Raw genomic sequence first — 207,713 nt, 5'->3', positions numbered from 1 at the left:
GTTGCATCCCAGTCCGACGGATCGTCCCGGAGGACCCGGTCCGGGGTATTCCCCGCATCCGTGTCGGGCCGGAGCGCCCGCGGGTGGCTAGGCTGCCCGGGGTGACGGGCAGGTCGAACGGGGACGGTCACGCCGAGGACGGCGTGGCCGCGACGTCGGCGCGTCACCGGGACGCCCACGACACGGTGGTGACAGGAGGAGTCGGGATCGAGCACGTGGAGACCGCAGACGGCGCGAGGTGGACCTCGACGACGGACGCCCCCGGCGACCTCGGCGCGGACCCGGGCATGGCCGACGAGGCCGCGCGCGTCCGGGACAGCCTGACCGTCGACGTCGGCGACGGCGACCTCCCGCAGGTGCTGCACACCGCCCCGGCCGCGGTGGCCCTGATCGACCTCGACGCCGGCACCGTCACCTACGCCAACGGGTCCGCCCAGGACCTCACCGGCGGCCGGGCCCAGCTCCCCCTCGACATCGACGCGTGGAGCGAGGCCGCGGGTCTCACCGACCTGTCCGGCCGCCCGATGCGCGACACCGCCTCCCCGCTCTCCCGCGTGGCCCAGGGCATCCCCGTCTCCGGCGAGCCGGTCGCGGTCGCCGACGCGGCCCGCCGGGGCTCCGAGGCCACCGTCGAGGAGCGGGAGGAGGCCGAGGGGCGCCTGCTCTGGGTCACCGGCTTCCCGCTGTCCGAGGCCGAGGACGACGAGCGCCGCCGCCTCGCCCTCGTCGTCTTCCTGCAGCTCTCCGGGGCCGGCGCGCAGCGCCACCTCGAGATGATGCGCGACCGGGCGGTCGTCGCCACCGAGCTCTCCTTCACGATCTCCGACCCGGGCCGCGAGCAGAACCCGCTGGTGTGGGTCAACCCCGCGTTCACCCGCCTCACCGGGTACGACCTGGACGAGGTCCTCGGGCGCAACTGCCGCTTCCTGCAGGGCCCCAACACCGACCCGACGTCGATCTCGCGGATCCGGGCCGCGCTCGCCGACGAGCGCCCGATCACCGAGGTGCTGCTCAACTACCGCCGCGACGGCACCGCGTTCTGGAACCAGGTGTCGATCTCCCCGGTGTTCGACGGCGGCGGCCGCGTCGTCAACTTCGTCGGGGTGCAGGCCGACGTCACCGAGCGGGTCATGGTGGAGAACGAGCGCCGGGCGGCGCTCGCGGCCGCCGAGGAGACCCGCGAGCAGCTGCGGCTGCTGACCGACTCCACCGCGGCCATGACCGCCTCGCTCGACTCCGGCGGCGCGGCGCGGGCCCTCGCCCGCATCGTCGTGCCCGCGCTCGCGGACTACTGCTGCGTCGACCTCCTCGAGGAGGTGGGCGTGCCCTCGTCGTCGCACCGGGTGGCGGTCAACCACCGCGACGACACCAAGACGGACACCGTGTCGGCCCTCGGGCGCTGGATCACCCCGACCGACGACGGCGACGACCCGGTCGACCGCGTGCTCGCCGGCGGGTCGCCCTCGCTGCTGCCCGAGCTCCCGGTGCGTCCCGAGGGCCTGCGGGAGGACCGGGAGCTGCTCGCGCAGTACGAGCAGCTGCGGCCCCGGTCGGCGATCGTCGTGCCGCTGCGGGCGCGCGGGCAGGTGCTCGGGGCGCTCACCCTGGGCACCGAGCTGCCCTACGGGCGGCGCTACTCCCAGCGCGACCTCTACCTCGCGAGCGACCTCGCCGCGCGGGCCGGGCTCGCCGTCGACAACGCCCGCCTCTACGCCCGCGAGCACGGCGCCGCCGAGACGCTCCAGCGCAGCCTGCTGCCCGCCGTCCCGGACGTCCCGGGCCTCGTCGTGGCGTCGCGGTACCTGGCGGCGACCGACGGCGCCCAGGTCGGCGGCGACTGGTACGACCTGCTGCCGCTGCCCGACGGGGCGGTCGGGATCGCGGTCGGCGACGTCGTCGGCCACGACCTGCGCGCGGCGGCCGCGATGGGCGAGCTGCGCGGTGTGCTGCGCTCCTACGCGTGGGAGGGCCTCGGCCCGGACGCCGTCATCGACCGGTGCAACGACCTCGTGCAAGGCATGCACATGGCGGCGGCCATGGCCACGGCCGTGTTCGGGCGGCTCGAGCGGCCGGAGGACGGCGAGGGCTGGATCCTCGGCTACTGCAACGCGGGCCACCCGCCGCCCCTGCTGCGCCGCGTGGACGGCACCGTCGAGCTGCTCACCGGGAACCTGTCGCCGCTGATCGGCGCCACCCGGGCCGCCGCGCGCGACTGCACCGAGGTGCACCTGAGCCCCGGGGACCTGCTGGTGCTGCACACCGATGGGCTGATCGAGGCCCCCGGCGCCGACCCGGACGAGCGCACCGACCTGCTGGCGAGCACGCTCGCGAAGGCTCCCGACGTCGACGACGTGGGCGCGATCTGCGACCGCGTGCTCGAGGTGCTCGGCGCCGACGGGCTGCGCGACGACGCGGTGCTGCTGGCGGTCCGGATCGACTAGGCGACGACGAGGCCCCGCACACGACGACGGCCGGTGCCCCTCCGCGCGGGAGGGGCGCCGGCCGTCGTCGTGCGGGACTACTGCTGCGGCGGGGGCGGCGGCTGCTCGCCCTGCGGCGGCGGGGGCGGTGCCTGCCCGCCCTGCGGGCCGTGCAGGTAGTCCTTCGCCTTCTGGGACGCCTGGTCGAACTGCTGGTCGTGACCGGCGAACTTGCCCTTGAGGGCGTCGCTCCCCTTGTCGACGAAGCCGTCGGCCTTGTCGGGGTTCTTCCCCGCCCATTCCTTGGCCTTGTTCACCATGTCGCCGAGGCCTGCCACGACGAACCTCCTGGTGCTCTCGGGTACACGTACTCCGGACACTCCGAGAGTGACCCGCACGACGCCGTTCCATGCCGCCCGGGGGTCCACGGACCGGTGAGGTTCGCCCGGTCGCCGGACATGGTCACGCAGGGTGCGTCCCGGGTGTCCGGATCGCCGCATTCAGTGCAAAAATTCTTTTACCCGCGCGGGAACCCGAGCCCGAGGTCGCGCGTTGGGACCAATGAGAGCGGTCGACCGGCCGCTCGGTGCACGTGGAGGAGGACTGGTGCGCACCAGCAGCAACCCGGCGTTCCGCAACCTGCCGACGTCACCCGGTGGGTACGCGCGGTTCGGTGACGCGCCGGCGGGCCTGGGCGGCGCCTTCGGCGGGGGCCCCGCGGGGCAGCCCCCGACGGCGGGTGCCTCGGACCGGCCGCTGACCGTCGACGACGTCGTCCAGAAGACCGCGCTCAACGCCGTCATCACCATCGGTGTGGGCATCGCGGCCGCGATCCTGCTCAGCCCCGTCCTGGGCATCCTGGGCTTCGTCGTCGGCCTCGTCGTCTCGCTGATCATCATCTTCAAGCAGAGCGCCAACCCGGCGCTCGTCCTCACCTACTCGGTGTCGCAGGGCCTCGCCCTGGGCACGATCACCGGGTTCTTCGAGGCGTCGAGCAACCGCTACGCGGGGATCGGCTTCCAGGCCATCGTCGGCGTGGTCGGTGTCTTCATCGGCATGCTCGTCGTCTACAAGACCGGCGCGATCCGGGTGACCCCCCGCCTGACCAAGATGGTCATCGGCGCCGCCATCGGCGTCGTCGTGCTCATGCTGGTCAACCTGGTGGTGTCGTTCTTCACCACCGGCGGCATCGGCCTCCGCGACGGCGGCCCGCTGGCGATCATCTTCTCGCTGGTCTGCATCGCGGTCGGCGCGTTCATGCTGCTGCTGGACTTCGACCAGGCCGACCAGGCCGTCAAGGCGGGTGTCCCGGCGAAGTTCGCCTGGTACCTCGCGTTCGGCTTCATGACGACGCTGGTCTGGCTCTACATCGAGATCCTGCGTCTGCTGAGCTACTTCCGCGGCGAGTAGCCGCACCCGACACGACGGCCCGCCCCGGGACTCCCGGGGCGGGCCGTCGTCGTGTGCGGGGGAGGACCCGGCGTCAGGACAGGCGCTCGAGCACCATCGCCATGCCCTGGCCGCCGCCGACGCACATCGTCTCGAGGCCGAACGTCGCGTCCTTCGCGCGCAGGCCGTTGAGCAGCGTGGTGGCGATGCGGGCGCCGGTCATGCCGAACGGGTGGCCGACCGCGATCGACCCGCCGTGCACGTTGAGCTTCGACTCGATCGTCTCGTCGGTGAGCCCGAGGCCGCGCGCGGACGGCAGGACCTGCGCGGCGAACGCCTCGTTGATCTCGACGAGGTCGACGTCGTCGATCGAGAGCCCGGCCCGGCGCAGCGCCTGCTGCGAGGCCCCGATCGGGCCCAGCCCCATGATCTCCGGGGACAGGCCGGTGACGCCGGTGGAGACGATCCGCGCGAGCGGGGTGATGCCGAGGTCCGCGGCGCGGGTGGAGGACATCACGACGACCGCGGCGGCGCCGTCGTTGAGCGGGCAGGCGTTGCCGGCGGTGATGCGCCCGTCGGGCCGGAAGACCGGCTTGAGGTCGGCGACCGCCTCGTAGGTGGTGCCGGCGCGCGGGGAGTCGTCCGCGGCGACCACCGACCCGTCCGGCAGCGTCACCGGCGTGATCTCGCGGGCCCAGAAGCCGTCGGCGGCCGAGCGCTCGGCGAGGTTCTGGGAGCGCACCGCGAAGCGGTCCATCTCCTCGCGCGACACGTTCTCGAGCAGGGCGACGTTCTCGGCCGTCTGCCCCATCGCGATGTAGGCGTCGGGCAGCAGCCCGTCGGCGCGCGGGTCGTGCCACTCCGGGGCGCCGGCCGCCGCGGTCTCGGCGGTCCGGGCCTGCGCCTCGTCGAACAGCGGGTTCTGCGTGCCGGGCAGGCCGTCCGACGAGCCCTTCTCGAACCGGGACACCGCCTCGACGCCCGCGGCGACGAACACGTCGCCCTCCCCGGCGCGGATGGCGTGGGCGGCCATGCGGATGGTCTGCAGCGAGGACGAGCAGTAGCGGGTGATCGTGGTCCCGGGGACGGTGTCCAGCCCGAGCTGCACCGCCACGATGCGGCCCATGTTGTAGCCCTGCTCGCCGCCGGGCAGGCCGCAGCCGAGCATCAGGTCCTCGACCTCGGCGGGCGGGAGCGAGGGCACCTGGTCGAGGGCGGCGCGCACCATCTGCGCGGCCAGGTCGTCGGGGCGCATGCCGGCGAGGGTCCCCTTGCGGGCCCGCCCGATGGGGGAGCGGGCGGCGGACACGATCACGGCGTCGGGAGTGGCCATGACCGGCACTGTAGGCGCGGCGTCGGACCACCGACGGCGGTGATTCGCCGCACAGCCACGACGTGATCGGCGGTCTTCGGCAGGATGGGGTCATGCAGTACGCCGAGCACGTCGCCGACCTCGTCGGACACACCCCGCTGGTGAAGCTCAACAAGGTCGTGCCGACCGGGCCCGACGCGCCGCTCGTCCTCGCGAAGGTCGAGTACTTCAACCCCGGCGGCAGCGTGAAGGACCGCATCGCCGAGAAGATGATCGACGCGGCCGAGGCGTCGGGGGAGCTGAAGCCCGGCGGCACCATCGTCGAGCCGACCTCCGGCAACACCGGCATCGGGCTCGCGATCGTCGCCCAGCAGCGCGGCTACCACTGCATCTTCGTGTGCCCGGACAAGGTCTCGCCGGCCAAGCGCGACGCCCTGCGCGCCTACGGCGCCGAGGTCGTGGTGTGCCCGGCGGCGGTCGAGCCCGAGCACCCCGACTCGTACTACTCGGTCTCCGACCGGCTCGCCCGCGAGACCGAGGGCGGCTGGAAGCCCAACCAGTACGCGAACCCGGCCAACCCGGCGTCGCACGTGGAGTCGACGGGCCCCGAGATCTGGGAGCAGACCGAGGGTCGGATCACGCACTTCGTCGCGGGCGTCGGCACCGGCGGGACGATCTCGGGCACCGGGAAGTACCTCAAGGAGATCTCCGACGGCCGGGTGCAGATCATCGGCGCCGACCCGCTCGGCTCGGTCTACTCCGGCGGTGACGGGCGCCCCTACCTGGTCGAGGGCGTGGGCGAGGACTTCTGGCCGACGACCTACGACCGCGGGATCGCCGACCGCATCATCGCCGTCTCCGACGCGGACTCCTTCCACATGACCCGGCGCCTCGGACGCGAGGAGGCGCTGCTCGTCGGCGGCTCCTGCGGCATGGCCACGGTCGCCGCTGCGCGACTCGCCGAGGAGCTCGGCCCCGACGACGTCGTCGTCGTGCTCCTCCCCGACGGCGGCCGCGGGTACCTCTCGACGGTCTTCAACGACCAGTGGATGCAGTCCTACGGCTTCCTGCGCGCCGACACCACGGAGTACACCGTGGGCGACGTGCTGCGCGGCAAGGACGGCTCGATCCCCGACCTCGTGCACGGGCACCCGAACGAGACGGTGTCCGACATCGTCTCGATCATGCGGGAGTTCAGCGTCTCCCAGATGCCGATCGTGCAGGCCGAGCCGCCGGTGATGATGGCCGAGGTCCGCGGGGCGGTCACCGAGCGGGACCTGCTCGACAAGCTGTTCACCGGCAAGGCCGCGCTCACCGACAAGGTCGCCGACCACCTCGCCCCGAACCTGCCGACCGTCGGGATCACCGAACCGCTCTCGGGCGCCATGGACAAGCTCCAGGGCGGCGACGGCCTGCTGGTCATCTCCGACGGGCGCCCGGCGGGCATCGTCAGCCGCGCGGACGTGCTCGCGTTCCTGGCCGGGCGGTAGCCGCTCCCGGGCGTCAGCGGTGGCACACGGCTGACGCCCGGTGTCGGCGGTGGCACACGGCCGACACCGACCCGGCCCGACCCGCCGTCGGGAATCCGGGCAGACTGGACCGGGTGAGTCAGGACCACGGTTTCGCCACCCGCGCCATCCACGCCGGCCAGGAGCCGGACCCGACCACCGGTTCGGTCGTCGTCCCCGTCCACGCGACGTCGACGTTCGCCCAGGACGGGGTCGGCGGGCTGCGCTCGGGCTACGAGTACGCCCGCACCGGCAACCCCACCCGCGCCGCGCTGGAGACCCAGCTCGCCGCGCTCGAGGGCGGGCGGTTCTGTCGGGCGTTCGCGTCGGGCATGGCGGCCGAGGACACGCTGTTCCGCGCCACGCTGCGCCCCGGCGACCACGTCGTCATCCCGATCGACGCCTACGGCGGCACGTTCCGGCTGGTCTCGACGGTGCTCGCCGACTGGGGCGTGCGGTTCAGCGCGGTCGACCTCTCCGACGTCGACGCCGTGCGCGCCGCGATCCTGCCGGAGACGCGCCTGCTGTGGTGCGAGACGCCGACCAACCCGCTGCTCTCGATCGCGGACATCCCGGCGCTGGCGGGCGTCGCGGACGAGGCCGGGATCCGGCTCGTCGTCGACAACACCTTCGCCTCGCCCTACCTGCAGCAGCCGCTGGCCCTGGGCGCCCACGTGGTGCTGCACTCGACGACGAAGTACCTCGGCGGGCACTCCGACGTCGTCGGCGGCGCCGTCATCACCTCGGACGAGGCCCTGGCCGCCGACCTCGCGCGGCTCCAGAACGGCATGGGCGCGGTGCCCGGCCCGTTCGACTGCTTCCTCACCACCCGCGGCATCAAGACGCTCGCGGTGCGGATGGACCGCCACTGCGACAACGCCGAGCGGGTGGTCGAGGCCCTCGCCGCCCACGACGCGGTGTCGACGGTGCTCTACCCGGGCCTCGCCACCCACCCGAACCACGAGGTGGCGGCGAAGCAGATGCACCGCTTCGGCGGGATGGTGTCGATCCGCCTCGCGGGCGGGGAGCAGGCCGCGCGGGCGCTGTGCGCGGCGACGACGGTCTTCACGCTCGCCGAGTCGCTCGGCGGCGTGGAGTCGCTCATCGAGCACCCGGGCGCCATGACGCACGCGTCGACGGCGGGCTCGCCGCTCGAGGTCCCGTCGGACCTCGTGCGCCTGTCGGTGGGCATCGAGGAGGCCGACGACCTCGTCGATGACCTGCTGACCGCGCTGGGCCGGCTCTAGCGAGGTTCGCGACGCCGGGGCGGGTCAGCCCCGGCGCGCGGCCGCCTGGTCCTCGGCCGAGCCGTGCGGTGCCGTGTGCCCGGGCGTCACGAGCGAGGGCACGGTGCACCCGCCGACCAGCACCGGGCCGTGCTGGGTGGACACCAGCGTGCCGGGGTCGTCGCACCCCGCCGCCTGCACCGTGAACACGGCCGCCCCGGCCAGCGCGGCGGCGGCGACGAGCGGCGCGACCAGCCCGATCCGGGCGGCACGTCGACGCGTCTCCATCGGGTCCTCCCCCTGCAATCTCACGCTCTCACCACAGGCTACCGACGACGTCCGGTGCGCACGCCCGTTCGGTTCGGGCGGTCCGGTCGGCGTCGGCACCCGCGCGGCGACCGGCCCGTGGGACGTCCCCGACACCGCTCGGTTGCCCGCCCGCCGCGGCCCGGAACCGGTCGGCGACATCACCGCCGCGCCGGGAACTTCCCGCGCCCGGTCCCCGCGCGAGGGGAACCCTCGGGCCACGAGAGCGCTCGGATCCTCCCCTCACACCGGGGTGCGGCCGGGGTGGGGCACCATGCGGGGCGTGCCGACCCTCGTCACCCGCGCCGACGTCGAGGCCGCCCGGGCCGACCAGCACGGGGTGGTGCGTCGGACGCCCGTCGAGCCCTCGCGGGTGCTGTCGGTGCCGGCGGGTGGGCCGGTCCTGCTCAAGTGCGAGAACCTGCAGCGCACCGGCAGCTTCAAGCTCCGGGGCGCCTACCGCCGGATCCAGCGGCTCACCGACGCCGAGCGGGCCCGCGGCGTGGTGGCGGCCAGCGCCGGCAACCACGCGCAGGGCGTGGCGCTGGCGGCCGGGCTGCTGGGCGCCGAGGCCACCGTGTTCATGCCCGCCGGGGCGCCGCTGCCGAAGCTCGCGGCCACCCGCGGCTACGGGGCGCGGGTGGAGCTGGTGGACACCTTCGACGCCACGCTCGTCGAGGCCCAGGCGTTCGCCGACCGCACCGGGGCCGTGCTCATCCACCCCTTCGACCACCCCGACGTCGTCGCCGGGCAGGGGACGGCCGGGCTGGAGATCGCCGAGCAGGTCCCCGACGCGCGGACGGTGGTGGTCTGCACCGGCGGGGGCGGCCTCGTCGCCGGGATCGCGGCCGCGCTGCACGGCACCGGCGTCCGCGTGGTGGGGGCCCAGGCGGAGGGGCTCGCCGCGTGGCCCGCCTCGCTGGCGGCCGGGGAGCCGACGACCGTCACCGGTGCCACGATCGCGGACGGGATCGCCGTGCCCCGGCCGGGCGAGCTGACCTTCGCACAGGTCGCCGCGCAGGTCGACGAGATCGTCACGGTCACCGAGGAGGCGCTGAGCCGGGCCGTGCTGCAGTGCCTGGAGCGCAGCAAGCTGCTGGTGGAGCCCGCGGGCGCGGCGGCCGTGGCGGCGATCGCCGAGTACCCGGGCCGCTGGGAACCGCCCGTGGTCGCGCTCGTCTCCGGCGGCAACGTCGACCCGCTGATGCTCGCCGAGATCGTGCGGCGGGGCATGGTCGCGGCCGGCCGCTACGCCGGCCTGCGCGTGCGCATCCCGGACCGGGCGGGCTACCTCGCCGACCTGCTCGCGCTCGTGGGACGGCTGGGCGGCAACGTCGTGGACGTCGAGCACCGCCGGCTCGGGGCGTCGGCGGGGCTCGGGCCGCTCGACCTCGGGACCGTCGAGGTGGCGCTGACGCTCGAGGCCCGCGGGCCCGAGCACCAGGACACGATCCTCACCGCGCTCCGCGACGCGGGCTACCGCGTCGCGGAGGGCGCCGTGTGAGGGTCCGGGGCGTGCCCGGTCAGGGGGAGTAGGGCTCCGCCGAGACCAGGGTGACCTCCATCGACCCGCCGTCGGGGAGGTCGTAGCTGACGGTGTCGCCGGCCTTCGCGCCGATGAGCGCGGAGCCGAGCGGGGAGTTCGGCGAGTAGACCTCGATGGAGCCGGCCGAGCCCTCCTCGCGGGAGCCGAGCAGGAAGGTCTCCGTGTCGTCGTCGCCCTCGAAGCGCACGGTGAGCACGGTGCCCGGGACGGCGGTCCCCGACTCGGTGGGCGTCTCGCCGACCTTCGCGGTGTGCAGCAGTTCCTGGAGGTGGCGGATGCGCGCCTCCATGACGCCCTGCTCCTCGCGGGCGGCGTGGTAGCCGCCGTTCTCCTTGAGGTCGCCCTCCTCGCGGGCGGCGTTGATCTTCTGCGCGATCGCGGGACGCTGCCCCACGAGGTCGTCGAGCTCGGCCTTGAGGCGGTCGTGGGCGTCCTGGGTCAGCCAGGTCACCTGGGTCTGCGTCTCGGTCACGGCGATCAACTCCTCGGGGTCCGGTCCCGCGGGCGCGGGGCGGCGGCCTGCACGCGCCCGCGAGAGGTCGCGGGGCGTCCACAGACGGAAAAACACGACCCGCGGCATGCGGGCCGTGTCGGTGGACACTAACACGGTCGGGGCCCTGCGGAGCCGGTACGAACTCCGGCCCCGAGAGGTTCCCGGATCTCCGAGGAAAGTCACAGGGCCTCGCCTACCTGCGACGATCCGCCGGACGGGGGTCGGGTACCCGGTGGGCGCGGCAGGCTGTCGGGGGGTCGGAGGATGATGGTGGGCGTGGGAGATCAGCTGAGACTGATGTCGGTGCACGCGCACCCCGACGACGAGTCGAGCAAGGGCGCGGCGACGTGTGCGCGCTACGTCGCCGAGGGCGTGGAGGTCATGGTCGTCACGTGCACCGGGGGTGAGGCCGGCAGCATCCTGAACCCGGCCATGGACCGCCCCGAGGTGCTCGCCGACATGGTCGGCGTGCGGCGCGCCGAGATGGCGCGGGCGGCGGAGATCCTCGGTGTGCAGCACCGGTGGCTCGGCTTCGTCGACTCGGGGCTGCCCGAGGGCGATCCCAAGCCGCCGCTGCCCGAGGGCTGCTTCGCGCTCGAGCCGCTGGAGGTGCCCACCGAGGCCCTCGTCCGTGTGATGCGCGAGTTCCGCCCGCACGTGGTCGTGACCTACGACGAGAACGGCGGCTACCCCCACCCCGACCACATCCGCTGCCACGAGGTGTCGATGGCGGCGTGGGAGGCCTGCGGGGACCCCGACCGCTTCCCGGAGGCCGGGGAGCCGTGGCAGCCGCTGAAGCTCTACTACTCGCACGGGTTCTCCCGCGCGCGCATCGTCGCCTTCCACGAGGCGATGCTCGCGGCGGGGGAGGAGTCGCCCTACGCGGAGTGGCTGGAGAACTGGGACACCTCGTCGCGCCCCGACCCCGGGTCCCGGGTGACCACGCGGGTGCGCTGCGCCGAGTACTTCCCGGTGCGCGACGCCGCGCTGCTCGCCCACGCCACGCAGATCGACCCCGACGGGCGCTGGTTCCAGACGCCGATGGAGCTCCAGCAGCGCGTGTGGCCGACGGAGGACTACGAACTGGCGCGTTCGCTCGTCGGTGAACCCGCGGAGACCGAGTCGCCCGAGGACGGCGACCTGTTCTCCGGCGTGCGCGAGCGGGTGCTGACGTCGTGATGCCCGCGAGCCTGGTCGTCCTGCTGGCGCAGGCCCAGCCGCCGGCGCCGGGAGCCGACCGCGGCGAGGAGTTCGGCAAGACCTCGCCGATCGCCCTCGTCGTGATCCTCCTGCTGGGCATCGCGACGTTCCTGCTGATCCGCTCGATGACCAAGCGGCTGCGGAACGTGCCGGAGTCGTTCGACCCGCCGGGGGAGACGGAGGGCTCGCCGGAGGCGCCCGACGGGGGCCCGGGGCCGGAGCCGTCGTCGGGACCGGTGGACTCGCCGTCACGGGGTGGCCGGGCGGGCCCGGAGGGCTGACGCCGACGGCGGAGGGCCCGGTGACGCCGTGCGACCATCGCGGCCATGGCCAACCGGCTCGCCGACTCGACCAGCCCCTATCTGCGCCAGCACGCCGACAACCCGATCGACTGGCGCCCCTGGGAGCCCGCCGCCTTCGCGGAGGCCCGGGAGCGCGGGGTGCCCGTGCTGCTGTCGGTCGGCTACTCGGCCTGCCACTGGTGCCACGTGATGGCGCACGAGTCGTTCTCCGACCCGCAGGTGGCGGCGTTCGTGAACGAGCGCTTCGTGGCGATCAAGGTCGACCGGGAGGAGCGCCCGGACGTCGACGCGGTGTACATGGAGGCCACCCAGGCCATGACCGGCCAGGGCGGCTGGCCGATGACGTGCTTCCTCACCCCGACCGGCGAGCCGTTCCACTGCGGCACGTACTACCCGGCGCAGCCACGCGGCGGGATGCCCTCGTTCACACAGCTCCTGGCGGCGGTGGCGAAGGCGTGGGAGACCGACAACGACACCGTGCGCAGCGCCGCCTCGGGCATCGCGATGCGGCTGGCCGGTGTCGCGCGGTCGCTGCCCGCCGCCCCGGTCGACGCGGAGGTGCTCGCCGGCGCGGTGGCCGCGCTGGAGGGGGAGTTCGACGCGACCGCCGGGGGCTTCGGCGGCGCCCCGAAGTTCCCGCCGTCGTCGGTGTGCGAGTTCCTCCTGCGCCACCACGAGCGGACCCGGAGCGCCGCCGCCTGGCGGATGGTCACCGCCACCCACGAGCGCATGGCGCGCGGCGGCCTGCTCGACCAGCTGGCGGGCGGGTTCGCGCGCTACTCGGTCGACGCCCGCTGGGTGGTGCCGCACTTCGAGAAGATGCTCTACGACAACGCGCTCCTGCTGCGCAGTTACGCGCACGAGGCCCGGCTGGCGGGCGGCCTCGCCCGCCACGTCGCCGAGCAGACCGCCGCGTTCCTGCTCCGCGACCTGCGCACGCCCGAGGGCGGGTTCGCCGCGGCCCTCGACGCCGACGCCGCGGGCTCCGAGGGCTCGACCTACGTGTGGTCCCCGGCCGAGCTGGCCGACGTCCTCGGGCCGGAGGAGGGCGCCTGGGCGGCGGAGCTGCTCGTCGTCACCCCCGAGGGCACGTTCGAGGACGGTCGCTCGACGTTGCAGATGCCGGTCGACCCCGTCGACCCGGCGCGCTGGCAGGCGGCCCGCAAGGCGCTCCTGGCGGCGCGCGCGACGCGGCCGCAGCCCGCGCGGGACGACAAGGTGGTGGCCGCCTGGAACGGGCTGGCCATCACCGCGTTGGTCGAGGCCGCGGCCGCGCTGGGCCGCCCCGACCTCCTCGCCGCCGCGCGCCGGGCCGGCGGGATGCTGCTGCGGGTGCACCTCGTCGACGGGCGGCTGCGCCGGACCTCGCGCGACGGCGTCGTCGGGGACGCGCCGGGCGTGCTGGAGGACCACGCGGCCGTCGCCGAGGGGCTGCTCGCCCTGCACCAGGCGACCGGGGAGGCCCGCTGGCTGGACGAGGCGTGCCGGCTGCTCGACCTCGCCCTGACCCACTTCGCGGACGCCGACCCCGGGCTGTTCTGGGACACCGCCGACGACGCGGAGGCCCTCGTCAGCCGACCCCGGGAGATCACCGACGGGGCCACCCCGTGCGGGTCGTCGGTGCTGACCGCGGCCCTGCTCACGGCGTCCGTGCTCGTCGGCCCGGACCACTCGGCCCGCTACCGCGAGGCGGCCGACGCCGCGCTGACGACGGCCGGCACCCTGCTCGCCCGCCACGCCCGGTTCGCGGGCGGCTGGGCGGCCGCGGCCGAGGCGGCGCTGACGGGCCCGCTGCAGGTCGCCGTCGTCGGCCCGGACGCGGCCGACCGGGACGCGCTGCTCGGGGCGGCGCGCCGGCACGCCCCGGGCGGCACGGTGGTCGTGGGCGGCGAGCCCGACGCCCCGGGCGTCCCGCTGCTCGCCGACCGCCCGCTCGTCGACGGGGCACCCGCGGCCTACGTCTGCCGCGGCTTCGTGTGCGACCGGCCGGTGACCACGCCCGACGAGCTCGCGGGCGCGCTGCACCTGGGCTGACGCGCCCCCCTCGGGTGGCAGGAAAGCGTCGTTGCTGCCACGGCGTGACAGCAACGACGCTTTCCTGCCGTCCGAGGGGCGGGGCCACGAGGGGCGGGGCGGGGCGGCGGCCCGACGTCGATGGCGGGTTGCTCCCACTGGGTGCATCCAGCGCGCCATCGTCGGTCGGGGAGGGGAGACGCCGCCGTCCGCCCACCGCGAACCAGCTCGACCCGCGCACGTGCGTAATGCTGTAATCAATGCATCGCACGATGAAGGAGCCGATGATGATGGTGGGACGAGGACACCGGGGACGCCCCGGCGGCGGGGGACGCGTGAGCCGTGGCGGGCGCCCGGCGGGGGACCTGCCCGCGACCGACGACCTCGAGGCCTGGCTGGCCGGGCGGCTGCCGGACGGCTGGTTCGTGGCCGCCCCCGAGGTGACGGTCGACCGCGAGGAGATCCTGATCGTCGGACAGCTGCCGGTGCCCGAGGTGGAGGGCGACGCCGCCGCGCGGGCCGCGAGCGCCGTGGGTCGGATCAGCCGGTTCCGGGAGGAGACCCGCGAGGACCGGATGGAGATCGCCCGGCAGGCCGAGCACCGCTACGGGCGCAAGGTCGCGTGGGGCGCGCGCATCGCGGACGGCGACGGCGGGGTCGAGGAGCTGTTCACCACGCTGTCGGTGCCCGTGATGACGCGGCTGCGCCAGCCCGAGCGCCGGGTGCTGGACACGCTGGTCGACGCCGGGGTCGCCCGGTCGCGCTCCGAGGCGCTGGCGTGGGCGGTCGCGCTGGTCGGGGAGCACACCGAGCCGTGGCTCGCCGAGCTGCGCGAGGCGATGAGCACGGTCGACGAGCTCCGCACCCGGGGGCCGCGCCTGGACCCGCCGTCGGGAACGCCGGACCGGGCCGACGAGCCGGGCGACGAGGCGGCCGACGAGCCGGGCGATCAGGCGTAGAGGATCAGCCAGATCGCGATGTGGTGGCAGATCGCGGCGACGACCGTCGCCGCGTGGAAGAACTCGTGGTACCCGAAGGTGGCGGGCCAGCCGCGCGGGCGCCGCAGGGCGAAGCCCACCGCCCCGAGGGTGTAGATCGCGCCACCCACCACGAGCAGCACGAACGCCGCCACGCCGCCGCGCGTGAGCAGGTCGGGCAGCACGAAGACGGCGACCCAGCCGAGCGCGAGGTAGATCGGGACCCCGACCCAGCGTGTGGTGTGCGGGCGCAGGACCTTGAGCGCCGCGCCCGCCACCGCGCCGGTCCACACCACCGCGAGGACCACCAGCCCGGTGGTCTCGGGCAGGGCCAGCACCGCGAACGGGGTGTAGGTCCCGGCGATGAAGATGAAGATCATCGCGTGGTCGAGGCGTTTCATCGTGGTGCGCGCGCGGGGCGAGACCCAGGAGCGCCGGTGGTACAGGGCGCTGATGCCGAAGACGCCCAGGACGGTGCCGGAGTAGACGGCCACGGCCGCGGCGGCCTCGCCGGAGACGGTGGAGCCGGCCAGGGCGATCAGGGTGGCACCGGCGGCGATCCCGACGGCGAAGGACCACAGGTGCAGCCAGCCGCGCAGGCGCGGCTTGACGGGCGTCGCCGGGGCACTGTCGACGATGGTCACGCCTCCAGAGGGTAGGACAGCTCGCGGCGGATCCCGAGAACTCTGCGCGTCGGGCGGGTGACGAGGGGGTCGGAGGGACGGGATGGCGGCGTAGCCTGGCCGCCCGTGAGCGTCCGGGACAACGTCCGAGAGGTGGCGTACTCGCTCTACGAGCGACGACTGCGCCGCAAGGTCGCAGCGAGCCACCCACCCCGCCACATCGGGGTGATCCTCGACGGCAACCGCCGATGGGCGAAGGAGGTCGGCCTCACCGATCCCAGCGACGGCCACCGCGTCGGCGCCCGGAAGATCGTCGACATGCTCGACTGGGCCGACGAGGCCGGCGTCGAGGTCGTCACGCTGTTCCTGCTCTCCACCGACAACGTGAGCCGGCCGGCCGCCGAGCTCGAGGCGCTGCTCGAGATCATCGCCACCGCCGTCGAGGGGCTCGCGGCGCCGGACCGCGACTGGCGGCTGCGCATCGTCGGGGCGCCCGACCTGGTGCCGGCCGCGACGGCCGCCCGGCTGGCCGCGGCGGCGGAGTCCACGCAGGGGCGGACCGGGCTCCAGGTCAACGCGGCCGTCGGGTACGGCGGGCGGCAGGAGATCGCGGACGCGGTCCGCAAGCTGCTGCTGCGGCACGCGGAGGCGGGCACCTCGATCGAGGAGCTCGCGGAGGTCCTCGACGTCGACCACATCGCGGAGAACCTCTACACCTCGGGGCAGCCCGACCCGGATCTGGTGATCCGGACCTCGGGGGAGCAGCGCCTCTCGGGATTCCTCATGTGGCAGTCGGTGTACTCGGAGTTCTATTTCACCGAGGCGTTCTGGCCGCAGTTCCGCCGTATCGATTTCCTGCGGGCACTGCGGGACTATTCGGAGCGGAACCGCCGCTACGGCGGCTGAACGCAGCAGGACGCACCGGCGCACCCGTGCCATCCCCCGATGGGCACGGATACGCCGGTGCGTCGTCGCACGGCTTTCCCGACGGCGGGTGCGGGTCCGCTCCCACAGTGTCCGCACCCGCCGTCGGGAATTCAGATCAGGACGCGTTGTTGTAGCCGCTCAGCAGGCCGAGCTGGTTGATCGGCAGCTGGGCGTTGAGGCCGTTGACGCCGATCAGCTGGTCGCCGAAGTTGACGGAGTCGCCGTTGCGGGCGGAGGCGTTGCCGTTGCCGCCGTCGCGGTCCCCACCGCGGCCGCCGTTGTCGCCACCGGTGCGGGCGTTGCCGTTGCGGCCGCCGTCGTCGTCGCTGCTGTTGTCGTAGCCGCTCAGGATGCCGAGCTGGTTGATCGGGGCCTGCACGTTGACGCAGTTCAGGCCGACGAGCTGGTCACCGAAGTTGGCGCAGTCGCCGTTGCGGGCCGAGGCGTTGCCGTTGCCGCCACCGTGCGAGTGGTCGCGGCCGTGGTCGCGGTCCTTGTCGTGGTCGTGGTGGTGGTGGTGACCGTGGTCGTCGGTGCGCGTCGAGGGCATGTCCCCCGCGAAAGCGGTCCCGGAGAGCGCCGCCACGCCCGCCGCGGCACCCAGGACGACCATTCCCGCCTTCTTCAGCAGCATTCGGAGAAGTTCCCCTCGTGAGAGTGCGGTTCCCGATCCGGGATCGGGTGACCCGCTTTCGTGTGTTCCAGCCCCACGGACGGTGCGGCTGATGACATGAAACCTAACGGGCGAACTCGGCCGTGGGTATCGCCGGATCCCCGATCGAGTGGCACCTACTTCGTAGCGCGACTTGAGTGCTTTCACCGGGTGAGACCCCGCCCCGGAACGGTCGCGGCGAGCGCCCGGAGAGCGCATTCAGCTCCCGCTGCGTGAGCCACCTCGACACCCGTCCGTCGTATTCAGCGACGCGGTGTCCGCTCCGAGGCCCGATCGGGCCACGGCGGGTAACGTCACCGGACGGTGGACGAGATCGCGGACGAGATCGCGGACGAGGGCCTCGACGGGCTCGCGCGGGCCTACGTGCGGCTCGGGCTGCGCCTCGGTCGCGCGGTGCCCGGACTCGTCGACGCGCACCTCGCCGACGAGCCTCCGGGGCTCCCGGACGAGGCGACCGACCCGGAGACGCTGCGCCGGGAGGCGGCCGCACTCCGCCGCCGGGTCGCCGGGCACCGCGGGCGCCGGGCGGAGTACCTCGACGCGCAGCTCGCGGCGTGCGAGGTCGTCGCGTTCCGGGCCGCGGGCGGCGAGGCGCCCTTCGTCGAGGAGGTGCGGGGCTGCCTCGGCGTCGGGATCGCCCCGGGCGACGAGGACCGCTACCGCGCCGCGCACGACGCCCTCGCCGCCCTCCTCGGCGTGCCGCTCGCGCGACTGCCCGCCGCGATGGCCGCCTTCCGCGACGCCGACCGGGTGCCGCCCGCGGTGCTGCGGGAGGCGACCGCCGCCGTGCTGGCGGGGCTGCGGGAGGCCACCGCGGCCACCGTGGGGCTCCCGCCGGGGGAGTGGGTCGGCCTCGAGGTCGTCCAGGGCGCCCCGTGGGCCGGCTTCACGCGGCGGACCGGGCCGCGACGGTCGGTCGTGCAGGTCGCCGTCGAGGCCGGGCACCGGTGGAGCCACCTGCCGCTGCTCGCGGCGCACGAGGCCTACCCCGGCCACCACACCGAGGCGGCCCGCACCGAGGGCACGGCCCGACCGGAGCGGACCCTGCTGCTGGCCCGCACCCCGCAGAGCCTCGTCGCGGAGGGTGCCGCCGAGGTGGGGCTCGACGCCGTCGTCGGGCCGGGGTGGGGGCGGTGGGCCGCCGAGCGCCTCGTCGGGATCGCGGGGGCACCGGGGCCCGACCGGGCGGCGCTGGGCGAGGCCGTCGAGACGGCGAGCGAGCCGCTCGCGAGCGTGCGCCAGGACGCCGCGCTGCTGCTGCACGGCTCGTCGGCGGTCGACCGCGCGGACCGGGCCCGGACGCACCTGCGGCGCTGGCTGCTCGTCGACGACGACCGCGCCGGCCGGATGCTGGAGTTCCTCGCCCACCCGCGCTGGCGGATCCACACCACCACCTACGTCGAGGGTGCCCGGCTGGTCCGCCCCTGGCTGGCGGCCCGCCCGCCCGGGACGACCGCCGGGGAGCGCTTCGCGCGCCTGCTCGACGAGTCCTGGACCCCGGGGATGCTGCGCCGCGAGATCGAGGCCGCGGCCGACGCCGAGCGGTACCCCCGACACGTCGACGACACGCCGATGTCGCCGAGCGTGTGATGTGCGACCCGAAATTGTCACGCTCGGCGCGCGACAACGACCGGTCACCGGCTGTACCGTCCGCCTCGACGGCGCCGTAGCGGATGCGGACCGTCCGGGGAGGCCGGAGAACGTGACGGGTCTGATCGGGACGCGGTGCCGCGGCACCGCCGGGGCGCCCGCCCCGGCGGGCGTGCACCACGGCCCGGACGACCCGGCGGGAGGGCCGGCACCCGGTCCTCGCGCGCGGCGCCGGAGAGGGAGGTCCCCCGGCGGGGGCCCGCCCCCGCGGCTCCGGATCACGACGTAGGTCACCTCGTCCCAGCGAGGAAACCGTGGTCGTGGGTGCCGCGACCGCCCGAGGGAGTAGCCGTGAGCGCAGAGCACGTCGCACAGCCCCCGTCGGTCACCCCGATCACCTACGTCCTGGACACCTCGGTCCTGCTCAGCGACCCGTGGGCCCCCACCCGCTTCGCCGAGCACGAGGTGGTCGTGCCGCTCGTCGTCATCACCGAGCTGGAGGGCAAGCGCCACCACCCGGAGCTCGGCTGGTTCGCCCGGGAGGCGCTGCGCCTCCTCGACGACCTCCGCATCACCCACGGCCGGTTGGACCAGCCGATCGAGATCACGCCCGAGGGCGGATCCCTGCGCATCGAGCTGAACCACACCGACCCGTCGGTCCTGCCGGCGGGCTTCCGGACCGGGGAGAACGACGCGCGCATCCTGGCGTGCGCCGCGAACCTCGCGGCCGAGGGCTCGCGGGTCACCCTGGTCACCAAGGACATGCCGCTGCGCGTCAAGGCGGCGGCGGTCGGGCTCCCGGCCGACGAGTACCACGCCCAGGACGTCGTGACGTCGGGCTGGACCGGCATGGCCGAGGTCGCCGCGGAGCCGCAGGAGATCTCCGACCTGTTCGCCGACGGGCTCACCGACGTCGAGGCGGCCCGCGAGTTGCCCTGCCACACGGGGCTGCGGCTGCTCGCCGGTGGCTCCTCCGCCCTCGGGCGCGTCACGCCCGACAAGCAGGTCCGCCTCGTCCGCGGTGACCGCGACGTCTTCGGGCTGCACGGCCGCTCCGCCGAGCAGCGGATCGCGATCGACCTGCTGACCGACCCGGACGTCGGCATCGTCTCCCTCGGCGGCCGCGCCGGCACCGGCAAGTCCGCCGTCGCGCTCTGCGCCGGCCTCGAGGCGGTGCTCGAGCGCCAGCAGCACCGCAAGATCGTCGTGTTCCGGCCGGTCTACGCGGTCGGCGGGCAGGATCTCGGCTACCTGCCCGGCGGCGAGAACGAGAAGATGGCGCCCTGGGCGCAGGCCGTCTTCGACACCCTCGGCGCGCTGGTCTCGACCAACGTCGTCGAGGAGGTCATCGAGCGGGGCATGCTCGAGGTGCTCCCGCTGACCCACATCCGCGGGCGCTCACTGCACGACGCGTTCGTCATCGTCGACGAGGCCCAGTCCCTCGAGCGCAACGTGCTGCTCACCGTGCTCTCCCGGCTCGGGACCAACTCGCGGGTCGTGCTCACCCACGACGTCGCCCAGCGCGACAACCTGCGCGTCGGCCGCCACGACGGGATCGCCGCGGTGATCGAGAAGCTCAAGGGCCACCCGTTGTTCGCCCACGTCACGCTGACCCGCTCCGAGCGCTCGCCCATCGCGGCGCTCGTCACGGAGATGCTGGAGGGCGAGGCGCACGGCGGCTGACCCGCCCCGCGTCGTGAGGGGAACCTTCGAGCGCTCTTGTGGCACGAGGGTTCCCCTCACGCAGGGGCACGGCGGGTCGGCGCTCACCACCCCGTCGGGAGCGGGCGACCCTCCGCGAAGCCGGACGCGGACTGGATGCCCAGCACCGCGCGGGCGTGGAGCTCCTCGAGCGTGGACGCCCCGGTGTAGGTGCACGCCGAGCGGACGCCCGCGCAGACCGAGTCGAGCAGGTCCTCGACGCCGGGCCGGGCCGGGTCGAGCCGCATCCGCGACGACGAGATGCCCTCCTCGAACAGCCCCTTGCGGGCGCGGTCGAACGCCGAGTCGGTGCGGGTCCGGGCGGAGACGGCGCGCTTCGACGCCATGCCGAACGACTCCTTGTACGGCGCGCCGTGCTCGTCGCGCTGCAGGTCGCCGGGCGACTCGTAGGTCCCGGCGAACCAGGACCCCACCATCACCGCCGAGGCGCCCGCGGCGAGGGCCAGCGCCACGTCGCGGGGGTGCCGCACCCCGCCGTCGGCCCAGATGTGCTTCCCGCGGGCCCGGGCGGCCGCGGCGCACTCGGCCACGGCGGAGAACTGGGGGCGGCCGACGCCGGTGGCCATCCGCGTCGTGCACATCGCGCCGGGTCCGACCCCGACCTTCACGATGTCCGCGCCCGCCTCGATCAGGTCGATCGTGCCCGCCGCCGTGACGACGTTCCCGGCGACGACGACCGCGTCCGGCGCGGCCCCCCGCACCGTGCGCAGCGCGGCGATCGTCTTCTCCTGGTGGCCGTGCGCGGTGTCGACCACGAGGACGTCGACGCCCGCGGCGACGAGCTCCTTCGTCCGCGTCGCCACGTCGCCGTTCACGCCGAGCGCCGCGGCGACGCGCAGGCGGCCGTCGGCGTCGAGGGCGGGCACGTAGACCTCGGCGCGCAGCGCGCCGGTGCGCGTGAGGACGCCGGCGAGGCGGCCGTCGTCGTCGACACCGATCGCGAGGTCGCCCGCGCCAGGCGCCGACAGGGCGTCGAACACGGCGCGCGGCTCGGTGCCCACCGGCACCGTCACGGCCGGCACGAGCACGTCCGCGAGCCGGGTGAAACGGTCGACCCCGGTGCAGTCGGCCTCCCGGACGACGCCGAGCGGACGCCCGCCCGCGTCGGCCACCACCACGGCACCGTGCGCCCGCTTGCTGACGAGGTTCAGCGCATCCGCGACCGCCTCACCCGGGTCCAGGACGACGGGGGTGTCCCACACCGGGTGGCGCGACTTCACCCCGGCGACGGTGTCGGCGACGGCGGCCGGGTCGACGTCCTGCGGGATCACGGCCATGCCGCCGCGGCGCGCCAGCGTCTCGGCCATGCGACGGCCGGACACCGCCGTCATGTTCGCCGCGACCACCGGGATCGTCGCGCCCGAGGGGTCGGCGACCGCGAGGTCGACGTCGAACCGGGACGCGACGTCGGAGCGCTCGGGGACGAGGAAGACGTCGTCGTAGGTCAGGTCGTGAGCCGGAACGTGGCCGTCGAGGAACCGCACGTGCGCACAGGCTACCGGGTCGGGCGCGCCCTCACCGCCGAGCGGCGTCGACCCGGGCGGTGGCCTCCTCGACGAGGGTGTCCAGGTCGACCCCGAGGAGCTGCTCCCCGTGGTGCTCCTCGACGAGCGCCTCGATCTCGGCGGCCACCTCGGGCTCGACGAGACGCACGTCGCGCGGCATGTCGTCGGCGTCGCCCGCGAGCGCCACCGCGACGAGGGAGGCGGGCCCGTAGGTCGTCAGTCGGATGACCATGCGCTCCAGTGTGCGCCTCTCAGCCGACCAGCGCCTCCGCCCGGTGGACGAACTCCGCGACCGGCGGCAGCGCGAGCATCGCCCGCTGGGCGGCCCGCACCGCGCCCCGCACCGACCCGTCGTCGAGCACGGCCGCCAGTCCCTCGGCCACCGACGCCCCGTCCACGTGCCGGCCGAGCCCGAGCGCCGCGATCCGCCCCGCGCTCGCGAACTGGTCGCCGAACTGCGGGAACGCGACCATCGGCACGCCGTGGCGGACCGCCTCGCGCACGGTGTTGTAGCCGCCGTGGGTGATCATCGCGTCGGCGACCTGCAGCAGCAGCGGCTGCGGCACCCACCGCTCGAGGTGCACGTGCGGTGCCGGCTCGACGTCGCACTCCAGCCCGCCGGTCGCGACGACGACCTCGGCGTCCACCGCGTTCGCCCCGCGCACCAGCGCGCGGAGCCCGGCGGCGGGGTCGGCGGGCGGACCGCCCGGGGCGCTGCGCCCGGACGCCTGCATCATCGGCAGCGCCGTCCCGAGCGACCCGAGCACCAGCGGCCGGCCCGCCGGCAGCGCCGCGACCCACTCCGGCAGCCGACCGCCGCGCTCGACCTCGTCGTCCTGCCGGTACGCGAACGCGTCCGGCAGCCACGGCGGCGCGAAGGAGAACGTCGGCGGCATGCAGTCCAGGCGGCCGAACGGGGCCGGCGCGCCGGCGTCGGGGACGGCGGGCAGCCCCAGCTCGGTGCGGGACGCGGTGAGCAGCGGCCCGACGTGCAGCGGGTCGAGGACGTGCGCCGCCCCGGACGGCGCGGGCAGGTGCGGCACCCCCAGCTCCTCGGCGTACAGCATCCCGGCGAACTCGCCCCCGTCGCGCAGCACGAGGTCGACGCGACCGAGCCCGCGCAGCGCCCGCACCTCGTCGACCAGGTGCTCGCCGGCGAACACGCGCGCCACGACGGCGGCCGGGTCGGGGTCCTCGCCCAGGGCCTCGATGCGCGGGACGAAGCGGGCGGCCGCCTCGGACATGGGGACCAGCACCGGTGCGACCGTCACCGGTTCCCGGTCGAACGTGGCGGCGAGGTCCGGCGGGCAGGCGACGACCACCTCGTGTCCGGCCTCCGCGACCACCCGGGCGAACGGCAGGACGGCCCGGGCGTGGGAGGGCGAGCCGGTGACGGTCGTGAGCATGCGCACGGGACCGGGGTGCCCCGCCGTCGCGACGATCAGCGGCGCAGGGCCCGAAGTGTGTCGAGGGTGTCGGTCTCGCCCACCGGCTTGTCGTCGCGGTAGCGCACCACCCGCGCGAAGCGCAGCGCCACGCCGCCCGGGTAGCGCGTGGAGGTCTGCACCCCGTCGAGCTCGATCTCGACGACGATCTCCGGCCGCAGATACACCGTGTACGCGTCCCGGGACGTCTCGTACCGCGGGAACGTCTCGGTCTGCCAGCGCAGCGTCTCGTCGGTCATGCCCTTGAAGGTCTTGCCGACCATGACGAAGCCGTCGTCCGTCCGGGCCCCGAGGTGGATGTTCGACAGCCAGCCCCGCCGTCGTCCCGAGCCCCACTCGCAGGCGAGGACCACCAGGTCGAAGGTGTGCGAGGGCTTGATCTTCTGCCAGGCCTTCCCGCGCCGGCCCGCGGTGTACGTCGAGTCGAGGGCCTTGACCATCGACCCCTCCTGGCCCGCGGCCAGGGCCTCGCGGATCGCCTCCGCCGCGCGCTCCGCGCTCGGCCGCACCACCGACGGGATCACCCGGTCGCCCACCACCTCCGCCAGTTCCCGACGACGGGTCTCCAGCGGTTCGTCGACCAGGTCGCGGCCGTCGCGGTGCAGGCAGTCGAAGAACCACGGCTGCATCGCCCCGGAGCCCAGCCCCTTCATCGACTCCTGGAACGCGCGCGGCCGCCCGTCCTCGGCGACGGCGAGCGTCTCCCCGTCGAGCACGACCTCGGAGACGGGCAGCGCGCGGGTCAGCGCCACGATCTCCGGCACCGCGTCGGTGATCTCGTGCAGCGTCCGCGACCACACCCGCACCTCGTCGCCGCGCCGGTGGACCTGGATGCGCGCACCGTCGAGCTTGTGCTCGACGACGATCTCGGTGCCCAGGTCGGCGAGCGTGTCCTCCAGCGAGTCGCCGGGGGAGGCGAGCATCGGGCGGACCGGGCGCATCACCTCGAGCCCGACGGCCTCCAGCGCCGCCACCGGGTCGTCGGACGCCAGCGCCGCGCGGGCGGTCTCCGGGAGCTGTCCGGAGAGCATGAACGCGCGGCGCACCACCTCGGCCGGGACCTCCGCCGCCGCGGCGACCGCCTCGACCATCAGCCCCTCGAGCGCGCCCTGGCGCAGCTCGCCGCCGAGCAGCCGCACCAGGAACCGGCCCTCGTCGGCGGTGGCGGCGCCGAGCAGCGCCGAGAGCTCCTCCGCCCGCCGGGCGCCGACCCCGCTGCCCGACCCGGCGAGCGCCGCGAGCCGGTCCAGCGCCGCCTCGACGTCACCGACCGCCAGCGACGGCTCCGCGGCGGGCGGGACGTCGACGCCGGACAGCGTGCGCCAGCCGATCCCGGTCCGGCCCTGCAGCATGAACCCGGCGAGCCACGCCGTGACCGGCGCGACCTCGTCGGGCGACGCGTCGGCCAGGACCGCGGCCAGCGCCGCGGTCTTGGCCTTGCGCGACCGGGTCGCCCCGACCTCGCCGGAGGTCGCGACGACCCGGGAGAAGAGCATCGTCAGGAGTCCACCCGCGTCATCGCGAGCACGTCCAGCGCGGTGTCGAGCTGCTCCTGGGTGAGCTTGCCGTCGCGGACGTAGCCGTCGGCCTCGATGACCTCGCGGATCGTCTTGCGCTCCTTCATCGCCTTCTTCGCGATCTTCGCCGCCTCCTCGTAGCCGATGAGGCGGTTGAGCGGCGTGACGATCGCCGAGGAGGACTCGGCGTAGCGGCGGCAGGCCTCCTCGTCGGCCTCGGTGCCCTCGAGGACGCGGTCGGCGAGCAGGCGCGCGGCGTTGGCCAGCAGGCGGGCCGACTCCAGGATGTTGCGCGCCATCACCGGCATCATGACGTTGAGCTCGAGGTTGCCCTGCGTGCCGGAGAAGGCGACGGTCGCGTCGTTGCCGATGACCTGGGCGCAGACCATCATCGTGGCCTCGCAGATCACCGGGTTGACCTTGCCCGGCATGATCGAGCTGCCCGGCTGCAGGTCGGGGATGCGGATCTCGGCGAGCCCGGTCGAGGGGCCCGAGGACATCCAGCGGACGTCGTTGGCGATCTTGTAGAGGCTGACCGCGACGGTGCGCAGCGCGCCGGAGACCTCGACGAGGCCGTCGCGGGCGCCCTGGGCCTCGATGTGGTCGCGGGCCTCGGTGAGCTCGGGGATGCCGGTCGACTGCCGCAGCTGCTCGACGACCTTGCCGCCGAAGCCCTCCGGGGTGTTGATCCCGGTGCCGACCGCGGTGCCGCCGATGGGCAGCTCGCCGAGGCGGGGGAGCGTGGCGCGCAGCCGCTCCGCGCCGTGCGTGCACTGGGTCGCCCAGCCGCCGGCCTCCTGGCCGAGCGTGATCGGCACGGCGTCCATGAGGTGCGTGCGGCCGGACTTGACCACGTGCCGCCAGTCCTGCGCCCTGCGGTTCAGCACCGACGCGAGGTGGTCCAGGCCCGGGATGGTGTCGCGGACGACGGCCTCGGTGGCGGCCAGGTGGATCGTCGTCGGGAAGACGTCGTTCGAGCTCTGCGAGGCGTTGACGTGGTCGTTCGGGTGGACCTTCTCCCCCGACGCGCGCGAGGCCAGCGTCGCGATGACCTCGTTGGCGTTCATGTTCGAGCTGGTGCCCGAGCCGGTCTGGAACACGTCGATCGGGAACTCGCCGTCGTGCGCGCCGGAGGCCACCTCGTCGGCGGCGGCCGCGACGGCGTCGGCGATCCCGGCGTCGAGCACGCCCAGGTCCTTGTTCACCCGGGCGCAGGCGCCCTTGACGAGCCCGAGCGCGCGGATCTGGGCCGGCTCGATCGGGCGGCCGGAGATCGGGAAGTTCTCCACCGCGCGCTGGGTCTGCGCCGCGTAGAGCGCCTGGGCGGGGACCTGGACCTCGCCCATCGTGTCGTGCTCGGTGCGGAACTCCTGGGCGCCGTTGCTGCTCATGGTCGTCATTGTGCCGAGGCGCGCGAGCCGCGCTCACTGCCAGGGCGACTCCTGCAGGTCGTCGTCGTCCCCGCCGAGGTCGAAGCTCGAGTACTCCCGCAGCTTCGACAGCCGGTGGTAGCCGTCGATGAGGCGCACCGTGCCGGACTTCGAGCGCATCACCAGCGACTGCGTGGTGGCCCCGCCCGCCCGGTAGTGCACGCCGCGCAGCAGGTCGCCGTCGGTGACCCCGGTGGCGCAGAAGAAGATGTTCTCGCCCTTGACCAGGTCGGTCGTGTGCAGCACCTGGTCGAGGTCGTGCCCCGCGGCGATCGCCTTCTCCCGCTCGGCGTCGTCCTTCGGCCACAGCCGGCCCTGGAAGGAACCGCCGAGGCAGGTGATCGCGGAGGCGGCGATGATGCCCTCGGGCGTGCCGCCGATGCCCAGCAGGATGTCGACGCCGCTCTCGTGGCGGGCGGCCGCGATGGCCCCCGCGACGTCGCCGTCGGAGATGAACCGGATGCGGGCGCCGGCGTCGCGGATCTCCTGCACGAGCTGGTCGTGGCGCGGCCGGTCGAGCACGCAGACCGTGACGTCGGGGATGCCGCCGCCCTTGCGCTTCGCGATGGCGCGCAGGTTGTCCTTCACCGAGCGCGTGATGTCCACGACGTCGGCGTACTCCGGCCCGACCGCGAGCTTCTCCATGTAGAACACGGCCGACGGGTCGAACATCGCGCCCCGTTCGGCGACGGCCAGCACGGCGAGCGCGTTCGGCATGCCCTTGGCCATGAGGGTGGTGCCGTCGACCGGATCCACGGCGACGTCGCACTCCGGGCCGTCCCCGTTGCCGACCTCCTCGCCGTTGAACAGCATCGGCGCCTCGTCCTTCTCGCCCTCGCCGATGACGACGACGCCGCGCATCGAGACGGAGCTGACGAGCTTGCGCATCGCGTCGACGGCGGCGCCGTCGCCGCCCTCCTTGTCGCCGCGCCCGACGAAGCGGCCCGCGGCCATGGCGGCGGCCTCCGTGACCCGGACGAGTTCGAGGGCCAGGTTGCGGTCCGGGGCCTCGGGACGACGGCGGGCGGGAGAGGTCACCGGGTGCGCTCCTTCTTCCAGCTGGACGGGGGTCGCCATCCTCCCAGACCAGGGCCTCGTCCGGCGCCGCGTCGAGGGCCACTGGAACGATGGAGCCCATGAGTTCGCCCAAGGCCGACCGCACCGGCGGCATCGGACCGTTCGCCGTCGGCACGATCGTGCTCGCGGTCATCGTCCTGGCCCTCACCGGACTCACCCGCGCGTGCTCGGTGTCCTCGCCGAGCACGGTCGACCGCGGGTCGGTGCAGCGCATCGACGTCGCCGACGCGACCCGGTCGGCCGCCGCCACGCTGCCCTTCCCGGTGCGCGGGCCGCAGCTGCCGGCGGACTGGATCCCGCAGTCCACCGACATCCGCGACGTACCGGGAGACGCGGCGCAGAGCTCGACCCCGGGGGAGGGCGGCCGGGCGTTCCGGCTCGGCTGGCTGACCCCGGACGACTCGTTCGTCCGCCTCGTCCAGTCCGACGGCACCGTCGAGGGCCTCGTCACCTCGGAGCAGGGCACGCCGCAGGCCGGGGCCCCGGTGAGCGCGGACGGGCTGACGTGGGCGACCTACCGCGGGCTGCGCAACGAGGCGATCTGGGTCGCCGACGTCGGCGGCGGGGTGCGCTGGCTCGTCACGGGCGACGCGACCCCGGCCCGCTTCGTCCAGCTGATCACCGCGGCGCGCCGGTCGCCGTAGCCGCGTCAGCGGTGGCACACGGCTGACGTCCGACGTCAGTCCGGCGCCACACCCGCGCGGGTCAGCGCGGCGGCGGGCCCCACGCCTCGTCGCGGGTGACGTACTCGCGCTCCTCCTGCGCCCAGCCAGCGGTCGGGTCGGTCACCGGGGCCGAGGCGGGGAGGCCTTCCCGACGACGGGTCGGGTCGGCCGCGGCGGGCCGGTGCGGCTCCGGCTCCTGCTCCCGGTGGGCCGCGGGGGCCGCGGGGGCCGCGGGGGCCGCGGGGGCCGCGGTCTCCGGCGACGCGGCCCGCCGTCGGGACGGCTCGGCGGCGGCGCGGTCGGCGTACGCGGCGGCCGCCACGCCCTCCCGGGCGAGCGAGTGCACGCTCTCGCGCATCGCGCGGGTGGAGGCGGCGCGCAGTTCGGCCGAGAGGACCGGCAGCGGCGCGAAGCGGCCGAAGGTGTCGCGGAGGAAGTGCGCGAGGAGCGTGGCCGTCGAGCGGGAGCGCCACATCGTCCAGCCGACGTAGAGGTCCTGGCCGTAGGGCTGGACGAGCAGCATCGCCCGCTCGCTGCGCTGGCGGAACAGCAGCACCGGCACCCCGGCGACGGTGCTCGGCGCGACCTCCGCGGGCGTGCGCCGGGCGCGGGCGGCACGGGTGACCCAGTCGTAGGCGCCGCGGGCCGCGCCGGCGCGGTGCTCCAGCAGCCGCGAGTACTCGGCGATCGGCTCCTTGGCCGGGGCGAAGAACGCGGCGAGCCCGGCGAGGTAGAGCACCACGATCACGGCGATCAGCACGTTCATCACGAGCCGGCCGGTGATCGAGGGCCCGGAGGTCGACGCGAGGTAGTCGAGCAGCAGCCAGATCCCGAGCAGCACGGTCGGCGCGACCAGGAAGGCCAGCGCCCGCATCAGGTGCGGCGAGAGCATCCGCCAGGAGACGACGTCCTCGACGAGCACGTCGGGATCGCGGTGCAGGCGGGTCTCGTCGTGGTAGCCGTCGTGCGCGTCCGCGATCGCGCGCTCCCAGGCCTCCTCCGGCGGGCTGCTCATGGCCCTATCCTGACCGACCCGGAGGCTCCTGCGACTCCGCCTCGCGGAGCACGGCGTCGACCTTCGCGCGTGCTCCGGCCAGGTGACGCTCGCACACCCGGGCGAGTTCCTCGCCCCGTTCCCAGAGCGCGAGCGAGTCCTCGAGCGACAGCCCGCCGGCCTCCAGCTTCGCGACGACCTGCGCGAGCTCGTCGCGGGCCTGCTCGTAGCCGGGCTCGTCGTCGGCCATGCTCGGTACTCCCGTCGTGTGCCGTTCCTGTCGTCCAGTGTCAGCGGTGGCCCACGGCGCTCACTCGGCGGCCTCGACCCGCGCGGTGACGGCCCCGTCGGCGAGGCGGACCCGCAGCAGGTCGCCGGGCCGGGCGTCGGCGGCGGCGCGCAGCACCGGGGAGCCGACCTCGCCGCCGCGCTGCACGATCGCGTAGCCGCGGGTGAGGGTCGCCGCGGGTCCGAGCGCCGTCAGCGAGGCCCGCCGGTGGCGGATGTCGGCCTCCCGTTCGCGCAGGCCGCGGTCGACGGTGCGGCGGGCGCGGTCGGTGAGCGCGGCGACCTCCCCGGCGCGGGCGTCGACGGTGCGCAGCGGGTCGGCGAGCACCGGCCGGGCCCGGAGCCGGGCGATCAGGGCGTCCTCGCGTTCGACCCACGCGTGCAGCGCGCGGCGGGCGCGGGTGCGCAGGGCGGCGAGGTGGGCGGTCTCCTCGGCGAGGTCCGGGACGATCCGCTTGGCGGCGTCGGTGGGGGTCGCGGCGCGGACGTCGGCGACGTGGTCGACCAGCGGGGTGTCCGGCTCGTGCCCGATCGCCGTGACCACCGGGGTGCGGCAGCGCGCGATCCCGCGGCAGAGGGCCTCGTCGGAGAAGGGCAGCAGGTCCTCGACGCTGCCGCCGCCGCGGGCGATGACGATCACCTGGACGGCCGGGTCGCGGTCGAGCGCGTCCAGGGCGTCGAGGATCTGCGGGACCGCCTGCACGCCCTGCGTGGCGGTGTTCTCGACCCGGAAGTGCACGGCCGGCCACCGCGTCGTCGCGACCGTGACCACGTCGTGCTCGGCCGCGCTCGCCCGCCCGGTGATCAGCCCGACGCAGGTGGGCAGGCGCGGGAGCCGGCGCTTGCGGGCGGCGTCGAACAGGCCCTCGGCGGCGAGGAGCGCCCGCAGCCGCTCGATGCGGGCGAGGAGCTCACCGACCCCGACCGCGCGGACCTCGTCGACGCGCAGGGACAGCGTCCCGCGGCCGAAGAAGAACGAGAACTTGCCGTGGACGACCACCCGCTGGCCCTCGGCCAGCGCCTTCTCGCGCACGAGCGGGGTGGGCGCGGTCAGGGAGAGCGAGACGTCCGCGGCCGGGTCGCGCAACGTCAGGAACGCGGTGCCGGTGCGCGCGGAGAGCTGCGTGAGCTGGCCCTCGACCCACACCGGCCCGAGCCGGTCGATCCACTTCGAGACCTTGAGCGCGACCGTGCGGACCGGCCACGGCGACTCGGCGCTGGTGGTCGGCTCGGCGCCGCCCCCCGCCGCTGCGCCCGCCCCGGTCACTGCTCCGCGGTGACGGTGGCGATCCGGTTGGTCAGCATCGTGACGAACGGCGGCCGGTCGGCGTGCGCGGACTCCCACGCGAGCAGCTCGGTGAGCTGCTCGACGGACAGGGTCCGCAGGCGCGCCCGCAGCTGCGCGACGGTCATCGTCTCGTAGCCGGGCAGGGCGTCCGGGGTGACGCTCGCGGTGTCCTGCGGCGTCCCGACGGCGGGTGCCTGCGGGCCGCGCGGGCGGGCGTGGCCGTTGGTCGCGGCCTGCTCCAGCGACGGGCGCCGGGACGGGGCGACCGCAGGGCCGGTGTCGACGTCGTCGTCGAAGCGGGCCCAGGACGGCGCGTCCTCGACCGGCCGGCCGCCCTCGAGGGCGGTGTCGCCCTTGATGGCGAGCTCGGTGACGACCTGCTGTGCGCGCATGGACAGCTGCAGCACGGTGCTCACGGCGGTGATCGGCAGGCCGACGATCGTCCGCGGGAGGGCCTGGACCTCCTCGACCGCGGTGACGACCAGTCCGGCGGCGACACGCACCGGGAACGGGAGGGAACTCATGTCCCCACCCTGCCAGGACCCGCCGGTGGTGTGCGAATCGCCACGGGGCGCTGGTCATAGCTCACGTTCACCCGCTCACCCGTGATCGGCGCCGCCGAATCCGTACCCTCGGGGACATGTCCGTCACCACGGGGCCCGAGACCACGACGCACAAGGTGCTGCTGGCCAAGCCGCGCGGCTACTGCGCCGGTGTCGACCGTGCCGTCGTCGCGGTGGAGAAGGCCCTCGAGACCTACGGCCCGCCCGTGTACGTGCGGAAGGAGATCGTCCACAACCGCCACGTCGTGAACACCCTCGCCGCCCGCGGTGCGGTGTTCGTCGAGGACACCACGCAGGTGCCCGAGGGCGCGACCGTGGTGTTCTCCGCGCACGGCGTCTCCCCGGCGGTGCACGCCGAGGCCGCGCAGCGCGAGCTCAAGACGATCGACGCCACGTGCCCGCTGGTGACGAAGGTGCACCAGGAGGCCAAGCGCTTCGCCCGCGAGGACTACGACATCCTCCTGATCGGCCACGAGGGCCACGAGGAGGTCGAGGGCACCTCCGGCGAGGCCCCCGAGCACATCCAGGTCGTCGACGGCCCGGCCGCGGTCGACTCGGTCGAGGTGCGCGACCCGGAGAAGGTCATCTGGCTCTCGCAGACCACGTTGTCGGTCGACGAGACGATGCAGACCGTGTCCGCACTGCGCGAGCGGTTCCCGGCGCTGGCCGACCCGCCCTCGGACGACATCTGCTACGCCACGCAGAACCGCCAGGTCGCGGTGAAGGCGATGGCGCCGCAGTGCGAGCTCGTCATCGTCGTCGGGTCGAAGAACTCGTCGAACTCGGTCCGCCTGGTCGAGGTCGCGCTGCAGGCCGGGGCGAAGGACTCGCACCTGGTCGACCACGCCGGAGAGATCGACGAGACGTGGCTCGAGGGCGTGCGCACCGTGGGCGTCACCAGCGGCGCGTCGGTGCCGGAGATCCTCGTCGGCGAGGTGCTGCACTGGCTGGCCGACCGGGGCTACGCCGAGGTCGAGGAGATCACGACCGCCAACGAGAAGCTCACCTTCTCGCTCCCGCGCGAGCTCAAGCGCGACATGCGCCCCGACGCCGTGCGCTGACCCCGCCCGCGAGTGGTCGCTGACGCAGGTCCGGGGGCCCGGATTCCTGCGTGATGTGCCACTCGCGGTGAGGGCGGCGCGGGCGGCCAGTCCCGTTTGCGCGAGTGGTCACTGACGCAGGTTCGGGGGGCCCGGATTCCTGCGTGACGTGCCACTCGGCGGCGAGGGCTGCGAGAGCGAAGGCGCGTCAGCGCGGCGGCCGCTCCGGCGGACGTTCCCGCACGGGGTGCACCCCCGGCGGACGCGGGCCTGCGCGGCGTTCCTCCCGCAGGCGTTCCTCGCGCATGCGGTCCTCCCGGCTGCGCGCGTCCCGTGGTGCCGGCTGGTCGCGCGGCGGCTGGTCGCGCGGCGCCGGCTCCCGCGGGGGCGTCTTGTCCCGGGCCGGAGCCTCGTCGCGGCCGGCGCCCTTGAGCGGCGACCGACGCGGCATGGGACCGGGCGGCACCTCCGCGGCGCCGCGCGCGAGCTGTTCGCGCTCGTCCGGACGCTCGTCGCGGGCCTTCGGACGCTTCTTCGAACCGCTCTTCGAGCCGGCCTTCGCGTCGCGGTCGCGGCGGGCCCGCTCGCGCTCCGCGAGGTCCTGCTCCCGACGCTCCCGGGCGGCCCGGTCGCGCTCGGCCATCTCGCGGTCCCGCTCGGCCCGCGCCCGCTCCTGGGCCCGGCGGCGGTCCCGCTCGGCCTGCTCGCGGCGGTCCGCGGCGTCGGCGCGTTCGGCGGCCTCGCGGCGGTCCCGCTCCTCGCGGGCACGCTCCCGCTCCCGCTCGCGGTCACGACCCCGGTCCCGCTCACGGTCGCGGTCCCGGTCGTCCCGCGGTCGGGCGTCGCGGGTCGGCGCCGCCGCGGGCCCGGAACGCACCGGCTCGCGGCGCGCCTCGGCGTCCGGCAGGTGCCACCGTTGGACCCGCATCCGCACCAGGCCGATCAGCACGCACATCACGGTGGTCACGGCCATCGCGGGGAAGCCGTTGATGAGGGGCGCGCCGACGGCGAGGGCGGTGGAGACCAGTCCGCCGGAGGCGGGCAGCGTGCCCGTCGCGGCGATCGCCACCGGCACCGACACCGCCAGCAGCAGCGGCGGCTGCACCATCGGCACGAAGATGTCGCGCCGTTGCGCGAGCACCGCGGCGAGCACACAGCCGCCCGGGTACGCCGCGAGGAAGACGACGCCGAGGGTGCCCTCGCGCAGGACGTCCACGGCGACCCCGCCGGCGGTCAGGGCCAGCGCGAGCAGGAGCACGGCCCACCAGCGCAGACCCCGCAGCCCCGGGAACGCGGACGCCTCCCCGACCTCGGCGAGCGCCGCCGACGTCGTCGCGTCGTCCCGCGTCGTGGTCACACGATCACGGTAGCGGGCGCGCGGACGACACCCGGCGCCCCTCGGCGCGAGGGATAGCACGTGTCCGGAGGATCCGCCGCCCACCGACGGACCGGGCGTGTCCTCAACCGGTCAATCGACGCACCTCACCCTCGGCCGCCCCGCCGTCCCGCACGCCGTCCACCGTGTCGTCCGCGGCGAACTCCGGGGCACCGGGCACCCGCGCGCGCCGGTCGACCTGGTCCACCTCGTCGAGCGTGCCGCGGGTGACCGACAGCTCCGAGAAGCGCCGCGCCGTGACCAGCACCCGCGACTCCAGCGACCCGACCGTCTCGTTGTAGGCGCGCACCCCCGCGTCGAGCGACCGGCCGAGCTTCCCGAGGTGCCCGCCGAGCGTGCCGAGCCGGGCGTGCAGCTCCCGCCCGAGGGCGTGGATCTCCGCGGCATCGCGCGCGAGCGACTCCTGGCGCCACGCGTAGCCCACGGTGCGCAGCAGGGCGATCAGCGTGGTCGGCGTCGCGACCACCACGTCGGCCGCGAACGCGTGCTCGAGCAGCGAGGGGTCGGCCTCCAGCGCGGCGGACAGGAACACCTCGCCCGGCACGAACATCACCACGAACTCCGGCGTCGGGTCGAAGCTGCGCCAGTACGCCTTGGCGGACAGGCCGTCGACGTGCGTCCGCAGCTGGCGGGCGTGCGCGGCCGCCCGCTCCCGCCGCGACGCGTCGTCGGGCGCCTCCAGCGACTCGAGGTACGCCGCGCACGGCACCTTGGCGTCCACCACCACCTGCTTGCCGCCCGCGAGCCGCACCACCATGTCCGGGCGCTGCGCGGCCCCGTCCGACCCCGCCGTGGACTGCCGCGTGAAGTCGCAGTGCTCCACCATCCCCGCGAGGTGCACGACACGCTCGAGCTGCATCTCGCCCCATCGCCCGCGCACGTGCGGGGTGCGCAGCGCCGTCGCCAGGGCCCGCGTCTCGCCGGCCACCCCGCGCGCCGACGCCGCGACCGCCCCGACCTGCTCGCGCAGCCCGGCGAACGCCGCCTCCCGGTCGGACTCGGCGCTGCGCATCTGGCCCTCGAGCCGCTGCAGGGTGGCGGCGACGGGGTCGAGCAGCGAGGCGACGGCGTGCTCCCGCTCGCGCATCCGGGAGTCGGCCAGCCGCGTGAACTGCTCGGAGTTCGCCGCGAGGGCGTCGGCCGACAGCGCGGCGAACGACTCCCGCGCCACCGCCCCCGCCCGGCGCTCGGCCTCGAGCTCGGCCCGCGCGGCGGACGCCGCCGCCCCGGACCGGCGGGTGGCCTCGGCGACCGCCGCCTCCTGTCGCGCGGCGGCCAGCCGTGTCGCCACGAGCGCCCCGCCCAGGGCGCCGAGCAGCAGCCCCAGGAGCAGCCCCACGAGGACGCCGGTGATCGTCATGCCACGTACGGAAGCACAGGGGTCCGACAGTCTCCCCCCGTCGCAGCGCTCGCCCGGGTCACGGCCAGTTGGCCTCCATCTCCAGCAGCTTCGCCTTGACGTCGAGACCCCACCGGAAGCCGCCCAGCGAGCCGTCCCCGCGACGGACCCGGTGGTCGGGCACGAAGAGCCCGACCGCGTTGGTCTGGCACGCCTGCCCGGCGCCGCGCGGGGCCAGGGGGCGGCCGGCCAGCGTCGCGAGCTCGGTGTACGACACCGGCGACCCCGCCGGGATCTCCCGCATCCGCGCCCACAGCTCCTGCATGAAGACCCCGCCGTGCTGGCGGACCGGGACCGCAGCGGCCGGTGCCGGGTCGCCCGCCAACCACGCCCGCACGGCCGCGGTCACCGGCCCCAGGTCGGCGCACTCGACGACCTCGTCCGGCGCGAGCGACGCGTGGATCAACGGCAGCAGCCGCAGCCCGGGGTCGGTGGTCCAGCCGGCCGCGAGCACGACGCCGTCGGCGTCGACCACCGCGGTGAACGGGCCGAAGGGGGTGTCGAGGGTGGAACGTGAGCCGATCACGGGAGTCTCCGCATCCGTCGTCGGGAAGGGCCTTCACCCGCTCCGACGCACGCCCGACCCGTCCGGATCCATGCAATCCCTAGACTGGACCCCCGTGAGCTTGACCCTCGGCATCGTCGGCCTCCCCAACGTGGGCAAGTCGACGATGTTCAACGCCCTGACCCGCAACGACGTGCTCGCCGCGAACTACCCGTTCGCCACGATCGAGCCGAACGTCGGTGTCGTCCCGCTGCGCGACCCGCGGCTCGACCGGCTGGCGGCGATGTTCTCCTCGGAGAAGGTCGTGCCCGCCACGGTGAGCTTCGTCGACATCGCGGGCATCGTCGCGGGCGCGTCGGAGGGCGCGGGGCTGGGCAACAAGTTCCTCGCCAACATCCGCGAGGCCGACGCGATCTGCCAGGTCGTGCGCGTGTTCACCGACGACGACGTGGTGCACGTCGACGGCCGGGTCGACGCCGCCGCCGACATCGAGACGATCGCGACGGAGCTCGTGCTCGCCGACCTCCAGACCGTCGAGAAGGCGGTGCCGCGGCTCGAGAAGGAGTCGCGGATGCAGAAGGACCGCCGGGCGGTGCTCGAGGAGGTCCAGAAGGCCGCGGCGATCCTCAACGAGGGCCGCACGCTCTTCTCGGCCGGGATGAACTCGCCGGCGCTGCGCGAGCTGAACCTGCTCACGGTCAAGCCGTTCCTCTACGTCTTCAACGCCGACGAGGGCGTGCTCACCGACGACGCGCGGCGCAAGGAGCTCGCCGAGCTCGTCGCGCCGGCCGAGGCCGTGTTCCTCGACGCGAAGGTCGAGCAGGAACTGCTGGAGATCGACGACGAGTCCGCCGCCGAGCTGCTCGAGTCGATCGGCCAGACCGAGCCCGGTCTCGACGCCCTCGCCCGTGCCGGCTTCCGCACCCTCGGGCTGCAGACCTACCTGACGGCGGGCCCGAAGGAGTCCCGGGCCTGGACGATCCCGATCGGCGCCACCGCCCCCGAGGCCGCCGGGGTCATCCACACCGACTTCCAGCGCGGCTTCATCAAGGCCGAGATCGTCTCCTACGACGATCTCGTCACCGCCGGCTCCATGAACGCGGCCAAGACCGCCGGCAAGGTGCGCATGGAGGGCAAGGACTACGTCATGCAGGACGGCGACGTCGTCGAGTTCCGCTTCAACGTCTGAGCCTTCTGGACGACGGGTCGGTGCGGGTCACGCGTCCGCGCGCAGCACCGCCGTCTCGTCGGCGGTGAACACCACGTCGCCCGCGAGCACGCGCTCCACCGTGATCTCCGGCGACGCCGGCACGTCCCAGCGCAGCGTGGAGTCCACGATCTGCAGCAGCACGCCCAGCCCGGACCGCGGCCGCACGTACGCCTCCCGCCACACCGGACGACGCAGGTCGACGTCCACCACCTCGTAGCCGTGCTCCGCCAGCCGGGCGAGCGCCACCTCCACGTCGGCGAACACCAACGTCAGGTGGTGCACCCCCGGGCCGCGCCGCTCGAGGAAGCGGGCGACCCCGGCGTCGGGGCGCGTGGGGGAGATGAGCTCGACCTTCGAGCCGTCGGGCAGCGCGAACTGCAGCACCCGGATGCCCTGCTCGTCCGAGTCCCCGCCGAACAGGAAGCGCCCGCCGAGCACGTCGCGGTAGAGCGCCACCCCCTCGCGCGGGTCGGCGACGGCGATCGCCACGTGGTCGAGCCGCAGGAGCCCGACGTCGTCCGGGATCACACCGACACCGTCCCCAGTCGCTCCACGGTCTGCGCCGCGCCCTCCAGGTCCCCGGCCACCGCACCCGGGGTGAGCGCGATCGGCAGGTCCACCCCCGCCGCGCGCATCGCCGCGACCCGCGCGGCCACGTCGTCGGGGGAGCCGAGCGCGCACATCGCGTCCACGGCCGCATCGTCCACGGCCCGCAGCGCCGCCGCCCGGTCGCCCCGCTCCCACGCCGCCGACGCCTCGTCCAGTCCGGCGAGGCTCGTCCGGAACGACGGCCGGTGCGTGGGCACCATCGCGTACTGCAGCACGAACCGCCGCATCCGCTCCCGGGCCTCGTCCGGACGGTCCCCGGCGTAGGCCCAGAACGACGCCGCGATCCCGACGGCGGCCGGGTCCCGGCCCGCCTCGCGCGCGCCCTCCCGGACGAGCGCGATCTTGGCGGCGTACTCGTCGGGCGGGGTCCACGTCAGGAACGCGACGTCGCCGATCGCGCCGGCCAGCCGCAGCATCCGCGGGTTCATCGCGGCGACCAGGACGGGGACCTCGACCCGCCCGAAGCCGCTGCGGAACCCGTGCGAGCGCACGTGCGCCCCGTCGACCCCCGTCCGCTCCCCGGACCACACCGCCCGCAGCGCCGCGACGTACTCCCGCAGCCGCGCGAGCGGGGCGTCGAAGTCCAGCCCGTGCCACTGCCCGACGATGATCGGGCTCGACGCCCCCACCCCGGCGAACACCCGCCCCGGCGCCAGCGACGCGAGCGTCGCGAAGCCCTGCGCCGTGGTCACGGCCGTCCGCGGGTAGATCCCGACGATGCCGCTGCCCAGCCGGATGCGCGAGGTCGCCGCGGCGATCATCCCGAGCATCGAGAACACCTCGGGGCCCGCGGTCTCGCCCACCAGGACGTCGGTGAACCCGGCCGACTCGGCCAGCCGCGCGAGGTCGAGGTACTGCCCGGCGGACAGGCCCTCGTCGACGGGCAGCGTCACGCCCAGACCGCTCACGACACCATCCGCCCCACCGCCGCCGTGTCGTACCAGGTCGACAGGGCCGTGATGACCGAGCCGTCGGGCGCCAGGTCGAACACGTCCACGGCGTCGAACCCGACCGGGGCGCCGGTCGGGGTCCGTCCGACGAAGCGGATCTCGACGGTCACCACGGGGTGCCCGTCGTGGGTCCCGACGACGGCCCGGGTCGGCTCGTCGTCGTGCTCCGGCAGCCCGGCGAGCACCTTCGGGAAGTGCGCGACGATCTCCTGGCGGCCGTGGCGCTCGATCCCGCCGACGGCGCGCAGCACGGCGTCCGAGGCGAACACCGGCCCCAGCGCGTCGTAGTCCTCGGCGTTGATCGCCGTGAAGTACCGCGTCACGACGTCGGGCAGGTCGATGCCGTCCCCCGTCGCTCCGCTCGCCCCGATCATCCGAGCCGCTTCCGCAGCTCGGACATGGCGGAGAACGACCACCGCGCCAACGAGGGGTCGCCGAACGCGGTGATGTTCCACATCACGAGGTGGCGCAGCCCCTGCTCCACGTACTCCTCGACCTGCTCGGCCACCTCGGCCGGCGTCCCGCAGAACGCGTAGTGCCGCACGACGTCGGGTGGGATCGCGTCGATGATCCGCAGCGACTCGGCGCGGTCGATGGCGGTCGGGATGAAGTCGTGGAACCCGCTGCCGTCGGGGTAGGGCCCCTCGACGCCGAGGTCGCGGAACACCTGGGCCGGCAGCAGCACGCACAGCGCCCGCACCAGCGGGGCCTCGGTGAGCCGCTGCACCGTCTCGGCGTCGGGCCCCATGAGGACGTAGCCCAGCATGCCCGGCGTGATCCCGTCCGGGTCGCGGTCGGCCTGCTCGGCGGACTGCCGGATCGTCCCGAGCGCCGCGCCGTACTCGGCCGGCCCGAGCTTCGTCGGGAGCCACCCGTCGGCCTTCCGGCCGGTCAGCCGCAGCATCCGCGGACCGTGCGCGGCGGTCCAGATCTCCGGCGGGCGCTCCCCGAACGGCATCAGGCCGAGGACGGCCCGGTCGAGGTGGTGGAACCGGCCGTCGAAGTCGACGGGGCCGTCGGCGGTCATGAGCAGGCGCATCACGTCGATGCCCTCGTCGAGCCGGGCCACCGGGGTGTCGAACGGCATGCCGTAGGGCGTCGCGTTGAGCTGCTCGCCGCTGCCGAGCCCGATGATCGCGCGGCCGCCGGTGACGTGGTCGAGCGTCAGTGCGGTCTGGGCCGCCATCGCCGGGTTGCGGCGGATGAGGTCGGTGACGCAGACGCCGACGCGGATGCGCTCGGTCGCGGCGCCGACCACGCCCATCATGACGGCGGGGTCGAAGTAGACGTGCGGGTTCGGCTGCACGTCGGCGAGCGGGGTGAGGTCGGGCGTCCACATCGAGTCGGGGTGCCAGCCCATGAGGTGGTCGGGCCACCAGACGGCGTCGAACCCCTCGTCCTCGCTGCGCTTCGCGAACTTCACCGCCGCGGAGGCGGGCGGCATGATCTGGCCCGGCACCCCCAGCTCGATCCCCATGGCTAGTACCGCCACCCGTCGCCGAAGGTCGCGAGGCGCCGCCCGAGGTACTCCTCGACGACGGTGAGCGCGGCCCGGGCGGCGCGGTCGGTGCCGACCCCGCGACTGCGGAACGTCTCGCCGGCGAACCACAGACCCTCGGGCCGCGGGGGCTTCCAGTGCGGCCGGTAGCGCCCGACCAGCCCGGGCTTCTGGATGACGCCGAAGCTGGGCTCGAAGACGAGGTGGCGGCGGCGCCAGACCGTCTTCGCGAAGCCGGGCCACATGGTCACGACGTCCGCCTCGAAGCGCTCCATCTCGCGGCGCAGCCAGGCCCGGTCCCGGCCCTTCTCCCCGGGGAACACGCCACCCATCACGTGCAGGTGGGTGCCCTCGGGCGAGCACGTCGGGTCCATCGCGGTCTGGTTGAACATGAAGCCGCCGAGCTCGGTGTTCGGGGTCTTCAACCAGGTCGAGAGTTCCCGTGGGTCGTACTGGTGCACGGGCTCCTCGGTCGCCAGGTAGAGCCCGAGCCAGGCGATGCGGAACTTGTCCTGGGCGAGGAACTTGATCTGCTCGGCGTACCAGTCGGGCAGGTCGCCCTCGTCGACGACGTCGAGCACGTGCCAGACCGGCAGGGTGCAGATGACGTGGTCGGCCTCGAGGATCTCCTCCTCGAAGAACTCGTTGGGCAGGACCCGGGGCTGCCGGGCGATCGCCACGCCCTTCGTCACGCCGTCCTCGATGACGACGCGTTCCACGGGCGTGGAGAGCCGGAGGTCGCCGCCGGCCGCCGTGAACGCGTCGGCGAGGTCGGCCCACATGCCGTCCCAGCCCTGGCCCGGCCAGCACGAGTAGGCCGCGGTGTTGCGTTCGGTGAAGTGCATCTTGCGGGGGAAGAGGTTGTCGCTGGCGGAGTGGTCCCACCAGTTGTCGGTCATGCACTCGAGCACGGTGATGAACTCGAAGAGGTCGATGACGCCCTGGTCGTCGGTGTGCTGGTGCAGCCACTGGCGCAGCGGCCGGTCGTCCCACTGGTCGAGCTCGTCCCACTCGGTCGCGAGCAGGGCCTTGATGACCTTCTTCAGCTCGCCCTTGCTCCCCGCGTAGCGGTCGCGGATCGAGCCCCAGCGGTTCCGCTCGTGGTCCCAGACCGGCATCTCGGCGGAGACCTCGCCGTGCTGCAGCGTCTTCCCCACGTGCTCGAAGACCTTGGTCAGCCCCGACCCCGGGTCCTCGACGAGGTGGCCGCCGACGTTGACCGTGAAGCCCTCGTCGGGCACGGCCATCCCGCGGCCGCCCAGGTACGGCGAACGCTCCAGCAGGCACACCCGCTTGCCCTCGACCGCCAGCAGGCTGGCGGCGGTCAGGCCCGCGGCGCCGGCCCCGACGACCACGACGTCGTACTTCGTCACCGCGCCTCCTCGTCTACCAAACGACCGTTCGAGAAAGCTTCGCAAGCCGCGTCCGGCCGGTCAAGCGACGCCCCTGCGGCGGCCGTCGGGACGCTTGACGGCCCTCGGTGTGATGCTAGTCTCGCCCAGTACCAAACGATCGGTAGACAACGCGACGTCGGTGCTGTCGTCGCAGGTCGGGGGCGACATGACGGCCACGCTCGATCCGCCGGACATCCTCTCCGCGGAGTTCGCCCGGGACCCGTACCCGGCCTACCGCGTGCTCCGGGACGAGTTCCCGCTGCACTTCCACGAGGCGATGAACACCTACGTCATCAGCCGGTACGACGACGTGCGGCGGGCGTTCCGCGACCCGGCCTTCACCAGCGAGAACTACGCGTGGCAGCTCGAGCCCGTGCACGGCCGCACGATCCTGCAGATGGAGGGCCGCGAGCACGCCACGCACCGCGCCCTGGTCGCCCCGGCCTTCCGCGGCCGGGAGCTGACCGAGCGGTTCGGGCCCACGATCCGCCGCAACTCCCGGGAGCTCGTCGAGGCCTTCGCGACGACGGGTCACGTCGATCTCGTCGACGCCTACGCCACCCGTTTCCCGATCAACGTCATCGTCGACATGCTCGGGCTGCCGCGCACCGACCACGACCGGTTCCACGCCTGGTACACGTCGATCATGGGGTTCCTCGGGAACCTCGCCGGCGACGAGGCGGTGGCGGCCGAGGGGCTGCGCACGAAGGCCGAGTTCGAGGCCTACATGATCCCCCGGATCCGCGAGCGCCGGGCCGCGCCGGGCGACGACCTGCTCTCGGTGCTCTGCGCCGCCGAGATCGACGGCTCCTCGATGACCGACGAGGAGATCAAGGCGTTCTGCAGCCTCCTGCTCACCGCCGGCGGCGAGACCACCGACAAGGCCATCGCCAGCGTGATGCGCAACCTCGTCGCCCACCCCGACCAGATGGCGGCCGTGCGCGCGGACCGGTCGCTGATCGACGCGGCGTTCGCGGAGACGCTGCGCTTCAGCCCTCCGGTCCACATGATCATGCGGCAGCCCTCCGAGGACGTGGAGCTCTCCGGCGGCACGATCCCGGCGGGCTCCACCGTCACCTGCCTGATCGGGGCGGCGAACCGCGACGAGCGGCACGTCGACCGGCCCGACGCGTTCGACGTGACCCGGCCCGGGCTCGGCGACGCCGCCTTCACCGCCGCGGCCGACCACCTCGCCTTCTGCCTCGGGCGCCACTTCTGCGTCGGCGCCCTGCTCTCCCGCTTCGAGCTCGACGTCGGGATCAACGACCTGCTCGACGCCATGGACGACATCCGGTTCGCCGAGGGGACGCCCCCGCCGGAGACCGGGGTGTTCACCCGCGCCCCCGCCCGCCTGCTGCTCGACTTCACCCCCACCGGAGGCACCTCGTGACCGCCCGCGACGAGTTCGAGAACCTGCTCGGCCGTGCCTCGTGGGGCTACGACGAGGCCGATCCCGACCTGATCGCCCGCTGTTTCACCGACGACGCCCGGATGAGCCTGCGGATCGGTCGGGAGGGCGACCTCGTCGGACCGTTCGAGGGCCGGGACGCGATCCGCGCCCTGCACGCGGACTCGATGGCGGCCCAGACCGACCAGCGCCGCCACAACCTGTCCAACCTCTGGGTCGACAAGGAGACCGAGGACGCGGCCACCGTGGTCACGAACCTGACGCTGCTCTCGATCGAGGCCGGCGCGATCCGGGTGCTGTCCAGCGGCTGGTACCGCGACGAGCTGGTCCGCCGCGACGGTGCGTGGTTGATCGCCGACCGGTACGTCTACCTCGACCTGCCCTACTGAGGTCGGTCCGAGATGGTCAACATCGGTCGCATACCGGAGAAGTGGGCGGCGCTGACGCCGCACGCCGACGCCGTCGTCGACACCACGATCGGCTCCCGGACCACCTGGCGGGACCTCGACGAGCGGGTCCGCCGGCTCGCCAACGGCCTGCGCGGGCGGCGCCCCGACGGGCTGGCGCTGCAGCGGGGCGACCGCGTCGCGGTGCTCGCGAAGAACTCCACCGAGTTCCAGGAGATCTACTACGCGGCCGGCCGCGCGGGCCTCGTCGTGCAGCCCTTGAACTGGCGCCTCGGCGTGGGCGAGCTGGCGCGGATCGTCGCGGACGGCGCGCCACGGGCGATCGTCGTGGCGGGGGAGTGGGCGGAGACCGGCCGCGAGCTCGGCGCGCTCGTCGACGTCGAGCACTGGCTCGGGTACGGCCCCGGCTCCGATGGCAGTTACGAGGACCTGCTGGCGGCGTCCCCGACCGACGAGCCGGCCGACTCGGCCGCCGTCGGCGACGACGACCCGTTCTTCATCCTCTACACCGGCGGGACGACCGGGGCCTCGAAGGGCGCGCTGCACACCCACCGCAGCGCCTCGTTCGGCATGCTGAACCAGACCGTCGCCGAGCGCATCGTCCCCACCGACGTCTACATGCTGACCGGGCAGATGTACCACATCCCGGTCGTGCTCTCGATGAACTACATGCGCCACGGCTGCCCGCTGGTGCTCATGAACTTCGAGGCCCGCCGCTCGCTCGAGATCATCGAGGCGGAACGGGTCTCGGCGTTCCTCGGCATCACCACGATGCTCAACTGGATGATGGCCGTCCCCGGGTTCGACGGCTACGACATCGCGAGCCTGCGCAACATCCAGTACGGCGGCGGCCCGATGCCCTCCGCGGTGGTGAAGAACGCGCTGCAGGCCTTCCCCTGCACCCTCATCCAGGGTTATGGGCAGACCGAGGGCACGACGATGTGCTTCCTCGCCCAGGAGGACCACCACGCCGCGGTCAACGGCGTGCACCCCGAACGGCTGCAGTCCTGCGGGCGCGAGGGGTTCGTGACGTCGGTGCGCGTCGTCGACCCCGACGGCGTCCCCGTGCCCACCGACGGGGCCACGGTCGGGCAGATCGTCGTGCGGTCCGAGGCCAACATGGCGGGCTACTGGAACCGTCCCGACCTCACCGCGGACACCCTGCGCGACGGCTGGATGTGGACCGGCGACCTGGCCACCTGGGACGCCGAGCGCTACGTCTTCATCGTCGACCGCGCCAAGGACATGATCATCTCGGGCGGCGAGAACATCTACTCGGTGCAGGTCGAGGAGGCCGTCGCCCACCACCCCGCGGTGCTGGAGTGCGCGGTCATCGGCGTGCCCGACGACGAGTGGGGTGAGAGCGTCAAGGCGTTCGTCGTCCTCAAGCCCGACACGACGGCGAGCGAGGCCGACATCGTCGACACCGCCCGCGCGCACCTCGCCTCCTACCAGAAGCCCCGGTCGGTGGAGTTCGTGGCGGAACTCCCGAAGGCGCCGACGGGCAAGATCCTCAAGCGCGACCTGCGCGCCCCGTACTGGGGCGACCGGGCGCGCACGGTGTAGCAGGGAGCGGACCCGTGAGCGGACGCATGCAGGGCAAGGTCGTACTGATCACCGGGGCGGCGCGCGGGCAGGGCCGCAGCCACGCGGTGCGCCTCGCCGAGGAGGGCGCGGACATCATCGCCGTCGACTCCTGCGCGGGGATCGACACCGTCACCGGCAAGTACCCGCCGGCCACGCCGGAGGACCTGGACGAGACCGTCGCCGAGGTGGAGAAGACCGGGCGGCGCGTCGTCGCCCGGCAGGCCGACGTGCGGGACCAGGGGGCGCTCGACGCCGCCGTCGCCGACGGGATCGCGGAGCTCGGCGGGCTCGACACCGTCGTCGCCAACGCCGGCATCGCGAGCTACGGCCGGGCGTGGGAACTCGACGAGACGACGTGGCAGGACATGCTCGACGTCAACCTCACCGGGGTCTGGCACACCGCGAAGGCGGCGATCCCGCACCTGATCGCGGCCGACCGTGGCGGCTGCCTCGTGTTCATCTCCTCCATCGGCGGCTTCAAAGGCATCCAGCAGGTGGGGCACTACGTCTCGGCCAAGCACGGCATCGTCGGGCTGATGCGCACGCTCGCCAACGAGCTCGCGCCCCACCGCATCCGGGTCAACACGGTGCACCCGACGAACGTCGACACGCACATGATCCAGAACCCCGGCACGTGGGGGATGTTCGCGCCCGGCGACCCCGAGCCCACGCAGGACAAGGCCATCGCCGGGTTCACCTCGCTGAACGCGCTCGAGGTGCCCTGGATCGACCCCGTCGACGTCTCGAACGCCGTGCTCTTCCTCGCCTCCGACGAGGCCCGCTACGTCACCGGCGCGACGCTGCCGGTGGACGCCGGCGCCGCCGTCAAGTAGCCCCGCCGCCGCCCGCGCGGTCGTCGCGCACCCGCACACCTGACAACCGATTGGTGGACCCGATGAAGACCCGTGGAGCGCTGCTCTGGGAGCCCGGCACCCGCTCGGGGTGGAGCGTCGAGGAGATCGAGATCGACGCGCCGAAGGAGCACGAGGCGTTGATCAGGCTCGCCGCCTCGGGCATCTGCCACTCCGACGACCACCTCGACACCGGCGACATCCCGCTGCCCTGGTCCCCGGTCCTGGGCGGCCACGAGGGCGCCGGCGTCGTCGAGGAGGTCGGCCCCGGGGTCACCTACGTGCAGCCCGGCGACCACGTCGTGCTGTCGTTCCTGCCCTCCTGCGGACGCTGCCGCATGTGCGTGCAGGGGAAGTCGAACATGTGCGAGCTCGGCGGCGGGGTCCTCGCCGGGCTCGCCCCCGACGGCACCCACCGCGTCCACGCCCGCGGGCAGGGCGTCGGATGCATGTCCTACCTCGGCACGTTCTCCCCCTACGTCTGCGCCCCGCTCGACGCCGTCATCAAGATTCCCGACGAGGTCCCCCTCGACAAGGCCGCGCTGATCGGCTGCGGCGTCCCCACCGGCTGGGGCTCCTCGGTCTACGCCGCCGAGATCGAGCTCGGCGACACCGTCGTGGTGGTCGGCACCGGCGGGGTCGGGATGAACGCCGTGCAGGGCGCGAAGCACAAGGGCGCCCGCCACGTCGTCGCGGTCGACCCCTCGGAGTTCAAGCGCGAGACCGCCACCGAGTTCGGGGCCACCCACACCGCGAAGGACTACGACGAGGCCGCCGCGCTCGTCTCGGAGCTCACGAACGGGCAGGGCGCCGACCGCGTGATCATCACCGTCGGCGTGGTCACCGGCGACCTGATGAACCCCGCCCAGGAGATGACCCGCCGCGGCGGGACCATGGTCCTCACCGGCGCCGCCCCCGTGCTGCAGCGCGACGTGCCGTTCGACCTGTTCACCTTCGCCATGTCCGGCAAGCGCCTGCAGGGCTCGCTCTACGGCAGCACCGTCGCGCGCCGCGACGTGCCGCTGCTCGCCGACCTCTACCTGCGCGGCGAACTGAAGCTCGACGAGCTCATCACCCGCACCTACTCCCTCGACGACATCAACCAGGCGTTCCGCGACATGCACGACGGCAAGAACGTCCGCGGCGTCATCGTCTACGACTGAGGAGCGCACCCGTGCCGGACGCGAACGACCGTGCCGAGATCATCCAGGCCACGTACCTCTACGCCCGCGGACTGGACCGCCAGGACCCGAAGGAGGCGATCTCCGCCTACACCGACGACGCGGTGTGGGACGCGAGCGCCGTCGGGCTCGAGCGCTACGAGGGCCGCGAGCAGGTGCTCGCCTTCTTCGAGCGGGACGCGGCGTCGATGAGCGAGCAGTTCCACGTCATGACCAACCACGTCGTCGAGTTCGACGACGACGACCACGCCCACGGCACCAACTACGTGCTCGCCGAGGGGCGCACGACGAGCGGGGCGTCGATCAGGGCGGCGGCGCTCAACGTCGACACCTACCGGCGGACCACGGACGGCTGGAGGATCGCCAGCCGCGTGATCTCGCCGCTGACCACCCCGCAGATGGAGGGGTTCGAGGCATGACGGCGGACTCCCGCGACGTCGTCCGTCGCTACCTCGATGCCGTCGGCGCGCTGGACCTCCCGGCGTTGGCGACGACGTTCGCCGACGACGTGGTCATGGACCTGCCCTACGCGCCACCCGGGTTCCCGCGGCGGGTCGAGGGGAAGGCCGACGTCACCGACCCGTCCGCCGTGATCGCGCACGACGCGAGCGACGCCCGCATCCTCGCCACCGACCGCGTCTACCGGAACCACGACGTCTCCCGGTTCCGGGTCGAGGACGGCGCGATCACCTGGTTCGCCGAGTACTTCGACCCGCTCGTGCTGGTCGAGGCCCTCGGCGGGCGCGTCGTGGCCCCGGGGGAGGAGGTCCCGGCGTGAGCGGGCGGGTGCTGCGCACGCTCCCGCAGCTGCTCGACGCCGCCGTCGCGACGTCCCCGGACGCCGAGGTCGTGTTCCCCGACGGGCGCACCACCTGGACGGCGCTGCGCGAGCGGTCCCGCCGGGTCGCGGCGGGACTGGCGGCGGCGGGCGTGACGCGTGGCGACCGGGTGCTGCTGGTGCTGCCCAGCGGGCTCGACGCCGTCGCGCTCATCCTGGCGGCGGCGTCGCTCGGTGCCCTCCCGACCCCGCTCAACCCGCGCGGGACCGCCGACGAGACCGCCTGGCTGCGCGCGGACGCCGACCCCGCGGTCGTCGTCGCGACCCCGGACCTCGCCGCGCCGGCCGGCCCGGGGTCGGTGACGCCGGCCGAGCTCGAGGCCGACCCCCTCGACGAACTCCCGGTGCTCTCCCCGGACGACCCGTTCATCCTGCTCTACACGTCGGGCACGACGTCGCGGCCGCGCGGCTGCGTGCACACCCACGGCGCGTACACCGCGCTGGGGGAGAACCTCGTCGACCGGCTCCGGCTCACCCCCGACGACCGGTTCTGGACGCCGCTGCCGCTGCACCACTGCGGTGGCATCGACCTGCTCGTCGGGTCGCTCGCCGCCGCGTGCACGCTCGTCCACGTCGGGACGTTCACCCCGGACACGGCGGTGCGCCAGCTCGTCGGGGAGCGCGCGACGGTCGCGTTCCCGGCCTTCGACACGATCTGGCTGCCGGTCCTCGACCACCCCGACCTGCGCCCGGACACCGTCCCCGCCCTGCGCACCGTCATCAACGTGGGGCCCGCCGAGCGGATGGCGGGGATGCAGGAGCGCCTCCCGTCGGCGGTCCAGATCTCGTGCCTGGGCGGGACGGAGTCGGCCGGGTTCTGCTGCGTCGGCTCCGTCGACGACCCGCCGGAGGCCCGGGCCGGGACGAGCGGCGTGCCGCTGCCCGGCATGGAGGCGCGGGTGGCCGATCCGGGGACGGGACGGGAGTGCGGCCCGGACGAGGTCGGGGAGTTCCTGCACCGCGGCGTGTCGCGGATGGCGTACTACCACCGCGACCCGGACACGACGGCCGAGCGCATCGACGCGGACGGCTGGTTCCACACCGGGGACCTCGTCCGCCGCGACGCGCAGGGCCGACTGACCTTCGTCAGCCGGCTCAAGGACATGCTCAAGGTCGGCGGGGAGAACGTCGCCGCCGCCGAGGTCGAGGGGCGGCTCGCGACCCATCCCGCCGTCGGCGTCGTCGCGGTGGTCGGGGCACCCGACGCCCGCCTCGGCGAGGTCGCCGCGGCCTTCGTCGAACCGACCCCCGCCGCCCGCGGGCTCGACCCCGTCGCCCTGGCCGCCGAGCTGCAGGCGTACTGCGCGGAGACGCTGGCGACGTTCAAGGTGCCCCGCTGGGTCGAGTTCGTCGAGAGCTGGCCGATGTCCGGCACGAAGATCCAGAAGGGGGCCCTGCGGGAGCGCGTGGCGGCGCTGCTCGCGGCCCGCGGCATCACCGAGGCGCCCCGGCTCTCGCGCCGGACCCTGGTCGGCTGACAGGAGCAGCGACTACCGACCGTATGGTTGTCGGGTCGAGGTGAGCTGCAGGGAGTGACGATGGCACAGGATCGCCGGCCCGCGGGCCGCAGCGTCCGCCGCACCGGCGGCGAGCGCAAGCCGCGCGAGGAGCGCTGGGCGCAGCTGCTCGACGTCGCCACGCAGGTCTTCTACGAGAAGGGCTACGACGGCGCCTCGCTGCAGGACATCGCCGACCGGCTCGGCATGCTCAAGGGCAGCCTCTACTACTACATCCAGTCCAAGGAGGACCTGCTCTTCGAGGTGATCAGCGACGTGCACCGGGCGGGCTACGCGGTGGTGCGCACCGCCGCCGAGCCGCCCGGCGACCCGCTCGACCGCCTCGAGCGCACGATCCGCGCCCACGTCGTGCACGAGTGCCGCCACCTCGTGCCGACCGCGGTCTTCCTCCACGAGCTGGCCTCGCTGCCCGCCGACCGCCGCGAGTCGGTGCTGGGCAGCGGCCACGTCTACCAGGGCGTCTTCCGCGACCTCGTCGCCGAGGCCCAGCAGCAGGGCCTCGTGCGCCCCGAGGTCGACCCCCGGATCGCCGGCCTGTCGATCCTGGGCTCCACGAACTGGGTCTACCGCTGGTTCTCCGCCGACGGCCCCTCGACGCCCGAGGAGATCGGCGAGCAGCTGGCCGCCCTGGCGATCCACGGGGTCGCCACCCCCGAGGCCGTCCTGCGCCGGGCCCGGGTCGGCCGGGCGGCCTCCTAGCCCACCATCGCGACGAGCACCGTCCCGGCGGTGACCCCGTCGCCGGCCGCGACGTGCACGGTGGCGACCTCGCCCGCGCTCGTCGCACGGACCGGCAGCTCCATCTTCATCGCCTCGAGCACGACCAGGACCTCCCCGGCCTCCACGTGCGCACCATGGCGCGCGGGCACGGCGACGACGGTCGCGTCCATCGGGGCGCGCAGGCCGGCGTCGGCGGCTCCCGGCCCGGACGCGACCGACCGGCCCGCGCGCGCCCGCGCCGCCCGCGACGTCCCGGCCCGCGCCCGCCCCGGCACGCGCAGGCGCAGCGGCCCGGCGTCCGTGGCGAGCTCCACCGTCCGGTCCTGCGCGGGTTCCCCGTTCCCGTTCCCGACGACGGGTGCGGGCGCCGGCGGCGCCGGGGTGATCGCGGCGAGCCAGTCCCGCTCCAGGCTCCCGGTGTCGTGGGCGACGGCGGCGAACTCCGGCCGGTCGAGGACCTGCCGCAGCAGCGGACCCGTCGTCGGGACCCCCGTGACGGCGAGTTCGTCGAGCGCGGCCGCGAGCCGCACCCGCGCCGTGTCGCGGTCCGGGGCCCAGGCGTGCACCTTGCCGAGCAGCGAGTCGTAGGCCGGTGGCACGTCGTCGCCGGCGGCGTAGCCGACGTCGCAGCGCACCCACGGCCCCGACGGCAGGGTCAGGGCCGTGATGCGACCGGGGGCGGGGCGGAAGTCGGCGCCCGGGTCCTCGGCGGTGATGCGGGCCTGGACGGCGTGCCCGTGCACGGGGACGTCCCCCTCCCGCCCCAGCACCGTCGCCAGCGGCTCCCCGGCGGCGAGCCGCAGCTGCGCGACGACGAGGTCGACCCCCGTGACCAGCTCCGTGACCCCGTGCTCGACCTGCAGGCGCGTGTTCATCTCGAGGAACACGGTGCGGCCCGCCGCGGGGTCGAGCAGGAACTCGACGGTGCCGGCGCCGCGGTACCCGACGGAGCGCACGAGCCGGCGGGCGTCGTCGTGCATCGCGCTGCGCAGGGCGTCCGGCAGGTCCGGCGCGGGCGCCTCCTCGAGCAGCTTCTGGTGGCGGCGCTGGACCGTGCAGTCGCGGTCGCCGAGCACCGCCACCGCGCCGTGGTCGTCGGCGAGGACCTGGACCTCGACGTGGCGGGCACGCTCGACGAGCCGCTCCAGGAACACCTCGGGGCGCCCCGAGCTCGCCGCGGCCTCCCGGCCCGCGGCCGCCAGTGCGTCGACGAGGTCGGCCGGCGCGCGGACCACCCGCATCCCGCGACCCCCACCGCCGTGCGCGGCCTTGACCAGCAGCGGGAACCCGATCTCCGCGGCCCGGTCGGCGAGGTCCGGGGTGGTCGCGTCGATGGGCGCGGGCGTCCCGTCGAGCACCGTGACCCCCGCCGCACGGGCGGCCGCCCGCGCGGCGACCTTGTCGCCGAGCGCCGCGACCACCGTCGGTGGTGGCCCGACCCAGCCGAGGCCCGCGTCCAGCACCGCGGCCGCGAAGTCGGCGTCCTCGGAGAGCAGGCCGTACCCCGGGTGCACGAGGGCCACGCCCTGCTCGCGGGCGACCTCGACGATCCGGGCGCCGTCGAGGTAGGACGCGCGGGCGGGGGCCGGCCCGATCCGCACCGCGACGTCGGCCATCCGCACGTGCGCGGCTGCCGCGTCGGCATCGGAGTACACGGCGACGCCGGGCACCCCGAGCGCCCGGCAGGCGCGCAGGACGCGCACCGCGATCTCCCCACGGTTGGCCACGAGCACCGCTCCGAGCACGGCGTCCTCCCCGTCCGACGACCCGTCTACCAAACGATCGGATGGTAGATTAGCCTGACGCCGACGGTCACGGGAGACGACGGGAGCGAGGCGACGGTGGCACTCGAGCAGGCCGGGCCGCGAGCGAACGGACGCCCCGCGGCGACCGACGACCAGGAGGCCGACCCGCGGGCCGAGCTCGCCCGCCGTCGGGCCGCCGCCGAGGCCATGGGCGGGCCGGACGCGCTCGCGCGGCACCGGGCCTCCGGTCGCCTCCCGGTCCGCGAGCGGGTCGCGCTGCTCGTCGACGAGGGCAGCTGGTTCGAGATCGGCGCGCTCGCGCAGCCCGAGATCCGGCGGGAGAAGCCGGTGCCGGGCGACGCGGTCGTCACCGGCTTCGGGCTGCTCGACGGCCGCCGGGTGGGCGTGATCGGCATCGACGCCACCGCGGTCGCGGGCACCACCGCCCCGATCAGCATGCGCAAGCAGGGCCGGTTGATCGAGCACGCGCAGCGCGGCGGCTTCCCGCTCGTGCTGCTCTGCGACGCCGACGGCGGCCGGATGCCCGACGTCATGGGGTGGCGCTTCTCGGGCCTGCCGCTGGACTTCACGAGCTTCCTCGGCGCCACCGACTCCTCGCCGGCCGTGCCCCGGGCCGCGGCCGTGCTCGGCCCCTCCTACGGCGACTCGGCGCTGCACGCCTCGACCGCCCACTTCGTCGTGATGACCCAGGGCGCCTCGGTCGCGCTGTCCGGGCCGTCGGTGGTGGAGCCCGCCATCGGGGAGCGGGTCAGCGACGACGAGCTCGGCGGGCCCGCCGCCGCGACCGCGGCCGGCAACGCGCACCTCGTCGTCGAGGGCGAGCAGGACGCCCTCGACGCGATCGCGGCGTTCCTGTCCTACCTGCCCTCCAACGCGGCCCTGCCCGCCCCGGTCGGCGAGCCCCGCGATCCCGCGCGGGACCCGGCCGCGATCGCCGACCTGGTGCCGACCGGGGCCCGGTCGGGCTACGACATGCGCGAGGTCCTCGCCGCGGTCGCCGACGCCGACAGCGTGCTGCCCTGGGCCGACGGCTGGGGCTCGAGCCTGCTGTGCGCGCTCGCGCGGATCGAGGGCCGCCCGGTGGGCCTCGTCGCGAACCAGCCGCTGGTCCGGGCCGGGGCCCTCGACCCGGCCGCGCTCGCCAAGGAGCACGACTTCGTCGACCTCTGCGACACCTTCGGCCTGCCGCTGGTGTTCCTGCACGACGTGCCCGGACTCATGATCGGGCGCCAGGCCGAGCAGGGCGGCATCCTCGCCGCCTACGAGCGGACCGTCGCGCGGATCGCCCGGGCGCAGGTTCCGCGCGTGGGCGTGGTGCTGCGCAAGGCCTACGGCGGCGGGCACTTCGCGATGGGCGGGCGCCCGACCCGTCCCGACTTCCTCTTCGCGTGGCCCGGCGCCGAGCTGGGCTTCATGGCCCCGGAGACCGGGGTGCGCACCGTGCACCGGCGGGCGCTGGACCGCCTGCACGCCGAGGAGGGCCCGGCGGCCCGGGACGCGCGGGCCGCGGAGCTCACCGCCGAGTGGCGCGCCGAGTCCGAGCCGTGGGAGGCCGCCGCGCACCTCTCGCTGGACGACGTCATCGACCCCGCCGCCACCCGCTCCACCGTCGCCGCGGCGATCGACGTGGCGTGGGGGGAACGGCCGCAGCGGGTGGGGCACCGGGGAGGACGACCGTGAGCGACCTGACCGAGATCACGCTGGCCGACCACGGCGCCGTCACGGTCGTGACGATCGACCGGCCCGACAAGCTGAACGCGCTCGGCGTCGACTTCTGGCCGCAGCTGCGCGAGGCGCTCGCCCGGCTCGAGGCCGACGGCACGACCCGGGCCGTGGTCCTCACCGGCGCGGGCGACAAGGCGTTCTCCGCCGGCGGGGACATCGCCGGGTTCGGCGAGCTCGACGGGATCGCCGCACGCCGGGCCTTCCAGACCGAGTGCCTGCGGACCTTCGCCGCCGTCGAGGAGTCCCGACTGCCGGTCATCGCCGCCGTCAACGGCTACGCGTTCGGCGGCGGCTGTGAGCTCGCCCTGGCCTGCGACCTCGTGCTCGCCTCCGACCGGGCCACGTTCGCGATGCCGGAGAGCGCCATCGGTCTGGTCCCGGGGTTCGGGGTGCTGCGCGCGCCCGCCGTCATCGGGCGGCACTGGACGAAGTGGATGGTGCTGGCCGGGGAACGGCTCGACGCCGAGCAGGCCGAACGGATCGGCCTGGTGCAGCGGCGGGTGCCGCACGAGGACCTCCTCGACGCCGCCCTCGCGGTGGGCGAGCGGATCGCGCGTGCCGCCCCGCTCGCCGTCGAGACCGGCAAACGGATGATCAACCGCGGGATCGACTCCGGGGAGACCAGCTGGTCGCTCGACGCGATCACGCTGCTGCAGTCCTCCGAGGACACCGCCGAGGGCATTGCCGCCTTCACCCAGAAGCGCTCCCCGCGCTTCGAGGGCCGGTGAGCCCCGTGGAGGCCCCGGCGCCGTTCGTCGCCCTGATGCGCCGCTACGTCGTGGACTACACCAACCGAGGCGACCTCACGGTCTGCGACGAGATCATGGAGCCCGACTACGTGCTGCGGATGGGCCCGCACGTCCTCGCGGGCCGCGACGAGGCCTACAAGCCCGCCACCCGCAAGCAGCTCGAGCAGTTCCCCGGGCTCGTGCTCACGGTGCACGACGTGATCACCGACGGGCACCGCCTCGCCCTGCACTTCAGCGAGCACGGCGCCTCGCGGCGCCACGACGACCGCCGCGCGGTGTGGGGCGGCATCGGGCTCTACTCCTGGAACGGCACGCGCCTCACCGCCAACCGCGTCGAGCAAGACTACCGGGCCCGCCGTCGCCAGCTCGCCGACGGCGTCCCCGACGTGGTCCCGCCGCCCGCCCTCGCGCCCTGGGACACCGTCGCGGTGCCGGGCGACCCGGCGACCGAGGAGGTCGTCCGCGCCTGGGCCGCCGCCGGTCTGCCGCCGACCGGCGACGTCGTCGTCGACGACGGGCGGGGGACGGACGACGTCCTCGTCGAGCCCGAGGACGTCACCGTCGACGACGTGGTCGTCGCCGGCCCGCGCGCCGCCGTGCACGTCACCGTCCGCGGGGCCCACCGCGACGGCGGACCCGCGACCCTGCACGCCGCCGCGCTCGTCACGGTGCGCGGGGGACGGGTGGCCGCCGGCCGCGTGATCCGGGACCGGCTCGGGCTGGAACGCGCCCTCGCGTCGGCGGGTGCGCGATGACGCGTGTCGGGCTGTACCTCGACCTGCGGATCCCGGCGGGGCGCGACGCCGCGTCGACCTACCGCCGCACCCTGGACCGGGTCGTCGCCGCCGAGGAGCGCGGGCTGGGTGCGGTGTGGGTGACCGAGCACCACGGGTTCGCCGACGGCTACCTCCCCGCCCCCCTGACGATGGCCGCGGCACTGGCGGCCCGGACCCGCCGTGTCCGGATCGGGACCGGCGTCGTCATCGCGCCGCTCGTGCCCGCCGAGACGCTGGCCGAGCAGGCCGCCGTGGTCGACCTGGTCTCCGGCGGCCGCCTCGAGCTCGGCCTCGGCGCGGGCTGGCGGGCCGAGGAGTTCGCGCGGGTCGGCGCCGACCACCGCACGCGCTACGACGTCCTCGAGGACCGGCTCGCCCGGCTGCCGCAGCTCTGGGCCGACGGCACCGTCACCCCGGCCCCCGTCCAGGACCCGCTGCCCACCTGGGTCGGCGCCCGCGGGCCCCGCGGTGCCCGCCTCGCGGGGCGCGCCGGTGCCGGGCTGCTCTGGCTCGACCCGGACCTGCTCGGCCCCTACGCCGAGGGCCTCGCGGCCGGTGGCCACGCCGCGGGGACCGGGCGCGTCGGCGGGCTGGTCAACGTCTTCCTCGCCGACGACCCCGACGAGGCCAAGGCCCGGCTGCGCGAGGCCGCCGGCCGCAACCGGGCGTCCTACCGGGGCAACGACGAGGCCGCGAGGAGCTCCGGGGACACGACCTTCCCGCGGTTGAGGGTCCGCACCGGGGCCGACGCGGTCGCCGCGGTGCGCGAGCAGCTCGCGCCGCTCGCGGCGGTGCCGGTCACCGACGTGTTCTGCTTCGCCGACCTCGGCGGCCTGCCCGACGACCTCGTCGACCGGCACCTCGAGCTCGTCACCGACGTCCTGACGCCGGGTCTCGCCGACCCCGCGGCGGTGGTCGCGTGAGCGCCGCCGGCCGGGTGCCCGACCTGCCCGACGACCTCCTCGCGCCCGACGCCGTCGCCGACCCGGCCGGGGCCGCGGCGCTGCTCCGCGAGCACGACCCGGTGCACTGGAGCGCCGCGCACCGCGCGTGGCTGCTCACCCGCCACGACGACGTCGTCGCCGCGTTCCGTGACCCGGCGTTGTCCTCGGACCGCGTACGGCCGGTGCTCGCGCGTCGGCAGGCCGCGGGCCCGTCGGCCGAGCACCGGGTGCTGTCGCTGATCAGCGACTGGATGGTGGTCAGCGACCCGCCGGCGCACACCCGGCTGCGGCGCCTCGCGGGCGGGGCGTTCAAGCAGCAGCAGATCGCCGCGATGGGGGAGCGCATCCAGGCCCTCGTGGACGAGCTCGTCGACGGGTTCCTGACGACGGGTCCCGACGGCGACCTGGTCGCCGACGTCGCCTACCCGCTGCCCGCGACCGTGATCGCCGAGATGCTCGGGGCGCCCCGCGCCGACCGCGACCGGTTCCGCGAGTGGTCCGACGAGCTGGCGCTGGTCGCCTTCGGCACGGGCGGGGACGCCCGCGCCGACCGGCACGCCCGGGCGCTGCGCGGTCTCGAGGAGATGGCCGCGTACTTCCGCGACCTCGTCGCCGAGCGCCGCCGCGACCCGGCCGACGACATGCTCTCGGCGATGATCGCCGGCGAGTCGACCGGACCCGACGTCGAGGAGGGCCTGACCGACGACGAGCTGGTCGGGATGTGCGCGCTGCTCCTGTTCGCCGGGCACGAGACCACCACGAACGCGATCGCGAACGCCGTCCGGCTGCTCACCGCCGACCCCGCCGTGCGCGACCGGGTCGCCGCCGACCCCGACCTCGTGGCGCCCGCCGTCGAGGAGGCGCTGCGTCTGCAGGGTCCGATCAAGGTCCTCGTGCGCTGGGTCGTGGCCGACCACGAGCGGCGGGGCCGGCAGATCCGCGCGGGGGAGCGGGTGATGCTGGTGCTGCCGGGCGCCAACCGCGACCCGGAGCGGTTCGACCGGCCCGACGCCCTCGACCTGCACCGCGAGCGCAACCAGCACCTGGCATTCGGCCGCGGCATCCACGCCTGCATCGGGGCGCAGCTCGCCCGGCTGGAGACCCGCCACGCCGTGGGGACGCTGCTCCGGCGTCTGCCCGGCCTGCGCGTCACCGCCGAGCCCGACTGGGTCCCGACGATCGCCTCCCGGGCGGCCGCCACCCTGCCGGTCACCTCCGACGCGGCGGGACGGCCGTGACCCCGCGCGGCCCGGTCACGACGCTCGCCGAACTCGTCGACGCCTCCGCCGCGCGGGCCCCGGACGCCGAGGCGCTCGTCTTCGCCGACGGCGAGCGGCTCACCACGGGTGGGCTCGCGGCCCGGTCGGCGGAGCTCGCGACCGGCCTGCTCGCGGCCGGCGTCGGGCCGGGGGACCGGGTGGCCCTGCTGCTGCCCGCCTCGGCGGACCTGGTCGCGCTGCTTCTCGCCGTGACCCGGGTCGGGGCGATCGCCGTGCCGGTCAACGCCCGCTACCGCGCCGGCGAGGTCCACCACGTCCTCGCGCACTCCGGTGCAGCGCTCGTCGTCACCGCGCCGGGGGCCGTCGGCACGCCCGACCTGCCGCGGCTCGCCGACGAGGCCCGCGCGGTCGGCCCCACCCCGGAACTGCGCGCCCACGTGGACCTGGCCACGCTGCGGGGCCGGACCGACCCGGCCGCGCTCGACGCCGCGACCGCCGGCACCCGGGTCCGCGACCCCGCCGTCCTCGTCTACACCTCGGGCACCACGGCGGCGCCGAAGGGCGCGCTGATCTCGCACGAGGCGCTGGTCCGGCTCGCGGCGGGGATCGCCGAGCGGATGGCCCTCACCCCGGCCGACCGCATCTGGACGGCGATCCCGCTCTTCCACGGCGGTGGCATCACCTTCACCGTCGCCGCGCTGACGGCGGGCGCGGCCTTCGTCCACCCCGGGTACTTCGACCCGACCACCACCCCGGCCCTGCTGGAGACCGAGCGGATCACGGTGGCGCTCGCCGCCTTCGAGACCATCTGGATGCCGGTCCTCGACCGGCCGGACACCGCCGGGCGCGACCTGTCGGCGATCCGGCTGGTCATGGCCGTCGGCGTCCCCGAGCGGCTCCGGGTCATGGCCGAGCGGCTCCCGCGGGCGGTGCACGTCTCGTGCGTCGCGATGACGGAGTCCTCGGCGTTCCTCGCGCTCGGCCGCCTCGACGACCCGCTCGAGGCCCGCCTGACGACCGGGGGCCACCCGATGCCGGGGATGTCGTGCCGGGTCGTCGACCCGGAGACCGGCGCCGACCTGCCCCCGGACGTGCCGGGGGAGCTGCTCTTCCGCGGGCCCACCGCCTTCGACGGCTACTTCCGCGACCCGGCGGCGACCGCCGCCACGATCGACGACCGGGGCTGGGTGCACACCGGCGACCTCGTCACCCTCGACGCGGACGGACGGCTCACCTTCCGCTCGCGACTCAAGGACATGCTCAAGGTCGGCGGCGAGAACGTCTCCGCCGCGGAGATCGAGAACCACCTGCTGACGCACCCGGCCGTCGGCGTGGTCGCCGTCGTCGCGGCGCCCGACGCCCGCTACGTCGAGGTCCCGGCCGCGTTCGTCCAGCTCGCCCCGGGCGCGCAGGTCACGGCCGACGAACTGGTCGCGCACTGCGTCGGGGCGGTCGCGAGCTTCCGCGTCCCGCGGTACGTGCGCTTCGTCGAGAGCTGGCCGATGTCCGGCACGAAGATCCGCAAGGTGGAACTGCGCGAGCGCATCGCCGCCGAGCTCGCCGCGGCCGGGATCACGGAGGCGCCGCGGCCTCCCGCGCCCGCGGGCCGCCCGTGAGCGGCGACCTCGTCGGGTGGCGGGTCCCCGGCGGGACCAGCCGGGTCGAGCCCTACGAGAACCTGCTGCTGCACGACGCCGTGCGCGCGCCCCGCGCGGCCGCCCCGCACCCGATCTGGGCCTTCCTCGCCCCGCAGCGGGGCATGGGTCTGTCCCTCGCCGCGCTGTTCGAGGCGTTCGGGACGCCGCTCGACGCCGGCCCGGTCCTCGGCTCCTTCGGCGCCCGGTCGCACGCCCCGCTCCGGCTCGGCGTCGACCACACGGTCACCGGTGGGGTCACGTCGGTGGTCCGGCGGGCGAGCCGGGTGCTGGGGCCGTTCGACGAGGTCACGCTCGTGCTGGAACTTCGCGGTGCGGGCCCCGTGGTCACCGCGACGTACGCGTTCCTCCTCCCGCGCCCGGGCGACCGTCCCGCCGGACCCGCCCCGACCCGTCGTCGGGAAGGCATCGGGGGCGCGGCGGGCGAGCCGGTCACCGTCCGGGCCGAGGAGATGAAGCTGCTCGCGCTGCTGCTGCGCGACCCCAACCCGATCCATCTCGACGCCGACGCGGCGGCGGCCCTCGGGTTCGGGCGCGCCTGCGTGAACCAGGGCCCCGCCAACCTCGCGTACGCGCTCACCCACCTCGTGCGGTCGCGGCCCGCCGAGCGCCTCGTGGCGTTCGAGGCGCGGTTCCACGCCACGGTGCTCGCCGGGGACGTGGTGCGCCCGGTGCTCGCTCCGGACGGGGGCTTCGCCCTGCTCGGTGCCGACGACCGGCCCGCGGTGAGCGGGCACGCCGAACTCGCGGCCGCGTCCGGCGGCCCGGACCCGGAGGGAGCGACATGGGACGTGTCGAGGGCAAGGTCGCCCTGATCAGCGGAGCGGCGCGGGGACAGGGGCGGTCGCACGCGTTGCGGCTCGCGGCCGAGGGGGCGGACGTGGTCCTGCTCGACGCGTGCGCCCCGATCCCGTCCGCGCCGATCGACATGCCGTCCTCGGACGAGCTCGAGCGCACCGCCGAGGAGGTCCGCGGCCTCGGCCGGCGAGCGCTGGCCCACGTGGTCGACGTCCGGGACACCGGCGGGCTCGCGAAGGTCGTCGACGACGCGGTCGCCGCGTTCGGCGGCATCGACGTGGTGTGCGCGAACGCCGGCATCTTCGCGACGGCGCCCGCGCTGGAGACCGACGACGCCCTGTGGGAGGAGACGCTGGCGATCAACCTGACCGGCGTGTTCCGCACCGTCCGGGCGGCGCTGCGGCCGATGGTCGAGGGCGGCCGGGGCGGGTCGGTGATCGTGACCAGCTCGACGGCGGGCCTGAAGGGCGTGCCCAACACCGTCGCCTACTCGGCGTCGAAGCACGGCGTGGTGGGCGTGGTCCGGGTGCTCGCGAACGAGATGGCCCCGCACCGGATCCGGGTGAACTCCGTGCACCCGACCGGCGTGAACACCGCGATGATCCGCAACGAGGCGACCTACCGCCTGATGGTGCCCGGCGCGGAGCACCCCACGTCGGAGCAGGCCGAGCCGGTCTTCGCGTCGATCAACGCCCTGCCGGTGCCGTGGGTGGAGGCGTCCGACGTCAGCGAGGCCGTGCTCTGGCTGGCCTCCGAGGAGTCCCGGTTCGTCACCGGGGTCGCGCTGCCGGTGGACGCGGGCGCCACCCAGAAGTAGCCGCTCGCCGTTGTGATCAGGACCACGCGCCCGCTAGCCTACCGATCGTTTGGTACTCGATCCCGACGACGGGTGGTGCGGCCGGTGGCCCTCGACGACGCGACCTCGGACCTGGTGGCGCAGCTCGCCGCGAGCGGCATGCCGCCGATCCAGGAGATGACCCCCGAGCAGGCCCGCGGGCTGGGCCCGGCGCTCGCCGAGATGTACGGGCCCGGCCCGGCGGTGGCCCGCGTCGACGAGCCCGCCGATGCCCCGGTGCCGCTGCGGGTGCTGACGCCGGAGGGCACGCCGCGCGGCGTCGTCGTCTACCACCACGGCGGTGGGTGGGTGATCGGCGCGCTCGACGAGTTCGACCACCTGTGCCGGCTCCTGGCGAACCGCACGGGCTGCGTCGTGGTGCTCGTCGACTACCGGCTCGCGCCGGAGCACCGCTACCCGACCGCGGTCGAGGACGCCTGGGCCGCACTGCAGTGGGTGGACGCGCACCTCGTCGAGCTCGCCGGGTCGCGGGTGCCGCTGGTGGTCGCCGGCGACTCCGCGGGCGGCAACCTGTCGGCGGTCGTCGCGCGACGCGCCCGCGACGCGGGGGGCCCGGCGCTGGCGGCGCAGGTGCTCGTCTACCCCGTCACCGACGCGGACGTCGACCGGCCGTCGTACGTCGACCCGGCGAACCAGCTGCTGGTCAACCGGGACAGCATGGTCTGGTTCTGGGACCACTACACCCCGGACGCCGCCGTGCGGGCCGATCCCGACGCCTCGCCGCTGCAGGCGTCCGACCTCGCGGGGCTCCCGCCCGCGGTGGTCCTGCACGCCCCGCACGACCCGCTGCTCGACGAGGGCGTGGCGTACGCCGACCGGCTCGCCGCGGCCGGGGTCGAGGTGACGCGGCTGCTCGTCCCGGGCCAGATGCACGGCTTCTTCACCATGGTCGGCGTGCTGCCGGGAGCAGCGGTCGGCATGGACTTCGTGGTGGGCGAGATCGACCGCCACCTCAGCCCCGTGACCGCCTGACCCCTCGAGAGGTGGCCCCCGTGTCCGTCCCGACCCCCCGCCCCGCGTCCGTGACCACCGTCGACGCCCTCGTCGTCGGCGCCGGACTCGCCGGGCTGTACATGCTCCACCGCCTGCGCGGCCAGGGGCTCGACACCGTCGTCGTCGAGGCCGGGGACGGCGTCGGCGGCACCTGGTACTGGAACCGCTACCCGGGCGCGCGCTGCGACGTCGAGAGCCTGGAGTACTCCTACTCGTTCTCCGCCGAGCTCGAGCAGGAGTGGGACTGGACCGAGAAGTACCCGACGCAGCCGGAGATCCTGCGCTACGTCGAGCACGTCGCGGACCGCTTCGGCCTGCGCGACGGGGTCCGGCTCTCCACCACGGTCACCGCGGCGCGCTACGACGACGCCCGCGGGCGCTGGCACGTCACCACCGACGCGGGCGACGCCTACGACGCCGAGCAGCTGATCATGGCGACCGGGTGCCTGTCGGTGGCGAAGACCCCGGAGGTGCCCGGGACCGACACGTTCGCCGGCCGCACCTTCCACACCGGGCACTGGCCGCACGAGCCGGTGGACTTCACGGGGCGCCGCGTGGCCGTCATCGGCACCGGGTCCTCCGGCATCCAGACGATCCCGCTGATCGCCGAGCAGGCGGCCGAGCTGACGGTCTTCCAGCGCACGCCGAACTTCAGCATGCCCGCGTCGAACCGGCCGCTGGACCCGGCGGAGCAGGCCGCGCGCAAGCAGGACTACCCGGCGCACCGGGAGGCCGCCCGGACCTCGGGGTTCGGGGTGCCGGTGGAGGCGGCGACGCAGTCCGCGCTCGAGGTGTCCGACGACGAGCGCGACGCCCGCTACGAGGCGGCGTGGGGCGTCAACCTCGTCGGGCTGCTCAGTTCCTACACCGACACGATCGTCGACCGCGCGGCCAACGACACCGCCGCCGAGTTCGTCCGCCGCAAGATCCGGGCGACCGTGCAGGACCCGGAGGTCGCCGAGGCGCTCTCGCCGCGCGACCACCCCTTCGGCACCAAGCGGCCCTGCCTGGACACGAACTACTACGCGACCTACAACCGCGACCACGTGCACCTGGTCGACCTGCGCGCGACGCCGCTCGCGGAGATCACGCCCCGGGGCGTGCGGACCTCCGAGCGCGAGTACGAGGTCGACGACCTGGTCTTCGCGACCGGCTTCGACGCCATGACCGGGGCGCTGCTGCGCATCGACGTCGTCGGCCGGGACGGGGCCACGTTGCGGGACCGGTGGGCCGACGGCCCGACGACGAACCTCGGCCTGCAGGTGGCCGGCTTCCCGAACCTCTGGATGATCACCGGGCCGGGCAGCCCGTCGGTGCTGTCGAACATGATGGTGTCGATCGAGCAGCACGTGGACTTCGTGGCCGACTGCCTCGCCTTCGCCCACGGGCGGGGCGAGACGGTCGTCGAGTCGACGCCCGAGGCCGAGACGGAGTGGACCGAGCACGTCCGCGTGGCCGGCGAGGCGACCCTCTACCCGCAGGCGAACTCCTGGTACATGGGGTCGAACGTGCCGGGCAAACCGCGCCGGTTCATGGCCTACATCGGCGGGGTCGGGGCCTACCGGCAGCACTGCGACGACCTCGCCGCCCGCGGGTACCCGGGCTTCGTCTTCTCGTCGCCGCGGGTACCGGAGCCGGCCTGAGCCCCGGCGGGCCCGACCGCCTGTGATCGGGGACACTCCCGGCATGGACAAGTACCGGGTCCTCCTGATGACCGACCTGACCCGCCTCGACGAGGACGGGCTGGCCGACCTCTACGAGCGGCTCGTCGAGGTCGGCGGCGTCCCGACCGTGCCGGCGGGGGTCCTCGAGGTCACCGGCACCACGGAGGCGTCGGACGCCCGGGCGGCCGTCGCGGAGGTGGGCCGCGTCCTCGAGCGCGCCCTGACGGCGATGAACCGCCCGTGCCGCGTCATCGGGGTGCAGGCGGGGGAGGTCATCGCCCCGTCGCGGGTGAGCTGACCCGCGACGGGGGACGGGGCACCGGTCAGCGCCAGCCCAGCTCCGGGGCGAGGTGGGTGAGCACGCTCTCGATCACGTGGGCGTTGTAGTCCACGCCGAGCTGGTTGGGAACCGTGAGCAGCAGCGTGTCGGCCGCGGCGATCGCCTCGTCCTCGGCGAGCTCGGCGATCAGCTTGTCCGGCTCGCCGGCGTAGGTCTTCCCGAAGCGGGCGTTGCCGCCGTCGAGGTGGCCGACCTGGTCGGTCGAGTGCCGCTCGCGCCAGAACAGCTGCTTGTCGGTCTCGGAGACGATCGGGAAGACGCTGCGGCTGACCGAGACGCGCGGGGTGCCCTCGTGGCCGGCGGCGTCCCAGGCGTCGCGGAAGCGCTGGATCTGCTCGGCCTGCAGGCGGTGGAACGGCACGCCGGTGTCCTCGGTGAGCAGGGTCGAGCTCATGAGGTTCATGCCCTGCTCGCCGGCCCACTCGGCGGTCGCGCGGCTGCCCGCGCCCCACCAGATGCGCTCGCGCAGGCCCTCCGAGTACGGCTCGATGCGCAGCAGCCCGGGCGGGTTGGCGAACATCGGCCGCGGGTTCGGCTGCGCGAAGCCCTCGCCCTTCAGGGCCTCGAGGAAGTACCGCGTGTGCTCGCGGGCCATGTCCGCGTCGGTCTGGCCCTCGGCCGGCTGGTAGCCGAAGTAGCGGTACCCGTCGACGACCTGCTCGGGGGAGCCCCGGCTGATGCCGAGCTGGAGCCTGCCGCCGGAGATGAGGTCGGCCGCGCCCGCGTCCTCCGCCATGTACAGCGGGTTCTCGTAGCGCATGTCGATGATCCCGGTGCCCAGCTCGATCGTCGTGGTGCGCGCTCCGGCCGCGGCGAGCAGCGGGAACGGCGAGGCGAGCTGCTGGGCGAAGTGGTGCACCCGGAAGTAGGCGCCGTCGGCGCCGAGCTCCTCGGCGGCGACCGCGAGCTCGATCGACTGCAGCAGGGAGTCCTTGGCCGACCGCACCATCGAGTGCGACGACGGCGACCAGTGCCCGAACGAGAGGAACCCGATCTTCTTCACGCTTGAAGGAACAAGTCTCGGTGCGGTCTCATTCCCTCGATCCGAGATCCGCTCCAGCGGAGCGATGTGCTCGCTCAGCGAGCACATCGCTCCGCAGACCAGGATCTTCGCGTCGGGCCGATGATTCCCGACGGCGGGTGGAGTCGTCTCCGGCATGACACGCGTGGCGATGCTCGACGACGTGGCGGCCGAACGGCTCGCGCTGGCGGACGAACTCGAGGGCCTGACCGAGGAGCAGTGGGCGACGCCCTCGTTGTGCGCGGGCTGGACCGTGCGCGACGTGGCGGCGCACCTGACCTTGTCGACCCGGACGACCGTGCCCCGCTTCGCGTGGGCGGCGCTGCGCGCCCGGGGTGACGTCGACCGGGCGTTCGCGGACGAGGCCCGGGAGCGTGCCCGACGGTTGTCCCCGGTCGAGCTGGTGGGGCAGCTCCGGGCGATGGCGCACGTCGATCGGCGACTCCGGCTGTCCGGGCCGCTCGACCCGCTCAACGACCTCCTGGTGCACCGACAGGACATCGCCGTCCCGCTCGGACACGGCGTCGACGTGCTGGTGTCGCGGGTGGCGCCGTGTCTGGCGCACACCTGGTCCGCACCGTTCGTCGGGGCGGCGAAGCGCTTCGCCGGCCTGCGGGTCGTGGCGACCGACTGCGACTGGACCGAGGGGGAGGGGCCGGAGGTGCGTGGCCCGGCGTCGGGGCTGCTCCTGGCGCTCAACGGCCGCCGCGCCGGGCTGGACCGTCTCGAGGGGCCTGGCCTGGAGGTGGCGCGGAGCCGACACTGATCATCGTGTTCACGGACATCCACCACGTGCAGCTCGCGATGCCGGCGGGCCGGGAGGACGAGGCCCGGGCGTTCTTCGTGGGGGCGCTGGGGATGACCGAGATCGAGAAACCACCCGTGCTCGCCGCTCGGGGCGGGGCGTGGTTCCGCGGCGGGGGCGTGGAGCTGCACCTCGGCGTCGAGGAGCCGTTCGCCCCGGCCCGCAAGGCGCACCCGGGCCTCGTCGTGGACGACATCGCCGAAGTGGCCCGCCGCGTCGGGCAGGACGTCACGTGGGACGACGACTTCCCGGGGTTCCGCCGCTTCTACGCCCACGACCCGTTCGGCAACCGGCTCGAGTTCCTGCAGCCCCGGTGAACGCCGACCTGCGAGCGCTGCCGAAGGCCCACCTGCACGTCCACCTCATGGGCTCGATCCGCCCGTCGACGTACGCCGAGCTGGGCGGGGAGGTCGCGTTCCCGGCGCGGTACGGCTCGTGGGACGAGTTCGTCGCCGCCTACCGGGCGACGAAGGACGTGCTGCGCTCCCCGGCGGACCTGCACCGGCTCGTCGTCGAGCTGGTGGCGGACTCGGCCGCGGACGGTGCGGCCTGGACCGAGGTGAGCATCTCGCCGTCCGGCCGGCACCGACGGCTGACCGGCTCCGACGAGGCCACGATGGAGATCGTCTGCGACGCAGTGGCGTCGGCGTCGGTGTCGGGGTCTGCGGGCATCGTGGTGGGGATCGACCGGGAACGGGACGCCGCGGACCCGGACCGCATGGCGCTGCTGGCGGCGGCGTGGGCCGACCGGGGCGTCGTCGGGCTCGGCGTCGCCGGGGACGAGACCGCCCCGATCGCGCCCTTCGCCCGGGCGGCGGCGATCGCTCGCGACGCGGGCCTCCTCGTCGTGCCGCACTCCGGCGAACTCTGCGGCCCGGAGTCGATCCAGGAGGACCTCCGGGTGCTGCGGCCGGACCGGCTCATGCACGGCGTGCGGGCGGTGGAGGACCCGGAGCTGGTCCGTGAGCTCGCCAACCGCGGGATCACGCTCGACGTCGGGATCCGCTCCAACGTCGCGCTCGGAGTGGCCGCCGACCTGGCGTCGCACCCCCTGCCCGCACTGGTCCGCGCCGGCGTGCCGTGCTCGATCAACGCCGACGACACGTTGCTGTTCGGCACCGGGCTGGCGCGCGAGTACGAACTCGCACGGCAGCTCGGTCTCACCGACGCGGAACTCGCCGACGTCGCCCGGGCGTCGCTGCTCGGCTCGGCGGCGCCGCCGTCCGTGCGGGACGCGGCGCTCGCCGGGATCGAGGCGTGGCTGGCGGGCTGAACCGCTCATGGTCCGGCTCGGCTGGTGTAGGTGTGTCCGGTCGGGGTGGTGGTCCGGACGGTGTGCGGATGCGGCCCGAACCCGTCGTGGAGCAGTTCGGTGACCCACCCGGGCAGTTCTTTGAGGTGGTTGCCGCGCACGCAGTTCCCGCGCCCGTTGCCGAGGCTGGTCGGGCCACCGGCTCTCTTGCCCGTGATGTGGTCGGTATGCCGGAATCGGCGCCCCGCAGAACGGGTCGCGGCACATGCCGTGATCCCGCAGGGCGATCAGGGTGGCGAGGAATCCGTCGAAGTAGCGGCGGCGGGGGTCGCCGCCGACCAGGCCACCGTGGGCGGGGTGGGCGAACAGCCGCCGCCACCACCGGTGCCCGCCGGTGTGGCGCAGCAGGTCGGTGACGATCCCCGCCGGCAAGGGTCCGTGCCCGACGAGTTCGCCGGGGCTGGCGCTGTCGGGGTCGGTGATCGCGTCGAGCGGGAGGACGATGCCGACCTCGACGTTGACGTCCTCGGCCAACACTTGTCCGGTGAGTCGTTCGACGAGGGTGTCGGCGATGATCTGGTCGCGGGTGCGGTCGTCGGTGTCCCCGGTCGCGATGAGGCTGTCGGCGTATTTCCGGAGGGCGGCGAGGCAGGCCACACCCTGCTCCACCGGCAGCAGCCCCGACAGCACGCTCATGGTGTCCGGGGCGGGGCGCAGCGTCACCCGCCGGTCCTGGCGGGCCTTGCGGGCGCGGTCGGTGAAGCCTTGCGGGTCGGCCTGGTAGGCGAGTTTCTTCACCGCCGCCTCCGCCTGTTTACGGCCCATGCCCTCGAGGCCGAGTTCGGCGATCTCCTTGTCCACCAACGCCCGCAGCTCCGGGTCCAGGTGCGAGGTCACGGACACGACGTGTTCGGCGAGCTGCTCCGAGATGCGCCCGACCACCAGCAGCGCCCGCGTGCACGGCAGATCCGTGGCGAGTGCACGCGCGACGCGGAGGCGACGGTCGCCGACGTGGGGGGAGACGTGCGCGGCCAGCGCGATCTGGTCGGCGATCCCCCGGCCGAGCTTCTCCGGATCCAACCGACCCTCGGCGACGAGTTCGATCTGGGCTTCGACCTGAGCGCGACCGAACGCGACGATCGCGGTGTGCTGCGCCGCCGCCAGCGCCGCCCGGGCTCGTTCCAGGACGGCGATGCGGTCGATGCACGCCGCGCCCCCATCGGACAGCGGGTCGGTGGGTAGCTCGGCGAGTTCGGCGAGGCGGGCGAGCAACGCGGTCAGCTCCACACTGACCGGGTCCACCACCTCGTTCGAACTCATGTTCGCAAGCTAGCAGCCACCCCCGACAATCACGGCCGGTTCGAGCCCACGACCTGCGACGATGCGGCAAAGCTGTCACTGGACGCCAGCAACGACGCTTTCCTGCCGAGAGCAGAGGGCGACGACCACGTGCTGGTCGGCATCCGGTGACTCAACGCCGCTCGTAGCCTCGCCGCGCAGACGTAGCCGCCGACGCCGATCACCACGCACCGCCGAGCGCCGTCAGCCATGTCGTGGCGGGGAGCGGGCTGCCGAGCAGCAGCCCACGGAGCGCAGGCCGCGGGTGACGACGGCGGTGGTCATGCGGACTCCTCCTCGACGAGCGCGTCGGCGTGGCGCAGGACGATGTCCCCGAGCGAGGTCCGGGCCCGCACGGCGGCGGTCTCGGCCGCGTCGCCGGGGGCGTCGACGGTGTCGAGCCGGTTGTCGATGTGGCCGAAGCGGGTGGACACGTCCAGGTGGGCCGCGCTGCCCCGGCACAGCGCGAGTTCCACCCGGCCGTTGCTGGTCTCGACGTCGACCTCGCCCCGGGCGATGCCGTCCACCACGACGTCGCCGTTCGCCGTGCGGGCCTGCACGTCGGAGTGCGGGTCGGTGACGGTGATGTCGCCGTTCGCGGAGCGGGCGGTGACCGCCGCCCCGGCCGAGCCGACCACGGTCGCCCCGTTGCTGTTGGTCACCGCGACCCGTCCGCGGACCTTGCCCACGTGGATCCGACCGGTGCCGGTGAGCGTGGCGTCGCCGTCCACGCGGGCGACGACCATGGTGCCGGTGGTCGCGAGTTCCGCGTCGCCGACCACGTCGAGCGCCAGCGCGCCGACCGACGTCTTCACCCGGCAGGCGCCGAGGGCGCCGCTGGTCCGCACGTCGAGGACCTGTCCCTCGGCGCCCAGCGCCGACCCGGTGGGCAGGTCGACGGTGACGTCGATGCTGCCGCCACCGCCGGTCGGTCGGAAGCGGCGCAGGAGGCGGGCGCCGGTGATCGTCAGCGTGGTCCCGACGAGGTCGACCCGCGTGCGCTCGGCGGCCGCGAGGTCGTCGTCGTCCCCGAGGTCGCCGGGGGTGATCACGACGACCGTGTCGGTCCGGTCCGAGGCGCGGACGGTCAGGTCGGCCGAGACGGCCGTGAGGTTCACCTCGACGGGGTCGGGGGTGTCGTAGCGGGTCATGGGTCCCTCCTGGTCCCGGGTCATCGGACCCAACCGGTGAAGCTCTGCCGGGCGCGCCGCCCGCGGGGCGAGGCGGCGTCCCCGGTCCCGGTGGCGAGGGCGGCCGAGGCGGCCCGCACCAGCCAGGCGTTGGTCGAGAGGTGCTCGCGGCCGGCGGCGTCCTCGACCCGGGCCTTCAGCGCGTCGGGCAGGCGGAGATTGATGCGCGTGGTGGGGCCGGCGTCGAGCTCCAGCGTGGTCTCGACCTCCGGCTCAGCGGTGGCTCCGGACGGTGCCGGGTCTGGCTCAGTGGCCGGCGGAACGACGACGAAGCCCGGCTCCCGGCCCCGCAGGCGCACCTCGACCGAGCCGGGTGCGAGGTCCCGGGTGATCTCGTCGGCGGCCTCCGCGAGCGCCTCGAGCAGGACGAGTCGCACGGACGAGGAGAGCGAGGCCGACAGTCGTGCGGCCACGACGCGGGTCTCCTCGCCACCGGACTCGGCGGCGAGGGCGAGCTCGTCGGCCAGACGGTCGACGAAGGGAGACAGGTCCATGTGAGCCACAATGGCACCACTGTGGCTCAGTCGCAATCGTCTTGCGCTGCCACGTAATCTCGCCGGTGTGTTGATCCAGTCGATGAGGCTCCGCACCCGCCGCTGACGGCGGCGCCCTCTCCCACGACCCGCTCCGCCGTCCCGGCCAGCCGCCGGGCGGTCGATCCGTGCTGCCCGGCTCCGCCTCCGACGTCCCGGAGCCCCTGGTGCACACCACCCACACCCACGTCCGCGCCGAGCACGTCGAGGTCACCCTCGGCGGGCGTCGCGTCCTCTCCGACGTGTCGCTGACCGTCTCCGCCCGCTCCCGCGTCGCCGTCGTCGGCGAGAACGGCCGCGGCAAGACCACCCTGCTGCACGTGCTCGCCGGCCTGCTCGCGCCGGACGCGGGCACGGTCCACCGGACGGGCGCGATCGGCCTCGCGCAGCAGGATCTCGCGCCCCACGGCACCGTCCGCACCCTCACCGACGCCGCCGTCGGTCCCGCTCGGGCCGCGCTCGCCGAGCTCGACGCCGCCACGGAACCCTTCGACGACCACCGCTACGCCGCCGCGCTCGACCGCGCCGTCGCGCTGGACGCGTGGGACGCCGAACGCCGGGTCGACCTCGCCCTCGAGGCGCTGCACGCCTGCACCGACCGCGACCGCGAGCTGGCCACGCTCTCCGTCGGCCAGCGCTACCGCGTCCGGCTGGCCTGCCTGCTCGGTGCGCGGCACGACCTGCTGCTGCTCGACGAGCCCACCAACCACCTCGACACCGACGGGCTCGCCTTCCTCACCGCCCGCCTGCGCGAGCACGACGGCGGGTTCGCCCTGGTCAGCCACGACCGCGCGCTGCTGCGCGACGTCGCGGAGGAGGTCCTCGACCTCGATCCCACCCGTGACGGCCGGCCCCGTACGTACGTCGGCGGCTACGACGGCTGGCGCGCGGGCCGTCGTCGGGAACGCGAGCGCTGGGAGCACGACCACGCCGAGCAGCAGGCCGAACACCGCCGCCTCACCGAGGCCGTCGACCGGGCCCGCGACCGACTCAGCACCGGCTGGCGCCCGGACAAGGGCACGGGGAAGCACCAGCGGCAGTCGCACGCCCCCGGCGTCGTCCAGGCCCTCCGGCGCGACCAGGAGGCGCTCGCCGCGCACCGCCTCGACGTCCCGGAGCCACCGGCCCGGCTCCGCTGGCCCGACCTGCCGTCGGGGACGGGGACCCTCGTGGAGCTGGACCGGGCGGGCGTCGCGGGACGGCTCGACCCGCGGTCGATCCGGATCGGCCCGGCGGACCGCCTGCTCGTCACCGGCCCGAACGGCGCGGGGAAGTCGACCCTGCTGGCGCTCCTCGCCGGGGAGCTGTTCCCGACGGCAGGTGCGGTCCGTCCCCGGGCGCGGGTCGGGTTCCTGGCGCAGGAGGCGCCGCCGTGGCCCCCGGAGCTCACGCCCTGGCAGCTGCACGAGCGCGAGGCCGGCGCGGACGCCGTGGCCCTGGCGGCCACCGGGCTGCTGGACGCCGAGGCGCGGCGCACGCCGGTCGGGCGGCTCTCGCAGGGGCAGCGACGGCGGCTCCAGCTCGCGCTCGTGCTCGCCCGGCGGCCGGACCTCCTGATCGTCGACGAGCCGACCAACCACCTGTCCGCCGCGCTCGTCGACGAGCTGACCGCGGGCCTGCTCGCGACCCCGGCCGCCGTCGTCGTCGCGACCCACGACCGGCAGCTGCTCGCCGACCTGGCGGGCTGGGAGGTGCTCCGCCTGTGAGTACTTCTGACGGCTATCACCGTCAGAAGTACTCACGGGCGCGCAGCGCACCCCTAGTTCAGCTTCCGCACGCCCTCGGCGAGCCCGCCGCCGTCGTAGGCGCGCTCGGCCAGCTCCGCGAGCGCGGTCAGCGCCGTGTTCTGCGACCACGGGCCGAAGGAGATCCGGGCGAGCCCGATGCGCTGCGCCGCCTCCTGCGAGATCGACCCGGGGATGCCGATCATGTTGACCTTGCGCTCGCCCAGGGCGCCCACCAGCTCGGTCCACTGGTCCTCGGTGAGCTTGCCGGGCACGAAGAAGTTCGAGGCGCCCGCGTCGAGGTAGGCGCGCCCGCGCTCGATGGCCTCCTTCAAGGGGTCCTGGGCGTCGCCCTTGAGGAACGCGTCGGTCCGCGCGTTCAGCACGAAGTCGACGCCCTCCTTCTGGGCCGCTGCCACCGCCGCCTCGACGGCCTTCACCGCGTCGGGCAGCGGCTTCATCTGGTCCTCGAGGTTCGCCCCGACGATCCCGACGCCGATGGCGCGCGCGATCGTGCCGCCCGGGTCGCCGTAGCCGCCCTCGAGGTCGGCGGAGACCGGCAGCGAGGTCTGGCGGGCGATCAGGCCGACCTCGGCGATCATCTCGTCGCGGGGGATGTTCTCCCCGTCCTCGTAGCCGCGCGACGCCGCGATGCCGTGGCTGGCGGTCGCGAGGGCCTTCGTACCCGGGATCTCGGAGACGACCTTCGCGGTGATCGCGTCCCAGACGTTCACGACGCGCAGCAGCTCCGGCGCGGCGTGCAGCGCCTGGAGGTCCTTGGCCTTGTCAGCGGTGCTCATGTCGGCAGACAACCGAGATTGTGCACAACCGATTTCCGGCTGTGCGCTCAGTCACCCAGACGGAGGGCCGTGACCGCCAGCCGCGCGACCTCCCCGATCGCCGCGTCCACCCCGGGGAGCACCCGCTCCGGACGCGCGGCCAGCGTGAACACCGCGACCGCCACCGGCGCCTCGCCGGGGAACTCGACCACGCCGACCTCGTTGCGCAGAGCGCCCAGCGTCCCGGTCTTCCCGGAGCACCGGACCTCGTCGAACGGGAACCCGGAGGCCAGCCGTGCGCGGGAGACCTGCAGTCCCAGCAGCCGTCGGGCGAACGCGCACGACGACGGCGACGCGGCCTCGTCGCGCCACAGCAGCGAGAGCAGCGTCGTCATGTCGCGGGGGGTCGTGGCACTGCCGAGGACCGGGTCGTACGCCGAGGGCGGCGGCGGGTCGTCCGGGTCCGCCAGCCGGGCCGTGGCCGCGGCGGCGTCGGTGACCCCGAGCTCGGCGGCGAGGGCGGCGAACGTCGCGTCCGCGCGCTCGACCCGCGTGCGGCGGATTCCGAGGTCGGCGAGCGCGGCGTGGACCCGCGGCAGCCCGAGCACGTCGAGCAGGACGTCCGCGGCGGCGTTGTCGGACACCGTGGTCATCGACGTGGCGAGGTCGCGCAGCGACATCGTCACGGGGTCGGCGAGCACCGACAGCCCGGTGGGTCCGTCCGTGCGCGACGACGGGTCGACCGTCACCGACGCCCGCGGGTCGAGGTCCCCGGCGTCGAACGCGCGCACGAGCGCCACCAGCACCGGGAGCTTGAAGACCGATGCCATCGTCACCGGTTCGTCGGCGCGGACCCCCAGCTCCGGCCCGTCCGCCCCGACCACGCGCGCGTGCACCGCGCCGCGCACGCCGGCGTCGGCCAGGACGGCGCGGATCCCGACGGTCGCCTCCGCCACGAGGCTCACCGCCGGTCCTCCGCCCGCAGCACGGCGTCGACCGCCTCGCGGACGGCCTCTTCGGGCGGGGCGCCCGGGTGCCAGACGACGCGGACCCGGATCGGGATCGGGTCCGCCGGATCGAGCGCCGCGACGCCGGGGGCGGCCGGTGCCACGGGGGAGCCGACGCTGAACGCCCGGTCGGCGGCCACCGCGGCGAGCACGGTGCGGTCGTCCTCCGCGGCGATCACCCGCGGGCGGGCGCCGCGCCGGGCGACGGCGTCCACGAGCTGGTCGTGGGCCGCGGGATGGTGGGCGCGTGGCGGCAGGGCGAGGGGGAGGTCGCGCAGCGCCGCCCAGCGCAGGACACCGTCCGGTGCCCGGCCGGCCGGGACCAGGAGGCGGGTCGCGAGCCGCAGGACCGGCCCGGCCGCCAGGTCGGAGAGCACGCCGGGATGCCGGACGACGGCGAGGTCGCAGCGCCCCGCGCCGAGCCGGTCGGCCAGGTCGACCGTGCTCGCCACGACCGTCTCGACCCCTCGCCCCGACGCCGCACGCACGGCCGCGGCGAGGGCGGCGACGACCTCCGGGCGCAGGGCCTCGACCACCCCGAGCCGGAGCGCGACGCCCGCCTCGACCTGCTCGAGCGCGGTGCGCCGCAAGGCACCGGCCGCGGCGACGAGGGCCTCGGCGGGCTCCAGCAGCGCCTGGCCGACCGGGGTGAGCGTGACCTCGCGGGCGTTGCGCTCGAACAGCCGCGCCCCGAGGTGTGACTCGAGGCGCCGCAGGCCCTGCGACAGCGGCGGTTGCGTCATCCCGAGCCGGTCGGCGGCGCGCCCGAAGTGGCGCTCCTCGGCGATCGTCACGAAGAACGTCACGTGCCGGAGCAGGTCCACGAGCAGCGACGATAGTCGTGGGAGCATGAACGGACCGGGCATACGGACTTCGACAGACCCGGTTCGTCCTGCTTCGCTCCCGATCATGACCACTTCCCGACGACGGGTCCTCGCCCTCGGCGCCGCGGGCGTCGCCGTCCTCGCCGGCGGCTGCGCCGCCCCGGCACCGGGCCCGACCGCCCCGACGACCACCCCCGCCGTCGGGAACCCGTTCGGACCGGTCGAGGCCGCGATGGGCGGCCGGCTCGGGGTGTTCGCCGTCGACCTCGCGACCGGCCGGACGGCGGGTCACCGGGCCGACGAGCGCTTCCTGCTCTGCTCCACGTCGAAGATGCCGACCGCCGCGGCGATCCTGGCGGCGCGGGTGCCGCTCGACGAGGTGGTGCGGTACTCGCCGGCCGACCTGGTGCGGAACTCGCCGACCACCTCCCGGTCGACGTCGCTGACGGTCGGGGAGCTGTGCGCCGCGGCGATCACCGTCTCCGACAACACCGCCGAGAACCTCCTGCTCCGCCGCCTCGGCGGGCCGAAGGCCGTCCAGGGGTACCTGCGCTCGACCGGCGACGCGGTGACGAGCCTCGACCGCTACGAGCCGGAGCTCAACGCCCGCCAGGGCACGCTCGACACCTCCACCCCGCGGCAGATGGTGGCGACGCTGCAGGCCTGCACGCTCGGCGCCGGGCTCGACGAGGCCGGGCGGGCGCAGCTCCTCGACTGGCTCGTCGCCACCACCACGGGCGGACAGCGCATCCGGGCCGGGCTCCCGGCCGGGTGGCGGACCGGGGACAAGACCGGCAGCGGCGACGGCGGGGAGGTGAACGACGTGGCGATCACGTGGCCGTCCGAGCCGCCCGGCCGGCCGCCGGTCCTCCTCGCCGTCTACACCGAGCCCGCCGACCCGCGGTCCGACCGGGCCGTGCCGGCCGTCCCGGCGGCGACCACGGCGGCCGTCCGGGCCCTCGGGCTCTGACCCCGGCGTGTCGCCGGTGCGGCGCGGACGGGTGGTCGGTCCCGTGCGGCGACCGGTCGACCGGGGCGAAGATCGACGAAGGGTGAGGACGAGCGGTCGATCCGGGCGCCCGGTCGGGTGAGATCCCACCGGGTCGTGTGCCTACGCTGTCCGCCGTGCGTTCCGAACGATGGTCGGCCCCCACCCGGGAACTGACTCTGCCCGAGCGCATCGCCTGGGTGCTCGGCGACGAGGACGGCCGCCCCGTCTCGAGCCTCACCGAGCCGGCCGGGCTGCTCGTCGCGGCCGCGATGGTCGAGCTGCTGCTCGACGCCTCCCTGCTCGACGCGGGCACGACCTACCGGCGCGGGCCCGTCGAGCCGACCGACCCGCTGCTCTGCTGGGTCGCGGACGGCCTGCTGCGCCCCGGCGGGCACAAGAGCGACCTGGGCCACGCGGTCACCGGGCCGCGCGGCGCCCAGATGATCCGCCGCACGATGGACCGTCTCGTCGAACGCGGCCTCGCCCACCGGGAGCCGCGCCGCGTGTTCGGCTACCTCGCGATGCCGGTGTTCGGGTCGGCGCTGCGCGTGCACGAGACGGGCGCCCTGCACCACGACCGCGCGGTGGTGCGGCAGGTCCTCGACGGCGTCGACCCCGACGAGGACACCGCCATGGTCGTCGTCCTGCTCCACCACGGCCGCCGCGTCCGGGCCCTGCACCCGATCGACCCGGCGGCCGCCGCCGGGCGCGCCCGCGCGATCGCCGGTGGACGGTTCGTCCGGCCGGGGATCGACCAGGACATCGTCCGGCTGGTGAGCCCGACGGTGCAGACCGTGCTCGCCGCCCTCACGGCCACCGAGGTGCTCAGCTCCGGCGGCTGAGCGGACGGGCCCTACCACGCCCTCCGGACCCGGAACGTCGAGGGGTCCCGATCGGCGCCTCGGCGGTCTAGTCTCGTGACGTTCCGCGCGCCGCGTTCCTCCAGGGGGCAGCCATGCCGACCACGCAGCCGTCGTCCGCCACGCCCGAGGGGCTCCCCGTGCTGGAGGCCGGCGCCCACCGTGACGCCCGCTCCGGGAGCTGCGTCATGGAGTACGTCTCCGTGCTGGCCGGCGAACGCTTCACCGACCGTCCGCACTGCACGCACCCGGCCGTCGCCGCCCTCGCCTGGCAGGTCAACGACGCCGTCTCCCACGAGGTGCGCCAGCAGCTGGGGCTGCGCGCGGTCGACCTCGTCGGGGCCGGCCGCGACGCCGACGGGCCGGTGCGCCCGCTCGTCCTCGCCGCCGTGGCCCGGGCCGGGCTCGCCCTCGACCCCGGGAACCGCTTCTTCGCCCGTCTGGTCCGCCGCGTCGACGCCGCGCAGGAGCGGGCCGCCGCCCGCCGCGCGGCCGGACGGGACGCCGGGGACGGGGCCGGGGGCCGCATCGCGACCCTGCTGCACGTCGGGCCGGTCAACCACGCCTGCGCCCACCTGCTCGTCGCCGCCCGCGCCGCCGGGCTCGACGGTCCGGCGCGCGACGCGATGATGCTGGCGCTGCTCGACGACTGCCTGACCTCGGTGCGGGGCGTGCGCGCCGCGGCGCCGACGCCCGCCGTCACCGGCTGAGCTCAGCCGAGCTGCACGCACACCCCGGCGACGACCTTCAGGCACACCTCCAGCGCGGGCCCGGGGGCGCGGGTGGCCGCGGGTGCGGCCGGGGCCGCCGGTGCCGCGCTCCGTACCGCCGGGGCCGGGCTCGCGGGGGCCGGTGGCGTTCCCGACGACGGGTCGGCGGGCTCGGGGGCGCGGGCGGCGGGAGCGCCCTCGGGCGCCCGGGTCGGTGCCGGCGTCGCCGGTGCGGACGCGGCGGGGACGGCCGACGGTCCGGGCGTCGGCGGCGGCACCGTGCCGACCACGGCCAGTGGGGCCAGCGGCACGGTCGGCGCGCCGACGCCGTCCGGCGCGGCCGGGGCCGGCGTCGAGACGGTCGACGCGTCCGCGTCCTCCGCGACCCGGGTGAGCACCGTGGCCAGCTGGGCCACGACCATCATCGCGAGGGCGCCCGCCGCCACGGCGAGCAGGATCCGGCGCACGCCCCCGTGATCGGGCGGCCCGCGTCGGTCATTACCGCGGCGGACCGCGGTGGCCCCGGGTTCACCCGACCGTCCGAGCGGTGGTCGCGGCGCGTGTCCAGGTTGCGCCGAGGACGAGCAGGCACGCACCGGCCGCGACCGCGAACGACCATGGCGCGCCCGCCGCGCCCAGCACGACCGAGAGGGCGGTGGCGCCCACCCCGGTGCCCGCGTCGTACGCCGTGTTCCACACGCTGCTGGCCGTCCCGGAGCGCCCGGGGCCCGCCCGGTCGAACAGCGTCACCAGTGTGTCGTTCTGCACGGCCCCGAACCCCAGCCCGACGATCCCCGCCCCCAGCACGACGACGGGGGTGCTGCCGACGAGCAGGCCCGCCGCCGCCACGGCCGCCCCGATCGCGGTGAGCAGGAGCGCGGGGCGGGTGATGCGCCCGGCGAGGCGCAGCCGGTCACCGAGCTCGCCGGCCGCGCCCCGGCCCACGAGCTGGAACAGGGTGAGGGCGAACAGGGAGAACTCGGCCGCCCCGGTCGTGCCCGCGCCGATCAGCGGGAGCACGGTGATCACCCCGCCGGCGCTGGCCGCGCACACCAGCATGACCAGCCAGGGACCGACGACCTGGCGCCACGGCACCGTCCGCGCGGGGCGCGCGGGTCGTCCGTCCCGGTCGTGCGCGTCGGACGATCCGGTCGTGCCCCCACGGACCGGCTCCGACCCGGCGTCGGGAACGGGGGAGACCCGCCGGGGGAGCAGCAGCATCGCGGGCAGGGCGAGCAGCGGCAGCGCCGCGCCCGCGAGCAGCACGGGCGTGGGCCCGAGGCGGGACCACGCCCACACGCCGCCGGTGAGCAGCGCGAGCTGGGGGAGGCCGACGGCGATGCCGTAGATCCCGGTGGCGCGCCCGCGCACGCGGGGTTCGACGAGGTCGGAGACGAGGGCCGCGCCGGTGACGGTGAGGATGCCGAACCCGATCCCGCGGGCGATCGCGACCGGGACGAGCAGCCCCGGCGACGGGCTCAGCGGCAGCACCGCCGCGGGCAGCCCGAGGGCGAGGGCGCCCAGCGCGAGCGACGCCCGGTGCCCGACCGCGCGCAGCAGGGCGGGCACCCCGAGCTGGGAGAGCACGGTCGCGGCCATGAACACGCCCGTGACCGACCCGGCGAGGCCCGGCCCGGCGCCGCCGGCCGCCGCCCACAGCGGCAGGACCGGCAGCAGCAGCGCGAAGCCGCCGAACGCCGCGAAGGTCGCGACGAGGACGGCGAGGAACGGGGCGGAGCGCAGCGACTTACGCGTGCTGGTCGATCGCGGCGGAGATCCGCCGGGCGAGGTCGGGGTCCTTCGCCGTGAGGCCGCCCTCGGAGTGCGTCGAGAGCCGGAAGGTCAGCGTCGAGTACCGGATGTCGATGTCCGGGTGGTGGTCGGCGGACTCGGCCTCCTGCGCGACCGCGTCGACCACGGCGATCGCCGCGGGGAAGCTCGGCAGCTGCGCGGTGCGCACGAGGGAGTCGCCGTCGCGCTCCCACCCGGGGAGGTCGGCGAGGGCGCGGGAGACGGCGTCGTCGGAGAGCAGGTCGGCCATGCGGGTCATGATGCACGCGATCACCGATGACGGGGGGACGGTCGTGCGGATCGTGGTGGGGGCGGCGGTGGTGGACGGCGGGCGGCTGCTCGTGGCACAGCGGGCGGAGCCGCCGGACATGCGCGGCCGCTGGGAGCTGCCCGGCGGGTCGGTCGAGGAGGGCGAGTCCGAGGTCGACGCGGTGGTGCGCGAGCTGCACGAGGAACTGGCGTACGCGGTCGTCGTCGAGGGCCGGCTCGGGCCCGACGTCCCCGTGACGGGCCGGACGGGGGAGTCGCTCGTCCTCCGCTTCTACCGGTGCCGCCCGGCGAACGGTGCCGAACCCGTCGCGCTGGAGCACCTGGCGCTGCGCTGGGTGGGTGCCGACGAGCTCGACGGCGTGGCCTGGCTGCCCGCCGACGAGGTGCTGCTGCCGGCCCTGCGGGCGGCGCTGGAGGGGTGAGCGTCAGGCCGCGCGGGCGCGCTTGACGGCCTTCGCGAGGTCCTTGCCGGTGAGGCCGGACTCGGCGGCCCGGGCGGCACGCATGAGGACGACCGGGCAGCCCTTGCACCGCGGCGTCGAGCGGCAGCACTTCTTCTTCGCCCGCTTCGCGCCGGTGAGCGCGCAGGCCTGCGCGGGGTCGACCACCGTCCGCACCGGCGCGGGCCGGGTGGGCACGACCGGGGCCGGGGCGGCGGCCCGGTCGCGCGGGCGCAGCCGCGCGAGCGTGTCCACCCACGTCGACGGAGCACGCTTGGCCATGAGGTGAGGCTAACCTGAGCGACCGCGGCCACGAAAGGGCCGCACGCGGGTCCGACGGGCCCGCGTGTCAACATGGCTCACCCCTGCTCGCCGAGTCGGAGAGGCACCAGCGCACCGCCCCGTCATGAGAGCCCTCCTGGTCGCCGTGCTCGCCGGTCTGCTGGTGCTGGCCGGGTGTTCGTCGTCGCCCCCGCCGGTCGTGGGGCAGGCGCCGACCACCGCCTCGCGCCCCCAGCCGCAGCTCGAGCCGGACCCGACGCAGCTGCGCATCGGGGTGGACGACCTGGGGATCGGGTTCAACCCGCACCGCATCGCGGACCTGACGCCGACGAGCCGCACCACGGCCTCCCTGGTCCTGCCGAGCGCGTTCCGGGCCGGCCCGGACGGCGTGCGGCGCCCGGACACCACGGTCGTCACCTCGGCGCGGGTGTCCGCCACCCGGCCGTACACCGTGTCCTACGAGATCGCCCCGGCCGCCGCGTGGAGCGACAACGCCCCGATCGCCGCCGAGGACTTCGTCTACCTCTGGCAGCAGATGCGCTCGCAGCCCGGCGTGGTCGACGCGGCGGGGTACCGGGCGATCTCCGACGTGCGCTCCCGGGCCGGGGGCAAGGCCGTCGACGTCGTCTTCGACCGGCCCTACCCGGCGTGGCCCACGCTCTTCGACCACCTGCTGCCCGCGCACCTGCTCAAGGACGCCCCCGGCTCGTGGGGCGGCGCGCTGCAGGACAGCATCCCGGTCTCGGGCGGGCCCTACGCGGTCCGGCTCGTCGACCGCATCCGCGGTCAGGTGACCCTGATCCGCAACAGCGTCTACTGGGGCACCCCCGGCGTCCCGGACCAGATCGTGCTGCAGGCCGCCGACCACGCCTCCCTGATCGACCGCGTGCGCACCGGCGACGTGCAGGCGACCCAGTTCCGCTCCGACGGCAGCGACCTCGAGGCCCTCGCCGCGCTCTCGGGGGCACCACCGGGCCCCGCCGGGCCCCTGGCGGTGCGCACCGTGCCCGAGGCGCAGCTCGTGCAGCTCGCCCTGCGCTCGGACGACGGGCCGCTCGCCGACCCGCGGCTGCGGCGCGCGGTCGTCTCGCTGCTCGACCGGGACGCGCTCATCACGGCGGGCGCCGGCGGCGGGCCGGGCGCGGCGCTGCGGGCGGACGCCTTCGCGACGGCGCCGAGCCAGCCCGGCTACCGCCCCACGATCACGGCGGACTCGCCCGCCCGCGCACCCGACCGGGCGGCCGCCACGCGCCTGCTCGCCCAGGCCGGGTACCTGCTCGGGCCCGACGGCCGGTGGACCCGCGACGGCACGCCGCTGCGGCTGCGGCTCGCGGCGCCGTCACAGGTCGCGCCCTACGGCCGGCTGATCGCGACGCTCGCCGAGCAGCTGAATGCGGCGGGGATCGGGACGACGGTCGTGGCCGACGCGGGCGCGAACCCCTTCCCCCCGGGCCGGGGGCCGATCCCGTCGGACACCCCGTCGGTGGTCGCCACGCCCTCCACGCCCGGGCCCCTGACCTCCTCGGCCGTCCCGGGCACGACGACGACCTCCCCACCGCCCCCGTCGACCGCCGTCTCCACCACCACGACGCCGCCGACGGAGACGACCACGTCGGTGCCGCCGATCCCGAAGTCTCCCTCGGACATGGCGGTCGCCGACCTCACCGTGCTCGCGCTGCCCGTCGGCGCCGACCCGATCGCGGGCCTCGACTCGATCGTCGGCTGCCCCGGTCGGCAGGCGCCCACCACCTCGGGCGTCTCGCCCGCCGTGCCGCGCACCGCGACGACGACGAGCCCGCCGACGACCTCCCCGGTCTCACCGCCGACGACCACGACGGCCGCCCCGACGTCGACCCCGCAGGCGCCGACCACGACGACCGCCGCCCCGCTCGCGGCGCAGGGCACGCCGGAGGCCTCCGAGGCGCTGTCGGTCACCGGGTTCTGCGACCCGACGCTGCAGTCGATCCTGGACGGCGCCTCGTCCGGCTCGATCGACCCCGACACCGCGCTCGCCCTGGTGGAGCCCATGCTCTGGCGGGCCACGCCGGTGGTCCCGCTCTTCCAGGCGGCGACGACGCTCGTGGCCCCGGAGGCGCGGTCGGACGTGGTCGTGCCGCCGTTCGGCGTCAGCCCGTTCGCGGCGGCGGACCGCTGGGCGCCCCCGGCCCGGCAGGGCCAGGCGAACGGCGACGCCAACAACTGACCTGCCGTCACCCGGGCGAGGGGGACGGAACGGACAGTGGGCGACGAGTTCGTGACGCTGCGGCAACACTCCGGGGTAGCGCAAGAGGTCCAGACCACTTAGGTTGCGTCCGGCGGCGATCCCGCCTGTCAAACGTATTCAGGAGGTGTGGTGACCAGGTTCACCAGGCGCGGTCGGTCGCGCTGGATTGCTGTCGGAGCACTGGTCGCGGCCGGTGCGCTCGTCCTCTCCGCCTGCGGCGGGGGCGGCGGCGGGGGTGGCGACCAGGCGCAGACCGTCTCGATCGAGTGGGGCGAGCCGGAGAACCCGCTCATCCCCGGCTCGACCAACGAGCAGAACGGTGGCGACGCGATCGACGCGCTCTTCACCGGGCTCGTCAAGTACGACGCGAAGACCGGGCAGCCGTCGAACGCGATGGCGGACTCGATCACGACGACGGACAACCGCACGTTCACCATCAGGATCAAGCCGAACTGGACGTTCCACGACGGCACGCCGGTCACGGCGCAGAGCTACGTCGACGCCTGGAACTGGACCGCGTTCGGCCCGAACGCCGCCCAGAACCAGTCGTTCATGGAGAAGATCCAGGGCTACGACCAGGTCAGCGCCGAGAACGCCACGGTCAACCAGCTCTCCGGGCTGCGCGTGGTGGACCCGACGACGTTCACGGTCACGCTCTCCCAGCCCTTCACCATCTTCCCGGTGACGCTGGGCTACACGGCGTACTTCCCGATGCCGCAGAAGTTCTTCGCCGACCGTGCCGGCTACGAGGCCGCGCCGGTGGGCAACGGCCCGTTCCGCTTCGTCTCGCGGACGCCGAACCAGGAGCTCGACCTCGCGCGGTACGACCAGTACGCCGGGGACGACAAGGCGCAGGTGCAGAACCTGCAGTTCCGGGTCTACTCCGACCTGAACACCGCCTACTCCGACGTGGTCTCCGGCAGCCTGGACCACATCCGGCAGATCCCGTCGTCCTCCCTGGCCGGGAACCGCTGGCGGACCGACCTCGGCGCGGGCGCGCAGACGGTGCCGGGTCTGGTGACGCAGTCGCTCACCTTCCCGACGTACGACCCGCGCTTCGCCAACCCGCTGCTGCGCAAGGCGTTCTCGATGGCGATCGACCGCCAGGCGATCATCAACCAGCTGTTCAACGGCATCTACACGCCGGCCGACGGCTACGCGACGCCGACCGTGCAGGGCTACGTGCCGAACCAGTGCGGGCAGACCTGCACCTTCGACCCGAACGCCGCGAAGCAGCTGCTGGCCCAGGCCGGCGGCATCCAGGGGCCGGTCACGCTCGTCGCCAACTCCGACGGCGGCAACGACGAGTGGATGCAGGCGATCACCAACCAGCTGCGCCAGAACCTCGGGATCGACGTGAACTACGCGCCGGTGCCGACGTTCCAGGAGGCCCGCCGCCTGGCGAACGCCAAGCAGTACACCGGCCCGTTCCGCGCGGCCTGGCAGGGCGACTACCCGTCCATCGAGACGTTCCTGAGCCAGCTCTACCGCACGGGGGCGTCGGCGAACGACGCCGGCTACTCGAACCCGGCCTTCGACGCGGCGATGAACGCCGCGGACGCCGCGCCGACGATCGAGGCGGCCAACCAGGCGTACGCGAACGCCGAGCGGATCGTCCTGAACGACATGCCGGCCATCCCGCTGTGGAGCCGGCCGGTCATCTGGGGCGACGGGCAGCGGGTGCAGACGGGTCTGCAGACGCCGCTGAACCGCATCGACGCCCCGGCGTTCGTCCTCAAGCCCCAGGGCTGACGGGCACCGACGACCACCACCACCGGACGCGGCCGGTCCCCCGAGGACGGGGGGGCCGGCCGCGACCGGGTCGCGTCCCGTGTCTGGGAGGACCGATGGGCCGCTACACCCTGCGGCGCCTGCTGCAGCTCGTCCCCGTGTTCCTGGGGACCACCCTGATCATCTACTACCTCGTCTGGGGTCTCTCGGACGATCCGTTCGCCGGCAAGTGCGGACAGCGGGAGTGCCCGGCGCCCTACGTCGCCACCATGACCGCGCGCCTCAACCTGGACGACCCGGTGATCGTCCAGTGGCTGAAGTACCTGGGCGGACTGCTCACCGGTGACTTCGGCCGCACCTTCAGCGGCAACGAGGTCTCCGACCTCATCGCCAACGCCGCCCCGGTCTCCTTCCGGCTCGCGCTCGTCGCCGTCGTCGTCGAGATCGTCATCGGCATCACCGCGGGCCTCGTGTCCGGCCTGCGCGGCCGCGGCTACGTCGACTCGCTGATCCTCGTCTCGACGCTCTTCCTGATCTCCCTGCCGGTCTTCGTCACCGGCCTCGTGGTCAAGCAGGTCCTCGGCGTCGAACTCGGCTGGATCCGGACCTCGGTGCCGCCGGACCCGACGATCCTCGACCTGTTCGTGCCCGGCCTCGTGCTCGGCAGCCTGTCGATGGCCTTCGTCGCCCGCCTGACGCGCACGAGCCTCATGGAGAACTCCCGCGCGGACTTCGTGCGGACCGCGGTGGCCAAGGGCCTCTCCCGACGTCGGGTCGTCCTGGCCCACATGCTGCGGACCTCGCTCATCCCCGTCGTCACGTTCATCGGCACCGACCTCGGCGCGCTCATGGGTGGCGCCGTCGTCACCGAGGGCGTGTTCAACATCCGGGGACTCGGCGGGCTCGTCTTCACGGGCATCCAGCGTCAGGAGCAGACTCAGGTCGTGGGCGTCGTCGCCCTCCTGGTGATCATCTACCTCGTCGTCAACCTGATCGTGGACCTGCTCTACGCGGTCCTCGACCCGAGGATCCGCTATGACTGACACGTTGCGTCAGGAACCCTCGCTCGCCGGCCACGACGAGGGCGCGGTCGTCAGCCCGGAGGCCGAGTCCGGGCTGTGGTCGGACGCCTGGAAGCAGTTGCGACGCCGGCCGCTGTTCATCATCTCCGGCGTCGTGATCATCGTCCTACTGGTCATGGCGCTGTTCCCGTCGCTGTTCACGAGCGTCGACCCGACCTTCCAGGTGCTCGACCGCTCGGGCGAGGCGCCGAACGCCTCGTCGTGGTTCGGCCGGGACCTCTTCGGCCGCGACGTGTACGCCCGGGCGATCTACGGGGCGGGCCCCTCGCTCGCGGTGGGCCTGCTCGCGAGCCTCGGCACGGTCGTCGTCGGGTCGCTCGCCGGCCTCACGATGGGCTACTTCCGGGGCCTGACCGACTCGGTCCTCTCGCGCATCGGCGAGATCTTCGCGGGCATCCCGTTCGTGCTCGGTGGCATCGTCATCCTGACGAGCCTGAACAAGCCGGGCGAGATCGTCGGGTCGACCCGCCTGATCGTGCAGGTGGTCCTGACGATCGTGCTGCTCTCGTGGCCGCTCGCGATGCGCATCATGCGGGCCGCGGCGCTGGCCTCGTCGCAGCAGGACTACGTCAAGGCCGCCCGGGCGCTCGGCGCCGGGCCGCTGCGGATCATGTTCCGGCACATGCTGCCGAACTGCCTCGCCCCCGTGCTGGTGTACGGGACGATCCAGCTCGGCGTGTTCATCGGCGCCGAGGCGACGCTGTCCTACCTCGGCATCGGCCTGAAGGACCCGGTCGTCTCGTGGGGCGTGATGATCTCCGAGGTGCAGGCGCGCATCATCCAGATGCCGCACGCGCTGTTCTTCCCCGCCGCGTTCCTGGTGGTCACCGTCCTCGCCTTCGTGATGATGGGGGACGCCCTGCGCGACGCACTCGACCCGAGAGGACGGTGACCCGGTGACCGACGCAGCACCTCTGCTGGAGGTCGAGGACCTGCGGGTCGAGTTCGGCAAGGGCGCCGACACGGCGTCCGTGCTCAACGGCGTGAGCTACCGCGTCGAGGCGGGCGAGACCCTCGCGGTCCTCGGCGAGTCCGGGTCGGGCAAGAGCGTCACGGCCCAGACGATCATGGGCATCCTCGACACGCCCCCCGGGCGGATCACCGGCGGGGCGGTCCGGTTCAAGGGCGAGGAGCTCCTCGGGGCGGACCGGGAGCGCCGCCGGCTCCTGCGCGGCGAGTCGATGGCGATGATCTTTCAGGACGCGCTGTCGGCCCTGAACCCCGTCTACACCGTCGGGGCGCAGATCGCCGAGCAGTTCCGGTTCCGCCGGGGCATGTCGAAGAAGGACGCCATGGTGCGGGCGGCCGAGCTGCTCGACCAGGTGAAGATCCCGAACGCGAAGCAGCGCGTGAAGGAGTACCCGCACCAGTTCTCCGGCGGCATGCGCCAGCGCGCCATGATCGCGATGTCGCTCGCGCTCGACCCGGAGCTGCTCATCGCCGACGAGCCGACCACCGCGCTCGACGTGACGGTGCAGGCCCAGATCATGGAGCTGCTCGACGAGCTCCGGCGCGAGCGCGACATGGGGATGATCCTGATCACCCACGATCTCGGCGTCGTCGCCGAGGTCGCCGACCGGATCGCCGTCATGTACGCGGGCCGGATCGTGGAGGAGGCGGACGCGGCGACGCTGTACGCCCACCCCGCGCATCCCTACACCCGCGGGCTGATGGCGTCGGTGCCGCGCCTGGACTCGTCGCGCGGGCAGCTCGACCCGATCCCGGGCCTGCCGCCCTCGCTGACGAACATCCCGCCGGGCTGCCCGTTCCACCCGCGGTGCGCGCACGCGGACTTCCGTGGTCGAGCTCCGCAGAGCTCCGTCTCCGGAGACCGCTGCCGTACCGAACTCCCCCTGCTGCGGGTGCTCGAGGACCCGGCCGCCGGGCCCGAGGGCCACCGCGCCGCGTGCCACTTCGCCGAGCAGTTCGTGGCCGCCTCGCCCGAGGAGGTGCTCACGCCGTGAGCGATCCCATCCTGTCCGTCCGCGACCTGGTGAAGCACTTCCCGATCACCCAGGGCGTGCTGTTCAAGAAGACGATCGGCCAGGTCCACGCCGTCGACGGCGTCTCGTTCGACCTCCACCCCGGCGAGACCCTCGGGGTGGTCGGCGAGTCCGGCTGCGGCAAGTCGACGCTGGCGCAGGTCCTCATGCGCCTCGAGCCCCCGACGTCGGGCACGGTCACCTTCGACGGCGAGGACCTGTTCGCGAAGTCGGGCGCGGCGCTCAAGGCGTGGCGGCGGGACATGCAGATCGTGCTGCAGGACCCGTACACCTCGCTCAACCCGCGCAAGACCGTCGGCGACATCGTCGGCGAGCCGTTCGAGATCCACCCCGAGGTGGCCCCGAAGGGCGACCGCAGGCGGAAGGTGCAGGAGCTGCTGGAGGTGGTCGGCCTCAACCCCGAGCACATCCGCCGCTACCCCCACCAGTTCTCCGGCGGCCAGCGCCAGCGCATCGGCATCGCCCGGGCGCTCGCGCTGCGGCCGCGGGTGATCGTGTGCGACGAGCCGGTGTCGGCGCTCGACGTGTCCATCCAGGCCCAGGTGATGAACCTGCTGGGCGAGCTGCAGACCGAGTTCGGGCTCTCCTACGTCTTCATCGCCCACGACCTGGGCGTCGTCCGGCACCTGTCGGACCGCGTCGCCGTGATGTACCTCGGCAAGATCGTCGAGATCGGCGACAGCGAGTCGATCTACGAGCGGGCCACCCACCCGTACACGCAGGCGCTGCTGTCCTCGGTGCCCGTGCCGGACCCGTCGTTGCGCGGCAAGCGGGAGGTCATCCGGCTGACCGGGGACGTGCCCAGCCCGGCCGACCCGCCGTCGGGATGTCGCTTCCGTACCCGCTGCCCGAAGGCGGAGGCCATCTGCGCCGAGCAGGAGCCGCCGCTCGTGGCGGGGGAGTCGAGCGACCACCCGTCGGCGTGCCACTTCGCCGAGGTGCGGCAGGTCCTGCCGGTGGCGTGAGGTCGCGGGGGAGTGGGGCCGCGTGGCCTCACTCCCCGGTGAGCTGCTTGGCCATCTGCTGGGCGGTGACCTCGTAGCCGGCCGAGGTGTAGAGCGCGATGGCGGCGCGGTTGCCGCCGAAGACGTTGAGCCCGAGCCGCTGCGCGCCGTCGCCGTGCGCGACCCGTTCGACCGCGGCCATGACCGCCCGGCCGTATCCCTGACCGCGCAGGTCCTCGTCGATCCGGATCTCGTAGAGCCAGAGCATGTCGTCGGCGTCCTCGGAGGGCCCGAGCCAGACCTGGCCGACCGTGCGTTCCCTGGTCCACGCCGTGAGCAGCCGGTGGCCCGGGGTGTCCGCACCGTCGGGGAGGAGACGCGCGAGGTCGTCCCGGGCCTTCCGCTCCGCCGCCTCCGCCGAACGGGACCGGCGCAGGGACTCGACGTACTCGCGTTCCTGGCGTTCCCGGAAGTGCTCGAACTCGTCCGGCGTCATGGTCAGGAGCGCGATGTCCACCCGGCGAGCATGACGGCGCCCGCAACGGGATTCGGGGTGTCCGACCCACCTGGCACGATGATCGGTGTGGACCCGATCGACGAGTGGAGCAAGGCCCAGGAGCGTGTGATCGCGCTCCTGGAGGGCGCGAGCGCGGAGCAGGTGGAGAGCCGCGTCCCGTCCTGCCCGGACTGGACGGTGCGCGACCTGTTCAGCCACATGGTCGGGCTCGGCACCGACGTGGTCGCGGGCGACGAGCCCGACGACCACAACGAGACGTGGACCGCGAAGCAGGTCGAGGCCCGGCGCGACCACTCCGTGGCGCAGCTGGTCGAGGAGTGGCGGGCGACCGCCGAGCCGCTGCGCGCGTGGATGCGGGAGCACGGCCCACGCCCGCTCGGCGACGTGATCATCCACGAGCAGGACCTGCGGGGCGCCCTCGGCGTGCCCGGCGGCAAGGACTCGGGCGGCGTGGCGCTGATCCGCGACCGCTTCGCCCCGCGCGTCGGCGGCCGCCTGCCGGAGGGGACCACCCTGGGCCTCGTCGGGAAGCAGTGGTCCTGGGCGTCGGACGACGGTGACCCGGAGCAGGCCGACGTCGTCCTGCACGCCGACGAGTTCGAGCTGCACCGCGCCTCGCTCGCCCGGCGCTCCGCGAACCAGATCCGGTCGTGGACCACGAAGGGCGACGTCGAGCCGGTCCTCGACGCGTTCGCCACCCTCGGGGACCTGCCGGCGGAGGACCGGACCGAGTGAGCCGCATGGTGCTCGTCCACGCCCATCCCGACGACGAGACGATCACGTGCGGCGGACTCATGGCCCGGGCGGTCGACGCCGGGTGGGACGTCACGCTCGTCACCTGCACGCTCGGCGAGCTCGGTGAGGTGATCCCGCCGGAGCTGACGTACCTGGAGGGCTCCGCCGACCTCGCGCCCTACCGCGCCAAGGAGCTGGCGGCCGCCTGCGCCGCGCTCGGGGTCACCGACCACCGGTTCCTCGGCGACGAGGGACGCTGGCACGACTCCGGGATGGTCTCCACCGGCGAGGGCATCCGCGCCGCCGCCCCCGCCCACCTGGCCGAGGGCGCGTTCGCCACGCGCGCCGACGTCGACCTCCAGGTCCACCAGCTCGTCGAGATCCTCGCCGAGGCCACGCCCGACGTCGTCATCAGCTACGACGCCTCCGGCGGCTACGGCCATCCCGACCACGTCCGCGCCCACGAGATCGCCGGCGGCGCCGTCGAGCGGATCGACCCGCTCGGGGAGCGCGTCGGGTTGTACGCGGCGGTCTCGCCGTACGGCGACGTCGAGCGTGGGCTGGAGGCCCTGCGTCGCCGCTCCTGGCTCGGACTTCCCGTGCCGGACGTGACCGGGCTGCCCACGGTCCCCGACGACACCGTGACCGTGCGGATCGAGCTCGGGTCCGCGCGGGTGCGCAAGCTCGCCGCGCTGCGCGCGCACGCCACGCAGATCACCGTGCACGACGACGGATCCGAGCCGCCCGCCTACGCCCTCTCCAACGAGCTGGCGCAGCCGGTGGTCGGGGTCGAGGGCTTCGTGCTGCTGCGGGGTCCCGACGGCGGGTTGGCGGCGCTCTCGGCGTGAGGGTGACGGTCCTGGCGGTCGTCCTCCTCGACGTCGCCCTGCTCGCGCTGACCGAGGTGGCGTGGCTGACGCTCGAGGTCGGGTCGGTCCCGCTGCCGCTGTCGATCCTCGTGGCGGCGGTGACGACGCCGCTGGCGGTGCGGGTGGTCGACCGGTGCTTCCCGGGGTCGCGGCTCGTGTTCGCGCCGCTGGTGACGTGGTTCGTCGTCGTCGTGGTGTTCGGCTTCTGGAGCCCGACCGGTGTCGGCACCTTCCCGGCCGACTGGCGGTCCCTCGTGCTGATCGCGGCCGGGCTGTTCCCGGGCGTGTGGATGGCGAGCCGGCCCGTCCGCCCGTCCGCGCCGGTGGAGGTCTGAGCCCGGGGTAGCGCGCCTGCTGCCGGCCGGTCGGGTGCTGGGGAAATCTGCGCGGGGCGCACACACTCTGCGGGGCGGCAGGCCGGGTGCGGGGAAATCTGCGCGGGGCGCACACACTCTGCGGGGCGGCAGGTCGGGTGCGGGGGAAATCTGCGCGGGGCGCACACACCCGCTCCCGGGGGACCGGCGGGAGACGATCGACGGCGGGCCTGCGGGTGTGTGCGTGGCGCGCAGGTTTCTGGAGGGTCGGCTGCAGGCGAGGCCGGAGTGTGTGCGGGACGCGCAGGTTTCCGGAGGGTCGGCTGCAGGCGGGGCCGGAGTGTGTGCGCGACGCACACGCCCGACCGCGTCCTCAGCGCCCCCGGTGCTCGGCCCCGGACAGCCCGATCAGCGTCCACACCGCGGAGACGCCCAGCATCGGCACCGCGAACGCCGCGATGTTCGGCGCCAGGTCGATGTCGATCCGGCACGCCGCCAGGAGGGCCACCGCGACGACCATGCCGAGCACCCCGTCGCCCACCCGCACCGCACGCGGTGGGGGAGGCGGTCGGTGGGCCGCGGCGGCCGCGGCGGCCGCGCGGGGACCGGGAGCCGCACCGTCGACGACGACCGGGCCCGACCCGGCGTCGGGAACGGGCTCCCCGCGCCGCCGGGGCAGGCCGCGCCCGACGAGCTCCTCGACGGCGTCGCCCAGCCCGGCGCGGGCGACCCGCACCGTGCGGGTGGCGTGCCGCAGTACGCGGCGGCCGTCGGCCGAGTGCTCGGCGTACTCGACCTCCCACTCGTCGAGCCCCCGCACCGGACGGAAGAGCAGGCGCCGCTCCCGGCGCCCGGCGGGCGGGAACCACCAGGACACCGCACCGGCGCGGCTCGCGCCGTAGTGCGCGCCGAGGGCGGTCAGCTGCGGGCCGACGGCCGCCCGCACCACGTTCGCCCGCACGTCCACCCGCCCACTGTGACCCACGCCATGCGGTGTGGCCACCCCCGCATTCGGGCATGAGGCGGGCATGGCCGCCGTCTCCGACGAGTACATGATCAGCGTGCTGCGCCCGTTCGTCGCCGCGACCGGCCCGGTGCTCGCCGGGCTGCGCGACGCCGACCCCTTCCGGCTGGGCAAGCTCGCCCAGCGGCGCTCGCTGGAGCTGGAGGGTCCGGCGCAGGAGGAACCGCCGGCCACGAGCCGGGTGCGGAAGATCGGTCGGGGTGTCCGTCGCCTGCGTGGGCGGGTGCTCGACCGCCTCGCGACCTCCCGCCTGCCCGGCACCCCGCGCTGGGCGGTGATGTCGCCCGAGGAGCGCGACCAGTGGTGGGTCGGGCGCGTGGGGCGCTTCACCTCGGCGATCGCGGCGTTCCCGGGCATCGGCGGCGCCCTGGCGCGCCGGCTGCCCGTCTCGGACATCCTCGGGCTGTCCGCGCAGGGTCTGGTGGTCTGCGCGATCGCGGGCGAGCACGGTGTGACCGGGCGCGACGAGCAGGTCCGGCTCCTCGCGGCCGTGCTGTTCGAGCGCGACCTGACCCCGGACGGCAACGCCCACGGCGACCAGGTCGAGCGCGACGCCGCGGACCTGACCGGCGACCTCCACCGCGACCACTCCGGCGACAGCCGCCTGCGGTCGCTCGCGCGGGCGGTGTGGCGGATGGGGCGCTCGCTGTTCGCCCTCCACGACGAGCTGGGGCGCCGACCGCAGGGCCGGCGGTTCTGGCGGGCCCTCGCGAACCTGCCGGTCGTGGGTGCCTTCGGGGCCTACAAGGCCGAGCGCTCGGGCCTCAAGCGGGCCGCGAAGCGGACCGCCGCGTGGGTGGCCCGGGAGCGCGGGTAGCCGCGGCGGCCGGTCCGGAACGGGTGTGGCGCCTGACACGTCGTGGGACGGGCGACCCGCCCGGGCACGACGCGCCGCCGAACGGAATACTGCGGGGGCGTTTCATCGCCGTGTGCGGGCCGACCACCACCGGCCCGGTGGTGAGGACACTTGAGCTGAGTAGGGAGCAGGAGCCGACGTGACGTACGTGATCGCCGAACCGTGTGTGGACGTGCTCGACAAGGCGTGCATCGAGGAGTGCCCGGTCGACTGCATCTACGAGGGCGGTCGGATGATGTACATCCACCCCGACGAGTGCGTCGACTGCGGTGCCTGTGAGCCGGTCTGCCCGGTCGAGGCCATCTACTACGAGGACGACGTGCCGGACCAGTGGTCCGTGTACACCCAGGCCAACGTCGACTTCTTCGACGAGCTGGGCTCGCCGGGCGGCGCCTCCAAGGTGGGCAAGGTCGACAAGGACGCGGGCCCGGTGCCGAGCCTGCCGCCGCAGGGCGAGTGAGTCTGCCCGCTCTTCCGGACTTCCCCTGGGACAGTCTCGCCGCGGAGACGGCGACGGCGCGGTCGCACCCCGACGGCGTCGTCGACCTCTCCGTGGGCACCCCGGTCGACCCGGTGCCCGCCGTCGTCGCGACCGCCCTGCAGGAGGCCTGGAACTCACCGGGCTACCCGCAGACCCACGGCACGCCCGCGCTGCGGCACGCCGTGGTCGAGGCGCTCGCGCGCCGCTTCGGGGTGACCGGGCTGGAACCCGACGCGGTGCTGCCGACGATCGGCTCCAAGGAGCTGGTCGCCTGGCTGCCGACGCTGCTCGGGCTGCGCGGGGCGACCGTCGCGATCCCGTCGCTGGCGTACCCGACCTACGAGGTCGGGGCGCTGCTGGCGGGCGCAGAGGCGGTGCGCGTTCCCGACGACGGGTCGCTGCCGCGCGACACGCGGCTGGTCTGGCTCAACTCGCCGTCCAACCCCACGGGGCGGGTGCTGTCGGCCGAGGCGCTCGCCGCGCGGGTGGCCGAGGCGCGGGGGATCGGCGCGGTCGTGGCGTCCGACGAGTGCTATCTCGGCCTGCCCGGTCCCGGGTCGGATCCGGTGTCGGTGCTGGACCCGCGGGTGCACGGTGGCTCGCTCGAGGGGCTGCTGGCGGTCCACTCGCTGTCGAAGACCTCGCAGCTCGCGGGCTACCGGGCGGCGTTCGTCGCGGGTGACCCGGCGCTGGTGTCGTCGCTCCTCGCGGTGCGCAAGCACGCCGGGATGATCGTGCCGCGGCCGGTGCAGGAGGCGATGACGGCGGCGCTGTCCGACGACCTGCACGTCGCGGAGACCCGTCAGCGCTACGACGCCCGCCGCGCCGTGCTCCGGCCCGCGCTCGAGGCGGCCGGGTTCACGATCGACCACTCCGAGGCCGGCCTGTACCTGTGGGCCACCCGCGGCGAGGCGTGCCGGGCGACGGTGGCGTGGTTCGCCGAGCGCGGCGTCCTCGTCGCGCCGGGGGAGTTCTACGGGCCCGACGGCGGCCGGCACGTCCGGATCGCGCTCACGGCCTCCGACGAGCGCATCGAGGCGGGCGCGGCCCGGCTGGGCGACTGATGCTGATCTTCGGGACGCGGCGGACCGCGAAGCAGCTCGCCGTGCTGATGCTGACCTGTCCGCAGGGGCACCCGGCCGCGCACACCGTGACCCGGCTCGTCACGCGGTTCACGCTGTTCTTCGTGCCGACCTTCCGGGTGCGGACCCGGCACGTCGTGCAGTGCACGATGTGCGGGCTCTCCGGGCAGGTGTCGAAGGAGAAGGCGGCGGAGCTCGTCAGGCAGGCCGCGAGCACGTGACGAGCCGATAGCCGACGTCGAGCACCGTGGCGCAGCCCTCGAGCGCGTGGGCCAGGTGGGCGGCGATCCGCGGGTCGGTGGTCCGGCGCGTGGCGTATCCGCGGCCGAGCGTGCGGTACGGGTCGGTCACGCGAGCCGGCCGGTGGCCGGGTCGAGCCACCGCAGCACGCCCACCACGAACCCGTCGAGTTCGGCGTGGTCGGCGAGACGAGCGAGGACGATCGCGTCGTCGACCTCGACGTAGTCGTGCACGAGGACGTTCCGGAAGCCGACGGCGCGGCCCAGGCGGTCGGCGAGGGCCGGGTCGAGGACACCGTGTCGCCCGAGAACCCGGACGGCGTCGGCGTTGGTGCCGGGCGCTCCCCACGACTCGGAGGCCGCCAGGTGTTGCGCGATGTCCATGCACCCTCCGATCGCCGTCACGAAGGCGTACTTGATTCCGCGCAGCCAGGCTTCGTCCGCTCGCCGGGACTCGTCGGCGCCGGCTTCGCGGTCCAGGAACGCCAGGTCCGCCGGGATCGACCGCAACAGCGCCAGCACACGCGCCTCATCGACCACCGAGGACACTCCTCCGGAAGTCCTCCTCGGCCCGGTGCATCCGCGGCAGCTCGTCCACGAAGATCTTCCGGGTCGTCGCCGTCCACCGGACCCGTGCCACCGGCTCGTCGTCGAACAGCAGCACCCCGTACATCGCGACCCGACCGGCGAGGAGCAGGGGCGCGCCGTCGAGGACGAGCAGGTCGACGTCGGCCGGGAGGTCGACCTCGAACGCGGCGGGCGCGTACTCACCCCACCAGGCGGCGACGTCGACGTCCGAGTCGGGACGGTGCGTGCCCGCCGCGCGGCTCCCGTGCAGGAACCCGAACCGCGCGCCGGCCGCCCGCAGCGCCGCGACGATCTCGGCGCGACGGTCGTCCGGGAGGGCGTCGGTCACGGGAACGAGTGTGGCACCTGGTCCGGTCCGCGGCCCGCACCTCGCCCCCCGGGACGGACCCGTGCGGGGCGCACGAGCGCGGTGGAGGCCCATGAGGGTCCGCTCATCATCGCTTCGGACGGCGCAGATGGACCCGTCGTCGGAATCAGTTCTTGTGCAGGGCCTCGTTGAGCTCGACCTTCGCGCCCTCGGTGCGCGGCAGCGCCTCGACGGCGCCGGAGGTGGAGTTGCGGCGCAGCAGCAGGCCGGACCGCCCGGAGAGCTCGACGGCCTTCACGACGGACCCGTCGTCCAGCGTGACGCGCGTCCCCGCGGTGACGTAGAGGCCGGCCTCGACCACGCAGTCGTCGCCCAGCGAGATCCCGATGCCGGCGTTCGCGCCCAGCAGGCAGCGCTCGCCGATCGAGATGACCTCCTTGCCGCCGCCCGAGAGCGTGCCCATGATCGAGGCGCCGCCGCCGACGTCGGAACCGTCGCCCACGACGACCCCGCCCGAGATGCGGCCCTCGACCATCGACGCGCCGAGGGTGCCGGCGTTGAAGTTGACGAAGCCCTCGTGCATCACCGTGGTGCCCTCGGCGAGGTGCGCGCCGAGCCGGACGCGGTCGGCGTCACCGATCCGCACGCCCGTGGGGACGACGTAGTCGACCATCCGCGGGAACTTGTCCACCGCGTACACGGTGACGGGGCCGCGCCCGCGCAGCCGCGCGCGGACCCGCTCGAACTCCGGGACGGGGCACGGGCCGTGGTTGGTCCACACGACGTTGGCGAGCAGCCCGAACAAGCCGGTCAGGTCGACGCCGTGCGGCGGCACGAGGCGGTGCGAGATGAGGTGCAGGCGCAGGTAGACGTCGTAGGCCGAGGCGGGCGGGCCGGTCAGGTCGGCGACGGTGCGCACCGCCACGACCTCGACGCCGCGGTCGGCGTCGGTGCCCAGCGCGTCCACCAGGGACGGCTCGAGCTCGCCCGCGGGGACGACGACGGTGCCGGGCTCGGCGGCCATGTCGTCGGCGTCGGAGGACAGCTCCGGCAGCGGGTACCAGGTGTCCAGGACGGTGCCGTCGAGCGCGACGGTCGCGAGGCCGAGTCCGACGGCCCTGGCCGGGGTGGTGCTAGCGGTGCTCATCGCCGACCAGCCTATCGGGGGCCTCTAACCTGGGCCGTCGTGCGCATCGATCTGTCCGCCGACCCCGTCGACCTCACCGCGGCCCTCGTGGACGTGCCCTCGGTCTCGGGGGACGAGAAGGCCCTCGCGGACGCGGTGGAGGTCGCGCTGCGCGGCTGCGAGCACCTCGAGGTGGTCCGCAGCGGCGAGGCGGTGCTGGCCCGTACCCGGCTGGGCCGCGACCGACGGGTGCTGCTCGCCGGGCACCTCGACACCGTGCCGATCGCCGACAACGTGCCGTCGCGGCGCGAGGGCGACCTGCTCTACGGCTGCGGGACCTCCGACATGAAGGCCGGGGTCGCCGTCATGGCCCACCTCGCCGCCACGGTGGCCGAGCCCGTGCACGACGTCACCCTCGTGCTCTACGACTGCGAGGAGATCGAGGCGACCCGCAACGGGCTGGGCCGCATCGAGCGGACGCTGCGCGACTGGCTCGACGCCGACCTCGCGATCCTGGGGGAGCCGACCTCGGGAGCCGTGGAGGGCGGCTGCCAGGGGACGATGCGGGCCGTGCTGACCCTGTCCGGGCGGCGGGCGCACAGCGCACGCTCGTGGCTCGGGGACAACGCCATCCACGCGGCGGCGCCCGTGCTCGACCGGCTCGCGGCGTACGAGGCCCGGTCGGTCGACATCGACGGCTGCGTCTACCGCGAGGGCCTGCAGGCCGTGCGGATCGGCGGCGGCGTGGCGGGCAACGTCGTGCCGGACGTCTGCGAGGTGACGGTGAACTTCCGCTTCGCGCCGGACCGGTCGGTCGAGCAGGCCGAGCAGCACGTGCGCGAGGTGTTCGACGGCGTCCCGCTGGAGATCACCGACCGCTCGCCGGGAGCGCTGCCGGGGCTGTCCGCGCCGGCCGCGGCGGAGTTCGTCGCCGCCTCGGGCGAGACGCCGGTGGCCAAGTACGGCTGGACCGACGTGTCCCGGTTCTCCGCGCTCGGCATCCCGGCGGTCAACTTCGGCCCCGGCGACCCGAACCTCGCGCACACCCGCGACGAGCACGTGGACGTCCGCCGCATCACGGCGGGCACGGAGACGCTCCGCAGGTACCTGACGGCCCGTGAGTACTTCTGACGGGTATGACCGTCAGAAGTACTCACGAGGCGAAGCCACCTCTAGCTGGCCGCCAGCGCCGCGTCGCGGCCGGCCGTCAGCTGCGTGGCGACCCCGGCGACCCGCTCGCCGGCGAACCGCGCGGCCTGCCGGGTCTCGTCGGCGATCGGGATGGAGCCCTGGCCGTCGACGTGGGAGACGCCGTACGGGTTGCCGGTCGCGAACATGATCGCGTCGGTGTAGCCGGGCGAGACGATGATGCCGCCGAAGTGGTGGATCGTGTTGTAGAGCGCCAGCAGCGTCGACTCCTGGCCGCCGTGCGCCGTCGAGCTCGAGGTGAAGCCCGAGTACACCTTGTCGGCCAGCAGGCCCTGCGCCCACTGCGGGCCCAGCGTGTCGATGAACTGCTTGAGCTGCGCGGAGACGTTGCCGTACCGGGTCGGCGTCCCGAAGATCACGGCGTCGGCCCAGAGGACGTCGTCGGCGGTGGCCTCCGGGGTGTCCGCGGTCTCCTCGCGGTGGGCCTTCCACTTCTCGTTCGAGTCGATGGCGGCCTGGGGCGCCAGCTCGTGCACCGTGCGCAGGCGCACCTCGGCGCCGGCCTTCTCGGCACCGGCGGCGTACTCCTGGGCCAGCTGGTGGATCGTGCCGGTCTGGCTGTAGTAGATGACCGCGACCTTGGTGCTCACTGCTGATCGTCCTTCCCGACGACGGGGATGGTTGCTTCTTCAACTGCATACCCGCAGGGACGGGTCGCACACGCCGAATTCGGGTGACCGCCGTCCGTCCGCCGCGAACCGTGCGCCGGGGCGTCCCTACGCTGGGCGTCGTGACGGAAGCCCGATTCGACGACCTGACGACGCCGCGGCCGACGACCATCGACAAGCGGCGCGCGGAGCACAAGGACCCGGCGCGGCTGTCCTCCACCACCGACCAGCGGCTGCTCGACTCCCGCGGCCCGGGCGACTGGGTGCACTCCGACGCGTGGCGCGTGCAGCGCATCCAGGCCGAGTTCGTCGAGGGCTTCTCGGTGCTCGCCGAGATCCCGCGCGCGGTCACCGTGTTCGGCTCCGCGCGCACCGCCCCGGACCACCCCGACTACGCCACCGGCATGGAGCTGGGCTCCGCCCTCGCCCGCGCCGGATACGCGGTCATCACCGGCGGCGGGCCGGGGATCATGGAGGCCGCCAACCGCGGCTGCTCCGAGGCCGGCGGCCTGTCCGTCGGCCTGGGCATCGAGCTGCCGTTCGAGCAGGGCCTCAACCCGTGGGTCGACCTCGGTGTCGGCTTCCGCTACTTCTTCGCCCGCAAGACGATGTTCGTGAAGTACGCGCAGGCGTTCGTGTGCCTGCCCGGCGGCTTCGGCACCCTCGACGAGCTGTTCGAGGCGCTGGTGCTGGTCCAGACCGGGAAGGTCACCCGCTTCCCCGTCGTGCTGCTCGGCTCGGCGTACTGGGGCGGGCTCGTCGACTGGGTGCGCACCACCGCCCTCGACCACGGCGTCATCAGCCCGAAGGACGTCGACCTGATCCACGTCGTCGACGACGTGGCGGAGGTCGTCGCGATCGTCGAGCGGGGCTTCCAGGACCTGGTGGAGCAGTGAGCTCGACGAAGGCCGTCTGCGTCTTCTGCGCCTCCGGCCCGGTCGGGGAGGAGTACCTCGCCCTGGCCCGCGACCTCGGCACGGCGATCGCGGGACGCGGCTGGACGCTGGTCTCCGGCGGCGGGCGCGTCGGGATGATGGGCGAGGTCACGCGCGCCGCGCGCGCCGCGGGCGGGCACACCCTCGGGGTGATCCCGGAGGGCCTCGTGCACCGCGAGGTCGCCGACGAGGACTCGACCGAGCTCGTCGTCGTGCCGGGGATGCGGGAGCGCAAGGCCGAGATGGACGCGCGGTCGGACGCGTGGATCGCGCTGCCCGGCGGGCTCGGCACGCTCGAGGAGCTGTTCGAGGCGTGGACCTCGCGCTACCTGCAGATGCACGACAAGCCCGTGGTCGTGTGCGACCCCGGCGGCTTCTACGACGGGCTCCTGGCCTGGCTCGACGGTCTCCGGGGCACCGGGTTCGTCGGGGAGGTCGCGCTCGCGACCCTCGTCCGGACGACGACCGTGGACGCGGCCCTGGACGCCTGCGCATGACCGACTGGTTCGCCCGACGGACCTGGGCGGAGCCGGCGTGGACGGTCGGCGGGCTCGCGGACGCGAAGGCGGGGCGCACCGTCTCGGTGGTGCTCCCGGCGCTCGACGAGGAGGCGACGGTCGGCGGCGTCGTGGCGGCGGTCCGGCCCCTGCTCGGGTCGCTGGTCGACGAGCTCGTCGTCGTGGACTCCGGTTCGACCGACGACACCGCACGGGTCGCCCGCGCCGCCGGCGCACGCGTGGTGAGCCGGGAGGAGGCGCTGCCCGGTGTCGAGGTCCGTCCCGGCAAGGGCGAGGTGCTGTGGCGGGGGCTCGCCGCGACGACCGGCGACCTGGTCGTCTACCTCGACGCCGACCTCGTCGACCTCGACCCCGCGTTCGTCCCCTCGCTGCTCGGTCCGCTGCTCACCGCGCCCGGCGTCGAGCTCGTCAAGGGCTTCTACCACCGGCCGCTGCGCCTCGGGGAGCACGACGCGGTCCGCGACGGCGGGGGCCGGGTCACCGAGCTGGTGGCGCGTCCCGCGCTCGCGGCACTGCGCCCGGAGCTCGCCGGCATCGTCCAACCGCTCGGCGGTGAGTACGCCGCGACGCGGTCGCTGCTCGAGTCGCTGCCCTTCGCGGGCGGCTACGGGGTGGAGATCGGGCTGCTGCTCGACACGCTGGAGCGCCGCGGGCTCGACGCCATCGCCCAGGTCGACCTCGGCGTGCGCAAGCACCGGCACCGCTCGCTGCGCGAGCTCGGCGTCACGTCCGCCGAGGTGCTCGGGGCGGTCCTGCGGCGCAGCGGCGTCCCCGACGCCGGGCCGGGTCGGCTCCGGCAGTTCGTCCCGGTCGGGGGGCACTGGCTGCCCGAGGACCACGCCGTCGCCGCGCACGATCGTCCGCCCCTGCGTGCGCTGCGCGCGTGTGAGCACTTTCCGTCGCGATAGCCACGGAACGTGCTCACACGGCCGGAGGCCACAATGAGGCCATGGGCAGTGCTCTGGTGTACGTCCTCGTCGTCGGGGCGGTCGCGGCGGTCGTCTACCTCGCCACGTCGCTGCTGGCCGGGCGGGGGGAGGAACTGGCCCCCATGCCCCCCGGCGCCACGCCCACCCGGCTGCCGGCGCGGGACCTGCTCGGGTCCGACGTGCGGGGGCTGCGGTTCCAGCAGGCGTTCCGCGGATACCGGATGAGCGAGGTGGACTGGGCGCTCGACCGGCTGGCCGCCGAGGTCGACACGCTGCGGTCGCGGCTGGCGGTGTACGAGGGACCCCCTCGCGCCCGCGACGCCGCCGACGCGGGGGACGACCCGGAGCCGGACACGGTCGTCGACCCCAGTCCCACCGACCCGACGGTCGGAGTCGGTGGAGCCGCGAAGGGACCCGCACATGGCAACGCGTGACATCACGGTCGGCGTCGACATCGACGCGCCGGCCGACGTCGTCTGGAAGGCTGTCACCGACTGGGAGGGCCAGAGCGAGTGGATGCTCGGCACCGGGGTCCGGGTGACGAAGGGCGACGGCGTCGGGGTGGGCTCCGAGCTCGCGGCCACCACCGGCGTCGGCCCGCTCGGGGTCACCGACACGATGCGCATCGTCGGCTGGGATCCGCCGCACCGGGCGACCGTGGTGCACACCGGCTCGGTGGTGCGCGGGTCCGGCACCTTCACCGTCATCGAGATCGGCCCGGGACGTTCCCGGTTCGAGTGGGGTGAGCGGCTCGACCTGCCGCTCGGGGTGCTCGGCGCCCTCGGGTGGCCGCTGGTCTCGCCGGTGTTCGCGCTGGGGCTGAAGTACTCGCTGCGCAAGCTCGCGTCCCGCTGCGAGGCCGAGCGGTGACCACGCCGCCCGACGACGCCGTGCTCGGGGAGGACGGCGTCGCCCGGTGCCCGTGGGGTGCGCAGGACCCGCTGCTGCGCGAGTACCACGACACCGAGTGGGGCCACGTCCTGCACGGCCGCGACGCGCTCTACGAGCGGCTCTGCCTCGAGGCGTTCCAGTCGGGCCTGTCGTGGCTCGTCATCCTGCGCAAGCGCCCCGCGTTCCGGGAGGCGTTCGCGCGGTTCGACGTGGACGCGGTGGCGGCCTTCGACGAGGCCGACGTCGAGCGGCTGCTGGCCGACGCCGGGATCGTCCGGAACCGGCAGAAGATCGAGGCGGCGATCTCCAACGCGGCGGCCGTGCTGCGGATCGAGGCCGAGGGGCCGGGCCTGGACGCCCTGCTGTGGTCGTTCGCGCCCGACCCCTCGCCGGCGCCGCCCCGCACGCTCGGCGAGGTCGCCGCGACCACGCCGGCGTCCACCGCGATGGCCTCCGAGCTCCGCCGGCGGGGCCTCCGGTTCGTCGGTCCGACCACCGCGCACGCGTTGATGCAGGCCACCGGCATGGTCGACGACCACCTCGTCGGGTGCTTCCGCGCGACGCGCTGAGCGACACACCGATGCCGATGATCGCTCCGGTGTCGTGCCCCGCGACGGAATGGGGAAGAATCGTCGCGCGGTGTGCAGTGTGCCCGGACCGGGTTCACTGCCACGACGACCATGCGGAGGGAGCACGACTATGGCGGCCATGAAGCCCCGGACCGGAGACGGTCCCCTCGAGGTCACCAAGGAGGGGCGCGGCATCGTGATGCGCGTGCCGCTCGAGGGTGGGGGCCGGCTCGTCGTCGAGATGACCGCCGACGAGGCGGGCGATCTGCGGGAGGCCCTCTCCTCGATCTCGTCCTGACCCGGTGAGTGCCCCGCTGACGGCGCCCTTCGCCGCCCCGACGCTGCCCACCCCGCTCGCGGAGATCCGTCTCGTCGATCCCGGGGCGGGACCGTCCGGGGCGGCGCTGGTGCGTCTGTGCCGGACCGGCGACGACGCCGGCGCCCCGGCGGACGCCCCGAGCGGCTGGGTGCCGTCCGCCGGTGCCGTCGCCGCGCTCGTGCCAGACGAGGGCGCAGGCCGGTGGCTCGTCGGTGCCGGCGCGGGCGGCGCGAAGGACTGGCGCGGTGCGGGTGCCGCCGCGGTGCGGGTGGCGAGCGGTCGCTCCGAGCCCGGCGTGCTCTTCGGCGCCGGGGACGAGGGGCCGGCGCGGCTGCACGTCGTTCCCGACGACGGGGTGTCCCCCGACTGGTCGGCGCTGGCCACCGGCCTGCTGCTGGGCTCCCACCGGTTCTCGGTGCGCTCGGCGCAGCCCGCCGCGGCTCCGGTCGTGACGGTGGAGATCCCGTCCGACGAGCGACCCGCCGTGGAGCGGGCCCTGGTGCTCGCCGGCGCCACGGCCATCGCCCGCGACCTCGCCGACAGCCCGTCGGGGGCGAAGTCCCCCGCGTGGTTCGCCGAGCAGGCGCTCGCCGCCCTCGCCGCGGCCGACGGCGTCGGTGCCGTGGTGCGCGACGAGCAGTGGCTCGCCGAGCAGGGGTTCGGCGGCGTCCTCGCCGTCGGCGGCGGCTCGTCCCGCCCGCCGCGGTTCCTCGAGCTCACGTGGGCCCCGGCGTCCGCGACCCGGCACGTCGTGCTGGTCGGCAAGGGCATCACCTTCGACACCGGCGGCATCTCGATCAAGCCGAACGCGGGCATGGCCGACATGCGCACCGACTGCTCGGGCGGCGCGGCCGTCGTCGGGGCGCTCGCCGCGGTCGCCGCGCTCGACCTGCCGGTGCGGGTCACCGGCCTGGTGCCGCTCGCGGAGAACCACGTGTCCGGCTCCGCCTACCGGCCCGGGGACGTGGTGCGGCACTACGACGGACGCACCACCGAGGTCACCAACACCGACGCCGAGGGCCGCATGGTGCTGGCCGACGCGCTCGGCTACGCGGTCGCGACGCTCGCCCCGGACGTCGTCGTGGACGTCGCGACCCTGACCGGCGCGATGAAGGTCGCGCTCGGTGTGCGCACCGGCGGCCTCTTCGCGACGACCGACGACCTCGCGGCGGCGCTCGCCGAGGCGGGCGCCGCGACCGGCGAGGCGTGGTGGCGGGTGCCCCTCGCGGCCGGCCACGACCCCGACGTCGACTCGCAGCTCGCCGACGTGCGCCAGGCGCCACCCGGCCCCGGCGGCATCGTCGCCGCGCTGTTCCTCCGTCGCTTCGTGGGCGACGTGCCGTGGGCGCACCTCGACATCGCCGGCCCCGCCCGCTGCGACGCGCCGCACGAGGAGGTCGCCAAGGGCGCGACCGGCTTCGCGGCGCGCACGCTCGTCGAGTTCTGCGCCCGCCGGGCCACCTGACGCTCGGAGCGGGGTGTGCTCAGCCCAGCAGCGAGGCGCAGAGCAGGCCGTCGGACACGGGCAGTAGCAGCGGGGCGAGGCGCTCGTCGGTCCGCACCATCCGCACCGTCTCGCGCAGCGCCGCCGAGATCGCGTCGCGGCGGGCGGGATCGGTGACGCGGCCCGTCCAGCAGACGTTGTCGAGGACGACGACGCCGCCCGGGCGCAGCAGCCGGACCGCCTCGGCGAGGTAGCGCGGGTACTCGACGGTGGCCGCGTCGACGAGCACGAGGTCGTACGCGGAGTCGGAGAGCCGGGGCAGCACCTCGAGCGCCCGCCCGGTGATCATGCGGACCCGGCCCGAGCCGAAGCCGGCCTCCGCGCACGTGATGCGGGTCAGCCGCTGGTGCGTGGCCTCGGTGTCGATGCTGGTCAGCAGCCCCTCCCGCGGCATCCCCCGGAGCAGGCTGACGGTGCCGATCCCGGCGCCCGTGCCGATCTCGACGACCGCGCGGGCCCGACCGGCGGACGCGAGGAAGGTCAGGGCGGCCGCGGCGCCGGCCCCGATCGGGACGATGCCGTGCTCGGCCGCCCGCTCCCGGGCCGTCGTGAGGACGTCGTCCTCGGCGGTGAAGTGCTCGGCGCGCGCCCGCAGCCGTTCCCGCTCGCCGGCGCCCTCGTCGAGGTCGACGTCCTCCACCGGGAGGGGACCGACCGGCTCGACCGGCTCCGACCCGACGTCGGGAAGATCGGCCGGGACGAGCCGGGGGAGGGTCTGCGGCGTGGTGGTCGGCTCCTCATCGCCCGGGCGGGGCCGCCCCGCGAACGAGGTGCTGGGCAGGCGCAGCGGCCCGGTCGGGACGCGCGGGTAGACCGGGATCCGGGCGGTTCCGCGCCCCGGACGGTGGGGGCTGCGCCGACCGGCGTCATCGTGCGGCCGCGGCGGCGTCCGGACGGGTGGTGGGGCGACCGGCGGGGTCGTCGGCGGAGCGGCGGGGGGCGGCGGGGTGGCGGGATCGGGACCGACGACCCGGAGCGCGCGCACGCGTCGTGTCCCCTCGCGACCCCCGTCCTCGCTCACGGGGACCAGGCTAGATCGGGAGGCCGCGTCGATCACCGCGCCGCGCCGCGCGCGTCCGGATGGTGGCACCCGACGGCGTGACGACCGTCGCGTCCCCGGCGCGCGTTCCTCAGCGCCCTCTCAGACGACCCTCACCCCCGTGTCATGACCGGACGGGAGGGTGGGCCCATGACCGAGACGCTCGCCGCGCGCCCCGACCACCGCGAGGGGCACGTCCCGGGCTTCGCCACGGACGAGCAGGCCTGGACGCCGCCGTCGTGGGACGACGTCGTGCGCGAGCACGCCGACCGCGTGTACCGCCTCGCCTACCGGCTGACCGGCGACGCGCACGACGCCGAGGACCTCACCCAGGAGACGTTCATCCGGGTGTTCCGCTCCCTGGCCGCGTACAAGCCGGGCACCTTCGAGGGCTGGCTGCACCGGATCACGACCAACCTGTTCCTGGACATGGTGCGCCGCCGCGGGCGGCTGCGGATGGAGGGCCTGCCGGAGGACACCGACCGCCTCCCCGGCGGCGGCCCGGATCCCGAGCAGGTGTTCTCCGAGGCGCACCTCGACCCCGATCTGCAGGGCGCCCTCGACGAGCTCGCGCCGGAGTTCCGCGCGGCCGTGGTGCTCTGCGACGTGGAAGGTCTCTCGTACGAGGAGATCGCCGCGACCCTGGATGTCAAACTGGGGACCGTGCGCAGCCGAATCCACCGGGGCCGGCAGGCCCTGCGCAGTGCCCTGGAGCGTCGACGGGCGGACGCGGAGCGGGCGGGAGCAGGGGCGTGATCGGCCGCGCCCCGGGGACGCCCTGGTCGCGTTGGTCGGACTCGGGCCACCTGACCCTCGACGCGATGGTCGCCTTCGTCGACGGTGAGCTCGGCGAGGCCGCCGCCGGCCGGGCCGCGGCCCACGTCGACCACTGCCTCACGTGCGCGGGCGAGGTCGCCGCGCAGCGGCAGGCGCGGCGCCGCCTGCGCGCCGCCGACTGTCCCGGAGCGCCGTCGGCGCTCCTGACCTCGCTGCGCAACATCCCCGACAGCGCGGAGCTGCCCGAGGCGCCCGCCGGGCTCGGCGTGGACGCCGAGGGCCGCTTCGTGGTGCCGGCGGAGGACCCGCCCGCGCGCCGCGGCCGCCGCGGTGGCGGCGGTCCCCGTTCCCGACGACGGGTCCTCCCGGCCGTCGTCGCGTCCGGTCTCGTGGCCGGGGCGGCCGCCGTGGTCGGGCCCGTGCTCGCCGCGGGCGCGGTGCCGGCCGCTCCTCTGCCCGGCCGCGCCCCGAGCGCCGGTGCGTCGCTCACCGCGGCACCGCCCGCCGTGGGGGAGCGCGGCAACCCCGTCGCGGGCGCGGTCGTGCAGGACGCCGTCGCCCGCGCCGCCACGCCGACCTCCACCACGCCGGCCGCACCCACCGACGTCACGCACGGCCCGGACGCCACCCGGGCGCGCCCGTCGTCCTGACCGCTCCTTCACGGTCCACCCCGGACGATCGGGTGGTGTCGCCCCGGGAGTCGTCCGCGCTCTACCGTGACAGGACGATGACCACCCACCGCGCGCGCCCGATCACGCCCGGCATGCCGAGGACGGCCTCGCCGGTGTCGTCCCGGAGGGCGCACCCATGAGCAGCCCCTGGTCGCGGAACGCGACGACGGAGTGCCCCGACGCGTCCCCGGAACCGGACGCCGGGTCGACCGAATCCACCGGGTCGACCGGATCCGCCGGGTCGACCGGTGAGTCCGAGGCAGGGCCGGCCGGGCCGACCAACGGGCACCGCAACGGCCACCCGCACACGAACGGCCACACGAACGGGCACGCCGACCTCGCGGCCGACTTCGGCCGGCCCGCCGGGGCGGCCGGGTCCTTCGCCGACCGTCCGGCCACCGCGGAGCCGTCCGCGCCCACGGGTCCGCGCGAGCCCTCGGTGGCGCTCGCGGGCGCGTTCGGCCGGCCCTCCGACGCCGCCGAACCGCTCCAGCGTCCGCGGGAGACCCCGCCGGCCGCGGGGGACACGCGCGACGACTTCTGGTCCGGCGACGCCGCGACCCGCGACCCGTGGCGCGACCCCGAGGCCGCGGTCGAGCTGGGCGCCCCCGCCGTGCGCGAGAGCGGGCCGGAGCCCGACCGCCGGGCCACGGGACCCCGCCTGTCCGCCCGCGAGCTGCTGTTCGGCCGCCGGGTCGCGCCGAGCGCCCTCGTCCTGCTGACCGTGCTGGCCCTGGCGGTCGGCGCGATCGGCGGGGTCGTCGGCCACCTGACCGCCGAGGCCACCGACACGATCGTCGACCCGGGCGCCACCCTCGCCCAGGTCGACGCCGGCAAGGAACGCCCGGCGGGATCGGTCGCCGACGTGGCGGGCCGCGTGGTGCCCGCCGTCGTCTCGATCGAGGTGCGCTCCGGCACCACCGGCGGCACGGGTTCGGGCGTCGTGGTCGACCCGCGCGGCGACATCGTCACCAACAACCACGTCGTGTCCCTCGCCGCGACCGACCCCCGCGCGACGCTCGAGGCCGTGTTCGCCTCGGGGACGCGGGCGCCGGCCCGGATCGTCGGGCGCGACCCGCAGACCGACATCGCGGTGATCAAGGTCGACGTGGCCGACCCGGTGGTGGCGCAGCTGGGCCGGTCCGCGGACCTCCGCGTGGGCGACGGCGTGATCGCCATCGGCTCACCCCTCGGGCTCGCCGGCACCGTGACCACGGGCATCGTCAGCTCGCTGCGCCGGCCCGTCCGCCTCGACGCCGAGACGGCCAACGTCAACCCGGTGATCGACGCGATCCAGACCGACGCGGCCATCAACCCCGGCAACTCCGGCGGCGCCCTCGTGGACTCGACCGGCGCCGTCGTCGGGATCAACACCGCCATCCGCACGCTGGGCGGCAGCGACTCCTCCGGGCAGGGCGGGTCGATCGGCCTCGGGTTCGCGATCCCGATCGACGACGTCAAGGTCATCGCGGAGTCGCTCATCCGCACCGGCTCCTTCGTGCACACCGACCTCGGGGTGAACGCGAAGTCGGTCACCGACGGGACCTCGGACGGCGCGCAGGTGCTCAACGTCGTGCAGGGCGGCCCGGCGTCGCGCGCGGGCGTGCTCGAGGGCGACGTGGTCACCCGCGTGGACGAGCGCCCGATAGCCTCGTCGGACGAGCTGGTCGTCGCGATCCGGGAACACCGCCCCGGGGACACGGTGACCCTCGGGGTCGTCCGCGGGGGTCGGCCCCTGTCGCTGCAGGCGCAGCTGTAGGACCGGGAGGGTCGGGTGTTCGAGAGCGTCGGGTGGGGCGAGATCCTCGTCCTCGCGCTGATCGGGCTGTTCGTGCTCGGGCCGGAGCGGCTGCCCGGCGCCATCCGCTGGGTGGCCGACACCATGCGCACCGTCCGCGAGTACGCCGCGGGCGCCCGCGACCAGCTGCGCAACGAGATCGGGCCGGAGTTCGACGAGTTCCGCAAGCCGCTCGAGGACCTGCGGGAGATCCGGAACCTGGACCCGCGCGCGGCCGTGCGGCGCTCGCTGCTCGACCCGGTGCAGGACGGCACCTGGACCGGCGCCGCGACGCCGGCCGACGCGGCCCCGGTCCCCGTGAACGGCACGAACGGGGCGGCGCACGGCCTCCCCGCCGCGGGTGCGGGCGGCGTCGTCAAGGGACAGTCGGACCGGGCGAAGCCGCTCGCCCCGGGCGAGGCGGCCCCGTTCGACCCCGACGCGACGTAGGTCAGCAGCCCTGGCTGAGCGGGTTGGCCCGCATCCGGCCGCCCGGGTCGACCCGGCGCAGGATGGCGCCGGCGATCTCGTCGAGGTCGGCGATGTGGTCCGGGCCGACGGCGTCGATCACGAGCCGCCGGACCTCCGCGGCGTGCCCCGGTGCCGTCGCCACCACCTTGTCCCACCCGGCGTCGGTCAGCCGCGCCATCGTCACCCGGCCGTTGTCCGCGCAGGGCCCGCGGGCGACCCAGCCCTGCTTCTCCAGCCGCGACACCACGTGCGAGAGCCGGGAGAGCGACGAGCTGACCATCGACGCCAGCTCGCTCATCGGCATCGTGCGCCCCGGGGTCTCGGAGAGCATCGCGAGGACCAGGTAGGAGAACTGGGTGAGGCCGGCGTCGCGCTGCAGTTGCGCGTCCAGGGCGGCGGGCAGCAGCGTGAACACGGCAGCGGTGCGGCGCCACGCGCGCTGTTCGTCGGCGGTCAACCAGTCGGCCATGTCACCACGCTACACTTGATGCTTCAACTGTGCACGTGTAGCGTCGGCGCCGAGCCACCCCGCACCAGGAGTCCGTCATGAGTTCCCCGTTCGACACGGCCGTTCCCGGCGCCGCCTTCGACGCCTTCATCGGCCCGGCCCGCGACACCGCCTCGGGTCGTCGGCCCTGGACCCCCGCCGACGGTCCCATGCCGGCGATCTACCTCTCCCACGGCGCGCCGCCGCTCTACGACGACGGCGGCTGGATGCGGGACCTCTTCGGCTGGGCGCACCGCATGCCGCAGCCGCGCGCGATCGTCATCGTCTCCGCGCACTGGGAGTCCGCGCCGCTGACCCTCTCCGCGCCGGAGGAGGGCACGCCGCTGGTCTACGACTTCGGCGGCTTCGCGCCGCGCTACTACACGATGACCTACGCGACGCCGGACGCGACGACCCTCGCCGACCGGGTCGCGGGCCTGCTCGGCGACGGGACCGAGCAGGTCCACCGCTCCGCCCGCGGGCTCGACCACGGCGCCTGGGTGCCGCTGTCGGTGATGTACCCGAACGCCGACGTCCCGGTGCTGCAGGTCTCCATGCCCGACGAGGACCCCGAGCGGCTCATGCGCATCGGCGCCCGCCTGCGCGAGCTGCGCCAGGAGGGCGTGCTGGTGGTCGGCTCCGGCTTCATGACCCACGGCCTGCCCTTCCTCACCCGCGACATGCTCCGGGGCGACGCCGTCCCGGGCTGGACCGACGACTTCGACGCCTGGGTCTCCGACGCCCTCGCCCGTGGCGACGTCGACGAACTCCGCCGCTTCCGCGACGCGCCGGGCATGCCCTACGCGCACCCGACGGCCGAGCACTACGTCCCGCTGTTCGTCACCCTCGGCGCCGCCACCGACCCGGAGGCGCCGGTGCGCACGGAGATCGACGGCATGATGTGGGGCCTCTCCCGGCGCTCGTTCTCCCTCGCCTGAGCCGTCCCGACGGCGGGTCGGGGCCGGCTCGGCCGCAGGGCCGTCTCCCGGCCCGTCGCCCGGCCCGCCCCGAGGACGACGGGGGGCGGGTTCCGGGCGCCCGCCGGGCTGCCCGGTGTGCACCTCGGGTGGGTCGCGCGGGGCTCGTGGGACGTGCTCGGCCGTCCGGGGGAGACCCGGCGTCGCCCGCTCGGCCGCTCCCGCTGAGCCGGTGTGCACCTCTGGATCGTGACGACCGGTACATCCGTGGCCAAACCGTGATTCCGGTGTAACACTCGGACCGTCTGTGACTATATGGGACATGTCGGCATCGATCGGGCGATGCCGATGGGGTGACGAGTCGGTCGGGAGACACCATGCGTCAGGCTGGGGGAGGGCATCGCACCGCGACCACGGTGCTCGATGCTCCGACCGGTGGCATGCGGCGCTCTCGTCCGGCCCATTCGCCGCGGGTGACGGTCGCCCAGCTCCTCGCGGCCCAGCTCGAGGACGAGCAGGCGCCCACCACGCAGCTGCGCGCCACCGAGCTCGCGGACCGGATCCCCGGCGCCCGGGCGGGGTCCGGGCCGCTGCCCGTCGTGACCGCGGGGTCGGCCGTCCGCAGCGCCCCGGCCGTCGACGAGACGCCGACCGTGGCCCCTCGAGGCGCCCGCCCGACCCCGGGCCCGCGCCGCTCCAAGCACGCCGCCCGGCCAACGCCCACGCCGCGTCCCACCCCGACGTCGGCGCCCCGCGCGACGGCCGCGCACGCCGCCGCCCCGCCCGCTCCGGCGCCGGCCACGCACGCCGCCCCGCCCGCTCCGGCGCCGGCCACGCACGCCGCCCCGCCCGCTCCGGCCTCGGCCGCGTCGACGGCTCTCGCACCGGCCGCCCCCGGCCCCTCGACGCCCGCGCCCGCCCGTTCCGCGCCGGCCCCGCGCGCCACCCCGGCGACGACCGCGCCCGCCCGTCCTGCGCCGGCCCGGCGGGCCACCCCGGCGCCGGCCACGGCGACGACCGCGGCCCCCGCCCGGCCGACGCCCGCGCCCCGCCCGACCACCGCGCCCGCGGCCGCCGCCACGCCCGCCCCGGCCGCTGCAGCCGCTCCGGCGGAGCGCCCGACCGGCCGCCGGACCCGTCGTCGGGAAGCCTCGACCGCGGTCACGAGCCTCGTGGTGCTCGTCCCCGCGCACGACGAGGAGGACGGGATCGCCGACACGGTCGAGGGCCTGCTGGCGCAGGAGACGCCGGAGTGGCTGGAGATCGCCGGCATCGTCGTGGTGGCGGACAACTGCACCGACCGCACCGTCGAGATCGCCCGCCGGTACCCCGTGACGGTCATCGAGACCGAGGGCAACACCGAGAAGAAGGCCGGCGCGCTCAACGAGGGCTGGCGGCGGGCCGCGGGCGACGCCGACCTCGTGCTCACGATGGACGCCGACACCGTGCTGCGGCCCGGCTGCGCCGCGGCGATGGCCGAGGAGCTCCGCTCCCGGCCCACCCTCGGCGGCGTGTGCGCCCGCTACTGGGCCGCCCCCGGCCGCGGGCTCGCCTGGCGCCTGCAGCGGCTCGAGTACGCCCGCTACGACGACCTGCGCGAGCTGCGGAGCTGGCGGGTGAGCGTCGCGAGCGGTGCGGCCGCGATGTACCGGCGCGAGGCGCTGGACGAGGTGGCGCGGGGACGGCCGGGCTCCGGTGCTCCCTGGGACGGCACGTCGCTCATCGAGGACTACGCGCTCACCCTCGACCTGAAGACCGCCGGCTGGACCGTCGGCGCCGCCCGCGGCGCCCACGTGCTCACCCACCCGCCGACGAGCTTCCGCGAGCTGTGGGTGCAGCGCCTGCGCTGGGGCCGCGGCGGCATGGACGAGTGCCTCAAGCGCGGCTGGGGTCCGGCCACGCGGCGGGACATCCTGTCGTACGGGCTCTTCGTGCTGAGCGTGTTCTTCCGGGTGCTCTTCGTGACGATGATCGTCCTGATGATCACCCACGCCATCCCGTTCCGGTACGCGCTGATCGGGCTGGTCCCGCTCGGCGTGATGTGGCTGGAGCGGGTCACCTCGATGTGGCGTCTCCCCGGACGCACCGCGACCGACGTCGCGATCGTGGCCGTGCTGGTCGTCGAGGACCTGTACGGCTTCTTCCTCGAGTTCTGCGCGGTCGTGGCCGCGTGGCGCTGTCTGCTGGCCCGACGACAGGGCTGGTAGGCCCCCTCCCCTCGCTCCCCACCGAGAGGCACACGATGTACGGCGAGTCCCTGTACCTGACGAGCGGCGTCACCGGCGGCGCCACCGGGATGGCCCTGGCGGCGACCCAGGGCGTCAGCGCGATCGCGGTGATCCTCACCGGGGTCACGGTGGCGTTCACGCTCATGCTGCTCGTCCGCATCGCGCGCCGCGGCGCCCGGAACTTCCGCTGAGGGAGCGGACCGGGCGGGTGCAGGGCGGCAGGAGACGGCGGGACACGTCGTCGCAGGAGACGACGCTGCTGGGCGTCGCGGCGCTGGCGGCCGAGGCCCGGACGGGGCCCCGTCGTCGTGGGAAGAGCGCCTTCGACGTGCGCCGGCGGCGGACGCTGGTGACGGTCACGATCCTCGTCGTGCTGCTCGGCGGCAGCGTGGCCGGGTTCGCGACGTGGCTCGCGGGTGCCGACGAGGCGACGGCGGCGCCGCCGAGCGTGCAGGAGGTCAGCGTGGTCGGGCCGCGCTACGAGCCGACGGCCGCCGACCGGGCCCGGACACCGACGCGCGTCACGCCGGCGACCCCGCTCGTCGGACTCACGTTCGACGACGGGCCCACCCCGGAGCGCACGCCGTTCGTGCTGGACGTCCTGCGCGCGAAGGGCGCGAAGGCCACCTTCTTCTTCCAGGGCGACCAGGTCGAGAAGCACCCGGACATCGCCCGCCGGGCGCTCGCGGAGGGCCACGCCGTCGGGCTGCACTCCTACGAGCACCTGTACTTCCCGGAGCTCGACCCGCAGCGCGCCCGGGAGCAGATCGTGCGGTCCGAGGAGATCCTCACCCGGGAGCTGGGCGTGCGGCCGACGATGTGGCGCTACCCGTTCGGCGAGTCCTCGCCGGCCGCGGACGCCGTGCTGGCCGAGCGGCGGCTCGTCGGGAACGTCGGTTGGGACTGGCGCTCCAACCTGCCCGGCGACTTCGAGTGCGCGGGCGCGGACGGGCTCGTCCGGCTGATCATGACCGAGGCGAAGGACCAGGCGGTGATCCTGCTGCACGACGGCGGGGACGCGATCAACTGTCCCGACCCGCAGTGGCAGTACCTGCCGCGGGCCATCGACGCGCTGCGGGCCGAGGGCATGGAGCCCGGCGTCGTGGTGCCGACCGGTCGGGCCCGGCCGCTCGTGGCCGTGGTGGCGCCGTGACGCGCGTGCTGCTGCTGGTGGCGGTCCTGGCCCTCGCCGCGGGGTGCGCGTCGACCCCGGCGCGCGAGGACACCGCGGTCCCGTCCCCGAGTCCCGCCGCGGCGGCCGTCCCGGCGGACGTGGCCCGCGGGCTGGACGCGCTGATCGCGACCGCGGAGTCCGGCCCCTCGGGCGGGAGCGCCTGGCCGAGCGTGATCCAGGCGCCGCACCGCCAGGTCGACCGCGACGTGGGTGTCGCGGGCGTCGCCGCGGGGCTGCTCGCGGTGGCCGACGGCGCCCCGGAGGGGTCGGTGCGGGACCGCTCGCTCGACACCGTGCGCGACGCCGCCGACTTCCTGGTCGCCGCCCAGCGGGGCGCCGGCCGGTTCCCCGACTACGTCGACCCCGACGGCGTGGCCGGGTACGCGTACTCGTCGTACGACGACGGCGCGGCCGGCATCGCCGACCTGCTGTGGACGGCGGGGGAGCGGCTCGACGAGCCGCGCTACCGCGACGCGGCCCGGGCCGCCACGGCCTGGCTGGTCGAGCGCGCCGAGGACGTGCCGGGCGCGCCCGCGTGCCCGGCGGTGTGCCGGTGGGCCTGGAGCGACGACGGCTCGCCGTCCTACCGCAACGGCATGGGCGAGGGGCAGGCCGGGATCGTCTACGCCCTGAGCGTGCTGGCCGACCGCACCGGCGATCGGCGGCTCGCCGCGTACGCCGCGGGCGGCGGCGCCTACCTGCTCTCCCAGCAGGGTCCCGACGGCGGGATGCCCGAGCGCGCCGACCAGCCCGCCCGCAACACCGGCTTCCTCTCCGGGGCGGCGGGCGCGGCCTTCACGTTCCTGCGGCTCCACCAGGCCACCGGCGAGGCCCGGTGGCGCGACGGTGCGGAGCGGGCGCTGGACTTCCTCGACCGCACGGCGGTCCCGGCGGGCGGCGGGACCACCTGGCCGATCTGGGTCGACCCGGCCGGGGTCCCGGGCAACCCGCGGCGGGCCACAGGCATGGAGGAGGGCGCGGCCGGCATCGGGTGGGTGTCGCTGCAGGCCGCGCAGATCCTCGACGACGAGCGGCACCGCGAGCGCGCGGAGGCGGCCGGGCGGTGGCTGCTGGCGGTCGCCCAGGACCGCGACGGCGGGACCTCCTGGCCGGAGTACGAGGGCAGCCCGATCAGCCACCTGTCGACCAACTCCGGGGCGGCGGGCACCGGCTGGTACCTCGACACCCTCGCCCGCGTCACCGGCGAGTCGACCTACCGGGACGCGGCGCTCGGCGCGCAGCGCTGGCTGAGCGCCTCGATGCGCCCCGACGGGACGTGGCCGTCCAACGTCACCGACGGCCGGCCGCGTCTGCTGGGTGAGCCGTCGTGGCACTGGGGTTCGGCGGGCATCCTGGCGTTCCTCGCCCGGATGTCCGGGGGCCCCGTCGACAGCCCGGGCATGCAGCCGCCGCTGGTGCCGCTGGGGTGATCCGGGCGTCAGCCGTGGGCCACTGCTGTCAGTGGACGTCAGCCGTGGGCCACGGCTGACGTCCGGCCGGGCTCAGCGCCCGGCGGGCGAGATGTTCAGCGACATCCCGGCGAGCCCGCGGGCGCGCACGGTGAGGCGGTCGGCGACCTTGCGCAGCGCCTCGCCGGCCGCGGACTGCGGCGCGGAGAGCACGAGCGGCACACCGGCGTCGCCGCCCTCGCGCAGGCGCGTGTCGATCGGGATCTGGCCCAGCAGCGGGACCTCGGAGCCGATCGACTTCGTCAGCGAGTCGGCCACGACCTGACCGCCGCCGGAGCCGAACAGGTCCATGCGCGACCCGTCGGGCATGTCCATCCAGCTCATGTTCTCGACGACGCCCACGAGGCGCTGCCGGGTCTGCAGCGAGATGGCCCCGGCGCGCTCGGCGACCTCGGCCGCCGCCTGCTGCGGGGTGGTGACGACGAGCAGCTCGGCGTTCGGGATCAGCTGCGCGACCGAGATCGCGATGTCGCCGGTGCCGGGCGGGAGGTCGAGCAGGAGGACGTCGAGGTCGCCCCAGAACACGTCGGCGAGGAACTGCTGCAGCGCGCGGTGCAGCATCGGGCCACGCCACACGACCGGGGTGTTGCCCGGGGTGAACATGCCGATCGAGATGACTTTCACGCCGTGCGACTGCGGCGGCAGGATCATCTCGTCGACCTTGGTCGGCAGGTCCTCCGTGCCGAGCATGCGCGGCACCGAGTGGCCGTAGATGTCCGCGTCGACGACGCCGACCTTCAGGCCCTTGTCGGCCATGGCCGCGGCGAGGTTCACCGTCACCGAGGACTTGCCGACGCCGCCCTTGCCCGAGGCGACCGCGTACACGCGGGTCATCGAGCCGGGCTGGGCGAACGGGATGACCGGCTCGTCGGCGTCGCCCTTGACGGTCTTGCGCAGTTCCCGGCGCTGCTCGTCGTTCATGACGTCGAGCTCGACCGACACGGCGGTGACGCCGGAGACCGCCGACACGGCGTTCGTGACCCGGCTGGTGATGGTGTCCTTCATCGGGCACCCGGCGACCGTCAGGTAGACCGCGACCTCGACCTTGCCGTGGTCGAGGACACGGATGTCCTTGACCATGCCGAGCTCGGTGATCGGACGGTGGATCTCGGGGTCCTCGACACCGCCCAGAGCGGTGCGGATCGCCTCGACGGACGGTGCAGCCATACCTCGATGCTACGTGTCGGTACCGACCGTCCCGTTGCTCGGACCCGTGTGCTCCAGCACCCGGCCCAGCGCCCGCTCGACGGCCTTGTCGACCGCCCGCTCCAGGGCGCGCTCCAACGTCTTGTCCAGGGACTTGTCGACCGCCCGGGTCAGGGCCTTCTGCGTCTCGCGGTCCACCCCCGAGCGCTCCGCGCCCCGCTCGGCGAGCTCGCTGCGCAGGAAGTCACGGGTCACCATCTCGCCCACCGCGAGCCGCACCGCCGCCAGCTCCCGGGACAGGTACTCGGTGTCGGCGATGGTCCGCTGCGCACGGGCGCGGTCCTCGTCGAGCGACACCCGGTCGCGGTCGTCCTGCCGGTTCTGCGCCAGCAGGATCAGCGGCGCCGCGTACGCGGCCTGGGTGGAGAACGCCAGGTTGAGCAGGATGAACGGGTACGGGTCCCACTGACCGAGGATGCCGATCAGGTTCAGCGCGATCCAGACGATGACGAACACCGTCTGCCACAGCAGGTAGGTGCCGGTCCCGAGGAAGCGCGCCAGACGTTCGGCGAGCCGGCCGAACGCCTCGGTGTCGAGGTTGACCCGCAGCCGGCGCTGCGGCCCGGCGGGGGTGTCCAGCCGGCGGCGGGTGGAGCGCTCAGGCACGGGGGGCTCCCTTGGCGGTGCCGGGCGGCAGGGCGGAGTCCGGGATCCGCAGCCCGCCCGTCGTCGTGGGGTCGGGGTCCTGCGAGCGCCAGTCCTCGGGCAGCAGGTGGTCGAGCACGTCGTCGACGGTGACCGCGCCGAGCAGGTGGTCGTTCTCGTCGATCACCGGGCCGCAGACCAGGTTGTACGTCGCGAAGTAGCGGGTGACCTCGGTCAGCGAGGCGTCCGGGTCGAGCCGGGTCAGCTCGGCGTCGAGGACCCCCGCGACGAGCGCGAACGGTGCCTCGCGCAGCAGGCGCTGGGCGTGCACGCAGCCGAGGTAGCGGCCGGTGGGCGTGGCCGAGGGCGGCCGGCAGACGAACACCATCGAGGCGAGGGCCGGGGTGATGTCGGGGTTGCGCACCCGGGCCAGCGCCTCGGCGACGGTCGCGTCCGGGGCCAGCACGATCGGCTCCGGGGTCATCATGCCGCCCGCGGTGTCGGCGGAGTAGGTCAGCAGCCGGCGCACCGACTGCGAGTCCTCGGGCTCCATCAGGCCCAGGAGCTGCTCGGACTCCGGGTCGGGCAGGTCGGCGAGCAGGTCCGCGGCGTCGTCGGGGTCCATCGCCTCGAGCACGTCGGCGGCGCGCTCGGAGGCGAGGTGGCGCAGCACGTCGCGCTGCTCGTCGCCCGGGAGCTCCTCGATGACGTCGGCGAGGCGCTCGTCGTCCAGCCCGTCGGCCACGTCGTAGCGACGGCGGGTGGGGAGGTCGAGCAGGGCCCGCGCGACGTCGGCGGGGCGCATGTCCTCGAACGTCGCGAGCAGCTGCTCGGTCCCCTGGCCCTCCTCGGCCAGCGACAGGCCGCTGATCGCGGCCCACGGCAGCACCTGCACCGGGCCGCGTCGCCCCAGGACCCCCAGCCGCTCGGTGACCGCCAGCCGCGTGATCAGCCAGTCCCGGCTGCGGGTGTGCTCCATGAGGACGTCGACCACGGTCGCGTCGGCCTGCCGGTCGACGATCCGCACGCTCGCGTCGAGCATCTCGCCCACGACGAGGACCTCGTTCGGCCGCTGCGCGAACGGGCGCAGGTTCACCTGGCCGGTGGAGAGCGTCACCGCGCCGGCGTCGATGGCGGTGATGCGCAGCATCGGGACGAAGATCCGTCGTCGGGACCCGACCCCGACGACGAGTCCGAGCACCCGGGGTGGTCGCGGACCGACCGAGACGGCCGACACCGCGTCGCGCACGCGACCGATGTGCTCGCCGTCGGGGCCGAGAACGGGCAGACCGACCATCCGGGCGACGAACACCCTGGTCATCGCGGTGTTGGCGGCACGGGTCACGCGCTGAGGTTAGCGGCGTTGCGTGGGCGGCTCGCGGCGGAGAGGGTGCTCACCTGAATCGGGACAGCGGAGTCGCCGCGTGTCAGCATCCCGGTCAACCGTGCGCCTCCGCGACGACAGGCGGGGGCCTTCGAGGAGGTCAGTGCGAGTGAGTGTCGAGAACCGCCCGCGTCGGTCGTGTCTCGCGGTCCCGGGGTCGAGCCAGAAGTTCATCGACAAGGCGCGGACCCTGCCGGCGGACCAGATCTTCCTCGACCTGGAGGACGCCTGCGCCCCGCTGGCGAAGCCGGGGGCGCGCAAGACGATCGTCTCGGCGCTGAACGAGGGCGGCTGGGAGGGCAAGACCCGGGTCGTCCGCGTGAACGACTGGACCACCGAGTGGACCTACCGCGACGTGACCGAGGTCGTCGAGGGCGCCGGCGCGAACCTCGACGCGATCATGCTGCCGAAGGTGCAGACCGCGGCGCAGGTGCACGCCCTGGACTTCCTGCTCACGCAGATCGAGAAGACCATGGGCTACGAGGTCGGCCGCATCGGCATCGAGGCGCAGATCGAGAACGCGCTGGGCCTGACCAACGTCAACGAGATCGCCGCCGCCTCGCCGCGCATGGAGACCATCGTCTTCGGCCCGGCCGACTTCATGGCGTCGATCAACATGAAGTCCCTCGTGGTCGGCGAGCAGCCCCCGGGCTACACCGAGGGTGACGCCTACCACTACATCTACATGCAGATCCTCATGGCGGCCCGCGCCTACGACCTGCAGGCCATCGACGGCCCCTACCTGCAGATCCGCGACGTCGACGCGTTCCGCCGCGTCGCGCAGCGCTCCGCGGCCCTGGGCTACGACGGCAAGTGGGTGCTGCACCCCGGCCAGATCGACGCGGCCAACGAGGTCTTCTCGCCCAACCAGGACGACTACGACCACGCCGAGAACATCCTCGACGCCTACGAGTACTTCACCTCCGAGGCCGGGGGCAAGAAGGGCTCGGCCATGATCGGCGACGAGATGATCGACGAGGCCTCGCGCAAGATGGCGCTGGTCATCGCGGGCAAGGGCCGGGCGGCCGGGATGACCCGTGGGGAGCGCTGGACCCCGCCGGAGAGCTGAGCGCATACTCGCCGGTAACTAACCTTCGTCAGGAGCTCATCGTCATGGCACGTCTCGCCCAGACCGCCGGCCTCACCGAGGTCCAGGAGGAGATCCTCTCCACCGTCCGCGACTACGTGGACAAGGAGATCATCCCGAAGGCCCAGGAACTCGAGCACGCCGACGAGTACCCGCAGGAGATCGTCGACGGGATGAAGGAGATGGGCCTGTTCGGGCTCATGATCCCGGAGGAGTACGGCGGCCTGGGTGAGTCGCTGGCGACCTACGCGCTGACGGTCGAGCAGATCGCCCGCGGGTGGATGAGCGTCTCGGGTGTCATCAACACCCACTTCATCGTCGCCTACATGCTCATCCACCACGGCACGGAGGAGCAGAAGCAGCGCTACCTGCCGAAGATGGCGACCGGGGAGATCACCGGTTCCTTCTCGATGTCGGAGCCCGAGCTCGGGTCCGACGTGGCGGCGATCAAGACCCGCGCGACCCGCGACGGCGACGACTACGTCGTCAACGGCGCCAAGATGTGGCTGACCAACGGCGGGTCGTCGACCCTCACCGCGGTGCTCGTCAAGACCGACGAGGGTGCGGAGAAGCCGTACCAGAACCTGACGACGCTGCTGGTCGAGAAGCCGCGCGGCTTCGGCAAGGTGGCCGAGGGGCTGTCGATCCCCGGCAAGATCGACAAGATGGGCTACAAGGGCGTCGACACCACCGAGATGGTGTTCGACGGCTTCCGCATCCCGCAGACCCAGGTGCTCGGCGAGCTGCCGGGCAAGGGCTTCGCGCAGATGATGGACGGCGTCGAGGTCGGCCGGGTCAACGTCGCCGCCCGCGCCTGCGGCATCGCGATCCGCGCCTTCGAGCTCGGCATCGAGTACGCCCAGCAGCGCTCCACCTTCGGCAAGCCGATCGCGCAGCACCAGGCGATCGCGTTCAAGCTCGCCGAGATGGCCACCAAGGTCGAGGCCGCCCACCTCATGATGGTCAACGCCGCCCGCCTGAAGGACCGCGGTGAGCGCAACGACGTCGAGGCCGGCATGGCCAAGATGCTCGCCTCCGAGTACTGCAAGGAGGTCACCGAGGAGTCGTTCCGCATCCACGGCGGCTACGGCTACTCGAAGGAGTACGAGATCGAGCGGCTCATGCGTGAGGCGCCGTTCCTGCTCATCGGCGAGGGCACCTCGGAGATCCAGAAGACGATCATCAGCCGCGGTCTGCTGAAGGACTACAAGCTGCGCTGATCTCGGCACCTCCGGTGCAAGCAATGCGTCACTGCTTGCGCTGGACGCCAGGAACGCCACACCGTCGCGAGGGAGTCACCCGGGTCCGGGTGGCTCCCTCGCGGCGTTCCCGACGTCGGGTCGGTGCGGGTTGGTCCGTCTGGCGGTGTGCGTCAGCGGGCACACACTCCGCGTGGGCACTTTCCACCGGTTCCGTCCGTTGGAAGGATGCGCGGACCCCGAGAAACGGGGCCGATCAGTCAGCGGAGGTCAGTCGTGAGCGCGCCGTTCCTCGGCAACCGTCCCGGGGCCGCCCCCGGGCTGCCGAACCTGCCCGAGCCGCCGTCGGGCTGGCCGATCGGGTCGTACGCGAAGTACGAGGAGGCGCAGCGGGCCGTCGACCATCTCGCCGACAACGACTTCCCGGTCGCCGACGTCACCATCGTCGGGGTCGACCTCATGCTCGTCGAGCGCGTCATCGGCCGCCTGACCTGGGGACGCGTGCTCGCCACCGGCGCCGCCTCCGGTGCGTGGCTCGGTCTGTTCGTCGGCGTCATCCTGTCGCTGTTCAGTGCGAACGGGTCGTTCGGCGCGATCCTGCTCGGCCTCGGCATGGGCATCGTGTTCGGCGTCGTCTCCGGGGCGATCACCTACGGCGCCTCCCGCGGACGGCGGGACTTCACCTCGGCGAGCCAGCTCGTCGCCGGCCGCTACGACGTCCTCTGCCAGCCCCGCAACGCCGAGAAGGCCCGCGACATGCTCGCGAAGCTCGCGATCGGGTCCGAGCAGACGTAGCCCGGGGAGGCTCGGCGGACTCAGGCGGTCGCCGTCGCCGTCGCCGTCCAGGTCTCGAACCGCCGCCAGAACAGCCGCTGCGAGAAGGCCCAGGAGCGCAGCAGCCGCGGGTGGACGTGGGCGTCGATGCGCAGGTCCACCTCGGTGCCGCCCGGGGCGTCGGCCACGGCGATCTGCAGCCGGGTCGGGCGCAGCAGCCGGAACGAGACCGCGTAGGCCCCGTAGAGGTACTGCAGGTCGCGGTACTCGCCCTCGCGGATCTCACCGAGCACACCGGGCAGGTGCAGCCCCGGTCCGTGGTGCGTGGTCACCACCCCGGGGGCGAACCCACCGCCCAGGAACTCGACCCGCCACGGCGGGACCTGGGTGTCGGTGAACGTGGCCGGGTCGTTCAGCCACGCCCACACCCGCTCGCGCGACGCCGGCGTGACGAAGCGCTGCACGTGCTGGTGGGACCGCCACCCCGGCGGCATCGGCTGGTCGGGGCCGGCGAGGTCGCTCACGACCCGTGATGCTGCCAGGCCGGGCCCCGACCCGCCGTCGGGAACGCGGGGCCTACGTGCCCGCCGCCCCGGTCGCGCGGACCACCGAGAGCGGCTTCGCGACGTCCTCGAGCGACTGCCCCTCCGCCTTCACGCCGAGCGCGAGCGTCACCAGCCCGCCGACGATCATGATGGCCGCGCCGACGAGGTAGCCGAGGAACAGCTTCGACGGGTCGGGCGCGTTCTTGTCGATCAGCGAGCCGTAGAACAGCGGCGCGATCGAGCCGAACGCCTGCGCGATCGCGAAGAACACGGCGATGGCCTTCGCGCGCACCTCCATCGGGAACACCTCGCTGACCGTCAGGTACGCGGCCGAGGCACCCGCCGAGGCGAAGAAGAAGATCACGCACCAGGCGATCGTCTGGGTCGTGGCGGTCAGCATCCCGGCGCGGAACAGGAACGCCGAGATCACCAGCAGTCCGCCGGACAGGACGTAGGTGCCGGAGATCATCGGCTTGCGCCCGAGCGAGTCGAACAACGGTCCGAGCAGCAGCGGCCCGAGGAAGTTCCCGATCGCGAACGGGATGTAGTAGAGCGCCGTGTCCTGCACTCCGAAGAACGTCCCGAGCACCGTCGCGTACGTGAAGAAGATCGCGTTGTAGAGGAACGACTGCGTGATCATCAGCGTCGCGCCGAGCGTGGAGCGGCCGGGGTAGGTCCGGAACAGCACCCGGAGCAGGGCGAGGTGGCCGGTCCGATCGGTCGGAGTGATCTCGATGGCCCTGCGCTCGTCGACCGGCGGCAGCTCCCTGCCCGTCGCGGCGACCTCCTGCTCGATGTAGGCGATCGAGCGCTCCGCCTCCTCCCCGCGACCGTGCATGATCTGCCAGCGCGGGCTCTCGGGCAGGTGCCGGCGCAGGAACAGGATCGCGATGCCCAGGACCGGGCCGAGCAGGAACGCGACGCGCCAGTCGACGGCGGGGGAGAGCGCCCCGGACAGCAGCGGGACCTGCACGACGGCCGCGATCGCGGCGCCCGCCCAGTAGGTGCCGTTGACCGCGATGTCCACGCGTCCGCGGTAGGACGCCGGGATGAGCTCGTCGATCGCCGAGTTGATCGCCGCGTACTCACCGCCGATCCCGGCGCCCGCGACGAACCTCGTCAGGTAGATGAACGCGATCGCCGCGCCGCCGGACCCGACGGTGAACGCGGTGAGCGCCGAGCCCCCGAAGTAGATCGCCAGCGTGATCATGAACAGCCGGCGACGGCCGAGCCGGTCGGAGATGTGGCCGAACACCAGCGCGCCGACCACCTGCCCGATCAGGTACGCCGTCGCGAGGCCGCCGACCGCGGTCGCCGAGAGGCCGAGCCGCGAGGAGTCGGTGAGCTTGTCGCCGACGTTGCTCGCGATCGTGATCTCGAGGCCGTCGAGGATCCACGCCGTCCCCAGCGCCACCACCATGCGGGTGTGGAAGGGGGACCAGGGCAACCGGTCGATCCGGGCGGGGATCAGCGAGCGCACGCTGCCCGGTGGGTGGACGGCCGTCACGAGAACCTCCCGCGTCACGGGCCGGGCAGTTGGTGAGCCCAGCTACACGTCGGCCCGTGTGCCCCCGTTCCCCGGCGTCCAACCGCCTTCCCGACGTCGGGTCGCGCCGGCGGGGCCGAACGGCCCGACCCGCCGTCGGGAATGGGCGGGAATGGGCGGGAATGCCCGGATCGGCTACAGCCAGCGGTTCCGGCGGAAGGTGCGGAACAGCCACCCGCAGATCGACAGGATCACGATGATCGTCATCGGATAGCCGAAGCTCCAGTGCAGTTCGGGCATGTAGTCGAAGTTCATGCCGTAGATGCCCGCGAACATCGTGGGCACCGCGAGGAGCGCGGCGTAGGCGGTGATCTTGCGCATGTCGTTGTTCTGGCGCAGCGTGATCTTGGCGAGCACCGCGTCGACGAGGGTGGTCAGCAGTTCGTCGAACTGCGCGACCCGTTCCGCCACGGTCGCGAGGTGGTCGTCGACGTCGCGGAAGTAGCTGCGCACCTCGGTCGGCACCAGCGGGGAGTAGCCCTCGGTGAGCCGGCGCAGCGGGTTGACCAGCGGCGCGACCGCCCGGCGGAGTTCGAGCACCTCGCGCTTCATCAGGTAGATCTGGTCGGCCGAGAAGTCGGAGTACGGCGCGAACACCTCGGCCTCGATGGTGTCGATGTCGCCCTCCACCGCGGCGGACACGTCGAGGTAGGCGTCCACGATGTGGTCGGCCACCGCGTGCAGCACGACGGCGGGCCCGAGGGCCAGGTGCTCGGGGTCCTCCTCGAGCATCCGGCGCACGCGCCGCAGCCCGGAGTGCTGCCCGTGCCGCACGGTCACGACGAAGTCCCGCCCGACGAAGCACATCAGCTCGCCGGACTCGACGATCTCGTTCGCCGTCGTCGGCGATGCGTGCGCGACGTAGCGCATCGTCTTGAACACCGAGAACAGCATGTCGTCGTAGCGCTCGATCTTCGGGCGCTGGTGGGCGTGCACCGCGTCCTCGACGGCGAGCGGGTGCAGGCCGAAGACCTCGGCGATGTCCTCGATCTGCTCGGCGTCGGGCTCGTGCAGCCCGATCCAGACGAAGCCCTCGCCACGGCTGCGGACCTCGGCGATCGCGTCGCGGGGGTTCCAGCGGCCCTCGACCCGGCGGCCGTCGACGTAGATCGCGCAGTCGACGACGAACGCGGACATCGGGACGTGCGGGACGCCGACGCCGTGGTCGAGCGCGCGGGGACGGCGCACGCGGGCGGCCGTGCGCAGCGAGGGGAGGGCGGGCATGGGTGACCTCGGTTCTCGGGTCGTCGGGGGTGGACGGCTCTCCGCGTCGCCCCGGCCGGAACGCCCGCTCAGGGGCGTGGTGCCGGCCACGAGGGGACGCGGCCGGTACTTCCGCCGGGGCTGTCGGCTGCCTGCTCGGGGGAGTCCACGTCCACCTCCTGTCTCGATCCATGTCGCACGGCTCACGCGTTCCCGCTGGTCCGCGCGGTGCACCGATGGTCCATCCTACGACTCGGCCCGCGGCCACCGCCGCCGGAGTGACATGTCACGGGGCCGCCGTCGAATGAATTCAGGGAGTGGACACGTGCAGTTCGGTCGGTACTTCGAGGAGTTCGAGGTCGGGGCGACGTACAAGCACTGGCCCGGGAAGACGGTCACCGAGTACGACGACCACCTCTTCTGCCTCATCACCATGAACCACCACCCGCTGCACCTGGACAACCACTACGCGTCCGGGACCCAGCAGGGCCGCAACGTCGTGGTCGGCAACTACGTGTACTCGCTGCTGCTCGGGATGTCGGTCGCCGACGTCTCCGGCAAGGCGATCGCGAACCTCGAGGTCGAGTCGCTGCGCCACGTGAAGCCGGTCTTCCACGGCGACACGATCTACGGCGAGTCGACGGTGCTGGACAAGAAGGAGTCGTCGTCGAAGAACGACCGCGGCGTCGTCCAGGTCGAGACGATCGGCTACAACCAGGACGGCGTCGTCGTCTGCATCTACCGGCGCAAGGTCATGGTGCCGAAGCGGCCGGTGGCCGACACCCCGGAGCAGCAGTTCGCGCTGGAGCAGCCGAACCGGCCGGTACCGCAGGACCGCTGACCCCCGTGGCGGCGGTGCCTCCCACGGCGCCCGGCGGGATAGGCTCCCGGTGGGCGCTGGAAGGGGAGGTCCGCCGTGCTGGCACCGCGGGACATCGACGAGTACGTCCTGCCGACCGAGCGGCGGGTGATCCGCTTCCGGCGGCACTGGTTCGTCGTCGTGAACGAGGTCGTCCAGGCCGCCGTGCTGGTGATCGTGCTGATGATCGCCGCCGCGGTGCTGCCCGAGGGCCCGGTGCTGTCGAACATGCTCTGGTACGGCGCGCTGCTGGTGCTGATCAAGGCGTCCTACAAGATCAGCGAGTGGTGGGTCGAGAAGGTCGTCATGACCGACAAGCGCGTGATGCTCGCCGAGGGCGTGTTCACGCAGCGGATCGGCATGATGCCGCTCGGGAAGGTCACCGACCTCACCTTCGAGCGCACCTTCATGGGCCGCATCCTCGGCTACGGCACGTTGGTCATCGAGTCGGCCGGTCAGATCCAGGCGCTGAGCCGGATCAGCTACATGCCCGACCCCGACGAGTTCTACGAGGCCATCTCCGAGCTCGTCTTCGGCGAGAAGCGCCAGACGCCGTCGCGTCCCTGACCGGCCCGACGTGATCGACCTCCACCTGCACTCGAACGCCTCCGACGGGTCCGACGACCCGGCCGACGTCGTGCGCCGTGCGGCCGCCGCCGGCGTGACGACGCTCGCCCTCACCGACCACGACACGACGGCGGGCTGGGACGCGGCCGCCGCCGCCGTCCCGCGCGGCGTGCGGCTGGTCCGTGGCGCGGAGTTCTCCACCGACGCCCCCGACGGCCGCGGCGGTCGCGTCCCGGCCCACCTGCTCGGCTACCTGTTCGACCCCGCCCACCCGGCGGTGCTGGCCGACCAGGAACGGCTGCGCGGGGAGCGGCTGCGCCGCATCCGGGTGATGACCGGGCGCCTGCGCGCCGCCGGGTACGACGTCGACCCGGAGGGCATCGCCGCCCGCACCGGCGCCCCGGTCGGGCGCCCGCACGTGGGGCAGGCGCTGCTCGACCTCGGCGTGGTCTCCTCGGTCGGCGAGGCGTTCCGCACCTTCCTCGCCAAGGACGGCCCGTACTACGAGCCGAAGGCCGACACCCCCATCGACGAGGCCGTCGCGACGATCCGCGCGGCCGGCGGCGTGCCGGTCTGGGCGCACCCGTGGGCGCGGACCCGCGGCGACGTGATCGAGGAGTCGGTCATCCGCGACCTGGCGGCCCGCGGCCTCGTCGGGATCGAGGTCGACCACCCGGACCACACGCCCGACGACCGCGAGCGCCTCCAGGCCCTGGCGGGCGAGCTCGGCCTCGTCGTCACCGGATCGAGCGACTACCACGGGACCCGCAAGGACATCCCGATCGCGGCGGAGACCACCGCCCCGGACCAGCTCGACGCCCTGCTCGCCGGGGCCACCGGCGCCGAGGTGATCATCGGCGCCGCCTAGAGTGGGCCCGATGAGCGGGCAGCTGAGTCTGGCGGACATGCCCCTCCCGCTGGTCCGGGTGACCCCGGCGCGGCTGGCGACCTGGGACGACTGCCGGCGGCGCTACCGGATGACCTACCTCGACCGGCCGACGCCGCCGCGCGGTGGCGCGTGGGCGCACGCGACGCTCGGTGCCGTCGTCCACAACGTGTTCCGCACCGTGTACGAGACGCCGGCCGCCCGGCGGACCCCGGCCACGGCGGCCCGCCTCGTCGACACCCTCTGGTCCTCCGAGGGCTTCCGCGACGACCGCCAGGCCGACGAGTACCGCGGCCGGGCCCGGGAGTGGGTGGCGCGCTACGTCGCCGACACCGAGGTCGGCGAGCCGCTCGGCGTCGAGCGCTGGGTCGCGGCCCCGACCGGCGGGATCGTCGCCGAGGGCCGGGTCGACCGGATCGACGCCGGCCCGGACGGCGACGCCGTGATCGTCGACTACAAGACCGGCCGCCACGTGCCGACCGCCGCCGATGCCCTCGGCTCCCGGGCCCTCGCGCTCTACGCCCTGGCGGCCGTGCGGACGCTGCGCCGGGCCTGCCGGCGGGTGGAGCTGCACCACCCGCCGTCGGGCACGGTCGCCGCGGCCGAGCACGACGAGACCTCCCTGGCCGGGCACCGGCAGGCCGCCGAGGCCACCGCGCGGGCCCTGGCCGACGGCACCGACGCGCTCGCCGCCGGCGGCGACCCGGAGGCGCTGTTCCCGCCCACGCCGGGTCCGGGGTGCGCGCGCTGCGACTTCCGGCGCAGCTGCCCCGAGGGACGGGCCGCCTCGGCGTCGGTGCCCTCCTGGTCGTTCCTGGCCCCGTGAGCCTTCCTGTGACCTGCCCCGTGACCTGCCCCGAGACCGCTCCCGCCGCGCCCGAGAGGACCGCATGAGCGCCCGACAGCCGGACGACTGGTCGAGCCCCCTCCCCGACGACCGGTCGAGCTCCACCCCGTCCGGTCTCCCGCTGGACGACCCGACGCCGCCCCACGGCTGGGCGGCGATGGACCGGGCGTTCACGCCGGCGCCGGGGACGCCGGTCGAGCGGCCGTTCGACGGGCCCACGCAGCCGCACGCGGCGCCGCAGGGCCCGGTTCCCCGGCACCTGCAGTCGGTGCCGGCCGCGGCCACGTCGGCGCCGCGCACGGGGGCGTTCGGGCGGCCGATCGGGCGGCACCGGCCGACGGCACTCATGCGGCTCGTGGAGGTCGCGCGGGTGCTCACCGGCGGCCTGATGGTACTGGCGCTGGTGGTGGTCGTCGCGCCGTTCGTGCTGCGGGCGGTGGGCCCGGGGCTCGGGGTCGTGGTCGGGCACGTCACCGGCGCCGTGGTCGCGCTCGCGGCCACCGGGATCGCGGCCGGGCGCCGGACCCCGGTGTGGCCGGCGACGGTCGCCGCGCTGGCCGTGCCGGTGACGGTGCTGGTGGTGCTCTACCTCAACTGGTGGGCGTGAGCTCGGAGAGCACCCCGAGCCCGGCCGCGACCTCGACGAACGACGTCGAGAGCGGGGCGAGACCGACGCGGATGCCGTCCGGCGCCCGGTAGTCGGGGATCACCCCGCGCTCCCAGAGGGCGGCCACCAGCGCCCGGGCGTCCGGGTGCCGGATCGTCACGTGCCCGCCGCGCCGCTCGGGGTCGCGGGGCGAGGCGAGCTCCCATCCGAGGGCGTCGGCGTACGCGGCGGCGAACTCCGTCAGGGCCACCGACTTCGCGCGCACCGCGTCGATGCCGACCTCGGCGTAGAGGTCCAGCCCCACCTGCAGCGGCACGGAGGCGAGCACCGGCGGGGTGCCGGAGAGGAACTGGCGGATGCCCTCCGCCGGCTCGTAGCCCGCCGCCATCGCGAAGGGGTCGCGGCGCCCGAACCAGCCCTGGACGGGCTGGCGCAGCACCCCGTGGTGGCGCGCCGCGACGTAGGCGAACGCGGGCGCCCCCGGGCCGCCGCCGAGGTACTTGTAGGTGCACCCGACGGCGAGGTCCGCGCCCCAGCCGTCGAGGTCGATCGGCACCGAGCCCACCGAGTGGCAGAGGTCCCACAGGACCGGCGCGCCCGCCGCGTGCGCCACCTCCGTGATCGCCGCCGCGTCGGCCAGGTACCCGGACCGGTAGGTGACGTGGGAGAGCACCACGAGGGCCGTGCGGGGCCCCACCGCCGCGGCGGCCTGCTCGACGGACACCCCGCCGGCGTGGTCGGTGGGGATCCAGCGCAGGGTGCGGCCGGTCTCCGCGGCGATGCCCTCGAGCAGGTAGCGGTCGGTGGGGAAGTCGTCGTCGGAGAGCACGATCTCGTCGCGTCCGGCGGGCGCCGCGTCCACCGCCGCGCGGGCGAGCTTGTAGAGCAGCACGCTCGTGGAGTCCCCGACGAGCGTCTGCCCCGGCGCGGCCCCGAGGAGCACGGTCCCGAGCCGGTCGCCGAGCTCGGTCGGGAGCGCGACCCACTGCTCGTCCCAGGCCCGGATGAGCCGCCCGCCCCAGTCCTCGCGGGTGAAGCGGGCGAGCGCGTCGGCGGTGACGGCGAGGGGGCGCCCGAGGGAGTTGCCGTCGAGGTAGGCGACCTCCGGGCCGAGCAGGAAGCGGTCCCGGCAGGCGGCCAGGGGGTCGGCGGCGTCGAGGTCCGCCGCGCGCCGGTGGAGGTCGTTCACGCCGCCCGTCCCAGCAGGGCCTTCTCCTTCGCGAGGGCCTCGCGCGCCACCGGGCCGCGCTGCCAGGTCTCCGGCAGGGCGAGCACGGTCGAGCGCAGGGCGCGGATCACGAGCCCGGCCGCGAGGTCCGTCGTCGGGAGCCCCGGCAGGCCGTGCATGCGCCGCGCCCACCGCGGCTGCAGCGCGAAGCCGAGGGTGGCCAGCGCGGCCCAGCCCGGGCGGGCCGGGGTGGTCAGCGCGACCTTCGTCGGGAGCGGCGGCGCGAGCAGGCGCACCGCGGCGCTGCGGCTCGTGGCCGAGGCGCGCAGCTCCGGGCGGACCGCCTCGAAGTAGGCGGCGACCTCGGCCTGCGAGGCAGGCACGTCGGTGGCCCCGAGCAGCTCCGCGGCGCGGACCTGCTCGGCGAGGAACCGGTCGGCCTCCTCGTCGGTGAGCCCGCCGCCGGCGCGCTGCACCGCGTCGAGGAAGCCGTGCACCTCGGTGACGTGGACCCAGCGCAGCAGGTCGGGCTCCGAGGCGGCGTAGGTCCGCCCGGTGACGGGGTCGACCCCGCGGACGTGCTCGTGGGCCCGGCGGACGTGCCCGGCGATGCGGTCGACCTTCTCGCGGGGGCCGTAGGTGACGGTCATGACGTACTCGGCGGTGCGCGCGAGACGAGGCCAGAAGTCGCTGCGGAAGTCGGAGTGCTGGTCGACGCCCGCGAGCGCGCGGGGGTGCAGCGCCTGGGTGAACAGCGCGGCGATCCCGCCCGGGCCGGCGGCCGGGTCGGCCATCACCTTCCAGGTCATGCTGCCCGGGCCGAAGTAGCCGAGGGCGGGATCCCTGGGGATCGGCACGAGATCCGTCATGGCTCCAGGGTGTCCTCGCGCAGCCAGGTCCGCCACGTGGGGACGAGGACGTCGAGCAGCCCGACGGGGTTCTCGACGTTCGGCGAGTGCGCCGCCCCCGGCACGGCGGCGAACTCGGCCTCGAGCCGGTCGGCCATCGTGCGCTGGGTGGTGACGGGCCAGGCGTCGTCGTGCACGCCGCACACCACGAGCGTCGACAACCGCCGCCCGCGCAGGGCGGCGACCAGTTCCGGCACCCGGTCGGGCTCGCTGCGCAGCGCGTCGCCCATCCCCAGCAGCGCGACCGGGGACGACCGCTGCAACCGCTCCTTGAGGAAGCCCGCGACGGCCGGTCCGGCGGCCTCCCAGTCGCCCGCCTCCTCGCGCAGCGCGACGACCGCGTCGAGCCCGCGGCGGCGCAGCACCGGCTCCAGGACGTCGAGCCGGGTCCGCCGCGGCCCCATCGGCAGCTCCCCGGGCCCGGTGTCCATCAGCGTCAGGCCGCGCACGGGCGCCCCGGACAGCACGGCGGCCCGCGCGACGAGCCCGCCGTAGGAGTGGCCGAGCAGGAGCACGGTGCGTCCCGCGTCCGCCTCGGCCCGCACGATCCGCGCCACGACCGCCCCGAGCGAGGAGGACCGGTGGTCCAGTTCGCCGGGCAGCGCCGGGGACTCGAACTGCCCCGGCAGGTCCAGCGCGAGCACCCCGATGCCGGCGTCCGCGATCGGGTCGATCAGCGGCGCGAAGTCCTCCTTGGAGCCCGAGTAGCCCGGGACGAGCACCGCGACCGCGTCCCACGGCTCGTCCGCCGTGCGCGTCCGGGCCTCGGCCCGCAGCGCCACGACCGGCCCCGGCAGCTCCACCCGCCGCCCGCGGTGCGGCGTGATCTGCCCGGCCGCCCGCGGCGCCTCCTCGACCCGCACGGGGAGGGGCTCGTGGCTCATCTTCGAAGTGTGCCCCATCCGGGCGGGGTGGCGGTGGTCCCGACGCCGGGTGGACCGTGGCGCCGCGCTGACGTCAGGTGTCAGCGGTGGGCCACCGCTGACGGGGCGGGCGGCCCGCTCACGACGGCGGGCGCAGCCCCACGACCGTCCCGCCGCGCTGCTCGACGACCGTCGCGCCGACCACGTCCACCCCGACCGGCCCGGCCGGGTCCGCGCGGCGGTCGACCGGGACCACCGGCCGCACCGCGCCGGTCGCGGCGTCGACGGGGGCGAGGCCGGCGGGCACGGGGACGAGCACGGTGGTCGGGGCCCCCAGGACGCCGGTGGGCACGGCCGCGCCCGGACCGAGCGTGCCGGGCAGGGTCCAGCGGGGGAGCAGGGTCGCGGGGTCGAGGCCGATCGTGGCGGTCCCGGTCCACCACAGCAGCACCGGACCGGCGAGGCGCACACCGAGCCCCTGGCCGGGCGGGTCGGTGGCGGTCGAGTCCGGGATCGTGCCGGCGGCGGGTCCGAGCGGGACGGTCGCGACCGGCGTGCCCGCCGCGTCGTACACCCGCAGCGTGCCGTCCGGGGCCTGCAGCGCGGTCCGGGACTCCCCGGTGGCGACGAGGCGGCCCCCGGTCACGCCGGAGAGCACGCTGAAGCGGTCCTCGGGCTTGTCGTACTCCGCCGGGGCCGACGTGAGCACCGAGAGCCGGTCGGACGGCTCGCCGGGACAGCGCTCGAGCACCGCGACGTCGTCGGCACCCACCGTGATCGAGACGTGCGGGCACTGGGCCCGCGGCTGCGGCGTGCTCTGCACCGGGGTGGGCAGGGCGCCGTACTCGAGGGTCGCGACGAGGTCGTCGCGCCACACCTCGAGGTAGTCCCGGCCGGTGGCCGTGACGTGGGAGCCGTCGGCGAGCAGCCGCGTCCCGGGGCGCACGTCGGCGTTGCGGCTCGGGCCGCGGGCGCCGGTGTTCGGGTCGAACGAGGCGACGTCGCTGCAGAACGTGCCGACCGGCGACTCGGTCCGGAAGAGCGCGAGCACCACGCCCGAGCCCTCGCCCAGGGCGCACAGCGGGTCGGGCCGGCGGTACTCCCAGGCGACCGCGCCGGTGGCGGCGTCGAGCCCGGTGACAACGCCGGTGCCGTCGGGTCCGGTGCGCCCGGTGGCCACGGCGGCGCCGACGCTGACCGGCCCGCCGAGCAGGCCGGGGCCGGGTGGCGCACCGACCGGGTCGGCGGCCCGCCACGCCTCGGTCAGCGCGGTCGGCACGGCCGCCGTGTCCGGGGACGGGATCGTGCGGATCCGGTCGAGCGTCGTGGAGGCCTCGTCGCCCGAGCGGACGACGAGCATCACCCCGACGATCGCGGCGACCACGATCAGCGCGACCGCCACCAGGTCACCCCGGCGGCGGCGCTCGGCGCGCGGCCACCACGCGTCCCGCCGGGACGACGGGGCCTCGCGCTGCTCCGGCGGTGCGCTGCTCACGCCGCTATGGAATCAGTCGGCGTCGGCCCCGACCGCGACGGCCTCGGCCTCGCCCGACGCGCCGGTGCGGGCGCGCCCACGACCCCGGCGACGGCGCCGCGGACGCGAGCGCCCGGCCCCGTCCTCGTCGGACTCGCCGTCCCCGGTGTCGGGACCGGCGGCCGAGGACTCCTCGGGCGCCGACCCGGCGTCGGGACCGCCCTCCTCGCCGGGGCCGGACACGACCTCGCCGCCACGGCGGCGGGTGCGGCTGCGGGCCCGGCGCGGGCGCGGGGTCTCCTCGGCGGCGGGGCTCTCCGGCTCGCCGGTGGCCTCGCTCTCCTCCTCCGCGGGCCGGCGACGGCGGGCCACCCGGCCCGACGCGTCACCGGGGATGGAGAGGTCGCGGTAGAGGTGCGGGGAGTTGGAGTAGGTCTCCGGCGGCTCGGGCGCGTCCAGCCCGAGGTCGTCGGAGATCATCTTCCACTTCGGCAGGTCGTCCCAGTCGACGAGCGTGATCGCGATGCCCGTCTTGCCCGCGCGCCCGGTGCGGCCGATGCGGTGGACGTAGGTCTTCGCATCGTCGGGGCACTGGTAGTTCACGACGTGCGTGACGCCGGTGACGTCGATGCCGCGGGCCGCGACGTCGGTGCAGACCAGGACGTCGATGCGGCCGTTGCGGAACGCCTTCAGCGCGTGCTCGCGGGCACCCTGCCCGAGGTCGCCGTGCACGGCGCCGACCTTGAAGCCGCGCTCGGCGAGCTCCTCGGAGACCTTGCTCGCGGTGCGCTTGGTGCGGGTGAACACCATCGTCGGGCCGCGCTCGTCGGCCTGCAGCGTGCGGGCGAGCATCTCGACCTTGTCCATCGCGTGCGCGCGGTAGACGAACTGCGCGGTGCGCTCGCCGATGGCGCTGGCGTCGACCTGCTCGGCGCGGATGTGCGTCGGCTGCGTGAGGAACGTGCGGGCCAGCGTGATGATCGGGCCCGGCATCGTCGCCGAGAACAGCATCGTCTGGCGCTGCGCGGGGAGCATGCCGAGGATGCGCTCGACGTCGGGCAGGAAGCCCAGGTCGAGCATCTCGTCGGCCTCGTCGAGCACCAGGCCGCCGACCTTGGCGAGCACCAGGTGGCCCTGCTGGGCGAGGTCGAGCAGGCGGCCCGGGGTCCCGACGACGAGCTCGACGCCGGACTGCAGCGCGGCGATCTGCTGCTCGTAGGGGCGGCCGCCGTAGATCGACACCACGCGGGTGCCGAGGCCCTTCGACGCGCCCTCGAGGTCCTTCGCGACCTGCAGGCACAGCTCGCGGGTGGGCACGACGACGAGCGCGCGCGGTGTGCCGTCCTCGGTGGGGGTGCCGAGGCGCTGCAGCAGCGGCACGCCGAAGCCGAGCGTCTTGCCGGTGCCGGTGCGCGCCTGGCCGATGACGTCCTCGCCGGCGAGGGCCAGCGGCAGCGTCAGCTCCTGGATGGCGAAGGTCCGCTCGATGCCGTTCGCGGCGAGCGACTCGACGATCTCGGGCATGACGCCGAGCTCGGCGAAGGTCGGGGACGCCTCCGACGAGGTGGTCGTCGCCAGGGCGGAGGTCTCGGTGCCGTCGTCGGCGATGTCGTTCTCGGTGGGGTTCAGGGGTCTGCCTTCCTCGCGGCCGGTGCACGCGAGAAGTGCCGGTTGGCTCGACCGCTCCGCCCGGGCATCGGTGCCGTCGGGGGCGGGGGCGGGAGAACCGAGGGAGACCCGCGCGCGTTTCTGCGTCCCGCTCCAGCGGCCGACGGGGCGTCGGCCCGCTCGGGGGCGGGAGGCCCGGCGGCCGGCGACGGGGCGTGGGGGAGCGGCCCCGGCGGGGCCACATCGGTCAGGTAGGGGGTGTCACCGGCCCGGACCGTCTCCCATGATACCCGCCACGTGGCCTTCCGCTCACCACCACCGCGCCGCGCCGTGGTCACGGGCGGTCCACGGTCGGGTGGTCGTAGGCTCCACCGCCGTGAGCGACGGCGGCATCGGGGACGAATCGCGGGCCCTGCTGGGCCTCGTGGCCTACGGGGAGCTCGCCGCGTTCAGCCGGCTCGCGGCCGACGCGCAGCGGGCGCCGGACCTGACGGCGCGCGTCGAGCTGGCCACCCTGGCCGCGGTGGAGATGGACCACTTCCGACGGGTCCGCGACCACCTGGCGGCGGGCGGGGTCGACGTCCTCGACGCGATGGCCCCGTTCACCGCGCGCGTCGACCGGCTGCTCGCCACCGTCTCCGGGCGCGACTGGGCCGAGGCACTCGTCGCGACGGCCCTCGGGCGCGGGCTCGTCACCGACCTGCAGACCGAGGCCCTCGAGGGGCTCACCGGGCCCGACGCCGACCTGGTGCGCGAGGTCGTCGCCGACGCCGGGCACGACGCCTTCGTGGCCGAGCGGGTCCGGGCGGCCTGCGCGGACCCGCAGGTCCGCGGTCGCCTCTCGATGTGGGCGCGGCGGCTGCTCGGCGAGGCGCTCGCGGCGGTCACGGCGGCCCTCGCGGAGAGCCCCGGGTTGGCCGCCGTGGTCGCGGACGGGTCGACCGGCACCCGCTCGCCGGCGCTCAAGCGGCTGAAGTCGGCCCACAACAAGCGGGTCGCGGCGCTCGGGCTCTGAGCGCGTTCGCCCTCAGCGAGCCCGGCCGTCGGGGTGCCCCGATCTGGTCTAGCCTCGCGGTCGCAGGTCAACGAACGAGGACCGGAGGGTCGCGTGGAGGTCAAGATCGGCGTCGCGGACAGCCCGCGCGAACTCGTCGTCTCGAGCGGGCAGACGCCCGACGAGGTGGCGGAGCTCGTCGACGGTGCCCTGTCCGGCAGCAGCGGCACGCTGTCGCTCACCGACGACAAGGGCCGCCGCTACCTCATCCCGGCCACGCGCATCGCCTACGTGGAGATCGCGCCGTCCGAGGTGCGTCGCGTGGGCTTCGGCGTCGGCAGCTGAGCCCGGAGGACGGGGTCCCCGGCCGGGTGGGCGTCAGCCCTCCTGCCGGGGGAACCCGCCTCCGATGCCGCGCCAGGCGAGCGTGGACATCAGGGCGATCGCGTCCTCGCGCGGCGGCTGCAGCCCCGCGTCGAGCCAGTAGCGCGCCGCCGTCGTGGAGAGCCCGACGAGTCCCACCGCCAGCAGCCGGGCCCGCTCGGGCTCCAGGCCGGCGTCCGCGGTGACCACCTCGGTCACCGCGTCGATGCAGTCGCTCGTGGCCCGGTCGACGATCTCGGCGATCTCGGGCGTGGCGCGGGTGTCGGTCTCGAAGACCAGGCGCATCGCGCCGTCGCGGGACGACACCACGTCGAAGTAGGCCTGCACCGCGGCGTGCACGCGGGCCTTGTTGTCCGTGGTCGAGCGCATCGCCGCCCGGACCGTGCGCACCATCTCGTTCGCGGCCGACTCCACCAGGGCCCGGTAGAGGTCCAGCTTGCCGGGGAAGTGCTGGTAGAGCACCGGCTTGCTCACCCCGGCCCGCTCGGCGATCTCGTCCATCGCCGCGGCGTGGTAGCCCTGGGCGCCGAACACCGACCGGGCCGCGGCCAGCAGCTGCGCGCGCCGCTGCGAGCGCGACATCCGCGGCCGTCCCGCCGCGGACCCCGGGCCCCCCGCCGCGCCGGCCGCCGTCTGCGCCGCCGCTCCGGTCTCGCTCATCGACTCCCCGCTCCCCGCATCCACGTGCCACTGCCCGGGGCGAGGTGCCACCCCACCCGGTCGGGGCGACCCTACCGACCGTGACGCCGTGCCGCGCCCGTCACGCGCGGTTCGCCGGTCGTCGCCCTCCGGAGCATCTCCGGACACACCCGGGTCGGATTCGCTTCACCTGTCGTCCACCTGCACCATGGTCATCGTGACGATCACGGTTCCGGGGAGTGGCCCGCAGGTGAACGGGGCACCGGTCCCGTTCGCCCCGACCAGCGCCCTCGGGCCGATCGGCGACCCCACGCCGCACTGGCCGGGGCACCGCGTCGTCGTCGGCGGCGTGGAACTGCACGTGCGCGAGACGCCCGCGACCGGCGAGCCCACCGGCACCGTCGTCTACGTCCACGGTCTCGGGGGCTCCGCCACCAACTGGACCGACCTGGCCGGGGCGCTGTCGTCGCGCTGGCACGGGTACGCGGTCGACCTCCCGGGCTTCGGCCACTCCAGCCCGCGCGCCGACCGGGACTACTCGCTGCGGGCCCACGCGGCCGCCGTCGGCGCCTTCGTCGACTCGCTCGACCGGCCCGTGCACCTGGTGGGCAACTCGCTGGGCGGCGCGGTCGCGCTCACCGTCGCGGCCGAGCGCCCCGGGACCATCCTGACGACGACGCTGGTCAGCCCCGCGATGCCCGACCTGCGGCCGGCGCCGGCCCGCCTGGGCGACGGGAAGATGGCGCTCGCCGCGATCCCGCTGGTCGGGGCGCGCACCCGCCGCGAACTGGCCGCCGAGGACCCGGGCACACGGCTGCGCCGCACCATGCGGCTCTGCTACGCCGACCCCGACGCGGTCAGCCCCGCCGCCTTCGCGCAGGCGGTCGCCGAGGCCGCCGAGCGCGCCGAGTACCCGTGGCTCGCCGAGGCCCTGCAGCGATCCTTCGGCGGGCTGGTGTCGACCTGGTTCGCGCCGCGCTCCCGGTCGCTGTGGTCGATCGCCGCTCGCGTCACGACGCCGACCCTCGTGGTCTGGGGCGAGGTCGACCGGCTGATCTCGGTGCGCAAGGCCCGCCGGACCGTGGCGTCCATCCCCCGGGCCCGCCTGCTCCGGCTGCCCGGCACCGGCCACGTGGCGCAGATGGAGTGCCCGGCCGTCGTGGCCCGGGCCGTGCTGGGCATGGTCGACGCCGTCGCCGACGGGACGTGGGACTCCGTCCCGGTTCGTCCGGAAGTGTGTGGGACCGTGCGGGGGTGACCCGACCGACCGGTTCCTCCCGCCGGGCGCGCCCGCCCGAGCGGGACGCCGACACCCGGTCGGATCCGGACGCCTCCTCCCCGTCGGACGGGCGGACGGAGCGCCGCCGGTCCGCCCGGCGTCGCGGGCAGCCGCTCGCGGCGTCGTGGAGCCCGCGACCCCGCACCGGCACCCCGGCGCCGCCCGCCCGCTCCCGCCGCGGCGCGGCGCTGGGCGCCCTCGCCGTCGTGCTCCTGGCCCTCACCGGGTTCGTCGTGGTGCGGGCCCTGGCACCGAGCGCGGAGACGACCGACGTGCGCTCGCCCGCGGCGGCCGCCGAGCAGGGACCCGTCGTCGGGGAGGCACCGTCCGGCGGCGAGTTCGCCGGCGTCGACATCCCGACCGCGGAGCTGCCCGCGGGCGGCGACTTCCCGATCTCCGGGGCCGGCACCTGGCGCGTGATCCCCGGGTCGACGCCCCAGGTCGGCGTCGGGCGGGTCTACACCTACACCGTCGAGGTGGAGGACGGCGCCGTGCTCGCCGAGGGCGACGCCGCCTTCGCCACCGCCGTCGACGCGACCCTCGACGACCCCCGCAGCTGGACCGGCAGCGGCCAGATCGCGCTGCGCCGCGTCGACGCCGCGGCGGGCGTGGTGCCGGACTTCCGCATCAGCCTGACCTCGCAGCTGACCACCCGCGCCCAGTGCGGCTACCAGATCCGGTACGAGGCCTCGTGCTGGAAGTCCGACATCGGGCGGGTGCTGATCAACGGCTCCCGCTGGGTGCGCGGCGCGGCCGCGTTCGAGGGGCAGCTGGGGCTCTACCGGCAGTACGCGATCAACCACGAGGTCGGGCACGTCTTCCGCAACCAGCACGTGCCGTGCCCCGAGAACGGGGCGCTGGCGCCGGTGATGATGCAGCAGAGCTTCGGGGTGTCGAACGACTACCTCGCGCAGCTCACCGACGACAACCCGCAGGGCATCCAGATCCCGCGCGACGGCAAGGTCTGCCGACCCAACCCGTGGCCGAACCCCGTCCGCTGAGACGGCCGCCGCACGTCGGGAACACCGCGCCGACGCATGGGGTTGAATCGGGTCGAGCAGTCGTCCTAGAGGAGCTGAACGCGCGATGGCAACCCTGCCGCCCCTGGTCGAGCCGGCCGCCGAGCTGACGAAGGAGGAGGTCGCCCGCTACTCGCGGCACCTGATCATTCCCGACGTCGGCGTCGACGGCCAGAAGCGCCTGAAGAACGCGAAGGTCCTGGTGGTCGGTGCGGGCGGGCTCGGCAGCCCGGCTCTGCTCTACCTGGCCGCCGCCGGTGTCGGCACCCTCGGCATCGTCGACTTCGACGTCGTCGACGAGTCGAACCTGCAGCGTCAGGTCATCCACGGCCAGTCCGACATCGGCAAGCCGAAGGCGCAGTCGGCCAAGGAGTCGGTCGCCGAGATCAACCCCTTCGTGCAGGTCAACCTGCACCAGCAGCCGCTGGACGCGTCGAACGCGCTGGACGTCTTCCGCGACTACGACCTCATCCTCGACGGCACCGACAACTTCGCCACCCGCTACCTGGTGAACGACGCCGCGGTGCTGCTCGGCAAGCCCTACGTCTGGGGCTCGATCTTCCGCTTCGAGGGCCAGGTCTCGGTGTTCTGGGAGGACGCCCCGAACGGGCAGGGCCTCAACTACCGGCACCTCTACCCCGAGCCCCCGCCGCCGGGCATGGTCCCGTCGTGCGCCGAGGGCGGCGTGCTGGGCGTCCTGTGCGCGTCGATCGGCTCGATCATGGTCACCGAGGCGATCAAGCTGATCTGCGGCATCGGCGACACGCTGCTGGGCCGGCTCAAGGTCTACGACGCCCTCGACATGGAGTACCGCGAGGTGAAGATCCGGCGCGACCCGAACGCCACGCCGGTCACCGAGCTCATCGACTACGAGGCCTTCTGCGGCGTCGTGTCGGACGAGGCGCAGTCGGCGGCGGCCGGGCACACCATCACGGCGGTGGAGCTCAAGGAGAAGATCGACGCGGGCGACAAGTTCGAGCTGATCGACGTCCGCGAGCCGCACGAGTTCGAGATCGTGAAGATCCCGGGCGCGAAGCTCATCCCGAAGGACAAGATCCTTTCGGGCGAGGCGTTCTCGGAGATCCCGCAGGACCGGCAGACGATCCTGTACTGCAAGTCCGGCGTCCGGTCCGCCGAGGCGCTGTCCGCGCTGCACAACGCCGGGTTCTCCAACGCCGTGCACGTGGGTGGCGGGGTGACCGGCTGGGCGCAGCAGGTCGACACGTCGCTGCCGACGTACTGAGGTCCGTCCGCCCGTAGTTGAACGAAGGGCCCCCTCGGTCGATCTACTCGACCGAGGGGGCCCTTCGCTCGTGCGGGGACCGGCGTCAGGCGGACGCGCCCACCGGGGTGCGGTCCTTCGACTCCGTCTCGTCGTCCTCGCCGCCGTGCGTCTCCTGCTCGATCGCGTCGCGGACGAGCGACGGGTCGTTCAGGGCGGCGTGGAAGCGCTCGTCGTCGCGCTCGCCGCACCAGCCGGCCACGACCATCACGGCGACGGTGTTGCCGATGACATTGGTCAGGGCGCGGCCCTCGCTCATGATGCGGTCGATGCCGGCGATGATCGCGATGCCGATGGCGATCGACTCCACGGTGTAGAACTCGCCGCCGAAGGCCTGCAGCGACGCGGCCAGCGTGATGAGGCCGGCGCCGGAAACGCCCGCCGCACCCTTCGAGGTGAGCAGCATCAGCGCGACGAGGCCCAGCTGCACGCCCCACGGCAGGTCCTGGCCACCGGCCTGGGCGATGAACAGGGCGGCCATCGTCAGGTAGATGCAGGTGCCGTCGAGGTTGAACGAGTACCCGGTCGGCAGGACCATGCTGACCGTCGAGCGGGACGCGCCGGCCGCCTCGAGCTTGGCGAGCAGGCGGGGGAGCACGGTCTCCGACGACGAGGTGCCGACGATGATGAGGATCTCGTCCTTGATCATCCGGATCAGCTTGAAGACGTTGAACCCGGAGATCAGGCAGACCACGAACAGGACGCCGAAGACGAAGATCGCGCAGGTGGCCCAGAAGGTGACCATGAGCGAGAGCAGGTTGGTCAGGCTCTCGCCGCCGAGGGCACCGACGGTGTAGGCGATGCCGCCGAAGGCCGCGAGCGGCGCCAGGAACATGATCATCCGGATGATGCCGAAGATGACCTTGGCGACGAGGTCGATCCCGCCGACGACGCGCTTGCGCAGCGCCGGGGCGAGCATCGACGTGGCCGCGGCGACGAGGATGGCGAGCACGAGGACGCGGAGGATCTCGTTCTCCACGAACGGCCCGAGGAAGCTCTCCGGGAGCAGCGTGCCCTGGATGAAGTCGAGCGCGCCGCCGCCCTGGGCGCCCGCGGCGATGTCCTCCTGCGCCTCGGCGAGGGTGGCGGGGTCCGGCGGGATCTGGGGGAACCCGGCGCCCGGCTGGACGATGTTGACCACGACGAGCCCGAGGCCCAGCGCGATCAGGGTCATGAGCAGGAAGTAGGCGAGCGCCCGGCCCGCGATGCCCCCGGCGGCCGCGAGGTTGCCGATCGAGGCGATCCCGACGATCACCGTGCAGAAGATGACCGGGGCGGTCACCATCTTGATCAGCTGGATGAAGATGTCGGGCAGGACCTTGAGGTCGGAGGCGAAGTCCGGCGCCAGGAAGCCGACGACGATGCCCGCGACGATGCCGACGATCACCCAGAACCAGAGCTGCTTGTAGACACCGCCCCGCCTGGTGCCCGACGGCGGGGGATCGGTCGGCGGGGCCGTGGTGGGCGTCGACATCGGTGTCTCCTTCGTGCGGACGTGGTACAGCTCTCATGCAATGCCGTGAGGTTAGGAACACCCGACCCGCTGGACCCAGGTCGCGCCATCCGAACTTGAGGAATCTTTGAGCTGCCGATGAAGGTCTTGCTCGTCGAGGACACCGAACCGGTCCGCGACGCCCTGGCGAAGGTGCTGCGCGCGCAGGGCTGGCGCGTGGGCACGGCGTCGAATGGCGTCGCCGCCGTCGCCGCGGTCGGCGACGAGGTCGATCCGCCCGACCTGGTCCTGCTCGACCTCGGGCTGCCCGACCTCGACGGCATCGAGGTGTGCCGCCGCATCCGGGGGCGGTCGTCGGTCCCGATCATCGCGGTGACGGCGCGCGGCCACGACAGCGCGCGCGTGATGGGCCTGCGCAGCGGCGCCGACGACTACGTGGTCAAGCCGTTCTCGATCGACGAGCTGCTCGCCCGCATCGACGCCGTGATGCGCCGGGTCTCCGGGCACGCCCTGGTCTCCACCATCACCGTCGGCCCGCTCGAGATCGACCTCGCGGCTCGGTCGGCGCACGTCGACGGCGCCGAGATCGCGCTGCGCCGCAAGGAGTTCGACCTGCTCGCCGCGCTCGCCCGGCGCGAGGGCAAGGTCGCCACCCGCGAGGAACTGCTCGACGACGTGTGGGGCCTGGCTCCCGACGACCACGGCGCCGACGCCGGCGGGCGCACCCTCGAGGTGCACGTCGCCGCGCTGCGCTCACGCCTCGGCGTGCCCGGCCTCGTGGTCACCGTGCGGGGCGTGGGCTACCGGCTCGCGAGCCCCTGACGGCGACACCGCGGGCAGCTCCACGACGAAGCCGGTCCCGGCCCCGTCGACGCCGGGACCCGTCGTCACCGTCCCGCCGCGCCGCTCGACCACCCGCGCCACGAGGGCCAGGCCCAGTCCACGCGGCCCGCCCTCCTTCGTCGACCACCCGGCCCGGAACGCCGCCTCCGGATCGGCGAGCCCGGGCCCGTCGTCGGCCACCCGGATCGTCAGCCCGCCGGCACCGTCGGCGAGGTCCAGCGCGACGACGCCCCGGCCCGCCGTCGCGAGCACCGCGTCCAGGGCGTTGTCGACGAGGTTTCCGACGATCGTCACGAGGTCGTCGGTGCCGTCCGCGACCGACGTCCGCCCCGTCACCCGCAGGTCGACGCCCCGGTCCCGGGCGTCCGTGGCCTTGTCCAGCACCAGGGCCGCCAGGGCGGGGTCGGCGATCCGTTCGCGGAGGTCGGCACCGAGGTCGGTGATGTCGCGCGTCCAGCGGACGGCGAGCTCGCGGGCGTCGTCGTGGGCCCCGAGCTCGATGAGGGTCGACACCGCCTGCAGGTGGTTCGCGTGCTCGTGGGCCTGGAAGCGCAGCGCGCCCGCGACGGAGCGGGCGTCGTCGAGCGCGCGCATCACCTGCTGGACCTCGGTGCGGTCCCGCAGCGTGATCACCCAGGAGTCGTCGGTCCGGGTCCGGTTGACCAGCAGCAGCCGCTCGCCCACGAGCAGCGACTCGTCCGACACGGGCGTCGGGTCGGCCAGCCGTGCCGCCAGCGCCGGGTCCACCCCGAGCTCCGCGAGGGTCTTCCCGACGATGCCTCCCCCGCCCTCCCCGGCCACCTCCAGCAGGCGCGTCGCCTCGTCGTTCACCACGACGACGCGGTCGTCCGCGTCGAGCACCAGCAGCCCCTCGCGGATGGCGTGCAGCACGGCCTCGTGGTGGCGGTGCAGCGCGGTGATCTCCGCCGGCTCGAGGCCGAGCGTGTCGCGCCGCACCCGCCGGGCGGCCAGCAGCGCGAGCCCGAACCCGATGCCGATCGCCGCGACCGCCCCCAGCGCCAGGTACCCGAGCTCGCGCAGCACCCGCGAGAACACGTCCACCCGCAGCAGGCCCACCGCCACCATCCCGACGACGGGCGCGGTCGCCGACCCGGGCTGCGCGCGGACCGGCACGATGGCCCGCACCGAGGGCCCCAGCGTCCCCGGGAACGTCTCGACCAGCGTCTCGCCGCGCGCGGCCGGGGCGAAGGTGCCCTGGTAGGTCTGCCCGATGAGCGACCGGTCGGGGTGGGTGAGACGGGTGCCGTCCGGCGTCATGATCGTGACGAACGAGGCGTCCGCGTCGGCCCGGACGGCCTCCGCGGCGGGTTCGAGCGCGGCGACGTCGCGGGCCGCGACCGCCGGCGGCACCCCGGGCGCGACCGCGAGCGCGGTGGCGAGCCCGAGCATCCGGGCCGCCTCGTCGTCCTCCACGAGCGACCGCGTGCTCACCGCGCTGACCCCGGCCGCGATGAGCACCGTCAGGAGCACCGTCACGATCTCGACGACGAGCAGACGGCGGACCAGACGGGACCGGCGGCGGGGGGCGGGCACGGGAGAACCGTGACGGTGCGCACGACCACCCCGCAAGTCCGGCGGAGGCGCTGCACACCGTGACGACGTCCGGGACGAACCGGACGCATCGCCCGGAGGTGATGACCCACCGTGAACTGGCACTGTCAGGCTTCCGTGGCGTGACCGGACCGAGATGTCACACTGCGGACACGGTCACGGTGCGTGGCCCATCGAGCGAGGGCGGGTGAACGCGCGTGGCACGGAGGTCGGCTCCCGGGCGCACCGGGCCGTCGTTCGGGACGTGGCTCGTCGTCGTGGTGCTCGGCCTGCTCGTGGCGACGGTGCTCGGGGTCACCGGCCTCGTCAACGCCACGATCGGCAACGACGCGAACCACGACCAGGGCGACAGCGCCACCGTCCCGCCGTCGGTGTCGCGCGGGGGCACCTTCGTCGACGGACGGGTCGATCCGGCCCGCTCGACCGGGCTCCCGCCGCGCACCATCGCGCTGACCTTCGACGACGGGCCGGACCCGACCTGGACCCCGCAGATCCTCGCGGTGCTCGCGAAGCACCGGGTGCCGGGCACGTTCTTCGTCGTCGGCTCGCTCGGCGTGCGCCACCCCGACCTGCTGCGCCAGATCCGCGCCGCCGGCAGCGAGATCGGCATCCACACGTTCACCCACGCCGACCTCTCCCAGGTCCCGCGCTGGCGCCTGGAACGCGAGCTCGGCGAGACCCAGCTCGCGATCGCCGGGGCGACCGGCGAGACCACCTACCTCGTCCGGCCGCCGTACTCGTCCACGCCCGACGCGATCGACGACCGTGCCTACGCCGCCGTCCTCGAGTCGGGGCGCGACGGCTACGTCAACGTCTTCACCGACGTCGACGGCGAGGACTGGCAGCGCCCCGGCGTCGACGCGATCATCCGGAACGCGACGCCGCGCGACGGCGTGGGCGCGACGGTCCTGCTCCACGACGCCGGCGGCGACCGCTCGCAGACCGTGGCCGCGCTCGACCGGCTGATCCCCGAGCTGCAGGCCCGGGGCTACCGCTTCGACACCGTGACCGGCGCGGTGGGCGCCCCCGGCGCGCACGCCCCCGCCTCGGACCGTGACCGGCTCGTCGGCGGCGGTCTCGTCGAGGCCGTCGACCTCGCGACCGGCACCGTCCGGGTGCTGCAGGGCCTGCTCATCGGCGTCGGGCTCATCGTCGTGGTGCGGCTGCTGCTGACGCTCGTCGTCGCGCGCCGCCACGCCCGTCGTCGGCGGGACCCCGCGTTCTCCTGGGGTCCGCCGCCCACCACGGCGCCCCCGGTGTCGGTGATCGTCCCGGCCTACAACGAGACCGAGAACATCGAGGCCACGCTGCGCTCGATCCTCGCGAACGACCACCCGCTGGAGATCCTCGTCGTCGACGACGGGTCCACCGACGGCACCGCGGAGCTCGTCGAGTCGCTCGCGCTGCCCGCGGTGCGGGTGATCCGCCAGCCGAACAGCGGCAAGCCGATCGCGCTGAACACCGGCGTCGCGCGGGCGCGCCACGACCTCGTCGTGATGATGGACGGCGACACCGTGTTCCAGCCGGACACGATCGCCCGTCTCGTCGCGCCCTTCGCGGACCCCGGGATCGGGGCGGTGGCGGGCAACGTCAAGGTCGCGAACCGCGCCGCGTTGATCCCGCGCCTGCAGCACATCGAGTACGTCGTCGGCTTCGGCGTCGACCGGCGCGTGCAGGACACGCTGCGCGCCATCACGACGATCCCGGGCGCGGCCGGGGCGTTCCGGCGCGAGGCCGTGCTCGAGGTCGGCGGGCTCTCGCTCGACACCCTCGCCGAGGACACCGACCTGACGATCGCGCTCGGCCGCGCCGGCTGGCGCGTGGTCTACGAGGAGCGGGCGGTCGCGTGGACCGAGGCGCCGACGACGTTGTCGCAGCTCTGGCGCCAGCGCTACCGGTGGACGTACGGGACGATGCAGGCGGTCTGGAAGCACCGGCGGTCCCTGCGCGAGCGCGGCGCGTCCGGGCGCACCGGGTGGCTCGGGCTCGGCCACATCGGCCTGTTCCAGGTGCTCTTCCCGCTGGCCGCGCCGCTGGTCGACGTCTTCTTCGTCTACGGCCTGCTCTTCGGCGACGCCGCGCTCACGCTCGTGCTGTGGGGCTCGATGCTCGCGGTGCAGACCGCGGCGGCCGCCTACGCGTTCCGGCTCGACGGCGAACCGATGGGGCCGCTGTGGGTCGCCCCGGTGCAGCAGGTCCTCTACCGGCCGTTGATGTACGCGGTGCTGCTGCGCTCGCTGCTCTCCGCCGTGACCGGGGGACGGGTGCGCTGGCAGCGGATCCAGCGGCTCGGTGCGCTCAAGGCGCTCATGCCGGGGCAGGCGGCGCCGGTGCCGGTCGCGGTCCCGGCGGCGGCCCCGGTCCCCGGTGCGGGCCATGCGTCACTGCGTGCACCCGGAGCCAGGGACGCCACGCCGTCGAAGCCGGCCGCACCCGCCGTCGGGAAGAGTGACGAGAAGCCCCTCGAGCGGACGCGGTGGCTCGACGTGCTCCGGGCGATCGCGCTCGTGCGCGTGATCGGCTACCACGTCGTCGGCTGGGGCTGGCTGTCGTTCGTCTTCCCGTCGATGGGCGTGATGTTCGCGCTCGGTGGATCGCTGATGCTCGCGTCGCTGGCGCGGACCGAGGCGGTCGACGTGATCGGTCGGCGGCTCAAGCGCCTGCTCCCGCCGTTCTGGCTGTTCGGCCTGATCGTCGTGCCGATCATGGTGTGGCACGGGTTCGGGCCGGACGAGACCCCGAGCGCGTCGGAGTGGCTGTTCTGGTTCGTCCCGGTGCTCGACCCGCCGGGCAGCGAGTGGGCCGGCGACGCGACCGTCGTGCTCTGGTACATCCGCACCTACCTGTGGCTGGTGCTGCTGACCCCCGCGCTGCTGTGGGCCTGGCGCCGGCGGCCGGGCGTGGCGATCGCCGTGCCGCTGGCGCTCGTCGCGCTGGACGCGGTGCTGGGCGGGGCGGTCCGCGACTTCGGGGCGGTCGGGACCGCGCTGATCGACGCGTCGATCTTCGCCGGCTGCTGGATGCTCGGCTTCGCCCACCGCGACGGGTCGCTGCGGCGCATGCCGTGGGGCTGGGCGCTGCTCGCCGCGGGGACCGCGATCGGCGCCGGGGTCGCGTGGGCGCTGGCCAACCCGGCCGGCGACAACGGCATCGACCTCAACGACATCCCGCTCGGCCAGGCGCTCGTCTCGCTCGGCGCGGTGCTGCTCGTCCTGCGCTACACCCCGCGTCTGGCGTGGCTGGAGCGGATCCCGCTGCTCGGCCGCGTGATCACGGTGATCAACGCCCGCGCCGTGACGATCTACCTCTGGCACAACGTGGCGATCGCCCTCGCCCCGATGATCGACGACCGCTTCGACTGGACCGGGACCGGCTCGCTCGTGGGGACCGCGGTGGTGCTCACGGTGGTGTTCGCCCTCGGCCTCGGCTGGATCGAGGACCTCGCCGCCGGCCGTCGCCCCGCGCTGATCCCCGGGCCCGCCCAGCGGCCGTTGCGCCCGCGCGGTCCGCGCCGCGAGGCGCCGCGTCCGCCGGAGATCCCGGCGGGCGGGATGGTCGTGCCGGCCGAGACGCAGGAGAGCCCGCTCGCCGCGCTCAACGCGCGTCGACCGGCGTCGGACTTCCGCCGCGACCCGCGCTTCCGGGCGCCGCTCCCGGTCCCCGACTCGCGTCGCGCGGGCCCGTCGTCGCTGCCCGGCCCCGCAGTGCGTCCGCCCTTCCCGACGCCGGGTGCCCGGACTCCCGGCGTGCCGACGCCGCCGCCCGGCGTCGCGGACGTGCGGCGATCTGCGCCACCGGTGACGCACTCCGCCGCACTCGCCGAGCCGGAGCGGACGGCCACGACGCGCCGCGCGCCCGAGCCGGACGCGGTGACCGGGGTGGTCGGGCGGGCGCCGACGGGTCGGCGCCGGCTCATGTCGTTCGGCGAGGACGCCCCGGCCCCGCAGACGTCTCAGTCGCCGCCGTCCGGCCGGCGCCGCCGCGCCGACGACACTTCGCCACCGCCCTCGACGCGGCCGGGGAGCCACCGGTCGGAGTCCGGCGACGGGCGCACGAACCTGGACGCGCCGAGCCGTCACCGCCGCTGAGGCGCGTGGGGCAGCGTCCGGCGCCTCGCGGCGGTCCGGGGGCGACGCCGACCGTGTGGGTCGGACCGAGTCGCCGCGACCCGGCTGCGCCGCCGTGGTCCGGCCCTTCGGGAGCCCGCTCGAGGTGAGTGGGACATGAGGCAGCGTCGGGCGGGAGTCCCGTCAGGCCGCGAACGTGTACCGGCTGCCGACCGCGCCCGGCACGAAGGAGTCGCCCAGCTCCTGGGCGAGCCGCATCTGCGCCCGCCAGCCGGTGCAGTGGGCCGGCACGACGACCTCGGGCGCCAGGTCGACGAGCGCGGCCACGGTCGGCTCCATGATCCGTTCGAAGCCCGGACCGGTGAGGTGCAGGCCGCCGAGCAGGGCGTGGAGCCGGTCGTGCCCGGTGAGGCGCAGCGCGTGGCGGACGATGTTCACCGCGCCGGCGTGCCCGCAGCCGGTGAGCACCACGAGGCCGAGCCCACGCACGTCGACGACCAGGGCCTGGTCGTCGACGATCCACGGGTCGGGGGTCCAGGCGTCGTCCACCAGGGCCTCGTGGAAGGGCATGCCCTGCTCGAAGTCGGTGGTGCGGTCGACCTCGCCGGTGACGAGCACGCTCCCACCGAGCAGGAACGACGGGTCCCGGCGCTCGATCAGCTCGATCCCGTCCCCGACCAGCGCGGCCCGGTCGAGCTGCGGCATCGCGAAGGGCTCGGCGCCGGGCGGCGCCAGCCGTCGCCGCGTGAACGCCACCGGGTGCAGCACCAACGGGCTCGCGGCGCGCCCGAGCCAGCGCTCCAGCCCGGGGAATCCGCCGGTGTGGTCGGCGTGGCCGTGCGAGAGCACCACCGCGCCGATGTCGGTGGGGTCGACGTCCAGCCGCCGTCCGTTCGTGGCCATCCCCTCGGGGGAGACGCCCGTGTCGAAGAGCAGTGTGTGGTCGTGCCCGTCCCGCGTCACCGTGACCAGGGCCGAGAACCCGTGCTCGGCGATCAGCCCCGGCCGCGCGAGTCCGTCGACGTACTGACCGGCCTCGAGCCCGGGGCCGGTGCCGAGCCGCCCTCGCGACACCCCGGGCGCCTCGGCGAGCAGGGCGTCGAAGGAGTTGTCGACCAGGACCGTGATCGTCAGGGCGTCGACCGGTTCGAGCACCACCGGGTCGACGGCCTCGGCGACGACGGGTCGCGGGGCTGCGAAGGCGACGGCGGCGGGGTCGGGCGCCTCGGTGCACACGGGTGCTCTCCTCCTCAGGGCCGGGTGGTGACGGTCAGTTCCGGACCACCGGTGACGCTCACCGTCCACCGCTGACCCGGTTCGATCCACGGCGGGTCGACGAGCGTCCCGGTCGTCACGATCTCGCCGTCGGCGACGGGGGCGGCGCCCGGCAGGTCGGCCAGCGCCGCGAGGGCCTGCCGCGGGCCGCCGAGGGCGTTCGCGCCCCGACCCGTCGTCGTGAAGGAGGGGCCGGACAGGGTGACCTCGACGTCCTCCAGCCCGTCGACGGGCAGCCGCGGACCGAGGACCAGCATCGCGTGCAGGCCGAAGTCGGCGACCGCCTCGGCGGGGGAGAACCGCCATCCGAGGTGGTGGCTCGCCACGATCTCGATGCCGATCGCGGCCCAGGCGATCTCCGGGTACCTCGCCACCCCGACGACGATCTCGGGCTCCAGCCGCGGCTCCGGGAGCGTGCCGAGGGCGAGGCTCGTCGTGCGGGTGAGCGTGGTGTCGTAGACCGGCGCCCAGATCGGTCGGTCCAGCCCGTGCGCGTCCCACAGGGCACGGTTGGTGAAGCCGATCTTGCGTCCGACCCGGCGGTTGCCCCGCTCGGCCAGCCGGCGCTCGAGCTGCGCTGCGACGGCGTACGCCGCGTCGAGGTCCAGGTCGGGGTCGCGGGGGACCCGTGCGCCCGTCTCCCGCGCCTCGAGCAGCCGGTCGGCCCGTCGGTCCTCCATGGCGGTCATCGATACACCCTCGACCCGTGGCGGTCGGCGTGGCGGTCACGCGAGTGCGTCGGACCGGACGATCGGGGCGCACCGGCGCCTCGTCGGTCGAGGTCTCGCCCGTCCCGGGGTCGTCGGTCCGGGTCCCGTCGAAGCCGAGCTCCTCGTCGTCCGGCTCGTCGTCACGGTCGTCGAGGTGGGGCCGCAACACCTCGTCGCAGTGCTCGCGCAGCTCCTGCGCGACGTGCATCGGGTCGGTGGCCGCGGCGATGCAGGTCAGGAACTCCTCGGCCTCCGCGAGGGCGGCGTCGCCGTACCCGTCGGCGGCCAGTGCAGCCAGCTGGTCGAGCACGGCGCGCACGCCGGGCCCGCCGATCGCGCCCGCCGTGACGGCGCGCGCGAGCAGCGGCAACCCCGAGTCGGCCAGGGTCGCGGCGAACTCGGTGCGGGGGTCGGAGGCCAGGTCCTGCGGCATGATTCGAACACTAGTACGAGGGTCCGACAGTCACGGGTGCTCGAAGGCCCCATCGCGACGGGGCTCTCCGGGACGAGCGCCGTGAGGACCGTGTCGACGTAGGAGCGGGCGTCGGTGGGGGCCACTTCCGGAGTGGGCGGTCCCGGTCCTCGGCGCCCGACAGGTGCCGGCGCTGCTGTGCGGCATCCGGCCCGCGCGAGGCCCGCGCCGGACCGCTCCGGACGAGCTCGCCCGGGCGGTGGACACCGGGGCCTTCGACTGCGCGGTGTCCCTGCGGTGCGAGCGGGATCGCGTCGTCGTCACCACTGTCGGCACCCCGCACGATCTCCGGGGCCGCTTCTTCCTGGCCACCGCGGGCCGCGTGCACCCCTACGTCGTGCGGGCGGTGCTCGACCGGGCCGCGGCGGTGCTGGGACCGGGTCAGTAGTACCAGGGGAACGGCGCCCAGTCGGGCGTGCGCTTCTCCAGGAACGACTCCTTGCCCTCCACGGCCTCGTCGGTCATGTAGGCCAGGCGCGTGGTCTCCCCGGCGAAGAGCTGCTGGCCGACGAGCCCGTCGTCGATCAGGTTGAACGAGTACTTGAGCATCCGCTGCGCCTGCGGGGACTTGCCGAGGATCTCGCGCGCCCACTGCAGCGCGGTGGTCTCCAGCTCCGCGTGCGGCACGACCTCGTTCACCGCGCCCATGTGGTGCATCTGCGCGGCGGTGTAGGTCCGGCCGAGGAAGAAGATCTCCCGGGCGAACTTCTGCCCGACCTGCCGGGCGAGGTAGGCCGAGCCGTACCCGCCGTCGAAGGAGCCGACGTCGGCGTCGGTCTGCTTGAAGCGGGCGTGCTCGGCCGAGGCCAGCGTCAGGTCCGACACCGCGTGCAGCGAGTGCCCGCCGCCGGCGGCCCACCCGTTGACCACCGCGATCACGATCTTCGGCATGAACCGGATGAGGCGCTGGCACTCGAGGATGTGCAGGCGGCCCGCCCGGCCGCGTTCGTCGGCGGACACCTCGGTCTCCGACGACGCGTACTGGTAACCGGTCCGGCCACGGATGCGCTGGTCGCCGCCGGAGCAGAACGCGTGCCCGCCGTCGCGCGGCGAGGGGCCGTTGCCGGTGAGCAGGACGACGCCGACGTCGGCGGAGGTCCGCGCGTGCTCCAGCGCCGTGGCGAGCTCGTCGACCGTGTGCGGCCGGAACGCGTTGCGGACCTCCGGCCGGTCGAACGCGATGCGCACGCAGCCGAGGTCGACGGCGCGGTGATAGGTGATGTCGGTGAAGTCGAAGCCCTCGACCGGACGCCAGGCCGAGCTGTCGAACAGCGGTTCGTCCACGGAGCGACCCTAGGCGGCCGGACCCGACCCCGCGGATGTGACGGGCACCGTCCCCCGGGAACCGGGGCGCCGTCCGCGACGACCTGACTCCCGATGAGCGTCGACCAGAGCCCGACCCCCACCACCGTCCGGCCGCCCTCGCCGGGCCTGCGGACCTCCCCGCTGCGGGCCCTGCTGCTGCGGGTGCACTTCTGGTCGGGCCTGATCGTCGGGCCGTTCCTGCTGGTCGCGGCCCTGTCCGGGTTCCTCTACACGCTCACCCCGTCGATCGAGCCGCTGCTCTACCGCAGCGTGCTGACCGTCCCGGCGGCCCCGTCGTCGCTGCCGCTCGCGGTGCAGGTCGCGGCCGGGCAGGCCGCGGTGCCGGGCGCGGAGCTGAGCTCGGTGCGGCCCGCGCCGACCCCCACCGACACCACCCGGGTCATCTTCTCGGCGCCCGACCTCGGCGACTCCAGCCACTACCGGACCGCCTTCGTCGACCCGCACACCGGCGCGGTGACGGGCGTCCTGCACACCTACGGCGGCTCGCAGGCGCTGCCGCTGCGCGAGTGGGTCGACCAGCTCCACGACAACCTGCACCTCGGCGACCCGGGTCGGCTCTACGCCGAGCTCGCGGCGAGCTGGCTCTGGGTCCTCGCCCTCGGCGGGCTCGTGCTGTGGGTGGGCATGTGGCGTCGGCGCCGTGCCTCCGCGCGCGCCCTGCTGCTGCCGCGGAACGCCACCGGACGGCGGGCGCGCCTGCTGTCCTGGCACGGCACCGTCGGGCTCTGGGCCGTGATCGGGCTCCTCTTCCTCGCCGCCACCGGGCTCACCTGGTCGACCTACGCCGGCGCCAACGTCACCGCGCTCCGCGGCCTGATGGCCTGGGACACGCCCTCCCCGGCGTCGTCGGTCCCGGGTGCCGTCCCGACGACGGGTGCGGGCTCGGCCGAGCACGCCGGTCACGCGGGCATGGCGGGGATGGCGGGTATGGAGACGGGGCCGGCGCCGACCGTGCCGGCCGCACCGCCCACGGCGACGCCGCAGGCCGTCGAGGCCGCCTACGCCGCGGCCCTGCGCGCCGGGCTGAGCGGGCCGATGGAGGTCGTCCCCGCCTCCGAGCCGGGCGCGACGACGGGCGTGGCCGAGATCAGCCGCGTCGTGTCCGGCTCCGACCCCGTCGTCGGACCGCTCGAGGGCCTGCGGAACTCGACGCACCTCGACGCGGTCGCGATCGACCCGTCGTCGGGGACCGTGATCGACACCGTGCGCTTCGCGGACTGGCCGCTCGCGGCGAAGCTGGCCCGCTGGGGCGTGGACGCGCACATGGGGATGCTGTTCGGGGTGGCGAACCAGATCGTGCTCGCGGCCCTCGCGCTCGGGCTGGCCTGCGGGATCGTGTGGGGCTCCGTGCTCTGGTGGCGCCGCGGGCCGGGTCGCCGGGGCGGCACCGTGCCGCCGCGCGGGGCGTTCCTCGCGCTGTCACGGCCGTGGCAGGTCGGGGTGGTGGCCGGGACGGTGCTCGTGGCGGCGGCGCTGCCGCTGCTCGGCGCGAGCCTGCTGATCGCCCTGGCCGCGGACGCGGCGGCCGCCGGGGGTCAGGACCGGCGGGCGGCCGCGAGCCCGGCGGCCGGGGCGTCATAGCCGTGGACCCACGACAGGTCGGCGCCGCCCGGCGAGCTCGACCCGCCGGAGAAGGCCCGGCCGTTGCGGCGGGAGCCGTCCTGGACGCGCGCGGTGCGGGGCGCCCGTTCGCGTTCGTAGGCGGCGAGCCGGGCGCCGAGGTCGGCACGGTCGGAGCGGTCGGGCGCGTCGGCGAGCAGCGCCGCGAGCACCGCGGCGTCCTCGATCGCCTGGTTCGCGCCCTGCCCCATGTGCGGCAGCATCGGGTGGGCGGCGTCGCCGAGCAGCACCACGCCGGCGCGGCTCCACGGGGCGAACGGCTCCCGGTCGGCGAGGTCCCAGCGGTAGACCTCGTCGGCGCGGGCGAGGAGCGCGGTGACGTCGGGGTCCCACCCGGCGAACGCGGCGCGCACGTCGTCGGGGTCGACCCGGGACGACCAGTCGCCCGCGTCGCCGGGCGGGCGCGGCACGAACGCGGCGACGTTCAGCGTGCCCGTGCGGTCGACCGGATAGCTGAGCAGGTGGCGGTCGGCGCCGAGCCAGGCGTTCTGCCCGTGGCGGACCGCGTCGGGCAGCCCGTGCCCGTCGACGAACCCGCGCAGCGCCGAGGTCCCGGACGGCTGCAGGTCCGGGCGGGCGGTGACGGCGGCGGCCGCCCGTGAGTGCAGCCCGTCGGCGGCGACGACCACGTCGGCGGTCGCGGTGGTGCCGTCGGTGAACCGGACGAGCGGGGGCCCGTCGCCGACGTCCACCCCCGCGCACTCGCGGCCGTGGTGGAGCGCGCCGGCCGGGAGGGCGTCGAGGACGATCCGCAGCAGGTCGGCCCGGCGCAGGCCGAGCAGCGCCCCGACGTCGTAGTGCGCGCGCTCGCTCCCCGCGGCGTCGAGCAGCCGCATCGACGTGATCGGGGCCCCGGTGCGGTCGAGCGCGGGGCCGAGGCCGAGGCCCTCGAGGACCAGGCGGCCGTTGCGGGCGAGTCCGAGCCCCGACCCGACCCGTGGCACGTCCGGCCGGCGCTCGAACACCGTCACGTCGACCCCGCGGCGGGCCAGTGCGAGGGCCACGGTGGAGCCGCCGATCCCGGCGCCCACGACGGCGACGCGCGGACCGGTCATACCTCCGAGGATGCCGGTCGCGGACCACCGTGGGAACCGACCCCGGCCCGCGGCGGGACACGGTCCGCGCACTCGTCGTCGCCGGGCTCCCAGGCCAGCCCGGGCAGGCCCCGCAGCCCGGAGACGAACGGCTCCGTCCCGGTCCGGTCGACACTGTCGGCCAGCGACTCGTGCCCGACCCGCAGCTCCTCCCAGGTACGCACGACCTGGTCGACGAGCGTGGTGACCTGCCCGGCGGCGACCCGGCCGAGCACCGTGCCCAGCCGGTCGCGCCCGAGGTCCCCGCCGAGGTGCACCCGGTAGCCCGGGACGCGGCGCCCGCGCAGCGACACGAGGTTCCCGGCCAGCCCGAGGTCCGCCGCCTGGTGGCGGGCGCACGAGGCGGGGCACCCGGAGACGCTGACGGCCACGCCCGAGTTCCGGCGCAGGGCCGGCAGGTGCCAGAGGGCCCGGGCGAGGTCGCGGGTCGGTGTGATGGCGAGCGCGCAGGACGCGGTGCCCACGCAGGCCCGGACGTCGCGGGCGGGGCGGTCGGTGTGGACGGCCAGCCCGACGGCCGCCACCCGCGCGGCGAGCGCCTCGACGTCGGCGACGGGCACGTCGTGTACCACGACGTTCTGCTCGCGGGTCAGCCGGAGCGGGCCGGGCGCGAGGTCGGCGAGCACGTCGAGCGCGTCCGCGCCGAGGGTGCCGAACGGGACGGTGACCGTGACGGTGGCGAGGCCCGGCGTGCGCTGCGGGCGCACGTCGTCGCCCCACCCGTGGCGCGGGGCCGGTCCGTCGGGGACGCCCGGGGCGCGCACGTCGACCGGTGGTGGGGCCGGCCAGGGGCGGTCGCGCAGCTCGGCCTCCGCCTCGGCGACCAGGGCCCGGAAGCGGTCGACACCGAGCCGGGCCACCAGGAACTTGAGGCGGGCGCGGTTCGGGGTCTCGAACGCGCCGTGCGCGAGGAACACGGCGAGCACGGCGTGCACCGCCGGGAGCAGGTCGGCGCGGGCCACGAACCCGGTGAGCCGGGTCGCGAGCGTCGGGCGCGACCGGCCGAGCCCGCCGCCGACCCACAGCTCGTAGCCGGGACGGCCTGCCCCGTCGAGGACCGACACGAGCCCGACGTCGGAGACCTTGGCCTGGGCGCGACATCCGGGGCAGCCGCCGAGCCCCACCGTGAACCGTTGCGGCAGGCGCGTGTTCAGCTCCGGACCGAGCCGCAGCAGCGAATCGGTCAGCAGCTCTGCGTCGGCGGTGCCGTCGAACGGCTCCTCCGCGGAGACGGCCGCGTCCGGGCAGCTCGTCACCCCGCGCACGGTGTGGCCGCAGGTCGCCGTCGTGTCCAGGCCCGCCGCGTGCAAGGCGTCGAGGGTGTCGACGACCCGTGCCGCCGGCACGCCGTGCAGCTCGAGCTGCTGGCGGGTGGTCAGGTGCACGGGGCCGAGGTCGCGCTCGCGCAGGAGGGCGGCGAGCGCGCGGGCGGCGGCGATCGGCAGGCGTCCCCGGGTCCGGGCGCGCAGCAGGAACCGCCCGTCGTCGCGCTCCGAGCAGGCCCCGAGCGTCTTGAGGCTGTACCGCTCGAGGGCGCCGAGCCGGCCCGCGGTCACGGCGTCGGGGTCGAGGGGCAGCCCGGCGCGCTTGCTCGCGACGACGTCGCCCGGCGCGTCCCGCCCGCCCGGGCGGCCCGGCGCGGACGGGGCCGTGAGTGCCTCCTCCGGGCGCAGCGGCGCGGCCGTCCGCGGGGGCGGCGCGGTGCGGGCTCGAGCGGGGGCACCGGTCGGGTGGAGCGCGTAACCGGTGCCGTGCAGGGTGCGGATCAGGTCGCGGCCGGGCCCCAGGGCGCGGCGCAGGGCCCGGACGTGGACGTCGACGGTCCGGGCGCTGCCGGTGTGGCCCGGACCCCAGACGAGGTGCAGCAGGGCGGCCCGGGTCAGCGGGCGCCCGGGCCGCGCGGCGAGGGCGGCGAGCAGTTGCAGCTCCCGGCGGGCGAGCGGGAGCGGGCGGCCCGCGAACCAGGCCTGGAAGGCGACCGTGTCGACGACCAGCTCGTCCACCACGAGCGCGCCGGGCGGGGGCAGGTCCGCACGCCGGCCGCGGCGGGCGCGCGGGGCGGGCGGCACCGGTCGGGCGGCCAGACGCAGGCGCGCCGCGACCTCGGCCGGGGACGCGTCGGGCAGCAGCAGGGCGTCGACCGGCGCCGCGTCCTCCACCGGGAAGGCCGCGTCCGGCCCGACGACGACCGCCACGGGGAGGCCCGGGCGCACGGCGTCGACCGCGGCGGCGAGTCCGGCGGCCGCGAACGGGCGGGTGCGGGCGTCGAGGACGACGAGGTCGACGTCGACCGCCGAGGTCACCGCGTCGGCCGCGGTGAGCGCGCCGAGGGTCACCCGGTGGTCGGGGAGCAGTGCGAGGCCGGGCAGCAGCTCGTCCACCGTGGCCGCCCCGGTCAGCACGAGCAGGTGCACGCCGACCATGGCACCACCCCGCCGTTACGTCGGTGTTGCCCCCGCGGACGGGTGGAAGAGATCACGCACCGCGGCGCGGTCGGGCTTGCCGATCCCGCGCAGCGGCAGCTCCTCGAGCACCCGCACGTCGCGCGGCGCGGCGCGGCCGAGCCGGTCGGCGACGGCCCCGCGCACGAGGTCGGGCTCCAGGCCGGCCCCGGTGACGACGGCGACCACCCGCGCGCCCCACTCGGCGTCCGGGACCCCGACCACGCAGGCCTCGCGCACCCCGGGGACCGCGAGGAGCGCCTGCTCGACGACCGCCGGCGGCACCTTCTCCCCGCCGGTGACGATGACGTCGTCGGCGCGGCCGAGCACCGTCAGCCGGCCGTCGGGGTCCACCCGTCCGAGGTCGGACGTCCGGAAGCGCCGTCCGGGGAGGAACGCGGGGTCGTCCAGCCCCTGGTAGCCGTCGGCCACCGTCGCGCCGCCGAGCACGATCCGTCCGGCGCCGGACGGGTCCGGGTCCTCGATCTCGACGCCGACCCGGTCCAGCGGCACGCCGTCGTACACGCAGCCGCCGCAGGTCTCGCTCATGCCGTAGGTCGTGACCACCCGCACGCCCGCCGTCCGGGCCCGTTCCAGCAGCGCGGCCTCGGCGGCCGCCCCGCCGAGCAGCACGGCGCCGAACCGGCGGAGCGCGTCCAGGCCCGCGCCGCCCCCGTGGTCGGCGTCGTCGAGCAGCCGCCGCAGCTGGGTGGGCACCAGGGAGAGCCGCGAGACCGCCGGGTCGGCGGCCCGCACCGCCGCGGCGAACGCGTCCGGCCGGAAGCCCTCGCGCAGGTCCATCACCGCGGCCGGCACGCCCGCGCGGGCCGAGCGCAGCAGCACCTGCACCCCCGCGACGTGGTGGGCGGGCAGCGCGAGCAGCCAGCGGCCCTCGCCGCCGAGCCGGGCGGCCGTCGACACCGCGGAGGCAGCGAGCGCGGTGCCGCTGAGCAGGACGGCCTTGGGCACGCCGGTCGACCCGGAGGTCGTCACGACGGCGGCGACCCCGGGCGCGACCGGAGCGGTCAGCCGGCGGGGCGGGAGCGGGTCGTCGGGACCGGTCGGGAGGATCGCCGGGCCGTGCCCGGACACCGCGGCCACCAGGCGCTCGCCGAGGGCGCGGGCCGCCGCGGCGGACCCGTCGGTGGCGACGACCTCGACGGGGCGGGTGCGGTCCATGCCGACCACGGTAGGCCGTCGGGCCGCCCATGATCATGATCGGGACTACCGTGGGGCGGGTGGACGATCTCGTCACCACCGTCGGCGGCGTCGCGCTCCGCGCGTACCCGGTGGCCCTGCCGATGCGCGTGCGGTTCCGGGGCATCACGGTCCGCGAGACGCTGCTGCTGGCCGGTCCCGACGGCGGGTGGGGCGAGTTCTGTCCCTTCGTCGAGTACGACGACGTCGAGGCCGGGCCCTGGTTGCGGTGCGCCCTGGAGTCCGCCCTCGGACCGGCCTGGCCGGCCCCGCTCCGCGACCGCGTCGCGGTGAACGCGACCGTGCCCGCCGTCGGACCGGAGCAGGCGCACCGGATCGCCGCGGACTCGGGGGCGGGGACGGCGAAGGTCAAGGTCGCCGAGGCCGGGCAGGACCCGGCCGAGGACCTCGCGCGCGTCGAGGCGGTGCGCGCCGCCCTCGGACCCGCGGGGCGGGTGCGGGTCGACGCGAACGGCGGGTGGTCGGTGGACGCGGCCGTCGCCGCGATCCGCGCGCTGGACCGGGCCGCGGGCGGGCTGGAGTACGTCGAGCAGCCGTGCCGGACCGTCGAGGAGCTGGCGGCCGTCCGGCGGCGGGTCGACGTGCCCGTCGCGGCCGACGAGTCGATCCGGCGCGCGTCCGACCCGATGCGGGTGGTCGAGGCGGAGGCGGCGGACGTCGCCGTGGTCAAGGTCGCGCCGCTGGGCGGGGTCGCGGCGGCGCTGCGGATCGCGGAGGCGATCGGGCTGCCGTGCGTGGTGTCGTCGGCGGTGGAGAGCTCGGTCGGGCTCGCCGCGGGGCTCGCGCTGGCGGGCGCGCTGCCCGACCTGCCGTACGCCTGCGGGCTGGGGACGACGAGCCTGCTCGCGCAGGACACGGTCGCGGCGTCCCTGGTGCCCGGGGCCGGATCCCTGCCGGTCCTGCGCGAGGCGCCCCGACCCGACGTCGGGAACGGGGGGATGTCCCCGGACCGGGCCACGTGGTGGCTCGACCGGGTGAGCCGGGTGCTACGCCTGGTCGACGACCGCTGAGCGCCGAACCCCGGGCCGACCGGCGGGGACGGACACGCCGGGGCCTGTGCCCCTGACTCGACCCGTGTCGGGTATAGCGTGCGGAGCGTGACGGGCAGGGCCTTCTCGGCGACGGGGGAACGATGACCGCGGTGGCTCAGGGCTCGTCGCAGGGGGCGTCGGCGGCCGGGGAGCCCGAGGGGCCCCCGCTGCACGTCCGGACCGCCTTCGGTGTGCGGGACTCCGTGCCCCGCCCGCGGCCGCACCTGCCCGGGCCGGCGTGGAGCTGCGACGGCGTGCTGCTGCGCCCCGTCTCGGACACCGTGCTCGCCGCGTGGTCGGCCGCGACCCTGGAGGAGCTCGCTGCCGGCGGGGTCGACGGCATCCGCCTCGCCCGGCCCGTCCGGGCCTCCGACGGCCGCCGCGTGGTCTCGGGCTGGTCGGCCTGCCACGACGTCGCGGGGGAGGTCCGGCCGCGCCACGACGACGTCGTCGCCGTGTCGCTGCGCCTGCACCGCGCCACCGCCCGGCTGTCCCGCCCGCGCCTGGTCGACGACCGCGACGACATCCTCGCCCGCGCCGACCGCGCCGCGTTCGGCGAGCGCACCGTCCCGCTCGACCCCGAGACCGGCGGCGACCTGTTCGCCGAGCTCGTGCGCCGCCGGGTGTCGACGACGCTGCCGTTGCAGCTCGTGCACGGCGACCTCTTCGGCACCGTGCTCTTCGAGGGGCCCGGGGCCGGCGAGGACCAGACCCCGCCCGCCGTCCTGGACCTCGTGCCGTTCTGGCGGCCGGTGGAGTGGGCGGCGGCCGTGGTCGTCGTCGACGCGCTCGCCTGGGGCGGGGCCGACGCGGGGATCGTGACGCGCTGGTCGCACCTGGACCAGTGGCCGCAGATGCTGCTGCACGGCCTGCTCTTCCGGCTCGCCGTGCACGCCCAGCACCCGGCGTGCACCAAGGAGTCGCTGCGGGGGCTCGAGCACGCCGCGCGCGTGATCACCGAACTGCTCTGAGCCCACGCGTGACGGGCGGCTCTCCTTCCGTCGTTCCCCGGACACACGTCGTCATTCCCGCGTAACGACCGATTCCTAGCGTCGCCGCCGAGACGGGGCGCCCCGGTGGGCGCCCCCCGGCGAGGCGGAGGGCGGACGAGATGACGGCTGGGGCGAGCGCAGCGACGGGGGATGCTCCGTCCGCGAGGTCCGAGGGGTCGATCAGGGGCCGGTGGATCGACGACTGGCGGCCCGAGGACGAGGCGTTCTGGCAGGGCGGCGGCCGGCGGGTCGCGAACCGCAACCTGTGGTTCTCGGTGTTCTCCGAGCACATCGGGTTCTCGATCTGGACCCTGTGGTCGGTCGTGGTGCTGTTCATGCCGAACGAGGCCTTCGGGCTCGACGTCGCCGGCAAGTTCTTCCTGGTCGCGATGCCGACCCTGGTCGGCTCGTTCCTGCGGCTGCCCTACACGATGGCCGTGGCCGTGTTCGGCGGCCGGAACTGGTCGATCATCGCGGCGGCCCTGCTGCTGGTCCCGACGATCCTCGCCGCGTTCGTCGTCCAGCCCGGCGTCAGCTACACGACGCTCATGGTGCTCGCCGCGATCGCGGGCGTCGGCGGCGGCAACTTCGCCTCGTCGATGACGAACATCAACGCCTTCTTCCCCGACCGGCACAAGGGCTGGGCGCTCGGCCTCAACGCGGGCGGCGGCAACCTCGGTGTCGCGGTGATCCAGCTGCTCGGCCTGCTCGTCCTCGCCACGGCGGGCGGCGGCGTCACCGGCATCCGCGTCCTGCTCGGGATCTACATCCCGCTGATCGTCCTCGCGACCCTGTGCTCGGCGCTGTTCATGGACAACCTGAGCTCGGTCCGCAACGACACCGGCGCGCTCAGGGAGGCGACGACCCAGGCCCAGACCTGGGTGATCTCCTTCCTCTACATCGGCACCTTCGGCTCGTTCATCGGCTACAGCTTCGCGTTCGGGCTCGTGCTGCAGAACCAGTTCGGCCGCACCCCGCTCCAGGCGGCCGCCCTCACCTTCATCGGCCCGCTGCTCGGCTCCCTGATCCGCCCCGTCGGCGGCCGGCTCTCCGACCGCGTCGGCGGCGTGCGGGTGACCTTCTGGAACTTCGTCGCGATGGCCGTCGCCACCCTGGTGTGCATCGTCGCCTCGGGGCAGCAGTCGCTCGCGCTGTTCGTCGTCGGCTTCACGCTGCTGTTCATCACCTCGGGCATCGGCAACGGCTCGGTCTACAAGATGATCCCGGCGATCTTCCGGACGAAGGCCCTCGCGTCCGCGTCCTCGTCCTCGTCGTCCGACACGGACGCGGCGCTGCTGTGGGCCCGGCGGGTCTCGGGCGCGGTGATCGGCATCGCGGGCGCGATCGGCGCCTTCGGCGGGCTGCTGATCAACCTGGCCTTCCGCCAGTCGTTCCTCACCGTGCAGAGCGGCGTGCCCGCGTTCTGGGCGTTCCTCGCCTTCTACGCCGTCTGCTTCGCCGTCACCTACCTCGTCTACATGCGCCGTCCGCGGGCCGCGACCGACCCGGGCACCGGCGCCGCGGTCTCGTACGCGTCCGTGTGAGCACACGTCGACCGAAGGGAGACACATCGTGAAGACGGTCGTCGTCGTCGGCCACGGGATGGTCGGCCACCGGTTCGTCGAGAGCCTGCGGCGGCTCGACCCCGACGGCACCTGGCGCGTCGTCGTGCTGGCCGAGGAGAACCGGCCGGCCTACGACCGGGTGGCCCTGTCGTCCTACGTGGGCGACGCGTCCGCCGAGGACCTCACGCTCGACGGGCACGACCCGCGCGTCGAGCTGCACCTCGACGAGCCGGTCACCGCGGTCGACCCGGTGGCCCGCACGGTGCGCACCGGGAAGGGCCGCGACGTCGCCTACGACGAGCTGGTCCTCGCCACCGGCAGCGTCCCGTTCGTCCCGCCGGTACCCGGCCGGGACCTCGAGCACGTCTTCGTCTACCGCACGCTCGACGACCTCGACGGGTTGCGCGCCGCGGCGCAGCGGGCGGTCTCGACGGCGGGCGCGGGTCGCCGGGCCGGCGTGGTCGTCGGCGGCGGGCTGCTCGGGCTGGAGGCCGCGAACGCGCTGCGCCGGCTGGGCCTGTCGCCGCACGTCGTGGAGATGGCGCCCCGGCTCATGCCGGTCCAGGTCGACGAGGGCGGCGGGGCGCTGCTGCAGCGGCTCGTGTCCGACCTCGGGCTGCGCGTGCACACCGGCGTGTCCACGAGCTCGATCGCCCGCGACCACCGCGGCGGGCTCACCGTCACGCTCTCCGACGGGACCGAGCTCGACGCCTCGGTCGTCGTGTTCTCCGCCGGCATCCGACCCGCGGACGCCCTGGCCCGCGCGGCCGGTCTCGAGGTCGGCGAGCGCGGCGGGGTGCTGGTCGACGACCGCTGCCGCACCTCCGCGGAGCACGTCTGGGCGATCGGCGAGGTGGCGGCGGTGAGGGGCCGCACCTACGGCCTCGTCGCGCCCGGCTACGCCATGGCCGAGGTGGTCGCCGAGCGCCTCACCGGCGGGGACGGCCGCTTCACCGAGGCCGACCTGTCGACGAAGCTCAAGCTGCTCGGGGTCGACGTCGCGAGCTTCGGCGACGCCCACGCCGCGACGCCGGGCGCCCTCGAGGTGACGCTGGACGACCCGGTGGCCGGGACCTACGCGAAGCTCGTCGTCTCCGACGACGCGCGGACCCTGCTCGGCGGCGTCCTCGTCGGCGACGCCTCGGACTACGACACGCTCCGCGGGTTCCTGGGCGCGGAGCTGCCGGGCGACCCCATGTCGCTGATCGCGCCCGCCGGCGGGGAGGCCGTGGGGTTCGAGGCCCTGCCCGACGCGGCCCAGATCTGCTCCTGCAACGCGGTGACCAAGGGCGCGCTCGTCGAGGCGATCTCGTCCGGCGAGGCCACCACCGTGCCGCAGCTCAAGGCGTGCACCCGGGCGGGCACCACGTGCGGCTCGTGCGTCCCGACGCTCGCGAAGGTGCTCGCGAGCTGCGGCGTCGAGGTGTCGACGGCCCTCTGCGAGCACTTCACCCGGTCGCGCGCGGAGCTCTACGAGATCATCCGCGTGACCGGATCGACCACGTTCAGCGAGATCGTCGCGCAGTACGGGACCGGGCGCGGCTGCGACGTCTGCAAGCCCGCCGTCGCCTCGATGCTCGCCACGCTCGCCGGCGGGCACGTGCTCGACGGCGAGTCCGCGACGCTGCAGGACACCAACGACCACTTCCTCGCGAACATGCAGCGCAACGGCACCTACTCGGTGGTCCCGCGGTTGCCCGGCGGGGAGGTCACGCCGGACGGGCTCATCGCGATCGGGGAGGTGGCGCGGGACTTCGGGCTCTACACGAAGATCACCGGCGGGCAGCGGATCGACCTGTTCGGCGCGCGCGTCGACGACCTGCCGGCGATCTGGCGGCGGCTGGTCGACGCCGGGTTCGAGTCCGGCCACGCCTACGGCAAGTCGCTGCGGACGGTGAAGTCGTGCGTGGGCACCGACTGGTGCCGCTACGGCGTGCAGGACTCGGTGGGGCTCGCCGTCGCGCTCGAGCTGCGCTACCGGGGGCTGCGCTCGCCGCACAAGCTGAAGTCCGGGGTGTCGGGCTGCGCCCGCGAGTGCGCCGAGGCCCGCTCGAAGGACTTCGGCGTCATCGCCACCGAGACCGGGTGGAACCTCTACCTGGGCGGCAACGGCGGGTTCACCCCGCGGCACGCGGAGCTGATCGCCTCCGACCTGGACACGACGACGCTGGTGCGCACGATCGACCGGTTCCTCATGTTCTACGTCCGCACCGCCGACCGGCTGCAGCGCACGGCGCCGTGGATCGAGTCGCTCGAGGGCGGCATCGACCACCTCCGCGCGGTGATCATGGACGACTCGCTGGGGATCTGCGCCGCGCTCGACGAGCAGATGGCGGCGCACGTCGCGGGCTACGCCGACGAGTGGGCCGCCGTGCTCGACGACCCGGAGAAGCTCGCGCGGTTCACCTCGTTCGTCAACGCGCCGGGCGTGCCCGACCCGACGATCGAGTTCGTCGACCACCTCGGCCGCCGGGTCCCCGCCGGGATGAAGGACGGCCAGCCCACCGACCTCGCCGCCCTCGGCCTGGGCGGGGTGCCGATCACCGACGGCGCCCGGATCCCGATGGGAGCCCCCGCATGACCGCACTCGACGAACGCACCGGCACCGACCCGTCGTCGGGAACGGGGTGGACGCCCGTCTGCCCGCTGGAGCGGCTCCAGCCGGAGCGCGGGGTGTGCGCCCTGGTGGCGGGGGAGCCGGTGGCGGTCTTCCGGACCCACGACGACCGGCTGTTCGCCCTGCACAACGTCGACCCGTTCTCGCACGCCTCGGTGCTCTCGCGCGGCATCGTCGGGGACCTCGGCGGGACACCGGTGGTGGCCTCGCCGCTGTACAAGCAGCACTTCGCGCTGGAGACCGGCCGGGCGCTGGAGGACTCCGGTGTCGGGGTGGCGACCTATCCTGTGCGGGTGGTGAACGGGACGGTGGAGGTCGGCAGCCCATGACGGAGGGCCCCCTGGCCGGGCTGCGGGTGGGCGTGACGGCGGACCGTCGCGCCGACGACCAGATCGAACTGCTCCACCGCAAGGGCGCGACGACCGTGCACGGCCCGACGATGCGGATCGTCCCGCTGGCCGACGACTCGGACCTGGCCGCCACCACGCGGACGCTGCTGGACGCGCCGCCCGACGTCGTCGTCGCCACCACCGGACAGGGGTTCCGCGGCTGGCTCGAGGTGGCCGACGAGTGGGGCCTCGGGGAGCGGCTGCGGGCGGTCCTCACCGACGCCGAGCTGCTCGCGCGGGGCCCGAAGGCGCGCGGCGCGATCCGCGGTGCCGGGTTCCGCGAGGCGTGGTCGGCCGACGAGACCGAGTCGTCGCCGGAGGTGCTGGAGCACCTGCTCGCCGTGGGGGTGTCCGGGCGGCGGGTCGCGGTGCAGCTGCACGGTGACCCGATGACGTCGTTCCTCGGCGCCCTGCGCGAGGCGGGCGCCGACGTCGTCGAGGTGCACGTCTACCGGTGGGAGCCGCCGCCGGACCTGCCCGCGGTCGACGCGCTCATCGAGGCCGTGATCGCCGGGGACGTCGACGCGGTCACCTTCACCTCGGCCCCGGCCGTCGAGGGGCTGGTGCACCGGGCGGAGGCGGTGGGCCGTCGGGACGACCTGCTCGGCGCGTTGCGGGGCGGGGTGCTCGCGTGCGCGGTCGGCCCGGTGACGGCGGCCCCGCTCGACCGGCTCGACGTCCCGTCGATCGCGCCGGAGCGCTTCCGGCTCGGCGCGATGGTGAAGCGGCTGGAGGAGCACGTGGCCTCGCGATGACGCTGGTGGTGCTCGCGCACGGCACGAACGACCCGGCGGGCCGGGCCACCTGGGGTGCGCTGCTCACGCGGGTGCGGTCGCTCGTCCCCGACGCAGGCGTGCGGCTGGCCTGGGCGGGCGTCGCGCGTCCGCAGCTGGCGGACCTGCTGCCGAAGCTGGACGAGGGACCCGTCGTCGTGGTGCCGGCGTTCCTGGCCTCGGGGTTCCACGTGCGCCGCGACGTGCCCGAGCAGCTGGCCGCGCTGGGCCGCACCGACGTGCGGGTGACCGACCCGCTCGGGCCCGACCCGGTGCTCGTCGACGCGGCCCTGGACCGGCTGCGCGACGCCGGGTGGGGCGGTGAGCAGGTGGTGCTCGCCGCGGCCGGGTCGACGGACCCGGTGGCGCAGGCCGACCTGCGGACGGCGGCCGCGCTCGTGGGGGAGCGGCTCGGCGGCGAGGTCCCGGTCGGCTACGTGGCGGGCGGCGACCCCCGGCTCGCCGAGGTCGTGGGCGCGCAGGACGGGCCGGTCGCGCTGCTGACGTGGCTGCTCGCGCCGGGGGTGTTCCACCGGTGGGCGTGCGGGGTGGCCGCCGCCGTGGTCGCCGACCCGCTGGGCGACCACCCGGCGGTGGCGTCGCTGCTCGTGGAGCGGTACCGGGCGGCGGTGGCCCTCGCCGGCTGAGCCCGCGCGTGCGGACCCGGCGTATCGCGGGCGGCCCGGCTGGGCACTCCCGCGTTCGCGCGCAGGCGAGGGAGGGCACCGGGTGGACGACCGGCTGATCGCGGGGCGCTACCGGCTCGGGGACGAGGTCGGCAGCGGGGCGATGGGCGTGGTGTGGCGCGCCGAGGACGAGACCCTGCGTCGCACCGTGGCGCTCAAGCAGGTGCGCCTGCCGTCGGCGGTCGACGACCGGAGCCGCGAGCAGGCCTACGGCCGGATCATGCGGGAGGGCCGGCTCTTCGCCCGCCTGCACCACCCGCACGCGATCGCGGTGTTCGACGTCGTCGACCACGACGCGCAGCCCTGGCTCGTGATGGAGTACCTGCCCTCGCGCAGCCTCGCCGAGGCACTCGCCGCCGACGGCCCGCTGAGCCCCACGGCGGCCGCGGCGGTGGGCCATCAGGTCGCCGCCGCGCTGACCGCCGCCCACGCCGCCGGGATCGTGCACCGCGACGTCAAGCCGGGGAACGTCCTGCTCGGGGACGACGGTGTGGTCAAGGTGACCGACTTCGGGATCTCCCGGGCGATCGACGAGGCCACCCTGACCTCGGACGGGATGATGGCCGGCACCCCGGCCTACCTCGCCCCCGAGGTCGCCCGCGGCGGCCGGGCCGACTTCCGGTCCGACGTGTACTCGCTCGGCTCCACCCTCTACGCCGCCGTCGAGGGCGACCCGCCGTTCGGGCTCGCCGACAACGCCCTCGCGCTGCTGCACCGCGTGGCGTCGGGGGAGCACCCGCCCCCGCGGCGCGCGGGCGCCCTCGCGCCGTTGCTGGAGCGGTTGCTGGCGGCCGACCCCGTGCACCGGCCCGAGATGCACCAGGTGCGGGACGAGCTCGAGCGCCTCGCCGCCGTCGAGGTCGCGACCGACGCCTGGCCCGAGGAACGGCCCGCGACGAGCCCGACCGTGCCGGTCCCGCCGCGACGCGGCGCGGCCGGGGGCGCCCCGGGCGGCGCCGACCGCGTCGCGGTCGTGCCGGCGTCCGGCTCGCCGGCCGCAGCGGGCACCACGCACCCGCTGCCGCCCCGCAACGCGCCCGCAGCGCCGGTGGAGCCGGACCCGGGGCCGGACCCGGAGCCCGCTCCGCGGCGCCGCCGGCGTCCGCTGCTGATCGGCCTCGCGCTGCTCCTGCTGCTGGTCGCCGGCGTCGCCCTGGTGCTCTCGACGTCCGGGGGCGGGGGCACGAGCGCCACCACCGGGCCGTCGACGGGGAGCGCCGCGTCCGACCCGTCCTCCGACGGCTCGTCCTCCGACGGTTCGGCCTCCGACGGTTCGGCCTCCGACGGCTCGGCCTCCGACGCCGACCCGACGGCCTCGCCGTCGGGGACCCCGGAGCAGGTCGCGCAGCAGCAGGCGGTGATCGACTACTACGCGCTGATCCCGACCGACCTGGCGCAGGGATGGCAGCGGTTGACGCCGTCGTACCAGCGGAACACCGCCGGCGGGTTCGCCGGCTACGCCGGTTTCTGGGGCGACATCGGTCGCGTGACCGTCCGGGGGCTGTCCGCCGCCCCGGGCGACTCCGTGGACGCCACGGTCACCTACACCGCCCGGGACGGTCGGACGAGCACGGAACGGACGCTGTTCCGGATGGTGCAGCAGGACGGCGGCTGGAAGATCGACGGCAGCCAGGTGCTGTCGAGCCGCTGACGGGGGCCGACCCGTCGTCAGGAACGCCGGTAGCGCTCGGCGTAGCGAGCCGCGGCGGCCTCGTCCTTCTCGCGGTCACGCTCCGCGCGGGTGGCGACCCCCGTGCCGACCGGGTAACCGGCCTTGACCAGGCGGTGCTCGGCGGTCTCGTGCACGTACGCGACCGCGAAGATCATGCCCATGATGCCGCCGCCGAGCGCGCACATCAGGCGCAGCCAGAGCGGGCCGGGGACGAAGACGACGATGGCGACCGCGAACGGCGCGATCTGCACGAGGATCCGGGCGATGTGGCGCAGCCACCAGGTGCGGCAGGTGGTGTCGTGCAGGACCCACGGCGCGAAGCGTTCGGGCAGCCCGCCGCCGTAGGCGTACCAGAGCCACCACAGGGGACCGGGTCGCTTGACACTTTGCACGCCAACAGTATGCACGCCACGTGTAAGGTCGGGAGTGTGACGGCCGCCCCGGAGGAGATCGATCCCCTCGCCCTGGAGAACCAGGTCTGTTTCGCGCTCGCGGTGGCGGCGCGCTCGGTGATCGCCCTGTACCGCCCGCTGCTCGAGCCGATGGGGCTCACGCACCCGCAGTACCTCGTGATGCTCGCGCTGTGGGGCGAGGAGCCGTTGTCGGTCACGGCGCTGTCGGAGAGGCTCGCGCTCGACCCCGGCACGCTCTCGCCGCTGCTCAAGCGGCTCGAGGCCCAGGGCTACCTGGAACGACGACGGGTCCCGGGCAACGAGCGCACCCTCGCCGTCACGCTCACCGCCGCGGGCCGGGCGCTGCGCACGGAGGCCGAGCGCATCCCGCCGGCGATCGTGGCGCGGCTCGGCATGCCGGTCGAGGAGCTGCTGCGGCTGCACGGCGACCTGGGCGCGGTGATCGCGGCGGCACGCGAGCCGTGATCACGGGCGGGCCGCCAGCATCGCCAGGACCACCGGGCTGGGTGCCACCGCCCGCGGCCGGGCGGCCACCACCGGCAGGGGGTCGGCGGGCAGCGGGACCCGCGCCACCCCGTCGTCGGGAACGGCCTGGGCGAGCACCGACCAGCCGAGACCCTGGGCGACGAGGGCTCGCACCATCTCCGTCGACCGCGTCCGGTGCTCGATCCGCGGGCTGACGCCGAGCTCCCGGCAGACCGCGAGCGCGTGGTCGGACGAGGGCGGCAGGTCGAGCAGCACCATCGGCTCGTCGGCGACCGCGGCGAGGTCGGTGGCGGGATGGTCCCGGGCGACGAGCAGGTAGGGGACGGTGGCGGCGACCCGCTCGGTGTCGAGGTCGGGGGACAGACCGTGGTCGTAGAGCACGGCGAGGTCGAGCTCGCCGTCGAGCAGGCGGCGCTGCAGGCGGTCCTGGTCGTCCTCGACGAACGCCACCCGGGTGCGGGGGTGCGCCTCGCGCAGCGCCGCGATCCACGGGGCGAGGACCGTCGGCGCGAGCGTCGGGTAGCAGCCGACGGACACGACGCCCGCGACCTCGCCGAGGCTCGTCGCGAGCTCGCCGGCGTCGCGCAGCAGGCGCCGCCCGCGGGTGACCGCCGCGCGCCCGGCCGGGGTCAGCTGCACGCCGTGCGCCCGGCGGCGGAGCGTGAGCTGGACGCCGAGGGCCCGGTCGAGCTCGTCGAGCGCGACGGAGATCGCCGACGGCGAGACGTGCAGCGTCGCCGCGGCCGCCGCGAGCGTGCCGTGGTCGGCGACCGCGACCAGGTAGGCGACCTGGCGCAACGTAAAGTTCGAGGAACTCACGAAGCACCGTAGCATCGTGAAATTTACAGATGCGGCTCGGACGTGGACGCTGAGCGGTATGACCACCACCACATCCGAGGCGCGGGACGTCGACGTCGCCGCGTCGGACGACGTGCCGGAGCGGGGCCGCCTCGTCGTGGAGATCGACGGCACGACGACGCTCGGGATCTTCCGGTTCGGCGGCCGGTTGTACGCCTGGGAGAACGTGTGCGCCCACCAGGGCGGGCCGGCGTGCCAGGGCCGGATCATCAGCCGCGTCCGCGAGCGCCTCGACGCCGAGCAGCGCAGCCTCGGGATGCGGTTCGACGAGAACACGATGCACGTCGTCTGCCCCTGGCACGGCTACGAGTACGACGTGACGACCGGTCGCCACCCCGGGGTGCCCGGCGCCTCGCTGCGGCGCTTCGACGTGGCCGAGGCGGAGGGCCGGATCCGTGTCACGGTCTGAGCACATCGACGCGCTGGTCGCCGAGCTCGAGGCCGAGATCGCGGCGGGGCTCGACGACGGGGCGATCGCGAAGCTCCCGCCGGGGACGGCGCGCCGGCTCGTCGGGGTCGCCGGACGCTGCTGGGCCGTCGCCGCCGAGGAGGGGCACGACCCGCCGTCGGGAACGGATCTCAGCCCGACCGACGCGGTGGTGCTCGCGACCGCCGCCCTGCGCAGCAACGACCTCAACCCGTTCGACCTCGCCCTGTGGTTCTCGAGGAGCTCGTCATGACCGATGTGAGGCGCCTGCCCACGCAGGAGATCACCACCGCCACCGACACCCGCGAGATCCTCGCGAACGCCCGGCGCGACACCGAGCGCTACGGGCTCGACGACTACTTCATCGTCGACGTCGACTCCCACCACGTCGAGCTCGACTCGTGGCCGGAGATCCTGCAGTACCTCGACAGCCCGGTGATGCGCGACAGCGCGAACCAGATGATGGCGAACTGGCCGAACGCGGCCCGGCTGGCGCTGCACAACCACTCGCCCGGCCTGACGATGCAGGACGTCTCGGGGCGCATCCCGCACCAGGCGTCGCTGGCCGAGGAGACCCCCGGGACGACGTCGGGCGCGGACCGCGACGTGACGCTGGTGCGCCGCGCGATGGACGCGATGTCGATCGACGTCCAGGTCGTGTTCCCGCAGCCCATGCTGGAGACGGGCCTGCACCCGCAGCCGGAGGTCGCGACGGCGCTGCTGCAGGCCTACAACCGGTGGTTCACCGCCGAGGTGCTGCCGCGCGAGCCGCGCATCCGGACGATGCTGGGCCTGCCGTTCGAGAACCCCGACGCCTGCCTCGCGACGATCGAGGAGTTCGGGGACACCCCGGGGGTCATCGGATTCCTGGTGACCTCGCAGCGCCACGCCGGGGTGCACCGCAACGCGTACATGCCGGTCTACAAGGAGCTCGAGCGGCGCGGGCTGCCGATCGGCTTCCACGCCGGGCCGAACCAGGCCGACACGATGACGTCGACGATGAACCGGTTCCTCTCGGCGCACGCGATGAGCTTCGTGACCTGCAACATGACGCACATGACCAACTGGGTGGTCAACGGCATCCCGGAGCGGTTCCCGGGGCTGCGGACGATCTGGATCGAGAGCGGTCTCGCGTGGCTGCCGTTCATGATGCAGCGGCTCGACCACGAGTACTCGATGCGCCAGTCAGACGCCCCGCTGCTCACGCGCCCGCCGTCGCACTACATCCGCGAGATGTACTACACCTCGCAGCCGATGGAGTGGACCGACGACAAGCTGCTCGCCGCGACGCTCGAGGCCATCGACGCGGAGAACACGCTGATGTACTCCAGCGACTGGCCGCACTGGGACTTCGACGTGCCCGGCCGCATCGCGGCGCTGCCGTTCGTCTCGGAGCACGGGAAGCGGAACATCCTCGGCGAGACGGCGCGGAAGGTGTTCTCGCTGGGGGGTTAGCGCCTTGCCGAACGGCACAGGAGGCAGGTCCGGGCCTGTCTCCTGCGCCCACTCGCGACGGAGGGCGGTGGAGCGTCGCCCGGACGCACTCGCAGCGGGCCGCCCCGTCGACGGGTAGCCCCCGTCCATGAGCGGATTCGTGCGCCCGGCCGGGACCGGCGACACCTACGACTTCGACGGCGCCGTCTTCACGATGAAGGCGACGGGCGAGCACACCGAGGGCCGGGTGTCGGTCATGGAACAGGCGGCGCCGGTCGGCCTCGTCGTCGCGCCGCACACCCACGAGGGCGAGGACGAGATGTTCCACGTCCTCGCGGGCCGCGTCGGGGGGCGCTGCGGGGACGACGAGTTCACCGCTGACACCGGCGACTTCATCTTCCTGCCGCGCGACATCGAGCACTCGCTCTGGGTGCTGGGCGACGAGCCGGTGCGGATGCTGACGATCTGTGGGCCGCCGAAGTTCGACGCCCTCGTCCGCGAGCAGGGACGCCGACGCGGGTAGCCCCGCCCATGGCGAAGGGCAAGCAGGACTACGAGAAGGACTACACCCATCCCGAGCTGCGGGAGCGCCTCAAGGAGGAGATCAAGGCCTCGGACAAGGGTGGTGCGCCCGGGAAGTGGTCCGCCCGCAAGAGCCAGCTGCTCACGCAGGAGTACGAGAAGCAGGGCGGCGACTACGAGCACGAGGACCAGCCGACCGAGCAGCAGCGCAGCCTGAAGCAGTGGACCGACGAGGAGTGGCAGACCGCCGACGGCTCCACCGAGGCCCGCGGCGACGACGGGACCGACCGCTACCTGCCGAAGAAGGCGTGGGAGGAACTCTCCGAGGACGAGAAGGAGAAGACCCGCGCGAAGAAGAAGGACGCGTCGAAGAAGGGGCAGGGCACCGTCGACAACACGTCCGCGGCCAAGCAGGCCCGCAAGGACGCGAAGCTCGAGGAGATGAACGCCGACGACGCGGTCAAGCGGGCGACGTCGATGGAGCCCGACGAGGCGGAGAAAGCCCTCGAGCACGAGAAGGACACGAAGGACCGCAAGACCGTGAAGCAGAAGCTGGAGAAGGTCGCGGCGAAGGACTAGGGACTAGGGGCGCCGGGGGTCCTCCGGCCACGCGTGCTTCGGGTAGCGGCCGCGCAGGTCCGCGCGCACCAGGCGGTACCCCTCGTCCCAGAACGACGCCAGGTCGGCGGTCACGGCCGCCGGTCGCCCGGCGGGTGAGAGCAGGTGCACGACGACGGGTCGCCCGGCCAGTTCCGGCGTCCGCTCCCAGCCGAACGCGTGCTGCAGCTTCAGCGACACGGTCGGCTTCTCGGGATCGGCGTAGTCCACCCGTACCCGCCGTCCGCCCGGCGTCGTGACGTGGGTCGGCGCCAGCTCGTCGAACCGCGCCGCCTCGGGCCACGGCAGCAACGCCGTGAGCGGCGGCGTCACCCGGGCCAGGTCGGCGCGGCGGCGGACGCGGGACAGGTCGAGCCACTCGTCGGCCCGCGCGAGCAGGGCCGCGTCGTCCACGGCGGGCCACGGCGCTCCTCGCGCGGCGTGCAGGAACGCGAGCCGTTGCCGGAGCGCCGTCGCGGCGTCGGTCCAGCGCAGCAGGCCGAGGCCCTCCTGCTCCAGCCCCTTCCGGACGGCGGGTGCGACGGCGTCCGCGGTCAGGTGCGGCAGGGGGCGCCGGGCGAGCACGATGGCGCCGAGACGTTCGCGGCGCTCGGCGACGACGTCGCCGTCCTCCCAGTCGACGACCTCGTCGTCGGTGTGCAGGTGCGCTGCAGCGGTACGGGCGAGGTCCTCGTCGATCGGGACGGCCAGCCGGACCCGCGCCACCCGGTCGCCGGGCCCGCGCGCCGCGTCGGCGACCGCGATCCAGTCCTGCCCGCGCAGGCGGGACTCGCGCCCGAGTTCCACCCCGGTGCCACCCGTCGTCAGGAACTCGCGGGCGTCGGCGGAGCGGGCGCGGGCGAGACGGTCGGGGTAGGCGAGGGCGACGACGGTGGCGGCGCCGACGGCGAGGGTGACGTCAGGCAGGGTCCGGGCGCCTCCGGGCTGCCTCGTGTGCACCTCGCGGAGCGCCCGGTCGAGGCGGCGGACCTCGGCCCGCCGGCCCGGGTCGTCGCCGGAGCGCGCGGCGCGGAGGCGGTCCTCGAGGTCGTCGCTCCCGCCCGGGCCGGCGGTGGCGAGGAGCGCGACGACCTCGGTGGCGAGCCTGCTGCCCACAGCGGCGGCCCCGTCGAGCAGCGCCCGGCCGAGCCGCGGGTGCACCCCGACCCCCGCGACCGCTCGGCCCCTCGAGCTGATCGATCCGTCGTCGTGCACGAGGCCGAGGCTGCGCAGGGTGGCGCGGGCGGCGTCGAACGCGGCGGGCGGGGGAGGGTCGAGCAGGGCGAGGCCGCCGGCGTCGGGTGTGCCCCAGCGGGCGAGCGCGAGGGCGAAGGCGGTGAGGTCGGCGTGGGCGACCTCGGGGTCGTCGTCGCGGTCGCGGTGGGCGTGCTCGGCCTCCGACCAGCACCGATAGGCGACGCCGGGTGCCTCGCGGCCCGCGCGGCCGGCGCGCTGGACCGCCGACGACTGCGACGCGAGCACGGTGACCAGCGTGTCGAGGCCGCGGGCGTGGTCGGTCCAGGGCTGCCGGGAGAGGCCGGCGTCGACGACCACCCGGACGCCCGGAACGGTCAGGCTGGTCTCGGCGATGGAGGTGCTCAGCACGACGCGGCGTGCCGGCGCGGTCAGCCGTGGCCCACCGCTGACGTCCACCGTCAGCTCGCCGCCACGCTCGCGCGCCGTGGCCGGGCCGGCGAGCACCGCGTCCTGCGCCGCGCCGCCGAGCCCGCCGTGCAGGGGGAGGACCTCGGCGTCCGTCCCGGGGAGTCGCCGTGCGACCTCGTCGATCTCCCGGCGCCCGGGGAGGAAGACGAGGACGTCGCCGTCGTGCTCCGCGAGCGCCCGCCGGGTGGTGGCGGCGACGTGGTCGAGCAGCGCCGGCTCCACGCGCAGACCCTGTGGCGGCGGGAGGGGGCGCGATGGTGGGGACCAGACGATCGCGACGTCGTGCAGCGGGTCGGGCGCGGTGACGACGGGGCCGTCGAGGGCGTCGGCGAGCCGGTCGGCGGCGGCGGTCGCCGAGGTCGCCAGGAGCCGGAGATCGGGGCGCAGGACCCGGGCGTCGACGGTGAAGGCGAGCGCGAGGTCGGTGTCGAGGTGCCGCTCGTGGCACTCGTCGAGGACGACCGCGTCGACCCCGGCGAGCTCCGGGTCGTGCTGCAGGCGGGCGACGAGCAGACCCGTCGTCACGACCTCGACGCGCGAGCCCGGCTTCCGCTCGCCGCGGATCGCGTAGCCGACGCGGTCACCGACCTCCTCTCCGAGCAGAGACGCCATCCGCGCCGCTGCGGCCCGCACCGCGACGCGACGGGGTTCGGCGACGAGGACCCGGCCCTCGACCTGCGCGGCGAGCGCGAGCGGCACGAGCGTCGTCTTGCCGGTGCCGGGCGGGGCGACGAGGACGGCGGTGCCGTGCTCGTCCAGTGCGGCGCGCAACGACGGCAGCGCCGCCCGCACCGGCAGGTCGAGCCGCACCTCGTCGATCACGACCGCCGGTCTACCAGTCCGCGCGTCCCCGGGGCCGGTCGACGATGGCGCGCTGCCCGCATCCAGGGGAGCAGCCCGCCACCGACACCGCCCGGCCACGGCCGACACCGGACGTCAGCGGTGGCACACGGCTGACGCTCGACGTCAGCGGTGGCACACGGCTGACAGCGCGCACCAGCGCCGTGCCAGCCCCGTACCAGCGGGCCCGCCCACGCTCGGAGCCATGCACACCACCCCCGCCCTCGAGGTCGACGACCTCGCCCGCGCGTTCGGGGACGTCCGGGCCGTCGACGGCATCTCGTTCACCGCCGGGCGCGGTCAGGTCCTCGGCCTGCTCGGCCCCAACGGATCGGGCAAGACGACGACCGTCCGCATGCTCGCCACGCTGCTCCCGCCCACCGGCGGCCGGGCGACCGTGCTCGGGCACGACGTCGTCGCCGACCCCGCCGCCGTCCGCCGCCGCATCGGGCTCACCGGCCAGTACGCCGCGGTCGACGAGACCCTGACCGGCCGCGACAACCTGTACCTCATCGGCCGGCTGCTCGACCTCTCCCGCCGCGAGGCCAGGCAGCGCGCCACCGAGTTGATCGAGCAGTTCGGGCTCGTCGAGGCCGCCGGCCGTCGGACGAGGACCTACTCCGGCGGCATGCGGCGCCGCCTCGACCTCGCCGCGAGCCTCGTCGGGCGCCCGGAGGTCCTGTTCCTCGACGAGCCGACCACCGGCCTCGACCCGCACCACCGCAACGAGGTCTGGGAGGCCGTCCGGACCCTCGCCGACGACGGCGTCACCGTCCTGCTCACCACCCAGTACCTCGAGGAGGCCGACCAGCTCGCCCACGACCTCGTCGTCCTCGACCGCGGCCTCGTCATCGCCTCGGGCACCGCGGCCGAGCTGAAGTCGCGGGCCGGCGGGCGGCGGCTGCACGTCCGGCCGGAGCGGCCGGGCGAGGCGGCGGTCGTCGCGTCGATCGTCGCCTCGGACGTCGGCCGGGAGCCGACGATCGCGCCGTCCGGCGAGGTGGTCGTGGGCACCTCGGACGCCGCGGCCCTGCGCCGCGTCGAGGAGCGCCTGGCCGTCGCCGGCATCGCCGTCGCCGAGATCGGCCTGCGCCTGCCCAGCCTCGACGACGTCTTCCTCACCCTCACCGGCCACGCCACCACAGGAGCCGCCGCATGACCACCACCCTCGAGCCGACCGCACCCGCCGTCCCGGACGCCCCGTCCCGACGACGGGTGCCCTCGACCCTGCGCCACGGCCTCTCGCTGGCGCGGCGCGGGATCGTGAAGACGATCCACTCGCCGGAGGCGCTCATCGACGTGACGCTGCAGCCGGTCATCTTCCTGCTGCTGTTCGTCTACGTCTTCGGTGGCGCGATCGCCGGCAACAGCGCCGACTACCTGCACTTCGCGCTGCCCGGCGTGCTGCTCCAGACCGTGGTGTTCGCGTCGGCGGGCACCGGCGTCGGGCTCGCCGAGGACCTCAGGACCGGCATCTTCGACCGCTTCCGCAGCCTGCCGATCTCGCGGGCGGCCCCGCTGCTCGGCGCGATCGCCGCCGACCTCGTCCGCTACCTGACGGCGGGCGTGATCATGCTGGCCTTCGGGTTCGCCCTCGGGTACCGGACCACCGCCTCGCCGCTCGCCGTGCTGGCCGCCTTCGGGCTCGTCCTCGCGTTCGCGTTCGCCCTGTGCTGGGTGTTCACGGCGCTGGCGATGGTGGTGCGGGAGCCGCGGTCGGTGCAGGGCCTGTCCGCGACGATCATGCTGCCGCTGACGTTCGCCAGCTCGGTGTTCGTCCCGACGGCCACCATGCCCGGCTGGCTCCAGGGCTTCGTCGCGATCAACCCCGTCTCGCGCAGCGCCGACGCCGTCCGCGCCCTGCTCGACGGCGCCCCGGCCGGGGGAGCGGCGGCCATCTCCCTGCTCACCTCGGCCGTCGTCGTCGTGATCTTCGCGCCGCTGGCGGTCGCGCTGTACCGGCGCCGGACCTGACCTCGCCGCCGTGAGGGGAGGATCCGGGCGCTCTCGTGGCGCGAGGGTTCCCCTCAGGCGGGGAGGCCGAGGGCCCGCACCGCGTCGCGGGTCGCGACGACGTCCGGGTCGCCCAGGTGCAGGGCACCGCGGCGGGCGAGGGCCTCGGCGAGCAGCTCCGCGGCGCGGGCCGCGTCGCCCTCGACCAGGGCCAGCCGGGCGGCGGTCTCGGTGACCTGACCGATCACCGGTCCGTCCGCGGTCCGTGCGGCGGCGGCCCGGGCGGCCTCGACCTCGGTGCGGGCCTCCGCGAGCCGGTCGAGGTCCAGCAGGGCGGCGGCGCGCAGGTCGTGGGCGAGCGCCTCCCGCTGGGCCCGCCCGGGACCGAGGCCCTCGAACGACGGCGGGTGGGCCGCGAGCAGGTCGAGGGCGCGTTCCGGCGCCCCGAGCCGGCGCTCGACGTCGGCCTCGCTCCAGGCGAGCCAGGCCGTCGTCCCGGGGTCCCGGGAGCGGTCCGCGGTCGTGGCGGCCCGCCGGAGCTGCTCCCGCGCCTCGGCGGCGTCCCCGTCGCGGGCCGCGAGGGCGGCGAGACGCATGCGGTACTGGGGGACGTCGTCGACGTTGCCCAGTTCCTCGGCCAGGGCGATTGCCGCCGCGAAGGTGCGGCGGGCCTCCGCCCGGTTCCCGGCGAGGTCCTCCAGCTCACCGAGCGAGAACGTCATCATCCCCAGCCCGAAGCGGTCGCCGACGGCGGCGAACCCGTCATGGGCGGCGCGGAAGCAGCGTCGCTGCACCTCGAGGTCGCCCGCGTTCTCGGCGTGCACCCCCGCGAGCTGCGCCGCGGCGGCCCGCAGCCACGGGTCGTCGGCCCCCTCGGCGAGGGCGAGCAGCCCCGTCCGGTCGTCATCGACGAAGGCGCGCGCCGTCGGCTCGTGCAGCGCGACCACGGGGTGCCACGGCCGCGGCAGCCCGGGCAGCAGCGCGAGGACGGCGTCGGTGTGCTCGCGGACGTCGACGTCCGCGTGCAGGGCCGCCGTGACGGCCGCGTGCAGCGTGCGGGTGAGGGCGACGGCGGCCCCGGCGTCCGGCACCGGGAGGGCGAACACCCGGTCCGACCAGTGGATCAGTCCGGGCGTGTCGCCGCGCACGACCCAGCTCCAGGTCAGCGCCGCGAGCAGGCGGTGCGCGCGGTCGGCGTCCCCGGCGTCGACGGCCCGCTCCAGGGCCCGCACCGCCTCGCCCTCGACCTCCCGCACGACGGCGAGCGCGTCGAGCTGGGCGGCGCGGCGCAGGTCGGGCTCCACGGGTTCGAGGACGCCGAGCACCCACGTGGCGTGCGCCGCGAGCACCGCGTCCCGGTCGAGGGCGACGTCGAGCCGGGCCAGGGCGTACTCGCGGATCGTCTCGAGCATGCGGTAGCGGGTCGGCGCCCCGGGCGTCGCGACCACGAGCGACTTGTCCACCAGCGCGTCGAGCAGGTCGAGCGCGTCGTCGCCGCCGACGGCCGCGACCGCGCGCGCGTCGACGGCCCCGGCGAACACCCCGAACCGGGCGGCGGCCCGCCGCTCGTCGTCGGTCAGCAGGTCCCAGCTCCAGTCGACGACGGCCCGCAACGTCTGGTGCCGGGGCAGGGCGGTCCGTGCGCCCGTCGTCAGGAGCCGGAAGCGGTCGGCCAGGCGCGCGGCGATCTCGGCCGGTGCCAGGCTCCGGACGCGGGCCGCGGCCAGCTCGATCGGCAGCGGCTGCCCGTCGAGCCGTCGGCAGATCCCCCGAACGACCTCGGCGTGCTCGGCCACGGCGAAGTCCGGCCGGACGGCGACGGCCCGCTCCGCGAACAGGCGCGTCGCGTGCTCGTCGTCCAGCGCGCCGAGCGGGTGGAGCACCTCGCCGGGCACCCCCAGCGGCTCCCGGCTCGTGGCGAGGACGACGAGCCCGGGGACCGTCGTCAGCAGGTCGTGCACCAGGGTCGCCGCCGCGTCGACCAGGTGCTCGCAGTTGTCGAGCACCAGCACCGTGGGGCTGCCGGCCAGGGCGGTCCGCAGGCGGTGCAGGACGGCGTCGGGCGCGCTCCGGTCCCCGAGCGCGAGCTCCGGCCCGCCGACGGCGTGCAGCACGGTCGGCGCGACCTGGTCCGCGGCGGTCAGCGCGGCCAGTTCGGCGACCGCGACCCGCCGCGGGTCGTCGCGGACCGCCTCGGTCGCCAGCCGGGTCTTGCCCGCCCCGCCGGGACCGGTGATCGTCACCAGTCGCGCCGTGCCGGCCAGGGCGCGCAGCCGGGCGAGGTCGTCGTCGCGCCCGACGAACGAGGTCAGGGCCTGCGGCCGGGTCCTCCCGACGACGACGGGCTCGTCCTGCAGCAGCTCGGTGCGGGCGCGTCGGAGGTCCGGCCCGGGGTCGACGCCGAGCTCGTCGGCGAGCGTGGCGCGGGTGCGGTCGAGCACGGCGAGGGCGTCGGCGCGGCGCCCGCCGGCGTGCAGCTCGCGGGCCAGGGCGATGGCCGTGGTCTCCCGCAGCGGGTCGGCATCGAGGACGGCGAGGAGGGTGGCGCGCCCGACGTCGGTCCGGCCGGCGGCGAGCCCGCGGGCGGCGAGCTCCTCCGCGGCCCCGGCCCGGGCGTCGGCGAGGCGGGCGGCGGCGGGCCCGGCGAACGGGAGGTCCCGGACTCCGCCGAGCACCGGCTCCTGCCACAGCGCGAGGGCCTCGGTGAGCAGGGCGACCGCGCGGCCGTCCTCGGGTTCGCCGGTCGCGGTGCGCCGGAGGGCGCCGAAGCGCAGCGCGTCCACCTCGTCGGGGTCGACGGCGAGCAGGTAGCCGCCCGCGGCGCTCCGGACCCGGTCGGCCCCGAGCGCGCGCCGCAGCCGGGAGGCGAGGGACTGCAGGGCGTTCGCGGTCGACGGCGGGTCCTCGCCCCACAGCGCGTCGACCAGGGTGGCGGCGTCGACCGGGTGCCCGGCCTCGAGCGCGAGCCGGGCCAGCAGACCCCGCACCCGGGGCCCGGCGGGCAGGAGCTCGCGCCCGTCGTCGTCGACCACCGAGACGGGGCCGAGCAGCCGGATGGACACCGCGTCATTGTGCCGCCGCGCGACGATGCGCCGTTCCCGTCACCGGGTGCACGCAGTGACGCACTGCGTGCACCCGGCCGACGTCAGCTGCCCAGCGCCAGCACGTTGCAGACGTCGCCGCGGCCGCCGGTGCCGGTGAGCCCGCGCTGGGAGCGGATGCGCTCGGCGAGGTAGCGGGCGTCGTCGCCGACGCCGGAGAACCGCCCCGAGCCCCACGTCCACTGCCACGGCAGGCCCAGGAAGTACAGGCCCGGTGCGCTCGTCACGCCGCGCTGGTGCCCGGGGGCGCCGCGGCCGGAGAAGACCGGCACGTCGATCCACGAGAAGTTCTGTCGGAACCCGATGCACCAGACGACGGACGTGATGCCGGAGGACGCGAGGTCGAGCTCGGTGGTCTCGGCGGACGGACGCCAGACCGGGGTGTACCGCTCCTCGGTGGGCGCGTCGATCTGCTGCGTGGCGATGTACTTGTCGATCGTGTCCTTGATCGACTCGGAGACCTCGTCGGCGTGGTCGAGGCGTTCGGTGAGGTCGGGGTCGAAGTGCAGCATGCCGTCGCGGTGGTCGGTCATGAGCCCGTAGAGCCGCATGCCGTCGCGGGCGTGGGCGCGCAGGTCGATGTCGCGCCCGCCGTCGCGCCCGGTGACGTAGTGGTTGGCCTGCGCCCGGACGGCCTCGCGGCGCGGGTGCTCGGTGACGGGCATGCGGTAGTAGCCCATCTCGTCGAGCCAGTCGGTGACGTCGCGGCCGCGGTAGAACCGGGCGACCCGCGGGGCGTCCCCGACGACGAGGTGCACCCGCCGGCCCTCGAGGTGCAGGTCCTCGGCGATCTGCGCGCCGGACTGCCCCGACCCGACGACGAGCACCTCGCCCGGCGGCAGCTGCGCGCCGCTCCTGTAGTCCTGCGACTGGACCTGCACGACGTGCGCGGGCAGCGGCTGCGACATCGGCGGCGTGATCGGGGTGTGGTAGCCGCCGGTCGCGACGACGACCTGGTCGGCCGTGCACTCGCCCGCGGTCGTCGCGAGGTGGTAGGTGCCGTGGTCGTCGCGGAACAGGCGGGTGACGCCGACGCCCTCGAGCAGCGGCGGGTCGACGAAGTCCCGGTACGCCTCGAGGTAGTCGACGATCTGGCTCCGCACCATGAACCCGTGCGGGTCGTCCCCGCGGTAGGGGAAGTCCGGCAGGGCGCACTGCCAGTTCGGCGTGACGAGACAGAACGTGTCCCACCGGTAGGTCTTCCACGAGTGCGCCACGGAGTCGCGCTCGAGGACGAGGTGGTCGACGCCGGCCCGGTCCAGGCAGCGGCTCATCGACAGGCCGGCCTGGCCGCCGCCGATGACGACCACGGGACGGTGGACTCCGGTGAGGTCGCCCGGGACGTCGGGGCGGCCGCGTGCAGGGAGCGGCGTGACGGTCATGGCCGGGTGTTCCTTCCCGAGGCGTGGGCACGAATGACGGCAGCGTTCGCCCGAAGTGTTTCCGAATGGTTGCGCGCGGAGGGCCGCTGCATTTCGGCGTGTTTCGCAACACGGGGGTCATGAACGGCCCGACCGGACACGGGGTCGTAGTCACTCGGAAACGAATCCGACACGCACGGTTGGTGAGCTTCTGCGGCAACGGCACCCCGGGTCCCACCCGGTCGCGGCGCCGGCCCCGAATCCCCGCCACCGTCAGGAGACCGTCATGACCACGGCCGAACTGTCCGACGTCGAGCAGAAGAGCCTCGACGAGATCCCGCACCCCTCGCTGCCCGAGGGGTCCAGCATCTACGGCGGCACCAAGGTCTTCCCCGACCTGCAGGCCGAGAGCGGCGAGACCTACTTCACGCTGGTCCACGGCATCGCCCACGAGTCGTCGGTCAGCTTCGTCGCCGTGCTGCAGGCCACGCGAGCGCTGCGCAAGGGCTTCGAGTCGGCCATGTACTTCTACGGCCCCGGCTCGCTGAACTGCCTCGCCACCCGCGGGTTCCCGACGACGGGGACCTCGGCCTTCCCGGGCGAGCACAACATCAACGACCAGCTGAAGACGTTCATGGCCGAGGGCGGCAAGGTGTTCTGCTGCCGATTCGGGCTCTCGCTGCACGGCGCCCGCGAGGAGGACCTGATCGAGGGCGTCATCCCGACGCACCCGCTCGACGTCCAGGACGCGCTCATCTACTACGCACGCAAGGGCGCGATCATCAATTCCACCTACCAGCTCTAGGTGCCTCCGGCCCGTGAGTACTGGTGACGGTCATCGCCGTCACGAGTACTCACGGGCGGCCCCGCCGCACATCGAAGGAGGTCCCCGCGTGTCCGCTCCCGCTGAGTCCCGGTCCGGGCTCGACGTCCGTGCCGAGGTGGCCGTCCGCGGTGTCGCGGTCGACCTCGGTTCCACCATCCCCCTGCGTCGCCCCGGCGGTGCCGGCCCCTCCGACGACGGGCACCTGCTCGTCGACGGGTTGCGGACCACCCTGCCGATCGACCCGTCGAGCCCCTTCCGGCTCCGGGACGGCCGGCTCGTGCGCACCGGCCCCGACGGCGGGGTGACCGACCTCGGCGTCGAGGTCGACACGGTCGCCCGGCCCGCCTTCTACGACCTCACCACCGCCGACGGCGTCCGCTACGAGCAGATCGCGCGGCTGCACGGCGACGACGTGCTCGCGACGACGGTCGTGCAGACCTGCGTGCGCTACGGCTCGGACGACGACGCTGCCGACCGCTGCCGCTTCTGCGCCATCGAGCAGTCGCTGCGCAGCGGCGCGACGACGGCGGTGAAGACCCCCGCCCAGCTCGCGGAGGTCGCCGAGGCCGCGGTCCGGCTCGACGGCGTCCGCCAGATGGTCATGACGACGGGCACCAGCAACGGCCGCGACCGGGGCGCCCGCCACCTCGCCCGCTGCACCGCGGCGGTCCGGGCCGCCGTGCCGGGCCTGCCGATCCAGGCGCAGTGCGAGCCGCCCGCGCCCGACGACCTGGCGGCGCTGCAGGCGCTGCGCGACGCGGGGGCCGACGCGATCGGCATCCACGTCGAGTCCCTCGACGACGCCGTCCGCCGGCGCTGGATGCCGGGCAAGGCGACGGTGCCCCTGGAGCAGTACTGGACGGCGTGGCACGAGAGCGTCCGGCTCTTCGGCCGCAACGCCGTCTCCACCTACCTCATCGTCGGCCTCGGGGAGGACCCCGACGAGCTGGTCGCCGGCGCGGAGCGCCTGATCGACGCCGGGGTGTACCCCTTCGTCGTCCCCTACCGCCCGATCCCCGGCACCCTCGCGTTCGCCGACGGCGACCCCGCGCCCGACCCGGGTCTGCTCGCCGACGTCACCGCCCGCGTCGCGGCGGCCCTGCGCGCGGCCGGCATGCGCGGCGCCGACCAGGCGGCGGGCTGCGCGGCCTGCGGGGCCTGCTCGGCCCTGTCCGCGGCGGGGGGCTGATCGCGATGGCACCGCCGTTCGACGACGTGGCCTTCCTGCCACTGGCTGACAGCAACGACGCTTTCCTGCCACGGGGGAGGGCCCTGACCGCCGCCGAGGAGATCCTCGGCGGGCTCGTGCACCCCCGCCGTGACGTCACGGTCTCCGAGGCGCCGGCCGCGGACGCGACCCACCCCGACGTCGTGGCGCACCGCGCCCTGCGCCGCGCGGTGTTCGTCGACGAGCAGCGGGTGTTCGCCCACGACGACCTCGACGACGTCGACACCGATCCCCGCGCGCTGGTGCTCGTGGCCCGCGACCCCGACGGCACCGTGCTCGGCGGCGTCCGGCTCGGTCCCGCCCGGCCCGGCGAGCCCGACCTCGGCTGGTGGACCGGCAGCCGTCTCGCGGTCGCACCGTCCGGCCGGCGGCGCGCCGGGATCCGGATCGGCGCCACCCTGGTCCGGGCCGCCGTCGCCCGCGCGGAGACCGCGGGCGTGCTGCGCTTCGAGGCGGAGGTGCAGGCGCCGAACACGGCCCTGTTCACCCGCCTCGGCTGGGACACGGTCGCGCCGTCCCGCACCGTCGGCGGCGTCGCGCACGTGCGGATGCGCCACCCGATGGACCGCATCCGGCGTCTCGTCGCGGCCACGAAGGCCCCGCTGGCCGACCTCGTCGCGGGCCTCGCCCCGCCGGGCTTCGTCGGCGACGACGGCGCCCCCGTCCCCGGCACCGACGTGGTCGCCGCCTGCGACGCGATCCTGCCCGCGATGGTCGAGCGCGACCCGGAGTGGGCGGGCTGGTGCTCGGTGCTGGTGAACCTCAACGACCTCGCCGCCATGGGCGCGCGGCCCGTGGGCCTGCTCGACGCCGTGGGCGGCGCGGACGCGGCCGCGGTCGGGCGGGTGCTGCGCGGCCTGCGCGCGGCGGCCGACGCCTACGGCGTGCCGGTCCTCGGCGGACACACCACGGTCGACGTCCCGGCCTCCCTCGCCGTCACGGCGCTCGGCACCACGACGCCGTCAGGTCCGGCTCCGCTGCGCCACGCGTCCCGCCGACCCGTCCCCGCGGGGGGCGGACGGGTCGGGCACGCGGTGCGCCTGACCGCCGATCTCGACGGCGGGTGGCGTCCCGGGTACACCGGCCGCCAGTTCGACACCACCTCGCGGCGCCGCCCCGAGGAGCTGCGCGCGATGGTCGGCGCGATCGGCCCGGACGCCCCGTACCGCCCGGCCGCGGCCAAGGACGTGAGCATGGCGGGCCTCGTCGGGACCCTCGGGATGCTCGCCGAGGCGAGCGGCACGGGCGCCGTGCTGGACGTGGCCGCCGTGCCGCGACCCGCCGGGGTGGGGGTGGCCGACTGGTTCACCTGCTTCCCGGGCTTCGCCCTGCTCACCACCGACGAGCCGGGGGCGCCGCTCCCGGCCGCGGGACCCGCCGTCGGGAACGCGTGCGGGGAGCTGGTGGAGGGGACGGGCGTCGCGCTGCGCTGGCCCGACGGGGAGACGACGACAGCGGTCACGGACACCGTGACCGGACTCGGGAGGGCCTGATGCTCACGTTCGCCGCCGCCGCGGAGGGCTTCGTCCGCGACCTGGACGAGGACTTCCGGCGCATCGAGACCCTGATCGGCCGGGCCCGCGCGGCCGGGGCCGACCTGCTCGCGCTGCCGGAGGCCGCGCTCGGGGGCTACCTGTCGTCGCTGCACGGCGATCCGGACGACGTGCCGCCGCAGCTCGACCCGGACGGTCTCGAGATCGCGCGCCTGGCGGCGCTGGCGGGCGACCTCGTGGTCACCGCGGGCTACTGCGAGCGCGGCGACGCCGCGTCCGACGGGCGGCCCTACAACAGCGCCGTCGCGGTGCACGGGGACGGCGTGCTCGGGCGGCACCGCAAGGTCCACCAGCCGCTGGACGAGAACAACTCCTACGCCGCGGGCGACCGGTTCGCCGCGTTCGACTCCCCGGTCGGGCGCATGGGGATGATGATCTGTTACGACAAGGCGTTCCCCGAGGCCGCCCGCGCGCTGGCCGTCGACGGGGCGCGGGTCGTGGTCTGCATGTCGGCGTGGCCCGCCTCCCGGACGAACCGGGCGCCGGTGCTCGCCGACGACCGCTGGACCCGCCGCTTCGACCTGTTCGACCGGGCCCGGGCGCTGGAGAACCAGATCGTCTGGGTGTCGGCGAACCAGGCCGGCGAGTTCGGGTCGATGCAGCTCGTGGCCAGCGCGAAGGTCGTCGACCCGGGCGGGGAGGTGCTCGACACCACCGGCACCCGCGCCGGCCTGGCCGTCGCGTCGATCGACGTCGACGACGCCGTGGACTCCGCCCGGCGGTTCATGGGCCACCTGCGCGACCGACGGCAGGCGAGCTACGCGTCCGTCCCGGCCTAGGCCCCGCCACCGTGCTCCGCATCGCCGCGGCGGCGGCCCACTTCACCCGCGACCTCGACTTCGACCTCGAGCGGATCGGCGTGATCGTCGCGCACGCCCGGGACGCCGGCGTGGACCTGCTGGCGCTGCCGGACGGCGCGCTCGGCGGGTACGTCACCGACCTGCGCCCGGAGGACCCCGACGACCTCGACCTGCCCCCGGCCCTCGAGCCGAACGGCGACGCGGTGCGCTCGGTGATCGACGTCGCCGGGGAGATGGTGGTCTGCCTGGGGTACTGCGAGCGGGGCCCGGGCGGGGAGCTCTACAACGCCGCGGTGGCGCTGTGCGGGGACGGCATCCTCGGGCGGCACCGCAAGGTCCATCAGCCGGCCGGGGTCGCGAAGCTGCTCACCCCCGGCTGCGGGTTCGCGGCCTTCGACTCCCCGGTCGGGCGGCTCGGGATGCTGATCGACCACGACAAGACGTTCCCGGAGTCGGCCCGCACGCTGGCGCTCGACGGGGCGACCACGATCGCCTGCCTCTCCGCCTGGCCGACCTCGTTGACCAACCGGGCGCCGCGCATGGCGCAGGACAAGCAGGCCCGGCTGTTCGACCTCTACGACCAGTCCCGCGCCGCCGAGAACCAGGTCCTGTGGCTCTCGGCGAACCAGAGCGGCCGCTCGGGGACGCTGCACTTCCTCGGGCGGGCGAAGGTCGTCGGGCCCGGCGGGGAGATCCTCGCGCGCACCTGGTCGAAGGGCGGGCTCGCGGTCGCCGAGGTCGACGCCGAGGCGATGGTCGACGCCGCCCGCACCGTCCTGCACCACCTCGACGAGCGGCGCCCGGGAGCCTATTCGTGAGGATCCGGCTCTCCACCTACTCCACGAAGCCGCGGGGCGGGGTGGTGCACACGCTGGCCCTCGCCGAGGCGCTCGCCCGGGCCGGGCACGACGTCGAGGTCTGGGCGCTCGCCCGCGGTGGCGACACGGCGTTCTTCCGCGACGTGGTCGTGCCGATCCGGCTGGTCGAGGTGCCCGAGCTCGAGGGCGAGTCGGTCGGCGACCGCATCCTGCGCTCGATCGCCCTGCTGACCGCGGGGCTCGCGGCGGCCGGGCCGGTCGACGTCCGCCACGCGCAGGACTGCCTCACGGCCAACGCTGAGGGCGCGGCGCACGGCTACGCGGACCTCGTGCGCACCGTGCACCACCTCGACACCTTCACGACGCCGTCGCTGGCGGCCTGCCACGAGCGCGCCCTCGTCGAGCCCGCGCAGCTGCTCTGCGTCTCCGACGCCGTCGCCGCCGAGGTGGCGGCGGGCTGGGGCAGGCCCGCACCCGTCGTCGGGAACGGGGTGGACGCGGCCCGCTTCGCGGCCGCCGAGGCCGCCGGGGCGGGGGAGCCGTGGCGGGCGCGCTTCGGCCGCTACGTGCTCGCCGTCGGCGGCATCGAGCCGCGCAAGGGCACGCTCGACCTGGTCCGCGCGATGGCGTCGGTGGACGCCCCGCTCGTGGTCGCCGGCGGCGACACCCTCTTCGACTACCGCGGCTACCGCGACGAGGTGTTCGCGCTCGCGGCCACGCTCGGCGTCGAGCCGCAGGTGCTCGGCGCCGTTCCCGACGACGAGCTCCCCGGGCTCGTGGCGGGTGCGTCCGCCTTCGCGTTCCCCTCGACCAAGGAGGGCTTCGGGCTCGCGGCGATGGAGGCGCTGGCGGCCGGGGTGCCCGTCGTCGCGCGGGACCTGCCGGTGCTGCGCGAGGTGTTCGCCGGGGCCGTGCGCTTCGCCGCGGACGCCGACGCGATCGCGGTGCAGCTGCGGTCGGTCCTGGCCGGCGACGACCCGGGCGGTCCGGCGCGGACGTCGGTCGGCCGGGCGCTGGCCGCCTCGCACACCTGGGACACGGTGGCGGCGCGGCACCTGGCGGCGTACCGGTCGTCGTCCTGACGGCCCGCCCCCTCCGGGTGGCAGGAAAGCGTCGTCGCTGTCGTCCAGTGGCAGTTCCGCCGCATCGTCGGCGCCGCTAGCGTGATCGCGGTGCGGATCGGGCGGGAGCGGCTGACGCTCGTCGGGTGGGGCCGGTTCGCGCTCGACGTCGAGGTCGCGGTGTACGGCACGGTGGTGCTGCTGACCGTGCTCGCCGTGGCGCAGGACGACGGGATCGACGACTTCGCCGAGGCCGTGCAGGTCGTCGTCGGGCCGCTGGTCGCCACGTTCGCGGCCCATCTGTTCGCCTCGGTGCTGGCGGCCGTCAACGCGCACCGGGCCCTGCCGTCGGGGGCCCGCTTCCGGGCCCTGACCGCGCACGCCGCCCAGTACCTGCTCCTCGCGGTGCCGCCGCTGGTCGTCGTGCTCGTCTACGGGCTGGCCGGCATCGGGGCGCCGCACGGGGCCGACGCCGCCATCGACCTGGTCGCCGACCTCGGGCTGCTCCTGCTGGTGGTCCTCGGCGGGGTCGGGGGCTGGCGCGCCCTGCCGCGCTGGTGGTCGGCCGTCCTCGGCGCCCTCGCCGCGTTCGTGCTCGGCCTCGTCGTCATCGTCCTGCGCATCCTCATCGAGCACTAGCGTGGGGGCGTGGCTGATCCCGACGTCCGGTACTGGTTCGACCCGGTCTGCCCCTACTGCTGGCTGACCAGCGGCTGGGTGCGCACCGTCGCCCGTCGCCGGGGCCTGACGGTGCAGTGGCAGTTCATCTCGCTGCGGCTGCTCAACGCGCACGTGGACTACGACGCGCAGTTCCCGCCGGAGTACGAGGCCGGGCACACGGCCGGGCTGCGGCTCCTGCGGGTGTGCGCCGCCGTGCGCGAGGGGCACGGCGACGAGGCCGTCGGGCGGTTCTACGAGGTGCTCGGCGACGCGGTCTTCGAGCAGGGCGAGGTCCCCGAGCACTCGAGCGAGCGGGAACGCCGCGGCACGCGGGAGTTCGTGTTGCCCGTGCTGGAGCGGGCCGATCTGCCGACCGACCTGGCGGACGCGCTCGAGGCGGACCGGTACGACGCGACGATCCAGGCCGAGACCGACGAGGCGCTCGCGCTGGTGGGCAAGGACGTCGGCACCCCCCTGATGCAGATCGACCCGCCCGACGGGCTCGCCTTCTTCGGCCCCGTGATCAGCCGCCGGCCGACCGAGGAGCAGGCCGAGGAGCTCTGGGACCACGTGGTGGGGCTCGCGAGCTTCCCCGGGTTCGCCGAGCTCAAGCGCAGCCTGCGCGAGCGCCCGCAGCTCCCCGCGTTCGGCGTGGCCGCGGGCGAGGTCGGGCTGGTGGAGGACTGGCACGGGGGCAGCCGCCGGCAGCACCGGTGACGTGACACGCGATGGCGCGCGACCCGCCGTCGCGACTGCTTAGGGTGGCGAACGATGAGCGCCCAGGCGGAGGCCCCGCCCACCCACCTCGGCCGCCCGACCGTGCTGCTGCTCGCCGTCGTGTGCGGCGCGGCGGTGGCCAACATCTACTACGCGCAGCCGCTGCTGCCCGTCGTCGCGCAGGCCTTCGGCGTCGGGGAGGGCACGGCCGGCTACCTCGTCACCGCCTCGCAGATCGGCTACGCGCTGGCCCTCGCCTTCCTGGTGCCGGCGGGGGACATCCTCGAACGACGACGGCTGGTCAGCGGCCTGCTCGCGCTCTCCGGTGTGCTGCTGCTCGGCGCGGCGGCGTCGCCCTCGCTGGGCGTGCTGCTCGCGGCGGTCGCGATCGTGGCGGTGACCTCGGCGGTCGCCCAGATCGTGGTGCCGATGGCCGCGTCGCTGGCCTCCGACGCGACCCGCGGTTCGGTGGTCGGCACCGTCATGAGCGGGCTGCTCGTCGGCATCCTGCTCGCGCGCACGGTCGCGGGCCTGGTCGCCGAGATCGGCGGCTGGCGGCTGGTGTTCGTGCTCGGCGCCGTGGTCATGGTTGTCCTCGCCGGGCTGGTGCGGCTGGCGCTGCCGCGGGTGCCGGTGGCGGCGACGGCGACCTACCCGTCGCTGCTGGTCTCGGTCGCATCGATCGTGCGCCACGACTCCCTGGTCCGGCGTCGGATGCTGCTGGGCGGCGTCGGGTTCGGCTGCTTCACCATCCTGTGGACCGCGCTGTCGTTCCTGCTCGCCGCCCCGCCCTACTCCTACGGCTCCGGGGTCATCGGGCTCTTCGGGCTGGCCGGCCTGGCGGGCGCGTCCGCCGCGATCGGGGCCGGCCGGTTCGCCGACCGCGGCCACGGCCGCCGGACCGTCACCGTCGGACTGGTGCTGCTGCTCGCGAGCTGGGGGCTGCTCGCGCTCGGCGGGAGCTCCCTGGTCGCGCTCATCGCGGGGATCGTCGTGCTCGACCTCGCCCAGCAGCTGCTCCAGATCAGCCACCAGCACGCCATCTACTCGCGGCGCCCGAACGCCCGCAGCCGTGTGACCAGCGCCTTCCTCGTGTCGGCGTTCATCGGGGGCGGGATCGCGTCGGCGCTGACGTCGGGTCTCTACGCCACCGTCGGCTGGCCCGGGGTGTGCGCGCTCGGAGCCGTGGTGTCGCTGGTCGGGCTCGCGGTCTGGGTGCTCGAGCTGGTCCGCCCGGCCCCGGCGGAGCCGGTCGACTGACCGGCGCCGACCCGTCGTCAGGACGGGCCACCCGGCCCGGACGAACGAGTCGTTCGTCCCGGATCCGGGGGCTCGAACACGTGCCGCTGGTCCTTCGCCGCGCGGGCGTCGACGACCAGCACGCCCTCGGCGGTCAGTCGGCGGATCTGCTCGACCGCGATGTGCGGCGCGGGCGTCCCGGTGGTCCGCAGCACGCGGTGCCACGGGACGTCCGCCCCGTCCTCGCGCAGCACCGTGCCGACCACCCGGGCCGAGCGCTCGCCCGCCGCGGCCGCGACGTCGCCGTAGCTGCACCACGAGCCCTCCGGGATCGAGGCGACCACCGCCCGGATCCGCTCGTGCCGTTCCTCGTCCACGGCCTGACAGTGTGCGCCGCCGTGCCCGGGGGGCACCCTCCGGCCATGACGACCACGCCCCTGCAGGACGCCGCGCGGGTCGGCCTCGGCACGTTCCTCGTCGGCGCCGGGCTCTCCCACCTCACCGTCGCGCGCGAGGGCTTCCGGGCCCAGGTGCCGCCGTGGGTGCCGATCGACGTCGACGACACGGTGGTGATCTCGGGCTGCGCGGAGGTCGCGCTGGGCACGGCCCTCGCGGCGTTCCCGAAGGAGCGGGTGAAGATCGGCACGATCGCGGCCCTGTTCTTCACCGCCGTCTTCCCCGGCAACCTCGCCCAGTGGCGGCACCGCCGCGACGGGCTGGGCCTGAACTCCGACCGGATGCGGTTCCTGCGCCTGTTCGCCCAGCCGGTGCCGATCGCGGTGGCGCTGTGGTCGTGCGGCGTGGTGCCCCGCCGCTGACGAGGTTGTCGGGGGGTCGTGGTTCCCTCGGGGGCATGACGGTCGAGTCGGCTCCGAGGCTGCTGCGGTCGGCCACGCGGCTGCCCACGGATCTCCTGCTCGACGACGGGTCGCGGCGGGTCCTCGAGCACCGCGCGGGCTTCCTGCGCGTGCTCGGCGGGCCCGGGACGGGGAAGACCACGCTGCTCGCCGAGCGGGTGGCGCGGCTGCTGCACGCCGAGCCCGACACGGGCTCGCTGGTGCTGGTGGGCGACCGGCGGTCCGCGGCCGCGCTGCGCGAGCGGATCTCGGCCCGACGCCGGGTGCTGGCCGGCGAGGTGGGCGGGGGACTGACCGCCGCCCGGGAACCGCTGGTGCGCAGCGTGCACTCCTACGCGTTCGCGGTGCTGCGACGGCACGCCGCGCGGCAGGACCAGGCGCCGCCGCGTCTGCTGCCGGGCGCCCAGCAGGACGCGATGGTGCGGGACCTGCTCGCCGGCGAGGCGGAGGGCGTGGGCCGCGGCTCCGGCTGGCCCGCGCGCCTGACCCCGGCGCTGGAGGCGCCCGCCTTCGCCGCCGAGGTGCGGGACCTCCTGCTGCGCGCCGCCGAGCGCGGACTCGGCCCGCGGGAGCTGCGCGCGCTGGGCAAGGAGCACGACGTCGCGGTGTGGGTGGCGGCCGCCCGCTTCTACCAGTCCTACGAGGAGGTCACGCTGCTGCGCGCGGCGGCGGGCTCGGCGAACCCGCTGGCCTCCGCGCCGCCGCTGGACGCGGCCGAGCTCGTCGCCGCGGTCCTGGACGCCTTCGCGCAGGACTCGGGGCTGCTGGAGGCCGAGCGCGCGGCGGTGCGCCACCTCGTGGTCGACGACGCCCAGGACATGGACCCCCAGCAGCTCGAGCTGGCCCGCGTGCTGGGGAGCACCGCCACCACCTCCCTCCTCGCCGGCGACCCCGACTCCTCGGTGCTCGGCTTCCGCGGCGCCGCGCCGGGCCTGCTGCGCGACGCCGACCCGGGCGGTGACGCCACCGCCGTGCTCCGCGTCGACCACCGGGGCGCCCGCGCGGTGCGCGACGCGGTGTCCCGGGTGGTGGAGCCCCTGCGCGGCACCGGACCCGCCCGGACGCGGACCGGCCCGCCGGGGGAGGACCCGGACGCCGGGGCGGCCACCGTGTCGGTGTTCGCCACACCGGGCCACCAGGCCGCGTGGGTGGCCGACACGCTGCGTCGCGCGCACCTCGTCGACGGCGTGCCGTGGTCGCGGCTCGCGGTCGTCGTCCGCTCGGTGCCGCTGTCGCTGCCGCCGCTGCGCCGTGCCCTGCTCGCCGCCGGGGTGCCGCTCGCGGTCCCGGCCGACGACACCCCGCTGGCGGCACTGCCCGCCGTCGCGCCGCTGCTCACGTTGCTGCGCGCCGCGGCGGCGGCCGCGACCGCGCCGCCGGCCGAGGCGCTCGACGCCGACACCGCCCTCGGGCTGCTCGTGTCCCCGCTCGGCGGCGCGGAGCCGCTGGGCCTGCGCCGGCTGCGCCGCGGCCTGCTGCGCCTGCACGAGGGCGGGGCCACCGGCGAGTCGCGCTCGAGCGACGAGCTGATCGTCGACGTCCTCGTCGACCACCTGGCGGGCCGGCCCGACCGGCTGACGCTGCTGCCCGACGCCGACGTCACCCCGCTGCGGCGGGTCGCGCGCCTGCTCGCGACCGCGGTCGAGGCGATCCGGGCGGGGCAGAGCGTGCCCGACGCGGTGTGGTCGGTGTGGTCGGCCAGCGGGCTGCAGCGACGCTGGGTCGCGGTCAGCGAGCGCGGCGGGGTGTCCGGGGCCCAGGCCGACCGGGACCTCGACGCGGTCGTCGCCCTCGTCGAGCGCGCCGGGCGCTACGCGGAGGAGCTGCCGGGCGGCACGGTCGCCGGCTTCGTCGCGCAGGTCGACGAGCAGCGCATCCGCAGCGACTCGCTGGCCCCCCGCGCGCCCGACGGCGAGGCGGTCGCGCTGCTCACCGCCCATGCGTCCCGCGGCCGGGAGTGGGACGGGGTCGTCGTGCCCGACGTGCAGGAGGGCGTGTGGCCCGACCTGCGGCGCCGCGGCACGCTGCTCGGCGTCGAGCGGATGATCGACGTCCTCGCGGGCGTCCCCGACGACCCGGCGCTGTCCACCCGGGTGCCGCTGCTCGACGAGGAGCGGCGGCTTTTCGCGGTGGCGCTCTCCCGGGCCCGGCACGCCGTGCACGTCGGGGCGGTCGAGGCCGAGGACGTCACGCCGTCGCGCTTCCTCAACGACGTGGCACCGTCGGTGGCGGCTGACGACGCGCCCCGACCGCGGGTCCGACCGCGGCGCTCGCTGGTGCTCGCCGAGCTGGTGGGCGACCTGCGGCGCGCGGTGACCGACCCCGACGCCGACCCGGCGCGGCGGGAGCGCGCGGCCGCCCACCTCGCCCGTCTCGCCGAGGCCGGGGTGCCCGGCGCCGACCCCGACGAGTGGTACGGCCTGCTCGAGGTGTCCAGCACCGGGCCGCTGCGGGAGGACGGCGCACCGATCGCGGTGAGCCCGAGCGCGGTCGAGACCATCCTCACCTGCCCGCTGCGGTGGGCCCTGCAGGCGCACGGCGGCGACGACTCCGACTCGCTCGCCTCGGTCACCGGGTCACTGGTGCACGCGCTGGTCCAGCGGGCCGCCGAGGGCGCGGGGGAGCGGGAGCTCGACGAGGCGCTGGACGTCGCGTGGGCGTCGGTGGACGCCGGCGCCCCGTGGTTCTCCCGCCGCGAGCTCGCGAACTGCCGCGCCATGCTGCGTTCGTTCCTGTCCTGGCGGGACGCGTCGCGGCGGGAGCTCACCGAGGTCGCGGTCGAGGAGTCCGTCGCCGCCCGGCTGGCGGAGGGGGTCGCCATCCGCGGGCGCGTCGACCGGCTCGAGGTGGACGACCGGGGCCGGCCCGTGATCGTCGACGTGAAGACCGGCAAGACACCGATCAGCGCCCCCGCCGCCCAGGAGCACCCGCAGCTCGCCGTGTACCAGCTGGCGGTGGCGCTCGGGGCGTTCGGCGAGGTCCTCGCCGGGCCGGCCGACTCCGCCGCCCGCGCGGTGCCGGGCGGCGCCCGGCTGATCTACCTGCAGCGCGACGGTGCCGAGGCGAAGACGCGCGCGCAACCCCCGCTCGACGACGAGGGGGTCGAGCACTGGCGGGAGCAGGTCGCCACGGCGGCCCGGCTGACCGCCGGGCCGCGCTTCGTCGGGCAGGAGAACGACGCCTGCCCGCGCTGTCCGGTGCGCACGGCCTGCCCCGTGCACACCTCGGGGAGGCAGGTGCCGTGACCGGTCCGATGACGGGGCTCATCGACCCGGCGGAGCTCGCCGAGCGGCTCGGGCTGCGCCGGCCCACCGACGAGCAGGCCGAGGTGATCGCCGCGCCGTTCGCCTCGGCGCTGGTCACGGCGGGTGCCGGGTCGGGCAAGACGGAGACCATGGCGGCCCGCGTCGTGTGGCTGGTGGCCAACGGCGTCGTCACGCCCGACCAGGTCCTCGGGCTCACCTTCACCCGCAAGGCGGCCGGACAGCTCGCCGACCGCATCCGCAAGCGGCTGCGCCGACTCGCGTCCGACCCGCTGCTCGACGAGATCGACCCGAGCGGCGAGCGCCGGGTGCTGGTGCGCACGCTCGAACCGACCGTGTCGACCTACCACGCGTACGCGGGGCGGCTGCTCACCGAGCACGGGCTGCGGCTGCCCACCGACCCGGGCGCCCGGCTGCTCTCGCCCACCGCCTCGTGGCAGCTCGCGCACCGCGTCGTGTCCTCCTGGGCCCGCGACCTCGACACCGCGCTCGTCCCCACCACCGTCACGCAGTACGTGCTGGCGCTCGCCGGGGAGCTGGGGGAGCACCTCGCCGACCCGGAGGCGCTGCGCGCGCACACCGAGGCGCTGTGCCGGGTGATCGAGTCGACCCCGGCGGCGAAGCGGCAGAAGGCGGGGCTGCCGCAGGCCCTGGTCAAGATCGTCGAGCGGCAGCGGTTCCGGGCGGCCCTGCTCCCGCTGGTGGCCGAGCTCGCCGCGCGCAAGCAGGCCGAGCGGTGCCTCGACTTCGCCGACCAGATGGCCGCGGCCGCCCGGCTCGCCGACGGGCACCCCGAGGTGGGCCAGGCCGAGCGGGGCATGTTCCGCGCGGTCCTGCTCGACGAGTACCAGGACACCGGTCACGCGCAGCGGATCATGCTGCGGGCGCTGTTCGCGGGCGACGAGGCCACGGCGGTCACCGCCGTGGGCGACCCCTTCCAGTCGATCTACGGCTGGCGCGGGGCGAGCGCGGCGAACCTGCCGCGCTTCGTCACCGACTTCCCCCGACCCGACCCGGATGGCGAGTGGGTGGCCGCCCGCCGCTTCGGCCTGCTCACGAGCTTCCGCAACCCGCCCGAGGTGCTCGACCTGGCCAACGGTGTCGTCGAGCCGCTGCGGGACCCGTGGGCCCTCGACGGGGTGGGGGAGCTGCGCGCCTTCGCCGGGGCGCCGCCGGGGGACGTGCGGGTGGCGCTGCACCCCGACGTCGTCGCCGAGCGGGAGTGGCTCGCCGACGCCGTGGCCGACCGCTGGCGGGCGGCGCTCGACGCGGACGAGCCGGCCCCGACCAGCGCCGTGCTGGTCCGGCGCCGCGCCGACATGACCGAGATCGCCGCGGCGCTGCGCTCGCGGGGCCTGCCCGTCGAGGTCGTCGGCCTGGGCGGTCTGCTCGACGAGCCCGAGGTGCGCGACCTCGTCTCCGCCCTGCGGCTCGTCGTCGACCCGCTGGCGGGCGGCGCCGCGGTCCGGCTGCTCACCGGGGCGAGGTGGCGGATCGGAGGGGCCGACCTCGCCGCGCTCTGGCGCCGGGCGCGGGAGCTCGCCGCCCCGCCGACGCCGCCCGACCTGCCGACGGCGGCCGCCCCCGACCCGATCGCCGACGCCCTGCCCGGGGAGCACGCCGAGCGGGCGGGACTGGTCGACGCCCTGGACGACCCGGGGCCGGCGACGCGGTACTCCCCGGCCGGGTTCGCCCGGATCACGCGGCTCGCGCGGGAGCTCGCGGGACTGCGCCGCCGGGTGACCGCGCCCCTGGTCGACCTCGTCGCCGACGTCGAGCGCACGCTGCTGCTCGACGTCGAGGCCGTCTCGCGGCCCTCGGCCGTGGGGCGGGCGCACCTCGACGCCTTCGCCGACGTCGTCGCCGACTTCAGCGGTGGGGCCTCGGCCTCGGGCGGCACGGCCACCCCGACGGCGCTGCTCGCCTACCTCGACGCCGCGGAGGACGCCGAGGACGGGCTGACGCCCGGCGAGGTCGACGTCGCCGCGGCCTCCGACCCGGCGCTGGGCGGCACCCGGGTCCAGGTGCTCACCGTGCACGCCGCGAAGGGCCTGGAGTGGCAGGTCGTCGCGGTGCCGCACGTCTGCACGAAGGTGTTCCCCGGTCCGAAGCTCAGCGGGTCGTGGCTGACCACGATCCCCTCGCTGCCGGTCGACCTCCGCGGCGACCGGCCCGACCTCCCGGCCCTGGACGTCGCGGGCGTCGCCGACCGCAAGGAGCTCACCGAGCGGCTCGACCGGCACGAGCAGGAGTTCGACGAGCGCCGGCTCGTCGAGGAGCGGCGCCTGTTCTACGTCGCGCTGACCCGCTCCGAGCGGACGCTGCTGGTGTCCGGGCACTGGTGGGGCGAGTCGGGCAGCACGCCCCGTGGGCCGTCGGACTTCCTGCAGGAGGTCGGGGCCCTCGCCGGCGCGGGCGGCGCGGTGGTGGACACGTGGGCCGACCCGCCCGAGGAGGGCGCCGAGAACCCGCTCGCCGAGCGCGTGCGCACCGAGGCGTGGCCGATCGACCCGCTCGCCGAACGGCGGGACGCCGTCGAGCAGGGCGCCGCCCTGGTGCGCGCGGCCCGCGAGCGGCCGGCGGAGCTCCCCGACGAGCCCGATCCCGACGGGTGGGCCGCGGACGTCGACGTGCTGCTCGCCGAGCGGGCCGCCGCCCGCGAACGGCACGCCCGGGTGCTGCTGCCCCCGCAGCTGTCGGTGAGCCAGCTCGTCGACCTCGCCGCCGACCCCGACGCGCTCGCCCGCCGGCTGCGCCGGCCCGTGCCGCGGCCACCCGACCCGCGGGCGCGCCGCGGGACGGAGTTCCACGCGTGGGTCGAGCGGTGGTTCGCCCGCACCGAACTGCTCGAGTTCGACGAGCTGCCGGGCGCGGCCGACGACGCCGCGGACACCGACGCCGAGGCCGCCGCCGACCTCGCGGTGCTGCAGGAGCGCTTCACCGCGAGCCGGTGGGCGACCCGCACCCCGGTGGCGGTGGAGGTCCCGTTCGAGACCGAGGTCGAGGGCACGCTGGTCCGGGGCCGCATCGACGCGGTGTTCACCGACCCCGACGGCGGGGCCACCGTGGTCGACTGGAAGACCGGGGCCCCACCGGGACCCGAGGCGATGCCGGCCCTGTCGGTCCAGCTCGCCGCGTACCGGCTCGCGTGGGCGGCACTGACCGGCACGCCCGTCGAGCGGATCCGCGCGGCGCTGCACTACGTCCGCGAGGACCGCACCGTCACCCCCGCCGACCTGCTCGACGCCGCCGGGCTGCGCGCCCTCGTGGCGAGCGTGCCGGTCGAGGTGCGCGACCCCGTCGGGGACGACGCCGTCCGCGGCGCCGACTTCGTCGACGACGAGGCCGACCCCGACACGACCGGCTTCGACGACGGCGACCCCGAGGTGCGGTGACCGGAGCACCGGCGGCGAGGGCGACACCGGTGGCCTGCCTCCCCCCGCGACCGGGGCGCGGGACGGTCGGACGCTCCTGGCGGCGAGCGCAGGACGAGGGGGATGATCGGGGCGTGAGCAACGTCGAGACCGCGCCCGACGAGGTCCTGTGCGACGGCCGCGAGGCCCCCGACGCCACGGTCGAGATCCTCACGCCGCGCGAGGTGCCGCTCGGCGGCCCGCGGGCGATGACGGTGCGCCGCACCCTGCCGCAGCGGCAGCGCTCGCTGATCGGGGCCTGGTGCTTCCTCGACCACTACGGCCCCGACGACGTCACCGTGTCCGGCGGGATGGACGTCGCCCCGCACCCGCACACCGGGCTGGCCACCGTCAGCTGGCTGTTCACCGGCGAGGTGGAGCACCGCGACTCCCACGGCGTGCACGCGATCGTGCGGCCCGGCGAGCTGAACCTCATGACCGGCGGCCACGGCGTCTGCCACTCCGAGGTCTCCACCCCGGACACCACCGTGCTCCACGGCGCCCAGCTCTGGCTGGCCCTGCCCGACGCCCACCGGGACACCCCGCGGTCGTTCGCCCACCACGCGCCGGACGCGGTCGACCTCGTCGGCGCCACGCTGCGGGTGTTCCTCGGCGAGCTCGCCGGCATCAGCAGCCCCGTCGAGACCTTCAGCCCGCTGCTCGGCGCCGAACTGCTGCTCGACCCGCACGCGACGGTGGGCCTCGACGTCGACCCCGCGTTCGAGCACGGGGTGCTGGTGGACACGGGCCGCCTCACGATCGGCGGCGAGCCCGTGGCGGCGGCCGAGCTCGCCTACGTCGCCCCCGGGCGCGAGCGGCTGGACCTCGCGAACCCCGGCGACGAGCCGGCCCGGATCCTGCTGCTCGGCGGCACCCCGTTCGGCGAGCAGATCGTCATGTGGTGGAACTTCGTCGGGCGGTCCCACGACGAGATCGTCGCGTTCCGCACCGCGTGGGAGGACGACCCCGAGCGGCGCTTCGGCCGGGTCTCGGGCTACGTCGGGAAGGACGGCGGGACGGCACGCCTCCACGCGCCCGCGCTCCCGAACGCCACGATCCGCCCGCGCGGCTAGGAGCTCTCACGCTCCGTGCCGGATCCAGCGCGGAACTGCGTCTTGTATGACGCAGAGTGCTCGCTCTACGGTCAGTGACACTCGCCACTCACCCGAGTGGCCCTGCAGTGATAACGGAGAGCTGACCATGACCGAGCTGGCTGCCCCCACGACGTCCACCACTGCGCGCCTCGGCCTCGACCAGCTCCGCAGAACCGTGTCCGGACCCGTGTGGGATCCCGGGGACGTCGGCCTCGTCGCCGAGATCGCGGGCTTCAACCTCGCGCCGGTCCACGAGCCGGTCGGCGTCGTCGGGGCGACCGACGCGGCCGACGTCGCCGCCGCGGTCCGCTGGGCCCGGGCCCACGACCTCGGGGTCGCCGTCATCGCGACCGGGCACGCCGACTTCTCCCACCGCGGCACGCTCGTCGTCTCCACGAAGCGACTCGACCGCTGTGACGTCGACCCGCGGGCGCGCGCCGTCACCGTCGGCGCGGGCGTGAAGTGGGCCCGGGTCCTCGAGGCGGCCGCGCCGTACGGCCTGACCGCGGTCACCGGCTCCTCCTCCGACGTGGGCGTCGTCGGCTTCTGCACCGGCGGCGGCATCGGTCCGATGATCCGCCGCTTCGGCCTCGGCTCCGACCAGGTCCGCGCCATGCAGGTCGTCACCGGCACGGGCGAGATCCGCGAGGTCGGTCGGGGCGACGAGCTCTTCGACGCGATGCTCGGGGGCAAGGACGCGGCCGGGATCGTCGTGGAGATGACCGTCGAGCTCGTGGAGGTCTCCCGCTTCCACGGCGGCGCGATCTTCTACGACGCCGCCGACGCGCCGGCCGTGCTGCACGCCTGGCGGGCGTGGCAGGCACGCCTGGGCGAGAACACCACGACCTCGATCGCGATCCTGCGCATGCCGGACCTCGAGGCCGCCCCACCGCCCCTGCGCGGGCGCACCGTCGTGCACCTGCGGTTCTGGCACCTCGGGCCGGAGATCGAGGGCCTCGAGATCCTCGCGCCGATGCGGCGGGTCGCGACCCCGGTCCTCGACATGGTGGGCGACCTGCCCTCGATCGCGATCGACGTCGTGCACTGCGACCCGACCGACCCGATGCCCGCGTGGATCACCGGGGGGTACCTCCGGGAGATCACCACGGAGACGATCGACACCGTCCTGGCGGTCGCCGGCCCGCAGCACGAGCTGCCGGTCGTGGTCGTCGAGCTGCGCCAGACCGGGGGGCAGGCGCTGCGCGGCACACAGGGGGTGGCGGCCCGCGCGCCGTACGCGGTCGGCGTCGTCGCGCCGATGGTGCCCGAGCTCGTCGACGTCGTCCCCGCCCTCGGGCTCGGCCTCGTCGACGCCCTGGCGCCCTGGTCGGCCGGCACCGTGCCCGCGAACTACGCCTCGCCGCAGACGATCGCCGCGCGGCCGGGGGCGTGCTGGACCGACGACGGACGGGCGCGGCTCGCCGCGGTCGTCGCCCGGACCGACCCGGACGCCGTGCTCGGCGGACGCCGGCTCGGGCTCCGGTAACACCACCAGGTCGACGACGGGGGGACGTCATGACCATCGATCCACAGGACCTGCCCACCCGGCGCGGACCGCGCGCCGGGCGGGCAGGCCAGGCCGCCGCGGAGCTCGAGCCGCTCGTCGACGGGCCCGTCCACGCGCCGCACTCGGCGGAGGCGGCCGTCGAGCTCGCCGTCGACCCGGCCGTGGCGGCGCTGCCGCGGCTGCTCGCCGTCGTCGGGGCCACCAGCACCGCCGACGTCGCCGCGGCCGTCGGGTGGGCCACGATGCACGACGTCGGCGTCGTGGCCCTCGACCCGCGGCCGCACCGGCCGGCCCTGGCGACCGCCGTCCCGACGGCGGGTTCCAAGCCGGTGCTGGCCGTCTCCCGCAGCCGGATCGACGGCGTGCACCTGGACCGGGCGGCGTGGACGCTGCGTGCCGGCGTGGGGGCGTCGTGGCCCGCGGTGTACCGGGCCGCCCCGGAGGAGGACCCCGCGCCGCGGACGCTCCTGCACCGCCCCGGCCTGGTCGCCCACGGCGTCGGGTCGGTGACGAAGCGCGGGGTCGTCCTCGTCACCGGCGACGGGACGGTGCACCACCTCGGGGCCGGCTCCGGGGATCCCGAGCTGTGGTGGGCCTACCGCGCCCAGCCCGAGCGGGTCGGCATCCTCACCGAGGTCGTGCTCGACCCCTGGGACACCACGATGCTCCAGCGGCGGACGGCGTGGAGCGCGGGCGAGCGGATGCGCTTCGCCGACGTGATGCGCCGCCACGACCCGTTCGGCACGCTCACCCGATCGATCGGCCAATCCGGATAACCCTTCCGGGTCGGCGAACGATGCACCGGGCGTGACCATCAGTCCGCGCCCGCACCACAGCGGCGCCACCGGCCGCGTGGCCCGCGCGGCCCTCGAGCTCGGCGACCTCGTGCACGGTCCGGTGCTCCCGCCGTACACGGCCGACGCCGCCGTCGAACTGCTGCGCACCACGTCGATCGGCCGGCCCCCGTCGCGTCTGCTCGCGGTGGTCGGCGCGACCGGTACGCCCGACGTCGTCGCCACCCTGACCTGGGCGAACGAGAACGACGTCGAGGTCGTGGTCCTCGACCCGCACACCGCGCAGCCGCCGAGCCGGACGAACCGGCCCGCCGTCGCGCTGTCGCTCGCGCGCGCCGACCGCGTGGTGGTCCGGGACGGGCTCGTCCACGCGGGCGTCGGCGCGTCGTGGGCGCAGGTCCGCCGGGTCGTCGGCGCGGGCGGCGGCACCGTCCGCGTGCCGCGCCGCCCCGACACCGTGGCCGACGCCCCGGGCGCCGGCGGTCTGCGCGGGGTCACGCTGGTCACCGGCGACGCCGTGGTGCACCCGCTCGCCGGCGCGCACCCCGACCCCGAGCTCTGGTGGGCCTTCCGCTGCCGCCCGGAGGCGGTCGGCGTGGTCACCGAGGTCGTCCTCGACGCCGACGGCGCCGGGCCGGCCCTGCTCGCGGCCGAGCCGGGCGAGGCCGACGAGGCGCGCTTCGCGTCCCTCGCCCGCCGCCACGACCCCGCGGGCGTGCTGGGCCTGCCCGCCTAGGAGTCCGCCCGCACCCGCAGGGCGTGCGTGATCATCGGGTACTGCAGCGGCAGGCGCCCGAGGGCCACGGCCCGCCACGGCCACGGGCGGCGGCGCCAGTCCCAGGCCATCTGCACGTTGGCGGGGAACACGGCGAGGAACAGCCCGACGGCGGCCGTCGCCCCCAGCCGCCGCGTCCGCGGCACGGCGACCGCGGTCCCGACGGCGAGCTCGGCCACGCCGCTCGCGTAGGTCCAGAACCGGGCCTCGCCGGGAATCCAGGGCGGCACCAGCGTGTCGAACGGTGCCGGCGCCGCGAAGTGCAGCACCCCCATCCCCAGCAGCGGGTAGGCGAGCAGGGCCGCGGACGTCCCGGGGGACGGACGGCGGCGACGACGCAGCGAGAAGGCCATGTCGATCACCTTCCCACCGCGTAGCCCTGCATGCCCCGGGGATTGGCCGCACCCCACAGCACGCGGCGGTCCCGGTCGATCCCGACCGCCGAGAGCCGGCCCAGCGCCCAGTCGCCCGCCCGCGTGACCCGGTGCCCCCGACGCTCCAGCTCGCCGATCACGGCCTCGCCGAGCCGGTCCTCGACGGTCGCCCCCGCGGGCTCCCGGTCGCGCGGCCAGAACGAGCCGGGCGAGGACGTCGTGTGCAGGGCCGGGGCGTCGATCGCGGCCTGCGGCGACCAGCCGCCGACGAGCGTCCGGAGCAGGTAGAGCAGCTGCCACTGGTCCTGCTGGTCGCCGCCGGGCGAGCCGAGCGCGACGACCGGACCGCGGTCGTCGAGCACGAGCGTCGGTGTCAGCGTGGTCCGGGGGCGCCGCCCGGGGGTGAGCGTCGAGGGCAGGCCCTCCTCCAGCCACGTCATCTGCAGGCGGGTACCGAGCGCGAAGCCGAGCCCGGGGATCGTCGGCGAGGACTGCAGCCAGCCGCCGGACGGGGTCGCGGAGACGAGGTTGCCCCAGCGGTCGACCACGTCCACGTGGCAGGTGTCCCCGCGCATCTCGCCGTGCGACGACGTGCCCGGCTCGCCCTCCAGCGTCACGGTCGGCTCGCCGACCGCCGAGCCCGCGGTCACCCCCGGGGCCACCCCGGCCGTGGCGAGCTCCGCCATCCGCGGCTCGCGTCCGCCGACGCGCCCGGGCCGGACGTCGGGCGAGGCGACCTCGGAGAGCAGTGCGCGGCGCGCGTCGAGGTACGCCGGGTCGAGCAGCTCGGCCACGGTGACCGGGGTGTCGTCGCCGAACCACGCCTCGCGGTCGGCCTGGGCGAGCTTGATCGCCTCGAGGACGCGGTGCGCGCCCTCCCCGGTCGACGGGTCGGGCACGTCCGGCTCGAGCAGCGCCAGCATCTGCAGCAGCGCCGGGCCCTGCCCCCACAACGGCGTCTTCGCGATCCGGTACCCGTGGAAGGTCCCGACGGCGGCGTCGGTCACCGAGGCCCGCCAGCCGGCGGAGTCCGCGACCGTGAGCACCCCGGCGTGGTCGGTCCCCGAGGCGTGCCGCTGCGGCGTGCGGCAGAACGCCTCCACCGCCTCGGCGACGAAGCCCTCGGCCCAGACACCGCGGACCGCGTCGACGCGGGCCTCGCGGGTCGGTCCCTGCGCGGCGTCGGCGAGCCGACCCAGGGTCGCGGCCCAGGCCGGGTTGCGCAGCACCTGCCCGGGGGCCGGCGGTCGCCCGTCGGGCAGCCAGAGTGCCGCGCTGGACGGCCAGTGCTCCCGGAAGAGGTCGGCCACCGCGGCGATCGTCGACCCGACGCGTGCGACGGCGGGGAAGCCGTCGCGGGCGTAGCCGATCGCCGGTCCGACGACGTCGGTCACCTCCCACGTGCCGTGGTCGCGCAGCAGGAGCAGCCAGGCGTCGGTGGCCCCGGGGACCGCCGCGGCGAGCGCGCCCGCGCCGGGCACCCGGTCGAGGCCCTCGGCGCGGTACCGCGCGGCCGACGCGCCCGCCGGCGCCGGGCCCTGGCCGTCGAGGACCCGCGGGGTCGGATCACCCGCCGTCGTGAAGACCGCCGTCAGGTCCCCGCCGGGCCCGTTGAGGTGGGGCTCGACGACCTGGAGGACGAAGGCGGCCGCGACCGCGGCGTCGAAGGCGTTGCCGCCCCGCTCCAGCACGCCCATGGCGGTGGCCGAGGCCGCCCAGTGCGTGGAGGCCGCCATCCCGACGGTGCCCTCCAGGGTCGGGCGCGTGGTGAAGGCCGGCGGGCGGGAGAAGCGCATCGGCCGATGGTGGCGCAGCAGCCCCGCCGACGCGCAGTACGAAAAAACAATCAGGCGATACGTTATTGACACCACGCCCTCGTGAGCAGCAGGATCGACGCCATGAGCACCGTCACCGCCGCCCCCGCCGCCACCCGCTCCCGCGCCGCCACCATCGGCCTGTGGGTCCTCCAGGTCCTCCTCGGGCTGATGTTCGTCGTCGGTTCGGGCCTGCCGAAGCTCTGGGGCGACGCCTACGCGATCCAGCTGTTCGCGGAGCTCCCGGGCGGTCAGGCCCTCCGGCTCGTCGTCGGCGTGCTCGAGATCGCGGGCGGGATCGGGCTGCTGGTGCCGCGCCTCGCGGGCCTCGCGGCGACGTGCCTCGCCGCCGTGATGGTCGGCGCGACGATCGCGCAGCTCTTCTTCCTCTCGGTCGGGTTCTGGTACACGCCGGTGATCCTGGGCGTGCTCCTGCTCGTGGTCGCGGTGGTGCGCCGCCGGGAGATCCGGGCCCTCGTCGGGGGCTAGCGTGAGGGCGTGACCAGCACGATCGAGCCGCTCTCGGGCACCGTCGAGCAGACCGAGGTGGCGGCGCGGGCCGACGCCTTCGTCGCCGAGCTGTCGGAGTGGCTGCGCATCCCCTCGATCAGCGCGGACCCCGGCCACCACGGCGACGTGGCGCGCTCCGCGGAGTGGCTCGCGACGACCCTGCGCCGCGACGGCTGGCCCACGGTGGAGGTGTGGTCGGACACCGCGGCCCTGCCCGCCGTGTACGCGCACTGGCCCGCGGCGGACCCGGCCGCGCCGACGGTGCTCGTCTACGGCCACCACGACGTGCAGCCCGCCGATCTCGACGACGGGTGGTCCTTCGCCCCCTTCGAGCCGCAGGTGGTGGGGGAGGAGCTGCGCGGGCGCGGCGCCTCCGACGACAAGGGCCACATCGCGATGGTGCTGCTCGGCGTCCGGGCGCACCTCGCGGCGACGGGCGCGGCGGCCCCGGCGGTGTCGCTGAAGCTCCTGGTGGAGGGTGAGGAGGAGTCCGGGTCGGCGCACCTCGCGGAGCTCCTCGCCGCACACGGTGACGCGCTCGCGTGCGACGAGATCGTCGTGACCGACACCGGCATGGTCGACCGGGAGACCCCGACGGTCTGCTGCGGGATGCGCGGACTGGTGGACCTCGAGGTCGTCTACCGCGGCGCGTCGGTCGACCTGCACTCCGGGCAGTTCGGCGGGGCCGTGCCCAACCCCGTCACCGAGCTCGCCCGCCTCGTCGCCGCCTTCCACGACGACGACGGGCACATCGCGGTGCCCGGGTTCTACGACGACGTCCGCGAGCCGACCGCGCAGGAGCGCGCGGCGTGGACGGCGCTGCCCTTCGACGAGCCGGCGTGGCTCGCGGGCTCCGCCGCCGGCGCGACGGCGACGTCGGGCGAGGCGGGCTGGTCGACCTACGAGCGGCTCTGGGCCCGCCCGACCGCCGAGGTCAACGGCCTGCACGGCGGGTACGCCGGCCCCGGCCACAAGACGATCGTGCCGCACGCCGCGACCCTGAAGATGACGTTCCGGCTCGTCGACGCCCAGGACCCGGCGCGGATCAAGCCGCTGCTGGAGCGCTTCGTGGCCGAGCGCGTGCCCGCCGGGATCGACGCCGAGGTCTCCACCGGCGGGCCGGGCGTGCCGCCGCTGATCTGCGACCTCGACTCGCCGCTGGTGGCCTCGATCCGCGCGGCGATGGGTATCGCGCTGGGCGTGGAGGTGCTGCCCGCGCGCGAGGGCGGCAGCGGCCCCGAGGCGCTCCTGACGACGGCGCTCGACGCCCCGCTCGCCTTCCTCGGCGTGATGCTGCCCGGTGACCGGATCCACGCCCCGGACGAGCGTGCGGTGCTCCCGCTGCTGCTGCGCGGCGCCGAGTCGGTGGCCCACCTGTGGCGTCTGCTGGGGGCGCGTCACTGACCCCCCCTCGTGGGGGGGGGGGGGGGGGGGGGGGGCGTGGCAGGAAAGCGTCGTTGCTGTCAGCCAGTGGCAGCAACGACGCTTTCCTGCCACGACGGGCGAGGGCCGTCGGGTTGCGTTCGAGTGCGCTCGAAGTCCTAGCGTCGGACGCATGATCACAGCGCAGCAGACCCCGATCGGCTCCGGGTTCGGCGCGACCACCACGGCCACCGACGTCCTCGAGGGCATCGACCTGACCGGGCGCGTCGCCCTCGTCACCGGCGGCTACTCGGGCCTCGGACTGGAGGCCGTGCGGGCCCTCACGGCCGCGGGCGCCCGCGTCGTCGTCCCGGCCCGTCGTCGGGAGGTCGCCGACGAGGCCCTGGCGGGCCTGGAGGGCGTGACCACCGACGAGCTCGACCTCGCCGACCTCGACTCCGTCGCCGCCTTCGCCGACCGTCGGCTCGCCGACGGGACCCGCATCGACATGCTGATCGACAACGCGGGCGTCATGGCGTGCCCGCTCGAGCGCGTCGGCCCGGGCTGGGAGCGCCAGTTCGCCACCAACCACCTGGGCCACTTCGCCCTGGTGAACCGGCTCGCGCCGCTGCTCGACGACACCTCGCGCGTCGTCTCGGTGTCCTCGCGCGGGCACCACTTCTCCGACCTGCACCGCGACGACGTGCACTACGAGCACCGCGCGTACGACAAGTGGCAGGCCTACGGGCAGTCGAAGACCGCGAACGTCCTGTTCGCCGTCGGGCTCGCCGCCCGCGGCGTCCGGGCCTTCGCCCTGCACCCCGGGGGGATCATGACCCCGCTGCAGCGCCACCTCCCGCTCGAGGAGATGGTCGCGCTGGGCTGGCAGGACGAGGACGGCAACCCGGGGCCGGCGGCCGCGAACTTCAAGACCCCCGAGCAGGGCGCCGCCACCGAGACGTGGGCGGCGACGAGCCCGCAGCTCGCCGACCTGTCCGGGGTGTACCTCGAGGACTGCGAGGTCGCGGTGGCCGTCGACACCTCGACCCCGCCCGACTCCCGCGGCGGCCACCCCGGCGGCGTCATGCCGTACGCGATCGACCCCGACGCGGCCGAGTGGCTGTGGCGGACCTCGGTCGAGGCCACCGGCGTGGACGGGTTCACGCGCTGACGGGCCCCGGGGCGGGGCGGCGGCCGACCCGGTGACCGGATCGGCCGGACGGGACGTCCACGAAACGCGTCGGTGTACCAGCCCGTCGCAGTGGGTACCGACCGGGGATCCCTCCAACGGGTCCGGCGCGGCGTGAGCAGAATGTCAGCCGTGTCACTCTCGGTCGGCCTCCCGTCCCGCGCCTCCGCACCTGCGCGTCCCCGGGTCGCCGAGTCCGATCACCGCGCCACCCGGACCCTCGTCCTGCTGGTCGCGCTCGCGCTCGGGGCGCTGGCCGTCGTCGCGGTCGTCGTGCCGCGGGTCCCCGCGCTCGCGCAGGCCGTCGGGCTGGGTCCGGCACCCGCCGCGCCGGTGGCGCCGCCGGTGACGGTGACGGCCGTCGTGACCGCCACCGCCTCCTGCCTATCGGCCGACCCCCACGACCGCGTGACCCTCGAGGTCGGCGGTGTCCGGCGGACGGCGCTGCTCGACGGCTGCGGGCGCAACCCCGGTTTCCCGGTGCCCGTGCAGGTGCCCGCCGACGGCACGATCACCGCGCCGCTGGCCGTCGCGGGGACGGGCGCCTCCGGGTCCCGCACCGCGACGGACGCCGCGGGTGAGGCCGTCTCCCCGCTGGTGGCGCGGCTGGAGCTCGCGCTCGCGGTGGCGGCCGCGCTCGGGGCGGGCTCGCTCGTCGTCGCCCTCAGCCGGCAGCAGCGGCGCCCCGCGCGTCGCGTGGCCGTGCCCGCGCGGGGCCGGGCCTGCGCCGCGTCCCGCCGTCCGGGCCGGGGGCGCGCCCGACCCGCCCGACGCGCCGTCCCCGCCCAGCGGGACCGTCATCGCCGTTAGGGTCGGGGGGTGAGTACGGCCCCCACCTCGGCCCCGCCCGAGCAGCGACAGCGACTGACGCTCGACAACGGTCTCCGGGTGCTGCTCGCACCCGACCGGACCAATCCCGTCGTCGGGGTCGCCGTCCACGTCGACGTCGGCTTCCGCAGCGAGCCGGAGGGCCGCACCGGGTTCGCCCACCTGTTCGAGCACCTGATGTTCCAGGGCTCGGAGAGCCTGGAGAAGCTCGCCCACTTCCGCCACGTGCAGGGCTCGGGCGGGGTCTTCAACGGGTCGACCCACCAGGACTACACCGACTACTTCGAGATCCTCCCGGCCGGCGCGCTCGAGCGCGGGCTGTTCCTCGAGGCCGACCGGCTGCGCGCGCCGAAGCTCACCGAGGAGAACCTCCGCAACCAGATCGACGTGGTGAAGGAGGAGATCCGGCTCAACGTGCTGAACCGGCCGTACGGCGGGTTCCCCTGGATCCTGCTGCCGCCGGTGCTGTACTCGACCTTCGCCAACGCGCACAACGGCTACGGCGACTTCACCGACCTCGAGACCTCCACCCTCGACGACGCCGCCGCCTTCTTCGACGCCTACTACGCGCCCGGCAACGCGGTGCTGACCGTCGTCGGCGACTTCGACCCGGACGACGCCGCCGCGCTGGTCGAGCGGCACTTCGGCGACATCCCGGCCCGCCCGGTCCCGGCCCGGCCCGCGTTCGGCGAGCCCGCCCCCGACGGCGAGCGTCACGAGTCGGTCCTCGACGCCCACGCCCCGCTGCCCGCGCTCGCCCTGGGCTACCGCCTGCCCGACCCGGGCACCGACCTGCCCGGCTACCTCGCCCACGCCGTTCTCGGGAGCCTGCTCACCGACGGCGAGGCGGCCCGCCTCACCCAGCGCCTCGTCTACGGCGACGGCCTGGTCACCGACGTGTCCGCCTCGGCGGGACTCATGGGTGCGCCGCTGGACGCCCGCGACCCCGACACCTTCACGATCACCGCGGTGCACCCGGACACCGTGGACCCGCGGCGGGTGGTCGACGCTGTCGACGCCGAGCTGCTGATCCTGGGCGAGCGCGGCCCCGACCCCGAGGAGTTGCGCCGCGTCACCGCCCGCTGGGCCAGCGCGCTGCACCGCGAGCACGACCGGCTGATGAACCGGATGCTCGCCCTCGGGTCCGCCGAGCTCGTCCACGGCCGGGCGGAGCTCTCCGACGAGCTGCCGGGCGCCATCGCGGCCGTCACGCCCGAGG

The 207,713-nt window shown here is 75.0% G+C and carries 199 protein-coding genes and 2 pseudogenes (1 of these 201 only partly in view); 128 read left to right on the top strand and 73 right to left on the bottom strand.

Going from position 1 to position 207,713, the window contains the following annotated elements:
- Positions 1 to 101 precede the first annotated feature (101 nt).
- Positions 102 to 2,441, top strand: coding sequence for a SpoIIE family protein phosphatase (locus LN037_RS09085; protein WP_230751599.1), 2,340 nt, complete (start codon positions 102 to 104; stop codon positions 2,439 to 2,441).
- Positions 2,442 to 2,518: 77 nt separating this feature from the next.
- On the opposite strand, the gene LN037_RS09080 is transcribed toward LN037_RS09085, so the two are convergent.
- Positions 2,519 to 2,758, bottom strand: a complete 240-nt coding sequence (locus tag LN037_RS09080; protein WP_230751598.1) for an antitoxin — start codon at positions 2,756 to 2,758, stop codon at positions 2,519 to 2,521.
- Positions 2,759 to 3,026: 268 nt separating this feature from the next.
- Between LN037_RS09080 and LN037_RS09075 the strand changes: the two genes are divergently transcribed.
- The gene (locus tag LN037_RS09075) at positions 3,027 to 3,830 is read left to right on the top strand and encodes a Bax inhibitor-1/YccA family protein (RefSeq protein ID WP_230751597.1); all 804 of its coding nucleotides are present in this window, start codon (positions 3,027 to 3,029) and stop codon (positions 3,828 to 3,830) included.
- 73 nt (positions 3,831 to 3,903) lie between these two features.
- Here the strand turns inward: LN037_RS09075 and LN037_RS09070 are convergent, their stop codons facing one another.
- The gene (locus LN037_RS09070) at positions 3,904 to 5,142 is read right to left on the bottom strand and encodes an acetyl-CoA C-acetyltransferase (RefSeq protein WP_230751596.1); all 1,239 of its coding nucleotides are present in this window, start codon (positions 5,140 to 5,142) and stop codon (positions 3,904 to 3,906) included.
- Between the two features lie 92 nt (positions 5,143 to 5,234).
- Between LN037_RS09070 and LN037_RS09065 the strand changes: the two genes are divergently transcribed.
- Positions 5,235 to 6,611 carry a cystathionine beta-synthase gene (locus tag LN037_RS09065; protein ID WP_230751595.1) on the top strand — a complete coding sequence of 459 codons (1,377 nt, stop codon included), beginning with the start codon at positions 5,235 to 5,237 and terminating at the stop codon, positions 6,609 to 6,611.
- A 113-nt stretch (positions 6,612 to 6,724) separates the two neighbouring features.
- Positions 6,725 to 7,876, top strand: coding sequence for a cystathionine gamma-synthase (locus LN037_RS09060; RefSeq protein ID WP_230751594.1), 1,152 nt, complete (start codon positions 6,725 to 6,727; stop codon positions 7,874 to 7,876).
- A gap of 24 nt (positions 7,877 to 7,900) precedes the next feature.
- Here LN037_RS09060 and LN037_RS09055 read toward each other — a convergent pair whose 3' ends face one another.
- Positions 7,901 to 8,143 (bottom strand): hypothetical protein, encoded by a 243-nt coding sequence (locus tag LN037_RS09055; protein ID WP_230751593.1) that lies wholly within the window; start codon positions 8,141 to 8,143, stop codon positions 7,901 to 7,903.
- A 292-nt stretch (positions 8,144 to 8,435) separates the two neighbouring features.
- Between LN037_RS09055 and LN037_RS09050 the strand changes: the two genes are divergently transcribed.
- Positions 8,436 to 9,665 (top strand): threonine ammonia-lyase, encoded by a 1,230-nt coding sequence (locus LN037_RS09050; RefSeq protein WP_372460405.1) that lies wholly within the window; start codon positions 8,436 to 8,438, stop codon positions 9,663 to 9,665.
- 19 nt (positions 9,666 to 9,684) lie between these two features.
- Here LN037_RS09050 and greA read toward each other — a convergent pair whose 3' ends face one another.
- Positions 9,685 to 10,179 (bottom strand): transcription elongation factor GreA, encoded by a 495-nt coding sequence (greA, locus tag LN037_RS09045; RefSeq protein WP_179796656.1) that lies wholly within the window; start codon positions 10,177 to 10,179, stop codon positions 9,685 to 9,687.
- A 288-nt stretch (positions 10,180 to 10,467) separates the two neighbouring features.
- Between greA and mca the strand changes: the two genes are divergently transcribed.
- From mca to abmR, 4 genes are all read left to right on the top strand, one after another.
- A complete protein-coding gene (gene mca, locus LN037_RS09040) occupies positions 10,468 to 11,379 on the top strand; it encodes a mycothiol conjugate amidase Mca (RefSeq protein WP_230751627.1) in 912 nt (303 codons plus the stop codon).
- On the top strand, positions 11,379 to 11,681 hold the full coding sequence (locus LN037_RS09035; RefSeq protein ID WP_230751591.1) for a hypothetical protein: 303 nt from the start codon (positions 11,379 to 11,381) through the stop codon (positions 11,679 to 11,681). The genes mca and LN037_RS09035 overlap by 1 nt, the downstream gene beginning before the upstream one ends.
- Positions 11,682 to 11,726: 45 nt before the next feature.
- Positions 11,727 to 13,736 carry a thioredoxin domain-containing protein gene (locus LN037_RS09030; protein ID WP_230751590.1) on the top strand — a complete coding sequence of 670 codons (2,010 nt, stop codon included), beginning with the start codon at positions 11,727 to 11,729 and terminating at the stop codon, positions 13,734 to 13,736.
- Positions 13,737 to 14,002: 266 nt separating this feature from the next.
- A complete protein-coding gene (abmR, locus tag LN037_RS09025; RefSeq protein ID WP_504755634.1) occupies positions 14,003 to 14,674 on the top strand; it encodes an ATP-binding transcription factor AbmR in 672 nt (223 codons plus the stop codon).
- On the opposite strand, the gene trhA is transcribed toward abmR, so the two are convergent.
- A complete protein-coding gene (gene trhA, locus LN037_RS09020) occupies positions 14,665 to 15,336 on the bottom strand; it encodes a PAQR family membrane homeostasis protein TrhA (protein ID WP_230751589.1) in 672 nt (223 codons plus the stop codon). The two genes, abmR and trhA, sit on opposite strands and share 10 nt — an antisense overlap.
- Before the next feature lie 105 nt (positions 15,337 to 15,441).
- On the opposite strand from trhA, the gene LN037_RS09015 reads away from it, so the two are divergent.
- Positions 15,442 to 16,221: an isoprenyl transferase gene (locus tag LN037_RS09015; RefSeq protein ID WP_230751588.1), complete on the top strand. Its 780-nt coding sequence runs from the start codon at positions 15,442 to 15,444 to the stop codon at positions 16,219 to 16,221.
- Positions 16,222 to 16,357: 136 nt separating this feature from the next.
- On the opposite strand, the gene LN037_RS09010 is transcribed toward LN037_RS09015, so the two are convergent.
- Entirely contained in the window at positions 16,358 to 16,855 is a 498-nt protein-coding gene (locus LN037_RS09010; protein WP_230751587.1) for a hypothetical protein, read from the bottom strand.
- 363 nt (positions 16,856 to 17,218) lie between these two features.
- Between LN037_RS09010 and LN037_RS09005 the strand changes: the two genes are divergently transcribed.
- Both LN037_RS09005 and phoH2 read left to right on the top strand, forming a co-directional pair.
- A complete protein-coding gene (locus LN037_RS09005; protein ID WP_230751586.1) occupies positions 17,219 to 18,505 on the top strand; it encodes a DUF885 domain-containing protein in 1,287 nt (428 codons plus the stop codon).
- 351 nt (positions 18,506 to 18,856) lie between these two features.
- Positions 18,857 to 20,188, top strand: coding sequence for an RNA 5'-3' helicase PhoH2 (gene phoH2, locus LN037_RS09000; RefSeq protein WP_230751585.1), 1,332 nt, complete (start codon positions 18,857 to 18,859; stop codon positions 20,186 to 20,188).
- A gap of 83 nt (positions 20,189 to 20,271) precedes the next feature.
- On the opposite strand, the gene LN037_RS08995 is transcribed toward phoH2, so the two are convergent.
- The 6 genes from LN037_RS08995 to glpX are packed head-to-tail and all read right to left on the bottom strand — an operon-like array spanning position 20,272 to position 27,162.
- Positions 20,272 to 21,711, bottom strand: a complete 1,440-nt coding sequence (locus tag LN037_RS08995) for a GuaB1 family IMP dehydrogenase-related protein (RefSeq protein WP_230751584.1) — start codon at positions 21,709 to 21,711, stop codon at positions 20,272 to 20,274.
- 31 nt (positions 21,712 to 21,742) lie between these two features.
- Positions 21,743 to 21,964, bottom strand: a complete 222-nt coding sequence (locus LN037_RS08990; RefSeq protein ID WP_230751583.1) for a hypothetical protein — start codon at positions 21,962 to 21,964, stop codon at positions 21,743 to 21,745.
- Positions 21,965 to 21,983: 19 nt separating this feature from the next.
- Entirely contained in the window at positions 21,984 to 23,138 is a 1,155-nt protein-coding gene (locus LN037_RS08985; protein ID WP_230751625.1) for a glycosyltransferase, read from the bottom strand.
- 35 nt (positions 23,139 to 23,173) lie between these two features.
- Entirely contained in the window at positions 23,174 to 24,673 is a 1,500-nt protein-coding gene (locus LN037_RS08980) for an ATP-dependent DNA ligase (RefSeq protein WP_230751582.1), read from the bottom strand.
- A gap of 2 nt (positions 24,674 to 24,675) precedes the next feature.
- Positions 24,676 to 26,085, bottom strand: coding sequence for a class II fumarate hydratase (locus tag LN037_RS08975; RefSeq protein ID WP_230751581.1), 1,410 nt, complete (start codon positions 26,083 to 26,085; stop codon positions 24,676 to 24,678).
- 33 nt (positions 26,086 to 26,118) lie between these two features.
- Positions 26,119 to 27,162: a class II fructose-bisphosphatase gene (glpX, locus tag LN037_RS08970; protein WP_230751580.1), complete on the bottom strand. Its 1,044-nt coding sequence runs from the start codon at positions 27,160 to 27,162 to the stop codon at positions 26,119 to 26,121.
- A gap of 98 nt (positions 27,163 to 27,260) precedes the next feature.
- On the opposite strand from glpX, the gene LN037_RS08965 reads away from it, so the two are divergent.
- Complete coding sequence (locus tag LN037_RS08965; protein WP_230751579.1) at positions 27,261 to 27,845, top strand: DUF4245 domain-containing protein; 585 nt, start codon at positions 27,261 to 27,263, stop codon at positions 27,843 to 27,845.
- 61 nt (positions 27,846 to 27,906) lie between these two features.
- On the opposite strand, the gene LN037_RS08960 is transcribed toward LN037_RS08965, so the two are convergent.
- From LN037_RS08960 to LN037_RS08945, 4 genes are read right to left on the bottom strand one after another with little or no spacing between them, the layout of a single operon-like run.
- Positions 27,907 to 28,881: a hypothetical protein gene (locus LN037_RS08960; protein ID WP_230751578.1), complete on the bottom strand. Its 975-nt coding sequence runs from the start codon at positions 28,879 to 28,881 to the stop codon at positions 27,907 to 27,909.
- Positions 28,882 to 28,885: 4 nt separating this feature from the next.
- Positions 28,886 to 29,110 carry an exodeoxyribonuclease VII small subunit gene (locus tag LN037_RS08955; protein WP_230751577.1) on the bottom strand — a complete coding sequence of 75 codons (225 nt, stop codon included), beginning with the start codon at positions 29,108 to 29,110 and terminating at the stop codon, positions 28,886 to 28,888.
- A 60-nt stretch (positions 29,111 to 29,170) separates the two neighbouring features.
- A complete protein-coding gene (gene xseA, locus LN037_RS08950) occupies positions 29,171 to 30,415 on the bottom strand; it encodes an exodeoxyribonuclease VII large subunit (RefSeq protein WP_230751576.1) in 1,245 nt (414 codons plus the stop codon).
- Positions 30,412 to 30,960 (bottom strand): lipid droplet-associated protein, encoded by a 549-nt coding sequence (locus LN037_RS08945; RefSeq protein ID WP_230751575.1) that lies wholly within the window; start codon positions 30,958 to 30,960, stop codon positions 30,412 to 30,414. Before LN037_RS08945 ends, xseA begins: the two co-directional genes overlap by 4 nt.
- A gap of 116 nt (positions 30,961 to 31,076) precedes the next feature.
- Here LN037_RS08945 and LN037_RS08940 point away from each other — a divergent pair, with 116 nt between their 5' ends.
- Positions 31,077 to 32,060 (top strand): 4-hydroxy-3-methylbut-2-enyl diphosphate reductase, encoded by a 984-nt coding sequence (locus LN037_RS08940; protein ID WP_230751574.1) that lies wholly within the window; start codon positions 31,077 to 31,079, stop codon positions 32,058 to 32,060.
- A 187-nt stretch (positions 32,061 to 32,247) separates the two neighbouring features.
- Here LN037_RS08940 and LN037_RS08935 read toward each other — a convergent pair whose 3' ends face one another.
- From LN037_RS08935 to LN037_RS08925, 3 genes are all read right to left on the bottom strand, one after another.
- Positions 32,248 to 33,396 carry a DUF6542 domain-containing protein gene (locus LN037_RS08935; RefSeq protein ID WP_230751573.1) on the bottom strand — a complete coding sequence of 383 codons (1,149 nt, stop codon included), beginning with the start codon at positions 33,394 to 33,396 and terminating at the stop codon, positions 32,248 to 32,250.
- Positions 33,397 to 33,499: 103 nt separating this feature from the next.
- Complete coding sequence (locus LN037_RS08930) at positions 33,500 to 34,795, bottom strand: DNA recombination protein RmuC (protein ID WP_230751572.1); 1,296 nt, start codon at positions 34,793 to 34,795, stop codon at positions 33,500 to 33,502.
- 58 nt (positions 34,796 to 34,853) lie between these two features.
- Positions 34,854 to 35,360 carry a methylated-DNA--[protein]-cysteine S-methyltransferase gene (locus LN037_RS08925; RefSeq protein ID WP_230751571.1) on the bottom strand — a complete coding sequence of 169 codons (507 nt, stop codon included), beginning with the start codon at positions 35,358 to 35,360 and terminating at the stop codon, positions 34,854 to 34,856.
- A gap of 94 nt (positions 35,361 to 35,454) precedes the next feature.
- On the opposite strand from LN037_RS08925, the gene ychF reads away from it, so the two are divergent.
- Positions 35,455 to 36,528 (top strand): redox-regulated ATPase YchF, encoded by a 1,074-nt coding sequence (ychF, locus tag LN037_RS08920; RefSeq protein ID WP_230751570.1) that lies wholly within the window; start codon positions 35,455 to 35,457, stop codon positions 36,526 to 36,528.
- Positions 36,529 to 36,555: 27 nt separating this feature from the next.
- On the opposite strand, the gene LN037_RS08915 is transcribed toward ychF, so the two are convergent.
- The 5 genes from LN037_RS08915 to LN037_RS08895 are packed head-to-tail and all read right to left on the bottom strand — an operon-like array spanning position 36,556 to position 40,979.
- Complete coding sequence (locus LN037_RS08915; RefSeq protein WP_230751569.1) at positions 36,556 to 37,077, bottom strand: VOC family protein; 522 nt, start codon at positions 37,075 to 37,077, stop codon at positions 36,556 to 36,558.
- Positions 37,074 to 38,066 carry an LLM class flavin-dependent oxidoreductase gene (locus tag LN037_RS08910; protein ID WP_230751568.1) on the bottom strand — a complete coding sequence of 331 codons (993 nt, stop codon included), beginning with the start codon at positions 38,064 to 38,066 and terminating at the stop codon, positions 37,074 to 37,076. Before LN037_RS08910 ends, LN037_RS08915 begins: the two co-directional genes overlap by 4 nt.
- Positions 38,063 to 38,482: a nuclear transport factor 2 family protein gene (locus LN037_RS08905; RefSeq protein ID WP_230751567.1), complete on the bottom strand. Its 420-nt coding sequence runs from the start codon at positions 38,480 to 38,482 to the stop codon at positions 38,063 to 38,065. Before LN037_RS08905 ends, LN037_RS08910 begins: the two co-directional genes overlap by 4 nt.
- Positions 38,479 to 39,585, bottom strand: coding sequence for an LLM class flavin-dependent oxidoreductase (locus LN037_RS08900; RefSeq protein WP_230751566.1), 1,107 nt, complete (start codon positions 39,583 to 39,585; stop codon positions 38,479 to 38,481). The genes LN037_RS08905 and LN037_RS08900 overlap by 4 nt, the downstream gene beginning before the upstream one ends.
- A 2-nt stretch (positions 39,586 to 39,587) precedes the next feature.
- Positions 39,588 to 40,979, bottom strand: coding sequence for a phytoene desaturase family protein (locus LN037_RS08895; RefSeq protein ID WP_308286128.1), 1,392 nt, complete (start codon positions 40,977 to 40,979; stop codon positions 39,588 to 39,590).
- Positions 40,980 to 41,166: 187 nt separating this feature from the next.
- On the opposite strand from LN037_RS08895, the gene LN037_RS08890 reads away from it, so the two are divergent.
- The 9 genes from LN037_RS08890 to LN037_RS08850 all read left to right on the top strand — a co-directional run bounded on the left by LN037_RS08890 (position 41,167) and on the right by LN037_RS08850 (position 49,488).
- A complete protein-coding gene (locus LN037_RS08890) occupies positions 41,167 to 42,390 on the top strand; it encodes a cytochrome P450 (RefSeq protein WP_230751565.1) in 1,224 nt (407 codons plus the stop codon).
- Entirely contained in the window at positions 42,387 to 42,797 is a 411-nt protein-coding gene (locus LN037_RS08885; RefSeq protein ID WP_230751564.1) for a nuclear transport factor 2 family protein, read from the top strand. Before LN037_RS08890 ends, LN037_RS08885 begins: the two co-directional genes overlap by 4 nt.
- Before the next feature lie 12 nt (positions 42,798 to 42,809).
- On the top strand, positions 42,810 to 44,381 hold the full coding sequence (locus tag LN037_RS08880; protein WP_230751563.1) for an AMP-binding protein: 1,572 nt from the start codon (positions 42,810 to 42,812) through the stop codon (positions 44,379 to 44,381).
- A gap of 14 nt (positions 44,382 to 44,395) precedes the next feature.
- Positions 44,396 to 45,235 carry a mycofactocin-coupled SDR family oxidoreductase gene (locus LN037_RS08875; RefSeq protein ID WP_308286127.1) on the top strand — a complete coding sequence of 280 codons (840 nt, stop codon included), beginning with the start codon at positions 44,396 to 44,398 and terminating at the stop codon, positions 45,233 to 45,235.
- Positions 45,236 to 45,297: 62 nt separating this feature from the next.
- On the top strand, positions 45,298 to 46,416 hold the full coding sequence (locus LN037_RS08870) for an NDMA-dependent alcohol dehydrogenase (protein WP_230751562.1): 1,119 nt from the start codon (positions 45,298 to 45,300) through the stop codon (positions 46,414 to 46,416).
- Between the two features lie 11 nt (positions 46,417 to 46,427).
- Positions 46,428 to 46,853, top strand: a complete 426-nt coding sequence (locus tag LN037_RS08865; protein WP_230751561.1) for a nuclear transport factor 2 family protein — start codon at positions 46,428 to 46,430, stop codon at positions 46,851 to 46,853.
- Positions 46,850 to 47,212, top strand: coding sequence for a nuclear transport factor 2 family protein (locus LN037_RS08860; protein ID WP_230751560.1), 363 nt, complete (start codon positions 46,850 to 46,852; stop codon positions 47,210 to 47,212). Before LN037_RS08865 ends, LN037_RS08860 begins: the two co-directional genes overlap by 4 nt.
- A complete protein-coding gene (locus LN037_RS08855) occupies positions 47,209 to 48,750 on the top strand; it encodes a class I adenylate-forming enzyme family protein (protein WP_230751559.1) in 1,542 nt (513 codons plus the stop codon). Before LN037_RS08860 ends, LN037_RS08855 begins: the two co-directional genes overlap by 4 nt.
- Positions 48,751 to 48,810: 60 nt before the next feature.
- Positions 48,811 to 49,488, top strand: a complete 678-nt coding sequence (locus LN037_RS08850; protein ID WP_230751558.1) for a TetR/AcrR family transcriptional regulator — start codon at positions 48,811 to 48,813, stop codon at positions 49,486 to 49,488.
- Here the strand turns inward: LN037_RS08850 and LN037_RS08845 are convergent.
- Positions 49,485 to 51,254, bottom strand: coding sequence for an acetyl/propionyl/methylcrotonyl-CoA carboxylase subunit alpha (locus tag LN037_RS08845; protein WP_230751557.1), 1,770 nt, complete (start codon positions 51,252 to 51,254; stop codon positions 49,485 to 49,487). The genes LN037_RS08850 and LN037_RS08845 overlap by 4 nt on opposite strands.
- A 96-nt stretch (positions 51,255 to 51,350) precedes the next feature.
- Between LN037_RS08845 and LN037_RS08840 the strand changes: the two genes are divergently transcribed.
- From LN037_RS08840 to LN037_RS08790, 11 genes are all read left to right on the top strand, one after another.
- Positions 51,351 to 52,955 carry an acyl-CoA carboxylase subunit beta gene (locus tag LN037_RS08840; RefSeq protein ID WP_230751556.1) on the top strand — a complete coding sequence of 535 codons (1,605 nt, stop codon included), beginning with the start codon at positions 51,351 to 51,353 and terminating at the stop codon, positions 52,953 to 52,955.
- Positions 52,952 to 53,728 (top strand): enoyl-CoA hydratase/isomerase family protein, encoded by a 777-nt coding sequence (locus tag LN037_RS08835; RefSeq protein ID WP_230751555.1) that lies wholly within the window; start codon positions 52,952 to 52,954, stop codon positions 53,726 to 53,728. Before LN037_RS08840 ends, LN037_RS08835 begins: the two co-directional genes overlap by 4 nt.
- Positions 53,725 to 54,504, top strand: a complete 780-nt coding sequence (locus LN037_RS08830) for a nuclear transport factor 2 family protein (protein ID WP_230751554.1) — start codon at positions 53,725 to 53,727, stop codon at positions 54,502 to 54,504. Before LN037_RS08835 ends, LN037_RS08830 begins: the two co-directional genes overlap by 4 nt.
- Positions 54,501 to 55,448, top strand: coding sequence for an LLM class flavin-dependent oxidoreductase (locus LN037_RS08825; RefSeq protein ID WP_230751553.1), 948 nt, complete (start codon positions 54,501 to 54,503; stop codon positions 55,446 to 55,448). Before LN037_RS08830 ends, LN037_RS08825 begins: the two co-directional genes overlap by 4 nt.
- Positions 55,445 to 56,707: a cytochrome P450 gene (locus LN037_RS33480; protein ID WP_230751552.1), complete on the top strand. Its 1,263-nt coding sequence runs from the start codon at positions 55,445 to 55,447 to the stop codon at positions 56,705 to 56,707. Before LN037_RS08825 ends, LN037_RS33480 begins: the two co-directional genes overlap by 4 nt.
- Positions 56,704 to 58,305: a class I adenylate-forming enzyme family protein gene (locus LN037_RS08815; protein WP_230751551.1), complete on the top strand. Its 1,602-nt coding sequence runs from the start codon at positions 56,704 to 56,706 to the stop codon at positions 58,303 to 58,305. The genes LN037_RS33480 and LN037_RS08815 overlap by 4 nt, the downstream gene beginning before the upstream one ends.
- Entirely contained in the window at positions 58,302 to 59,159 is an 858-nt protein-coding gene (locus tag LN037_RS08810) for a MaoC/PaaZ C-terminal domain-containing protein (RefSeq protein WP_230751550.1), read from the top strand. The genes LN037_RS08815 and LN037_RS08810 overlap by 4 nt, the downstream gene beginning before the upstream one ends.
- Positions 59,129 to 59,959 carry a mycofactocin-coupled SDR family oxidoreductase gene (locus tag LN037_RS08805; RefSeq protein ID WP_230751549.1) on the top strand — a complete coding sequence of 277 codons (831 nt, stop codon included), beginning with the start codon at positions 59,129 to 59,131 and terminating at the stop codon, positions 59,957 to 59,959. The genes LN037_RS08810 and LN037_RS08805 overlap by 31 nt, the downstream gene beginning before the upstream one ends.
- 84 nt (positions 59,960 to 60,043) lie before the next feature.
- Positions 60,044 to 60,970 carry an alpha/beta hydrolase gene (locus tag LN037_RS08800; RefSeq protein ID WP_230751548.1) on the top strand — a complete coding sequence of 309 codons (927 nt, stop codon included), beginning with the start codon at positions 60,044 to 60,046 and terminating at the stop codon, positions 60,968 to 60,970.
- 20 nt (positions 60,971 to 60,990) lie between these two features.
- Positions 60,991 to 62,634 (top strand): flavin-containing monooxygenase, encoded by a 1,644-nt coding sequence (locus LN037_RS08795; protein ID WP_308286126.1) that lies wholly within the window; start codon positions 60,991 to 60,993, stop codon positions 62,632 to 62,634.
- 43 nt (positions 62,635 to 62,677) lie between these two features.
- Positions 62,678 to 62,953 (top strand): hypothetical protein, encoded by a 276-nt coding sequence (locus LN037_RS08790; protein WP_230751547.1) that lies wholly within the window; start codon positions 62,678 to 62,680, stop codon positions 62,951 to 62,953.
- A gap of 25 nt (positions 62,954 to 62,978) precedes the next feature.
- On the opposite strand, the gene LN037_RS08785 is transcribed toward LN037_RS08790, so the two are convergent.
- On the bottom strand, positions 62,979 to 63,998 hold the full coding sequence (locus tag LN037_RS08785; RefSeq protein WP_230751546.1) for an LLM class flavin-dependent oxidoreductase: 1,020 nt from the start codon (positions 63,996 to 63,998) through the stop codon (positions 62,979 to 62,981).
- 154 nt (positions 63,999 to 64,152) lie between these two features.
- Between LN037_RS08785 and LN037_RS08780 the strand changes: the two genes are divergently transcribed.
- Genes LN037_RS08780 through LN037_RS08770 form a run of 3 tightly spaced genes read left to right on the top strand, consistent with a single transcriptional unit; the run spans position 64,153 to position 66,094 of the window.
- Positions 64,153 to 64,782: a maleylpyruvate isomerase family mycothiol-dependent enzyme gene (locus LN037_RS08780; RefSeq protein WP_230751545.1), complete on the top strand. Its 630-nt coding sequence runs from the start codon at positions 64,153 to 64,155 to the stop codon at positions 64,780 to 64,782.
- A gap of 5 nt (positions 64,783 to 64,787) precedes the next feature.
- On the top strand, positions 64,788 to 65,138 hold the full coding sequence (locus LN037_RS08775) for a VOC family protein (protein WP_230751544.1): 351 nt from the start codon (positions 64,788 to 64,790) through the stop codon (positions 65,136 to 65,138).
- A complete protein-coding gene (locus LN037_RS08770) occupies positions 65,135 to 66,094 on the top strand; it encodes an adenosine deaminase family protein (protein ID WP_230751543.1) in 960 nt (319 codons plus the stop codon). The genes LN037_RS08775 and LN037_RS08770 overlap by 4 nt, the downstream gene beginning before the upstream one ends.
- Before the next feature lie 435 nt (positions 66,095 to 66,529).
- On the opposite strand, the pseudogene LN037_RS08765 reads toward LN037_RS08770, so the two are convergent.
- The 3 genes and pseudogenes from LN037_RS08765 to LN037_RS08755 all read right to left on the bottom strand — a co-directional run.
- Positions 66,530 to 67,393: pseudogene (locus tag LN037_RS08765) on the bottom strand (DUF222 domain-containing protein); the annotation flags it as partial.
- 299 nt (positions 67,394 to 67,692) lie between these two features.
- On the bottom strand, positions 67,693 to 68,562 hold the full coding sequence (locus tag LN037_RS08760) for a DUF4097 family beta strand repeat-containing protein (RefSeq protein WP_230751542.1): 870 nt from the start codon (positions 68,560 to 68,562) through the stop codon (positions 67,693 to 67,695).
- Between the two features lie 20 nt (positions 68,563 to 68,582).
- Positions 68,583 to 69,095: a hypothetical protein gene (locus LN037_RS08755; RefSeq protein ID WP_230751541.1), complete on the bottom strand. Its 513-nt coding sequence runs from the start codon at positions 69,093 to 69,095 to the stop codon at positions 68,583 to 68,585.
- Positions 69,096 to 69,262: 167 nt separating this feature from the next.
- Here LN037_RS08755 and LN037_RS08750 point away from each other — a divergent pair, with 167 nt between their 5' ends.
- Positions 69,263 to 70,840: an ABC-F family ATP-binding cassette domain-containing protein gene (locus LN037_RS08750; RefSeq protein ID WP_230751540.1), complete on the top strand. Its 1,578-nt coding sequence runs from the start codon at positions 69,263 to 69,265 to the stop codon at positions 70,838 to 70,840.
- Between the two features lie 53 nt (positions 70,841 to 70,893).
- Here the strand turns inward: LN037_RS08750 and LN037_RS08745 are convergent, their stop codons facing one another.
- The 3 genes from LN037_RS08745 to LN037_RS08735 are packed head-to-tail and all read right to left on the bottom strand — an operon-like array spanning position 70,894 to position 73,468.
- Complete coding sequence (locus LN037_RS08745; RefSeq protein ID WP_230751539.1) at positions 70,894 to 71,658, bottom strand: isocitrate lyase/PEP mutase family protein; 765 nt, start codon at positions 71,656 to 71,658, stop codon at positions 70,894 to 70,896.
- A 47-nt stretch (positions 71,659 to 71,705) separates the two neighbouring features.
- Positions 71,706 to 72,602, bottom strand: coding sequence for a serine hydrolase (locus tag LN037_RS08740; RefSeq protein ID WP_230751538.1), 897 nt, complete (start codon positions 72,600 to 72,602; stop codon positions 71,706 to 71,708).
- A complete protein-coding gene (locus LN037_RS08735; RefSeq protein WP_230751537.1) occupies positions 72,599 to 73,468 on the bottom strand; it encodes a LysR family transcriptional regulator in 870 nt (289 codons plus the stop codon). Before LN037_RS08735 ends, LN037_RS08740 begins: the two co-directional genes overlap by 4 nt.
- Before the next feature lie 85 nt (positions 73,469 to 73,553).
- Here LN037_RS08735 and bla point away from each other — a divergent pair, with 85 nt between their 5' ends.
- The 3 genes from bla to LN037_RS08720 all read left to right on the top strand — a co-directional run bounded on the left by bla (position 73,554) and on the right by LN037_RS08720 (position 76,029).
- Positions 73,554 to 74,438, top strand: a complete 885-nt coding sequence (bla, locus tag LN037_RS08730; RefSeq protein ID WP_230751536.1) for a class A beta-lactamase — start codon at positions 73,554 to 73,556, stop codon at positions 74,436 to 74,438.
- A 155-nt stretch (positions 74,439 to 74,593) separates the two neighbouring features.
- Positions 74,594 to 75,301, top strand: coding sequence for a GPP34 family phosphoprotein (locus LN037_RS08725; protein WP_230751535.1), 708 nt, complete (start codon positions 74,594 to 74,596; stop codon positions 75,299 to 75,301).
- A 113-nt stretch (positions 75,302 to 75,414) separates the two neighbouring features.
- On the top strand, positions 75,415 to 76,029 hold the full coding sequence (locus LN037_RS08720) for a hypothetical protein (protein ID WP_230751534.1): 615 nt from the start codon (positions 75,415 to 75,417) through the stop codon (positions 76,027 to 76,029).
- Between the two features lie 2 nt (positions 76,030 to 76,031).
- On the opposite strand, the gene LN037_RS08715 is transcribed toward LN037_RS08720, so the two are convergent.
- The 3 genes from LN037_RS08715 to LN037_RS08705 form a co-directional block, all read right to left on the bottom strand.
- On the bottom strand, positions 76,032 to 76,496 hold the full coding sequence (locus tag LN037_RS08715) for a hypothetical protein (protein ID WP_230751629.1): 465 nt from the start codon (positions 76,494 to 76,496) through the stop codon (positions 76,032 to 76,034).
- Between the two features lie 61 nt (positions 76,497 to 76,557).
- Positions 76,558 to 77,772, bottom strand: coding sequence for an MFS transporter (locus LN037_RS08710; RefSeq protein WP_230751621.1), 1,215 nt, complete (start codon positions 77,770 to 77,772; stop codon positions 76,558 to 76,560).
- A gap of 4 nt (positions 77,773 to 77,776) precedes the next feature.
- Positions 77,777 to 78,070 carry a 4a-hydroxytetrahydrobiopterin dehydratase gene (locus LN037_RS08705; protein ID WP_230751533.1) on the bottom strand — a complete coding sequence of 98 codons (294 nt, stop codon included), beginning with the start codon at positions 78,068 to 78,070 and terminating at the stop codon, positions 77,777 to 77,779.
- Between the two features lie 7 nt (positions 78,071 to 78,077).
- Here LN037_RS08705 and LN037_RS08700 point away from each other — a divergent pair, with 7 nt between their 5' ends.
- Positions 78,078 to 78,512, top strand: coding sequence for a (deoxy)nucleoside triphosphate pyrophosphohydrolase (locus LN037_RS08700; RefSeq protein ID WP_230751620.1), 435 nt, complete (start codon positions 78,078 to 78,080; stop codon positions 78,510 to 78,512).
- Between the two features lie 3 nt (positions 78,513 to 78,515).
- On the opposite strand, the gene LN037_RS08695 is transcribed toward LN037_RS08700, so the two are convergent.
- Positions 78,516 to 78,812, bottom strand: coding sequence for a hypothetical protein (locus LN037_RS08695; RefSeq protein WP_230751532.1), 297 nt, complete (start codon positions 78,810 to 78,812; stop codon positions 78,516 to 78,518).
- Between the two features lie 124 nt (positions 78,813 to 78,936).
- On the opposite strand from LN037_RS08695, the gene LN037_RS08690 reads away from it, so the two are divergent.
- From LN037_RS08690 to LN037_RS08665, 6 genes are all read left to right on the top strand, one after another.
- The gene (locus LN037_RS08690; RefSeq protein ID WP_230751531.1) at positions 78,937 to 81,015 is read left to right on the top strand and encodes an ABC transporter family substrate-binding protein; all 2,079 of its coding nucleotides are present in this window, start codon (positions 78,937 to 78,939) and stop codon (positions 81,013 to 81,015) included.
- Between the two features lie 150 nt (positions 81,016 to 81,165).
- Positions 81,166 to 82,788 carry a peptide ABC transporter substrate-binding protein gene (locus tag LN037_RS08685; RefSeq protein ID WP_230751530.1) on the top strand — a complete coding sequence of 541 codons (1,623 nt, stop codon included), beginning with the start codon at positions 81,166 to 81,168 and terminating at the stop codon, positions 82,786 to 82,788.
- A 95-nt stretch (positions 82,789 to 82,883) separates the two neighbouring features.
- The gene (locus LN037_RS08680; protein ID WP_230751529.1) at positions 82,884 to 83,810 is read left to right on the top strand and encodes an ABC transporter permease; all 927 of its coding nucleotides are present in this window, start codon (positions 82,884 to 82,886) and stop codon (positions 83,808 to 83,810) included.
- Positions 83,803 to 84,741, top strand: coding sequence for an ABC transporter permease (locus LN037_RS08675; RefSeq protein WP_230751528.1), 939 nt, complete (start codon positions 83,803 to 83,805; stop codon positions 84,739 to 84,741). The genes LN037_RS08680 and LN037_RS08675 overlap by 8 nt, the downstream gene beginning before the upstream one ends.
- Before the next feature lie 4 nt (positions 84,742 to 84,745).
- Entirely contained in the window at positions 84,746 to 85,813 is a 1,068-nt protein-coding gene (locus LN037_RS08670) for an ABC transporter ATP-binding protein (RefSeq protein WP_230751527.1), read from the top strand.
- Positions 85,810 to 86,817, top strand: coding sequence for an ABC transporter ATP-binding protein (locus LN037_RS08665; protein WP_230751526.1), 1,008 nt, complete (start codon positions 85,810 to 85,812; stop codon positions 86,815 to 86,817). Before LN037_RS08670 ends, LN037_RS08665 begins: the two co-directional genes overlap by 4 nt.
- A 28-nt stretch (positions 86,818 to 86,845) precedes the next feature.
- Here LN037_RS08665 and LN037_RS08660 read toward each other — a convergent pair whose 3' ends face one another.
- Complete coding sequence (locus LN037_RS08660; protein ID WP_230751525.1) at positions 86,846 to 87,313, bottom strand: GNAT family N-acetyltransferase; 468 nt, start codon at positions 87,311 to 87,313, stop codon at positions 86,846 to 86,848.
- A 57-nt stretch (positions 87,314 to 87,370) separates the two neighbouring features.
- Here LN037_RS08660 and LN037_RS08655 point away from each other — a divergent pair, with 57 nt between their 5' ends.
- The 3 genes from LN037_RS08655 to LN037_RS08645 are packed head-to-tail and all read left to right on the top strand — an operon-like array spanning position 87,371 to position 89,252.
- Complete coding sequence (locus tag LN037_RS08655; protein WP_230751619.1) at positions 87,371 to 88,048, top strand: maleylpyruvate isomerase family mycothiol-dependent enzyme; 678 nt, start codon at positions 87,371 to 87,373, stop codon at positions 88,046 to 88,048.
- Between the two features lie 5 nt (positions 88,049 to 88,053).
- Complete coding sequence (gene mshB / locus LN037_RS08650) at positions 88,054 to 88,896, top strand: N-acetyl-1-D-myo-inositol-2-amino-2-deoxy-alpha-D-glucopyranoside deacetylase (protein WP_230751618.1); 843 nt, start codon at positions 88,054 to 88,056, stop codon at positions 88,894 to 88,896.
- The gene (locus tag LN037_RS08645) at positions 88,893 to 89,252 is read left to right on the top strand and encodes a hypothetical protein (protein WP_230751524.1); all 360 of its coding nucleotides are present in this window, start codon (positions 88,893 to 88,895) and stop codon (positions 89,250 to 89,252) included. The genes mshB and LN037_RS08645 overlap by 4 nt, the downstream gene beginning before the upstream one ends.
- A 352-nt stretch (positions 89,253 to 89,604) precedes the next feature.
- Here the strand turns inward: LN037_RS08645 and LN037_RS08640 are convergent, their stop codons facing one another.
- Positions 89,605 to 90,198, bottom strand: a complete 594-nt coding sequence (locus LN037_RS08640; RefSeq protein ID WP_230751523.1) for a hypothetical protein — start codon at positions 90,196 to 90,198, stop codon at positions 89,605 to 89,607.
- A gap of 61 nt (positions 90,199 to 90,259) precedes the next feature.
- Here LN037_RS08640 and LN037_RS08635 point away from each other — a divergent pair, with 61 nt between their 5' ends.
- The 4 genes from LN037_RS08635 (at position 90,260) to LN037_RS08620 (ending at position 92,895) form a co-directional block, all read left to right on the top strand.
- Positions 90,260 to 91,072 (top strand): hypothetical protein, encoded by an 813-nt coding sequence (locus tag LN037_RS08635; RefSeq protein WP_230751522.1) that lies wholly within the window; start codon positions 90,260 to 90,262, stop codon positions 91,070 to 91,072.
- Between the two features lie 178 nt (positions 91,073 to 91,250).
- Positions 91,251 to 91,571, top strand: a complete 321-nt coding sequence (fdxA, locus tag LN037_RS08630) for a ferredoxin (protein ID WP_018335253.1) — start codon at positions 91,251 to 91,253, stop codon at positions 91,569 to 91,571.
- Positions 91,568 to 92,656 (top strand): succinyldiaminopimelate transaminase, encoded by a 1,089-nt coding sequence (dapC, locus tag LN037_RS08625; RefSeq protein ID WP_308286125.1) that lies wholly within the window; start codon positions 91,568 to 91,570, stop codon positions 92,654 to 92,656. Before fdxA ends, dapC begins: the two co-directional genes overlap by 4 nt.
- Complete coding sequence (locus tag LN037_RS08620; protein WP_230751521.1) at positions 92,656 to 92,895, top strand: zinc-ribbon domain-containing protein; 240 nt, start codon at positions 92,656 to 92,658, stop codon at positions 92,893 to 92,895. The genes dapC and LN037_RS08620 overlap by 1 nt, the downstream gene beginning before the upstream one ends.
- Here LN037_RS08620 and LN037_RS08615 read toward each other — a convergent pair.
- From LN037_RS08615 to dapD, 4 genes are all read right to left on the bottom strand, one after another.
- A complete protein-coding gene (locus LN037_RS08615) occupies positions 92,873 to 93,025 on the bottom strand; it encodes a hypothetical protein (RefSeq protein WP_230751520.1) in 153 nt (50 codons plus the stop codon). The two genes, LN037_RS08620 and LN037_RS08615, sit on opposite strands and share 23 nt — an antisense overlap.
- Entirely contained in the window at positions 93,022 to 93,453 is a 432-nt protein-coding gene (gene hepT, locus LN037_RS08610) for a type VII toxin-antitoxin system HepT family RNase toxin (RefSeq protein WP_230751519.1), read from the bottom strand. The genes LN037_RS08615 and hepT overlap by 4 nt, the downstream gene beginning before the upstream one ends.
- Complete coding sequence (locus LN037_RS08605) at positions 93,443 to 93,829, bottom strand: nucleotidyltransferase domain-containing protein (protein ID WP_230751518.1); 387 nt, start codon at positions 93,827 to 93,829, stop codon at positions 93,443 to 93,445. The genes hepT and LN037_RS08605 overlap by 11 nt, the downstream gene beginning before the upstream one ends.
- 145 nt (positions 93,830 to 93,974) lie before the next feature.
- Positions 93,975 to 94,955 (bottom strand): 2,3,4,5-tetrahydropyridine-2,6-dicarboxylate N-succinyltransferase, encoded by a 981-nt coding sequence (gene dapD, locus LN037_RS08600; protein ID WP_230751517.1) that lies wholly within the window; start codon positions 94,953 to 94,955, stop codon positions 93,975 to 93,977.
- A 39-nt stretch (positions 94,956 to 94,994) separates the two neighbouring features.
- Between dapD and dapE the strand changes: the two genes are divergently transcribed.
- Positions 94,995 to 96,065, top strand: a complete 1,071-nt coding sequence (gene dapE / locus LN037_RS08595; protein WP_230751516.1) for a succinyl-diaminopimelate desuccinylase — start codon at positions 94,995 to 94,997, stop codon at positions 96,063 to 96,065.
- 41 nt (positions 96,066 to 96,106) lie between these two features.
- Here the strand turns inward: dapE and wrbA are convergent, their stop codons facing one another.
- A complete protein-coding gene (gene wrbA / locus LN037_RS08590) occupies positions 96,107 to 96,733 on the bottom strand; it encodes an NAD(P)H:quinone oxidoreductase (protein ID WP_230751515.1) in 627 nt (208 codons plus the stop codon).
- Between the two features lie 188 nt (positions 96,734 to 96,921).
- On the opposite strand from wrbA, the gene LN037_RS08585 reads away from it, so the two are divergent.
- The 8 genes from LN037_RS08585 (at position 96,922) to LN037_RS08550 (ending at position 102,377) form a co-directional block, all read left to right on the top strand.
- A complete protein-coding gene (locus LN037_RS08585; RefSeq protein ID WP_230751616.1) occupies positions 96,922 to 97,647 on the top strand; it encodes an LOG family protein in 726 nt (241 codons plus the stop codon).
- Positions 97,644 to 98,183 (top strand): LOG family protein, encoded by a 540-nt coding sequence (locus tag LN037_RS08580; RefSeq protein WP_230751514.1) that lies wholly within the window; start codon positions 97,644 to 97,646, stop codon positions 98,181 to 98,183. The genes LN037_RS08585 and LN037_RS08580 overlap by 4 nt, the downstream gene beginning before the upstream one ends.
- On the top strand, positions 98,180 to 99,112 hold the full coding sequence (locus LN037_RS08575; protein WP_230751513.1) for a glucosyl-3-phosphoglycerate synthase: 933 nt from the start codon (positions 98,180 to 98,182) through the stop codon (positions 99,110 to 99,112). The genes LN037_RS08580 and LN037_RS08575 overlap by 4 nt, the downstream gene beginning before the upstream one ends.
- Before the next feature lie 41 nt (positions 99,113 to 99,153).
- Positions 99,154 to 99,567, top strand: coding sequence for a DivIVA domain-containing protein (locus LN037_RS08570; RefSeq protein WP_230751512.1), 414 nt, complete (start codon positions 99,154 to 99,156; stop codon positions 99,565 to 99,567).
- On the top strand, positions 99,554 to 100,003 hold the full coding sequence (locus LN037_RS08565) for an SRPBCC family protein (RefSeq protein WP_230751511.1): 450 nt from the start codon (positions 99,554 to 99,556) through the stop codon (positions 100,001 to 100,003). Before LN037_RS08570 ends, LN037_RS08565 begins: the two co-directional genes overlap by 14 nt.
- Positions 100,000 to 100,593: a DNA-3-methyladenine glycosylase I gene (locus LN037_RS08560; protein WP_308286124.1), complete on the top strand. Its 594-nt coding sequence runs from the start codon at positions 100,000 to 100,002 to the stop codon at positions 100,591 to 100,593. The genes LN037_RS08565 and LN037_RS08560 overlap by 4 nt, the downstream gene beginning before the upstream one ends.
- Positions 100,594 to 100,723: 130 nt before the next feature.
- The gene (locus LN037_RS08555; protein WP_018335229.1) at positions 100,724 to 100,891 is read left to right on the top strand and encodes a DUF3117 domain-containing protein; all 168 of its coding nucleotides are present in this window, start codon (positions 100,724 to 100,726) and stop codon (positions 100,889 to 100,891) included.
- A 4-nt stretch (positions 100,892 to 100,895) separates the two neighbouring features.
- A complete protein-coding gene (locus tag LN037_RS08550) occupies positions 100,896 to 102,377 on the top strand; it encodes a leucyl aminopeptidase family protein (RefSeq protein WP_230751510.1) in 1,482 nt (493 codons plus the stop codon).
- Between the two features lie 19 nt (positions 102,378 to 102,396).
- On the opposite strand, the gene LN037_RS33475 is transcribed toward LN037_RS08550, so the two are convergent.
- Positions 102,397 to 103,437, bottom strand: coding sequence for an O-methyltransferase (locus LN037_RS33475; RefSeq protein WP_230751509.1), 1,041 nt, complete (start codon positions 103,435 to 103,437; stop codon positions 102,397 to 102,399).
- A 168-nt stretch (positions 103,438 to 103,605) separates the two neighbouring features.
- On the opposite strand from LN037_RS33475, the gene sigE reads away from it, so the two are divergent.
- The 4 genes from sigE (at position 103,606) to tatB (ending at position 107,130) form a co-directional block, all read left to right on the top strand.
- On the top strand, positions 103,606 to 104,211 hold the full coding sequence (sigE, locus tag LN037_RS08540) for an RNA polymerase sigma factor SigE (protein ID WP_230751508.1): 606 nt from the start codon (positions 103,606 to 103,608) through the stop codon (positions 104,209 to 104,211).
- Positions 104,208 to 104,882, top strand: a complete 675-nt coding sequence (locus LN037_RS08535; RefSeq protein WP_230751507.1) for a zf-HC2 domain-containing protein — start codon at positions 104,208 to 104,210, stop codon at positions 104,880 to 104,882. Before sigE ends, LN037_RS08535 begins: the two co-directional genes overlap by 4 nt.
- 157 nt (positions 104,883 to 105,039) lie before the next feature.
- Complete coding sequence (locus LN037_RS08530; protein WP_230751506.1) at positions 105,040 to 106,662, top strand: trypsin-like peptidase domain-containing protein; 1,623 nt, start codon at positions 105,040 to 105,042, stop codon at positions 106,660 to 106,662.
- A 15-nt stretch (positions 106,663 to 106,677) separates the two neighbouring features.
- Positions 106,678 to 107,130, top strand: coding sequence for a Sec-independent protein translocase protein TatB (gene tatB, locus LN037_RS08525; protein WP_230751505.1), 453 nt, complete (start codon positions 106,678 to 106,680; stop codon positions 107,128 to 107,130).
- 1 nt (position 107,131) lies between these two features.
- On the opposite strand, the gene LN037_RS08520 is transcribed toward tatB, so the two are convergent.
- On the bottom strand, positions 107,132 to 107,620 hold the full coding sequence (locus tag LN037_RS08520; protein ID WP_230751504.1) for a MarR family winged helix-turn-helix transcriptional regulator: 489 nt from the start codon (positions 107,618 to 107,620) through the stop codon (positions 107,132 to 107,134).
- Between the two features lie 77 nt (positions 107,621 to 107,697).
- Between LN037_RS08520 and LN037_RS08515 the strand changes: the two genes are divergently transcribed.
- The 5 genes from LN037_RS08515 to LN037_RS08495 all read left to right on the top strand — a co-directional run bounded on the left by LN037_RS08515 (position 107,698) and on the right by LN037_RS08495 (position 113,387).
- Positions 107,698 to 108,576 carry a dioxygenase family protein gene (locus LN037_RS08515; protein ID WP_230751503.1) on the top strand — a complete coding sequence of 293 codons (879 nt, stop codon included), beginning with the start codon at positions 107,698 to 107,700 and terminating at the stop codon, positions 108,574 to 108,576.
- 452 nt (positions 108,577 to 109,028) lie between these two features.
- Positions 109,029 to 110,762 carry a glycosyltransferase family 2 protein gene (locus tag LN037_RS08510; protein ID WP_230751502.1) on the top strand — a complete coding sequence of 578 codons (1,734 nt, stop codon included), beginning with the start codon at positions 109,029 to 109,031 and terminating at the stop codon, positions 110,760 to 110,762.
- Between the two features lie 35 nt (positions 110,763 to 110,797).
- Positions 110,798 to 110,974, top strand: coding sequence for a hypothetical protein (locus LN037_RS08505; protein WP_230751501.1), 177 nt, complete (start codon positions 110,798 to 110,800; stop codon positions 110,972 to 110,974).
- Positions 110,975 to 110,991: 17 nt separating this feature from the next.
- On the top strand, positions 110,992 to 111,936 hold the full coding sequence (locus LN037_RS08500; protein WP_230751500.1) for a polysaccharide deacetylase family protein: 945 nt from the start codon (positions 110,992 to 110,994) through the stop codon (positions 111,934 to 111,936).
- Positions 111,933 to 113,387, top strand: coding sequence for a lanthionine synthetase LanC family protein (locus LN037_RS08495; protein WP_230751499.1), 1,455 nt, complete (start codon positions 111,933 to 111,935; stop codon positions 113,385 to 113,387). The genes LN037_RS08500 and LN037_RS08495 overlap by 4 nt, the downstream gene beginning before the upstream one ends.
- A 72-nt stretch (positions 113,388 to 113,459) precedes the next feature.
- Here LN037_RS08495 and LN037_RS08490 read toward each other — a convergent pair whose 3' ends face one another.
- The 3 genes and pseudogenes from LN037_RS08490 to LN037_RS08480 all read right to left on the bottom strand — a co-directional run bounded on the left by LN037_RS08490 (position 113,460) and on the right by LN037_RS08480 (position 116,538).
- Positions 113,460 to 114,593, bottom strand: a complete 1,134-nt coding sequence (locus LN037_RS08490; protein WP_230751498.1) for an Mrp/NBP35 family ATP-binding protein — start codon at positions 114,591 to 114,593, stop codon at positions 113,460 to 113,462.
- Positions 114,594 to 114,797: 204 nt separating this feature from the next.
- A pseudogene (locus tag LN037_RS08485) lies at positions 114,798 to 115,238 on the bottom strand (DUF1003 domain-containing protein); the annotation flags it as partial.
- Complete coding sequence (locus tag LN037_RS08480; protein WP_230751614.1) at positions 115,231 to 116,538, bottom strand: magnesium transporter MgtE N-terminal domain-containing protein; 1,308 nt, start codon at positions 116,536 to 116,538, stop codon at positions 115,231 to 115,233. The gene LN037_RS08480 and the pseudogene LN037_RS08485, both read right to left, overlap by 8 nt.
- A 172-nt stretch (positions 116,539 to 116,710) precedes the next feature.
- On the opposite strand from LN037_RS08480, the gene LN037_RS08475 reads away from it, so the two are divergent.
- The 3 genes from LN037_RS08475 to LN037_RS08465 all read left to right on the top strand — a co-directional run bounded on the left by LN037_RS08475 (position 116,711) and on the right by LN037_RS08465 (position 119,682).
- Positions 116,711 to 117,670, top strand: coding sequence for an HpcH/HpaI aldolase/citrate lyase family protein (locus LN037_RS08475; protein WP_230751496.1), 960 nt, complete (start codon positions 116,711 to 116,713; stop codon positions 117,668 to 117,670).
- A 44-nt stretch (positions 117,671 to 117,714) separates the two neighbouring features.
- Positions 117,715 to 118,908, top strand: a complete 1,194-nt coding sequence (locus LN037_RS08470) for an acyl-CoA dehydrogenase family protein (protein WP_230751495.1) — start codon at positions 117,715 to 117,717, stop codon at positions 118,906 to 118,908.
- Positions 118,909 to 119,163: 255 nt separating this feature from the next.
- The gene (locus LN037_RS08465) at positions 119,164 to 119,682 is read left to right on the top strand and encodes a YflT domain-containing protein (RefSeq protein ID WP_018335213.1); all 519 of its coding nucleotides are present in this window, start codon (positions 119,164 to 119,166) and stop codon (positions 119,680 to 119,682) included.
- Between the two features lie 20 nt (positions 119,683 to 119,702).
- Here the strand turns inward: LN037_RS08465 and LN037_RS08460 are convergent, their stop codons facing one another.
- The 3 genes from LN037_RS08460 to LN037_RS08450 all read right to left on the bottom strand — a co-directional run bounded on the left by LN037_RS08460 (position 119,703) and on the right by LN037_RS08450 (position 122,976).
- Positions 119,703 to 120,185, bottom strand: a complete 483-nt coding sequence (locus LN037_RS08460) for a hypothetical protein (RefSeq protein ID WP_230751494.1) — start codon at positions 120,183 to 120,185, stop codon at positions 119,703 to 119,705.
- Between the two features lie 52 nt (positions 120,186 to 120,237).
- Entirely contained in the window at positions 120,238 to 121,713 is a 1,476-nt protein-coding gene (locus tag LN037_RS08455) for an MFS transporter (protein ID WP_230751493.1), read from the bottom strand.
- Positions 121,714 to 121,887: 174 nt separating this feature from the next.
- Complete coding sequence (locus tag LN037_RS08450) at positions 121,888 to 122,976, bottom strand: magnesium and cobalt transport protein CorA (protein WP_372460402.1); 1,089 nt, start codon at positions 122,974 to 122,976, stop codon at positions 121,888 to 121,890.
- Positions 122,977 to 123,280: 304 nt separating this feature from the next.
- Here LN037_RS08450 and LN037_RS08445 point away from each other — a divergent pair, with 304 nt between their 5' ends.
- The 5 genes from LN037_RS08445 (at position 123,281) to LN037_RS08425 (ending at position 126,721) form a co-directional block, all read left to right on the top strand.
- Positions 123,281 to 123,796, top strand: coding sequence for a MaoC family dehydratase (locus LN037_RS08445; RefSeq protein ID WP_230751492.1), 516 nt, complete (start codon positions 123,281 to 123,283; stop codon positions 123,794 to 123,796).
- Between the two features lie 75 nt (positions 123,797 to 123,871).
- Positions 123,872 to 124,381, top strand: coding sequence for a PH domain-containing protein (locus tag LN037_RS08440; RefSeq protein WP_230751491.1), 510 nt, complete (start codon positions 123,872 to 123,874; stop codon positions 124,379 to 124,381).
- 10 nt (positions 124,382 to 124,391) lie between these two features.
- Positions 124,392 to 125,249, top strand: coding sequence for a PHP domain-containing protein (locus LN037_RS08435; RefSeq protein WP_230751490.1), 858 nt, complete (start codon positions 124,392 to 124,394; stop codon positions 125,247 to 125,249).
- A gap of 10 nt (positions 125,250 to 125,259) precedes the next feature.
- The gene (locus LN037_RS08430) at positions 125,260 to 126,093 is read left to right on the top strand and encodes a RecB family exonuclease (RefSeq protein ID WP_230751489.1); all 834 of its coding nucleotides are present in this window, start codon (positions 125,260 to 125,262) and stop codon (positions 126,091 to 126,093) included.
- A gap of 64 nt (positions 126,094 to 126,157) precedes the next feature.
- Entirely contained in the window at positions 126,158 to 126,721 is a 564-nt protein-coding gene (locus LN037_RS08425) for a hypothetical protein (protein ID WP_230751488.1), read from the top strand.
- On the opposite strand, the gene LN037_RS08420 is transcribed toward LN037_RS08425, so the two are convergent.
- The 5 genes from LN037_RS08420 to LN037_RS08400 form a co-directional block, all read right to left on the bottom strand.
- Positions 126,705 to 127,910, bottom strand: coding sequence for a kynureninase (locus tag LN037_RS08420; protein ID WP_230751487.1), 1,206 nt, complete (start codon positions 127,908 to 127,910; stop codon positions 126,705 to 126,707). The two genes, LN037_RS08425 and LN037_RS08420, sit on opposite strands and share 17 nt — an antisense overlap.
- Positions 127,907 to 128,758, bottom strand: coding sequence for an oxygenase MpaB family protein (locus LN037_RS08415; protein WP_230751486.1), 852 nt, complete (start codon positions 128,756 to 128,758; stop codon positions 127,907 to 127,909). Before LN037_RS08415 ends, LN037_RS08420 begins: the two co-directional genes overlap by 4 nt.
- Positions 128,755 to 129,681, bottom strand: a complete 927-nt coding sequence (locus LN037_RS08410; protein WP_230751485.1) for an alpha/beta fold hydrolase — start codon at positions 129,679 to 129,681, stop codon at positions 128,755 to 128,757. Before LN037_RS08410 ends, LN037_RS08415 begins: the two co-directional genes overlap by 4 nt.
- Positions 129,682 to 129,799: 118 nt before the next feature.
- Entirely contained in the window at positions 129,800 to 131,155 is a 1,356-nt protein-coding gene (locus LN037_RS08405) for an Rv3212 family protein (RefSeq protein WP_230751484.1), read from the bottom strand.
- Positions 131,156 to 131,167: 12 nt separating this feature from the next.
- Positions 131,168 to 132,658, bottom strand: a complete 1,491-nt coding sequence (locus LN037_RS08400; protein WP_230751483.1) for a DEAD/DEAH box helicase — start codon at positions 132,656 to 132,658, stop codon at positions 131,168 to 131,170.
- Between the two features lie 460 nt (positions 132,659 to 133,118).
- Here LN037_RS08400 and LN037_RS08395 point away from each other — a divergent pair, with 460 nt between their 5' ends.
- Both LN037_RS08395 and LN037_RS08390 read left to right on the top strand, forming a co-directional pair.
- Positions 133,119 to 133,757, top strand: a complete 639-nt coding sequence (locus LN037_RS08395) for a ferritin-like fold-containing protein (protein WP_230751482.1) — start codon at positions 133,119 to 133,121, stop codon at positions 133,755 to 133,757.
- Positions 133,758 to 133,850: 93 nt separating this feature from the next.
- A complete protein-coding gene (locus tag LN037_RS08390) occupies positions 133,851 to 134,081 on the top strand; it encodes a DUF3107 domain-containing protein (protein ID WP_179796746.1) in 231 nt (76 codons plus the stop codon).
- A 33-nt stretch (positions 134,082 to 134,114) separates the two neighbouring features.
- On the opposite strand, the gene LN037_RS08385 is transcribed toward LN037_RS08390, so the two are convergent.
- On the bottom strand, positions 134,115 to 134,780 hold the full coding sequence (locus LN037_RS08385; protein WP_230751481.1) for a TetR/AcrR family transcriptional regulator: 666 nt from the start codon (positions 134,778 to 134,780) through the stop codon (positions 134,115 to 134,117).
- Positions 134,781 to 134,967: 187 nt separating this feature from the next.
- Between LN037_RS08385 and LN037_RS08380 the strand changes: the two genes are divergently transcribed.
- The 3 genes from LN037_RS08380 (at position 134,968) to moeZ (ending at position 138,300) form a co-directional block, all read left to right on the top strand.
- Complete coding sequence (locus tag LN037_RS08380) at positions 134,968 to 136,017, top strand: alpha/beta fold hydrolase (protein WP_230751480.1); 1,050 nt, start codon at positions 134,968 to 134,970, stop codon at positions 136,015 to 136,017.
- Entirely contained in the window at positions 136,014 to 137,039 is a 1,026-nt protein-coding gene (locus tag LN037_RS33470) for a DUF3152 domain-containing protein (protein WP_230751479.1), read from the top strand. The genes LN037_RS08380 and LN037_RS33470 overlap by 4 nt, the downstream gene beginning before the upstream one ends.
- Before the next feature lie 85 nt (positions 137,040 to 137,124).
- The gene (gene moeZ / locus LN037_RS08370; protein ID WP_230751478.1) at positions 137,125 to 138,300 is read left to right on the top strand and encodes an adenylyltransferase/sulfurtransferase MoeZ; all 1,176 of its coding nucleotides are present in this window, start codon (positions 137,125 to 137,127) and stop codon (positions 138,298 to 138,300) included.
- An 85-nt stretch (positions 138,301 to 138,385) separates the two neighbouring features.
- Here the strand turns inward: moeZ and LN037_RS08365 are convergent, their stop codons facing one another.
- Positions 138,386 to 139,813, bottom strand: coding sequence for a cation:dicarboxylate symporter family transporter (locus LN037_RS08365; protein ID WP_230751477.1), 1,428 nt, complete (start codon positions 139,811 to 139,813; stop codon positions 138,386 to 138,388).
- A 117-nt stretch (positions 139,814 to 139,930) separates the two neighbouring features.
- Between LN037_RS08365 and LN037_RS08360 the strand changes: the two genes are divergently transcribed.
- Entirely contained in the window at positions 139,931 to 140,614 is a 684-nt protein-coding gene (locus LN037_RS08360) for a response regulator (protein ID WP_230751476.1), read from the top strand.
- On the opposite strand, the gene LN037_RS08355 is transcribed toward LN037_RS08360, so the two are convergent.
- Entirely contained in the window at positions 140,546 to 142,189 is a 1,644-nt protein-coding gene (locus LN037_RS08355; protein WP_230751475.1) for a sensor histidine kinase, read from the bottom strand. The two genes, LN037_RS08360 and LN037_RS08355, sit on opposite strands and share 69 nt — an antisense overlap.
- Positions 142,190 to 142,404: 215 nt before the next feature.
- Between LN037_RS08355 and LN037_RS08350 the strand changes: the two genes are divergently transcribed.
- A complete protein-coding gene (locus LN037_RS08350) occupies positions 142,405 to 146,295 on the top strand; it encodes a glycosyltransferase (RefSeq protein WP_230751474.1) in 3,891 nt (1,296 codons plus the stop codon).
- A 162-nt stretch (positions 146,296 to 146,457) separates the two neighbouring features.
- On the opposite strand, the gene LN037_RS08345 is transcribed toward LN037_RS08350, so the two are convergent.
- A complete protein-coding gene (locus LN037_RS08345; protein ID WP_230751473.1) occupies positions 146,458 to 147,510 on the bottom strand; it encodes an MBL fold metallo-hydrolase in 1,053 nt (350 codons plus the stop codon).
- Positions 147,511 to 147,524: 14 nt separating this feature from the next.
- Entirely contained in the window at positions 147,525 to 148,238 is a 714-nt protein-coding gene (locus LN037_RS08340) for a 2-keto-4-pentenoate hydratase (protein ID WP_230751472.1), read from the bottom strand.
- 617 nt (positions 148,239 to 148,855) lie between these two features.
- Here LN037_RS08340 and LN037_RS08335 point away from each other — a divergent pair.
- Entirely contained in the window at positions 148,856 to 149,119 is a 264-nt protein-coding gene (locus LN037_RS08335) for a hypothetical protein (protein ID WP_230751471.1), read from the top strand.
- Here LN037_RS08335 and LN037_RS08330 read toward each other — a convergent pair.
- Complete coding sequence (locus LN037_RS08330) at positions 149,113 to 150,015, bottom strand: 1,4-dihydroxy-2-naphthoyl-CoA synthase (RefSeq protein WP_230751470.1); 903 nt, start codon at positions 150,013 to 150,015, stop codon at positions 149,113 to 149,115. The genes LN037_RS08335 and LN037_RS08330 overlap by 7 nt on opposite strands.
- A gap of 93 nt (positions 150,016 to 150,108) precedes the next feature.
- Here LN037_RS08330 and LN037_RS08325 point away from each other — a divergent pair, with 93 nt between their 5' ends.
- Positions 150,109 to 151,638: a PepSY-associated TM helix domain-containing protein gene (locus tag LN037_RS08325; RefSeq protein ID WP_230751469.1), complete on the top strand. Its 1,530-nt coding sequence runs from the start codon at positions 150,109 to 150,111 to the stop codon at positions 151,636 to 151,638.
- On the opposite strand, the gene LN037_RS08320 is transcribed toward LN037_RS08325, so the two are convergent.
- From LN037_RS08320 to menE, 3 genes are read right to left on the bottom strand one after another with little or no spacing between them, the layout of a single operon-like run.
- The gene (locus LN037_RS08320; RefSeq protein ID WP_230751468.1) at positions 151,593 to 152,732 is read right to left on the bottom strand and encodes an FAD-dependent oxidoreductase; all 1,140 of its coding nucleotides are present in this window, start codon (positions 152,730 to 152,732) and stop codon (positions 151,593 to 151,595) included. The genes LN037_RS08325 and LN037_RS08320 overlap by 46 nt on opposite strands.
- Positions 152,729 to 155,194 (bottom strand): ferredoxin-like domain-containing protein, encoded by a 2,466-nt coding sequence (locus tag LN037_RS08315; RefSeq protein WP_230751467.1) that lies wholly within the window; start codon positions 155,192 to 155,194, stop codon positions 152,729 to 152,731. The genes LN037_RS08320 and LN037_RS08315 overlap by 4 nt, the downstream gene beginning before the upstream one ends.
- 15 nt (positions 155,195 to 155,209) lie before the next feature.
- Positions 155,210 to 156,391: an o-succinylbenzoate--CoA ligase gene (gene menE, locus LN037_RS08310; protein WP_230751466.1), complete on the bottom strand. Its 1,182-nt coding sequence runs from the start codon at positions 156,389 to 156,391 to the stop codon at positions 155,210 to 155,212.
- A gap of 122 nt (positions 156,392 to 156,513) precedes the next feature.
- On the opposite strand from menE, the gene LN037_RS08305 reads away from it, so the two are divergent.
- The 8 genes from LN037_RS08305 to LN037_RS08270 all read left to right on the top strand — a co-directional run bounded on the left by LN037_RS08305 (position 156,514) and on the right by LN037_RS08270 (position 166,134).
- On the top strand, positions 156,514 to 157,440 hold the full coding sequence (locus LN037_RS08305) for an o-succinylbenzoate synthase (RefSeq protein WP_230751612.1): 927 nt from the start codon (positions 156,514 to 156,516) through the stop codon (positions 157,438 to 157,440).
- 122 nt (positions 157,441 to 157,562) lie between these two features.
- Entirely contained in the window at positions 157,563 to 158,432 is an 870-nt protein-coding gene (locus LN037_RS08300) for a TIGR02569 family protein (protein ID WP_230751465.1), read from the top strand.
- A 140-nt stretch (positions 158,433 to 158,572) separates the two neighbouring features.
- Entirely contained in the window at positions 158,573 to 159,997 is a 1,425-nt protein-coding gene (locus tag LN037_RS08295; RefSeq protein ID WP_230751464.1) for a nitrate/nitrite transporter, read from the top strand.
- Positions 159,998 to 160,025: 28 nt separating this feature from the next.
- Positions 160,026 to 162,599 (top strand): nitrite reductase large subunit NirB, encoded by a 2,574-nt coding sequence (gene nirB, locus LN037_RS08290; RefSeq protein WP_230751463.1) that lies wholly within the window; start codon positions 160,026 to 160,028, stop codon positions 162,597 to 162,599.
- Positions 162,596 to 162,964, top strand: coding sequence for a nitrite reductase small subunit NirD (nirD, locus tag LN037_RS08285; protein ID WP_230751462.1), 369 nt, complete (start codon positions 162,596 to 162,598; stop codon positions 162,962 to 162,964). The genes nirB and nirD overlap by 4 nt, the downstream gene beginning before the upstream one ends.
- Positions 162,961 to 163,779, top strand: coding sequence for a uroporphyrinogen-III synthase (locus LN037_RS08280; RefSeq protein WP_230751461.1), 819 nt, complete (start codon positions 162,961 to 162,963; stop codon positions 163,777 to 163,779). Before nirD ends, LN037_RS08280 begins: the two co-directional genes overlap by 4 nt.
- The gene (locus LN037_RS08275; RefSeq protein ID WP_230751460.1) at positions 163,776 to 164,444 is read left to right on the top strand and encodes a sirohydrochlorin chelatase; all 669 of its coding nucleotides are present in this window, start codon (positions 163,776 to 163,778) and stop codon (positions 164,442 to 164,444) included. Before LN037_RS08280 ends, LN037_RS08275 begins: the two co-directional genes overlap by 4 nt.
- 82 nt (positions 164,445 to 164,526) lie before the next feature.
- Positions 164,527 to 166,134, top strand: coding sequence for a serine/threonine-protein kinase (locus LN037_RS08270; RefSeq protein ID WP_230751459.1), 1,608 nt, complete (start codon positions 164,527 to 164,529; stop codon positions 166,132 to 166,134).
- A 17-nt stretch (positions 166,135 to 166,151) separates the two neighbouring features.
- On the opposite strand, the gene LN037_RS08265 is transcribed toward LN037_RS08270, so the two are convergent.
- Positions 166,152 to 166,547 (bottom strand): DUF5313 family protein, encoded by a 396-nt coding sequence (locus tag LN037_RS08265; protein WP_230751458.1) that lies wholly within the window; start codon positions 166,545 to 166,547, stop codon positions 166,152 to 166,154.
- 36 nt (positions 166,548 to 166,583) lie between these two features.
- Here LN037_RS08265 and LN037_RS08260 point away from each other — a divergent pair, with 36 nt between their 5' ends.
- On the top strand, positions 166,584 to 167,033 hold the full coding sequence (locus tag LN037_RS08260; RefSeq protein WP_372460401.1) for a MarR family winged helix-turn-helix transcriptional regulator: 450 nt from the start codon (positions 166,584 to 166,586) through the stop codon (positions 167,031 to 167,033).
- Here the strand turns inward: LN037_RS08260 and LN037_RS08255 are convergent, their stop codons facing one another.
- Positions 167,034 to 167,873: a LysR family transcriptional regulator gene (locus LN037_RS08255; protein WP_230751456.1), complete on the bottom strand. Its 840-nt coding sequence runs from the start codon at positions 167,871 to 167,873 to the stop codon at positions 167,034 to 167,036.
- Positions 167,874 to 167,931: 58 nt separating this feature from the next.
- On the opposite strand from LN037_RS08255, the gene LN037_RS08250 reads away from it, so the two are divergent.
- The 5 genes from LN037_RS08250 to LN037_RS08230 all read left to right on the top strand — a co-directional run bounded on the left by LN037_RS08250 (position 167,932) and on the right by LN037_RS08230 (position 170,874).
- On the top strand, positions 167,932 to 168,321 hold the full coding sequence (locus LN037_RS08250) for a Rieske (2Fe-2S) protein (protein WP_230751455.1): 390 nt from the start codon (positions 167,932 to 167,934) through the stop codon (positions 168,319 to 168,321).
- A complete protein-coding gene (locus tag LN037_RS08245) occupies positions 168,308 to 168,592 on the top strand; it encodes a hypothetical protein (RefSeq protein WP_230751454.1) in 285 nt (94 codons plus the stop codon). The genes LN037_RS08250 and LN037_RS08245 overlap by 14 nt, the downstream gene beginning before the upstream one ends.
- Entirely contained in the window at positions 168,589 to 169,794 is a 1,206-nt protein-coding gene (locus LN037_RS08240) for an amidohydrolase family protein (RefSeq protein WP_230751453.1), read from the top strand. Before LN037_RS08245 ends, LN037_RS08240 begins: the two co-directional genes overlap by 4 nt.
- A gap of 127 nt (positions 169,795 to 169,921) precedes the next feature.
- A complete protein-coding gene (locus LN037_RS08235) occupies positions 169,922 to 170,296 on the top strand; it encodes a cupin domain-containing protein (protein ID WP_230751452.1) in 375 nt (124 codons plus the stop codon).
- 8 nt (positions 170,297 to 170,304) lie between these two features.
- Positions 170,305 to 170,874: a hypothetical protein gene (locus LN037_RS08230; protein ID WP_230751451.1), complete on the top strand. Its 570-nt coding sequence runs from the start codon at positions 170,305 to 170,307 to the stop codon at positions 170,872 to 170,874.
- A 3-nt stretch (positions 170,875 to 170,877) separates the two neighbouring features.
- Here the strand turns inward: LN037_RS08230 and hrpB are convergent, their stop codons facing one another.
- Positions 170,878 to 173,379, bottom strand: a complete 2,502-nt coding sequence (gene hrpB, locus LN037_RS08225) for an ATP-dependent helicase HrpB (RefSeq protein WP_230751450.1) — start codon at positions 173,377 to 173,379, stop codon at positions 170,878 to 170,880.
- A 223-nt stretch (positions 173,380 to 173,602) separates the two neighbouring features.
- Here hrpB and LN037_RS08220 point away from each other — a divergent pair, with 223 nt between their 5' ends.
- Positions 173,603 to 174,556 carry an ATP-binding cassette domain-containing protein gene (locus tag LN037_RS08220; protein ID WP_230751449.1) on the top strand — a complete coding sequence of 318 codons (954 nt, stop codon included), beginning with the start codon at positions 173,603 to 173,605 and terminating at the stop codon, positions 174,554 to 174,556.
- Positions 174,553 to 175,371: an ABC transporter permease gene (locus LN037_RS08215; protein WP_230751448.1), complete on the top strand. Its 819-nt coding sequence runs from the start codon at positions 174,553 to 174,555 to the stop codon at positions 175,369 to 175,371. Before LN037_RS08220 ends, LN037_RS08215 begins: the two co-directional genes overlap by 4 nt.
- 53 nt (positions 175,372 to 175,424) lie before the next feature.
- Here the strand turns inward: LN037_RS08215 and LN037_RS08210 are convergent, their stop codons facing one another.
- Positions 175,425 to 178,412, bottom strand: coding sequence for an AfsR/SARP family transcriptional regulator (locus LN037_RS08210; protein ID WP_230751447.1), 2,988 nt, complete (start codon positions 178,410 to 178,412; stop codon positions 175,425 to 175,427).
- 83 nt (positions 178,413 to 178,495) lie between these two features.
- Positions 178,496 to 179,833: an MSMEG_0569 family flavin-dependent oxidoreductase gene (locus LN037_RS08205; protein ID WP_230751446.1), complete on the bottom strand. Its 1,338-nt coding sequence runs from the start codon at positions 179,831 to 179,833 to the stop codon at positions 178,496 to 178,498.
- 265 nt (positions 179,834 to 180,098) lie between these two features.
- On the opposite strand from LN037_RS08205, the gene LN037_RS08200 reads away from it, so the two are divergent.
- The 9 genes from LN037_RS08200 to LN037_RS08160 all read left to right on the top strand — a co-directional run bounded on the left by LN037_RS08200 (position 180,099) and on the right by LN037_RS08160 (position 188,735).
- Entirely contained in the window at positions 180,099 to 180,617 is a 519-nt protein-coding gene (locus LN037_RS08200; protein ID WP_230751445.1) for an MSMEG_0572/Sll0783 family nitrogen starvation response protein, read from the top strand.
- Between the two features lie 88 nt (positions 180,618 to 180,705).
- Positions 180,706 to 181,827: an MSMEG_0568 family radical SAM protein gene (locus tag LN037_RS08195; RefSeq protein ID WP_230751444.1), complete on the top strand. Its 1,122-nt coding sequence runs from the start codon at positions 180,706 to 180,708 to the stop codon at positions 181,825 to 181,827.
- Positions 181,828 to 181,832: 5 nt separating this feature from the next.
- The gene (locus LN037_RS08190) at positions 181,833 to 183,359 is read left to right on the top strand and encodes an MSMEG_0567/sll0787 family protein (RefSeq protein ID WP_230751443.1); all 1,527 of its coding nucleotides are present in this window, start codon (positions 181,833 to 181,835) and stop codon (positions 183,357 to 183,359) included.
- The gene (locus tag LN037_RS08185) at positions 183,359 to 184,198 is read left to right on the top strand and encodes a carbon-nitrogen hydrolase family protein (protein WP_230751442.1); all 840 of its coding nucleotides are present in this window, start codon (positions 183,359 to 183,361) and stop codon (positions 184,196 to 184,198) included. The genes LN037_RS08190 and LN037_RS08185 overlap by 1 nt, the downstream gene beginning before the upstream one ends.
- A gap of 11 nt (positions 184,199 to 184,209) precedes the next feature.
- A complete protein-coding gene (locus LN037_RS08180; RefSeq protein ID WP_230751441.1) occupies positions 184,210 to 185,037 on the top strand; it encodes a carbon-nitrogen hydrolase family protein in 828 nt (275 codons plus the stop codon).
- Positions 185,034 to 186,119: an MSMEG_0565 family glycosyltransferase gene (locus LN037_RS08175; RefSeq protein WP_230751440.1), complete on the top strand. Its 1,086-nt coding sequence runs from the start codon at positions 185,034 to 185,036 to the stop codon at positions 186,117 to 186,119. The genes LN037_RS08180 and LN037_RS08175 overlap by 4 nt, the downstream gene beginning before the upstream one ends.
- A 90-nt stretch (positions 186,120 to 186,209) precedes the next feature.
- Positions 186,210 to 186,737: a hypothetical protein gene (locus tag LN037_RS08170; RefSeq protein WP_230751439.1), complete on the top strand. Its 528-nt coding sequence runs from the start codon at positions 186,210 to 186,212 to the stop codon at positions 186,735 to 186,737.
- A 9-nt stretch (positions 186,738 to 186,746) separates the two neighbouring features.
- A complete protein-coding gene (locus LN037_RS08165) occupies positions 186,747 to 187,475 on the top strand; it encodes a mycothiol-dependent nitroreductase Rv2466c family protein (protein WP_230751438.1) in 729 nt (242 codons plus the stop codon).
- A gap of 54 nt (positions 187,476 to 187,529) precedes the next feature.
- On the top strand, positions 187,530 to 188,735 hold the full coding sequence (locus LN037_RS08160) for an MFS transporter (RefSeq protein ID WP_230751437.1): 1,206 nt from the start codon (positions 187,530 to 187,532) through the stop codon (positions 188,733 to 188,735).
- 17 nt (positions 188,736 to 188,752) lie between these two features.
- On the opposite strand, the gene LN037_RS08155 is transcribed toward LN037_RS08160, so the two are convergent.
- Complete coding sequence (locus LN037_RS08155; RefSeq protein WP_230751436.1) at positions 188,753 to 189,091, bottom strand: MGMT family protein; 339 nt, start codon at positions 189,089 to 189,091, stop codon at positions 188,753 to 188,755.
- Between the two features lie 45 nt (positions 189,092 to 189,136).
- Here LN037_RS08155 and LN037_RS08150 point away from each other — a divergent pair, with 45 nt between their 5' ends.
- From LN037_RS08150 to LN037_RS08120, 7 genes are all read left to right on the top strand, one after another.
- Positions 189,137 to 189,532, top strand: coding sequence for a DoxX family protein (locus tag LN037_RS08150; RefSeq protein WP_230751435.1), 396 nt, complete (start codon positions 189,137 to 189,139; stop codon positions 189,530 to 189,532).
- A gap of 35 nt (positions 189,533 to 189,567) precedes the next feature.
- Positions 189,568 to 192,816 (top strand): ATP-dependent helicase, encoded by a 3,249-nt coding sequence (locus LN037_RS08145; RefSeq protein WP_230751434.1) that lies wholly within the window; start codon positions 189,568 to 189,570, stop codon positions 192,814 to 192,816.
- 8 nt (positions 192,817 to 192,824) lie between these two features.
- Positions 192,825 to 196,229: an ATP-dependent helicase gene (locus LN037_RS08140; RefSeq protein WP_230751611.1), complete on the top strand. Its 3,405-nt coding sequence runs from the start codon at positions 192,825 to 192,827 to the stop codon at positions 196,227 to 196,229.
- 113 nt (positions 196,230 to 196,342) lie between these two features.
- Positions 196,343 to 197,320, top strand: a complete 978-nt coding sequence (locus tag LN037_RS08135; protein WP_230751433.1) for a pirin family protein — start codon at positions 196,343 to 196,345, stop codon at positions 197,318 to 197,320.
- Positions 197,321 to 197,447: 127 nt separating this feature from the next.
- Positions 197,448 to 198,827, top strand: coding sequence for an FAD-binding oxidoreductase (locus tag LN037_RS08130; RefSeq protein WP_230751432.1), 1,380 nt, complete (start codon positions 197,448 to 197,450; stop codon positions 198,825 to 198,827).
- 29 nt (positions 198,828 to 198,856) lie between these two features.
- Positions 198,857 to 199,624 carry an FAD-dependent oxidoreductase gene (locus LN037_RS08125; protein WP_230751431.1) on the top strand — a complete coding sequence of 256 codons (768 nt, stop codon included), beginning with the start codon at positions 198,857 to 198,859 and terminating at the stop codon, positions 199,622 to 199,624.
- 31 nt (positions 199,625 to 199,655) lie between these two features.
- Positions 199,656 to 200,378, top strand: coding sequence for an FAD-dependent oxidoreductase (locus LN037_RS08120; RefSeq protein WP_230751430.1), 723 nt, complete (start codon positions 199,656 to 199,658; stop codon positions 200,376 to 200,378).
- Here the strand turns inward: LN037_RS08120 and LN037_RS08115 are convergent.
- Both LN037_RS08115 and LN037_RS08110 read right to left on the bottom strand, forming a co-directional pair.
- Positions 200,375 to 200,770, bottom strand: a complete 396-nt coding sequence (locus tag LN037_RS08115; protein ID WP_230751429.1) for a DoxX family protein — start codon at positions 200,768 to 200,770, stop codon at positions 200,375 to 200,377. The two genes, LN037_RS08120 and LN037_RS08115, sit on opposite strands and share 4 nt — an antisense overlap.
- Before the next feature lie 5 nt (positions 200,771 to 200,775).
- Positions 200,776 to 202,587 carry a gamma-glutamyltransferase family protein gene (locus tag LN037_RS08110; protein ID WP_230751428.1) on the bottom strand — a complete coding sequence of 604 codons (1,812 nt, stop codon included), beginning with the start codon at positions 202,585 to 202,587 and terminating at the stop codon, positions 200,776 to 200,778.
- Between the two features lie 102 nt (positions 202,588 to 202,689).
- Between LN037_RS08110 and LN037_RS08105 the strand changes: the two genes are divergently transcribed.
- The 5 genes from LN037_RS08105 to LN037_RS08085 all read left to right on the top strand — a co-directional run.
- A complete protein-coding gene (locus LN037_RS08105; RefSeq protein WP_230751427.1) occupies positions 202,690 to 203,094 on the top strand; it encodes a DoxX family protein in 405 nt (134 codons plus the stop codon).
- Positions 203,095 to 203,103: 9 nt separating this feature from the next.
- Complete coding sequence (locus LN037_RS08100; RefSeq protein ID WP_230751426.1) at positions 203,104 to 204,519, top strand: M20/M25/M40 family metallo-hydrolase; 1,416 nt, start codon at positions 203,104 to 203,106, stop codon at positions 204,517 to 204,519.
- Positions 204,520 to 204,673: 154 nt separating this feature from the next.
- A complete protein-coding gene (locus tag LN037_RS08095) occupies positions 204,674 to 205,648 on the top strand; it encodes an SDR family NAD(P)-dependent oxidoreductase (protein WP_372460406.1) in 975 nt (324 codons plus the stop codon).
- Between the two features lie 150 nt (positions 205,649 to 205,798).
- Entirely contained in the window at positions 205,799 to 206,476 is a 678-nt protein-coding gene (locus LN037_RS08090; RefSeq protein WP_230751424.1) for a hypothetical protein, read from the top strand.
- Between the two features lie 9 nt (positions 206,477 to 206,485).
- Positions 206,486 to 207,713 carry the 5' portion of a M16 family metallopeptidase gene (locus tag LN037_RS08085; RefSeq protein WP_230751423.1) on the top strand. The gene runs 77 nt beyond the window's last position, so only the first 1,228 of its 1,305 coding nucleotides appear in the window; the start codon lies at positions 206,486 to 206,488; its stop codon lies beyond the right edge, outside the window.

It is taken from the genome of Actinomycetospora soli, assembly GCF_021026295.1.
GTDB lineage: Bacteria > Actinomycetota > Actinomycetes > Mycobacteriales > Pseudonocardiaceae > Actinomycetospora > Actinomycetospora soli.
Note: the sequence above shows the minus strand (reverse complement) of the source record. Positions and strands in the feature narration are given on the sequence as shown.

Excerpts from the sequence above, each read along its gene's own strand:
- LN037_RS09070 (WP_230751596.1), bottom strand. The coding sequence starts at position 5,142 with ATGGCCACTCCCGACGCCGTGATCGTGTCCGCCGCCCGCTCCCCCATC.
- LN037_RS09065 (WP_230751595.1), top strand. The coding sequence starts at position 5,235 with ATGCAGTACGCCGAGCACGTCGCCGACCTCGTCGGACACACCCCGCTG.
- LN037_RS09055 (WP_230751593.1), bottom strand. The coding sequence starts at position 8,143 with ATGGAGACGCGTCGACGTGCCGCCCGGATCGGGCTGGTCGCGCCGCTC.
- LN037_RS09050 (WP_372460405.1), top strand. The coding sequence starts at position 8,436 with ATGCGGGGCGTGCCGACCCTCGTCACCCGCGCCGACGTCGAGGCCGCC.
- mca (WP_230751627.1), top strand. The coding sequence starts at position 10,468 with ATGGTGGGCGTGGGAGATCAGCTGAGACTGATGTCGGTGCACGCGCAC.
- LN037_RS09035 (WP_230751591.1), top strand. The coding sequence starts at position 11,379 with ATGCCCGCGAGCCTGGTCGTCCTGCTGGCGCAGGCCCAGCCGCCGGCG.
- LN037_RS09030 (WP_230751590.1), top strand. The coding sequence starts at position 11,727 with ATGGCCAACCGGCTCGCCGACTCGACCAGCCCCTATCTGCGCCAGCAC.
- abmR (WP_504755634.1), top strand. The coding sequence starts at position 14,003 with ATGATGGTGGGACGAGGACACCGGGGACGCCCCGGCGGCGGGGGACGC.
- LN037_RS09010 (WP_230751587.1), bottom strand. The coding sequence starts at position 16,855 with ATGGTCGTCCTGGGTGCCGCGGCGGGCGTGGCGGCGCTCTCCGGGACC.
- LN037_RS08990 (WP_230751583.1), bottom strand. The coding sequence starts at position 21,964 with ATGGTCATCCGACTGACGACCTACGGGCCCGCCTCCCTCGTCGCGGTG.
- LN037_RS08985 (WP_230751625.1), bottom strand. The coding sequence starts at position 23,138 with ATGCTCACGACCGTCACCGGCTCGCCCTCCCACGCCCGGGCCGTCCTG.
- LN037_RS08980 (WP_230751582.1), bottom strand. The coding sequence starts at position 24,673 with ATGCTCTTCTCCCGGGTCGTCGCGACCTCCGGCGAGGTCGGGGCGACC.
- LN037_RS08975 (WP_230751581.1), bottom strand. The coding sequence starts at position 26,085 with ATGAGCAGCAACGGCGCCCAGGAGTTCCGCACCGAGCACGACACGATG.
- LN037_RS08965 (WP_230751579.1), top strand. The coding sequence starts at position 27,261 with ATGAGTTCGCCCAAGGCCGACCGCACCGGCGGCATCGGACCGTTCGCC.
- LN037_RS08960 (WP_230751578.1), bottom strand. The coding sequence starts at position 28,881 with ATGAGCAGCCCGCCGGAGGAGGCCTGGGAGCGCGCGATCGCGGACGCG.
- LN037_RS08955 (WP_230751577.1), bottom strand. The coding sequence starts at position 29,110 with ATGGCCGACGACGAGCCCGGCTACGAGCAGGCCCGCGACGAGCTCGCG.
- LN037_RS08945 (WP_230751575.1), bottom strand. The coding sequence starts at position 30,960 with ATGAGTTCCCTCCCGTTCCCGGTGCGTGTCGCCGCCGGACTGGTCGTC.
- LN037_RS08940 (WP_230751574.1), top strand. The coding sequence starts at position 31,077 with ATGTCCGTCACCACGGGGCCCGAGACCACGACGCACAAGGTGCTGCTG.
- LN037_RS08930 (WP_230751572.1), bottom strand. The coding sequence starts at position 34,795 with ATGACGATCACCGGCGTCCTCGTGGGGCTGCTCCTGGGGCTGCTGCTC.
- LN037_RS08905 (WP_230751567.1), bottom strand. The coding sequence starts at position 38,482 with ATGATCGGGGCGAGCGGAGCGACGGGGGACGGCATCGACCTGCCCGAC.
- LN037_RS08900 (WP_230751566.1), bottom strand. The coding sequence starts at position 39,585 with ATGGGGATCGAGCTGGGGGTGCCGGGCCAGATCATGCCGCCCGCCTCC.
- LN037_RS08890 (WP_230751565.1), top strand. The coding sequence starts at position 41,167 with ATGACGGCCACGCTCGATCCGCCGGACATCCTCTCCGCGGAGTTCGCC.
- LN037_RS08880 (WP_230751563.1), top strand. The coding sequence starts at position 42,810 with ATGGTCAACATCGGTCGCATACCGGAGAAGTGGGCGGCGCTGACGCCG.
- LN037_RS08870 (WP_230751562.1), top strand. The coding sequence starts at position 45,298 with ATGAAGACCCGTGGAGCGCTGCTCTGGGAGCCCGGCACCCGCTCGGGG.
- LN037_RS08860 (WP_230751560.1), top strand. The coding sequence starts at position 46,850 with ATGACGGCGGACTCCCGCGACGTCGTCCGTCGCTACCTCGATGCCGTC.
- LN037_RS08850 (WP_230751558.1), top strand. The coding sequence starts at position 48,811 with ATGGCACAGGATCGCCGGCCCGCGGGCCGCAGCGTCCGCCGCACCGGC.
- LN037_RS08825 (WP_230751553.1), top strand. The coding sequence starts at position 54,501 with ATGACGCGTGTCGGGCTGTACCTCGACCTGCGGATCCCGGCGGGGCGC.
- LN037_RS08805 (WP_230751549.1), top strand. The coding sequence starts at position 59,129 with ATGGGACGTGTCGAGGGCAAGGTCGCCCTGATCAGCGGAGCGGCGCGG.
- LN037_RS08790 (WP_230751547.1), top strand. The coding sequence starts at position 62,678 with ATGGACAAGTACCGGGTCCTCCTGATGACCGACCTGACCCGCCTCGAC.
- LN037_RS08780 (WP_230751545.1), top strand. The coding sequence starts at position 64,153 with ATGACACGCGTGGCGATGCTCGACGACGTGGCGGCCGAACGGCTCGCG.
- LN037_RS08760 (WP_230751542.1), bottom strand. The coding sequence starts at position 68,562 with ATGACCCGCTACGACACCCCCGACCCCGTCGAGGTGAACCTCACGGCC.
- LN037_RS08755 (WP_230751541.1), bottom strand. The coding sequence starts at position 69,095 with ATGGACCTGTCTCCCTTCGTCGACCGTCTGGCCGACGAGCTCGCCCTC.
- LN037_RS08745 (WP_230751539.1), bottom strand. The coding sequence starts at position 71,658 with ATGAGCACCGCTGACAAGGCCAAGGACCTCCAGGCGCTGCACGCCGCG.
- bla (WP_230751536.1), top strand. The coding sequence starts at position 73,554 with ATGACCACTTCCCGACGACGGGTCCTCGCCCTCGGCGCCGCGGGCGTC.
- LN037_RS08720 (WP_230751534.1), top strand. The coding sequence starts at position 75,415 with ATGCCGACCACGCAGCCGTCGTCCGCCACGCCCGAGGGGCTCCCCGTG.
- LN037_RS08705 (WP_230751533.1), bottom strand. The coding sequence starts at position 78,070 with ATGGCCGACCTGCTCTCCGACGACGCCGTCTCCCGCGCCCTCGCCGAC.
- LN037_RS08700 (WP_230751620.1), top strand. The coding sequence starts at position 78,078 with ATGATGCACGCGATCACCGATGACGGGGGGACGGTCGTGCGGATCGTG.
- LN037_RS08695 (WP_230751532.1), bottom strand. The coding sequence starts at position 78,812 with ATGGCCAAGCGTGCTCCGTCGACGTGGGTGGACACGCTCGCGCGGCTG.
- LN037_RS08690 (WP_230751531.1), top strand. The coding sequence starts at position 78,937 with ATGAGAGCCCTCCTGGTCGCCGTGCTCGCCGGTCTGCTGGTGCTGGCC.
- LN037_RS08680 (WP_230751529.1), top strand. The coding sequence starts at position 82,884 with ATGGGCCGCTACACCCTGCGGCGCCTGCTGCAGCTCGTCCCCGTGTTC.
- LN037_RS08675 (WP_230751528.1), top strand. The coding sequence starts at position 83,803 with ATGACTGACACGTTGCGTCAGGAACCCTCGCTCGCCGGCCACGACGAG.
- LN037_RS08655 (WP_230751619.1), top strand. The coding sequence starts at position 87,371 with ATGATCGGTGTGGACCCGATCGACGAGTGGAGCAAGGCCCAGGAGCGT.
- mshB (WP_230751618.1), top strand. The coding sequence starts at position 88,054 with ATGGTGCTCGTCCACGCCCATCCCGACGACGAGACGATCACGTGCGGC.
- LN037_RS08635 (WP_230751522.1), top strand. The coding sequence starts at position 90,260 with ATGGCCGCCGTCTCCGACGAGTACATGATCAGCGTGCTGCGCCCGTTC.
- LN037_RS08620 (WP_230751521.1), top strand. The coding sequence starts at position 92,656 with ATGCTGATCTTCGGGACGCGGCGGACCGCGAAGCAGCTCGCCGTGCTG.
- dapD (WP_230751517.1), bottom strand. The coding sequence starts at position 94,955 with ATGAGCACCGCTAGCACCACCCCGGCCAGGGCCGTCGGACTCGGCCTC.
- LN037_RS08575 (WP_230751513.1), top strand. The coding sequence starts at position 98,180 with ATGACCGACTGGTTCGCCCGACGGACCTGGGCGGAGCCGGCGTGGACG.
- LN037_RS08570 (WP_230751512.1), top strand. The coding sequence starts at position 99,154 with ATGGGCAGTGCTCTGGTGTACGTCCTCGTCGTCGGGGCGGTCGCGGCG.
- LN037_RS08565 (WP_230751511.1), top strand. The coding sequence starts at position 99,554 with ATGGCAACGCGTGACATCACGGTCGGCGTCGACATCGACGCGCCGGCC.
- LN037_RS08555 (WP_018335229.1), top strand. The coding sequence starts at position 100,724 with ATGGCGGCCATGAAGCCCCGGACCGGAGACGGTCCCCTCGAGGTCACC.
- sigE (WP_230751508.1), top strand. The coding sequence starts at position 103,606 with ATGACCGAGACGCTCGCCGCGCGCCCCGACCACCGCGAGGGGCACGTC.
- LN037_RS08530 (WP_230751506.1), top strand. The coding sequence starts at position 105,040 with ATGAGCAGCCCCTGGTCGCGGAACGCGACGACGGAGTGCCCCGACGCG.
- LN037_RS08520 (WP_230751504.1), bottom strand. The coding sequence starts at position 107,620 with ATGGCCGACTGGTTGACCGCCGACGAACAGCGCGCGTGGCGCCGCACC.
- LN037_RS08515 (WP_230751503.1), top strand. The coding sequence starts at position 107,698 with ATGAGTTCCCCGTTCGACACGGCCGTTCCCGGCGCCGCCTTCGACGCC.
- LN037_RS08505 (WP_230751501.1), top strand. The coding sequence starts at position 110,798 with ATGTACGGCGAGTCCCTGTACCTGACGAGCGGCGTCACCGGCGGCGCC.
- LN037_RS08490 (WP_230751498.1), bottom strand. The coding sequence starts at position 114,593 with ATGGCTGCACCGTCCGTCGAGGCGATCCGCACCGCTCTGGGCGGTGTC.
- LN037_RS08480 (WP_230751614.1), bottom strand. The coding sequence starts at position 116,538 with ATGACCAGGGTGTTCGTCGCCCGGATGGTCGGTCTGCCCGTTCTCGGC.
- LN037_RS08470 (WP_230751495.1), top strand. The coding sequence starts at position 117,715 with ATGGCACGTCTCGCCCAGACCGCCGGCCTCACCGAGGTCCAGGAGGAG.
- LN037_RS08450 (WP_372460402.1), bottom strand. The coding sequence starts at position 122,976 with ATGCCCGCCCTCCCCTCGCTGCGCACGGCCGCCCGCGTGCGCCGTCCC.
- LN037_RS08430 (WP_230751489.1), top strand. The coding sequence starts at position 125,260 with ATGAGCGGGCAGCTGAGTCTGGCGGACATGCCCCTCCCGCTGGTCCGG.
- LN037_RS08425 (WP_230751488.1), top strand. The coding sequence starts at position 126,158 with ATGAGCGCCCGACAGCCGGACGACTGGTCGAGCCCCCTCCCCGACGAC.
- LN037_RS08415 (WP_230751486.1), bottom strand. The coding sequence starts at position 128,758 with ATGACGGATCTCGTGCCGATCCCCAGGGATCCCGCCCTCGGCTACTTC.
- LN037_RS08410 (WP_230751485.1), bottom strand. The coding sequence starts at position 129,681 with ATGAGCCACGAGCCCCTCCCCGTGCGGGTCGAGGAGGCGCCGCGGGCG.
- LN037_RS08400 (WP_230751483.1), bottom strand. The coding sequence starts at position 132,658 with ATGCCCGAGATCGTCGAGTCGCTCGCCGCGAACGGCATCGAGCGGACC.
- LN037_RS08385 (WP_230751481.1), bottom strand. The coding sequence starts at position 134,780 with ATGAGCGAGACCGGAGCGGCGGCGCAGACGGCGGCCGGCGCGGCGGGG.
- LN037_RS08380 (WP_230751480.1), top strand. The coding sequence starts at position 134,968 with ATGGTCATCGTGACGATCACGGTTCCGGGGAGTGGCCCGCAGGTGAAC.
- moeZ (WP_230751478.1), top strand. The coding sequence starts at position 137,125 with ATGGCAACCCTGCCGCCCCTGGTCGAGCCGGCCGCCGAGCTGACGAAG.
- LN037_RS08365 (WP_230751477.1), bottom strand. The coding sequence starts at position 139,813 with ATGTCGACGCCCACCACGGCCCCGCCGACCGATCCCCCGCCGTCGGGC.
- LN037_RS08360 (WP_230751476.1), top strand. The coding sequence starts at position 139,931 with ATGAAGGTCTTGCTCGTCGAGGACACCGAACCGGTCCGCGACGCCCTG.
- LN037_RS08340 (WP_230751472.1), bottom strand. The coding sequence starts at position 148,238 with ATGACCGCCATGGAGGACCGACGGGCCGACCGGCTGCTCGAGGCGCGG.
- LN037_RS08325 (WP_230751469.1), top strand. The coding sequence starts at position 150,109 with ATGAGCGTCGACCAGAGCCCGACCCCCACCACCGTCCGGCCGCCCTCG.
- LN037_RS08320 (WP_230751468.1), bottom strand. The coding sequence starts at position 152,732 with ATGACCGGTCCGCGCGTCGCCGTCGTGGGCGCCGGGATCGGCGGCTCC.
- LN037_RS08315 (WP_230751467.1), bottom strand. The coding sequence starts at position 155,194 with ATGGTCGGCGTGCACCTGCTCGTGCTGACCGGGGCGGCCACGGTGGAC.
- menE (WP_230751466.1), bottom strand. The coding sequence starts at position 156,391 with ATGGACCGCACCCGCCCCGTCGAGGTCGTCGCCACCGACGGGTCCGCC.
- LN037_RS08305 (WP_230751612.1), top strand. The coding sequence starts at position 156,514 with ATGCGCGTGCGGTTCCGGGGCATCACGGTCCGCGAGACGCTGCTGCTG.
- LN037_RS08300 (WP_230751465.1), top strand. The coding sequence starts at position 157,563 with ATGACCGCGGTGGCTCAGGGCTCGTCGCAGGGGGCGTCGGCGGCCGGG.
- LN037_RS08295 (WP_230751464.1), top strand. The coding sequence starts at position 158,573 with ATGACGGCTGGGGCGAGCGCAGCGACGGGGGATGCTCCGTCCGCGAGG.
- nirD (WP_230751462.1), top strand. The coding sequence starts at position 162,596 with ATGACCGCACTCGACGAACGCACCGGCACCGACCCGTCGTCGGGAACG.
- LN037_RS08280 (WP_230751461.1), top strand. The coding sequence starts at position 162,961 with ATGACGGAGGGCCCCCTGGCCGGGCTGCGGGTGGGCGTGACGGCGGAC.
- LN037_RS08275 (WP_230751460.1), top strand. The coding sequence starts at position 163,776 with ATGACGCTGGTGGTGCTCGCGCACGGCACGAACGACCCGGCGGGCCGG.
- LN037_RS08250 (WP_230751455.1), top strand. The coding sequence starts at position 167,932 with ATGACCACCACCACATCCGAGGCGCGGGACGTCGACGTCGCCGCGTCG.
- LN037_RS08240 (WP_230751453.1), top strand. The coding sequence starts at position 168,589 with ATGACCGATGTGAGGCGCCTGCCCACGCAGGAGATCACCACCGCCACC.
- LN037_RS08235 (WP_230751452.1), top strand. The coding sequence starts at position 169,922 with ATGAGCGGATTCGTGCGCCCGGCCGGGACCGGCGACACCTACGACTTC.
- LN037_RS08230 (WP_230751451.1), top strand. The coding sequence starts at position 170,305 with ATGGCGAAGGGCAAGCAGGACTACGAGAAGGACTACACCCATCCCGAG.
- LN037_RS08220 (WP_230751449.1), top strand. The coding sequence starts at position 173,603 with ATGCACACCACCCCCGCCCTCGAGGTCGACGACCTCGCCCGCGCGTTC.
- LN037_RS08215 (WP_230751448.1), top strand. The coding sequence starts at position 174,553 with ATGACCACCACCCTCGAGCCGACCGCACCCGCCGTCCCGGACGCCCCG.
- LN037_RS08205 (WP_230751446.1), bottom strand. The coding sequence starts at position 179,833 with ATGACCGTCACGCCGCTCCCTGCACGCGGCCGCCCCGACGTCCCGGGC.
- LN037_RS08200 (WP_230751445.1), top strand. The coding sequence starts at position 180,099 with ATGACCACGGCCGAACTGTCCGACGTCGAGCAGAAGAGCCTCGACGAG.
- LN037_RS08190 (WP_230751443.1), top strand. The coding sequence starts at position 181,833 with ATGGCACCGCCGTTCGACGACGTGGCCTTCCTGCCACTGGCTGACAGC.
- LN037_RS08185 (WP_230751442.1), top strand. The coding sequence starts at position 183,359 with ATGCTCACGTTCGCCGCCGCCGCGGAGGGCTTCGTCCGCGACCTGGAC.
- LN037_RS08160 (WP_230751437.1), top strand. The coding sequence starts at position 187,530 with ATGAGCGCCCAGGCGGAGGCCCCGCCCACCCACCTCGGCCGCCCGACC.
- LN037_RS08150 (WP_230751435.1), top strand. The coding sequence starts at position 189,137 with ATGACGACCACGCCCCTGCAGGACGCCGCGCGGGTCGGCCTCGGCACG.
- LN037_RS08145 (WP_230751434.1), top strand. The coding sequence starts at position 189,568 with ATGACGGTCGAGTCGGCTCCGAGGCTGCTGCGGTCGGCCACGCGGCTG.
- LN037_RS08140 (WP_230751611.1), top strand. The coding sequence starts at position 192,825 with ATGACGGGGCTCATCGACCCGGCGGAGCTCGCCGAGCGGCTCGGGCTG.
- LN037_RS08130 (WP_230751432.1), top strand. The coding sequence starts at position 197,448 with ATGACCGAGCTGGCTGCCCCCACGACGTCCACCACTGCGCGCCTCGGC.
- LN037_RS08125 (WP_230751431.1), top strand. The coding sequence starts at position 198,857 with ATGACCATCGATCCACAGGACCTGCCCACCCGGCGCGGACCGCGCGCC.
- LN037_RS08115 (WP_230751429.1), bottom strand. The coding sequence starts at position 200,770 with ATGGCCTTCTCGCTGCGTCGTCGCCGCCGTCCGTCCCCCGGGACGTCC.
- LN037_RS08110 (WP_230751428.1), bottom strand. The coding sequence starts at position 202,587 with ATGCGCTTCTCCCGCCCGCCGGCCTTCACCACGCGCCCGACCCTGGAG.
- LN037_RS08105 (WP_230751427.1), top strand. The coding sequence starts at position 202,690 with ATGAGCACCGTCACCGCCGCCCCCGCCGCCACCCGCTCCCGCGCCGCC.